Origin of the sequence: Exiguobacterium sp. s21 (assembly GCF_018617975.1) — a bacterium.
Lineage (GTDB): Bacteria > Bacillota > Bacilli > Exiguobacteriales > Exiguobacteriaceae > Exiguobacterium > Exiguobacterium mexicanum_A.
In genome coordinates, this window is record NZ_JACSLF010000002.1 from 228,105 (window position 1) to 401,967 (window position 173,863).

Genomic DNA, 173,863 nt, shown 5'->3' on the forward strand with positions numbered 1-173,863 from the left:
TGTGGGATTTTGCTCGAGGCGATTGTCGGGGTCGATGTGTTCTGGCTGCTGTTCGCCGTCTGTGCCGCCATCTTCCCTGCCAACGCCATTTGGCAGCGGGTTCGCCATGAGGATGTCGTCTATTCGAAGATGTTCGTGCACGGGTGGCGCCTATTGTTTTTGTTGCTCGTCCCGGCCCACTTCGTCTTGTTCACGATCGGCATCGCACGCGAGATGATGTATTAATTGTTTGAAAGGAAGTCGTTATACGTGAGGATAGAGTCGCTAGATGCCATGTACGCCCCGTCGTCTCCGATGATGCAGGTGGAGACAGGCTATTCGAAATGGCTGGACTATAAAGGGATGGACGAACTCGAGGCGAGGGCTGACGAACTGACCGGACGTTCGTTCACGCATTTGCCCGCGCTTGTAACTATATTGCGAGACCAACAAACCGTCCACGGTCCGATGTCTCCCGCGCTCGAATCAAAGCTCGACGCGTTGGCTCGTGGCGAGGCGTTGACGATGGTGACCGGACAGCAAGTCGGGGTATTCGGTGGTCCGTTGTTCGCGGTGTATAAACTGTTGACCGTGATCAAAAAAGCCAAACAGGCAGAAGCGAAACTGAACAAACCGGTCATCCCGATTTTTTGGATGGCGACCGAGGATCACGACTATGCGGAAATCAACCACGTGTTCGTGAGCCAACCGTTGTCGCGTCAATTGCGTAAAGAGGCGCTATCGACGGTCCCGCTCGCCGGCAAGGCATCGATCGGGGAGTTAGAATTCGATCGACTGAAAATTGAGCTCGTGCAAATGCTACAGCGTGTGCTGTTATCAGAGACGGAGACGCCATACACGACGACACTTTATCAAGAGCTCGTCGCCGTGCTCCAAGCGAGCCATTCGTTCGCCGAATTTTTTGGGCGGATGATGCGCCGGTTCGTCGGAGAAGACTTCATCCTGTTCGACCCGCACCAACCGGAAGTCCGGGCGCTCGAACGCGATGCATTCAAGCGGTTGATTCGTGAACACGATCGTTTGAACACGGCGCTACGAGAGGCGTTCGAGGATGGCATGCCACACGTCGACTTGAACCGGGATGCGGCCCATCTGTTCTATCACGACGGCACACGCGAGTTGTTGACGAAACAAGACGGGGTGTTCACGACGAAACGAGGCCATCGATTCACCGAGGCCGAGTTGCTGCAACAAGTCGAGGAGCACCCGGAGCGGTTCTCGAACAACGTCGTGTCACGTCCGCTCATGCAAGACTTCTTGTTCCCGACGCTCGCTTATATCGCCGGCCCGGGGGAAATCGCCTACTGGCTTCAGTTGCGCCCGCTGTTCCATCTCTTTGGTTGGAACATGCCGCTCCTCATCCCACGGCTCGGGGCCGTCCTCGTTTCGACGAACGATGAGAAGAAGCTTGCCCAAGAAGGCGTGACGCTCGTCGATTACTTGACGAACCCGTTGCCGGACCATACGTTCGATGACGAGGCGTTCGACCAGAGTCTTTACGCCTACCGAACGCTCACGGAAGCGCTCGGTCGCGAAGCCGGGAAGCGGGGCCATCGATTTGACGCCAAGGCGCGACACGTACTTGATCGGCTCGCTGACGAAATGCGGGCCGAGGCGAAACGTGACCAATATCGGTTGAACAGTCGGCGGATTCATCTGTCGACAAGGCTCTTACCGATGGATGCGCCGCAAGAACGGATCTGGTCGATGGTACCGCTCTTGAATCGTCATGGCCTCGATGTGTTCAAACGGCTATTTGCCGCCTACGAACAGTCTGAATCGGAGCGATGTCTTGTTAAACTGTAAAATAAATACCAATGTTTTTTGATGGTTCCCTGAGCAATCAGGGAATCTTTTTTGTTTGTTACCTTTTTGTTTCCTCTTTTCGCTAAAAACCTATGCGGCGCTTGACATTTTTATGATAAAGTAAACGTAATAAAATAGTTGAAAAATGTAGGTTGAGAGGGTTTTTGTATGTTTGAGCATGAAACGGTTTTAAAAATGGAGTCCATTGAGGGATTGAATATTAAGCCAGACGGGATTTATGTCGATTGTACGTTAGGAGGAGCCGGTCACAGCGAAGAGATAGTCAAGCGTTTGACGACAGGCCATCTGTACGCCTTTGACCAAGACGACGTCGCGCTCAAGCACGCGAGTGAGCGGTTGGCTCCATATGAGGACCGGGTTACGTTCATTAAAAGCAACTTCGTCCATTTGAAAGATGAACTGCTGGCACGGGGAATCACCCAGGTCGATGGGGTATTGTTTGACCTTGGCGTGTCTTCGCCGCAGCTCGATGAGGCCGAACGTGGCTTTAGCTACAATTACGACGCGCCGTTAGATATGCGCATGGACCGTTCGCGTGAGCTATCGGCTTACCATGTCGTCAACGAATGGCCGTTCGGGGACCTTGCCCGCATCTTCTTTACATACGGGGAAGAGAAATTCTCGAAACAGATCGCCCGCAAGATCGAGCAAGCCCGTTCCGTCAAGCCGATCGAGACGACGTTTGAACTCGTCGAGTTGATTAAAGACGCGATTCCGGCGCCGGCACGACGAAAAGGCGGACACCCTGCGAAACGAACGTTCCAGGCGATCCGCATCGCCGTCAACGATGAATTGAACGTGTTCGACCGCGCCGTCCAAGACGCGATCGATCTACTCGCCATCGGTGGACGGATTTGTGTCATCACGTTCCACTCGTTAGAAGATCGGATTTGTAAGCAAGTCTTCAAAGAGAGAAGCCAGCATCCGCCGTTACCACCAGGATTGCCGGTCATCCCGAAAGAGTTTGAACCCGAGTTGAAGTTGATCACGCGCAAGCCGATCACGGCCGGGGACGTTGAACTTGAAGACAACCGCCGGGCCCGTTCAGCCAAGCTTCGGGTCGCAGAAAAACAAAAATAGACTGTACGTAGGAGGGATACCTGATGCCAGAAGCTGCTCGCAAGGCTTTGCAGCCTCAAGTTTCGCCGAATCGCAATCCGATTCCGCAAGAACGACCAATACCAGCTCCAAAACGACGTACGTTGACTTTGTTCGAATCCATCCTGTACCCGACCATGATCTGTTCAGTTGTCTTGTTCGGTGGCATCACGGTATCGAAACATAACGAAGCGTACAACATCATGCGCGACACGGCTCTGATCACACAAGAGACGAACACGATCGCGAAAGAGAATGAAGAATTGAAGTATGAGATCGCCCAACTAAGCTCACCTGAGAGAATCTATGCGATTGCTGAAAAGCTCGGAATGCAATTCAATGAGAACAACGTCAAGGTGATTGACTGATGAATTCTCTACAACAGAGTAAAAAAAGAGTGGCGTGGGTGGCGATTGTTTGCTTCACACCACTCTTTTTATTTTTTGTCGGTTGGTTCCTTTATTTGTCCGTCTTCCAGACGTACAAAGGGGAAAACATGCTCGCCTTCGCCGAGGAAGAACGCTGGAAAGCGGTCAGTACGTTAAAAGCGGAGCGGGGCGAGATTTTTGATCGGTTTGGACAACCAATCGCCATCAACATCCCGTCGTACCGAGTCGTGGCCGTGTTGAAGCTCGGCGGCGAGCGGGTAGAAAACAAGACGCTCATGCCCGAAGCGTTTCCTGAGGCCGCGAAGCAACTTGCGACCGTGCTTCCGATGACGGAAGGTGACATCTTGAAACGGCTCGAGCAAAACAAAGACCGTGGGCAAATCGAGTTCGGCGTGCCGGGTCGTGATTTAACGGTCGAACAAAAAGAAGAGATTGAAACGTTCAAGATTCCCGGGATCACGTTCGTCGAAGAACCGAAACGCTATTATCCGAACAAAGTGTTCGCATCAAGCGTCGTCGGATACGCCCAAAAGATTGACCAGAATGGGCGGATCGAACTCGTTGGAGAACTCGGGATTGAAAAGTCACTCAATGACGTCTTGAGCGAGTCGTATGGGCTGTATCGGTTCGAGAAAGATTTGGCCGGCCGTCAACTCGTCTCGAGTGACGAGCAATTGAAGGTTGACCCGGAAGATGGGGCGGACGTCCAACTGACGATCGATCACCGCATTCAACAGCTGCTCGATACGAAGATGGAAGAGCTGTATAAAGAGTACAAGCCGAAGAATGCGACGGCGATCATTATGGACCCGAAGACCGGCGAAATCATCGCCTTGTCGGACCGCCCATCATTCGATCCGAACACGCGTGAAATCAGCTCATACAGCAACTTCTCGGTATCGTCCCGCTTCGAACCGGGGTCGACGATGAAGATCTTCACGTTGGCCGCTGCCATCAACGAAGGTGTCTACAACCCGAACGAACTGTACAAGTCGGGTTCATATAAGTATGGCAAGACCGTATTCAATGATTACAACATTACCGGATGGGGTACGATTCCTATGGTAGAAGGCGTCTGGCACTCGTCGAACGTCGCCTTTTCGATATTGGCGAACGAACGGCTCGGACTCAGTCGCTACGAGGATTATTTCAAAGCGTTCAAGTTCGACCAACGCACGGGCGTCGATTTACCGGGCGAGGTCAACAGCCAGTTCGATTTCGAGAGCCCGCTCAACGTCTTGATCACAGCATGGGGTCAATCGACGGCCGTCACGCCAATGCAAATCTTGCAAGCGACGTCGGCCATCGCGACCGATGGGACGATGAAGCAACCTCATGTCATTAAAAAAGTCGTGAACCGTGAGACGGGCGAGACGATTCGGACGACGAATCCGAAAATCGTCGGACAGCCAATTACAGCCGAGGCGGCAAAACAGACGCGGGAAGCACTTGACGGCGTCGTCAATAGTGACGTCGGGACGGGGCAATTGTACGCCCTTGACAACTACCGCGTCATCGGGAAAACCGGGACCGCGCAAATTGCGGAGAACGGGAAGTATTTGAGTGGACAATATATCCATTCGTTCGTCGGCATGGCGCCGGAGGACGATCCAGAACTCGTCATGTATATCGCCGTCGACCGTCCGAACAGCGACTCGTCGACGACGGGACCACGCATCATGGCACCGCTGTTCAAAGACGTGATGGACGTCGCGCTCCGTTACCGGAGTGTCGAGCCAGACAAACAGGCGAAGACGATCGATGCGTCGACGAAGACGACAGAGTCATTCGTCGGGCAAGGCCGTGACGAGGCGGTGAAGGCGGCCAAGGCGGCGGCATTCACACCGGTGTCACTCGGCAGTGGCGAAACGGTCATCGCGCAAAGTCCGGTCGAGGGTCAACCGTACGTCGTCGGCGAGCGTTTGCTGTTGAAGACGGATGAGTCGTTCACGATGCCGGTCTTGAAAGGTTGGTCGCTCCGTGATGTGAAACGGTTGGCGACGCTTTACCAATTGAATTTAGAAATAGACGGTACCGGCTTCGTCACGTCCCAGTCGATTGGGAAAGGCAAGCCCGTCAAGACCGGGGCGACGTTAAAAGTGAAGCTCCAGTCACCGTCGAACTAACGCAAAGGGATGAAGAGGGCCTCGGCTCTCTTTTCCTTTGTCACAGGAGGAAATGGTTATGGAACAGTTGACGATACAAACACTCGCATCTTGGTTCGGCATGAAGACAGATGATACGCGTGAGGTGCGCCACGTCGCAACCGACTCGCGAGACGATAACGCCGACGGCTTGTTCGTCCCAATCATCGGGGCGCGTGTCGATGGACACGATTATATCGAAGCTGCCGTCAAACAAGGTGCGATCGTGACGTTTTGGGAGCAAGACCGGCCGTTGCCGGAAGGGATTGTCGCCATTCCGGTCGCATCGCCGCTTCAGGCGCTTCAAGAGGCGGCGGCCCGCTACTTGGCAGAGATTGATCCAAAAGTCGTCGCCATCACCGGATCGAACGGAAAGACCTCGACGAAAGACATGATCGCCGTCGTGCTCGGCGAGACGTTCAAGACACACAAGACGGCAGGCAATTTCAACTCGGATGTCGGCTTGCCGCTCACCGTGTTACGGATGCCACGCGATACGGAAGTCGCCGTCCTCGAGATGGGGATGAACGGATTCGGTCAAATTGAATTGTTGTCGAAGCTCGCTAAACCGGATATCGCTTTCGTCACGAATATCGGAGAGTCGCACGGAGAACAAGTCGGGGGGCGCGAAGGGATCGCGAAGGCGAAACTCGAGATCAAAGCCGGTCTGAAACCGGATGGCGTCTTGATCGTCGATGCCGACGAGCCGCTCCTCAGTGAAGCTGGCGGGTACCGCGTCGGTTATGAGGCGACGGCTGACGGGAAGCTCGAGGTCGTGGAGGCGACGTTCGATGCTTCGATTTTCCGATACAACAACGAGTTATATGAATTGAAAGTGCTCGGCGCCCATCAAATCCGCAACGCCGCCTATGCGATCGCTTGCGGACTCAAGTTCGGATTGGGACACGATACGATCCAACGCGGACTCGATCGGGTCCAGTTGACATCTATGCGGATGGAGAAGCGGATGTTCGGTGATGCGCACTTGATCAATGATGCCTATAACGCCAGCCCGACTTCGATGATCGCCGCCATCGAGACGATGAAAACACTTGAAGGGTTCACGCGACGTGTCCTCGTCCTCGGTGACATGTATGAACTTGGCGCAGATGAAGTCACGCAACACGAAAGTGTCGGCCGTGTCATCACGGCCCCGGTCACGGATTGCGTGCTCATCGGAGAGAAGGCGAAATGGATTGCGAACGGCATTACCGACCCGCGTGTGAACGTGACAACGGTGCCGAACGTCGAGGAAGCGAAAGTGCTTCTCGGCAGTTATCAACGCCCCCAGACTGTGATATTGTTAAAAGCATCGCGAGGACTGGCGCTTGAGCGCTTAGTTCAATAAAGAGAGTAGTGAGGTACGAACATGCTAATCAGTTTAATCGTCTTAATCAGTTCATTATTGACCGTATTGGTCGTCATGCCGCGGGCCATCCCGGCACTGCGTAACTTAAAGTTTGGCCAAGAAATCCGTGACGAGGGTCCGGGTTGGCATCAAAAGAAATCAGGCACTCCGACGATGGGAGGCATCGTCATCTTGCTTGCCCTCATCATCGGATTCCTCGTCTCGGTCGTCTTCGGAGAAGCCGTCGCCGGATTCGGGACGCTCTTGTTCGTGACACTCGCCTTCGGTGTGATCGGCTTCCTTGACGACTACATCAAAGTCGTCAACAAACGTAACCTCGGTTTGACATCGCTCCAGAAATTGATCGGTCAAATCGTCGTCTCCGTCCTGTTCGTCTGGTTCCTCTCACTCGGTGGGGAGCTCGACACGACGATTCAAATCCCGTTCACCTCGATCGCGTTTGAAACGGGTTGGTTCTATGTGGCCATCGTCATCTTCTGGCTTGTCGGTTTCTCGAACGCGGTCAACTTGACGGACGGTCTCGACGGTCTCGTCTCGTTCTCATCCATCCCGACGTTCGCCTTCTTCGGCATCTATGCCCTCGGGCAAGACGAAGCCGGAATTGCTTGGTTCGCCTTCAGTGCCGTCGGCGCCTTGCTCGGCTTCCTCGTCTTCAATAAATACCCGGCGAAAATCTTTATGGGTGACACGGGGTCGCTCGCCCTCGGTGGTGCGGTCGCGGGTCTCGCCCTTATGCTCAAGCTCGAGTTGTTGCTCGTCTTTGTCGGTATCATCTTTGTCATCGAGACGCTCAGCGTCATTTTACAAGTGCTCTCGTTCAAGACGACGGGCAAACGAATCTTTAAGATGAGCCCGATCCATCACCATTTCGAAATGGTCGGTTGGTCAGAATGGCGCATCGTCTTGACGTTCGGTGGAATTAGTTTGATCACGGCAGTCTTGTCGTTACTACTCATGTAATGGATGGTGGAAGACATGCAACAACAGTGGAACGATAAACGAGTCCTCGTACTCGGCGCGGCACGGAGCGGCATCGCCGCTGCCGCTTACTTAAGAAATGTCGACGCGTACGTGACAATCAATACCGGGAGCGAACCGTCAACGGAAGAACGGATGAAAATCGAAGCGCTCGGCATCAACGGCGTCTTCGGTTCCCATCCGCTCGAATTGCTCGACACGACGGACATGATCGTCAAAAACCCGGGCATCCCGTATCACATCCCGCTCCTTCAAGCAGCGCTTGAACGGAACATCCCGATCTATACAGAAGTGGAGCTCGCCTACTTGGCGACCGATGCCACGTTCGTCGCCATCACTGGTTCGAACGGGAAGACGACGACGACGACGCTCGTCCACGAATTGCTTAAAGGGGGAAGTCGTCCGGTGCATGTGGCAGGGAATATCGGTTTCCCGGCCATCGAAGTGGCATCGAAAGCGAAGCAGGGTGACGTCATCGTCATCGAGCTGTCGAGCTTTCAACTGATGGGCGTCGAACAGTTCCATCCGCAAGCGGCGGCACTGTTGAACTTGTCACCGGCGCATTTGGATTACCACGGCGACTTTGACTCGTATGCCGATGCCAAAGGAAACTTGTTCCGGAACATGACGGCCGCAGACCGTGTCGTCGTCAAAGGCAGCGACACGGAAGTGATGAAACGTGTCCCGTCCGGTCTTCCCGTCTCAACGTTCGGTTACGACAGTGGAGACGCACACGTAGTGGACGGTTGGATCACGCTTCATGGAGAACCGGTCATCCGCGTCGAGGACCTTGCCCTTGGTGGGGCCCATAACGTCGAGAACGTGTTGGCAGCCTTGTTGCTCGTCGAACCGTTCGACATTCCGCGAGCACACATCGAACGCGTCCTTCAGACGTTCGGCGGAGTGGCCCACCGTACAGAGAGCCTCGGGCGAGTGCTCGGCCGCCGGGTGTATAACGACTCGAAAGCGACGAACAACGTGGCCGCCGAAGCCGCATTGAACGGTTTCGAGGCCCCGATTGTCTGGGTGTGCGGAGGACTCGAACGTGGTGCCGACCTCACTTCTCTCGTTCCGGCGCTCGGCCGGGTCAAAGCGATTGTCGCTTATGGTGAGACAGCAGAGCGGTTCAAGTCGTTAGGTGAGGCCGAGCAGATTCCGTCGTTCGCGGTCGCTACGCTCGAGGCGGCGGTCCCGCTCGCGTTCGAACAGTCGGCGACTGATGACGTGATCTTATTATCGCCGGCTTGTGCAAGTTGGGATCAATATAAGACGTTCGAAGAGCGCGGCGAACATTTCGTCCGACTCGTGAATGCATATGAGGAGGCCAATCGATGAAAGTTATGATTTCTGGTGGAGGGACGGGTGGACATATCTACCCGGCACTCGCTCTTCTCGACACACTCAAAGCGAGGCACCCGAACCTCGAGGTGCTTTATATCGGGACTGAGAACGGTCTCGAGGCTGACCTCGTTCCACGGGCGGGCGTCCCGTTCAAATCGATCCGGATTGCCGGACTAAAACGTTCTCTATCGCTAGACAACATCAAGACGGCGTATTGGTTCATTCAATCCGTCCTCACGTTACGTAAAGAGATGAAGACGTTTCGTCCGGATGTCGTCATCGGAACGGGCGGCTTCGTCTCAGGACCGGTCGTCTTTACGGCACAGCAGCTCGGAATTCCGACCATCTTGCATGAACAGAACAGCATCCCGGGCTTGACGAACAAGTTCCTCTCGAAGAAAGCCGACCGCGTCGCCTTGTCGTTCGCCGGTTCTGAGTCGCAGTTCCCCGGAGCCAACGTTCGCGTCATCGGGAACCCGCGTGGGAGCGAAGTGTTGAAGACGACCGTAGATGAGGTGGCCGTCCGTGCCGAGTACGGGATCGATGAGCGGCCGATCGTCTTGATTTACGGCGGCAGCCGCGGGGCAGAAGCAATCAATCGCGCTGTCATCGAAGCTATTCCCGAGCTCGCGGTTGAACCGGTGAACGTGCTCTACGTGACCGGGAACGTGCACTACGACAACGTCGTGGCCACCGCGCCAACAGCTGAAAACGTCCATGTCTTGCCATACGTCTACGATATGCCTGAGCTTCTCGCTTGCGCGAGCCTCGTCGTGTCACGGGCCGGCGCGTCGACGATCTCGGAGTTGACCGCGCTCGGTCTACCGAGCATCTTGATTCCGAGCCCGTATGTGACGGCCGATCATCAGACGAAAAATGCGTCAGCCCTCGTTGAGAGCGGCGCGGCCGAATTGATCAAAGAAGGAGACTTGACGGGCGAGACACTCGTCAAGTCGATCCGTCACGTATTGGCACATCATACTGAGATGGCAGAAGCATCGAAACGGCTAGGATTCCCGCAAGCTGCGGAATCACTCGCCGACCTCGTCGAAGAAGTCCGCGGATAAAGGAGAATAGACATGGAGACACGTCAGAACACCGTTCGTAGTTTAGAAGACCGTATCCCGTATATGAAAGATCAGCGTCGTAAAAAAGCGAACCGACGCTTGTCGACCATTTTGATCTTATTCGCGGTGCTGATCGCACTCGTCGTATATATGCAGACATCGGTCTCTGACGTGAAGGCGGTGAACGTGAACGGTCTGTCCTGGCTGACAGAAGAGTACGTGCTCGCCGGGACGGACATCGATACGTCCACAAAAATCGTTCAAGTGTCACCGAAGGAGATTGAACGAGAACTCCGCGCCGTGCCTGGCGTGAAAGATGTCGACGTCGACCGCTCATGGTATAACATCGTGACAATCGATGTCGAAGAAGAAAAGATGATCGCGTATTCGCGGACGGATCAAGAAGAAGTCGTGGTACTTGCCGATGGCTCGCTTCATCCGACTGGAGGCATCACCGACCCTGAGAAGTTAAAGGACGGTCCACTCTTGCGTGAATTCACGGACAAAGCGGAACTCGAGAAAATCGCGACTGAGCTTGAACAAGTCGATGACGCGATGCGGGCCCGGATGTCGGAAATCGTGTTCTCGAAACAAGACGGGGAATCGACTCGATATGAGATTTATATGAACGACGGCAACACGATTCAAACGCCGACGTTCAAGCTTAGTCAAACCGTGGCCAAATACGGTGAAATCTATGAAAACATTCCAAAAGGACAACGAGGAACTGTCGTCATGGATGGCGGATATTATTTCGTCCCGTATGAAAAACCGAAAGAATAATCTGATATTTTACAGTCCTTAGACACATAAGGGCTGTTTTTTTATCGATTGTAATCGAATTGACACCCCAAAACCGCTTAATTTGTAGGATTCTACCTTTTCTCACTATCTTATTTGTTGTAAACTTAGACGTGAGATATCTTGCCGGACCTAACAATATTTTTGGATATCTGTAACAATGTAACGGAATTCAAGTATAGAAATTAAAGCGCGGAGGTGTTTCCCTTTTGGAAGCGAATGGTTATGTGGCCGCATTGGATATAGGAACGTCAGAAATTAAGCTCGTCGTGGGTGAATTACTCGGGGGAACGCTTAACATTTTGGCGGAGGGGTGTGCCCCGTCTGCAGGAGTAAAACGTGGCGCCGTCGTCGACATCGATAAGACGGTTCAAGCCATCAAACAAGCCGTCGAACATGCCGAAGCGGCACTCGGTGATCAAATTCGGTCGGTATATGTTGCCATCGAAGGGGAACATATCCAAATCGCCCCATGTCACGGAATCGCGTCGGTCAAACGAGAAGACCAAGAAATCACGGATACAGATGTCATCGAAGTCATCAACTCGGCGCAAGTCATGCGCTTGCCGGACGAGATGAGCGTCATCGATGTGATCCCGTCGTCATTCACGGTCGATCAACAGACAGGTGTCGTCGATCCTCGGGGAATGCTCGGCTATCGTTTAGAGATGCACGGGAAGATGGTAACTGGTTCGAAGACGATTTTACATAGCATTCGTCGCTCCATCGAACGAGCGGGTCTGAAACTCGAAGGGTTCGTCCTCGGCAACTTGGCACTCGGTATGAGCGCGGCATCTGTCGACGAAATCGATCTTGGTATCGGATTGATCGATATCGGACATGAAAAGACAACCGTCTCTGTCTTCTATCGGGGCGACCTTGTCTACTCATATATCCTTCCTGTCGGAGGCGATCATATGACACGCGACTTGGTTTACAAGCTCAACTGTAAATACCAGGACGCCAAAGTGGCGAAAGAAGAATACGGACTCGCCCTTGAAGAAATGGCCGACGCATCCGAGGGCTTCTCGTTCACGAACATTAACGGAGAAGTCACGTTCGAACCGCAAGCAGAAATTAGTTATGTTTTAGAGGCAAGAATAGAGGAAATGTTTACACTTGTGTTGAATAGAGTGCAAAAGGTAGGCGTCCCGACGCTCAGTGGAGGATATCTCCTCTGCGGTGGGGCCGCTGCTTTACCTGGCATCCAAGAATTGGCGACTCGTGTTATGGGTCAAACGACGAGACTGTATCAGCCTTCGTCGATTGGCGTCAGACACCCGAAATACGCGACCGCGGTCGGCGTCCTCAAGTACGTGCTTATGAGCGATCATCACGTCTCGAAGTCACGACTTGAAAAGCCGGAAGAGCGCGTGACCGTCACGAAACCGGACGGCACGATGCCAAACGACCACGACCACGACGTGGATTTGGAGCGGGACGATCGCGAAACGAAAAATGGATTTGGCCGCTTAATGGAAAAACTATTTGGCGTGTAAACTTGACGTTGTGTTAACAATTGGAAATTACGTAGGGGGATACCTGAAATGATGTACTTTGATGAGGCGATTGACGCCGTAGCAAAAATTAAAGTAATTGGAGTCGGTGGTGGCGGTTCAAACGCCGTCAACCGTATGATCGAGCACGGAGTGCAAGGTGTCGAGTTCATCGCCGTCAACACAGACGCGCAAGCACTCAACATGTCAAAAGCAGACGTGAAGCTTCAACTTGGCGCGAAATTGACGCGTGGCCTTGGTGCCGGCGCAAATCCTGATATCGGGAAAAAAGCGGCAGAAGAGAGCCGTGAACAGTTGATTGAAGCGCTTGATGGCGCCGACATGGTCTTCGTCACAGCAGGTATGGGCGGAGGAACCGGGACTGGGGCTGCACCTGTCATCGCTGAGATTTCGAAAGAAATCGGAGCGCTCACGGTCGGTGTCGTCACAAAACCGTTCATGTTCGAAGGACGCAAACGGATGCAACACGCCCAACACGGGATTCAAGCGTTCAAAGAAAAAGTGGATACACTCATCGTTATTCCGAACGATAAGTTGCTTGAAATCGTCGAGCGCAATACGCCGATGATCGAAGCGTTCCGTGAAGCGGATAATGTCCTTCGTCAAGGTGTCCAAGGGATCACAGACTTGATCGCCATCCCTGGACTCATCAACCTCGACTTCGCTGACGTGAAGACGATCATGACAGAAAAAGGCTCGGCCCTCATGGGTGTCGGTGTCGCGACAGGCGAGAACCGTGCCGTCGAGGCAGCGAAGAAAGCCATCTCATCTCCACTACTCGAGTCTTCAATCGAAGGCGCGAAAGGTGTCTTGATGAACATCACAGGCGGACTTAGCCTCAGCTTGTTCGAAGTCACGGAAGCTGCTCAAATCGTACAAAGTGCCGCTGATGAAGAAGTGAACTTGATTTTCGGTTCGGTCATCAACGAAAACTTGAACGACGAGATCATCGTAACCGTGATCGCAACTGAATTCGCAGAAGAAGCGCAAGGGACGAACCCGTTCCTCCAGCAACCGAAGAAAAAACCGGAAGCTGAAGTGAACCGTGAGGCTCAACCGAAAACGCAAGAAGCTGCGCCACAAGATGAAGGGAACTTCCATAGACCGGTCTATGGCGGGGACGTCCCAGACGAGACGATCAACATCCCAGCGTTCGTAAGACAACGCCGTAACTAAACAACAGGGGGGTGCCGGTTCTCGGCATCCCTTTTTTCTAAAAAAGGAGAATCATATGCGACTGTTACATACATGGGAAACCGAGACGGATCGCTACCGCGCCTACGTCACGACCCGGACCGATGGGCATAACGAAGGCAACGTCGGACTCCACGTCGGAGATGAGCCGAATCGAGTCGTCGCCAATCGGAAGCAATTTTTCGAAGCGGCCGGTCTCGACCTCGCTGATTCGGTATGGGCTGACCAAGTGCATCAAACAAACGTCGAAGTCGTCGGAGACGCTGACCGAGGCAGAGGGGCGTACCGTTACGATGAGACGATTCCGGCGACGGACGGTCTGGTCACGACGGTTGACTCGTTACCGCTCGCCCTCGTGTTCGCTGATTGTGTCCCGCTGTTCTTTTGCGCCAAAGACCATGGCGTCATCGGTGTCGCACACGCAGGCTGGAAAGGGACAGTCGGTAACATCGTGGCCTCGATGACCGATGCATTTGCAACATTGGGCGTACCGGAACAAGATATTGATATGTTTGTCGGACCAGCCATCACGGCCGACCATTACGAGGTCGACCGCCGTGTCCTTGATGCGGTCGAAGCTGTCTCGCCGGCCGCTTATGAAGCGTCAGTCTCGGACGAACGAGCGGGCCATGCCCATCTATCCCTGCAACGAGTGAACGAGACGCTCGCCACTGAACGAAATATCGAGGTGACCCAATCGAACTTGTCGACCGTAGCCGATCGAAGCTTTTTCTCATATCGGAACGGAGATGCCAAACGTCGATTTGCGGCCGTCCTCGTCAAGGAGAAGAAATCGTGAGTATAGCGAATAATGTGAATCAAGTCAGACAGACGATCGACGCGCATCGGACCGATCAAGCGGTGACGCTCATCGCGGTCACGAAATCGGTCGGTCCCGACGTGGCGAACGCCCTTTATGCGGAAGGCATCCGCGACTTCGGCGAAAATCGTCCCGAAGGATTGCTTGAAAAAGTCGAGCAGTTGCCGCCTGATGCCAAGTTTCATTTCATCGGCAGCCTGCAGACACGTAAAGTGAGACAAATTATCGACCATGTGGCAGCGATCCATTCGCTTGACCGCCTCTCGCTCGCCGAAGAGATCAATAAGCGCGCCCAAGGCGTGATCGATTGTTTCGTGCAAGTGAACATATCGGGCGAAGCATCAAAACATGGTCTCGAAAAAGAGGAAGTCATCCCGTTCATCGAGAACTGTAAACAGTATCCTCACGTGCGGATCATCGGATTGATGACGATGGCACCGTTCACAGAGGACGAGACGGTGATTCGGGAGACGTTCCGAAACTTGAGACAATTGCGCGATGACGTCGCAGGTCTTGCCTATCCACATGCACCGTGTACCGAACTGTCAATGGGGATGTCGAACGACTACACGTTGGCGATCGAAGAAGGTGCATCGTTTGTTCGTATTGGAACCGTACTTGTGCAATAATATATTTTAAGGAGGAATCCGTTATGTCAATCAAAAACAAAATGAAGGACTTCTTTGGACTCGAGGAAGATCCGAACAACCAGTTCGAAGGAGACGAGTATGCTGTCGCCGAAACGAAGACACAACCGATGACGGAGGCAATCGTCAAAACTGAGGACCGTCCGAAAACATCAAACAATATCGTCGCGTTGAACACGAAGAAGAAAGAACGTTCAAAAGTCGTCTTGGCCGAACCGCGTGTATTCGCCGAAGCCCAAGACATCAGCGACCAATTGAAAGAGAACCGGGCCGTCATCGTCAACCTCCAACGGATGTCGAAAGAGCAGTCTCGTCAAGTCGTCAACTTCTTGTCAGGTGTCGTCTATGCGTTAGAAGGGACGATGACGTCGATTGGACATAACACGATTTTATGTACTCCAAACAACATCGAGTTGACGGGATCGATCTCGAATTTGATTTCGGAGGACGAACTCAATAGTAAAGGGTGGTAACTGAATGGAAAATGCTATACCTGCGTTAGGCAACACGATCGTTACATTACTTGGGTATTATAGTTGGGTCTTGATTGCCTATATTTTATTATCGTGGTTCCCAAATGCGCGCGAATCTAAATTTGGTCAAATTTTATCGTATCTATGCGAGCCGTTTTTAAACCCGTTTCGTCGAATCATCCCACCAATTGGCGGGATGCTCGATATCTCCCCAATCGTCGCTTTATTTGTGTTACGGATGGCACAATTTGGAGTGCGAGCGATTTTCGGTATTTAAATGAGCGTCTTCGATCATTATCGTCCGAATGAGCGCCCGTTTGTCGAGCAAGTGCTCGATTGGGTTCAACAAGTCGAGGACAACTATGTGTTTAAAGTGACGGACTTTTTAGATCCACGCGAGCAACAAATCGTCCGGCAACTCGTCGGGAAGCAGCTCGCGATTTATGAGGACGGCGGATTTGAAGGCGCGGAACGGCGTCGACTCATCCTCGCTCCGGACTATTACGAGCTCGACCCGAACGATTTTGATATCGCGATTCGTCAAATCGACTATCCAACCAAATTTGTCGAATTGACGCATCGTCAAGTGACGGGTACGCTCTTGAACGCTGGGTTGAAGCGTCAAAAATTCGGAGATGTCGTCCTCGACGACGGCGTCGCCCAATTCGCGACGACGCGTGAGGCGGTCGGGTTCATCGAGATGAACGTCGACCGGGTCGGCAAGGCCCGGATTCGCATCTCAGAGGTACCGCCCGAGTCCGTGCTCGTCGTGCCCGAAGTCAAATGGAGCGACGAGTTCGGAATCGTCTCATCGCTCCGGTTTGACACGGTCGTCAGCGAAGTGCTCGGATTATCAAGGCAAAAAGCGCAGGCGCTCGTCAAACATGGAGACTGCAAAGTGAATCATAAACCGATTGACGATGCGAGCTTCATCCTTGAACCAGACGATTTGGTCTCGATCCGAGGGTATGGCCGTGTCAAATTGACGGCGATTCTCGGCTCGACGAAACGTGAGAAAATAAAAATCCAGTATGGCATCATACGTTGAACTTAGGAGGAAAGTCGAATGGCGTTGACACCGATTGATATTCATAATAAAGAGTTCTCGACTCGTTTTCGCGGGTACGATATCGATGAGGTCAATGAATTTCTAGATCAAATCATCAAAGAGTTTGAGCTATTGATTCGTGAGAATAGAAGGTACGAAGAACTCGTCAACGATATGCAAGCCCGTATCGACTACTTCTCCTCAATGGAAGACACATTGAACAAATCGATTATCGTCGCCCAAGAGGCAGCTGAAGAAGTGAAGACGAACGCGGCGAAAGAAGCGAGTCTCATTTTGAAGCAGGCCGAACGCGAGGCGCTCGCCCGTGAGGAAGAAGCGTCACGTAAAGAACAGCTCGCTGAGCGCGAAGTCATTCAAATGCTCAAAAAAGTCGAGTTGTACCGGACCCGCTTCCGCGTCCTCGTCGATGCTCAGATGGAGCTCTTGAACAGCACGGAATGGGACACGATTGTCGGGGAGCCGCCGGTCCAGACGGTTCTTGACGATACGACCGAACTTGCGTATAATGACGACGAAGTCATACCAACCAAACATCACGGATAATACACAATACGTCGATTAGGACACGTCGATAAAGTCATACCTACGAAGCGACTTAGGGAAGGTGCAAGCCTAAGAGAAAGACTTTATCGGTATCCCCTATGAGTGTCGGGCTGAAGTTAGTAAGCGCGACCGCCTGACCTCGTTATCGGTTACCAAGAGCGGTCTCGGGGCTTTCCCTGAGATTAGTAGGGTGGTACCGCGAGTCGACCAACTCGTCCCTATTAGGGGCGGGTTTTTTTGTTGTCAAAAAAAGATGCAGGAGGAGTTTCAATGAACTACAAAGATACACTATTGATGCCTGAAACAGAATTCGCGATGCGCGGAAATCTGCCAAAACGCGAGCCAGCCATGCACGAGGCTTGGGAACAGATGGACCTATATAACCGCGTCCAAGAAAAAAATGCCGGAAAGCCACAATACATCCTGCACGACGGACCTCCGTATGCGAACGGCGACATCCATATGGGCCATGCGCTCAACAAAGTATTGAAAGACATCATCGTCCGCTTCAAATCATTGAACGGCTACCAGTCACCGATGATCCCGGGCTGGGACACACACGGTCTCCCAATCGAGAACGCGCTTCAAAAAGCAGGCGTCAATCGTAAAGAGATGACCGTCGCCGAATTCCGCGAGAAGTGTGCGGCGTACGCGATGGAACAAGTGAACTCGCAACGCGAGCAGTTCAAGCGTCTCGGACTGATGGCTGATTTTGACAACCCGTATATCACGCTATTGCCGGAATATGAGGCGGCTCAAATCCGCTTGTTCGGGACGATGGCCGAGAAGGGTTACATCTATAAAGGGAAGAAACCGGTCTACTGGTCACCGTCTTCTGAATCGGCCCTCGCCGAGGCAGAAATCGAATACTATGACAAGAAGTCACCGGCGATCTACGTGGCGTTCCAAGTCGTCGACGGCAAAGACGTCTTAGCGACAACGGACCACTTCGTCATCTGGACGACGACACCATGGACGATCCCGGCCAACCTTGGGATCGCGGTCAGCGACGAGTTGACGTACACGCGCATCGAGCACGACGGCAAAGGATACATCGTTGCCGAAACGCTCGTCGAAGACGTGACGACGGCACTCGGCTGGACGGATTACACAGTGAGCGGTTCTTGGAACGGGCGCGAGTTCGAACACATGACGGCTCAGCACCCGCTTTATGACCGGACATCGCTCGTCATGATCGGCGATCACGTCACGGCTGACGCGACAGGTCTCGTCCATACGGCACCAGGTCACGGGGAAGACGATTACCGTGTCGGACAAGCTTACGGACTCGACGTCCTCTGCCCGGTCGACGACCGTGGTTATATGACAGAGGAGGCGCCAGGTTTCGAAGGTTTGTTCTATGAAGACGCGAACAAACAAATCGGCATGAAGCTTGAAGAGAACGGCTACCTCCTCAACTTGAAATTCATCAAGCACTCGTACCCGCACGACTGGCGTACGAAAAAACCGGTCATCTTCCGCGCCACACCACAATGGTTCGCGTCAATCAAAGATTTCCGTGCCGACATGCTTCGTGAAATCGAAGAAGTGAACTGGGTACCGGAGTGGGGCATGACGCGCCTTTACAACATGGTCCGTGACCGTGGGGACTGGGTCATCAGCCGTCAACGGGCATGGGGCGTCCCGATTCCGATCTTCTACGCCGAGGACGGCACGGAGATCATCACGAACGAGACAATCGACCACATCGCCAACTTGTTCCATGAGCACGGCTCGAACGTCTGGTATGAGCGTGAAGCGAAAGACTTGTTGCCAGAAGGCTTCACACACCCGAACAGCCCGAACGGCGAGTTCCGGAAAGAACTCGACATCATGGACGTCTGGTTTGACTCAGGTTCGTCTCATGCGGGCGTACTCGAACAGCGCGATAACTTGCGCCGTCCGGCCGACTTGTACCTTGAAGGCTCGGACCAATACCGCGGCTGGTTCAACTCGTCACTCTCGACGGCAGTCGCGACCACGGGCAAAGCGCCGTATCGCAACGTGCTCAGCCACGGCTTCGTCCTCGACGGCGACGGCCGTAAGATGTCGAAGTCACTCGGCAACACGATCGCACCGAACGATCTCGTCAAACAATACGGAGCGGAAATCGTCCGTCTTTGGGTATCGTCGGTCGACTATCAGTCGGATGTCCGCGCATCGCACGATAACTTCAAACAAGTGTCGGAAGTCTACCGGAAGATCCGCAACACGTTGCGCTTCTTGCTCGGTAACTTGAACGGGTTCGACCCATCGATGCGTGTCGCCTTCGAAGACATGCCGGAAGCGGACCGCTTCATGGCGACAAAACTCAAGCAACTTCAGACGAAAGTCGTCAAAGCGTACGACACGTTCGATTTCATGGCTGTCTATCACTTGAGCCATAACTTCTGTGTCAACGAGTTGTCGTCGTTCTATCTCGACTTCACGAAAGATATTCTATATATCGAACGTGAAGACGACGCACGTCGTCGTGCCGTTCAAACGGTCATGTATGACACGGTCGTCACGCTCACGAAATTGCTTGCACCAATCCTCCCGCACACAGCGGACGAAGTGTGGCAAGAAGTGCCGGCGAAGACAGCTGATAGCGTCTTCTTGACAGACCTTGAGGCAGTGGCACCTCTCACAGAAGATGAGACGGCATTGCTTGCTAAATGGTCGAAGTTCCTCACGTTCCGTGACGACGTGTTGAAAGCGATCGAGATCGCCCGTGGCGAGAAGTTGATCGGTAAACCGCTCGAAGCAAAACTACAAGTCGCGCCAAAAGGTGAGACGAAACAGTTGCTCGAGACGATCGATAACGTTCGTCAGTTGCTTCAAGTGTCGCAACTCGATTACGTCGAATCGGCCGATGTCGATTATGCGACGGCCGAAATCAGCGTCATGAAGGCTGACGGTGCCGCTTGTGCCCGTTGCTGGACATACTCGACCGAACTCGGTCAAAATGCTGAACATCCAGAGCTTTGCCCGCGTTGTACTGAAGTCATCGCATAAGCCGGACCGGAGTGGCGATCGTCCACTCCGGTTTCTTATGACTTGAAAGGAGAATCTGATGAAACGTTATTACGGATTAGCACTTTTCCTCATCTTGCTCGACCAAGTAACGAAATGGATTGTCGTCCAAACGATGACGATCGGGCAGTCAATCGAGCTCATCCCTGAATTGCTCTACTTGACGTCTTACCGCAATAAAGGCGCGGCCTGGGGCATGCTCGAAGGGCAGATGGTGTTCTTCTTCATCGTCACCGCAATCGTCGTCGTCGGCTTGATTTATTTCTTGCATAAAGAAGTGAACGGATTCGATCTGCTCGGTTATAGCGTCGGGTTATTGCTCGCCGGTGCAATTGGGAACTTCATCGACCGTCTATTCCGTGGTGAAGTCGTCGATTTCGTCGACACGTATCCGTTCGGCTACAACTTCCCAATCTTTAACGTCGCCGATATGGCGCTCACGTTCGGGGTCATCTTCATGATCATCGGCGTCTTGTTCGAAGAAAAATTAAACAAAGAAAGGGGACAATCGTAATGGAAACTTACACATTTGTCGCCGAAGAAAAGGCACGTATCGACAAATGGATGAGCGAACAAAGTGACTGGTCACGTTCGCAAATCCAAGACTGGATCAAGGCGGGGGACCTCCTCGTCAACGGCCAGATCGTCAAGCCGAACTATAAACTGCAAGAAGGCGACGAAATCGTCGTGACGGTCCCGAAGGCCGTCGAACTCGAGGTGTTGCCAGAGAATATCGAGCTCGACGTCGTTTATGAGGACGAGGATGTCATCGTCGTCAACAAGGCACGCGGCATGGTCGTCCATCCGGCGGCTGGTCATACATCAGGCACGCTCGTCAACGCACTCCTCTATCACTGTGACGATTTGTCAGGCATTAACGGTGTCAAACGACCAGGCATCGTCCACCGCATCGATAAAGACACGACCGGTCTCCTCATGGTCGCGAAAAACGATGTGGCCCACGAATCGCTCGCGAGCCAGTTGAAGGATCGTAAAATCAAGCGTGAATATATCGCTCTCGTCCACGGCGAAGTTGCCCATGAGCTCGGGACGATCGAGGCGCCAATCGGGCGTGACACGAACGACCGTCAGCGGATGACAGTGACGGACAAGAACGCGAAAGAAGCGATCACGCACTTCCGTCTGCTCGAGCGGTATAAAGACTTCACACTCGTTGAGTGTAAGCTCGAGACGGGACGGACGCACCAAATCCGTGTTCATATGCGTTATATCGGCCATCCGCTCGCTGGTGACCCGAAATATGGCCCGCGCCGCACGATTCAATTGAACGGACAAGCTCTCCATGCGGCGACGCTCGGTTTCTTCCATCCACGCACGGACGAATGGCTCGAATTCGAGGCGCCGCTCCCGGCCGACTTCGAAGCGGAACTTGCAAAATTGGACAAAATCGAGAAAACGCGTTGACTTTCAACCGATTCCGATTTATAGTCTAGGAAGCATAACACCTTTAAACCCAGTCCAGAGAGGCTGTGAAAGGATTGTGGCTGCGGCCACGACACGTCGATTATTTGAGGCAGAGGTCTGCCCTCATATATGAAGACTTCCTTTTCCAGCCGGATGAGGAAGTCTTCTTTTTGTATAATTTGAGAGAGGGGGGAAACGTTTGAAACGTTCTACCATATTGGATGAAGCGGCCATCCGCCGTGCACTTACCCGAATCGCTCACGAGATCATCGAGCGCAACAAAGGAACGGACAACGTCGTGCTCGTCGGGATTAAAACCCGAGGCGAGACGCTTGCCGACCGACTCGCCCGCCGCATCGAAGAAATAGAAGGCAAACCGATCGCGCTCGGTAACTTAGATATCACGCTGTACCGGGATGACCTGTCTAAGAAGTCACTTGACCCGGAAGTGAAAGCGACTGAACTGCCACACGACATCAACGGCAAGACGGTCGTCTTGATTGACGATGTCCTTTACACGGGCCGGACGGTGCGAGCCGCCATGGACGCACTCGTCGACCACGGTCGTCCGGATTACATCCAGCTCGCTGTCTTGATCGACCGGGGACACCGCGAGCTACCGATTCGCCCAGACTTCGTCGGCAAGAACGTCCCGACCTCGAAGTCAGAACAAGTCGTCGTCCGACTCAGTGAAGTCGACACGACAGACGAAGTGTTTATCAAACAGCAATAATCCAAAACCTTTAAGGTGGTCCAGAGAGGCCAGGAAGGAGAACCACATATGAAACCCATCCTCAACATCCACGAGCGTCCCGCTCACTTACCGCAATGGCTGCTCTTCAGCCTGCAGCACGTCTTCGCCATGTTCGGAGCGACGATTTTAGTCCCGATTTTGACGGGCCTAAACACGTCCGTCGCCCTCGTCGCTTCCGGTGTGGCCACGCTCTCATTCCTAGCGATTACCCGCTTCAAAGTCCCGACCTATCTCGGGTCAAGTTTCGCCTACATCGCCCCAATCATCGCCGTCAGCCAGCAATGGGGTGTCGAAGCCGCCTTGTTCGGTGGCATCATCGCCGGATCGGTTTACGGTGTCGTCTCGCTCATCATCTATAAGACAGGTGTGAACTGGTTGCTGCGCCTCTTGCCGCCAGTCGTCGTCGGTCCGGTCATCATGGTCATCGGCTTATCGCTCGCACCGGTCGCCATCGACATGTCGATGAACAAAGACGGTGCCTACAATGGAACGTTCATCACCGTCGCGCTTCTCACGCTCGGCATCACGATGTTCGCTATGACGACGTTCAAAGGAGTATGGGGCGCCGTACCGATCTTGTTCGGTATCATCGGTGGTTACATCATCGCCGCCCTGTTCGGCATCATCGACTACTCGGCGCTCGGTCAAGCGAGCTTGTTCCAACTGCCTGACTTCACGATGGTGTTCGTCGACTACATGCCGATGTGGCAAGTCGGAGCACTGCTCGCCATCGTCCCGGTCGCGCTCGTCACGATGACGGAACATATTGGCGACCAAATGGTCACGTCAAAAATCATCGGACGCGAAACGATGAAAGATCCAGGTCTCCATCGGACACTCCTCGGCGACGGGGTCGGGAAAGCGGTCGCCTCGGCGCTCGGTGGTCCACCGTGTACGACTTACGGTGAGAACAACGGGGTCATGGCCATCACGAAAGTGTACAGTGTCTACGTCATCGCCGGAGCAGCGCTCATGGCTATCAGCTTTGGTTTCCTTGGTCACGTCGAAGCGTTCATCTCGACGATCCCGAACCCGGTCAAAGGCGGCATCTCGATCCTCTTGTTCGGAGTCATCGCTTCGAACGGTCTGCGGACGATGGTCGAAAGCAACGTCGACCTCGCTGAGAAACGCAATCTCATCATCGCCTCGGTCATCCTCGTCATCGGACTTGGTGGGGCCATGGTCCAACTCGGAAGCTTCCCGGTTCAAGGGATGGCACTCGCCACAGTCGTCGGGATCCTCTTGAACGCCTTCTTGCCGAAAGAAGAAGCGGTCCACGAAGCTGCTGCCGAAACAACTGAAGATACACGACAAGCAAGTAACTTTTAATTCGATCCCGTGAGGTCGGCAAAGTGAAGGCTCGTTTATTTGGGTGTAGTTTACCCAAATGAAGGCGTCCCTTCACGTAGGTGAAGAGACGCCTTTTCTCTTTGCCTTCACACAAAAGGAGGAGACGAACATGAACTTAATCAAACAACAACCGAAGCATTTTGTCAGTCTGGATACGCTCTCGCTCGATGAGATCATGGGATTGATCGAGGAATCGCTACGTTACAAACAAGGGGACATGCCACCCTTGTTCGACGGCAAGACGGTCGCGAACTTGTTCTTTGAAAACTCGACGCGAACGAAAAATTCGTTTCAAATGGCCGAACGGCACTTGAAAGTACAAGAGATTCCGTTCGACGTGGCGACGTCATCGGTGACGAAAGGCGAGACGCTGTACGACACGTGCAAGACGCTCGAGGCAATCGGGGTCGATGCCCTCGTCATCCGCCATCCGGAGTCGGGCTATTACCATGAACTCGTTGAAAAGTTGAACATCCCGGTGTTGAACGGCGGTGACGGGAGCGGGGAGCACCCCTCGCAGTCACTGTTAGACCTCGTCACGATCTTTGAAGAGTTCAAGACGTTCGAAGGGTTGAACATCGCCATCTGCGGCGACCTCGTCCATAGCCGCGTCGCACGTTCGAACGCAAGCGTATTGAAACGCCTGGGGGCGAACGTCGTCGGCTGCAGCCCCGCCTCTTGGTGGGACGAGTCGATGGGGCTCGAGCATCGGGACCTCGACGATGTGTTAGCGGACTGTGACGTCGTCATGCTGCTCCGCGTTCAGCACGAACGCCACATCATGGGCGACATCTTCTCGAAGGAAGATTATCATGCGCGCTACGGGTTGACGCCCGAACGCGTCGACCGAATGAAAGGACGAGCGATCATCATGCATCCGGCACCGGTCAACCGTGACGTCGAGATCGCCGGCAGTTTGATTGAACATCCGAAGTCGAGGATCTTTCCACAGATGACGAACGGCGTTTACGCCCGGATGGCCATTTTAAATCGAGCATTAGGGGGACAATTATGATACTTCAACACGCAACTTGGTATGACGGGAACACGAAACGGACGACGAATCTATTGATCGAGGACGGCGAAATCCGCTCGATCGACTATGACGGCACGACCGAAGGACATGAAGTGATCGATGCGACAGGGAAGCTCCTCATTCCGGGGCTCGTCGATGTCCACGTTCATTTGCGCGAGCCGGGCGGGGAGAAGAAAGAGACGATCAAGACGGGTACTGAGGCGGCTGCGGCCGGCGGGTTCACCACAATCTGCGCCATGCCGAACACACGTCCCGTCCCGGACGACCGGGCGACGATGGACCAGCTCCTGGCTAAAATCGAGCAAGACGCAAGCGTACGCGTCCTTCCATACGCCGCCATCACGAAACGACAGCTCGGCACCGAACAAGTCGACATGGCTTCGCTCGCAGATGCGTTCGCGTTCACCGATGACGGCGTCGGCGTCCAATCGGCGGCGATGATGCGTGAGGCGATGCGGGAAGCGAAACGTCTCGATAAGGCGGTCGTCGCCCACTGCGAGGACAATACGCTCAAGGCCGGTTCGGTCCATGAAGGCCGGTTCAGTGAAGAACACGGCATCCAAGGCATCCCGAGCCTCGCCGAAAGCATCCATATCGCCCGTGACGTCTTGATTGCCGAAGAGACGGGCTGTCACTATCACGTCTGCCACGTCTCGTCACGACAGTCGGTACGTGTCATCCGCGACGCCAAACGAGCCGGCATCCGGGTGACGGCCGAAGTGACACCGCATCACCTCGTCCTCTGTGAAGACGATATCCCGGGCCTCGACCCGAACTTTAAAATGAATCCGCCGCTCCGGAGCCGTGACGACCGTGAGGCGCTCCTTGAAGGCTTATTCGACGGGACGATCGATATGATCGCGACGGACCACGCCCCGCACACAGCCGAAGAAAAAGCAGCCGGCATGGAACGGGCCCCGTTCGGCATCACCGGATTCGAGACAGCGTTCCCGCTCTTGTACACGACGTTCGTCAAGACGGGTCAGATGGAAGAAGCGGCGCTCATCGACTGGATGACGAAACGTCCGAGCGACGTGTTCGGGTTACCGTACGGTGTGATTGAAGTCGGACGGGCGGCAGACTTTGCCCTCATTGATACGGAGACGGAGCAAGTGGTCGATCCGACGACATTCCGCTCGAAAGGAAAAAACACACCGTTCGCGGGGATGAAACTGGTAGGCTGGCCGGTGATGACGATCGCGGCTGGGAAAATCGTATATAAGGGGAGATTCGATGAAACGAACATTATGGCTTGAGGACGGCACTTCATTTGTAGGAACAGCATTTGGCGCAGACGTCGAGACGATCGGAGAAGTCGTCTTTCAGACCGGGATGACCGGGTATCAGGAGATGTTGTCGGACCCATCGTACTGCGACCAGCTCATCGTGCTGACGAACCCGTTGATCGGCAACTACGGCGTCAACCGGGAAGATTTTGAGACGACCGTACCGATGGCGAAAGGACTCATCGTGAAAGAAGTGTGCGATTTGCCTTCGAACTTCCGCTCGACCGCAACGCTCAGTGATACGCTTCTCCGCTTCAATATCCCAGGTCTAGCAGGGGTCGACACGCGGATGTTGACGCGTCATCTCCGCTCACGTGGCGTCATGCGCGGCGTCATGGTCGATGGGGAATCGACGTGGGCATCGGTCCAGGATCGCTTTGACGTCCTTCTTCCGACCGATCAAGTCGAGCGCGTCTCGACAAAGCGGGCGTATGTCAGCACGGGCCGCGGGCCGCGTATCGCCCTCATCGACTTCGGTGCGAAGCTCGGCATCATGCGTGAACTCGTGAAACGCGACTGTGAAGTCGTTGTCTTGCCGCACGACGTGACGGCCGACGAAGTGATGCGCTATGAACCGGATGGCGTCATGCTGTCGAACGGACCGGGGGACCCGAAAGACGTCCCGATGGCGTTGCCGCTCATCGAGCGCCTCATGCCGGTGTTGCCGATTTTCGGAATTTGTCTCGGCCATCAGTTGATCGCACTCGCGAGCGGGGCCAATACGTTCAAACTCCCGTTCGGCCATCGCGGCGCCAACCATCCGGTGCTCGAACTTGAGACCGGCGCGGTGACAATCACATCCCAAAACCACGGCTACGCGGTCGATGAGGCATCACTCGCGACGACCGGACTCATCGTCACGCATCGCGCCGTCAACGATGGCACGGTCGAAGGGGTGAAGCACTTGCATCATCCGACGTTCTCGGTCCAATACCATCCGGAAGCGGCACCGGGTCCATATGACGCCAACGACTTATTTGACCGCTTCATGCAGATCGTCCAAGAAAACAAACAGAAAGTAGGAATGTGACATGCCAAAACGACCAGATATTCAGAAAATCCTTGTAATCGGATCCGGCCCGATCGTCATCGGACAGGCGGCAGAATTTGACTATGCTGGTACCCAGGCGTGTCTTGCCTTGAAAGAAGAAGGATACGAGGTCATCCTCGTCAACTCGAACCCGGCCACGATCATGACCGACCCGACGACGGCGGACCGCGTCTACATCGAACCGCTCGAACCGGAGTTCGTCGAGCGGATCATCCGTCAAGAACGTCCGGACGCGCTCCTCGCCACACTCGGCGGCCAGACCGGCCTCAACTTGGCGATGGAACTCGACCGCCGCGGCGTGCTTGAAGATTGCGGCGTCGAATTGCTCGGGACGAAATTATCGGCCATCGAACAGGCTGAGGACCGGGAACAGTTCCGCGACCTCATGTATAAACTCGGGCACGGGGTCCCGGAAAGCGAGATCGTGCAGTCACTCGAGTCGGCTTGGGGCTTTGCGGAACGGATCGGCTACCCGATCATCATCCGTCCGGCGTACACACTCGGAGGAACCGGTGGCGGGATCGCCCATGACCGGAATGAATTTGAGCAGTTCGTCGAATCGGGACTGAAAGCGAGCCCGGTGACACAAGTGTTGCTCGAAAAATCGATCGCTGGCATGAAAGAAGTCGAGTATGAAGTGATGCGCGATTCGAGCGACCAAGCGATCATCGTCTGTGCGATGGAAAACTTTGATCCGGTCGGGGTCCATACGGGCGACTCGATCGTCTTCGCACCGACACAAACACTGTCTGACCGCGACTATCAGATGCTTCGCAGCGTCTCACTCGACATCATCCGCGCCCTCGGCATCGAAGGCGGATGTAACATCCAATTCGCCCTCGACCCGGACAGCTTCACGTATTACGTCATCGAGGTCAATCCGCGTGTCTCGCGCAGTTCGGCGCTCGCCTCGAAAGCGACGGGGTACCCGATCGCCAAGCTGGCTGCGAAAGTGGCGGTCGGATACAAGTTGTCAGAACTGAAGAACCCGGTGACGGAGACGAGTTACGCCTCGTTCGAACCGGCTCTCGACTATGTCGTCGCTAAAATCCCGCGCTTCGCCTTCGATAAGTTCGAGACGGCTGATCGTCGCCTCGGCACGCAGATGAAAGCGACCGGGGAAGTGATGGCGATCGGCCGTAATTTGGAAGAAGCACTCTTGAAGGCCGTCCGTTCGCTCGAACTCGGGACAGAAGACTTGGCCGTGCCACGCCTCGCGCAACTAAGTACCGCGGAGCTCGATCGCGAACTGACGACACCGACGGATGAGCGGTTGTGGATGCTCTATGAGGCGCTCCGTCGCGGCTACTCGACAGAACAGTTGCATGAGCTGACAAAAATCGATCGTTTCTTCTTATCGAAACTCGCTCGGATTTGGCAACAAGAAGAGACGCTTCAGCATGAGCCGCTTTCAAAAGAACGCCTCATCGAGACGAAACGTCTCGGCTTCAGCGATAAGATGATCGCCCGAATCACGAATGAGACTGTGGAGACGGTGAAATCGCTTCGGAACGACTGGGGCATCCGCCCGGTGTATAAGATGGTCGACACGTGTGCGGCCGAGTTCGCTTCGGAGACACCATACTTTTACGGGACGTACGAAGTCGAGAACGAGGCCGTGAAGACGGACAAACCATCGATTCTCGTCCTCGGTTCGGGACCGATCCGGATCGGGCAAGGTGTCGAGTTCGACTACGCGACCGTCCACTCGATCCAGACGATCCGTGACGCAGGCTACGAAGCGATCATCATCAACAATAACCCGGAGACGGTGTCAACCGACTTCTCGATCTCGGACCGGCTCTACTTCGAACCGCTCACGACCGAAGACGTGCTCGAGGTCATCCGCAACGAACAGCCGCTCGGCGTCATCGTCCAGTTCGGCGGTCAGACGGCAATCAACTTGGCGGCCTCGCTCGAAGCAGAAGGGGTCCAAATTTTAGGGACGTCGCTTGAAGATATCGACCGCGCTGAAGACCGGAAAGCGTTCGAAGCGACGCTCTCGGCCGAACGACTCGCCCAACCGCCGGGCAAGACGGCGGTCACGGTCGAAGAGGCCGTCGCTTGCGCCGATATGCTCGGTTATCCGGTACTCGTCCGCCCGTCATACGTGCTCGGAGGTCGGGCGATGGAGATCGTCTATGAGCGCTCGGAGCTCGAACGGTATATGCGCCACGCCGTCGTCGCCTCGAAAGACCGTCCCGTCCTCATCGACCGCTACTTGACGGGCATCGAGATTGAAGTCGATGCCATCTGTGACGGGACCGACGTCTATATCCCGGGCATCATGGAACATATCGAACGGGCCGGCGTCCACTCGGGTGACTCGATCGCCGTGTATCCGCCGCAACGATTGAGTGAGGCATTGAAAGAAAAAGTCGTCGATTACACGATCAAACTCGCCAAGGCGTTCCGAATCAAAGGGTTGCTCAATATCCAGTTCGTCTACGCGGACGACTTATATGTCATCGAGGTCAACCCGCGGGCGAGCCGGACCGTCCCATTCATCTCGAAAGTGACGGGCCTGCCGATCGCGCGCATCGCCACGCAGACGATTCTCGGGACGAGTCTGAAAGATTTAGGGTTAGGGACCGGCCTGCATCCAGAAGCGGACGCGATTTCGGTCAAAGTGCCAGTGTTCAGTTTCGCGAAATTAAAAGAAGTCGATCCGTCGCTCGGGCCGGAAATGAAATCGACCGGTGAAGTCATGGCGACAGACCGTACGCTCGAAAAAGCACTGTATAAAGGGCTCGTCGCCGCCGGCATGACGATCGCCTTGAAAGGGAATGTCCTATTGACGGTCGCCGACCAAGACAAGGAAGAGGCGCTCGACATCGCCCGCCGTTTCAATCGACTCGGATTCCGCCTGATGGCCACGTCCGGTACGGCGCAGGCGCTCTCAGCAGACGGCCTACCGGTCCATCCGGTCGGGAAGATCAATGAGTCTGGTGAGACGATGCTGAGCGTCATCGAACGAGGAGAAGTCGACATCGTCTTGAACACGACGACGCGTGACGCCCTCGCGACGAAAGACGGGTTCATCATCCGTCGGGCCGCGGCCGAGCAAGGCGTGCTCTGTCTGACGTCGCTCGATACGGTTAAGGCGCTGCTCCAAGTCATCGAGAGCCTGTCGTTCCAAACAACGAGTTTGCCGGCGTTCACGACATTCGGGGTGACCGTATGAGACAACTCGCGACCATTTTATCGAACCGATTGATTGCGACAGCGACGATGGAGATGAAAGTCGAAATCGCACCGCAAGAAGTCGCGCCGGGCACGTTCTTCCACGTGAAGACGTCAGAGCTGTTGCGCCGGCCGCTCTCGGTCGCGAACGTCGAAGGCAACGTCGTCACGTTCCTGTATAAAGTCATCGGTAGCGGGACGGCAGATTTGGCCGCTCGTCGGACGGGAGACGTCTTGGACGTCCTCGGACCGCTCGGCAACGGTTTCCCGCTCGAGCAAACAGGCAAGCGTGTCGTCCTCGTCGGTGGGGGCATCGGGGTGCCACCGCTCTACTACACGCGGCGTCTGCTCGCCGCACGCGGGATTGAGACGGTGGCGATTCTCGGGTTTGATACGAAAACGAGCATTTTTTATGAAGACGCGTTCCGTGAACTGGGGGAGACGATCATCACGACGGTCGACGGAACGTATGGGGAAATGGGATTTGTGACCGGCCCGCTCGCGCGGGTCGAGGCCGATGTGTTGTTCAGCTGTGGACCGGAACCGATGTTGAAGGCAGTCGCCGCATCACATATCGAAGAGCGATATATCTCGATCGAGAATCGGATGGGGTGTGGCATTGGAGCTTGTTTCGCTTGCGTGTGCGAAGCGCCAGGCGGTTACGTCAAAGTGTGCAGTGACGGACCGGTATTTCGTGCGGAAGAGGTGACGCTATGAGATTACACGTCGATTTGCCAGGCTTACAGTTGAAAAATCCGATCATGCCGGCGTCAGGCTGTTTCGGATTCGGTGAAGAGTTCGCCAAACTCTATGACTTATCGATATTAGGCGGTATTATGATTAAGGCGGCGACAGGCGAGTCGCGATTCGGCAACGTCACGCCCCGTGTCGCTGAAACGGCACAAGGAATGCTGAACGCCATCGGCCTTCAAAATCCAGGTGTCGACGCCATCATCGAAGACAAGCTTCCGTTCCTGTCGGGATTTGATACCGAGATCATCGCCAACGTGGCCGGCTCGACGCCAGAAGAGTATATTCACGTCGCCCGCCAGATGAGTGCCGACCCGACCATTAAAGCGCTCGAGCTGAACATTTCATGTCCGAACGTGAAGTGCGGCGGGATGCAGTTCGGGACCGATCCTGAGATGGCGGCCGAATTGACCCGACTTGTCAAAGCGGCGTCAACGAAACCGGTTTACGTCAAACTGTCACCGAACGTCACATCGATCACGGCGATGGCCAAGGCGGTCGAAGCGGCCGGTGCCGACGGGATCACGATGATCAATACGCTCGTCGGGATGCGCATCGACGTCACGACCGGACAACCGATTCTCGCCAATCGAATCGGGGGCTTGTCTGGCCCTGCCGTCAAACCGGTCGCCATTCGGATGGTGTATGAAGTCGCTCAGGCCGTCGATATCCCGATTATCGGGATGGGCGGCGTGCGGACGGTGGACGACGTATTAGAGTTTATCTACGCAGGTGCCTCAGCGGTCGCGGTCGGAACGGCCAATTTTGAGAACCCGTACGTCTGTCAAGAAATCATCGAAGCGTTGCCGGGACGACTTGACGAACTTGGCATCGATCACATTTTAGACATCAGGGGGAAAGCTTATGAACAGACTGTATCTCGCGCTTGATGTCGAGACGGGCGCCGACGCGTTCCGTCTATTGGAACGAATCAATCAGAAACCAGCCGTCAAAGTCGGGATGGAGCTGTTCTATCGGGAAGGGGGGCGTTTTGTCGAGCAACTCGTCGACAATGGATACCCCGTCTTTTTAGACATCAAAATCCACGACATCCCGGAGACGGCACGGCGGACGCTCCGTCAAATCGGCCGCCTCGGCGTCGAGTTGACGAACGTCCATACACTCGGCGGCGAGACGATGATGCGCTACGCCTTAGACGGCTTACGTGATGTGACCGATACGACGAAATTGATTGGGGTCACCCAGTTGACGTCTACCGATGAACGGATGCTTTCTGAAGAATTAAACATCAAAGGCGGTCTGGAGCAGGCCGTCCTTCGCCAGGCAGCCATGGCCGATCGGGCCGGACTCGACGGGGTCGTCGCGTCCGTGCATGAGGCCCATGCGATTCACCAAGCGCTCGGCTCATCGTTTTTGACCGTGACGCCGGGTATCCGGATGAACGAGACAGTAGACGATCAAGTGCGCGTCGCCACACCGAGAGCGGCGCGTGAGGGCGGCGTGTCGGCCATCGTCGTCGGCCGGCCGATCACCCGAGCCGAAGACCCGAACGCCGCATATGAATACTACTTACAGGAATGGAGTCGAACGTATGAGACAAATCGCTGAAGCTTTATTACAGATCGAGGCCGTGACCCTTTCTCCCGAGAACCCGTATACATGGTCGAGCGGGATGAAGAGTCCGATTTATTGTGACAACCGTTTGACGCTCAGCTATCCTGATGTCCGCAATCTCATCATCGATGCGCTCGTCGAAGCGATCCGTCCGCTCAACGCCGATGTCATCGCCGGGACAGCGACAGCGGGAATTCCTCATGCGACGCTTGTCGCCGACCGGCTCGGCTTGCCGCTCGTCTACGTCCGTTCGAGTGCGAAAGGACATGGGAAAGGGAATCAAATCGAAGGTCGGTTCGAGCCTGGCGCTCGTGTCGTCGTGATTGAAGATTTGTTGTCGACCGGTTCATCGAGCATCGAGGCCGCCAAAGCGATCCAGAAAGCCGGCGGGGAAGTGATCAAGATTCAAGCGATCTTTTCCTACAGTCTGAGCCGTCTTCACATCAATCTATTGGACTCCGGCTTCACTGCGCATGCACTGATTACACTGTTGGATGTGCTCGAGGTAGCCGTCAAGAAGCGAATCATCAGTAAAGAAGAGGCTGCTACTTTACGTGACTGGCGAAATGATCCGACAGGTTGGAGCGCTCGTGTCACATCGTAATTTACCTTTCTAAGAATCCACCTCCGGGCGGATTCTTTTTCAATTGGTAACATGGCATACTGAACGTGTTAGAATAGGGAAAGTAGTTAATAAAGGAGATGTGTATGGCGTATTCTAGAATGAAGGGAAAGTCCTTGAAAGCTCGCTTTCAAGCGATCCCGAAACATCGTAAAATCGCGTTCGGACTCGTCTTCACCGTCTTGCCCCTCATTTTTTTCTTGAATTTATTCGTATTCAGCCATGTGTTGGCACTCGGGGACACGTACGAGGACCGATACCAGATGAAGAGGCTTCGGCTCGAGACGGCGCATGGTAACGTCGAATTTGTTCGGAGCACGAATGAGAAGGTTCAGATTGAAGTATTGCAGACGAACTCGAAAGAGCGTCGCATCAAAGTCAAATCGGTCGGCGACACAATCTCGGTCGTCGAGCGGTATGGCCAACTGAGTCAATTCGGCAGTCGGGCGAGCGATGAGCCGTCCCGTTATAAGATTCGCGTCGCCTTGCCGAGCTCGATGACGTCGATTGATGTCGAGGCCGAGCAAGTGACGGGACAAGGATTGATCGCTAAGACGATTGTCTTGGAGGCGAACGCAGTCAATGTAAAGAAACTCGAAAGTGATCGACTTCGTGTCGAGACGCGGAGTGATGCGACATTAGAGACCGTCCGGGTCGTCACGGGAAATATCCGCTCCTATCGGAATGCGACCGTGGGTGACATCGTCGTCAATCAAAGCTTGACGGTTCAGACCGAGGCTGGGACGCTCGCCTACGAGCCGCGCAATGCGACCGGACAAGTGAACGTCACCACGTCCGGCAACGTGACAGCATCCGAGCGGTTCAAGGAAATCGGGGGCGGCGTGTATCATCTGTCGAACTCGAACCGACCGAATATCGAACTCATTTCCGAGACAGGAAAGGTCGAACTTAAATGATCAACAAACGTTACATCCCTAAAGTCGGACTCCGGACATTAAAGACGGGGATTGCCGTCGCCATCACGATCGCCTTGTCGTGGTACGTGTTTGGCATCTATTCAGGCATGGGGGCCATCGCGGCCGTCGTCGCGATGCAACCGACCGTGAAACGGTCATCAAATATCGTCTTCAGTCGAATCTTCGGGACGATTGTCGGGCTCATGTGCGGTCTCTTGATCGTCTACGCGTTCGGAGTCAACCCGATCTCGATCGGGCTCGCCGTCATCGTGGCGCTCACGCTCAACACGACGTTCGATAAGACACACATGTCGACGTACGCGGCGTTCGCAATCGTGCTCATGCTCGAGAACCCGACGACCGACTTCTTCCATTATGCGTGGACCCGTTCGCTTTTGACGGCCGTCGGTGTTTTCGTCTCACTCGGAGTGAACTATGCGTTCCTGCCGCCTCGTTATGAAGATCGGTTGCTCAGTGAGATTCGAAAGACATCGGCCTACATGTTCCACCATTGGCGCGAACTTGTCGGATCCCCATCAGAATTGCTTGAGACGCGGGCCCGCATCCTCGGGCATCAGGAGCTGCACATGATGCTCCAAGAAGACATGAAAGTGACGAACGTGACATTGAAGCATTTGACGATCAAACAGTATCGTCTATTGATTCACCTTGAGGACAAGCTCGTCTTGCTGCTCGAGAGTCTCGCCGAACACCGCGAGGCACTATTATTGATTGGTGAGGAAGAACGCCGGGCGTTCGAATCCGAATTTTTATATCTCCTTGCGCATCATCACGACATCCTCTACACGTGTGACAAGCCGTATTCGCTGTTCACGTTGCCGCATGAGGATCTATCCGTTTCTGAAATCTTACACGGGCATTTGCTCGACTATCATGAACAGCTCGAAGCGTTCAAACATAATCCGAAATGAAGCAAGGCCCCGTTTTAGCGACGGGGCCTTGCTTTATGATTGATTGAGAGCCCGTCCTTTAGGCGCCTTCGCTTTCCACAGGCAATCCCGGAGCCGCATCGCGACTAGCGTCGCTGCTGGGTCTCCGTCGGATTGCTATCCTGTAGGAGTCTCCGGCGCCACGGACAAGCAATCTTTCATCTTTACGTATTAGAGGAAAACCAAAAAGAAGCAGGACCAACCTATGTCCGGGCCGGCACCCGAACTCCTAGGGGAGAGCGATGCAAGGATGACCCCGTAAAGTGCGGTACGCACTGTGGAGGCATCCGCATCGCCCCAGGAACGGAGGGTGCCGGCGAAGGCGATAGTAAGCATCGATTTCTATGCAAGTCACAAACAAGACCACGTCATGTGACGTGGTCTGAACTCATTGCTGGAGTGATTTGACGAGCCGCTCATCCGGCGTGACGTACACCGTCTGCTGATCCGTATAGATGACGAATCCAGGCTTGGCGCCGCTCGGCTTTTTCACATAGCGCGCTTTCGTGTAATCGACCGGCACACCGCTCGAGGCACGGGCCTTCGAGAAGTAGGCGGCGACTGTCGCGGCTTCGAGCAGCGTCGTCTCGTCGGGTTCGCTCGAACGGATAATGACGTGTGAGCCGGGAATATCTTTCACGTGGAGCCAAATCTCGTCGCGACGTGCGAACTTGAACGTCAAATGATCGTTTTGCGTATTGTTCTTCCCGACGAAGAACTCTGTCCCCGTCGACGACGTATACGCTTCGAGCGAAATTTTCTTCGTCTGTTTCTTCTTTTGATTCCGTTGTTTCATATAGCCGCCTTCAGCCAATTCTTCTCGAATCTCGACGATATCGGCAGGTGAGGCGACATCGAGTTGGGCGACGAGCGTCTCTAAATACTGAATCTCGGCGTCGTTCAATTCGATTTGCTTTTGCACTTCGATTTTGGCGACTTTCAACTTGTTGTATTTCTTATAGTAAGCTTGTGCGTTTTCGTTTGGCGTCTTGAGCGGATTGAGCGGGATGTCGATCATACCGCCTTCTTCGTCGTAGTAGTCGACGACGTGAGCGACGGTCATACCTTTCTCGAGTTGGAACAAGTACGTCGTCAACAGTTCACCGTATTTTTGGAGCTCATCGGACCGTTCCGTCGCCTTCAAGTCGTCGAGCAGACGCTTCCGCTTCAAGATGTTCTTCTCGAGCTCGGACTTGAGCAAACGTTCGACATCATGCGCCTGTTGTTTGACGCGGTCCCGGTTCGCTTTTTCATAGAAGAAGCGGTCGAGGACGTCTTTGCTCGTCTCGTAGCGTTCTTCGGCGGCAATCTCTCCTGACGTGAGCACGATCGGACTGAAACGTTCTTTTCCGGAAGCGAGCTGTTGGAAAACGAACGGTCCTTCGAGGTCGGCCATCACACCGATGAACGCCTCTTCGATGCTCGCCCGGTTCGGGAGTTTGGCCCGATGGACGATTTCTTGTGCAATCTGCGGGCTCAGGCCTGCGAAACTGGCGACAAGTTGTTTATCAAGTTTTCCGGCGTTCCAATCGATTCGCTTCAAGCCCGCTTCACGTTCTGTCAACGGGTCGCACTTGTCTTGGGCCGGCGGCAATAAGTAATCGCTGCCCGGCATGATTGTCCGGTACGTGTTCTGTGACGGTGGCAAGTGCTTGATCGCGTCCAAAATTTTGCCGTCCTCGTTCGTTAACACGACGTTCGAGTGCCGTCCCATCAATTCGATATACACTTTCTTGTTCTCTTCGTCGCCGAGCTCGTTTCGTGAACGAATCGACAAGACGATGACACGGTCGCGTCCGATTTGTTCGACCGCCGTGATGAAGCCACCTTCGATATGTTTGCGGAGCATCATGCAAAACATCGGGGGTTCTTGCGGGTTCTTGGTCGGATTATCCGTTAATTGGAGCCGCGCGTACATCGCGTTCGCCGAAACGAGCAATTGGACGCTTTGGCGGTTCGATCGGACTTGAATCATCAAGTCGAGGGAATACGGTTGGTGCACGCGATTGATTCGCCCTCCGACAAGAGCTTGTAATTCTGTTACAACACGATATGTCATTAATCCATCATATGCCACTAGTCTCATCACCTTTGTTCTTTTTCTGTCTCTACGTTATCAGATTCATGGAAAATATGGTACGATGAAGTAGGAAATCCGAACTTCTTCTTGCCGGAACAATTGATTGACTGCTATTATAATTAAATGTGATGTTAGAAGATGGAGGTCTTGCAGTGAATTTTAAAGAACGAGGATTATTAATCGTCTTGTCTGGCCCGAGTGGCGTCGGTAAAGGGACAGTGTGCCGCGTGCTCCGTGAGGAAGAGGACAACAACCTTCAATATTCGGTCTCGGCGACGACCCGGAAACCGCGTGAAGGGGAAGTGGAAGGCGTGCATTACTTCTTTAAGACGAGAGAACAATTTGAAGACATGATCGAGCACGATCAATTGCTCGAACACGCTGAATTTGTCGGCAACTATTATGGGACACCGGTCGAATGGGTTCGTGAGACACTCGAGAGCGGAAGAGACGTCATCCTTGAGATTGAAGTCCAAGGTGCTTTCCAAGTGAAAGAGCGTTTCCCGGAAGCGGTCTTTTTATTCTTGGCTCCGCCAAGCTTGCAAGAATTACGCAACCGCTTAGTCGGTCGAGGTACGGAATCGGAAGATGTGATCAAGCAACGCTTGCTCGTCGCCCGGGAAGAAATTGAATTGATGGATGCATACGATTACGTCGTTACGAATGATGAAGTGGACAAAGCGATTGATCGTATCAAAGCGATCGTGACGGCCGAACATTGTAAACGTGAACGTGTCGCATCTCTCTATAAAAAAGCCATGATGGAGGTCATTTAATGTTATACCCTTCGATTGATGCCTTACAACGTATCATCCCGTCGAAATACACGATCGTGACGGTGGCCGCGAAGCGGGCCCGCCAAATCCAGGACGGAAAAGCACCGAAAGTCGCCGCGCCAAAATCGTATAAGCCGGTCGGTCAAGCGCTAGAAGAATTGTATTCGGGTGACACGACAATCATCACGAACGAAAAAAACAACGGATGAAGTGTGACCCAAGTCGGATACGACTTGGGTCTCATTGTCTATAAGGGGGAGAATTGTGAATGTTGAACGATCGGAATATCTTGCTTTGTGTGAGCGGTGGGATTGCGGCGTATAAGGCGTGCGCGCTCACGTCGAAACTTGTCCAGGCTGGTGCGAACGTTCGGGTGGCAATGACCGCGTCAGCCGAAGAATTTGTCGGGAAAGCGACGTTTCAGGCGCTCAGTCGAAACCCGGTATACACCGACGTGTTCGAGGAACATGACCCGACCAAAATCGCCCACATCGACGTTGTCGATACGAGTGACTTGATCGTCGTCGCACCTGCCACGGCGAACATGATCGCGAAACTCGCGGCCGGTATTGCCGATGACTTCATCACGACCTCAATCTTAGCGGCGAAATGCCCGGTCATCGTCTCACCGGCGATGAACGTCAATATGCTTGAACATCCGGCCACACGTCGCAATATCGAAACGCTCAAAACGTTCGGTTATCAAATCATCGAGCCCGGTGTCGGCAACCTCGCCTGCGGCTGGATTGGGGGGGGACGTCTACCGGAACCGGAAGACCTCGTCCGGATTATCGAGAGCCAGTTCGTCCCGAAACATCTGCTCGGGAAGCAAGTATTGATTACGGCAGGGCCGACGGTCGAACGCATCGACCCGGTCCGTTTCTTATCGAACGACTCATCAGGCAAGATGGGCGTCGCGCTCGCCGAGGCGGCCCGCGATATGGGTGCCTTCGTCACGCTCGTCCATGGTCCGCTGCAAGTACCGATTCCGGACGGTGTGACCGCCATCGCCGTCGAATCCGGGAAAGATATGCTCGAGACGGTGCTCGCACGCTTTGATGACCAAGATCTCGTCATTAAATCGGCAGCCGTCGCCGACTATCGTCCGAAGACGGTCCACACCGAGAAACACAAAAAAGTACACGGGGCGTTGACGATCGAGCTTGAAGAGACGACCGATATCTTGAAGACACTCGGCGAGAAGAAGACGCATCAGCTCCTCGTCGGTTTTGCGGCCGAGACGGAGAACCTCGAGCAACATGCACGCGATAAAATCGCCCGCAAGCGGGTCGACTACCTCGTCGCGAATGATGTGTCGAAGCCAGATATCGGCTTCCGCTCTGACGACAACGAGGTCATGTTGTTTCGCGCGGACGGGGCTCATGTCCGCTTGCCTCGTCAAAGCAAACGCGAGCTCGCCGTCGAGCTGCTCACCCACTTTAAGGAAGATTTACGATGATCGCCCACGTCCACGTCGACGCCCCGGTCATCACGATCGACCGTCCGTTCGATTATGAGGTTCCGTCCCAGTTCGAGACATTGATCGAGCCGGGCATGCGCGTCTCGGTCCCGTTCGGCTCACGACGCCTGCTCGGGATCGTGACTGGTGTCTCGGAAGGGACGCGTGAAGGCTTGAAGCCACTTGAAGCCCTGTTAGATGAAGAATCATCTCTGACGGACGAGTTGCTCGACTTATCCACACACGTGAAAGAGACGACGCTCTGCTTCCGGTCGTCGGCGCTTCTCGCGATGCTACCGGCGGCGCTGAAAGTGAGCTATGACAAAGAAATCAAGGGCGAGACGCTCCCGGACGGCGTCCGGGCCGGTACCCATCTTTCCGAGTACCCGAAAGAGACGCAGTCCATCATCTTGGCGCTCGCCAAAAAAGGGGACATCTTGCTCGCGCCGGTGTTAAAAGAGAAACGGACTGTCAAGACGGACCTCGTCATCGAACTGATTGATGCGACTGTCATCCCGGGCCGTGCGAAGAAACAACAAGAAGCGATTGAGTTGCTAAAGGACGTACCGCGCATGTACTGGTCGTCGTTACGTCAAATCGGGCTATCGCGCGCCCAACTGCAAAAAATGGAATCGCTCGGTGCCGTCAAAGTGACCGAGGTCGAACTGAATCGCGACCCGTATGCCACGATCGAACAGGTCGTTGAGACGGTCCAATTGAACGAGAGTCAAGCGACGGCCGTTCATGCCATCCGTGACGCGGAAGCCGGGGAGACGTTGCTCCTGCATGGGGTCACCGGCAGCGGGAAGACAGAAGTCTATCTCGAAGCGATCGGTCAAGTCGTCGATGAAGGCAAACAGGCGATTTTGCTCGTGCCGGAAATTTCGCTCACGCCGATGATGGTGAAACGGTTCAAGCGCCGTTTCGGCGACCGGGTCGCTGTGCTTCATAGCGCTTTGTCGCAAGGGGAAAAATATGATGAATGGCGGAAGATCAAGCGGCGTAAAGTCGATGTCGTCGTCGGGGCACGCTCGGCCATCTTCGCCCCGCTCGAGAACATCGGCCTGCTCATCTTAGATGAAGAGCATGAGACGACGTACAAGCAAGAAGAGAACCCGCGCTATCATGCGCGTGACGTTGCGATTTGGCGGGCCCGATACCATGGTTGCCCGGTTGTCCTTGGTAGTGCGACCCCGTCACTCGAGTCTTACGCCCGCGCCCAAAAAGGCGTCTATCGCTATCTGCAATTGAGTGAGCGGTACGGGGGCGAGATGCCGCCGGTCCATATTATCGATATGCGACGTGAACTCGCCAAAGGCAACACGACGATGTTCTCAGAAGATTTATTTGTCGCCATCAACGACCGCATCGCCAAAAAAGAACAGTGTGTCATCTTGCTCAACCGTCGTGGCTTCACGACGTTCGTCATGTGCCGCGACTGCGGGGAAGGACTCACTTGTCCGCACTGCGCCGTCAACTTGACGTATCACCAACATGGTGACCGGCTCAAATGCCACTACTGTGGCTATGAGATTGGGATGCCATCAAAATGTCCGACATGTGACAGCAAGAAAATCAAACAGTTCGGCACCGGCACGCAAAAGATCGAGACCGAGCTGTTGAACCGCATCCCCGAGGCGCGGATCATCCGGATGGACCAAGACACGACGTCCCGAAAAGGGTCGCACGAGCAACTGTTGAAACGCTTCGAGGATGGAGAGGCCGACATTTTGCTCGGCACCCAAATGATCGCCAAAGGACTCGACTTCCCGAACGTCACGCTCGTCGGGGTGCTCGCGGCGGATGCGACACTCGGCATGCCCGATTTCCGGGCGACCGAGCGCACGTTCCAGCTCGTCACCCAAGTCGCGGGCCGGGCCGGTCGAGGAAGTCTACCAGGTGAGGCATACGTGCAGACGTACAATCCCGACCATTACGTCATCGAGACGGCGAGCGAGCACGACTATGAATCCTTTTTCGCTCGTGAGATGCAGTTGCGCCAAGTCGGCAACCATCCACCGTATTGGTACGTCACGCTCGTCACGTTCGCGGCCGAAAGTCCGCTCGTCGCCCAAGCCGAGGCCGAGCTGTTCGCCTCTGATTTCGTCGAGGCGCATGTGGCCCAGTCACGGCTGAATGGACCGATGCCGGCACCGTTGTCTAAACTAAAGAACTTGTTCCGCTATCAGTTGTTCATCAAAACGAAACATCCTGAGGCGCTATATCCGGTCCTCGCCGCGTTGCAACAGGCACGCGCGAAGGCGATCAGTAAAAAAGAGTATCAATTGAGTATCGACGTAAACCCATACGTATTCATGTGAGGTGGAACCAGATGTATAAAGTAGTAGAGATTCCAAATGAGATTTTACGGATCACGTGTGATCCGGTGACGAAATTTGATAAAAAGTTGCGTCAGACGGTCGATCGACTGTTCGACACGATGTACGAATATGACGGCGTCGGCGTTGCCGCCCCGCAGGTCAACTTGAATCAACGGCTCGCCGTCGTCCATACGGATGATGAGACGGGACCGCTCGTGTTGATCAATCCAGAGATCATCGAGACGTCGGGAAGCGAGGTCGGCCTTGAAGGGTGCTTGAGCATCCCGGGAGAGTTCGGATTCGTCGAACGGCATGAGACGATCGTCGTCAAGACGCAAGATTTGAAGGGCCGCACCCAACAAGTGAAGGCGAGCGGTTTCTTCGCTCGGGCGATTCAACATGAGATCGATCATCTCGACGGGGTGTTGTTCACGGACAAACTCGCCGTGCCGGAAAAAGGGACGGATCAACGCATCGTCTTCATGGGCACTCCGACGTTTGCCGTATCCGTACTTGAGCGCTTGCTCGAAGAAGGATACAATGTCGTAGGTGTCGTCTCGCAACCGGACAAGCCGGTCGGACGAAAACGCGAACTGAAACCGACGCCGGTGAAAGAGTGTGCCCTGCGCCACAACATCCCGGTGTTACAGCCTGAAAAGGTGCGCACCGATTATGCGGACATCTTGGCACTTGAACCGGATTTGATTGTGACGGCGGCGTACGGTCAAATTGTTCCGACCGAACTGTTAGAAGCGCCGAAACATGGAGCCATCAACGTCCATGCCTCGCTCTTGCCGAAACATCGGGGTGGTGCTCCAATCCATCAAGCCATCCTCGACGGGGACAAAGAGACGGGCGTCACGATCATGTACATGGTCGATAAGCTCGATGCCGGCGATATGATTGCCAACACGGTCGTACCAATCGAAGAATTGGACACGGTCGGTACGTTGTTCGACAAGCTGGCGGTCGCAGGGTCTGACTTGTTAATCAAGACGCTTCCTGCTTTCCTTGCTGGTTGGATTGAAGCCGTGCCGCAGGACGAGCGTGACGTCACGTTCGCACCGAACATCAGCCGGGAGCGGGAACAGATTGACTGGACCCGTTCCGGCACAGACATTTATAACCATATCAGAGGGATGAATCCGTTCCCGACGGCGTATACGACAATTGCGGGTGAACGGGTCAAACTGTTCTTCGGGTCGAAGACGTCAGGGACGGGTGAACCGGGAACGATTGTACGGCTTGAAGAGGATGGGTTTGTCGTCGCGACAGGTGACGCGGTCGCTATTAAAGTGATCGATTTGCAACCATCTGGTAAAAAACGAATGGACGGGGCCACATTTATGCGTGGGGCCGGCCAAAAGTTACAAGTCGGCGATCGACTAGGAGGATAATATGAACGTACGAGTTGCAGCGCTTGATACGCTAATCAAAATCGAACAAGGCGGCGCCTATTCGACGATTGCGGTCAACGACCTATTGAAACAAAAAAAATTAGCGACGAAAGACGTCGGCCTCTACACGGAGCTCGTCTACGGGACGCTCGGTCGGAAACGGACGCTCGATTATATTTTAGAGAAGCGGGTCCAAAACCCGAAAAAATTGGACAAATTTGTCTTGCCGCTCTTGCGGATGAGCGTCTATCAACTGTTTTATCTCGACAAGATCCCGGATCGGGCCGTGTTGCATGAAGCGGTTGAAATCGCGAAAAAACGGGGCCATTCGGGAACCGGCAAGTTCGTCAATGGCGTTTTGCGCAACGTCGTCCGGGATGGGTTTCCGGATTTGAGCACGCTGCCAGACGCTGAACGGATTGCCATCGAACATAGCCATCCTGATTGGCTCGTCGCCGAATGGGTGGAGACGTATGGTGTCGAAGCGACCGAGGCGATGTGCAAATTGAATAACGAACCGGCGCCGGTCACAGTCCGGGTCAACCGCCAACGTGTCACCGTTGACAAGATGATTGAACGGCTCGCTGAAGTCGATGTCGTCGCCACACGGTCGGAACTATCCGCGGACGGGCTCGTCATCGAGTCCGGAAACGTTCACGCGACGGCGTTCATCGACATGGGCTTGTTGTCGATTCAAGATGAGAGCTCGATGATTGTCGCCGATGCGCTTCAAGCCGCGAAGACAGAACGCGTGCTCGATGCTTGTGCCGCCCCGGGCGGGAAAGCGATGCATACGGCCGAACGCATGGACGGCGGAACGCTCGTCGCGCTCGACTTGCATCCGCATAAAGCGAAGTTGATTGAACGACAAGCGAAGCGTCTGCATATCGATGGAGTGACCGCACTTGCCCTCGATGCCCGTCAGGCCGGTGACAAGTTTGAACCGGAGAGCTTCGATCGGATTTTGCTCGATGTCCCATGTTCAGGACTCGGCGTCATCCGCCGCAAGCCCGATATCAAATGGACAAAAGACAAATCTGCTCTCGCCGGACTGCCGAAAGTCCAGCGTGAAATCATCGACGCCGTCTTGCCACTCCTCAAACGAGGTGGTACGCTAGTGTACTCGACATGTACGATCGACCCGTCTGAGAATGAGCAACAGGCCGATTACATTTTGTCGAACGGATTGACGTGGGATGAGACACTCCAGGACCGTCTTCCCCAAGTATTGCGCCCGATGGTGTCATCGGACCGCGCTGAACTCAAATTACTCCCGACGACGTTCGGGACGGACGGTTTCTATATCGCCGCATTCAAGAAAGAGGTATAAATATGAATCCAAAAGCAGTTGAAAAAAATCCATTGGTCGGTGCCAAGCCGTCACTCTATTCCCTCACGTATTCAGAACTCGAACAGTGGCTCATCGAAGCAGGAGAAAAATCGTTCCGCGCGAAACAGTTATATGACTGGATGTACGTCAAGCGTGTGACATCGTTCGACGATATGACGAACGTCTCTAAACCGCTCCGCGAGAAATTAGACGCGGCGTTCCAATTGACGACGTTGAAAGAACTCGTCCGTCAAGAATCACAGGACGGCACGATCAAGTTCTTGTTCGAGCTTCAAGACGGTTATTCGATCGAGACGGTGCTCATGCGTCACGAGTACGGCAACTCGGTCTGTGTCACGACACAAGTCGGCTGCCGGATTGGTTGCACATTCTGTGCCTCGACACTCGGCGGTTTGAAACGTAACTTAGAAGCCGGTGAAATCACGGCGCAAGTCCTCGACGTCCAACGCGCGCTCGACGCGAGCGGAGAGCGAGTCGACTCGATCGTCGTCATGGGTATCGGCGAACCGTTCGATAACTACGACGAATTGATGCGCTTCTTGCGCACGGTCAACCACGATGACGGCTTGAACATCGGTTCACGCCATATTACGGTGTCGACGAGTGGGATTGTACCGAAGATTTACAAGTTCGCCGATGAAGGGATGCGCATCAACTTCGCCATTTCGCTTCACGCGCCGACGACAGAGATTCGGACTCGTCTCATGCCGATCAACCGTGCCTACAACTTGGATAAGTTGATGGAAGCCGTCAACTACTATACAGAGAAGAGTGGTCGCCGCATCACGTTCGAATATGGTTTATTCGGTGGTGTCAACGACACGGAAGAACACGCCCATCAGTTGGCGGACTTGTTGAAAGGCGTCAAATGTCACGTCAACTTGATTCCAGTCAACCACGTGCTCGAGCGCGACTACGTCCGCACACCACGTAAACAAATTTTTGCCTTTGAAAAAGTGCTCAAAGACCGAAAAGTGAACGTGACGATTCGTCGCGAACAAGGTTCGGATATCGATGCGGCTTGTGGGCAGCTTCGAGCGAAGGAGCGCGAACAAGAAACGAGGTAATCAGGAAGATGGAATTAGCATACCGAACCGACCGGGGGCAAGTGAGGGCGCAAAACGAGGATGCCGTCTTGATTTTAGGGGACGAGCACGCCGGGATCGCACTCGTGGCCGACGGTATGGGAGGGCATGAAGCCGGGGAGGTCGCGAGTCAGCTCGTCATCGAGCAGTTTCGTCGTGCCTTCCCGACGCTTCCGGCCTCACCGATGGAGATGGAGAATTGGTTTCGCCACAACGTGGAACTGGCCAATGAGCAAGTGCTCGATTTCTCGAAACAAGCGAACCTGCTCATGATGGGGACGACGATCGCCGGTGTCTGCTGGCACGACGAGACGATCGTCATCGTCCACGTTGGGGATAGTCGTGTGTATGCCTTGCGTGACGATAAACTTCAGCAGTTGACAGAAGACCATTCCTACGTGAACGTGTTGAAGCAGCTCGGGGAGTTGACCGAGGAAGAGATACGCGTCCACCCGAAACGTAATATCATCACCCGTGCGATCGGCTCGAAAGAGCATGTCGAACCTGATCTGCAAGTGTTTGCCGAACCCGAGTTTGACACGATTTTAATCTGTACGGATGGCTTGACGACGCATTTGACCGATGACGAGATCAAGCAAGTCTTGGAACGCCCCGTCTCGGCGGACGTCAAGGCGGATCAATTGATCGATCGAGCCAACCGTTTGGGTGGGAGTGACAACATCACTGTTGCCCTCGTCCAGTTCACAGATAGAAAGAGAGGATGAATCCGATGCGAAGTGGAGAACGAATCAACGATCGTTATCGGATCGAACAGCAAATCGGCAGCGGCGGCATGGCAAATGTCTACCGGGCTCACGATGAGATTTTAAACCGAACCGTCGCCATCAAGGTGTTGCGATCTGAATTCTCGCATAATGAACAATTTATACGCCGGTTTGAACGAGAAGCCCATGCGGCGACGAGTCTGAACCATCCGAATATCGTCGCCATTTACGACGTCGGAGACGAACGCGACATCTATTACATCGTCATGGAACATGTCGACGGGATGACGCTGAAACAATATTTGCAAGAAGAGTACATATCTGTCGACGAGGCGCTTCGCATCATGGGACAGATTTGTGATGCGATCGACCATGCCCATGCGAATCGAATCATTCATCGGGACATCAAACCGCAAAACATGATGATCGATCAGAGCGGCAACGTCAAAGTGACGGACTTTGGGATTGCGGTGGCCATGTCGAACGCGACGCTGACCCATACGATGTCGGTCCTCGGGTCGGTCCACTACTTTTCCCCGGAGCAAGCGCGCGGAAAGTTCGCCGATGAGAAGTCAGATATTTATTCGCTCGGCGCCGTGCTCTATGAACTCGTGACCGGCCGGGTGCCGTTCATCGGCGAGACGCCGGTCGCCGTCGCGCTGCAGCATCTGCAAGACGACCCAATTCGACCGATGGATTTGAACCCGAACATCCCGCAAGCGCTCGAGAACTGTATTATGCAGGCGCTCGCGAAGTCACCGGGCGCACGTCATGCCTCGGTCGCCGCGTTCAAAAAAGATTGCATGACGTCACTTGATTCAGAACGTGCGAATGAACCGAAGCGGTCGAACGCTGAGCAAGATGCGTTTGATCAGACGCTCGTCATGGCGCCAGTCGTACCGGATGAGCCAAACGTCAAAGAGGCGCCCGAGCAACCGGTCGCAGTAAGTGAACCTGTGAAAGACAAACCGAAACGGAAGAAGAAGTGGTGGCTTTGGCTCTTGCTTGCGCTCCTGTTGATTGGTGGCGGGATCGGGGCTTACGTCATTGCTGACGAGATGTCCCGTGCCGTCGTCCCGGACGTCGTCGGCATGACGAGCGACGAGGCGACGACCGAGCTCGAAACGGCCGGTTTTGTCGTCGAGGCAACTGAACGGGCAAGTGACAACATTGCCGCTGGCGACGTCATCTCGCAGACACCGCAAGCCGGACGGAAGCCGAAACGTGGGACGACCGTGACAATCGTCGTCTCGGCCGGAAAAGAGACGGTCGAGATGCCGGATGTTGAAGGACTGTCCCAGTCGTCGGCCGAACGGACGCTCAAAGATCTTGAGTTCACGGATATCGAGATTCAGTCGGAGGCATCCGAGACGGTCGATAGCGGGGATGTCATCTCCCAATCGATCGCCCCAGGCAACGAGGTCGTCCCATCTGAAGAGACGGTGACGCTTGTCGTCTCGACCGGCAGTAATAAAATCGAACTCGCCAACTTGGCGGGCTATACGTTCGAGGAAGCGACGACGTATGCCGAACAGAATAGCTTGAAAATCGTCAAACGTGATGAGTATTCAACGAGTGTTCCTGCAAATCAAATCATCCGCCAACTCCCGACGGCAGGAACGGCAGTCGACCCGGGGACGGAACTGACCGTCATCGTGTCACAAGGGGTCGAACCGACCGACGTCTCAATCGAACGGGAAGTCAACGTCGAAATCGAGCCGCCGCCCGAAGGGGAAGAGGCTGAAGCGCTCGAAGTCGTCATTCGGACGGTCGATGCCCGTGGCGAAGTCGAGGTGTTGCGTGATAAGATAACGGAGACGACGACTTACTCGTATACGCTCGTCATCGCACCGGACGAAGTCGGAACCGCGACGATTGAAGTCGATGGCGAAGTTGTTCGCACGGATACGGTGACTTACGCACAAGCAAAAGAATCACAATGAAGAGGTGGCGTGCGCGTCGCCTCTTTTTCTAAGGAGGTAATGGAATGAAAGGTACGATTATTCGATTACAAGGCGGGTTTTATGACGTCATGACGGAAGAGAAACAAGAGATCCGTTGTCGCGCCCGCGGCAATTTCCGAAACCGGAACATCTCACCTGTCGTCGGCGACGATGTCGACATCCAAGACCAAGGGGATGGTACCGGTTATATATTGGCTGTTGACGAGCGGTCGAACCATCTCGTCCGTCCGCCAATCGCCAATATCGATCAAGCGTTCTTGTTATTCTCGGTAAAAGAGCCGGCGTTCTCGTTCCATCTGCTCGACCGTTTCCTCGTCTTGATTGAATCGAAGCAAGTCCATCCGATTATCGTTTTGACGAAAATGGACTTGTTGACGGAGTCGGAACGGGAGAAGATTCATGAAGCAGCGGCCTTATACCGTTCGATCGGCTATGAGGTCATCGAGACGTCGACCGAGGACGGATCGGGAATCGAACAAATTCGTGGGTCGTTTAAGGAGAAGACGAGCGTATTCGCCGGACAGACCGGGGTCGGCAAGAGCTCGCTCTTGAACGCGGTCGCACCTGAGCTTGAACTTGCGACCGGGAAAATCTCGAAATCACTCGGGCGCGGTAAGCATACGACGCGTCACGTCACGCTGATCACGCTTGCCGACGGGCTCGTGGCCGATACGCCTGGTTTCTCGAGCCTCGAGTTCCCAGAAGAACTCGAAGTCGAAGAGATGCGCTGGTGTTTCCCTGAGTTCGTCGAGCGGCACGATGACTGTAAATTCCGCGGTTGTGCCCATTTGAACGAACCAGGTTGTGCCGTCAAAGCGGCCGTCGAAGCTGGAGAAATCGCTTCCACCCGCTATGAGAATTATGTTACGTTTATGGCAGAGTTAAACGATAGACAACGGAGGTACTGACATGATTAAAATTGCACCATCGATTTTAGCGGCGGACTTCGCCAATTTAGAGGCAGAAGTGAGGGCGGTCCAAGAGGCTGGAGCGGATTACATCCATTTTGACGTCATGGACGGTCAATTCGTCCCGAACATCTCAATCGGCCTACCGGTGTTAGCGAGCTTACGGAAGAAGTCGGACATGGTGTTAGACGTCCATTTGATGATCGACCAGCCCGAACGGTTCGTCGAAGATTTTATCAAGGCCGGGGCAGACATCGTCACCGTCCACGTTGAAGCGACGAATCATTTGCATCGCGTGTTGCAACAAATCAAAGCGGCTGGCGCCAAGTGTGGTGTCGTCTTGAATCCTCATACGCCGCTGTCGTCGATTGAACATGTGCTCGGTGACGTCGACATGGTGCTCCTTATGACGGTGAACCCTGGCTTTGGGGGCCAGGCATTCATCGAATCGGTCGTCCCGAAAATTGCAGCGCTGAGCGAGATGCGCCAAGCGCGTCGTCTCGACTTTGAAATCGAGATCGACGGCGGTGTCAACGCAGAGACGGCGAAATTATGCATCGACGCTGGAGCTGATGTGCTCGTGGCTGGCTCAGCCATCTATAACGAGCCGAGCTATAAAGACGCAATCGATAGCATTCGTCACGCATCTCGTGTATAATCGTCAATAGAACAACAAATATTGTCGCAAGGGGTGTCACATTCTGTGGCTGAGAGGCATTTGCTAACCCTTTGAACCTGTTCCGTTCACACGGACGTAGGGATGTGGCGAAAATGCACGTTGCTACTCGATAGCAGCATGGCGTTTACGTCATGCTGCTTTTTGTCGTTCGCTCATATAATTAGGAGGGAATAAGATGAAACAACGTTTAAAACTACAGGCGCTCATTGAAATCTCATTGTTCGCCGCACTCGGCTTGATCTTTGATTTGCTCATCCCGTTCCGGATGCCGCAGGGTGGATCGATCAGCCTGGCGATGTTGCCAATCTTCGTGATGGCGTACCGCCATGGATTAAAAGGAGGACTGGCGACAGGAGCGCTCGTCGGAACGTTGCAACTGCTGTTCGGGGCTTACATCTTCACGCCGGTCCAGTTCCTGCTCGACTACACATTCGCTTATGGTGTCGTCGGTATGGCCGGACTGTTCGCCGGACAAGTGAAACGAGCCGCCAAGGACGAGGCGAAAAAGACGCTCGTCGTCTACTTGGTGCTCGGGGCGCTCCTCGGTTCTTTGCTTCGCTACGGCGCCCACGTTTTATCAGGGATCGTTTTCTTCGCCGAGTATGCGGAAGGGCCGGTCGTCGCCTATTCGTTTGCTTATAACATGACGTATATGTTGCCGTCCTTCCTCGTGTCGGCCGTCGTCCTCGTTCTCTTGTTCGTCTCGGCACCACGTTTCGCCACGCTCGCGACCCGGGACGTCCGCTAATGCGGGTGCTGATCGTGGCGGCCAGCCCGGAACCAATCTCGGGACTCCCTCGTGACGTCGATTACATCATCGGCGTCGACGGGGGGTACGAGACACTGTTGAACCACGGGCTGAACCCGGATCTCGTCGTCGGCGATTTCGACTCTTTCACGGGCGAAGTGCCGATCGACGCCGTCCGTTACCCATCTGAAAAAGATGTGACCGACCTTGAGATCGCGCTCGAGGCGGCCCGTGGACACGGGGCGACGGAGATGCTCGTGTACGGCGCTCTCGGTGGACGCCTCGACATGACGCTCGGTAATATTGGGCTGCTCGAGGCGTATCCAGAGATGTGTTTGTTCACGGCCGGGCAAACCGTTCGTCTTGTCGGAACCGGGCGTCACGAGCTCCCGCGTCAAGACGATCACTATTTGTCGCTCGTCCCGTGGAAACGGGCGAACGTGTCAATCCGTGGCGTCAAATATCCGCTCGACCACCACGATGTCGTCAGCCATGAGGCGCTCACAATCTCGAACGAGTGGGCCGGCGAATCAGCGGATTTGATTGTGCATGAAGGCACGGTGCTCGTGCTGTATATCAAAAAATGAACACAAAAAAATCCCATCGGCGAATGCCGCTGGGATTTATTTCGTTCGTGTATAAAAATTATACGCGTTCAACGAGACCTGATTTAAGAGCGCGAGCTGAAACCCAAACTCGTTTAGGTTTACCGTCAACGAGAATACGAACTTTTTGTACGTTTACACCCCAAGTGCGTTTTGTCTTGTTGAGTGCGTGCGAACGGTTGTTACCTGATTTAGGTGATTTACCTGTTACGTAGCATTTACGTGCCATGCGTTTCCCCTCCTTTTTTATGTGGGTTCGTCCTAATAGACACTCGTTTATATTAGCACGGGTTTTTTCACGATGCAACTAGAAAATCATAGGATGACAAGAAAAAAACTTGACATTACTGGAAAGGATTTTAATAATGAATGAGGGTTACGGCTACAATTGACCGAGTTTATGGAGCAGGTTCTTTTAATAACTAGGTACTTATTGTAGAATGTAGTGAAGGTATCATTCCGAATGAAGGAGGCTACTCCATATGGCAATTGAAATGAAGACAACATATGGCAATATTGACATCACGAACGACGTGGTCGCAACACTCGCAGGCGGTGCGGCGATGGAATGTTTCGGCGTTGTGGGAATGGCGTCTCAAGCTCAATTGAAAGACGGGATTGCAGAACTATTGAAGCGTGAAAACTACGCCCGAGGCGTGGTCGTACGTCAAGATAGAGAAGACGTACATATCGACATGCACATCATTGTGAGTTACGGGACGAAAGTGTCGGAAGTCGCATATAACGTGCAAAGCCGTGTAAAATACACGCTCGGTGAAACTTTAGGATTAAACGTTTCGTCGGTAAACATATTCGTACAAGGCGTTCGTCTGACGAATGACTGACGAGAACGAAGGAGGATTTGGTGTGGGTTTAAAACGTTTAGATGGATTGGTGTTCGCGAACATGGTCGCGAACGGTGCAGCCAACTTGAGCCAGAATGCGGATTATGTAGATTCGCTTAACGTCTTCCCGGTGCCGGACGGCGACACGGGAACGAACATGAATTTGACGATGACATCGGGTGCGAAGGAAGTGGCCGCACTCAACACGACAAATATCGCTGACGTCTCATCGAAGTTTGCACGTGGTCTCTTGATGGGGGCACGCGGGAACTCCGGTGTTATTTTAAGCCAATTGTTCCGTGGCTTCGGTAAAGCGATCGAAGGAAAGACCGAAGTGTCGACAGTCGATTTCGCTGAGGCATTGAAACGTGGTGTCGACACGGCATACAAGGCGGTTATGAAACCGGTTGAAGGAACGATTTTGACGGTTGCTCGTGAAGCGGCCGACGAAGCGCTCCGTGCTTCAGAGTCGACGAGCGACTTCAACGAGTTCATGGAACGTGTGATCGTGGAAGCGAAAGCTTCACTCGAGCGGACGCCGGACTTATTGCCGGTCTTGAAAGAAGTCGGCGTCGTCGATTCGGGCGGCCAAGGCTTGCTCGTTATTTATGAAGGGTTCCTTGCGAGCCTCGAAGGAAAAGAGCTCGAGAAGCCACATGCACCGGTCATGGATGCGCTCATCGAAGCCGAACATCATGCCCACGCCGCGCAAGGATTCATGTCGACCGAAGACATCGAGTTCGGTTATTGCACGGAAATCATGGTTCGTTTCCAAGATGAGAAGTTGAAGGATGCCCCGTTCAACGAGGACGCGTTCCGCAACGAACTGTCTGAACTCGGGGACTCACTCCTCGTCGTCGCAGATGAAGAGTTGCTTAAAGTTCACGTTCACGTCGAGACGCCAGGCGACGTCATCACGAAAGGACAGCGTTACGGTGAACTCGTCGCTGTCAAAATCGAGAATATGCGTCAACAGCACTCGACCATTCTAGAAGAAGAGCACGGCGCGAACCAACATGGCGTCCAACCGACGGCTCCGAAGACGAAAGCACCGTATGCGATCGTCACGGTCGCCATGGGTGAAGGCGTCAGCGAATTGTTCCGTTCACTCGGGGCGGCCCACGTCATCGAGGGCGGTCAGACGATGAACCCATCGACGGAAGATATCGTCAAGGCGATCGAAGCGGCCAACGCGGACCATGTCTTCATCTTCCCGAACAACTCGAACATCATCATGGCTGCCGAACAAGCGGCCTCGGTCGCACCTTGCGGCGTCTCGGTCATTCCGACGAAGACGGTGCCACAAGGACTTGCGGCAGCGATCGCGTTCAACCCGGAAGCCAATGTGGAGACGAACGAAAGCGTCATGAAGACGGCGGCTAGTACGGTCAAGTCTGGTCAAGTGACGTATGCTGTTCGTGATACGAGCATCGACGGTGTCGAGATTCGTAAAGACGACCACATGGCGATCGCCGAGAAGAAAATCGTCGCCTCATCGGCCTCGAGCCTCGAAGCGGCGAAGAAATTAGTCGACGTCCTCGTCGATGCCGACGACGAGATCATCACGATCTTGACGGGCGAAGGTTCCTCAGCAGAAGACGTGGAGGCACTCTCGGCGTACATCGAGTCGAAGAACGACGAGATCGAAATCGAGGTTCATGACGGGAAACAACCGCTCTACTCCTACATTTTTAGTGTGGAATAAGCTGTAACTCAGCCCTACCTTCTGTATAATGAAGGTAGGGTTTTTTTGAAAGGGGGAAATGCGATGAAATATCGCAGTGTGTTTGATATCATCGGACCGGTCATGGTCGGTCCATCGAGTTCGCATACGGCGGGCGCCGCCCGCATCGGTCTCATGGCGGGAAAACTGTTCGGGCGGACGCCACGGCTCGCGCACATCACGTTTTATGGGTCGTTCGCCGATACGTATCGGGGACACGGGACCGATGTGGCCATCGTCGGTGGCATCATGGGCTTCGATACGTTTGATTTGCGCATCCCGCAAGCGCTCGATCTCGCGAAAGAACGCGGCATCGAGGTCGTCTTTGAGACGAGCGATGCGCTGACGGATCATCCGAACACGGGCCGCGTCCGCCTAGAAGACGAGGACGGCACGTTTGAGATCGTCGGAATTTCAATCGGCGGCGGGACGATCGAGATCACCGAGTTGAACGGATTCCCGCTCAAATTGTCGGGCGGCGGGCCGGCACTCGTCGTCTTGCACCACGATCGCTTCGGGGCAATCGCGGCCGTGACGGGGATTTTGGCCAGACATGAGTTGAACATCGGCCATATGGAAGTGAGCCGTCATGAGAAAGGCAAGCAAGCGCTCATGGCGATCGAGATTGATGATCATTTGTCAAAAGACGTGTTAGCGGAAATCGAGCGGTTACCTCAAATCGAGCGGGTAGCCATCTTTGGGGAATAAGGAGACACCAATATGTTTAAATCAGTAGAAGAATTAGTCAGAACGGCAACGGAACGAGGGATTCCGATCTCAGAAGTGATGATCGAGCAAGAAGTGCACGTCAGACGCTCGACGCGTGAAGACGTCGTCGGCATGATGGAACGCAACCTCGAGGTGATGGAAGAAGCGGTTGCACGGGCACTCGAAGGCGTGACGTCCGTGACGGGGTTGACGGGGAATGACGCCGTGCTCATGACCGACTATATCCGCTCGGGCAAGTCGCTCGCTGGGGATTTGATTTTAGACGCGGTCGCCAAAGCGATCGGGACGAATGAAGTCAACGCGGCGATGGGACGCATCTGTGCGACCCCGACGGCCGGCAGCGCCGGTGTCGTACCGGGTACGTTGTTTGCGGTCAAAGAACGTCTGGAAATGGACCGCGAGGCAATGGTCCGGTACTTGTTCACGTCTGGTGCGTTCGGGTTCGTCGTCGCCAACAACGCCTCGATTTCAGGGGCGGCCGGTGGTTGTCAGGCGGAAGTCGGTTCGGCGACCGGAATGGCCGCGGCGGCCATCGTCGAAGCAGCCGGTGGGACGCCGGAACAATCGGCGACGGCGTTTGCGATCGCCTTGAAAAACATGCTCGGTCTCGTCTGTGACCCGGTGGCGGGTCTCGTCGAAGTGCCGTGTGTCAAACGGAACGCCATGGGTGGAGCGAACGCGATTGTCGCGGCCGATATGGCCCTCGCTGGTATCACGTCTCGCATCCCTTGTGACGAGGTCATCTCGGCGATGCATGAGATCGGCCAGATGATGCCGACCGCTTTGAAAGAGACAGCCCGCGGCGGACTTGCCAATACGCCGACGGCCCGCCGTCTCGAACGAAACATCTTTGGAGAGAAAGAAAATGTCGAGAAGTGAGGCGCTGACGACGCTCAAAGGGGTCGGGCCAGAGATGGCCAAAAAATTAGAGACGATGGGTCTCGAACGAATCGAGGATGTGCTGGAGCACGTCCCGTTTCGTTATGAAAATTATAATAGCGGCACGGTGACGACGGCCATCCACGGCGATCTCGTCAAATGGAGCGGTACCGTCCAAGCGGAACCGCTCGTCCGTTATTACAGTAAAGGCAAGAACCGGCTCCAATTTCGGCTATTGCTCGAGGAACGCTACGTCGTCCACGTGACGATGTTCAACCGGGCGTTCTATAAAGACAAGCTCACGCTCGGCGCCACCGTGACGGTCAAAGGGAAATGGGACATGAACCGGATGACAATCAGCGCGACCGACCTCGAGTTCGGTGAACTGTCGGACGGGCTGCAACCGATTTATTCGCTTCGGGCCGGGTTGACCCAGAAGAACTTCAGCCGGATCGTCAAGCTTGCGTTTGAACAGACGACCTCGTTCGAGGACCGCCTGCCGGAATTGATTCGGCAACGCTATCGTCTCGAGGACCGGGAGGCGATGTTAAAAGGGATGCATTTCCCTGATTCGGTCGAGACGTACAAACAGGCACGCCGCAGTTACGTCTATGAAGAATGTCTGCTCTATCAATTGAAGCTTCAGGCGTTCCGGAAGATGGAACGGTCGGGGAAAGGCCGTGCCCTCACGCTCGATAAGCCTCAATTGAACGAATTCGTCAAACAACTTGCGTTTCCGTTGACCGGGGCGCAGACGCGTGTCATCCGGGAAATCGTCGGGGATTTAGAAGTGCCAGAACGAATGAATCGGTTGCTACAAGGGGATGTCGGGAGCGGAAAGACAGTCGTTGCCGCGATCGCCTTGTATGCGACGGTGAGCGCCGGCTATCAAGGGGCGCTCATGGTCCCGACCGAGATTTTGGCTGAACAGCATCTCGCCTCGCTTCAAGCGCTGTTTGAGCCGTACGGGATTCGAGTCGGTTTATTGACGAGTTCGGTCAAAGGCAAGGCCCGTACTGAGTTGCTTCAGGCCATCAAAGCGGGGGACGTCGATATCATCGTCGGGACGCACGCCTTGATCCAAGGGCCGGTCGAGTTCTCGCGCCTACATTTAGCCATCACCGACGAGCAACACCGGTTCGGAGTCGAACAGCGCAAGATGCTCCGTGACAAGGCGGAGCTCGCCGACGTGCTCTATATGACGGCGACACCGATCCCGCGGACACTTGCCATCAGCGCTTTCGGCGAGATGGACGTGTCGACGATCGATGAGATGCCGGCCGGCCGGAAGCCGATCGAGACGTATTGGGCCAAGACCGATCAAATCGACCGGGTCCACGCGATGGTCGACCGTGAACTGACGCTTGGACGCCAAGCTTACGTGATTGCCCCGCTCATCGAGGAATCGGACACGCTCGAGGTCGAGAGTGCGACTGCGCTCTACGAAGTGTTGCGGGAACGTTTCCCAAACTATGCGGTCGGTCTCATGCATGGAAAACTGTCGAGCACCGAGAAAGATGACGTGATGAAGGCGTTCGCCAGCAATGCCCTCCAAATCCTCGTCTCGACGACGGTTGTCGAGGTCGGCGTGAACGTCCCGAACGCCTCGCTGATCATCATCCATGATGCGGAGCGGTTCGGCTTGGCGCAACTACACCAGTTGCGCGGACGCGTCGGTCGAGGCGCCGACCAATCTTATTGTATATTGGTAGGGGACCCGAAGTCCGATGTCGGCAAACTTCGTTTGAAGACGATGACGGAGACGAACGATGGATTCGTCTTGGCCGAGAAAGACTTGGAATTGCGCGGGGCCGGTGATTTCTTTGGGACGGCCCAAAGCGGTCTTCCGAGCTTCCGCGTCGCCGATCCCGTACTTGATTTAAAAGTGATGGAGGTAGCGATGCAAGACGCGGTTCGTCTGCTCGGCAGCGAGGCGTTTTGGAATGAAGCGACGTATGCGCCGCTCCGTCAATACTTGAAGCGACTCGACTTACTCGTCGGGAGCCGCTTGGAATGAGAAACAACACTTGAAAATACAATCTAAAGAATATATACTGCTATTAGTACCAGGTATTAAGTTCTTTAGCATAGAGTTTAGGAGGGAACTGAATGCGGGTACCTAAGAAAGAGCGGCAACGCTTATTGCAAGAAACGATTGATCGTAACCCGTTCATCAAAGACGAAGAGCTGTCGAAGCAGTTCGCCGTCAGTATTCAAACGATTCGTCTCGATCGGATGGAGTTGAAAATTCCGGAAGTGAGAGAACGGATTAAGCATGTAGCCTCAGAACACCTCGATGAAGTGAAGTCGCTCGCCATGAGCGAGGTCATCGGTGATATGATTGACTTGAAGCTCGATGAATCGGCCATCTCGGTTCTCGACATTGAGAGAGAACACGTCTTTAGCCGCAACGAGATCGCCCGGGGACACGTATTGTTCGCCCAGGCCAACTCGTTAGCGGTGGCGCTCATCAATGATGAATTGGCGTTGACCACTAAAGCGGACATCCGGTTTAGTCGCCAGGTCCATCATGGAGAGCGAGTCGTTGCCAAGGCTCGTGTAATCAAACTACGTCGGGACGGAAGAACGGACGTCACAGTGGATAGTTATGTCGGCGAAGAGTGTGTCTTTAGCGGAGACTTCACGATTTATCGTCGCGGTGAGGAGGAACAGGCATGAAATTAGCAATTGATGCAATGGGCGGGGATCACGCCCCGAAAGCGATCGTGGAAGGCGTCAAGCAGTTTGCCGACGCATTCCCGAACGAATCGATGGAACTGTTTTTAGTCGGAGATGAGGTCAAACTCGCTTCGTACGGGTTGACCGACCCGCGAATCAAAATCGTTCCAGCGAGCGAAGTCATCACCGGGGACGACGAACCGGTCCGAGCCGTCCGTCGCAAAAAGGACAGCTCACTCGTCGTGGCGGCCAAACTCGTCAAAGACGGAGAGGCCGACGCACTCGTCTCGGCTGGGAATACCGGTGCTCTCATGGCGGCGTCACTATTCGTCATCGGACGGATCCCAGGAATCGAGCGCCCCGCGTTGTCACCTACGTTCCCTACATATACGGGTAGCGGTGTCGTCATTTTAGACGTCGGGGCCAACCCGGACGCGAAGGCCGAGCACTTGGTCGACTATGCGATCATGGGCTCGCTCTATGCCGAGCACGTTCGCGGCGTCAAACGTCCGCGGGTCGCGCTACTGAACATCGGGACCGAGGCTGGGAAAGGAAACGCCCTCACGAAAGAGGCGTACCCCCTCCTTGAACAAGCCCCGGTCCACTTTGTCGGCAACGTGGAAGCGCGCGAGGCGATGTCCGGTGATGTCGATGTCATCGTCACGGAAGGGTTCGCCGGAAACATCTTGCTCAAAGGTGTCGAAGGTTCGTCGTCGATGCTCATGAAGATGATGAAAGAGCAGTTCACGAGCGATCTCGTCTCGAAGCTCGCCGCTCTCGTCTTAAAACCGAAGTTGAAGCGATTGAAACAAACATTAGATTATCGGGAACACGGTGGGGCCGGCTTGTTCGGAATCAACGCCCCGGTCATTAAAGCACACGGTTCGAGCGACGCGCTCGCCATCATGAGCGCGCTCAAACAGGCGAAAATCATGGTCGATCACGACGTCGTCGCGAAAATCAAACAAGCAAAAGCCACAAACTAATTCAAAGAAGGTGAGTACATGGGGAAAACAGCATGGGTATTTCCGGGACAAGGGTCACAAGCCGTCGGCATGGGCCAAACGTTCCTCGACAATCCTGAACAACTGCAAGCGATCAACCGTCGCCTCGGATTTGATTTAATCGACGCCATGGCGGCAGGATCAAAAGAAGAGCTTCAACGGACAGAAGTGGCCCAACCGGCCATCGTGGCGCATGCGGCATCACTCGCACAAGCTCACGCCAAAACGGGGGCCACTCCAGACTTGGTGATCGGTCACAGCGTTGGAGAATATGCGGCACTCGTCGTCGCCGGCGTCATCGACTTGGAAGAAGCGAGCGTGCTCGTCCACGAACGCGGCAAGCTCATGTCAGAAGTGAAGGATGGGACGATGGCAGCCGTCATCGGTATGACCGATGTCGACGAAGCGTTCCATGTGACGGAGAAAATCAGTGCTAGCGGGAACCTTGTACAAATCGCCAACTACAACTGTCCGGGTCAGTTCGTCATCTCGGGGCATGTCGATGCGGTCAAACAGGCCGAAACAGACTTGAAAGAAGCGGGTGCGAAACGCGTCTTGCCGCTGAACGTCTCAGGGGCGTTCCACAGCTCCTACATGATGCCGGCCGCGACGCGGTTCAAAGATGTGCTCGCTTCTTCGCCGTTCAAACCGGCGGCGATTGGGATCATTTCCAACGTCGATGCGGATGTCCATACCGACCCGGAAAAATTGAAAGCACTTCTCACTGAGCAATTGTACGCCTCGGTCCGATTCGAAGCGTGTGTTCGCAAAGCGATCGACGCTGGTGTCGACACGTTCATCGAGTTCGGTCCGACGTCACCGCTGTCAGGTCTTATCAAACGGATCGATTCGAAAGTGACGATCAAACAGGCGACGACGCTCGAAGAGGTGGCCGCGTTAGGAGGAGAAGTACGTGCATGACCAAGTAGCAATCGTGACAGGCGCATCTCGAGGAATCGGGGCCGCCATCGCGAAGCGTTTAGGGGAGGACGGCTTTCGGGTCGTCGTGAATTACTCGGGTAGTGTTGAGAAAGCGAACGCTGTCGTCAGCGAAATCGAAGCGAACGGTGGCGAGGCCATCGCCGTCAAAGCCGACGTCTCGAGCAGTGATGATGTGAAAACACTCATCAAGACGGCGGTCGACACGTACGGCCGCATCGATTGTCTCGTCAACAATGCAGGCATCACGCGGGACGGTATGCTTATGCGCATGAAGGAAGCTGACTTTGACGATGTCCTGTCGACAAACTTGAAAGGTGCGTTCTTGACGTCGCAAGCCGCGACGCGGACGCTCTTGAAATCGAAGGCGGGCCGCATCATCAATATCGCTTCGGTCGTCGGGATCACGGGGAATGCCGGTCAGGCGAACTACGCGGCGGCGAAAGCGGGGCTCATCGGGCTGACGAAGTCGGTCGCGCGTGAACTCGCCGGACGTCACGTGACGGTGAACGCCGTCTGTCCTGGTTTCATCCAGACGGACATGACTGACGCGTTGACAGATGCGCAACGCGAGGCGACGCTCGGTCAAATCCCGTTCAATTGCTTCGGTCAGGTCGAAGATGTGGCGAACCTCGTCTCATTCCTCGCCTCTCACCAAGCGGCTTACGTGACGGGTCAGACGATCGCCGTTGACGGCGGCATGACGATGGCTTAAAATCAGAACTTTACCAATCGAAACACATTTTATATACTTTAATTTGGAGGGATTTTATCATGACAACAGAACAAATCTTAGTAGACGTACAAGCAGCAGTGGCAGAGAAACTCGGGAAAGATGTATCTGAGATCACAGCCGACAAATCATTCAAGGATGACCTCGGTGCGGATTCGCTCGAAGTAATGGAAATGGTCATGGACCTTGAAGACAAGTTCGATATCACAATCGAAGACGAAGATGCTGAAAAGCTCGCGACTGTTGGCGACGTCGTCGCTTACATCGAAACTAAATTGTAATCAAGCCTCCCACCGCTCGTCATGAGCGGTGGGCTTGTGCTTATACACGGAGGGAATTATGACAAAGGACAAGCGACGGTTTGACCGTCAAGGGTCGGCGCAACGGCGTCGGCGAAATGAGCTCGAGCGGTCACGGATTCTCGAGCAGTTTAAAGTACTTGAAGAACGGTTGTCGGTTCGATTCACGAACCAAGACCTATTGATGCAAGCGTTCACCCACTCCTCATACGTCAACGAACAACGCGGTCTGAAAAAAGACAATGAGCGCTTAGAGTTTTTAGGCGACGCGGTGCTCGAGTTGACGGTGTCTCGGTTTTTGTATGAGACGTATCCGGAGCGCTCCGAGGGGGAATTAACGAAGTTGCGGGCGGCCATCGTCTGTGAGCCATCACTCGTCAACTTTGCGGAAGCCTATGCTTTCTCTGATTTTATCTTGCTTGGGAAAGGCGAAGAGTTGACCGGCGGACGCAAGCGCCCGGCGCTACTCGCGGATGTGTTCGAGTCATACATCGGCGCGCTCTATCTGGACCAAGGGATTGAACCAGTCGAACAGTTCCTCGCCGAAGCGGTTTTTCCGAAAGTCTTGGCCGGTGTGTTTGAAGAACAGACCGATTATAAGAGTCAGCTCCAAGAAAGCGTCCAGCGAGAAGGTCTCGGGCCTGTCTCGTACACGATTATCGAAGAGCGTGGTCCGGCCCATAGCCGGGAGTTCGTCGCCCATGCCCGTCTGTCAGACGATATCGTCGGCGAAGGCATCGGCCGATCGAAGAAAGAAGCCGAGCAACTCGCGGCGAAAGAAGCGTTGATTGAATTCAACCGGCAGTACGCCGGCCTATAAGAAAAGGAGTGGACCTCAATGGGTCCACTCCTTTTCTGTCATCTCATCACGTCAATTGTCCGAGTTCTTCGACAATCCCATCCACTTCAGAGATCGACAGCGATGAGCGGTTCATCACGTAGTCGTAAATCTCTTTGACGGCCGAGGCGTCGGCACGGTTATATTCTTCCGCTTTGATGGCGCCGCGGTTGATGATGTTCATTTTGTCGAGAATTTCCTCAATCATTTGTTCGTTAGTCATCGGTCGTACCCCTTTCTACAGTTCTTTTTAGAATAGCATGATTCTAGCATTTTGACGAACTGGCAACTGTGGTAAAATAAACAAATGAATGCTTACTGAGGATAGGATGGTCACGATGCACTTAAAACGAATCGAACTCGCTGGCTTTAAATCGTTTGCCAAGCGGATTGAACTGGATTTTCGTCCCGGCGTCACAGCCGTGGTTGGGCCGAACGGGAGCGGGAAATCAAATATATCGGACGCTGTTCGCTGGGTACTCGGTGAGCAGTCGGCCAAATCGCTCCGCGGAGCGAAAATGGAAGACGTCATCTTTGCCGGCAGTGAAGGTGAGAACCATCGCAACGTCGCCGAAGTGACGCTCGTCCTAGACAACACGGACGCCCATTTGCGGTTGCCGTATGAAGAAGTCAGTGTGACGCGCCGTGTCACGCGGAGCGGCGACAGCGACTACTTCATGAACAAGAAGCCGTGCCGGCTTAAAGATGTGATCGACCTGTTCATGGATACGGGCCTATCACGCGATGCGTTCGCCATCATCGGGCAAGGACGGGTCGAGCAAGTCATCTCCGGGAAACCGGAAGATCGTCGGGCTGTCATCGAAGAAGCGGCCGGGGTGTTGAAGTACCGGCAGCGTAAAAAACAAGCCGAACGGAAGCTCCAAGACACCGAGTTGAACTTGTCTCGGGCCGATGACATTTTGTATGAACTCGCCGATCGGGTCGAGCCGCTCCGAGAGCAGGCCGCGCTCGCACGCGAGTATCAAGTCGCCAAAGCGCGCCACGATGAGCTCGAGACGGGTATTCTCGGCGCCGAGATCACAGAACTTGGTACGGGCATCGCTCGTGTGTCTGAGCAACTGCGGACGGCCGAGACGAATCTCGCCGAGCAAGATGACGCGTTGACCGCGATTTCAGAAGAGCGGACGACGCTTGAGGCGACGCTCGCCAAAGATCGAGAAACGCTCGACACGCTCCATCAAGAAGAACGGTCTCAAGCGACCGAGCTGGAACGGTTGACAGGTGAGATCAAGCTCGCGAAAGCCCGTGAAGAGCACGGGGCGGAGACGAAAGAACGCCTCGAGCGCCAACGGGTCGAATTGGCCGAAGAGACCGAACAGTTGACGCAGAAGTTGAACGTGGCAAACGCGGATATGGCGTCAAAAGCTGAGGCGTTACATACCGTGGAAGCGGCACGCGCCGAACTTGACGTGCAATTGACGGCGGCGACGCGTGACTTTAACGCAGAAATCGAACAGCTTCAAGGAGAGGCGTTCGAGTTGGCGACGACACGGGCCACGCTGAGCAACCAACAGAAGCGGGAACGGCGCGATATCGAACAAGCGGAAGAAGCGAAAGCTCGTCTGCTTCGCGAAAACAAGGATCGCCTTGACGTGAGGACCGAACAGACGGCATCACTCGAGGCCGAACAAGCTCGTCTCGCCGAGGCTCGGGACACGTGGGAGACGCTCATGGCGGAAGAAGCTGATTTGACCGAACGGGAAGCGACGCTTCGAGACAAATTGTCGCGGGCCGAGCAGTCGTACCACGACCTTGACCGCCGGCGTCAGAAGACCGAGGACCGGATCGAGTTGCTCGAACGGATGAAACAGTCGTACGAAGGCTATTTCCATGCGGTCAAATTTGTCTTGAAAGAACGGGGACCGGGCGTGCTCGGTGCCGTCGCAGAATTGATTCGCGTTCTCCCGTCGTATGAGGCCGCCATCGAGACGGCGCTCGGTCAGACGCAACAACATATCGTCGTCGAGACGGAAGAAGTCGGACGCCGAGAGATTGAACGATTGCGGAAAGCAAGTGCCGGACGAGCCACGTTCGTACCGATGACGAGCGTGAAGGAACGTTACGTCCCGAGTGAAGTCGCACACCGTCTCGAATCAGTCGACGGATTCGTCGGCATCGCCGCCGACCTCGTCGAGACGGACCCGGCCTACGAGAAGTTGAAACGGTCGCTCCTCGGCGCCGTGATCGTGGCCAATTCCCTCGAGGTGGCCAACCGGATCGCCAAGACGACGGGGTATCGCTATCGCATCGTCACGCTCGGAGGGGATATCGTCAACGTTGGTGGGTCGATGACCGGGGGTAGCCGGAAGCAAGGTGTCGCCTTGTTCACCCAGTCCCGTGAACTCGATGATTTGAAGCAAGGATTGACGCAAGGGTTGGCCATGCTTCACGAGCAACAGTTGCGGGTGTCGACGTACACCGATGAGATGTCCCGATTGCGTGCGTCGCTCCAGACGCTCAGGCTCAAGAAGCGCGAGGCCGAAGAGACGCTCCGTTCGACGGAACAGGCGTTTAGAAACTTGGAACGGGTGTCGCAAGACGCCAAAGCGCAACTCGAACTGTTCGACCATGAGATGGCGCGTTACGCCCAAACGATCACATCCGCCACGAATGAGTTGACAAGGCTCGCCGAAGAACTTGAGGCGACGGATGCATTGCAAGCCTCGATTCGGACCGAACTCGAGGCGCTCCGCGGCGAGCAAGCCAAAGGCGCCGAGACGACGGGCCAACTTCAGGCAGCCATTCGTCAAAATGAACTCGATCGTCAACGCAATATGCTCGACCTCGACCGCGTCCGCGCAGAAGTCGAGCGGCTCGAGGCCGAGGTCGCTAAACAGACGTCCCGTCTCGGTCAGATCGAGCGTGAGCTCGAACATGTGGCAAGCGGCCGGGTCGTCTCGTCTGCCGAGCTCGAGCTCGAGCACGTCGAGGCGGTCAAACAGATGGACGGATTGAAAGAGCGGATGGCGTTGCATACGAAACAGCTTCACGCCGAAGAAGAGTCGTATCGCATCCTCAGACAGCGTGAACAACAGGCGTTGGACGTGCGTCGTCGGGTCGAGGCGGATGTCCGCAAGCTCGAGACCGAGGCGAACGAGCTCGAGTTGAAGCGGAAGTGGAAACTCGACGCACTCGAGGAACGAGGGCTCGTCCTCGATTTGCTTCCGACCCTCACGATTCCGCTCGATGAGGCGAAAGAAGAGTTCAAACTGCTCGTTCGTCAAATCGAAGAAATCGGACCGGTCAACTTGAACGCGATCGAGGAGTTCGACCTCGTCAATGAACGCTTCATGTTCTTGTCCGAGCAACGGGACGACCTCGTCAGCGCCAAAGAGGATTTATACGACATCATCACCGAGATGGACCGTGAAGTGACGCGCTTGTTCAAAGAGACGTACACGCTCGTTCGTGGTCACTTTAAACAGACGTTCAACGAGCTGTTCGGCGGGGGGGAGGCCGATTTGAAACTCGTCGACGAGTCCGACCTGCTCAACACGGGCATCGAGATCGTCGCCAAACCGCCCGGGAAGAAGTTGCAGACGCTCAGTCTGTTATCCGGCGGAGAGCGGGCCTTGACGGCGATCGCGCTTCTGTTCGCCATCCTGAAAACGAGACCCGTCCCGTTCTGTGTGCTCGATGAAGTCGAGGCGGCTCTCGACGAGGCGAACGTCCATCGGTTCGGGGAATATATCCGGACGCTCTCAATCGATACACAATTCGTCATCATCACCCACCGTAAAGGGACGATGGAGGCGGCGGACACGCTCTACGGCGTGACGATGCAACAAAACGGTGTCTCCGAGGTGCTTTCGGTCGAACTATCCGAAGCGAAGCGCGTCGTCGAGACGGAACAAGAGATGGAGGAATTAAGTTGAGTTTTTTTAAGAAGTTAAAAGATAAATTGACGACCTCGACACAAGAGGTGTCGCAAAAGTTTACCGACGGATTGACGAAGACACGAGACGGATTTGCCAGTGCCGTCAACGACCTCGTCTATCGGTTCCGCGAAGTCGATGAGGATTTCTTCGATGAACTCGAGGATTTGCTCATCCAAGCGGATGTCGGCGTGACGACGACGATGGACCTCGTCGAAGATTTGAAAGAAGAAGTGAAACGTCGCAATTTGAAAGACCCGGTCGCTGTCCGTGACGCCCTCGTCGAAGTCGTGGCGAACCGTCTCCAAGAAGACGAGGCGGATCGTGAGTTGAACATGCAGGACGGATTGACGGTCATCTTGTTCGTCGGCGTCAATGGTGTCGGCAAAACGACGACGATCGGCAAACTCGCCCATCAATTGAAGTCGGAAGGGCGTTCGGTCATGCTCGCGGCAGGCGACACGTTCCGGGCCGGTGCCATCGATCAGCTCCAAGTCTGGGGTGAACGGGTCGGAGTCCCGGTCATCCGTCAAGCCGAAGGGTCGGACCCGGCTGCGGTCGTGTTCGACGCTGTGCAGGCAGCGAAATCACGCGGCGTCGACGTCTTGATCTGTGACACGGCCGGTCGTTTGCAAAACAAGGTCAACTTGATGAAAGAGCTCGAGAAAGTGAAGCGCGTCATCGAACGTGAAGTACCGAACGGGCCGCACGAGGTATTGCTCGCGTTAGATGCCACAACGGGACAAAACGCGATGGTTCAAGCGAAAGCGTTCAAAGAAGCGACGAACGTGAGCGGGATCGTCCTCACGAAGCTCGACGGGACGGCTAAAGGAGGGATTGTGCTTGCGATTCGAAACGAGCTCGATATCCCGGTCAAATATGTCGGCCTCGGTGAGAAAGTTGATGATTTACAGGCGTTCGACCCGGAACAGTTCGTGTACGGATTATTCGGGGACATCTTCGAAGAAAAACAACAGACAAACGATGACCTCGCCTAACTTTCACTGTTAAGAAAAAAACTTGACAAGAGGTGGGGACGGCTGTACTATTGGTAGTTGTAAAGGGATTTCACTTAACATGTGGAGGTGGAGGTCATGTCGCTCGAAAAGACGAATCGAATGAACTATCTGTTCGATTTTTATCAAGCGCTTCTCACACCGAAACAGCGCAACTACATGTCTCTTTATTACCTAGATGACTACTCGCTCGGAGAGATTGCGGAAGAGTTTGAAGTCAGCCGTCAAGCGGTCTACGATAACATAAAGCGTACCGAAGCGATGCTTGAGCAGTATGAGGAGAAGTTGGCCTTGTTCGAGAAATTCGAACAGCGGCAACAACTGCTTCAAACGCTCAAACGTCAAGTCGAGCACTCGCTCGATTTGACGGAAACGATTTCGGCGCTTGAGAATTTAGAGTAGGGGGCTGAAGCATGGCATTTGAAGGATTATCCGAACGGTTGCAATCGACACTGGCGAAAATGCGGGGGAAAGGTAAAATTTCCGAAGCAGATGTCAAAGAGATGATGAGAGAAGTTCGTCTCGCTCTCCTTGAAGCCGATGTCAACTTCAAAGTGGTCAAACAGTTCGTCAACGACGTGAAAGAGCGGGCCATCGGCCAAGACGTCATGAAATCGTTGACACCTGGCCAACAAGTTGTCAAAATCGTTCATGAAGAGCTAACGAACTTGATGGGAAGCGACGTCGTCCCAATCACATTTAACCCAAAACCACCGACAGTCGTCATGATGGTCGGGTTACAAGGTGCGGGGAAAACGACGACGACCGGTAAGCTCGCGAATTTGATTCGCAAAAAGCATAACCGGAGTCCACTTCTCGTCGCGGCAGATATTTATCGGCCTGCGGCCATCAAACAGCTCGAGACACTCGGCAAGCAGCTCGATTTACCGGTGTTCTCACTTGGCGACCAAGTGAAGCCGGAAGAAATCGTCACAAAAGCGCTCGAGTACGCCAAAACCAATCATCACGATTTCGTGTTGATCGATACGGCCGGTCGACTTCATATTGACGAGACGCTCATGGGCGAGCTCGAAAACGTGAAGACGATTGCCAAACCAAATGAAATCTTCCTCGTCGTCGATGCGATGACGGGTCAAGATGCGGTCAACGTGGCCGATAGCTTCAATGAGAAACTCGGAATCACCGGCGTCGTGCTCACGAAGCTCGACGGTGACACACGTGGTGGGGCAGCCCTTTCAATCAAGGCAGTCACGGGAGCGCCGATTAAGTTCGTCGGTCTCGGTGAAAAGTTGGATGCCCTCGAACCTTTCCACCCGGAACGCATGGCGTCACGGATTCTTGGAATGGGTGACGTGCTCACGCTCATTGAAAAAGCCGAGTCACAGATGGACCAAGATGCCGCGAAAGAGCTTGAAAGCAAAATTCGCGACGCATCGTTCACGTTCGATGATTTTATCGAGCAATTGGGTCAAGTGAAAAACATGGGCCCGATTGATGAATTGCTCTCGATGTTACCTGGTGCAGGTAAGATGAAAGGGTTGAAGAACGTCCAAATCGACGAGAAGCAACTTGATCATGTCGAGGCGATCATTCGCTCGATGACGAAGCATGAGCGCTCCAATCCTGAAGTGCTCAACGCGAGTCGTCGCAAGCGGATCGCAAAAGGGAGCGGTCGCTCCATCCAGGAAGTGAACCGTCTCATCAAACAGTTCGATGACATGAAGAAGCTCATGAAGCAGATGTCAGGACAAATGAAAGGGAAGAAAAAAGGTCTCGGCCTTCCATTCTTCTAAGAAAACTTTTGTCAGTCGGACAAAAAAGCAGTATACTATTAAAGTTGTCAATTCTTAAACACATGATGGAGGTATATTACCATGGCAGTTAAAATTCGTCTCAAGCGCATGGGCGCAAACAAATCACCTTTCTACCGGATCGTTGTAGCTGATTCACGTTCACCACGTGATGGCCGCTTCATCGAGCAACTCGGTCACTACAACCCGGTTGCAAAACCAGAAGCAGAAGTTCGCATCAACGAAGAACTCGCTCTCAAATGGTTGGCAGACGGCGCGAAGCCATCTGACACAGTACGTAACTTGTTCTCTAAAGCAGGGATCATGGAGAAATTCCACAACGCGAAAAACGCGAAGTAAGGATGTGGCCGACCTTTTATGAGGTCGGCCCATTTTTGTGAGGAGGCATAACAATGGAATGGTTATACGTAGGTAAGATCGCCAACACCCATGGCTTAAAAGGAGAATTGAAGTTGCTCGCCGCGACCGATTTTCCGGCGGAGCGCTTCAAGAAGGGCGAGACGCTCTATTTAGACATCGACGGCAAGAAAGTGCCGTTCGAAGTGACGACGTATCGTCCACACAAGCAGTTCCATCTCGTCACGTTCAAAGGGCTCGAGAACATCAATCTCGTCGAGAAATATAAAGGGATGAAGCTGTATGTCCACGTCGAGCACGTCCACGAGTTGCCGGAACATGAGTTTTATTACCATGAGATTATCGGCTGTGAAGCTGTCGTCGATGGTGAGGTCATCGGAGTCGTCGATGACATCTTCGAGACCGGCGCGAACGACGTCTGGGTCATCAAACGTCCTGGCAAGTCGGATGCGCTCATCCCGTACATCGAATCGGTCGTGAGCGACATCGATGTCGAGGCGAAACGTGTCGTCATCACCCCGATTCCGGGAATGATCGACGATGAAGATTGATGTCTTAACCTTATTCCCTGAGATGTTCGCCCCGCTCGATCATTCGATTGTCGGACGGGCGCGCACGCTCGGTCACGTCGAGATGGCGTTCACGAACTTCCGTGACTTCTCGACGAACAAGCACCACAAAGTCGACGATTATCCGTACGGGGGCGGGGCGGGCATGCTACTCACCCCGCAACCGATTTTTGACGCCTTTGAGGCGATCGCGAAGACGCGACCCCGTGTCATCGTCACGACACCGACCGGACGCCGTTTTGATCAACGAATGGCAGAAGAGTGGGCGTCCGAGGAACACCTTATCTTTTTGTGCGGTCATTATGAAGGGTTCGACCAACGGATCCATGACGAGCTTGCGACGGACGAAGTGTCAATCGGCGATTTCGTCATGACCGGCGGTGAGCTCGCGGCGATGGTCATGATCGATGCCACGGTGCGCCTCATCCCGGAAGTGCTCGGCGATCAGGCGAGCCACGAGGACGACTCGTTTTCGACGGGACTCCTCGAATACCCGCACTATACGCGTCCAGCCGACTTCCGGGGCCTCAAGGTACCGGACGTCCTCTTGTCGGGCAATCATGCCAACATCGAGACGTGGCGTCGTGAACGGTCACTTGAACGCACGTATCGACGGCGGCCGGAACTGCTCGAGCAAATCGACCTGTCGAAGGCGGATAAAAAATTCATTGAATCGTTGCGCGATTGACCAAATTATGCTATGTTTGAGCATGTGGGTTAACCCCCACCGATTACCGATGTTCCGCTGTTGGATGCTTGGGCAGATGAAGATATGAACATTGAAGAAAAAGGAGAACAATTCATGAACACACAAAAACTGTTCCGTGAAATCACAGAAGAACAATTCAAATCGGACGTACCTGCTTTCCGTCCTGGTGACACAGTACGTGTCCACGTTAAAGTCGTAGAGGGAACGCGTGAGCGTATCCAGATCTTCGAAGGCGTTGTCATTAAGCGTAAAGGTGGCGGCATCAGCGAAACATTCACAGTCCGTAAGATTTCTTACGGCGTAGGTGTTGAGCGTGCATTCCCGCTTCACTCACCGCGTGTCGCGCAAATCGAAGTCGTTCGTTACGGTAAAGTCCGTCGTGCGAAACTCTACTACCTCCGCAACCTTCGCGGTAAAGCAGCACGTATTAAAGAAATCCGTCGTTAAGATGGGGATTAAGCTTGTCGCTTGCGACAAGCTTCTTTTTTTCTAGTACAATAAGTTCAAACGGACAGAGGAGTGAGGCAAGTTGAAAGAAGTGTTCAGTTGGCTTAAGGCGATCGTCGTGGCGCTCGTCATCGCGTTCGTGATCCGGACGTTCATCTTTGTACCTGTCATCGTCGAGGGAGAGTCAATGATGCCGACGCTCCAAAATGCCGATCGCATGATCGTTAGCAAAATTTCGAACTACGTCGGTGAGCTCGATCGGGGCGATATTATCGTCTTCCACGCGACGGAATCAAAAGACTATATTAAACGCGTCATCGCCATTCCTGGCGACACGCTCGAATATCGGGACGATACGCTTTACTTGAACGGCGAAGCGGTCGAAGAACCGTATTTAGAGGATTTCCAGGCCCAGATGAACGGCTTTCCTCTTACCGAAAACTTCACGCTCGAACAAGTGACGGGCGAAACGGTCGTCCCGGAAGGTTCGTACTTCGTGATGGGTGACAATCGACAAAACTCGAAAGACAGCCGTGAAATCGGCTTTGTCCCGAAAGAGGACGTCGTCGGCAAAACGAACTTCGTGTTCTGGCCGCTCGGCGATTTCGGGACCGTACAAGAATAAGGTGGTGTTTTTTTGGCAATTCAATGGTTCCCTGGCCACATGGCCAAGGCACGAAGACAAGTAACAGAAAAGTTAAAGCTCATCGATGTCGTCATCGAACTCGTCGATGCACGCGTCCCACAATCGAGCCGTAACCCGATGGTCGATGAGATCACAGAAGGCAAACCGCGTCTCATCGTCTTGAATAAAGCCGATATGGCCGATCCCGTCGTCACCGACGCCTGGCTCCGCGCCTTGAAGCGTGACGACGTCGAGGTCGTCGCCGTCGACGCGAAACATAGCAAAGGCTTAAAGCAGCTCATGTCGGGTGCCGAGAAGCTCATGCAAGAGAAGCATGACCGCATGCGTGAGAAAGGCCGGAATCCCGGTCCGATCCGCGCCCTCATCATCGGCATCCCGAACGTCGGGAAATCGACGCTCATCAACCGCCTCGCTGGACGCAATATCGCTGTCACTGGCGACCGTCCGGGTGTCACGAAGCGTCAGCAATGGATCAAGATGAAAGGCGGCGAGATGGAATTGCTCGATACGCCGGGGATTCTATGGCCGAAGTTCGAGGACCAGATGGTCGGTTATCGCTTGGCGGCGACCGGTGCCATCAAGGACGATATTTTGAACCTTGATGATATCGCGCTCTATGCGGCCCGTGAGCTATCGGCCCGCTATCCGGAACAGGTGAAAGAGCGATTCAAAATCGATCAACTGCCGGAAGACGCCGTCGAACTGCTCGAAGTGATCGGGAAGAAACGTGGACTCGTCAGCGGCGGCTACGTCGATTTCGAGAAGGCGAGCGAATTACTATTGAACGAACTACGTCATGAGAAAATCGGACGGGTCTCTCTTGAGACACCGGCCGACCATGACATGGCGTGAAGTCCTGTGCAAACAGGGCTTTTTTGAATAGGAGGAACAGCATGACGATTCAAGCGATTAAACAACGGCTACAGACGGTCCGATATGAAGAGTGGGAAGCAGTCCGGGCCGAACTGAAGGATGACCCGCGCGCAGGCGTCCAGACGTTGCTCAGGCAGCGTGAGCGCCAGTTCAAGGTCGAACGTGAGCGCCAGGACGATTATGCGGCCCGGAGCGTGTTCGAGGACGAGTTGAAGGCAAAGGGTTATGTCCGCATCGGTGGCGTCGATGAGGTCGGTCGAGGACCGCTCGCCGGTCCGGTCGTCGCCGCGGCCGTCATCTTGCCGGAAGGATTTTATCATCCGGGCTTGAACGACTCGAAACTGATGTCGCCATCAGCACGTGAAGTCGCGTATCGGGCCCTCGTGGACGAGGCCATGGTCGGCGTCGGGATCGTCGACGCCGACGTGATTGACCGCGTCAACATTTACGAGGCGACGAAACTCGCGATGATGGAGGCGGTCCGGCAACTCGGTGAAGTCGATGCGCTCTTGATTGACGCGATGACGCTCGAGCTCGACATCCCGCAACAATCGCTCATCAAAGGCGACGCCCGGAGCGTATCGATCGCGGCGGCGAGCGTCGTCGCCAAAGTCGTCCGTGACAACATGATGGAAGACTACGCCGTCCTCTATCCCGGCTACGGTTTCGAACAGAACGCCGGTTACGGGACGAAAGCGCACTTGGCCGGACTAGCGGAACATGGGATCACGCCAATCCACCGAAAATCGTTCGCGCCGATTAAACATATGTAGGAGGGGTCATCATGCGGATCGATCATCAAGGCGTCATGCCGTTCAAGGTCACGGAACAGAATTCGCGGCAATTGCTCATCGGCAATACGGTCGTCGGTCGGGTGCTCCAGCTGCTGCCGGGAGGCGAGGCGGTCATGCAACTGCCGCAAGGCTTGTTCCGGGTCGGGGTGAACGCTGACGTCAAAGAGAATGTTACGTACAAGATGGTCGTCACCGAGCTCGAACCAAAGCTCGTCTTGAAAGTCGTGCCGCAACAAGCAGAAGCCCTTGCGCAAGCCGCACGGTCCCCGCTCGCCCTTTTAAGTTCGGAACTCGGTCGGCTCGCCCGTCAGCCGCTCGACACGCCTGAATCGCTTCAGGCGCAAGGGCGTCAACTGCTCGAGAGCGGAGCCGGGTCGGATGTGAAGCAACTCATCGGCGAGTTGTTCAAAGCGAAAGGGGACCCGAAGTTCGAGCAGTTCGTCCGGGCTCAGGAGACGTTCAATGCCCTTCAGACGCCGCCATACGTCGCTCAAGCATTTCACATACCGCAATTAGGACCGTTTGAACAAGTCCGATTCCGCCTCGAGGCGCCGAAGGGCGAGATGATTGACGCCGACCACGCACGCATCGTCCTATTTTTGGAGACACCGAAGTTTGGAGAGACGGGTATCGATCTGCTCGTCCAAAAGCGACACATCACGATCAAAGTGTTCAATGAACGGCACGATTTGAGCCCGTTCGTCAACGCTTATGAGCCGTCGCTCAGCAAGGCGCTTGAAGCGAGCGGCTATGAACTGTCACGCTTCTCGTTCGAAGAAAAGCGGGAATCCGTGCCAGACACGTTCGCCCCGCTCGGAAAGGTGGACCAACGCATATGACGGACCGTAAGCAAGCGATCGCCTTGTCCTACGAGCAATCGATGGATTCCCCGCGTGTCGTCGCCAAAGGGGGCGGACTCGTCGCCGAGCGCATGCTCGCGCTCGCGCAGGAGAACGGGGTCCCGATCCATGAGGACCCGGCGCTATTGTCACTATTGTCCGCTTTACAGATTGAGGAGCATATCCCGGACGACCTTTATCAGGTCATCGCCGAGCTTTTCGTGTTTCTTTATCAGATGGAACAAGGAAAAATCGAAGATGTCTAGGGGTAGATGTGAAAAAAAGATGAAAACTTAAAGCAAGAACGATAGACAGCGCTTTCAGTTTTTCGTTACAATAGACGTGCCGATATTAAAGGGGACTAAGGGGGAAACGAAATGAATATCCATGAGTATCAGGCGAAAGAATTGCTTCGTGCGTTCGGAGTGGCCGTACCTACGGGCTATCCGGCGTTTAGTGTTGAAGAAGCAGTTACAGCCGCTGCCAAGCTAGACGGTGAACTAAAAGTTGTCAAAGCCCAGATCCACGCAGGGGGCCGCGGGAAAGCCGGCGGTGTCAAACTTGCGAAGACGGATGAGGAAGTCAAACAGTATGCGTCAGAGATTCTCGGCAAGACGCTCGTCACGCACCAGACTGGACCTGAAGGAAAAGTCGTGCAACGCCTTTACATCGAAGAAGGATCTGCGATTGATCAAGAATTCTACTTAGGACTTGTGCTTGACCGTTCGATCGGCCGAATTGTCATCATGGGTTCATCAGAAGGCGGTATGGACATCGAAGAAGTCGCTGAACATACGCCAGAAAAAATTCATAAAGAAGTCGTCGACCCGGTCGTCGGACTCCGTCCGTTCCAAGCGCGCCGTCTTGCCTTCAAGATGGAAGTGCCGACCAAGCTCGTCAACAAGTTCAGTGACATGGTCATGAAACTGTACAAAGTGTATGTCGAGACGGATTGCACGATCGCAGAGATCAACCCGCTCGTCACGACGAAAGACGGAAACGTCATCGCCCTCGATGCGAAGCTCAACTTCGACAGCAACGCGCTCTATCGTCATACAGACATCGTCGATCTTCGTGACACGACGGAAGAAGACCCGCGTGAAGTCGAGGCGTCAAAACACGACCTCAGCTATATCGCGCTCGATGGAAATATCGGTTGCCTCGTCAACGGAGCCGGTCTCGCTATGGCGACGATGGATATCATCAAGCACTACGGCGCCGAACCCGCTAACTTCCTCGATGTAGGCGGCGGTGCGACGAAAGAAAAAGTAACGGAAGCGTTCAAATTGATTTTGTCAGACGACCAAGTCAAAGGCATTTTCGTCAACATCTTCGGTGGCATCATGAAATGTGACATCATCGCTGAAGGTATCGTCGCGGCGACGAAAGAAATCGGTCTCGATTTACCACTCGTCGTCCGTTTAGAAGGCACGAACGTGGATGCGGGACGACGCATTCTCGATGAATCTGGACTTGCGATCACTTCGGCGAGCTCGATGGCTGACGGTGCAGAAAAAATCGCGGCACTCGTTCGATAAGGGGGAAACGACATGAGTATTTGGGCGAATCAAGATACAAAAGTGATCATTCAAGGGATCACGGGGAAACAAGGTCTGTTCCACGGCGAACAGATGCTGGCTTATAACACAAAATTGGTCGGAGGCGTGACACCTGGAAAAGGTGGCACGACCGTACTTGACGGCGTACCAGTCTTCAACACGGTGTCAGAGGCCGTCGAAGCAACGGGCGCGAACGCATCGATCATCTACGTACCACCGGCCTTCGCAGCCGATTCAATCATGGAAGCGGCCGATAGCGGGATTGAACTGATCATCTGTATCACAGAAGGCATCCCGGTCATCGACATGATTCAAGTGAAACGTTACCTCGAGGACAAACCGGCCCGTCTCATCGGACCGAACTGCCCGGGAATCATTACGCCAGGGGAAGCAAAACTTGGCATCATGCCAGGCTATATCCATACGAAAGGCCACGTCGGGATCGTCTCGCGTTCAGGGACGCTCACGTACGAAGCGGTCCATCAGTTGACGACGGCCGGGATTGGACAATCGACAGCGGTCGGAATCGGTGGAGACCCGGTCAACGGGACGAACTTCATCGATACGCTCCAAGCGTTCAACGAAGATGAGGACACGAAAGCGGTCATCATGATCGGTGAAATCGGTGGAACGGCCGAAGAAGAAGCCGCCGAATGGGTGAAGGCGAACATGACGAAGCCAGTCATCGGCTTCATCGGTGGTCAAACCGCTCCTGAAGGGAAACGGATGGGCCATGCGGGCGCCATCATCTCAGGCGGAAAAGGAACGGCCGCCGAGAAAATCAAGACGTTGAATGCCAACGGAATCGAAGTCGCCGAGACGCCTGCCGTCATCGGAGAGACGCTCATCCGGGTGTTGAAGCAAGAAGGATTGTATGAAGCTTGCGTGACGGGTCAACCGACCACGTAAACCATTCGGAAATGAGGGATGCGCGCCATCCCTCATTTTTTTAGAGGTGATTGTGATGAATCAAACAATCGCTCGATTCGCGGCTGAACGGCTGCCTGTCGAGTTCGTCCATCATTACTTATCGCATCCGGGTTCGAGCACTCGTCCCTTCCATCCGAACGTCTGGAACAAAGCAAAACGGGCGCTTCGTTCAACGGTCACGTACGACCGTTTTTTGACGTGGGAAGACGACGCGTTCCCGCGCGCGTTGCTCGACATTCCGAACCCTCCGTATTGTTTGTTTTACCGAGGCGATTTAGAGGTACTACAACAACAAACGACTGCTTTGGTCGGAAGCCGTGAATTGAATCGCATCAGCCATCGTCTCGTCGAGCATTTCTACCCTTTAATAGAAGAAACTGTCTCGGTATCGGGCGGTGCGCTCGGCATCGATGGTCTCGTCCATGAGTTGGCACTCCAGCATAACCGTCCGACGATTGCTGTCCTCGGAGCGGGCTTTTCACACATGTATCCTCAAGCGCATGCGCCGCTGTTCGAACGAATTTCGAGACACGGGTTACTCCTCACCGAATATCCACCGGAAACACCTGTCAAAAAATTTCAATTTTTAGAACGTAATCGTCTCGTCAGCGGACTCGGCGATCAGCTCGTCGTCATTCAGGCCCGTCAGAAGAGCGGGACGATGAATACGGTCGGACATGCGCTTGAGCAAGGAAAGACGGTGTTTGCGGTACCTGGAAGCCCGCTTGATCCGCTCGCGGCAGGTCCGAATCGATTGATTGAGGACGGGGCGATTCCATTGACGACTTCCGACCAAATTCTAATGCGTTCAAGGATTGGACGTTGACAAACGAGCGACAACATGAATATTATGGTAGGGATTTAAAACGACCTCTAAAAGGGGAGCAGATGTATGGCAAAATATTTGGTGATCGTCGAATCACCGGCGAAAGCAAAGACAATTAAACGTTATTTAGGATCGAATTACACGGTCAAAGCGTCAATGGGTCACGTCATCGATTTACCGAAAAGTCAACTCGGTGTCGACGTGGAACATGACTTTGAACCGAAGTACATTACGATTCGTGGAAAAGGCCCAGTTTTGAAAGAATTGAAGACGGCAGCCAAAAAAGCGACGAAAATCTTTCTCGCGGCTGACCCGGATCGCGAAGGGGAAGCGATCGCCTGGCATCTAGCGCGTGCCCTTGGTGTCGACGAAACGACAGAATGTCGGGTCGTCTTTAACGAGATCACGAAAGATGCGATCAAGGAGTCATTCAAGCACCCACGTAAAATCAATCACGATCTCGTCGACGCCCAACAAGCGCGGCGAATTTTGGATCGTCTCGTCGGATACGGGATGAGCCCATTATTATGGAAGAAAGTCAAAAAAGGCTTATCGGCCGGACGTGTCCAATCAGTGGCCGTCAAAATGATCATCGACCGGGAGCGGGAGATCAACGCCTTCGACCCAGAAGAGTATTGGACGATCAAACTCATGCTCAACCATGAAGGCGAATTGTTCGAGACATCTTTTTATGGGAAAGACGGGAAGAAACTGGAGCTCAAGAGCGAGGCAGACGCCGACGCGGTGCTCAACGCGATCGACGACTCGTTCAAAGTCATCGATGTCACGAAGAAAGAGCGGAAGCGGAACGCCTCGCTCCCGTTTACGACAAGTTCGCTCCAACAGGATGCGGCCCGTAAGCTCAACTTCCGTGCCAAGAAAACGATGATGCTCGCGCAACAGCTTTACGAAGGGATCGACCTCGGTAAGAAAGAAGGTACCGTCGGTTTGATCACGTATATGCGTACCGATTCGACACGGATCTCAGATTTGGCGAAAGAAGAAGCGAAATCGTATATCGAGTCCACGTTCGGTGAAGAGTATGTCGCATTGCAGAAACAAAAAGAGAAGAAGGCGGCAAACGCCCAGGATGCCCACGAAGCGATTCGTCCGACGTCGGCGTTACGTGACCCGGCCTCGGTCAAAGCATACCTGTCACGCGATCAGCTCCGACTGTACAAGTTGATTTGGGAACGTCTCGTGGCGAGCCAAATGGCGCCGGCTATCCTCGACACGGTAAAAATCGACGTCGAATCGAACGGCATGATTTTCCGTGCCAACGGGTCGACCGTCAAATTCCCAGGTTTCATGAAAGTGTATATCGAATCGAAAGATGATGATATCGAAGATACGAATCCAGAAAAAGAAGGGTTGCTCCCACCGCTCGAAGTCGACGACCTCGTCAAGTTCGACACGATCGAGCCGAAACAGCACTTCACCCAACCGCCGCCGCGCTATAGTGAGGCACGGCTCGTCCGGGCGATGGAAGAGCTCGGGATTGGTCGTCCGTCGACATATGCACCGACGCTCGACACGATTCAAAAACGTGGTTACGTCGTCCTCGAAGAGAAGAAGTTCGTCCCGACGGAGCTCGGTGAACTTGTCATCGAGATGATTGACGAGTATTTCAACGATTTCATCACCGTACAGTTCACGGCCGACATGGAGACGCTCCTCGACTCGATCGAGAACGAGGAAGTCCAATGGACCGACGTCGTTGCCCCAATCTATCGCAGTTTCGAGAAACGCTTGAAACGGGCCGAGGCCGAGATCGAGAAGATCGAAGTGAAAGATGAACCGGCTGGCATCGACTGTGAAGTATGCGGTGCGCCGATGGTCATCAAAATGGGCCGCTACGGTAAATTTATGGCGTGCTCGAACTTCCCGAACTGTACGAACACGAAACCGGTACAAGTCGAGATCGGCGTCCCATGTCCGAGCTGCAAAGACGGACAAGTCGTCGAACGACGCAGTAAAAAAGGTCGTCTGTTCTACGGCTGCTCGAACTATCCAGACTGTGAGTTCGTCTCATGGGACAAACCGGTCGCGAAACCGTGTCCGGAATGTGGTAAGATGATGGTCGAGAAAAAAATCAAAGACGGCGTGAAATATCAATGTACGAACTGTACCCATGCCGAGGTACATCAGTTAGAGGAGGATTAACTTTGCAGCAACGTGTAACTGTGATCGGAGCGGGCCTCGCCGGCTCCGAGGCGGCTTGGCAACTCGCGAAGCGCGGGATTCAAGTCGATTTGTATGAAATGAGACCGGTGCGAAAGACGCCGGCACACCATACGGACCAATTCGCGGAATTGGTCTGCTCGAACTCGCTCCGGGCGAACGGGCTCCAAAATGCGGTCGGTGTCTTGAAGGAAGAGATGCGTACGCTCGACTCGCTCATCTTGAAAGCGGCGGATACGGCGAGCGTACCGGCCGGCGGCGCTCTCGCCGTCGACCGTCACGACTTCGCAGGATTCGTGACCGACACGTTGAAAAACCATCCGAACGTGACCGTGCACAACGAAGAGATCACGGCGATTCCGGACGGGATCGTCATCATGGCGACCGGGCCGCTCACATCGCCTGATCTTTCGGCTTCGCTCAAAGCGTTCACTGGTGAAGACTATTTGTACTTCTACGACGCAGCCGCTCCAATCCTGGACGGCGAGACGATCGACCGGGACAAGGTTTACTTGAAGTCACGTTACGATAAGGGCGAAGCGGCCTACCTCAACTGTCCGATGACGGAAGAGGAGTTCGACTTGTTCTATGACGAACTCGTCAAAGCCGAAGTCGTCCCGCTCAAAGAGTTCGAGAAAGAGATTTACTTCGAAGGCTGCATGCCGTTTGAAGTACTCGCCCAACGCGGCAAGAAGACGCTCTTGTTCGGACCGATGAAGCCGGTCGGCCTCGAAGATCCGAAGACGGGCAAACGTCCGCATGCGGTCGTGCAATTGCGGCAAGATAACTCGGCCGGGACGCTCTTCAACTTGGTCGGTTTCCAGACGCACCTGAAGTGGGGCGAACAGAAACGAATCATTCAATTGATTCCAGGTCTTGAGAACGCCGAGATCGTGCGTTACGGTGTCATGCACCGGAACACGTTCATCAACTCACCGAGCCTCTTGAAACCGACGTATCAGGCCCGCACACGCGACACGTTGTTCTTTGCCGGCCAGATGACCGGTGTCGAAGGGTATGTCGAGTCGGCGGCCTCCGGTCTCCTCGCCGGGATCAACGCGGCGAAGCTGATCGCTGGGGAAGAGCTCGTCGTCCTCCCACGTGAGACGATGCTCGGTTCGATGGCGCACTACATCACGACAACGGACGGGAAACACTTCCAACCGATGAACGCGAACTTCGGTCTCGTGCCGTCGCTTGAAGATGCTCCGAAGAAGATGAAGAAACAAGAACGTTACGAGCGTTACGCGAACCGTGCCCTCGAAACGATTCAACAGTATAAAGAGATTTAAGGGAAAGGAGCCATTTTTGGCTCCTTTTTGATGAATCTAAATTTCAATTGTGTAATTTGTACAACACTTTGAAAATTTTCAGATTATTGAAGAGGTATCTATTGTCACCTCTGACTGTGTATGCTATGCTAATTTCGATTTGACGGGAACATGCGTTTTTAAGCTGAAAACGAGGAGGCGAGAGGATGAGATTCGTTGACGATCAACAATCGTTTTTGCGCTATTGCCAAGTCGAACGCCGACTGTCTCCTCATACAAAACGCTCTTACGAGCAGACGCTCGACCAGTACGCCGTTTATTGCCAATCGACACATCAAGATCCTTATGATGTGCAGTCGGCGCGGCGTTATTTATATGCTCTTTATGAGGCAGACGCCGCCACGACGACGGTCGCCCAAAAAGTATCGTGTCTCAAACAATTCGGGAAATTTGTGGCACGTGAAACGGGCGGTGAACCGTTGTTTCATGGTTTGACGTCACCGAAACGGCGAAAGACGCTACCGACGTTCGCCGTGCCGAGCGATGTCGAACAGCTTTTGAAGGCAGCCGAAGGGCAAGACGACCCATTCCTACGGGCACGTGATGTCGCGATCGTCGAGATGTTGTACGGGACAGGCATGCGTGTCGCCGAGTTGTGCGGCATGGACGTGTCGTCTTACGATACGGGCCTCGCGTTCGTCCATGTCGTTGGGAAAGGGAAGAAAGAACGTTACATCCCAATCGGACAGTTCGCCATCACGGCGCTCGACCGTTACTTAGACATGCGGCAAACGTGCGCGACGACTCAGGAAACGGCATTATTTCTCAGTCAAAAAGGGAATCGGGTGACAACGGACCAAATTCGCTACGTTATGAAGCGACTCCGGAAGCTGGGAGGCCTTCACAAGCCGTTGACGCCACACTCACTCCGTCACAGTTTTGCGACGGACCTGCTCGAGCGCGGAGCGGACCTTCGCGCCGTCCAGGAACTGCTCGGACACGAGTCGCTCTCCACGACCGGACGTTATACCCACGTCTCGACCGAGCGTCTGCGAGCGGTCTATCAAGCTACACATCCGAGAAAGTAGGAGGTCATCAGATGTTTCATGCAACCACGATTTTCGCGGTCCACCATAACGGACACGGCGCGATGAGCGGAGACGGACAAGTCACGTTCGGGAACGCCGTCATCATGAAAAACAAGGCCAAAAAAGTACGACGTCTTTATGGCGGCAAAGTCGTCGCCGGATTTGCCGGCAGCGTCGCCGACGCGTTCACCCTTTTCGAAAAGTTTGAATCGAAACTTGAGATGTATAACGGAAACTTGCCGCGTGCGGCCGTCGAGCTGGCCAAGGAGTGGCGTGGGGATAAGATGCTCCGCCAACTTGAGGCGTTGTTGATCGTCATGGACAGCGATCACTTATTGCTCGTGTCTGGGAACGGGGAAGTGATTGAACCGGACGACGGCATCTTGGCCATCGGTTCGGGAGGAAACTACGCCCTCGCCGCCGGACGTGCCCTCGTGCGGCATTCGCCGGAGAAAACAGCAGAAGACATAGCCCGTGCCGCTCTCGAGATTGCCGGGGAGCTGTGCGTCTACACGAACGACCAAGTCATCGTAGAAACGATCGGAGGCGATTCTGAATGAAACGTGAACTGACACCCCGCCAAATCGTAGCGGAGTTAGACCGCTTCGTCATCGGACAGAAAGATGCGAAGCGCGCGGTCGCGATCGCGCTCCGCAATCGCTATCGGCGTCAAAAACTGAGCGCCGACTTGCGCGATGAAGTGACACCGAAGAATATCTTGATGATCGGACCGACCGGTGTCGGGAAAACGGAGATTGCGCGACGGTTGGCCAAACTCGTCGGCGCACCGTTCGTCAAAGTCGAAGCGACGAAGTTCACGGAAGTCGGTTATGTCGGCCGTGACGTCGAGTCGATGGTCCGGGACCTCGTCGAAGATTCGGTCCGTCTCGTGAAGGAAGAGAAGAAAGAGGGCGTGAAAGAACAAGCCGAGGTCGCAGCGATTGAACGCATCCTCGACGCCCTGCAAGGGAAAGCCAAGGTCGAACCGACCGCATCCAATCCGTTTGAGGCGCTGTTCGGGGGTCAAGGTCAAAAGACCGAAGAACCGACGAGCACACAGTCATCCGATCGCGCGCAACTGCGCCGCTTGCTTGAACTCGGTGAGCTCGAAGAACGGTTGATTGAGGTCAATCTCGAAGAAAAACAGACCGTCGACTTGTTCCAAGGACAAGGCATGGAAGGGTTATCGAATCTCCAAGACATGCTCGGTCAAATCGTGCCGAAAAAACGGAAAAAGCGCAAACTGCCAGTCCGTGAAGCACGACCGCTCATCATCGCTGAAGAAGCGGAGAACTTGCTCGACATGAACGAGGTTCATGACGAGGCCGTCCGCCGCAGTGAACAGATGGGGATCATCTTCGTCGATGAGATCGACAAGATTGCGACGAAGTCGCAAGATCACGCCGGTGTCTCGCGGGAAGGGGTCCAACGTGACATTCTCCCAATCGTCGAAGGGTCGACCGTCGTGACGAAGTATGGCCCGGTCAAGACGGACCACGTGCTGTTTATCGCCGCCGGCGCATTCCATATGGCTAAACCGTCCGATTTGATTCCTGAACTTCAAGGTCGGTTCCCGATTCGCGTCGAATTGGGCAGCTTGACCGAAGAAGACTTCGTCAAGATCTTGACCGAGCCGTCCCAGGCACTCATCAAGCAGTACACCGCTCTTCTCGAGTCTGAGGAGATCAGTGTCGAGTTCACGCATTCGGCCATCGAAGAGATTGCTCGTATCGCCACGCACGTCAACCGAGAGACGGACGACATCGGTGCCCGCCGCTTGTACACGATCATGGAGCGCGTGCTCGAGGACTTGTCGTTCGAGGCGGCCGATATGCCACAGACACACGTTCAAATCACACCGGCTTATGTAAAAGAAAAAGTCGGATCGATCGCGGAAGATCGAGACTTGAGCCAATTTATACTATAAGATTCTGTATGCACATACAGGGAGGAAAATAAGAATTATGAACTTACTAGACAAAACACGCCAATTGAACACGATGCTTCAACAAGAGGCAAGCGCGCACGTTGATTTTAAAGAAATGGCGGACAAAATGCGCGAAGTACTCGAAGCGAATACGTTCATCGTGAGCCGTCGCGGCCGCTTGCTCGGTTTTGCGATCAAACAACAGATCGAGAACGAACGGATGAAGGCGTTTTTAGTCGACCGCCAATTCCCGGAGCCTTATGCCTCGAACTTGTTCAACGTGAAGGAGACGACAGAAAACATCGGCATTGACAGTGAATATACAGCCTTCCCGGTCGAGAACCGTGAACTGTTCCTCGACTCGATGACGACGATCGTCCCAATCATCGGAGGCGGCGAACGTCTCGGGACACTCGTACTCGGTCGTCTCAACAATGAGTTCACGGAAGACGACCTCGTCTTGGCAGAATATAGCGCGACGGTCGTCGGAATGGAGATTCTGCGTGAGAAAGCGGCTGAAGCCGAGGCGTCGGCCCGTAAGAAGGCGGTCGTTCAAATGGCAATCAACTCGCTCTCTTATTCAGAGCTCGAAGCGATCGAACATATCTTCGAGGAGCTCGGTGGAAACGAAGGGCTGTTAGTTGCTTCCAAAATTGCCGATAGAGTGGGAATCACACGTTCGGTCATCGTCAATGCGCTCCGCAAATTGGAAAGCGCAGGCGTCATCGAATCACGTTCGCTTGGTATGAAAGGAACGTATATAAAGATACTAAATGACAACTTCTTGTTCGAATTACAAAAGTTGAAATCGAATTGAAATAAAGACAATTCAGTATATGAATTATAGGAAAGTCTATTGAATTAGGACTTTCGACTTATAAAGTCGCTTCCAATACGTCGGGGGCGACTTTTTTTAGTGCAAAAGTAATTATTTTCAGAATTCGTCGTAAATTCGACAAAAACAGAAGATGGAATTTACCTGTTTTAACAAAAATATCTTTTAACACTGTTACAGATTTGTTTCAATGTAATAGTAGATTTTCCAAATGAGGTATATACATGCATTCTTTTGGTGAAAGTGAGTGAAACGCATGAATTGGATCGGCACCGACTATCAATTAATGAAGCAAGCGATCAATCATTCGGTCGTAAATCAGAAGGTCATCAGCCATAACCTGTCAAATATCGATACCCCGAACTTCCGGGCGAAACAAGCCGTGTTCGAACAGACGTTGAACAACGAGATGCGTCTCAAATTAGCGGGTGGGCGTCCGAGCGAACGAGCGGCAACGACAATCACGGACCGGGCCGGAGGAGCGATGCGAAGTGACGGGAACAACGTCGACCTCGACTATGAAATGAGCGAGTTGGCCCGGAACCAACTTCAATACGAAGCGATGATGGAACAATTGAACCGCCGGCTCGGCGGACTCAAGACCGTCATTAGAGGAGGACGTTAACGATGGGGATGTTTGATAGTTTTCATATCTCGGCGACGGCATTGACGTCACAGCGGCTTCGGATGGACACGGTATCCGCAAACATCGCGAACGCCCAGACGACACGAGGCAAACTCGTCGACGGAGAGTGGCAACCGTATACGCGGAAAATGACCGTCTTGCAGGAAGCACCGTTTCGACAACAGTTGTCCGCCGTCAGTGGCGGCGTCGAAGTATCACAAATCGTGGAAGATGAAAGCCCGTATAAGCTCGTCTATGACCCGAGCCATCCAGATTCGGATGACCGCGGCTACGTTCAAATGCCGAACGTCGACTTGTTGAAAGAAATGGTCGATTTGATGGGAGCCACCCGGTCATACGAGGCAAACATTGCTGCAATGAACGCCACGAAAGCGATGCTCGTCAAAGCGATGGAAATCGGTAAAGGATAAGGAGTGACAAACGATGCAAATTAACCCGATACAGTTGATCGGTACACAACCGACCGTCACGCCGACGGTAAAAGAGACACCATCTCAGTTCGGTACGTATTTGAACGAGGCGATGCGCTCGTTGAACGATGTCCAACAAGCGACGAGTTCAGCCCGGGCCGACCTTGCTGTCGGCAAAGCGGATTTACATCAAGTCATGATTCAAAGTGAAGAGTCGTCGATTGCGATGCAACTCGCCATTGAGGTGCGAAACAAAGCGGTCGAGGCCTATCAAGAAATGATGCGAATGCAAGTTTAATGTAGAGGATGACGAGTTGCGATGAATGAAAAGTTAAAAGAACGATTCGGTTCACTGACCGGTTCCCTTCAAACGATGAAGACGAACCGTAAAATCTTTTGGGGCCTCGTCATCGCCGGCGTACTTCTCGTCGCGGTGGTCTTGACCGTCTGGCTGTCGCGCCCGAACATGGCTCCGCTTTATACGAACCTGTCCGCCCAAGAAGCGGGCGAGGTGACGGAGAAGCTGACGGCTGACGGTGTGAAAGCCGAAATTAAAGCGACATCGAACGGCGTGAGTGTATACGTACCGAGCGAACAGGTCGATCAATTGAAAGTCAGCCTCGCGGCAGCGGGCATCCCGAAGTCAGGCGCAATCGACTACAGTTTCTTCAGTGAAAATGCCGGTTTCGGAACGACCGACCGCGAGATGGCCGTCATCGAACGGAGTGCGATGCAGACCGAGCTCGAGCGGTTGATCACACAAATCGAAGGGATCAACCAAGCGAAAGTCATCATCTCGATTCCTGAGAAATCGGTCTTCTTGGCGGAAGACCAGGGCGAGCCGACGGCGTCGATTGTCTTAAATTTAGGAGCAGGTACGAATCTTGAACCGGCGACGGTCAAAGGGCTCTACCATTTGATTAGTAAGAGCGTGCCGAACTTGAAACCAGAAAACATCTCGGTCATGGACCAATATTTTACGTATTACGATTTGGACCAAACGACGACGGCAGGAGGATCATCCACCGATCCGCTCGTCTTGAAGCGTCAAGTTGAGAAAGATGTCCGTCAACAGATTCAACAGATGCTTTCCGTCCTCTTAGGAGAGCGGAGCGTCCTCGTCTCGGTTACGGCCGATATCGACACGACGCAAGCGGCAGAAGAGCAGAACCTCGTGACACCTGTCAATGAGGACAGCATGGAAGGGATCGTCACATCGGCCGAACGAATCGCCGAAGCGTACACCGGCGGTACCGGCGCGGCGACCGCGGCGGGCACGGCCGAGAATGACACGGTCAATTTCCCGGCCGCCACCGGCACCGGGGAAGAAGAGAGCGAAAAGAATCATGAAATCATCAATTATGAAGTCAACCGCATCACGAAACAGATTCAAAACGCACCGTACTCAATCCGTGATCTCGGTGTTCAATTGATCGTCGAACCGCCGAACGGGGCGACGACGATTGACCCACAACTCGAAGGTGACCTCGAGACGATGATGTACTCGATTATCCGGACGTCACTCGCCAAGACCGGCGAGGCACTCACAGAGGCGGAACTTGAACAGAAAGTCGTCGTCGTATCGCGTCCGTTCGCTGAGACGAAAGAAGCGGCTGCGGTCGAACAACCTACCCAGTGGTGGATGTATGCGGCAGCAGCAGGGGCCGTCGTCTTGCTCGCGCTCTTGTTCTTCGCGATGCGTAAACGCAAACGTGAACCGATTGCCGAATCGAACGAATGGGAAGTCCCATATGAAGACGAAGTACCGGACCTTGACCTTGAAGAACGAGGCGAAGGGGCCGTCAAGAAGAAACAGTTGGAGAAATTGGCAGAGAGCAATCCTGAAGAGTTCGCCAAACTTCTCCGTACTTGGATGTCTGAGGAGTGAGTACTGTGAATTACGCAAAACAAGCGAACCGGGAAAAAGCGGCCATGCTCATGATCTCGCTTGGACCTGAGGTGGCTGCGAACGTCTACAAACATCTGTCGGAAGAAGAGATGGAGCAGTTGACGTTACAAATCTCGGCCTTGAAGAAAGTATCGTCCGAACAAAAAGAAGCGATCATGGGCGAGTTCCACGAACTCGCCATGGCACAAAGTTATATCACGCAAGGCGGGATCGGGTTTGCGAAAACGGTGCTCGAGAAAGCGGTCGGAGAAGAGAAAGCGATGGCCCTCATCCATAGGCTCACATCGACGCTCCAAGTTCGACCGTTCGAGTTTGCCCGTAAGGCCGACCCGAAGCAGTTGCTCAACTTTATCCAGAACGAGCATCCGCAGACGATCGCCTTGATCTTGGCGCATCTCGAACCGGTCAAGTCGGGACAAATCCTATCGGAACTCCCGCCTGAAATTCAATCGGAAGTCGCCAAGCGGATCGCGACGATGGATCGACTCAATCCAGACGTCATTCACGAGATTGAACAGATTCTCGAGAAAAACTTGTCCCAGACCGATATGCAAGACTACGCCCAGTCTGGTGGCATCGAAGCGGTCGTCGAAGTGCTCAACGGGGTCGATCGTACGACCGAGCGCACCATCCTCGATGCGCTTGAAATTGAAGACCCGGAACTGGCCGAGGAAATCAAAAAACGGATGTTCGTCTTCGAAGATATCGTCACGCTCGATTCGCGTGCGATTCAACGAATCATCCGCGAAGTGGCAAACGACGACCTATTGCTTGCCCTCAAAGTGTCGTCCGAAGAAGTCAAACAGATCATCTTCAAAAACATGTCACAGCGAATGGTCGAAACGTTCAAAGAAGACATGGAATTCATGGGGCCTGTCCGGTTGCGTGACGTCGAAGAAGCGCAAAGCCGTATCGTCGGCATCATCCGTCGCTTAGAAGACGTCGGAGAGATCGTGATCAGCCGCGGCGGAGGAGATGACATCGTTGTCTAACGTGATTAAACGCTATTACGCGACACCGCTCGAACCGCAACGAATCGACTCGAAACCGTTTCTTGAGCCGGTATCGGTGGAGCATGACGACCAAGAAAATGAGCAGTTGGAACAAAAGCGTGAACAACTCCGTTTAGACGAAGAAGCGCTTCAGAGTCGCCGTGCCTCGATGGAACAGGAACTCGCGGTGCTGAGAGAGGAAGTGTTGACGTCAGCCCGACAAGAAGGGTTTGACGCAGGATTTGACCACGGTAGACGAGAAGGCAAGGCGGAGTACGACGAGTTGATGACGCGGCTGAACACCGTCGCCGTCGAACTTGAACAACTGTTCGATACGAAGTGGCGGGACGCGGAGCGACAACTCGTCGCCCTCGCCCTCGAGGTCAGCGCCCGCGTCACAACAGAGCTTGTCCGGAAAGATGAGGCGCTGTTCGCCGACCGGATTCGAGAACAGTTGCTCCGTCAGCTCGACGCCGAGTCGTTGACGGTGTACGTCCATCCGACCCGTCTCGCTTCGATTCAACGTTTCGATTCGGAGTGGGCGACACCAGACGGTCCGCCTTTGAAATATCGGGCGGATGCCGGTTTAAGCGAGACGAGCGTCCGGATCGAGACACCTCACCACGGTGACGAACTCGATTTGACTTACAGCTTTGAACGCATCCAATCCAAAATCGAGGAGGTTTTGGCAGATGGCGCTTATTGACCACGTCCTTCAGTCAATCACGGCATCCGCCGAGGACGAATACGTCCGGAAAGTCGGCCGGGTCTGTCGAGTCGTTGGACTGATGATTGAATCGACGGGGCCGAGCGCTTTTATCGGAGAGCGCTGTCTGATCGAGCTCCCGTCCGGCCAACATGTCGAGGCGGAAGTCGTGGGATTCAATGAGGCCCGCGTGCTCCTCATGCCTTACGGGGAGACGACCCAGATCGCTCCGGGCTGTATGGTCAAAGGGACGGGTCGGATGCTCCAAGTCCCGGTCGGTGACGAACTGATCGGACAAGTGCTCGATGGTCTCGGCCGTCCCTTGTCCGGTGAAACAGTCACTCCGGGAAAACGCTACGATGTCCTTCGGAAGCCACCGAACCCGCTCGAGCGACCGCGGATTTTAGATGTCTTGTCGACCGGCGTCCGCGTCATCGACGGTCTGTTAACAGTCGGTAAAGGGCAACGGGTCGGGTTGTTCGCGGGTTCAGGAGTCGGGAAGTCGACTCTGCTCGGGATGATCGCCAAACGCTCATCGGCCGACATAAACGTCATCGCTTTAATCGGTGAACGTGGCCGTGAAGTGAAAGAGTTCATCGAGAAAGAGCTCGGACCAGAAGGGATGGCCCGCTCGGTCGTCATCGTGGCGACGAGCGACCAACCGCCTCTCGTCCGATTGAAAGGGGCTTATACGGCGACAGCCATCGCTGAATACTTCCGGGACCAAGGCAAGGAAGTCGTCCTCATGATGGACTCGGTGACCCGCTTTGCCATGGCGCAACGGGAAATCGGTCTTGCGACCGGTGAACCTCCGACGTCAAAAGGGTATACCCCATCCGTGTTCGCGATGTTGCCGCAACTGTTGGAACGAAGCGGTACCGCTGTGACGGGCTCGATCACCGCTTTTTACACCGTCCTTGTCGACGGGGATGATATGAATGAACCAATCGCAGACGCGGTGCGAGGCATACTGGACGGCCACTTCGTCATGGACCGTTCGCTCGCGAACCGTGGCCAGTTCCCGGCAATCCACGTCTTAAAGTCGATTAGCCGTGTCATGAACCAAATTGCGGGGCCGATGCACCGTGAGGCCGCCCAAACGTTCCGCGGCTGGTTGGCGACGTACTTGGACGCCGAGGACTTGATCAATATCGGAGCCTATAAAAAAGGGACGAACCCGGCAATCGATACGGCGATTGAGCAATACCCAGAGTTATTGACTTTTTTAAAGCAATCCATCGAAGAAGAGGCCCCGCTCGAGCAATCGCTCGAACGTTTGGCCAAGATCGTGCGAGGTGAACCATGAACAGACTATTGTTAGAACGCATCATGCCGATCGCGGAACATGAGAAAGAAGAGTCCGCGACGGAGATGAGACAACAGAAAGCACGGTTCGAGACGGAGATGGAGGCGCTCTATCGGCTCGTGTTGACGTACGAGTCGCTTATGAAGAGTCAAGATGAACAGGATGGCGTCATCGACCTGCTCATGTCGCAATATCGTGAGCAGACACGTGAACGGCTGAAACGTCAAATCGAGACGCAACAGCTCGTCGTCCAGCAGGCGCGCAATCGGTACCATCTGTCACAAGAGCGCTTGCTCGGAAAAGTCGTTGAGGAAAAGAAATATGTAACGCTGCATGAAAAAGTCAGTCAACATGAAGTGGCTGCGACGAAGCTCATCGAGCAACATTTCATCGATGAGCTGGCAGTGATTCATCACGGGAAAGGGAAGTAAACCGATGGAAAAAGACAACTCGAAGCGGGGAAGACAGCTACTGGTCGCGCTCGTTCTCGTCCCGGCCATCTTTCTACTCGTTGGAGGGATCGTCGTCATGAACTATGCGATGGACCGTCCGTTGTTATCGGTCCCGTTTCTAGAGATTGGTGCGAAACAAGAGCCGGAAGAAAAAGTGAAGACGGACGTGAACGTGACCGGAATCGACGCGGATACCGCGAATCGTTTGAAAGTGGCGAACGCCGAGATTGAGAAGCTTCGAGCGGACAATGTCGAGTTGACGAACGAAGTGAAGGCGCGCCAAGAGGAAGTATCGAAGTTGATCAAAGAGCGTGACCGGCTCGTCGCGGAATTGGCGACGGCAAGTGCGGCGGAAGAAGAAACCTCGGACGTCTCTCGCGTCTATGAAGAGATGTCCGCGAAACAAGCTGCTGCCATCATGAATGAACTCGAGAGCCCGCAAGTGGCCAACTTATTGAAAGAATTGTCACCGAAGCAACAAGCCGACATTTTAGGACGGATGGATGCCCAACAGGCCGCCGTCGTGACCCAGTTGCTCCAATGACAGGAAAGGAGGACGTGATGATGAATATCGCCTTACTCGCCCAATCGCTACAAGGGACGACCCAAAAAGGCGGGGAAGCGGCTGCGACCCCGACCGGACAGTTTTTGGAATTACTCTCGGCGATGCTCGGGACCTCGACGCCATCTACAGAGGTGGCGGTCGCCACGGAAGACGAGGAATCGCTTCCGCTCGAGAATGTATCGAACCGATTGGAGCAATGGCTCCAACAGCCCGACAGCCTGCAATGGTTGAAATCACTGCCGGCAGATGCTTACCGAAAGTTTATGGATGCTTATATTGGGATTTTAAATCAAGTCGCCCCGGATCAGTCAGCGACAACTCTTGAGACGACATCGGCCGTGACGCCCGCACTCCTCGCTGGACAAATGGCGGCGCCGACAATCTCGTTCACGCTGACGAAAAAGGAAACGGAAGCACTCGTTACACCCGTGCCGACCGACCAAGTGGAGGAGAACGTGCGCATCATCCAACAAGTCGTTGCGCAGTTTAAAGGGACGCTCGGACAGACCCCTAAGTCTATACCCGAACTTACTCAAACCGAAACACAAGTTGCGCAATTGCAACCCTCGGTAAAAGAGACCGAATGGATGCCCAAAGGGATGACCTGGTCGAAACCGCAAATTGATTCGGAAATGGTGATGTATGCCTCGAAAGGTTCACTGCCGGAGAATTTGCAGGCCCGAATCGAAGCCGCTTTGCAACGTGCACCGTTCAAGAGCGGAGCCGACGGATCCAAAGTGTTCACGGTCCGCCTCTATCCTGAACAGTTAGGCGAGCTCGTCGTCAAACTCGAACGTCAAAATGGGGAACTCGTCGTCAAACTGTTTGCGAGCAACCAAGAAGCGAAGCAGTTGCTTCAGTCACAGGTCCAACAGTTGCAACAGACGCTTCAACCGCTGACACAAAACGTCCGTGTCGAGATCAACTTGACCCAACAGGCGCTCGAGACGAAAGGGTCCGGATTCAACGAGTTCGACCAACCGGAACCGGAACAGCAGGAACAACCGAAAGGAGAACCAGAAGATGACGACCATCCAGCCGAAGACGAGTGACTATACGTTACCGGATCAATCGATGCCGAAAGCAACGAACCAATATGATCAAAGCATGTTTTTGAAGCTGTTGCTCGCGCAACTCGCCAACCAAGACCCGATGTCACCGATGGAAGACCGTGAGTTCATCTCCCAGATGGCCCAGTTCTCTTCTCTCGAACAGATGCAGACGATTTCGAAACAACTCGATTCGGCCCTTGTCGATCGGCAAATGGCTTCGATTTCGGAGTTCAGCAATATGATCGGGCAAACGGTCGCTTATACAAACGAAACGGAAACCGAGACGATTAAAGGCTCGGGACGTGTTCTCTCGATTTCGAAGACCGAAGCCGGCTATGTGGCCGACCTTGAAGACGGAACGTCCGTCAACGTGTACAACATCACTTCCATCAAACAAGCATAGGAGGATTCATCATGTTAAGAGCAATGTACTCAGGAATCAGTGGTTTAAAGAACTTCCAATCCAAGCTTGACGTCGTCGGGAACAACATCGCCAACGTCAACACGTTCGGCTATAAAAAAGGTCGGGTCACGTTCAAGGACCTCGTCAGTCAGCAAGTTGGTAGTGCGACCGCGGCGAACGGAGTCAGCGGCGGGGTCAACCCGAAAGAAGTCGGTCTCGGGGGCACGATGGCGACCGTCGACAACGTCTATAACCAAGGAGCCATGCAAAACTCAGGGCGAGCACTTGACGTCGGGATCTCAGGAGAAGGATTCTTCGCCTTGGATGTGAACGGTCAAACGCAATACACACGGGCCGGTAACTTCTATACAGATAACACGGGCGACCTCGTCAATGGAGATGGAGCCTACGTCCTCAGTACGACGGGTGACCGCCTCAACATCCCAGCCGGTGCGAAGTCACTCTCGATTGGTAAAGACGGACAAGTCAGCTACGTGAACAATGCCGGGGAATCGACGGTCGTCGGTCAAATCCAAGTTGTCACGTTCGCCAACAATGCCGGACTCTCGAAAGTCGGAGCAAACAACTTCATTCAATCGCAAAACTCAGGTGAACCGAACATCGGCATCCCTGGACAAGATGGACGTGGAGAACTCGTCTCGGGCGCGCTCGAGATGTCGAACGTCGACTTGTCGGAAGAGTTCACAGAAATGATTGTCGCTCAACGTGGTTTCCAAGCGAACACTCGTATCATCACAACATCGGACGAGATCCTCCAAGAACTCGTCAACTTGAAACGCTGATGATTCGCGTCACGACACTCCGGGGTGAAGAACTCGTATTGAACGCCTTGTTCATCGAGACGGTCAAGGCCGAACCGGATACGATCATTCACTTGTATAACGGAAAAACGTATATCGTCAGCGAGACGAAACAACAAATCATCGACCGGACGACGGCATTTTATGCCTCGATCGGTCTGATTGGAACGACAGGCATACGAGGTGAAGAAGATGAGTGAAGAAAAACAAAAAGGTGGCGCCATGAAGATGGTGCTCATCTTGCTAGTCGTCCTGCTCGTCATGGGCGGGGCCGGATTCATGACTTATAAATATTTGTTCGGAGACAACGTGACGGCGAAAACGAAACCGGTCACCGCCGAAGAGTTGGCCGAACGTAGCTTCACGACAGACGACATGACAACGAACATTCAAGATGAGCGTTTCATCAACGTCCAGTTCACAATCGTGACCGATGCCGCTGAAACGAAAGAAGATCTCGAACTTCGCAAGTTTCAAGTGCATAACGTCATCCTTGGTGATTTGGCCGGCATGACGAAAGCCCAGTTGACGACGAAGGAAGACATGCAGAAATTTGAGCAGTCGCTCCGTAAACAATTAAACGGACTGTTGGAGTCAGGTGAGGTCCAACGAGTCTATATGACGAAGAAAATCATACAGTGAGGTGGCATCATGGGAGAAGTCTTATCTCAACAAGAAATTGATGCCTTGCTATCGGCGTTAAGCAGTGGCGACGTCGAAGCCGACTCCTTTTTAAATCAAGAAGAAGAGCGGAAGGTTCGGCAATATGACTTTAAACGGGCGGTCCGCTTCTCGAAAGACCAAATCCGAAGTCTGACCCGAATCCATGAACATTTCACGCGCATGTTGACGACGTTCTTTTCGGCTCAGCTCCGGACGTACGTGCAGTTCACGGTCAATTCGGTCGAGCAGCTCCCGTACGATGAATTCATTCATTCCATCCCAAGTATGACGATGATCAACTTGATTGAGGCTCCGCCGCTCAACGGCCGCTTCATCATCGAGGTCAACCCGAACATCTCATATGCGATGCTCGACCGTCTGCTTGGTGGTCCAGGAGTCGAAATCGAAAAAGTCGAGAGCTTCACAGAAATCGAGATGCGCATCTTGACCCAGTTATATAAACGAGCGTTTGCCGGATACGGGGAGGCGTGGGAGTCAATTGCCGAGATCAAGTCAGAGATGACCGCGGTCGAGGTCAATCCGCAGTTTCTTCAACTCGTCTCGCCAAACGAGACGGTCGTCCTTATCTCGATCGGTGTCACCATCGGCGAAGTGAGCGGCACGATCAACGTCTGCTTGCCGTTCGTGACGATCGAGCCGGTGTTATCCAAACTGTCGAGCCATTACTGGATGCAGGAGGCCAACCGCCGCAATGCGAGCGGCAACAGCAAGGAACCGCTCAAAGCCCAATTGATGAACTCGACGGTTGAGGTCGTTTCTCTGCTCGGAGAGACGACAATCACGTTCGGTGACTTGTTACATTTAGAGGTCGGGGATTGTTTGACGCTCGACCAATTGGTGAAAGACCCATTATCCATCATGGTAGGGGAAAATAAAGTGTTCAAAGGGCAAGTCGGTGTGAGCGGGAAGCGGATGGCCGTCCAAGTGCTCCACCGGGTGAAGGAGGAAGAGCAATGAGTGAGATGTTGTCACAAGATGAAATAGACGCGTTATTACGAGGGACGAGCGACTCGTCAAAACCAGAGGCGAAGCCCGAAGAGCATCTTGACTCGATGGAGAGCGACGCCTTAGGAGAGATCGGGAATATCTCGTTCGGTAACTCGGCGACGGCACTATCGACGTTACTGCAACAAAAAGTAGAAATCACGACCCCAATCGTCAGTGAAGTCAAAATCGATGCGCTCCGTGAGCGTTATCCAACACCGCACGTGGCGCTTCGCGTCGGTTACACAGAAGGTTTGAAAGGCGAAAACGTCCTCGTGTTGACACGTGAGGATGCGGCCATCATCTCGGATTTGATGCTCTGCGGGAACGGGATCGATGTCGATCCGGAAGGGTTGGACGAAATTCGACTCTCGGCCGTGCAAGAAGCGATGAACCAAATGATGGGGGCAGCGGCGACATCTTTGTCGACGGTGTTCTCAAAAAAAATTGACATTTCACCGCCGCTCGTCGAAGTGTTCGATGCGACGAAGACCCAAACGATCATCGATCGTCTCGAACTTTGGGAGACGATGGTGTTGATCGAGTTCAATTTGAAAGTCGGTACGTTGATCGACTCAAAAATCGTCCAAATCGCACCGATTCAATTCGGGAAACAGCTCGTCAATGAATTGATGACGGCCACATCCCCTCAGCCGGTCGTGCCTGCTGCGGCCGCCCCGAAGCAAGAAGCACCAAAAGCACCGGCCGCACCGGCTCCCCAACAACCTGTACGTCAGGAAGTGAAGTCGGCACCGGAAGTCGCTGTCAGTCAAGCGGAATTCATGCCACTGCATGCGCCTGCGACGAACGATTCGATTCCAGCGAACCTCGGTCTGTTGTATGACGTGCCGCTCAGCGTGACGGTCGAGCTCGGGCGGACGAAACGTTCGGTCCGCGAAGTGCTTGAGTTGTCGCAAGGCTCGATCATCGAACTCGATAAACTTGCCGGTGAGCCGGTCGATATTTATGTGAACCAACAACGGATTGCCCGCGGCGAAGTCGTCGTCATCGAAGAGAACTTCGGGGTACGTGTAACAGAAATTATCCAACCGCACGAGCGGATTGGCATCGTTTAAGGAGGAAGAACAATGAGTGCAAAAATTTTGGTGGTAGATGATGCGGCGTTCATGCGCATGATGATTAAGGATATCTTGACAAAGAATGGATTTGAAGTCGTAGGGGAAGCGGAGAACGGTGTGGATGCGGTCACAAAATATCGTGAACTCATGCCGGACCTCGTCACGCTCGACATCACGATGCCAGAGATGGACGGTTTGGCCGCTTTGAAAGAAATTCGTGGCTTTGATTCAAACGCGAAAGTAATCATGTGTTCTGCGATGGGACAACAAGCGATGGTGATCGACGCAATTCAAGCTGGGGCGAAAGACTTCATCGTCAAGCCGTTCAATGCGGAACGGGTCGTCGAAGCGGTTTCGAAAACGGTCGCACAATGAACAAGTGGTGGTTGATTATCCTTCTCGTGGTCGGGCTAAGCGTCCCGGCCACGGTCGAGGCCGCCACCGTCGATCAACAGTTCGAGCAACAACAGCCAGACGCTGAAGACCAGCCGGTGAAATCGGCCGTCTCATCGGTCGGGACAGCAATCAAGCTCATCTTGAGCATGGTCGTTGTCATCGGCGGTTTTCTCGTCCTCGTGCGTTGGTTGAACGCACGCACGCAAGGCGTCAAAACGGCACAGCATTTGACACATCTCGGCGGGGTACCGCTCGGCAAAGACCGATCGGTACAACTCGTCAAGCTCGGCGAACAAGTTTACGTGCTCGGAGTCGGTGACTCGATTCAACTGCTTGATCGGGTCGATGCCGAAGCGATGGATGAAGCAATCCACGACGCGCCAGCCTTGAACAACTCGAACACATCGGCTTTTCTCGACACGTTTAAACAGCAATTGGCTCAGATTGAAGAAGTGAGGAAGAAACGATGACGACGATTGAACAACTGATCAACCTAGAGACACCAGACAGCACATCAACTTCGATCAAATTGTTAGTCGTGTTGACACTGCTCACGCTCGCGCCATCTTTCTTAATCTTGATGACTTGTTTCACGCGCGTCGTCGTCGTACTTTCCTTTATCCGTCCGGCGCTCGGTACGCAGCAAACACCGCCGAACCAACTGATTATCGGGCTCGCCCTGTTCATCACGTTGTTCGTCATGTCACCGGTGCTATCGGAGTTGAATGACAAGGCACTGTCGCCATACATGGACGACCGAATCAGTCAAGACGAGGCGTTCGAAGAGGCGGGGAATACGATGAAGCGGTTCATGGCCCAATACACGCGCCAAGAAGATTTGCAATTATTCATTAAATATGGGAACTATGAGCAACCTGAGTCGGTCGAAGACGTCCCACTCCTCGCGATGGTCCCGGCCTATGCGATTAGTGAACTGAAAACGGCGTTTCAAATCGGATTCATGATCTTCTTGCCGTTCTTAATTATCGATATGGTTGTGGCGAGTGTCCTCATGTCGATGGGGATGATGATGCTTCCACCGGTCATGATCGCCTTGCCGTTCAAACTGTTATTGTTTGTGTTGGTGGATGGATGGCACTTGATTGTGGAGTCCTTGCTTAGAAGTATGTAGGAGGAACGAATATGACGCAGGAAATGGTCATCTATTTGGCGACGGAGAGTGTGTGGACGTTATTAAAAATCTCGATGCCACTCTTGTTGATTTCACTCGTCGTCGGTCTCGTCATTTCGATTTTACAGGCGACGACACAGATTCAAGAGCAGACGTTATCGTTCGTCCCAAAAATCGTCTCGGTGTTTATCGGGCTCGTTATCTTTGGGCCTTGGATGCTGCAACAGATTGAAGGGTTCACCCGATTGATTTTTGAACTGATGGTCGAGGTCGCCTCGAAATGAACGCGGTCGATTTTATCAGTCTATACGGTTTGACGTTCGCACGTCTGTCCGGTTTCTTCGTGAGCGTCCCGTTGTTTTCATCCCGACAGCTACCTGTCATGCATCGCGTCGCCTTCAGTGCTTTTTTAGCCTACTATGCGATGTTCACGGTGACGGAGCCGCTCGAGCTCGGGCAAGCCTATATCTTGCAAGTGTTATACGAAGTGCTGATCGGCTTGGTGCTCGGCATATTGATCAATATTTTGTTCTTTGCGCCCCAGATTGCGGGAGGGGTCATCGATTTGCAGCTCGGACTCGCGATGGCATCGGCGTATGACCCGATGTTCGGAGGCCAGTCGCCATTGATCGGACGTTTTTATTACATCTTCACATTGTTTATCATGCTGTCGAGCAATTTACATTTACTGCTGATCGATGGCATCTATTATAGCTTTCAAATATATCCACCGGGCCAGCCGATCATCAACTTTAGTGAAGCGTCGCTCATGATGGCAGTGAAGGTCGTCACGATGACGATGATGGTCGCTTTACAGCTCGCCTTTCCGCTCATGGCATCGCTCTTGCTTGTCGACATGGCGCTTGGGTTCTTGGCGAAATCGGCCCCGCAGTTCAATATTTTTGCAATCGGATTCTCATTCAAACTGATTGCAGGTTTCTCGGTCATGGTCGTCATGATGGGGTTGACCTTGAACGGCATCAGCCAGTTCATCCCGATTTTACAAGAAGTGTTGCGTGATTTTATGACATTGCTAGGAGACGCCTCATGAAGCCTCTATATACCTTATCGGTCGATCTTCAATTTTTTGCAGGAGAAAAAACCGAAAAAGCGACCCCGCGTAAGCGGGAGGACTCGCGCAAGAAAGGACAAGTCGCCAAGTCGGCCGATTTGACCGGCGCGTTCGCCTTGTTCGCGATGTTTCTCATGTTATCGTTTTTAGGTCCGTATCTCGGCAAGCAACTGTTCGGGTTGACGAAAGATTTGCTCGGTACGAGTTACTTGTTGTTCGACTTATCGAATGGATTGTCCGGGATGCTTACCGACTTGTTGCTTCGTGTCGGTTTGATTGTGGGACCGTTCTTCGTCGTCGCGGTCGTGTTCGGGATTTTGATCAACTATCTTCAAATCGGGACGTTGTTCTCGGCAGAGGCGATCCAACCGAAACTCGAACGCATCGACCCGATCAAAGGGGTCAAGCGGATTATCAGTATGAAAGCGGTCGTCGAATTTTTAAAGTCCTTATTCAAATTATTGATTATCCTGACGACTGCTGTTGCCGTGCTCTGGCAGAATCAAAAAGAGCTGTCCCGGATGGCTGTCGAACATGTCCGTGAATCGGTCATCGCGCTCGCGAGCATCACGATCGAACTTGGACTATGGGTGAGCGTCGCCTTGCTCGCACTCGCGTTGCTCGACTTTTTCTATCAACGATTCGATTTTGAGAAATCGATTCGCATGTCGAAACAAGATGTGAAGGACGAGTATAAAAACAGTGAAGGTGACCCGCTCATCAAGTCAAAAATCAAACAACAACAACGGGAGATGGCGATGCGCCGCATGATGCAAGAGATTCCGAACGCGGACGTCGTCATCACAAACCCGACCCATTATGCCGTCGTCATTCGCTATGACGACACGAAAGACTTTGCGCCGCTCGTCGTCGCCAAAGGCGTCGACCAAGTCGCCTTCAACATCCGCGACGTGGCCAAAGAACATGACATCCCGATTGTGGAAAATAAACCGTTGGCCCGCGCACTTTACGCCCAAATGGATATCGGGGAAGTCGTTGACGAGTCGTTTTATCAGGCGATCGCTGAAGTGCTCGCGTTCGTCTATCAATTGAAACAACCGTCTTGAGGAGGAGTATGTGTTGGCTGTAAAAGCGAAAGATTTCGCGGTATTGATCGGCGTTCTTATGATCGTCGTCATGCTCGTCATCCCGTTACCGGGGTTCATATTAGATTTTTTAATCATTGTTAATATACTGATCGCCTTGCTGATTTTGCTCGTCGCGATGAACGCCCGCGAAGCGCTCGACTTCTCAGTCTTTCCTTCGCTCTTGTTGATCGTGACGCTGTTCCGGCTCGGATTGAACGTGTCGACGACGCGGTCGATTCTTTCGACCGGGTACGGGGGAGAAGTTATTGCGACGTTCGGGAACTTCGTCGTCGGAGGAAACGTGCTCGTCGGGTTCGTCGTCTTCCTTATCCTCGTCATCATCCAGTTCGTCGTCATCACGAAAGGGGCGGAACGCGTGTCGGAAGTATCGGCTCGCTTCACGCTCGACGCCATGCCTGGTAAACAGATGGCGATTGATGCCGACTTGAACTCAGGATTGATTGACGACAAGGACGCTCAAATCCGTCGAAAAAAAATTCAAAGTGAAGCCGACTTTTACGGATCGATGGACGGGGCCTCGAAGTTCGTCAAAGGGGACGCCATCGCCGGGATTATTATCGTCGTCATCAACTTGATTTTTGGAATCATCATCGGGACCGTCCAAATGGGCCTCCCGGTCGGTGAAGCGTTCCAGACGTTCTCACTCATGACGATCGGGGACGGGCTTGTCGGTCAAATCCCGGCGCTCCTTATCTCGACGGCGACCGGCATCATCGTCACGCGTGCCGTGTCGGATGGGAATTTAGGAGAAGACGTCGTCGACCAGCTCGGTCAAAATCCGACGCTCCTCTATATCGCCGGCTCGATTGTGATCATGCTCGGGTTTATCTCACCGAGTCTGCTCCCGGTGACGGTCATCATCGCCGGTGTCGCTTTCTATGGGGCGTATGCGATGCGCCGCAACATGAAACGAGTCATCGATACACCGCTACCGGAAGAAGAACCAATGGCACCGACGGAGACCGTCGTGTCGCTGCTACAAATCGATGCCATCGAGTTCGAGTTCGGTTACGGACTTATCCCGCTCGCCGATGAGTCGCAGGGCGGCGACCTGCTTGACCGGGTCGTCATGATTCGTCGTCAGCTCGCGCTCGAACTCGGCTTCATCTTGCCGACGGTCCGAATTCGAGATCATTTGCAACTGTCTCCGAACGCGTACCGCATCAAAGTGAAAGGCAACGTCGTCGCTGAAGGGGAGCTGTTGCTCGATCATTACTTGGCGATGAGCCCTGGCATCGAAGACCCGGAAGTATACGGCATCGAAACGACGGAACCGGCGTTCGGCCTCCCGGCTCTCTGGATTGACGAAGAGACGCGGACTCGCGCTGAAATGAGCGGGTACACCGTCGTCGATCCGCCATCGGTCGTCGCGACGCATTTGACGGAGACGCTCAAGAAACATTCGGCAGACCTTCTCGGCCGTGAAGAGACGAAACAACTCGTCGAACACTTGAAAGAGACGCACCCGGTGCTCGTCGAAGACGTGACACCATCCGTCCTATCGATTGGCGACATTCAAAAAGTGCTCCGTCATCTATTGAAAGAACACGTCTCGATTCGCAATTTACCGCTCTTGTTCGAGACGATGGCCGATTATGGAAAAGTGACGAAAGATGCCGATATCCTCGGCGAATATTGCCGCCAAGGCCTGTCCCGTCAATTGACGGACCAAGTCAGCCCGCCGGACGGACCGCTCTACGTCGTCACACTCGGTGGCCAGACCGAACAGCTTATTCAAGACGCCGTTCAAAAAACCGAGTTCGGGAACTATTTGGCGCTCGACCCGGAACAGGCGCGCGAGATTATCGAACGCTCGGGTGAGCAACTGTCGATGTTCGAACGCTACGGGGCTTCGGCCGTCATTTTATGCTCGCCGACGATTCGTTTGTTCGTGAGACAACTGCTCGAACGATATTATCCGGACGTACCGGTTCTCGCCTACAACGAGCTGCTCAGCTCGATTGAAGTGAAAAGTATTGGGGTGATTTAAATGCAAATCAAAAAATATACCGGCAAGACGATGGCGGAAGCGATGGCGAAAGTCAAACAGGAGTTTGGTGACGACGCCGTGATTTTGAACTCCCGTCAAGTGAAGAAAGGCTGGCTCGGCCTGTTCGCATCGCTACACGTCGAGGTCATCGCCGCGCTCGAGAAAGCACCGCTCGCTGTCAAACCGCGTGCCGCGACGAAACCCGTCGCACCATCGAAGCCTGTGAAGGCTACGACGCGTCCACCGCACCAAACGAACGAATCAAGTCAGGCGGCGACCGTGTCGACGTCGAGACGGTTGCCCGCAGCGCTGGCGCATGTCGAATCACTGCTCGCCTCCGAGTCGTTCCGTGGTGAGACGTGGGACGAAGCGATCAACGAGCTGTATTACACGACAAAATCGGTGGAAGTCGTCGAACGCTACGTGCGTGATCAAATCCGGAGTTCCTTCTTGGCTGTCCCCGAACCGAAACGGTATATGATGCTCGTTGGTCCGACCGGGGTTGGCAAGACGACGACGCTCGCCAAACTTGCCGCTCACTACAAACTCGAGCATGGGCTCTCGGTCGGTCTCATCACAACGGACACGTACCGGATCGCGGCAATCGAACAATTGAAAACGTACGCCGAGATTTTAGACATCCCGGTCGAGGTCGCCTACGACTTCAATGACTTCAAACGAGCGAAACAACTGTTCGCACGGAAAGACATCATCTTGATTGATACGGCCGGTCGCAACTTCCGCGACGAGGCGTACGTCGAACAGTTCGAGCGACATCACGATTTCTCGGAAACGAGCTTGTCGCTCGTCCTCAGCTTGACGTCGAAGATGCGGGATATGGACATGATTTATCGCCAATTCGAACCGTTGCCGCTCCAGTCGCTCATCTTCACGAAAGCCGATGAGACGAGTGACATTCACGCGATGTATCGGATGGTCCGCGAGAGCGGACTGCCGGTCGCTTGGCTGACGGACGGACAAGAAGTGCCGGACGACCTTGTCGCCGGAGAGCCGGACCGATTGACGGATCGTTTACTTGAGAAAGAAGGGTGGACCCAATGGACCAAGCAAGACGTCTGAGGGCGAAAACGGAGACCGCACCGACGACAATCGCTTTTGCGAGCGGGAAAGGCGGGGTCGGTAAAACGAACGTCTGCGTCAATACGGCCATCGGTCTCGTCGAGCTCGGGAAACGTGTCTTGATCGTCGACCTCGACATCGGGATGGCGAACGTGCACATTTTATTGAACGCGTCGCGGTCACGAACGATGATGGATTCGGTAAAAGCGCGAATTCCGCTCGCCGCCTCGGTTCAGAAAGACGTGCATGGTGTCGATATATTACATGGGGGAAGTGGGCTCGACGAACTAGTCCAATTCTCACATGCAGATATGCAATTTTTTATGCGTGAACTCGAAGTGCTGACCGAATACGATTATGTGTTATTCGACATGGGGGCCGGGGCGACAGACACGTCGCTCCAGTTCATCGAGGGATGCGATGAGATGTTCCTTATCTTGACGCCTGAACCGACCTCGCTCATGGATGGATATGCCTATACGAAGCTCGTTCATCGTCAAAGTCCGGACTTACCGCTCGGTGTGATCGTCAATCGGGCCCAATCGGGTGAAGAAGCGCTGCAATGTTTTGAACGAATGGAAGTTGCATGTGAGCAGTTTTTAAAGAAATCGATTCGATTCCTCGGGTATTTACCAGATGACGCCACGGTCAGACGAGCGGTCATCGCCCAAGTCCCGTTTTACCATCTGGACCGGAAGAGTGACATCAGTTGGCGGCTTGAACGGATTTTAACGACATTGACCGGGACACCGCCGAAGCCGCGTCATTTTATGGAACGCTTGATGGGGAACTTGAAACGTCAGTGGAACCGAGTCTAACGACAGGGAGGCATTATAGATGGACGTGAACGAATACTTAGGATTGTTTTTAGACGAATCTCAAGAACATATCCAATCGGTTAACACCCAGCTGTTGAAACTAGAACAGACGGGCAGTCAGGAAGCGATTCAAGAGATTTTCCGCTCGGCACACACGCTCAAAGGGATGTCGGCGACGATGGGATACGAGAGTGTCGCCAACTTGACGCATGAGATGGAGAGCGCGCTCGATTTGGTTCGAGCCGGAAAGAAAGAGAGCAACCAGTTGTTGCTCGATACGATGTTCTCGGCCATGGAACAAATCGAAGAGATGATCGCTGATATCGAGACGGGAGGCAGAGGCGCAAACATCGATGTGACGGCGACAGTGTCCGCGTTCCAGTCATTTATCGGTAGCACTCCGAAAGCAGTCGAGGTGGTCGATGAGACGGTCTTCACGGCCGACCTATATACCGATTCGGTCATCACGCAAGCGAAAGAGACCGGCTTCGAAGCGTTCCAACTTCATGTGAAGCTATCGGATGCCGTCGTGTTGAAAGCGGCGCGCGCCTACATGGTGTTCGATCGCCTCCAAGAACTCGGCGAAGTCGTCCGGACGGTTCCTGAGACCGAGGCGATCGAGCAAGAACAGTTCGATCTCTCATTTGACGTCTTGTTCGTGTCTCAGGAGTCAGCGGACGTGATTGAGCATGCCGTGTCCCAAGTGTCGGAAGTCGAGCACGTCCAAGTGACACCTTACACGAGTGCGGCAGCCGGTGCGCCGGAAGTCGCCGTCAGTGCCGAGAGTGTCGCCGTGGCCGAAGTGAAACCGAAAGCGGTGGAGGCGGACGAACCGAAAGAACAGGCCGTCGCACAAGCGAAGACGATTCGTGTCAACTTAGAGCGGATCGATCGTCTGATGAACTTGTTCGAAGAATTCATCATCGATCGCGGTCGTCTTGAGCGGCTCGCCGACGAAGTCGGTCAACCTGAACTGAACGAAACGGTCGAGAAAATCAAACGCGGTACGAACGAACTTCAATCGCTCGTCTTGACCCTCCGCATGATGCCGATCGAGCAAGTGTTCAATCGCTTCCCGCGCATGGTGCGTTCGGTCGCGAAAGATATCCATAAAAAAGTCCAACTTGAGATCACCGGTGCTGAGACCGAGCTCGATCGGACAGTCATCGATGAGATTGGTGACCCGCTCGTCCATTTGATTCGTAACGCCATCGACCACGGCATCGAGTTGCCGGAAGTCCGCCTCGAAGCCGGGAAGCCGGAACAAGGTCGACTCGCGCTTCGCGCTTACCATGGCGGCAACCGTGTCTTCATTGAAATCGAGGATGACGGGGCAGGGATCAATGTCGATAAAGTCCGCTCAAAAGCACTCGAACGAGGCGTCATCACGCCTGAAGAAGCGACGGCGATGACGGACAACGAAGTAGCCATGCTCATCTTCGCACCTGGATTCTCGACGGCAGACGTCGTCACCGATCTTTCAGGTCGCGGCGTCGGACTAGACGTCGTCAAAAACAAGATCGAATCGCTCGGCGGGGTCGTCACGCTCGAGACGGTCGTCGGACAAGGGACGAAATTCCAAGTCAGCTTGCCACTCACGCTCTCGATCATCTCGGCGATGCTCGTACAAGTCGGCGATGAGACGTACGCCGTTCCGCTGTCATCGATTCTCGAGACGACGCTCCTCGACGAGGCCGACATATTGACGGCCCATCGCGAACGCGTCTTCGACTTCAGAGGTCAGCTCGTCCCGCTCGTTTACTTGAAAGAAATGTTCGCGATCGAAACGGAAACGAAGACGCAATTCCCGGTCGTCGTCGTCCGCAAAGGAAACAAGCTCGTCGGTGTGGTCGTCAATGACTTGATTGGCCAACAAGAGATCGTCATGAAGCCGCTCGGAACTTATCTCGAGGGCATCCCGGCCATCTCTGGTGCGACGATACTCGGAGACGGGCGTGTCGCCTTGATTGTCGACAGCAACGATCTGTTCTAAGGAGGAAGAAGGATGGAAGAAAAATGGGTAGTCTTTTCATTGGGATCGAACACATACGGAATCGATGTCCAGTCAGTCCGCTCGATTGAACGGGTACAACCGGTCACACGCGTCCCGAACGCGCCGGCTCACGTCAAAGGTGTCATCAATCTGCGCGGGGTCGTCACACCGGTCATCGACCTTCGGCTCCGTCTCGGTTACGAGGCAGTTGAACCGACCGAAGAAACACGGATTTTGATCGCTTCACTCAATCAAGGCGATGCCGGTTTTATCGTCGACCGGGCCAACGAGGTCGTGGAAAGCGAAGACGTTCGCATCGAGCCGATTCCGGAGTCGAGCCGAGACATGTTGTCGGCTCACTTGACGGCGATCGCCAAGGGCGAGGACAAATTGTTCTCGCTCCTCGATGCCAACGCATTATTCGAGGAACAGCATGCTGAGTGAGTTCGAGCAAGATTTATTGAAAGAACTCGGCAATATCGGTTCTGGTCATGCCGCGACGGCATTGTCGACGCTCTTGGGCAAGCCGGTCACGATCACCGTCTCCTCGGCGGAGATGGAACCGATCACGTATTTGCCGGAACGCGTCGGCGGGCCGGAACGTCACGTGGCGTCCGTCTTGTTGGAGCTCGGCGGTGACATTAGCGGCATGATTCTCATCTTGTTTCCGGTCGATGATGCCGAAACAATGGTCGCTTCCCTCATCGGAAGCACGTTCTCGTTCCAAACGGCGGACGAGCTCGGCCAGTCGGCATGGGAAGAAATCGGAAACATCATGAGCGGGGCTTACGCCCGGGCGCTCGGGGATTGGCTCGATACACCAATCTCCATCCAAGTCCCGGCGACAGCGGTCGACATGGCGGGTTCGATCGTCGAATTCGTCGTCACGTCGGTCCAACCTGAGGAAGATGCGGCACTCTACATCGATACGACGTTCCGCATCGATGAGAAAGTAAGTGCTGGGCATGTGTTGTTCCTACCGACGCATGGCTCGCTCGAACGGATACAACAGCGGTTGATTGGCCATGGCTGAAGTCATCAAAATCGGCATCGCGGAATGGAAGCAGACGACCGCGCCGAACAAATTGCGAACGGCAGGACTCGGTTCGTGCGTCGGCGTCATCTTGTATGACGTCCGGCTCCAAGTCGCGGCAATGGCCCATGTCATGTTGCCGGATTCGGCGATTGCCCGGAAACACCAAACGGTTGAAGTAGGAAAATATGCGGATACGGCCATCGATGCGCTCGTCGCGTCGTTGAAACGGGCCGGAGCGGGTCGGCTGCAAGCGAAGATGGCCGGCGGCGCCCAAATGTTTCAATTCAAGTATGAGAACGAGGCGATGCGGATCGGTGAACGAAACGCCGAAGCCGTGCGCAACGCACTGAAAGCGCACCGTATCCCGCTCATCGCAGAAGACTGTGGCGGGCATAACGGACGGACGATCGAATTTGATGTGGCGACTTGCGTCCTGTCGATTCGAACGGTCAGCGTAGGAACTAAGGAAATCTAGGGGGGATCGACATGACGACTCAGCTTACCGAGTTGTGGGATCGTTGGAACACTGACCGCGATATGGATACAGCGAATGAACTATTGGCGCACTACGAGTTCCTCATCCATTATCACGTGCAACGAATGATCGTGACGCTCCCGAAGAGCGTCGAACGCGACGAATTGAAAAGTTTGGGTTACATGGGATTGTACGATGCCCTCATGAAATATGATCCAGAACACAACAACAAGTTTGACACGTACGCGGCGTTTCGGATACGTGGCGCCATCATCGATGGGCTGCGGAAAATTGATTGGTTACCGCGTTCGGTGCGCGAACGCGTGAAAAAAATTGATCACATCGCCGAACAACTCGAGCAGAAGTTGCACCGGGCCCCGACGAAAGAAGAACTCGCGAGCGCCTGCGAACTACCGGTGTCGGAAATCGAGAAGGCGATGGCGGAAGGGTACTTCGCGAACATGTTGTCGATCGATGAAGCGGTGACGCTTCAAGAAGAAGGCAAGGTCATGTCCGTCACGTATTTCGACCCTGACTCTGAAAAACCGGAGGATACGCTATTGCAGCGCGAGCTGCTCGACGTGCTGACGACCGAAATCGAGCACTTGTCCGAGAAAGAACGTCTCGTCGTCTCGTTGTTCTACTTCGACGAGTTGACGTTGACCGAGATTGGCGAAGTGTTGGAACTGTCGACGTCACGTATCTCCCAAATCCATTCCAAGGCGTTAAAGACGTTAAAGCTTGCACTTGGACGTTCGTATTTAGAAGAAAAGACATCGTGAAGGAGGGATGGAGATGACCATCGTATATATCGCAATCGCCTGTATCGTCGCTTACGGACTGCTGATCTTATTTCGTCAAGTCCAGGCGTTGACCGCTCGCGTCACGCAACTCGAGCACGAGAAACGTGAGACCGAGGCCCTCCTGTTGTCGTTCATGGAATCGATGAACGATGTCGTGAAACAACCAGCGTCCTCAAACGAAGAGGTTGCCGGTGCTCAGTCGACCCATGCGGAGCCAAAACGAGAGACATCGGATGACGATACGCAATCAGCACCGCACGTCGAGGACGTTTTACTGAACCATTCGGTCCGGGAGACGGCCCGACTCCTCGGAAAAGGTGAGGGAGAAGTCGCCTTATATGCCAAACTTCGCAAAAAGTGAGAGTTGCCGGATTGGCGGACATATGCTATAGTATTTTTTGGTGTTAAACACATCACACACGTCTCGGGATGGTATTCCTCGGTGCCGAAAGGTCGGAATACAACGATGAACGAGGCGGAGGACTTTTTTAAACCACAAGGAGGAAATTTATCATGGCAGTAATTTCAATGAAGCAATTGCTCGAAGCTGGTGTACACTTCGGTCACCAGACACGCCGTTGGAACCCAAAAATGGCGAAATACATCTTCACGGAGCGTAACGGCATCTACATCATCGACCTTCAAAAAACGGTCAAAAAAGTAGACGAGGCGTACAACTTCGTTCGTGAACTCGCGGCAGAAGGCGGAAACGTCCTCTTCGTAGGTACGAAAAAACAAGCTCAAGACACGATCAAAGAAGAAGCACTCCGTTCAGGTATGTACTTCATCAATGAGCGTTGGTTGGGTGGAACACTCACAAACTTCTCAACAATCAAAAAACGTATCAACCGTTTGAAGCAGCTTGAGAAAATGGAAGCTGACGGTACGTTCGAAGTACTTCCTAAGAAAGAAGTCATCATCTTGAAAAAAGAAATGACACGTCTTGAGAAGTTCCTCGGCGGAATCAAGGACATGCCAGGTGTTCCTGATGCACTCTTCATCGTTGACCCACGTAAAGAGCGGATCGCGATTGCAGAAGCTCACAAATTGAACATCCCAATCGTTGCGATTGTCGACACAAACTGTGACCCAGACGAAATCGACTACGTCATCCCAGCGAACGACGATGCGATTCGTGCCGTTAAATTGCTCACTTCGAAGATGGCAGATGCAATCATCGAAGCGAAACAAGGCGAAGAAGAAGTAGCTGAAGAAGCGGTAGCTCCAGAAGCTGAAGCGACAGAAGCTGAGTAATCAGTCAGACAACAGGTGATAAAGGGAAAGCCTTTTATCACCTTTTTTTAGGACACGTATATAAAGCCTTAGTGCTTTTTCTTAAAAAATTGTAAGTTTTACAAGGAGGAATTTCCGATGGCAGTTACAGCAGCAATGGTAAAAGAACTTCGTGAAAAAACAGGTGCAGGTATGCTCGATTGCAAAAAAGCACTCACTGAAACAAACGGTGACATGCAAGCAGCAATCGACTTCCTTCGTGAAAAAGGGATCGCGAAAGCAGCAGCTAAAGGCGACCGTATCGCAGCAGAAGGTTTGACGGCAGTAGCGGTTGAAGGCAACAAAGCTACGCTCGTCGAAGTTAACTCAGAAACAGACTTCGTTGCGAAAAACGAGAAGTTCCAAACACTCGTTTCAGACGTAGCAAAAGCTGTTCTTACTTCAGGCGCAACGACAGTTGAAGCGGCACTCGCTTCTGAATTCGTAGCTGGTAAAACGCTTGAAACACACATTCAAGAAGAAGCTTCGACAATCGGAGAGAAAATCTCACTCCGTCGCATCGCTGTCCTTGAAAAAGCGGACGATGCAGTCTTCGGCACGTACCTCCACATGGGCGGCCGCATCGGTTCAGTCGTTGTCCTCGACGGTACAACAGACGAAACAGTTGCAAAAGACGTAGCCATGCACGTAGCAGCAGCACGCCCACTTTACGCGACACGCGACGAAGTATCGGCTGAAGAAGCAGATCGTGAGAAGAAAGTCTTGACTGAGCAAGCCCTCAACGAAGGCAAGCCTGCCAACATCGTCGAGAAGATGATTGCGGGACGTATGAACAAGTACTTCGAGGAAATCTGCCTCGTCGACCAAACATTCGTTAAAGACGCTGACTTCAAAGTTGGGAAATACGTAGAGTCTAAAGGCGGCCGTATCAACTCATTCGTACGTTACGAAGTTGGAGAAGGTATGGAAAAACGCGAAGAAAACTTTGCTGAAGAAGTAATGAACCAACTTAAAAAATAATCTGCATCATTCACATGGTGCTATCAAAATTGGGAACACGTCTGTATAACCTTGAGTTAGTTCGTTAAGGGAGCGTGTTCCCTTTTTTCAAGCAAGAGGAGGCAAAGTATGGAACCGAAATATAAGCGAATTGTGTTAAAATTGAGTGGGGAAGCGCTCGCTGGAGATCAAGGGTACGGGATTGACCCGGCCATCGTCAATTCGATCTCTGGGCAAATTAAAGAATTGGTCGCCTTGGGCGTCGAAGTTGCCGTCGTCGTAGGCGCCGGGAACATCTGGCGCGGCAAGACCGGTAGCGAGCTCGGCATGGACCGAGCGAATGCGGATTACATGGGCATGCTCGCCACGGTATTGAACTCGCTCGCGCTACAAGATAGCCTTGAAACGAACGGTGTCCAAACACGCGTCCAAACCTCAATCGAAATGCGCCAAGTGGCTGAACCGTACATTCGTCGCCGGGCGATGCGTCACCTTGAAAAAGGTCGCGTCGTCATCTTCGCGGCAGGGACGGGGAACCCGTACTTCTCGACAGACACGACAGCGGCACTCCGCGCAGCGGAGATCGAAGCTGACGTCATCTTGATGGGAAAAAACAACGTCGACGGCGTCTATTCGGCCGATCCGAAACTCGTTCCGGATGCAGTCAAATACGACACGCTCACGTACTTGGACGTCTTAAAGGACGGTCTCCAAGTGATGGATTCGACAGCCACGTCACTATGTATGGACAACCATATCCCACTGATTGTATTCTCATTGCTTGAAGAAGGAAACATCAAACGTGTCGTACTCGGGGAACATATCGGGACGGTAGTAGGAGGAATCAATTCATGAGTGTAAATGACGTATTGAAAACTGCTGAAGAGAAAATGGAGAAAGCCGTTTCCGCGCTGAAGCGTGACTTCGGGACACTTCGGACGGGACGCGCGAGCGCGTCGATCTTGGACCCGGTTCAAGTCGATTACTACGGCGTACCGACACCGCTCAATCAAGTCGCGAACATCAATACACCGGAAGCACGCCTTCTCTTGATTCAACCATGGGACAAGTCGATGGTGTCTGACGTTGAAAAAGCGATCCAAAAAGCCGACCTTGGTCTCTCGCCGTCGTCGGACGGGACCGTCATTCGTCTCGCCATCCCAGCTTTGACGGAAGAGCGTCGCAAAGAGCTCGTGAAAGTGACGAAGAAATATGCGGAAGAAGCGAAAGTCGCTGTCCGTAACGTTCGTCGTGACGCCAACGAAAACTTGAAGAAGCTTGAAAAAGATGGGGACTTGACTGAGGACGACCTTCGCGGTTACGCGGATGACGTTCAATCGTTAACGGATTCGTATATCAAAAAGATTGATGAATCTGCAGCGACGAAAGAAAAAGAAATCATGGAAGTGTAATCACGGAAGTGGTATACCAAAAAGCTGTGTGGGGACCCTTTTACTGAGAGGGTCCCTCTTTCATACAATCAGGAGGATAGAGTATGTTTAAATGGGTGAATCCTAAAACGAAGACCGAGGCGGAACTGAGCATCCCCGAACACGTCGCTATTATTATGGACGGCAACGGCCGTTGGGCGAAAAAGCGTGGACTCCCTCGCATCATGGGTCACCGGGAAGGGATGAAATCGGTCCGGGAAGCGGTTCGCACCGCCCAAGAACTCGGGATCCGTTCGTTGACGCTCTATGCGTTCTCGACGGAGAACTGGACGCGTCCGGAAGAAGAAGTCAACTTCTTGATGAAATTGCCGAAACAATTTTTAGAGACGGACTTAAAAGAACTGGACGAACAAAATGTTCGCGTCCTCGTCGCAGGTGATGTGTCAAAATTACCGCGCGGCACGCGGGATGCAGTCGATGAGGCTCGTACGCGCACGGCGACGAACACAGGTCTGGATCTCGTCTTTGCCTTAAACTATGGTGGCCGCGACGAGCTCGTACAAGCGATGCGCCATATCGCCAGCGATGTAGCGGCAGGGAAGATTCAACCGGACGACATCGATGACGCCATGATCGGACAGCGTCTCATGACAAATATGCAAGACGTCGATTTGATTATCCGGACGAGCGGGGAACAGCGTCTCTCGAACTTCTTGCTCTGGCAAGGGGCGTACGCTGAACTCCATTTCACAGACGTGTTATGGCCTGAGTTCAAACGAGACCACTTCGTCGAGGCAATCGAAGCGTATAACGCGCGGACGCGCCGGTTTGGTGGGGTGTGACATGAAGACTCGAATTATTACCGGTCTTTGGGCCGGTGCCATTTTTGTCAGCTTGATCGCCCTCGGGGGCAGTCCGTTCGTCATCTTGATGGGTGTGCTCGCCTTGATTGGACTGAGCGAGTTCACGATGATGCGCAATCACAAGTTGACGGCGTTTCCGTTCCTTGTGACGTCGCTCCTTGTAGCCTTCCCGTTCGTATTGATGTTGCTCGAGCGACAGCTTGTCATGGGCGAGATGCCGATGTCGACGAATCAATGGATGGTGCTCGGTTTAATGCTCCTCCTGTTTTGGACGGTCGTCACAAAAAACCGTTTCACGTATGAAGACGCGAGTTTTTATTTTGTATCTGCTGTCTATCTCGTCATCGGTTTCTCTAGTTTTGCGCTCGTCCGTCTTTCGGAGGATGGGCTCGTCAAAGTACTTCTCGTCCTGTTCATGATTTGGGCGACCGACTCGGGTGCTTACTTCACGGGCAAAGCAATCGGTAAGACAAAACTGTGGCCCTCAATCAGTCCGAACAAGACGATTGAAGGGGCGGTCGGTGGGATCATCTCGTCTATCGTCGTCGGTCTCGTCTACGTCCTCGTCGAACCGGTGTTGCCGATTCTCGAAGTAGTGGTGCTCGCGGTCGTCGTATCCGTCGTCGGGCAACTCGGGGACTTGGTGCAGTCGGCGTATAAACGTCAATTCAACGTAAAAGATTCGGGTCATCTGTTACCGGGACACGGTGGCATTTTGGACCGCTTTGATAGTATGATCGCGGTATTCACCGTCATCTGGGTATTTAATTTGTTATAAAGGAGTGTCAAGATGAAGCGAATCAGCTTAATCGGGGCGACTGGTTCGATTGGCGTACAGACATGTGACGTCATCGAACAGCACCCCGACTTGTTTGAACTTGAGGCCTATGCCTTCGGAACGAATGTAGATGTAGCCGAGGAATGGATCAACCGCTTGCGGCCGAAATACGTGTCCGCCAAAGACATCGAAGTGCTCGAACGACTCAAACCACGACTTACATACGAACCACTCTTTTTTATCGGACTTGAAGGGTTGATCGAATGTGCGACCGCAGAGCGGGCTGACATCGTCGTCACAGCCGTCGTCGGGGCTGTCGGTCTTGAGCCGACGCTCGCTGCCATCGAGGCAGGTAAAGACATCGCTTTGGCGAACAAGGAGACGCTCGTCACGGCGGGCCATCTCGTCACGGCAGCCGTCAAGAAGCATGGGGTCAGCCTGCTTCCAGTCGATAGTGAACATTCGGCCATCTATCAATGTTTGAACGGTGAACGCCGAGAGGACGTCTCGAAAATCATCTTAACGGCATCAGGCGGGAGTTTCCGTGACAAGTCGCGGGATGAATTAGACGGCGTGACCGTCGCAGAGGCGCTCGCACATCCAAACTGGTCGATGGGGGCGAAAATCACGATCGATTCGGCGACGATGTTCAATAAAGGACTCGAAGTCATCGAAGCGCACTGGTTGTTCGATATCGATTATAATGATATTGAAGTGGTGCTTCATCGTGAGTCCATCATCCACTCGATGGTCGAATTCAAAGACGCCGCCGTCATGGCGCAGCTTGGAAATCCGGATATGCGGGGACCGATCCTCTATGCGCTCTCAGGTCCGAAACGTCTTGAAATCGAGGGGAACAAGCGGTTAAACTTGAGAGAAATCGGAACGCTTCACTTCGCAGAAGCCGACTTGACGCGTTATCCGGCTTTACGCCTCGCGTATGAGGCCGGACGCGCCGGTGGTTCGATGCCGACGGTGCTTAATGCGGCCAACGAGGCGGCTGTCGAGCTGTTCTTGAACGGGGAGATCGCTTTCCTCGATATTGAACGGATCGTTGAACAAGCGATGGAGACACATACGGTAATTGCAGAACCGACGCTCGAACAGATCCTTCAAGTCGACCGAGCGGTTCGAGAACAAATTCAGCAAGGAAAGTGAAGGTGGGGAATAGACAATGACGACTTTTATCGCCATCGTTTTGATGTTTGGGGTACTCATATCGGTTCATGAATGGGGACACCTCGTCATGGCGAAACGGGCAGGGATTCTCTGTCATGAATTTGCAATCGGGTTTGGACCGAAAATCCTCTCGTTCAGAAAGAATGAGACGCTGTATACGATTCGCTTATTGCCAATCGGTGGGTATGTCAAAATGGCAGGAGAAGATTTTGAGCCGATCGAAGTGAAAGCCGGTCAACACGTCGGGTTACGCCTGACGAACGCCGGCACGGTCGATCGTGTCTACTTCCAGCCGGACCAGGCAAAAGACGTGCACGTCGTCGGGACGGTCGACAAGTTCGATTCGATTCGCGAATTGAAGATCCAGTTACTCGTCGATGATGAGGTCCGTGTCTATTCACTTGAACGGGACACGCTTCTCGTCGACCAAGGCATGGAAATTCAAATTGCCCCATACGACCGCACGTTCGGAGCTCAATCGGTATGGAAACGTGTGCTCGCGATTGCAGCCGGCCCAGCGATGAACTTCGTCCTTGCCTTCATCTTGCTTGTCATCGTCGGTCTCGTCCAAGGGACGCCAACGGACGATGGACGAATCGGTACGGTGCAGCCAGATTCGGCTGCAGATCAAGCAGGTCTTATGGCGGGAGATGAAATTGTCTCCATCGAAGGCGAGACGATTGATGACTGGCTCGACCTTCGGACTGTGCTTGCCGACCGGGCTGACACGCCAACGGAAGTGACGTATATTCGGGATGATGCAGAACAAACGGTGACGCTCACGCCGCAAGCGGTCGAACAAAACGGCGAGACGGTCGGGATATTGGGCGTGACGAACGCGCTCGAGCGTTCACCGACGAAAGCCTTCACGACTGGGGCTGAGACGACGTGGACGATGTCGACGCTCATCTTTTCCGCGGTCGGTGATTTGGTTACCGGTCAAGTCGGCGTCGACCAATTGGCCGGACCGGTCGGGATTGTCCGCATGACCGATGAAGTGGCGGCGAGCGGGCTCATCATGCTCCTCAACTGGACGGCACTTTTATCAGTCAACTTGGCCATCTTTAACTTGTTGCCGCTCCCGGCACTCGATGGAGGACGACTCATCTTCCTCTTGTTCGAGGCGGTGCGCGGACGGCCGATCGATCCGAAAAAGGAAGGATTCGTCCACTTTATCGGGTTCGCTTTGCTCATGCTCCTCATGTTGATCGTCACGTGGAATGATATTCAATCATTCTTTAAATAATAAAAGTAAGATCTAATCGGGTTATAGAAGGGAAACATTGATACCTATGAAACAATCGAGACTGTTCATGCCTACGCTTCGAGAAGTGCCGGCCGACGCAGAAGCCGTCAGCCATCAACTCCTCGTCCGCGGAGGCTTCATGCGCCAAAACGCCGCTGGAATTTATTCGTATCTTCCACTCGGCCACCGCGTGTTACAAAAGATTCAAACGATCATCCGCGAAGAGATGAACCGGGCCGGTGCCCAAGAATTGCTCATGCCAGCGATTCAACCGGCGGAACTGTGGGAAGAGACGGGTCGCTGGGGTATTTATGGTCCTGAACTTATGCGATTGACCGATCGTCACGATCGTCGCTTCGCCCTCGGTGCGACGCACGAGGAACTCATCACGTCGATCGTGCGCGATGAACTCAACTCCTACAAAAAGTTACCGGTCAACTTGTATCAGATTCAAACGAAATATCGCGACGAGCGTCGTCCACGTTTCGGACTGCTCCGGGGTCGTGAGTTCTTGATGAAAGATTCGTATTCGTTCCACGCCACACAAGATGACTTGGACGACGAATACAAGAACATGTATAACGCCTATTCCAACATCTTTGACCGCATCGGTTTAAAATATCGCCCGGTCGTAGCTGACTCGGGTGCCATCGGCGGGAAAGACACGCACGAATTCCAAGCGCTTGCCGATATCGGGGAAGACACGATTGTCTATACGGACACGTCGAACTACGCCGCCAATATCGAGATGGCAGAAACGCTCGACCGCTATGACATGCAAGCGGCCGAAGTGCTTGCCCTCGACAAGGTCGACACGAAAGACAATAAGACGATTGAAGATGTGGCGCGCTTCTTGAACGTCGACACGAAGACGACGATCAAGACGGTCCTCTTCAACGTCGATGGCGAGACGGTCATGGTCATCGTTCGAGGTGATCACGAGGCGAACGACGTCAAAGTGAAGAACGCCCTCGGCGGACTCGACATCCAAATGGAAGAAGAAGCGACGATCATCGACTTGTTCGGCTGTGAGCCGGGCACGCTCGGACCGATTCATGCACCGGTCAAAGTCGTGGCCGATTACGCCGTCAAATATTTGGTCGACGCGGTATGTGGCGCCAACGAGGCGAACACCCATTATACGCACGTCAACGCCGAACGCGACTTGTCGCATTTGACGTATCATGACCTCCGTTTCGTCGTCGAAGGCGACATGGCACCTGACGAGTCGGGTCCGGTCCGCTTCGCTCGCGGGATTGAAGTCGGACAAGTGTTCAAGCTCGGCACGCGCTATTCAGAAGCGATGGGCGCGACGTTCTTGAACGAAGAAGGTCGGGCCGAACCGCTCATTATGGGTTGCTACGGCATCGGCGTCTCACGCACATTGTCGGCCGTCATCGAGCAACATCATGACGATCGCGGTATCGTTTGGCCGAAGAGCGTCGCTCCGTTCGATGTGCACTTGATTGCCATCAACACGAAAGACGAAGCGCAAGTCGAACTCGCGAACCGTTTATACGATGAGCTGTCATCGACGTACGATGTGTTGTATGATGACCGTAAAGAACGGGCTGGCGTCAAATTCGCCGATGCTGATTTGATCGGTCTTCCGATTCGTATCAACGTCGGGAAAAAAGCGAGCGAAGGTATCGTCGAAGTGAAAGTACGTGCCACTGGCGAAGTCCTTGAGACGACGGTAGATGAGTTGCCACGTGTGATCACGGCGCAACTGAACGAGGCAAAATGATCGATGAAGGTGACGGTTTCTTGCCGTCACCTTCATTTTTCGACATCGAATGATAAAAGGGGGGACTTCTTACCCGTGGAAGCTAATCAAAAAATGCAATTGCTCTTGACCGATCTCGGCATCACAACCGAGACGGAACAATTCGACGATGCGGAATTGACGCGACTTGTCGTCAACAAGCAGCGCCGGACGTGGACGTTTTATTTCCAGTTGCAGCGCGTGTTACCGTACGAGGTGTATCAACTGTTCATGAGCCGAATCGAGAGCCGGTACGCGACGTTCGCTGACGAGGTGTACGCGCGTTTCACGACGACCTCAGGCGGTGCCGAACAGGATTATATCGACTATTGGCCGCGTATCGTCAGTGAACTCAGCCAAGTGTCGGGTGCGATGCGCAGTTATTTCGCATCGGTCTCACCACGCTTTGAGCAGAACAAATTGCTCATCCCGGTGCGCTCGGCCCCTGAGGCGAACTATGTCGATAAAGAGTTATGCCAAGAAGTCCAAGCGCTCTATAGCGCCTATGGCTTTATGAAGAAACCTTGCCAAGCGCTGTTCTCGGAGAATGAAGAAGCAAACCAAGCGCTCCGTGAACAAGTCGTGCAAGAAGATTTGGAACAAGCGAAGCTCGCGCTCGCAGCGCAATTCGCGAAGGCGACCGAGACGAACGACGAACCGGTCACCGAGGTACGGATGGGCGCCTTGATCAAAGACGAGATCGTCCCGATCAAGACGATCATCGAAGAAGAACGACGCGTCGCCATCCGTGGCCTCGTCTTCTCGGCCGAACGGAAAGAACTGAAGAGCGGGAAGAAACTGTTCACGTTCAAGATGACGGACTATACCGATTCACTCATCGTCAAAGTGTTCGCACGCGATGACGATGATGACCGGATGCTCAGCGCCGTCAAAAAAGGCATGTGGATCCAAGCGGCTGGCCGGGTCGAGGATGACAGCTTCATGCGCGAACTGTGCATGATGGCATCGCAACTGCAAGAAGTGAAAGTCGAACCGGCCCGTGACGAGTGGGCCGGTGAGAAACGCGTCGAATTACACGCGCATACGCAAATGAGCCAGATGGACGCGGTCACGAACGTATCGGCGCTCGTCGCCCGGGCGGCCAAATGGGGCCATCGCGCCATCGCCATCACCGATCACGCCGGCGTCCAGTCGTTCCCGGAAGCCTATTACGCCGGGAAAAAGAATGACATCAAAGTGCTGTTCGGGGTCGAGGCGAACGTCGTCAATGACGGCGTGCCGGTCGCGTATCACCCGACCGATGTCCCGCTCGATGATGCGACATATGTCGTCTTCGACGTCGAGACGACCGGACTTTCGGCCGTCTACAACAAAATCATCGAACTCGCCGGGGTCAAAATCAAAGACGGTGAAATCATCGACCGGTTCGAGGCGTTCGCCGATCCGAAACATCCGCTCTCGGCTACGACGATCGAGCTGACGGGCATCACGGACGACATGGTCCATGGCCAGCCCGATCCCGAAGTCATCGCCAAACAGTTCGTCGATTGGTGCGGGGACGGCATCCTCGTCGCCCATAACGCATCGTTCGATATGGGCTTCTTAGAAGCGACGCTTCGGAGCGGGGGGCACGAGCCGGATGACTATCCCGTCATCGACACGCTCGAACTCGCCCGGACGATTTTACCGACGCTCAAAAACCACCGCCTCAACACGCTCGCGAAGCGATTCGATATCGAGTTGACCCAGCATCACCGGGCCATCTATGATGCGGAGGCGACGGCGTACTTGCTCATGAAACTGCTCGAACTCGCCAAACAGATGTTTGAGATGCAGACGCATCGCTCACTGAACGCGAAAGTCGGAAGCGACGTCTCGAAAATCCGTCCGTTCCATGCGACGATTTATGCGAAAACGAAAAAACCGGGACTTCGTCACTTATACGAACTAATCTCGTTGTCCCACATCGATTACTTGTTCCGGATGGCACGCATGCCGCGCTCGGAAATCGTGAAGCGTCGTGAAGGACTCCTCATCGGTTCTGCGTGTGACAACGGTGAAATTTTTGACGCCGCCCTGAACAAGTCAGACGAAGAGCTTGAGAAGATGATGGCGTTCTACGACTTCATCGAGATTCATCCCCCGGCGCTCTATATGCATTTGATCGATAAAGAGATCGTCGCCAACGAGCTCGAGTTACGGGAAATCATCAAGCGGATCATTCGCGTCGCCGGACAGGCCGGCCTGCCGGTATGTGCGACCGGAAACGTTCATTACCTTGACCGGACAGACCGCTCGTACCGAGAGATCTTGATTCGGACGCAAGGTGGTGCCAACTTCATCAACACGCGGAAAGAACTCCCGCACGCCCATTTCCGGACGACGAAAGAGATGATGGAAGAGTTCAAGTTCCTCGGGGACGAACTCGCCCGCGAAATCGTCATCACGAACCCGAATGCGATCGCCGATCAAATCGAGTCGATTCAAATCATTCCGGACGATTTGTACACGCCGAAGATTGAAGGCGCAGACGATGAGGTCCGGAACATGAGTTACGACATGGCCCGTTCGATTTACGGAGAACAACTGCCGGAAATCGTCGAGGCCCGGCTCGAGAAAGAGCTGAAATCGATTATCGGACACGGCTTTGCGGTCATCTATTTGATTTCGCATAAGCTCGTCAAGAAATCGCTCGACGACGGCTATCTCGTCGGTTCACGTGGTTCGGTCGGCTCGAGTTTCGTTGCGACGATGACCGAAATCACCGAGGTCAACCCGTTGCCGCCGCATTACGTCTGTCCGAAGTGTCAACATTCCCACTTCTTCGACGACGGATCGGTCGGGTCCGGGTATGACCTTCCCGACAAGCAATGTCCGGAGTGTGGGACTTGGTATACGAAGGACGGGCACGATATCCCGTTCGAGACGTTCCTTGGTTTCAAAGGGGACAAAGTACCGGATATCGACTTGAACTTCTCGGGTGAATATCAACCACACGCCCACGCCTACACGAAAGTGTTGTTCGGTGAAGAGTATGTGTATCGTGCCGGTACAATCGGGACGATTGCCGATAAGACGGCGTATGGATATGTGAAAGGTTATGCGACCGAGAACGATAAGATTTATCGGAACGCCGAAGTCGATCGGCTCGTCTCGGGCGTCACCGGCGTCAAACGGACGTCGGGACAACACCCGGGGGGGATCATCGTCGTCCCGGATTATATGGACATCGCCGAAATTTCGCCGATCCAATATCCGGCCGATGATAAGTCATCCGAGTGGAAAACGACCCACTTTGACTTCCACTCGATTCATGACAACTTGCTCAAACTCGATATTCTCGGTCACGATGACCCGACCGCGATCCGCATGCTGCAAGATTTATCGGGCATTGATCCGAAGACGATTCCGACAGACGATCCGACGGTCATGAAAATCTTTTCATCGCCGGAAGTACTCGGTGTCACGCCGGAGCAAATCGAATCGAAGACGGGTACGCTAGGGATTCCAGAGTTCGGGACGAAGTTCGTCCGGCAGATGCTCGAAGAGACGAAACCGTCGACGTTCTCCGAACTCGTTCAAATTTCGGGACTGTCTCACGGGACAGATGTCTGGATTGGGAACGCCAACGAGCTCATCTATAATGGGACGTGCGAACTGAAAGACGTCATCGGGTGTCGTGATGACATCATGGTCTACTTGATTTATGCGGGCCTCGAACCGTCATTCGCCTTCAAAATCATGGAGTCGGTACGGAAAGGGAAAGGCTTGTCGGAAGACATGGAGACGGAGATGCGGGCCAACGATGTCCCGGAATGGTACATCTCGTCTTGTAAGAAGATCAAGTATATGTTCCCGAAAGCGCACGCCACGGCGTACGTGCTCATGGCCGTCCGGATCGCCTACTTCAAAGTGCATCATCCGATTCTGTATTACGCGACGTACTTCACGGTCCGGGCCGGCGACTTCGATTTGTCGGCCATGATCAAAGGGTCACAGGCCGTGCGTAAAGCGATGTCGGATATCCGTGAAAAAGGATTTGAAGCCACGGCGAAAGACAAAGGGCTTCACACCGTGCTCGAGCTCGCACTCGAGATGTTAGAGCGCGGCATGAAGTTCCAGAACATCGATTTGTACCGTTCGAGCGCGACCGAGTTCTTGATTGAAGGGAACACGCTCATCCCGCCGTTCAATGCCGTCGATGGTCTCGGTACGAACGCGGCGAAAGCGATTGTCGAGGCGCGCGCCGAAGGACAGTTTTTATCGAAAGAAGACTTGCGCAAACGGGCCAAGTTGTCGAAGACGATTGTCGAGACGCTCGATACGATGAAATGTCTCGAAGGCCTCCCGGATGAGAACCAACTCTCGTTCTTTGATTTTGGGGTGTAAGTTGCGAAAAACCGGGAAAATATGATATATTGGTATCGAACAATGTTGGATACTACGACGGAAAGGAGTAGGGAACCCTACTCCTTTCTTGTATGTAAAAGCCAGAAGGAGGGATGAGAGTGTCCAAAATAACAGAAGTCGTCGAAGCGATCGCGTTGCCGATCGTGGAGCGTGAGAACATGGAATTGGTCGATGTCGAATTCGTGAAAGAAGGGCCAGATTGGTTCTTGCGCGTCTATATCGACAAGCCGGGGGGCGTCGATTTAGATGATTGCGTCAACATCAACGAACAACTCTCGGAAAAACTAAACGATAGCGATCCGATCGAACAAGCCTATTATCTTGACGTCTCGAGTCCCGGTGCCGAGCGACCACTGAAAAAGCCGACCGACTTTGAACGTGCGATTGGGAAGAACGTCTATATCAAGACGTTTGCCCCGATTGAAGGTGCCAAAGAGTTCGAAGGCATTTTGACGGAATATGACGGCGAGACCGCCGTCGTCGAGACGCGCATCAAGACAAGAAAAAAAGCGATATCGCTACCGGTAGACAAAATTGCACAAGCCCGCCTAGCGGTCACGTTTAGTTAAGGAGAGGTAAAGATGGGGCCACAATTACTCACAACAATCGAACAGATTGCTAACGAAAAAGGAATCGAGAAAGAGATTATCATCGATGCGCTCGAGCAGGCGCTAATTTCGGCATATCGTCGAAACGTCGCCAACCCGAATGAAAACGTAAAAGTTGAATTCGACCAAGTGACTGGTGATATTCGTGTCTTCGCACTTCTCGAAGTCGTTGAACGTCTCTCGCATCCCGAGCAACAATTATCGCTCGAAGAAGCGCATGAGATTGACCCGAACTACGAGTTAGGGGACTTTCATAAAGAAGAAGTCACACCGAGCGACTTCGGTCGCGTCGCGGCGATGACAGCCAAACAAGTCGTCACGCAAAAGATGCGGGAAGCCGAGCGCGAGCGCATTTATAACCACTTCGTCGATAAAGAAGACGAGATCATGACGGGGATTGTGGAACGGTTCGACCCACGCAACTTGTATATCGGTCTTGAAAACAATATCGAAGCGGTGCTCACACCGAACGAACAGATGCCGAATGAATCGTACCAGATTCATGACCGTATCAAAGTGTACGTGACGAAAGTCGATTCGACGACGAAAGGTTCTGGCGCAGCCATTCAAGTCTCGCGGACGCATCCAGGTCTGTTGCGTCGTTTGTTCGAGCTCGAAGTGCCAGAAATCGCGAGCGGTACGGTCGACGTCATGTCGGTCTCACGTGAAGCGGGTGATCGTTCGAAGATTGCCGTCCATTCAGACATCGTCGATCCAGTCGGCGCTTGTGTCGGTCCGAAAGGGCAACGTGTCCAAACGATCGTCGATGAGCTCAACGGTGAGAAAATCGATATCGTTCGTTGGTCGAACGATCCGAAAGAGTTCGTGAAAAACGCACTCAGCCCGGCTCAAGTCGTTGACGTGTACGTCAATGAACCGAATAAGTCGACGACGGTCGTCGTGCCAGACTATCAATTGTCACTCGCCATCGGGAAGCGTGGTCAAAACGCCCGTCTTGCCGCTAAATTGACGGGATGGAAAATTGATATCAAGAGCGAGACCGATGCAGAAGGCATGGACTTGTATGATACGTACGCCGAAAAAGTTGAACCGGAGCCAGAAATTGTTCACAATGAAATGGAACAGACTGACTCGGTTGACGTCGCCCTCGAGCCGACAACGGTGAAAGAAGAGGAATGACCATGAAGCAAAAGAAACTTCCTTTGCGCAAATGTGTGGTCACGCAAGAAATGTTACCGAAACAAGCGTTGATTCGTGTCGTTCGGACGCCGGAAGGTGACGTCGTCATCGATACGTCTGGTAAATTGAACGGACGTGGAGCGTATTTGTCGAAAGATGCGGATGTGATTCGTTTAGCAGAGAAAAAACGGACACTCGATCATCATTTAAAAGTCAAGACGAGTGACGCGCTTTATGAGCAGCTGCTTCAAGCTGTCACAGGAGCGGAATCATGAGTCAGTGGGAATCATTGTTAGGCCTTGCCGCACGTGCGAGGAAAGTAACGATGGGAGAAGAGTTTGTGTTGAAGGATGTGCGAGCTGGCCGAGCCAAGCTTGTCATCCTTGCCGGAGACGCTGGAGCGTCTACGAGAAAACGGGTTACCGACAAGTGTACATCGTATGGTGTTCCATTGATTGAAGTGAGCGACCGATATACGATCGGAGCTGCTTTAGGTAAAGACATGCGAGTCGTCGTGTCTGTGACAGAATCCGGATTTGCGAACAAGCTTAAGCAACTTCTCTCTTAACTATTAACGGAGGTGGATGCTTTGGGAAAACGCGTCTATGAATTTGCAAAAGAACAGAATGTAACAAGTAAACAAGTCATTACTCAGCTCGAGAAAATGAACAAGCCAGTGAAAAACCACATGGCTGTCTTAGATGAGGAGTCGGTCAAGCAACTCGACCGTGTCTTCAATCCTGAGAAATACCGTTCGGCTGACAAGCAAGAAAAGCCAGCTGCAACGAAACCAGCTGAAACGAAGTCTGCCGAGTCAAAACCGGCTGACGCGAAGCCTGCTGCCAAGCAAGAAGCACCGAAAGCACGCCCACAAGCGTCTGGCGGTCAAAGCAACCAAGCGGGCAACCGTGGTGGCAACCGTTTCGGCAACAACCGCAACGACAACCGCAATAAGAAGCGCGGTGGTAAATTCAAAGGCAAACCTGCGAAAGCAGCCGTGCCATTGGAAGCGGATCCGAATTCGAAAACGAGTCAACGTAAAGCAGCTCGTTTAGCGCAAGAGTCTGAAATGGGCAACGTCATCAAGTACGATGATGTCCTCAGCGTATCGGACCTCGCTGCGAAGATGGATAAAAAGCCAAACGAGATCATCATGAAGTTGATGGGTCTTGGTGTCATGGCGACGATCAACCAAACGCTTGATGACGAGACGATTGAGTTGCTTGCAACTGAATTCGGTTATGAAGTGGAGAAAGAAGTACTCATCGATGAGACGGACTTTGAAGAAGTGGAAATCGACTTCTCTGAGTACGAGCTTGTTGAGCGTCCTGCTGTCGTCACAATCATGGGTCACGTTGACCATGGTAAGACAACACTTCTTGACTCGATCCGCAACACGAAAGTCGTTGCTGGTGAAGCCGGCGGAATCACGCAGCACATCGGTGCTTATCAAGTTGAAGTCAACGATAAAAAGATCACGTTCCTCGACACACCAGGTCACGCCGCCTTTACGACGATGCGTGCCCGTGGAGCTGAAGTGACAGATATCGCGATTATCGTTGTCGCAGCGGATGACGGCGTGATGCCACAGACAGAAGAAGCCATCTCACATGCGAAAGCGGCAAACGTGCCGATCATTGTCGCCGTGAACAAAATGGATAAAGAAGGCGCAAACCCTGACCGCGTCAAACAAGAATTGACAGAGTTCGGTCTCGTACCGGAAGAGTGGGGCGGTGAAACGATTTTCGTACCGATCTCAGCTTTGAAAGACGAGGGGATCGATGAGTTGCTCGAGATGATCTTACTCGTATCAGAAGTCGAAGAGTACAAGTCGACGCCTGAAATGCCAGCTCGCGGTTCGGTCATCGAAGCGAAGCTCGATAAAGGCCGCGGTCCTGTCGCCACGCTTCTCGTTCAACATGGGACACTCCGGATCGGTGACTCGATCGTCGTCGGCAGCACGTTCGGACGCGTCCGGGCCATGGTCAACGATATCGGTCGTCGTGTGAAAGAAGTCGGTCCATCGACGCCAATCGAGATCACAGGATTGAACGATGTCCCACAAGCCGGGGATCAGTTCATCGTATTCGAAGATGAGAAAAAAGCACGTGCAATCGGAGAAAAACGTTACCAACGTTACCTCGAATCACAGCGTCGCGAATCGGCTAAAGTTAGTCTTGATGACTTGTTCAGCCGCATTCAAGAAGGCGAAGTCAAAGATTTGAACGTCATCATCAAAGCAGACGTTCAAGGTTCGGCTGAAGCACTCGCTGGTTCACTCCGCAAAATCGACGTCGCAGGCGTTAAAATCAACATCGTCCACCAAGGTGTCGGTGCAATCACAGAAGGTGACGTCATTCTCGCTTCGGCGGCAAATGCGATCATCATCGGATTCAACGTTCGCCCAGATGGTAACGCCCGGTCGATGGCCGAGCAAGAGCATGTTGAAATGCGTCTGCACCGCATCATCTATAACGCGATCGATGAAATCGAGAGCGCGATGAAAGGGATGCTCGACCCTGAGTTCGTTGAAGAAATCACAGGACAAGTTGAAGTCCGTGACGTCTTTAAAGTCTCGAAAGTCGGTACGATTGCCGGCTGTTACGTCACAGAAGGTAAAATCTCACGCGACGCCGGCGTCCGCATCATCCGTAACGGGATTGTTGTGTACGAAGGAAAACTCGATACGCTCCGCCGCTTCAAAGACGACGTCAAAGAAGTCGCGACAGGTTACGAGTGTGGGATTAAAGTAGAGAAGTTCGACGACATCAAAGTGGAGGACGTTATTGAAGCGTTCATCATGAAAGAAGTCGAACGTAAATAAAGCGAGGAGGGAACACGTATGAACATTCGTGCCCAACGCGTCGCAGAGCAGATGCGTAAAGAGATTACAGATATCTTGCTCCGTGAAGTCAACGACCCACGTACGAAGAACGCTACAATTACAAGCGTCGATGTGACGGGAGATTTGCAGCAAGCGACAGCCTACTACACGGTGCTCGGAGACGACGCCGAAGTGAAGGCTGAGACGCAAGCTGGTCTCGATAAGGCGAGCGCATTTATTCGCCGCGAGATCGGGAGCCGCATTCGTCTTCGGAAAACGCCAGAATTGTCGTTCGAATACGATTCATCGGTCGCATATGGTAGCCATATCGATTCATTGATTCGTGACTTAAATCGGAACGACCAATAAATTGAAGGGGGGACTCGCGTCTCCCCTTTTTTGATGGGAGGAATCCAGATGGGACCAACAGGTGTATTGATTTTAGATAAAGACAGCGGCATGACGAGCCACGACTGCGTGTTCAAGCTCCGTAAATTGTTCCAAACGAAGAAAGTCGGTCATACCGGCACGCTCGACCCCGAAGTGACCGGTGTCCTGCCGATCTGTCTCGGCCGGGCGACAAAGCTGTCACGTTTTCTGACCGATGAAGGCAAACGGTACGCCGCCGAGATTACAATCGGGACGGCGACGATGACCGAGGATGCCTATGGCGAGGTCGTCGAGACGCGCGAAGTCGGTCCGGAGGCGTTCACTGCTGCAGACATCGATCGCGTCCTCGAGACGTTGATAGGAAAGATTGAGCAAATCCCACCGTACTTCTCTGCCGTCAAAGTGAACGGCAAGAAATTGTACGAATACGCCCGAAAAGGTCAGACGGTGGAACGACCGCGCCGTATCGTCGAGATTCATCGCCTCGTCCGGACGAATGACCCGGTCATCGAAGACGGGGTCTGCCGTTTCCGTGTCGACGTCGAGTGTGGCAAAGGCACATTCATTCGGACGCTCGCCGTCCAAATCGGGGAGCGTCTCGGCTATCCGGCTCATATGAGCGACCTGCGGCGGACGAGGTCTGGTTCGTTCGAGGAGACGGCCGCTGTCACGTTGCAACAACTCGCCGACTTCGAGACAGTCGAGGAACGCATGAACCACCTCATCCCGCTCGAAGAGGTCATCAAACGTTGGCCTGCCATGACGATTCCGGCCAATCGGGAGCGGTATATTCGAAACGGGGGGCGTTTGAACGACGTCTCGCTCGAATTTGAACTGTTTACTGTCTATAATGAAGAAGGAATTCCACTTGCCCTCTATCGACGGCTTGACGGAACAACAGACGCAAATGTCGAGGTCATGTTGACCATCGACTAAAGGGGAGATTGAAGTATGGAAACGATCCATCTGACGTATCCTGAGACACCAGACCTGGTCCCTTCGGTCATGGTGCTCGGATTTTTCGACGGCGTCCACACCGGACATCAGGCCGTGATTCGGCATGCACAGGCGCAAGCGAAACAGCTCGATGTACCCGTGACCGTGATCACGTTCGACCCGCACCCGAAACAAGTGCTCTCAAACAAACCGGATGCGGTCCGTTATATCACACCGCTCCAGCGGAAATTGAACCGAATTGCCGGACTCGGTGTCGAACGGTGTATCGTCATCACGTTCACGAAAGAGTTGGCGAGCCTGTCACCGCAACAATTCGTGGATGACTATTTGATCGGTGCCGGTGCGGTCCACGTGACGGCAGGATTCGACTACTCGTATGGTAAATTCGGTGAGGGGACGATGGAGACGCTGCCGTATCATGCGCGTGGTCGCTTCACGACCTCGGTCGTCGCCGAGCAGACGAGCGGCGGCGAAAAAGTGTCGTCGACACGGATTCGTCAATTGCTCGGTGCCGGAGACGTCGATGTGGCGAGCGAATTGCTCGGTACGCCGTACGTCATCTGCGGGGAAGTCATCCACGGCGACGCCCGGGGCCGGACGATCGGCTACCCGACGGCGAACGTCGTCATGGACGCCTCGTACGTCATGCCGCGTCTCGGTGTCTACGCGACGCGTGTACGGCTTCAGGACGGCCGGACGTTCGACGCGATGACGAACGTCGGGCGGCGGCCGACGTTTTATGCGACCGGTGACGTCTCGATCGAGAGCCACTTGTTCGATTTCTCAGAGGATCTATACGGGCAACTGATCGAGATCGAATGGATGCATTACTTGCGTGACGAGCGGGCGTTCGACGGGCTCGACGCACTCATCGCTCAACTCAAGCAAGATGAGACAGCCGCCCGGGCAATCCTGTCTTGACTTTGAATGGGTGGTACGGTATCCTAATTTGGTACGCAAAGTACACCGCTTCGCTTGGCTGGACGATTCACCAACGACGGCTCGGCAACGCGGCAATTTTCTATTAAATGGAGGTGGAGAGGCAATGGCACTCTCAAAAGAACGTAAAAACGAAATCATCGCGGAATACGCGACAAAACAAGGTGACACTGGTTCACCGGAAGTTCAAGTTGCAGTATTGACTGAACAAATCAACACTTTGAACGATCATCTTCGTACACACAAGAAAGACCACCACTCACGTCGCGGTCTTTTGAAAATGGTTGGACGTCGCCGCAACTTGCTTACGTACCTTCGTAACAAGGACGTTACACGTTACCGTGAATTGATTCAACGCCTTGGTCTCCGTCGTTAATCCGAACGGACCATGTGACGGACTGGGACACTTGTTCCTAGTCCGTTTCTTCTTTTTTGGGAGGAAAATCATTAGACATTCATATGAATGAGTTACATAATAAACTAGATAAGGTTTGAGAGGAGAATGTTCATGTTAGGTACGAAACAAGTCTTTTCTACTGAATGGGGCGGTCGTCCGCTATCTGTAGAAGTCGGGCAACTTGCGAAACAAGCAAACGGCTCGGCACTCGTCCGTTATGGGGACACGGTCGTGCTCGCCACGGTCACAGCATCGAAAGCGCCGAAGGATTTAGATTTCTTCCCGCTCACGGTCAACTATGAAGAAAAATTATACTCGGTCGGTAAAATCCCAGGAGGTTTCCTCCGTCGGGAAGGACGTCCTGGAGAGAACGCGATTTTGACATCACGTCTCATCGACCGTCCGATCCGTCCGCTTTTCCCTGACGGATTCCGTCACGATATTCAAGTCATGATCTACGTCATGTCGAACGATCCAGACTGCTCGGCTGAAATGGCCGGTATGCTTGGAACGTCGATCGCACTCTCGATTTCGGACATCCCGTTCGACGGGCCGATCGCCGGAGCGACAGTCGGACGTGTCAACGGTGAGTTCGTCGTCAACCCGACGACAGCTCAACTCGAACAGACGGACCTTGAGCTCCAAGTCGCCGGAACAGCAACTGCGATCAACATGGTTGAAGCAGGCGCGAACGAAGTACCGGAAGACGTCATGCTCGAGTCAATCTTGTTCGGTCACGAAGAGATCAAGAAATTGGTCGCGTTCCAAACAGAGATCGTCGAAGCTGTCGGGAAACCGAAGTTCGAATATACGGTATCGAAGTTTGACGACGCTTTGTCGGCTGAGCTCGAAGCAGCACGTCCAGAAATCAACGCCGCGGTTCAAGTCGAAGAGAAGCATGCACGTGACGCAGCAATCAACGAAGTGATTGCCAAATACGTAGCTGCATACGAAGAATCACTCGCTGACGAACCGGCCAAGTTGAAAGAAGTATCTGGCATCTTGAACAAGTTCGTCAAAGACGAAGTCCGCCGTTTGATCACGGTCGACAAAGTTCGTCCGGACGGTCGTCGCCCGGAAGTCATCCGCCCGCTCGCATCAGAAACGGGCTTGTTGCCACGCGCCCACGGCGTTGGGTTGTTCACACGTGGACAAACACAAGTCATGTCGGTCGCGACACTCGGCGTCATCGGAGATGCTCAAATCATCGACGGCATCGGGTTAGAAGAGAACAAGCGCTTCATGCACCACTATAACTTCCCGCCGTTCTCGGTCGGAGAAGCTCGTCCGGTGCGTGCGCCAGGTCGTCGTGAAATCGGTCACGGTGCCCTAGGAGAACGTGCACTTCTTCCAATCATCCCGAAAGAAGCCGACTTCCCGTACACGATTCGTCTCGTCTCGGAAGTACTCGAGTCGAACGGTTCGAGTTCACAGGCCTCAATCTGTGGTTCGACACTCGCCCTCATGGACGCAGGTGTGCCGATCAAGGCACCAGTTGCCGGGATCGCAATGGGTCTCATCATGGAAGGCGAACACTATACGGTCCTCACTGACATCCAAGGTCTCGAAGATCATCTCGGAGACATGGACTTCAAAGTAGCAGGAACGAAAGACGGGATCACGGCGCTCCAAATGGACATCAAAATTGCCGGGATCACGCGTGAGATCTTGGAAGAGGCACTCGAACAAGCACGTTCAGGCCGTCTCCATATCTTGAACCATATGCTTGAGACGCTCGACGCACCGCGTCCGCAGTTGTCGAAGTATGCACCGAAAATCGTGACGATGACGATCAATCCGGACAAGATCCGCGACGTGATCGGACCGGGCGGGAAGATGATTAACAGCATCATCGACCAAACGGGTGTCAAAATCGATATCGAGCAAGACGGTACAGTCTTCATCGCGTCGACCGATCAAGAAGGCATCGACATGGCGATGGCGCTCATCGGCGACATCGTCCGCGAAGTCGTCGTCGGCGAAGAGTTCGATGCGACGGTTCGTCGTATTGAGAAATTCGGCGCTTTCGTTGAGTTGTTCAAAGGCAAGGACGCGCTCGTCCACGTCTCTGAGTTCAGTCTTGATCGCGTCGCGAACGTCGAAGACGTCGTTAAACTCGGTGATACAATTAAAGTCCGCGTAACGGAAATCGATGACAAAGGCCGAGTCAATGCCTCGCACAAAGTGCTCATCCTTGAAGGATTGTCACCGGAAGAACGCGAAGCATATGAAGCGAAACGTAAAGCGCAGCGCGAGAGCCGTCCACCACGTGACAGCCGTCCGCCGCGTCGTGACGGAGACCGTCGTCCGCCACGCCCGACAAACTAATCATGATGGCCATCGTCTGGTGCGATGGCCTTTTTCATAGGAGTGATAACATGGAATGGATCACATTAGACAACGGCGTCCGCATCGTGATTGAACCGATGGCGGATGTCCGCAGCACGTCGACCGGTGTCTTTATCAAAGCCGGCACTCGGACCGAAGATATGACCGAGATCGGCATCAGCCACTTGATTGAACATATGCTATTCAAAGGAACAAAGACGAGAACGGCAAAAGAGATCGCGTCGTTCTTTGATGAACTTGGCGGAAGCGTGAACGCGTTCACGTCAAAAGATCATACGTGCTATTACGTGAAGACGCTTGACGAGCACGCGGTCATCGCCTTCGACGCGCTCGCCGACATGCTATTCGATTCGTTGTTTGATGAGACGGAGCTCGAGAAAGAAAAGCGGGTCGTCTTAGAAGAGATTAAAATGTATGAGGACACCCCGGAAGATCTCGTCCACGAGCTGCTCGCGAAAGCCGTCTATAAGGACGACATCCTCTCCGAACCGATTCTCGGGACGGAAGCGAGCGTCCTCGGACTATCTCGGGAGCAGTTGCTCCGCTACGTCGCTTCGACGTATACAGGCAACCGTGTCGTCGTCTCAATCGCCGGCCACGTGCCGCAAGAGTTGGTCGAGGCGGTCACGAGAAGGTTTGCCGACCTTCCATCAGGGGAATCACCGAAAGAATCGACGACGCCGATCTTGTATAGCGACGTGGTGAAGAAACAGAAAGAGACGGAGCAAGCGCACCTGTGCTGGAACTTCGAGGCGATTGCCGCCAAAGACGATCGATTGCCGCATTTAGCCTTGTTGAACAATGCGATCGGGGCGACGATGTCGTCACGGCTGTTCCAGTCGATTCGAGAAGAGCAAGGCCTCGCCTACTCGATCTACTCGTACTATACGACGTTCGACGACCACGGGACGTTCACCATTTATATCGGAACGTCACTAGAAACGCTCGCGCAAGTCGAGACGATCATGACGCGTGAGCTCGAAACGTTAAAAGCGGATGGGCTGTCCGATGAGGAAGTCGAGAAAGGGAAACGACAACTGAAAGGGTCGCTCGTCCTTGGGAACGAGAGCACGAGCGCACGGATGAACCGCAACGGGCGCAACCTCGTCCTGCTCGATGAAGTCGAGGATTTGAACGAAGTGCTCGACAAAGTTGATCGCATTGAAACGCGTGACGTCAACACCCTCATCAATGAGGTGCTCGGCCACGCCCCTGCCAAATCATATGTCCTTCCGTCCGAAGACTGACTTGAAACCGAATTGTAAGTTCTCTACACTGATTAAGAGGTATTCTTTACTTTGGACAGGAACAGGTGAAAGAAGGGAAAGACTTGAACTTAACGGATTTAGCTAACCACATACAATTGATTAATCAACCAAACCTACAAGGCATCACGGTGACCCATGTGACGACCGACTCGCGTGAAGTCGTCCCAGGGACGCTGTTCGTCGCCATTAAAGGCTATACGGTCGACGGTCACGACTACGCTGATTTAGCAGTCACTAAAGGCGCAGTCGCCGTCGTCAGTGAACGGCCACTCTCTTTGAGTGTGCCGAACTTGATCGTGCGTGACAGCACGCGTACGGTCGGTCTATTGGCGTCCGCGTTCTATCAATATCCGTCTGAGCAGATGCGTCTGTTCGGGATCACGGGAACGAACGGCAAGACGACGACGACGACCATTTTACGTGATGTTCTCACCGAGCTCGGACATAGCACCGGCTTGATCGGCACGGTCGAGGTACGCATTAACGATACGGTCGTCCCGAGCAAAAACACGACACCGCAAAGCTCTGAGCTGCAACAGTTGCTCGCCCGGATGCACGAAGAAGGCGTCACCGATGTGATGATGGAAGTGTCATCGCACGGACTCGAACTCGGTCGTGTCATCGGTACGGACTTCGATATCGTCGGCTTCACGAACTTGACGCATGACCATCTCGATTTCCATGGTACGTTCGAAAACTATGCGCGGGCGAAAGGCTTATTGTTCGCTCAACTCGGACAGATGGCGTCGCGTCACAAAGTTGCCGTGTTGAACGCGGATGATTCGTACAGCAAGCTGTACGAGACGATGACGGGCGCCCGAGTGATCACGTATGCAATCGACGAGATGGCCGATGTGACGGCATCAGATATCGTTCAGACGCTGTCAGAGACGAGTTTTAGCCTCAACTACCAAGGGGAGAGTCATCCGTTGACCGTTCAATTCATCGGCCGGTTCAACGTGTACAACATCTTGCTCGCGACCGGGTGTTTGATCGCTGCCGGCTATCGTTTGCCCGAGATCGTTCAGGCACTCGAGTCGATTCATCCTGCCAAAGGGCGGATGCAACGTCTCGACGTACCAGGGTATAACGTCTATGCGGACTATGCGCATACACCGGACGGCATCGAGCAATGCTTGAAATCACTCGTCGGTGTCCCGAAAGAGAAGATTGTGTTCTTGATCGGTACAGGCGGGAACCGTGACGTTACGAAGCGGCCGACGATGGGAGAGATGGCCTCGAAATATGCGGGGACGGTCGTCATCACGACGGATGACCCGCGTTTTGAAGCGTACGACTCGATCACGAGCGGAATCGCCGCCGGGATGACCCACGACAATTTCGTCGAGATTGGGGACCGGGAAGAGGCTGTCCGTTATGCGGCCCGGTTGGCCGAACCAGACAATATCGTCGTCTTGGCCGGAAAAGGGCATGAGAAATATCAAATCATCGGTAATGAGAAAATTCCGCTAGATGAAGAAGCAATCGTCCGAGCGACAATTTTGAAGACGGAGGAAATATGATTTATGGCAGTACAACCGATCACCTTGACAGAGGAAGAGCATGACGATTTCGTCAAAACACACGACCGTGGGGACTTGCTTCAGCTTTCGAGTTGGGCCGACGTCAAACGACAAAACGGCTGGTTCGCCGAGCGGGTCGCCGTCGCGAACGATGGGGTGACGAGCGGGGTGGCGTTACTCTTATTCAAACGTGTACCGAAGCTCCCGTTCACACTCTGCTATGCGCCACGCGGCTTCGTCGTCGACTATGACGATGTGGCTTCTTTACGGGCATTGACCGAGGAGGCGAAGCGGGTCGCCAAGGCGAACAAAGCGATCGTCGTGAAAATCGATCCGAATATCGATCGAGATGAAGTGCCAGGTCTATTGACCGAGATGGCGAGTCTCGGCTTCGCCCATAAAGGATACGGCGGTGGGTTTGATTACGCCCAACCGCGGTTCACGATGGAGACGGATTTACGCCCGAGCGAGAAAGACATCTTCGGCAAATTCCATCATAAATTCCGCTATAACGTTCGTTTGGCCGAACGGAAAGGGATCGTCTGCACGGAAGTCGGGCGCGACGGGCTTAAGACGTTCGCCGACTTGATGAAAGTGACGGGCGAGCGTGACGGTTTTGCCATTCGTGGACTTGACTATTTCGAGAACCTATACGATTGTCTGCAACCTGATGACGCCCGTTTGTTCTTGACGAAACTCGAGCCGAAACTCGCACTCGACCAACAGATGGCCACACTCGAAAAAGCGGAGCGTGACCTTGGGAAAATCGAACGGTCACTCGAGACGGAAACGGTCGAGAAGAAACGGACGAGCTTGTTGAACCGTCAAAAGCAGACACGTGAGCAAATCGAGAAGATTCAAGCCGCGTTACCTGAACTGACGGAGTTACACGAGAAATACCCGAACGGTCTCGTCTTGTCGGGCGGTCTGTTGACGCTGGCCGGACGACGCTCGTATTATCTGTACGGGGCATCCTCGAACGAGTTTCGTGAGTTCATGCCGAACCACCTCATGCAATGGACGATGATGCAAGCAGCCAAGGCGAGCGGGGCCGAACGCTACGATTTCGGTGGCGTATCGGGTAGCACGGAGCCTGATGACGAGTATGCAGGGCTTTATGCGTTCAAGTCGGGCTGGGGAAGCGATTTGATCGAGAAAGTCGGCGAGTTCGACCTCGTCTTGAATCGTCCGCTCTATTTCGCCCTCGAGACGGGATTACCGCTCGTCAAAGGACTCCGTAAACGGTTGCGCCGATGAAATGGACCGGCGTTTTGACGTTCGCGATGACGGCGTTTTTAGTCGGAATCTTTTTAGCGTACACGTTGTCACGTCCGGGCCCGATGCCATGGGTCGATGAACCCACATTTGAAACGGGAATGTGTGAACGCAACCCGGGCTCGGAAGATGTCGTCGTCGAGCGAAGTGAAAAGGCGTTCGCGAAGCTTCATCCGCACGTCCGCGAGCGGAGCGAGTCGTTCGTGCGCCTGGCCTACTCTTGCCTCGGCCTCGAGGTCCGTCTGACGTCGGGGTATCGGTCGGCCGATGAGCAGAACGCGCTCTATGCCCAAGGGCGCTCGAAACCGGGACAAGTCGTGACGAACGCCAAGGCGGGACAAAGTTACCATAACTATGGGCTCGCCGTCGATTTCGTCATCATCCACAATAACCGTGCCGATTACAATCTCGAGTCGGACCACAACCGATCGGACGAACCCGATTGGCAAGAGTTAGGAGAACTCGGCAAAGCACTCGGCTTCGAATGGGGCGGGGATTGGAGAAGTTTTCCGGATTACCCGCATTTACAAATGGACTTCGGCTTGTCGATTCGCCAACTCGCTTCCGGGAAACGTCCGGACGACAAAGCGACGATGCCACTCGCCGATGTGATGAAACCTCTCGTCAATTGAACGGAAATGTTGGCATATCAGCAGTTTTCCGATACAATATTCAGTAGCGATAAGTGGACGAAACAGAATATGCAACATCTAGGAGGTTTTTGTTAGTGTCAAAGAAGAAGACAGAGAACGTTAGCGTCTTTGCTCTTGGAGGCGTAGGCGAAATCGGGAAGAACATGTACGTCGTGGAACTAGACGACGACATCTTCGTCATCGATGCCGGCCTTATGTTTCCAGGCGATGAGATGCTCGGGATTGATATTGTCATCCCAGACATTACGTATTTAAAAGAAAATAAAGATCGGGTACGCGCGATTTTCATCACCCATGGTCACGAAGACCATATCGGTGGGCTCAGCTATGTACTCCGTGATTTGAAGCACGTTCCCGTGTATGGGACGAAATTGACGCTCGGTTTAATCGAGCTCAAATTGAAAGAGGCGGGCTTGTTAAAAGAAGTCGACCTCCGATTGATTGACGCCAAAACGAAATTGACTATCGCTGATCATTTCATCACTTTCTTCCGCGTCAACCACTCAATCCCGGACTGTGTCGGTGTCTGCATTCAAACGTCACAAGGCGCCATCGTACACACGGGCGACTTTAAGTTTGATTACACGCCAGTCGATGGGAAACAGTCGGACTTTAACAAGTTGGCAGCCATCGGCCAACGCGGCGTCCTCTGCTTATTGTCAGATTCGACGAATGCGGAACGCCCTGGCCAAACTGGTTCGGAGTCGCTCGTCGGCGCCGAGTTGAACGATGTCATCTATCAAGCTGAGGGCCGCGTCATCGTCGCCTCTTTCGCTTCGAACGTGCACCGTCTTCAACAAGTGTTCGCGGCAGCCGAGGCGAACGACCGCAAAGTCGCCGTCGTCGGTCGCAGCATGGTCAATATCGTCGAAGTGGCGCAGAAGCTCAACTACCTTCGCTTCAAGCCGAAGACGCTCGTCGAGCTGTCGCAAGTGAATCGCTTGCCTGACAACAAAGTCGTCATCTTGACGACCGGTTCGCAAGGCGAGCCGATGGCGGCCTTGACGCGCATGGCGCGCAACGCCCATAAGCAAGTGAACATCCGCTTGAACGACACGGTCGTCATCGCGGCGACACCGATTCCTGGCAACGAGAAGTCCGTCTCGAAGACGATCGACCTTTTGTTCCGCTCAGGAGCGAACGTCATCTATAACCAACGGAAAGTACACGTCTCGGGACACGGTTCGGCCGAAGAGCTCAAGCTCATGCTGAACCTCGTCAAACCGAAGTACTTCCTTCCGATTCACGGAGAATACCGGATGCAGATGGCCCACTCGAAACTCGCCGAGCAAGTCGGTGTGAAATCGAACAACATCTTCATCGTCGAAAAAGGGGATGTGGTCGAGTTCACGGGACGTAAAGCTCGGATGAGCCGGAAAGTACCGGCCGGCAACGTCTTGATCGATGGGATTGGCGTTGGGGACGTCGGGAACATCGTCCTCCGTGACCGTCGTCTCTTGTCACAAGACGGTGTCGTCCTCTGTGTCGTCACGTTGAACCGGAAACAGAAGAAATTGATTTCAGGACCTGAACTCATCTCGCGCGGATTCGTCTATATGCGTGAATCCGAAGAGATGATCTCAGAAGCGAACCGCATCGTCACGAAACAGATCGAGAAGAGTCTCCAGGCTGGAAGTGATTGGACCGAGTTGAAATCAAATATCCGCGAGCGGCTCAGCGTCTACTTGTTCGAACAGACGAAACGTCGTCCGATGATCTTGCCGATCATCATGGAGATTTAAGGAATTGAGATTGAGGCAAAAGTCATCAGACTTTTGCCTCGTTTTTTTAGGAGGAATCTAAGGTGGCACAAAAATCGAGAAAAACTCCGGCGAAGCGGAAGCGACCGACGACAAGGCGTGCGAAAAAACAGCCAATCCCACTACGTACATATGGCTGGGTCATGTTCGTCATGTCGATCACGGCGTTCATCTTCTCCTTGTTCGACTTCGGTTGGGTCGGGAATCAGACGTCACTCCTCGCGACGACGTTATTCGGAGGCTGGGGGGCACTCACGTATTTGGCAATCGCATTCACGTTGCTCGTCTTTTTAAACGAATTTCGTCCGATGCAACGGACGGGCATCCTGTTCCTGTTCGTCTCGTTTCTCATGTTCGGAGATTTGGTATGGGGAGCGGAACGAGGGACGATTAACGGGGCGCTGTATCAGCTCAACCAATACTTGCTCTCCGACTTTGGGATCATCTTTTTAGGCGTGCTATGCATGATCATCGGGATCTCGCTCTTATCGCCAACGATTTGGCGGACGATCGGGTCGCGCCTGCTCGAAACCGGTACGGCCATCAAACAAGAGTGGCACGACCGGGAGCGGGTCAAACCGGCTCCGGTGTCCAATCGGAAGAAGGCGGTTTCGGCACCGGCAAAAGTTGAATCGAAGCCGGTCGAAGCCGAGCCTGAAGCAGACGCGGTGACGATGCATGACATCCCGATTGTCGGGTTCAGCGAGAAAGTCGTCGCCGAGAAACGTCCGAAAACGGAAGAAGTGGCCTCGACGGAGGAAGTGACGGAGCTACCGACCGAGGACATGATGATGACGGCGTCACAAGACGTGTCGGACACGTATGAATTGCCGACGTTCACCATCCTCAGCGAACCGGTCGTGACCGACCTGTCCGGCGAGAACGCCCGTCTGAAAGCAAATGCGACAAAACTCGTCCAAACGCTCAAATCGTTCGGCGTCGGTGTGAAGGTGTTAAAGATTCATCTTGGTCCGACCGTGACGAAATATGAACTGCAACCGGATATCGGGGTCAAAGTGAGCCGCATCACGTCGCTCAGCGATGACCTTGCCCTTGCGCTTGCCGCCAAAGATATCCGGATCGAGGCACCGATCCCAGGAAAGGCCGCCATCGGGATTGAAGTGCCGAACCAGGAAGTGGCCCCGGTCTGTCTCCGTGAAGTGCTCGAGGCCGATCCGGTCAAGCGGGAGCAGTCGCCGCTCCTCGTCGCCCTTGGGCGCAGCATCAGTGGCGAGACGGTGACGATCGCCTTGAACAAGATGCCGCATTTGCTCGTCGCCGGGTCGACCGGTTCCGGGAAATCGGTCTGTATCAACGGCATGATCGTGTCGCTCTTGATGCGGACTCGTCCTGATGAAGTCCGGCTCATGATGATCGATCCGAAAATGGTCGAGTTGAACGTCTATAACGGCGTCCCGCACTTGCTGACGCCGGTCGTGACGGATCCGAAGAAAGCCGCCCAAGCACTCAAACAAGTTGTCGCCGAGATGGAACGACGCTATGAGTTGTTCAGCCGTTATGGTGTGCGGAACATCGAAGGGTATAACGAACTCGTCGATAAATCGGACGATGAAGACGCCAAACGTCTGCCGTTCATCGTCGTCATCGTCGATGAGCTCGCCGATTTGATGATGGTCGCCTCGAACGACGTCGAGGACGCGATCATGCGTCTTGCCCAGATGGCACGGGCGGCCGGCATCCACATGGTGCTCGCCACCCAGCGTCCGTCTGTCGACGTCATTACCGGCGTCATCAAAGCGAACATCCCGTCCCGCATCGCGTTCGCCGTCTCGTCGCAGACGGATTCACGGACGATCCTTGACGGGGGAGGTGCTGAGAAGTTGCTCGGCCGGGGTGACATGCTCATGCTCGCCAACGGGATGAACAAACCGATCCGTGTGCAAGGTGCGTTCGTGTCCGACCAAGAAGTCGAAACGGTCGTCAATCATGTCATCGCCCAGCAACGGGCCCAATACGTCGAGGCGATGATGCCGAAAGAAGAAGAGGTCACGACCATTGATTCGGACGATTCATTGTTCGAAGAAGTCGTTCAATTCATCTTGACGCAAGAGACGGCGTCCACTTCGATGATTCAACGAAGATTCCGCATCGGTTATAACCGGGCAGCCCGCTTGATCGATTCACTCGAACAAGCCGGATATGTCGGGCCGTCAGAAGGCTCGAAGCCGCGGAAAGTGCTCATTAACCAAACCGAGGGTTAAAAAATAAAACGAACGACTAGGTATAACAAATCCTAATCGTTCGTTTTTTATCTAATCTCAGATAATCCGGTTCAAACGTGACGATCGGGGTCGACGTCATGTTGGGACGAACTAATATAGCACATCTGACCTATTTGATTCATTAGGACATACTACTAAAAATGTTGAACCGCTTTCATTTTTTAATACCGTTTTCATTTTACGTTTTCTTTTCAAAGCCTGCCAGAACAGGTAATATAGACTATGAAGTGTACATAATCCCTTCACTTTAAAATATTTCCCTGATTCCGAACAAAAAGTATTGCGTTCTATTTCTCGAATCCCTATACTTAATATTGGCAAGGACATTCATACGTCAGATGTCTGAGCACTGGTAAGAAATAGGTAAAGGTGGTGAGGCCCATGTCGATCAAGCTCGATCATCGCTTGCTCTATCTTCGCGTGATTGAGAAAATCAAGCAAGATATCGACGATGGTGTCTATCGTGAAGGAGAGAAACTTCCTTCAGAATTCGAGTTATCGAAGCAACTAGGAGTCAGTCGAGCGACACTCCGGGAAGCACTTCGTATTCTCGAAGACGAGAAATTTGTCGTGCGGAAACATGGCGTCGGGACATTCATCAGTTCAAAACCCCCGTTTACTTCAGGGATCGAAGAGCTGTTCAGCGTCACGGACATGATCATGCGCGCCAAAATGACACCAGGAACGAAAGTGTTGGTGGCCGAAAAGGTTCTAGCGACCGAGAGAGAAGCCGAGCGTTTAAAAATCGAACCGAACTCACCGATTTATCGGATCGTCCGGATTCGATATGCGGATGAGACACCAGTCGTCTACTGTGTCGATAAAATCCCAGCCCATCTCGTCTCGAATCCGAAGGCGTTGACGGAAGGAAAGTCATTGTTTGATGCGCTCGAAAAAGAGGTAGGACGTCGGGTCGCATATGCGATCACGCACATCGAACCGAGTGTGAACGCTGAAATTTCGACGCAACTTCAAACGGACCAACCGTTACTGGCATTGAAACAATTGCATTACGATGAGAGCGACTTACCGCTGCTCGATTCGGCGAACTTTTTCCGAGCGGACCGCTTCGACTTCCACGTCGTTCGCAAACGCGTCTAAGCACGTTCGTTTTATCCGGAAACGGTTATTTTTGGGAAACAGCGTGAAAGCGCTTTCTTATACCGGTGTAAAGACTACTGATGACATGACAACCTTAATTGTTATAATCCGAAAGGGGAAACACGACGATGAACAAGAAAAAAACGATTCTCTCAGCTTTAGCAGCAGGTCTCACACTCTCAACAGTACTCGCAGCATGTGGCGGGGATGACAATGAAGGTGCTTCAAACAACGAAGGCGGCGGCGAAGGTAGCGACTTCAAAGTAGCGATGGTAACCGATACTGGCGGTGTCGATGATAAATCGTTCAACCAATCAGCTTGGGAAGGTCTTACGAAGTTCGGGAAAGACAACAGCTTGACTGAAAACGAAGGCTTCAAATATCTTCAATCATCGAAACAAGCGGACTACCAGCCGAACTTGCAGCAATTGGCACGCGATAACTTCGACTTGATTTACGGAATCGGCTTCTTGATGGGCGAAGATATCCAAAAAGTTGCTGAACAGTTCCCAGACAACAACTTCGCGCTCGTCGATATGGTCGTTGATGCACCGAACGTCGCATCAATCACGTTCAAAGAGCAAGAAGGTTCGTTCCTCGTCGGTGTTGTCGCTGGTCTTACTACGAAAACTGACAAAGTTGGATTCGTCGGCGGCGTTGAGTCTGACTTGATCAAGAAGTTCGAGAACGGTTATAAAGCTGGCGTCATGGCCGTTAACCCGGATGCGACAATCGACGTGAAGTACGCTGAAGACTTCAACTCAGCTGAAAAAGGTACAGCAATCGCTTCAGGTATGTACGGAGCAGGTTCTGATATCGTGTACCACGCAGCAGGCGGTACTGGGGTTGGCGTATTCACAGAAGCGAAAAACCGTAAGAAGAACGGCGAAGATGTATGGGTCATCGGTGTTGACCGTGACCAATACGAAGAAGGTCTTCCAGAAAACGTAACGCTTACTTCAATGGTCAAACGTGTTGACACGGCTACTTACGAAGTATCGAAACTTGCGATGGAAGATAAGTTCCCAGCAGGCGAAATCGTTGAGTTCTCGTTGAAAGATGATGGCGTAGGGATTGCTGAGACTTCGGATAAGAACGTTTCAGCTGACGTCCTCGCAAAAGTTGAAGAGTACCGCACACAGTTGATCGACGGAGACATCACGGCTCCAGCGACTGACGCTGAGTTCGAAGAGTTCATGAAAACAGTAAAATAATTCATTGAGTTAGGGGGGACCCATGCGGTCTCCCTTTACTTAAAGTTAGGGGTGGACTTTCTTGGAATATGTAATTGAAATGCTCAATATTCGCAAAGAGTTCGGAACGTTCGTTGCCAACGACAATATCACCCTCCAATTGCGCAAAGGAGAGATTCATGCGTTGCTCGGCGAGAACGGGGCCGGAAAATCGACGCTCATGAACGTCCTGTTCGGTCTTTATCAGCCGGAAGGCGGGGAGATCCGCGTGCGCGGGGAGAAAGTGAACATTGAGAATCCGAACATCGCCAACGACCTTGGAATCGGTATGGTACACCAACACTTCATGCTCGTTGAGAAGTTCACGGTGACCGAGAACATCATCCTCGGCTCAGAGCCGAAGAGTGGACTGACGGTCGACCGGGCGACGGCGCGTAAAAAAGTCATGGACATCTCGGAACAGTATGGTCTTCGGATCGATCCGGATGCGAAAATCGAGGATATCTCGGTCGGGATGCAACAACGGGTCGAAATTTTGAAGACGCTCTATCGCGGGGCCGAAATCTTGATTTTCGATGAGCCAACCGCTGTACTGACGCCGCAAGAGATTCAAGAACTCATTCAAATCATGAAGCGTCTGATTGAAGAAGGTAAATCGATCGTCTTGATCACGCATAAGCTGAAAGAGATCATGCAAGTCGCCGATCGCTGTACGGTCATCCGTCGTGGACGTTATATCGGTACGATTGATATCGATGAGACGGTCAACGAAGATCGTTTGGCAGAAATGATGGTCGGGCGTGAAGTTAACTTTGATGCGGAATATTCCAAGGCAGATCCACAGCAAGTCGTCCTCGACGTCCAAAAACTTGTCGTCAAAGACAGTCGCGGGCTCAAAGCCGTCGACGGCTTGGATTTACAGATTCGTTCAGGGGAAATCCTCGGGATTGCCGGGATTGACGGGAACGGACAGACCGAATTGATTGAAGCCATCTCGGGCTTGAAGAAACCCGAGTCTGGAAAAGTGATGTTGAACGGGAAAGACGTGACCGGGTTCACGCCGCGCAAAGTGACGGAGTCTGGTGTTGGCCACATCCCGCAAGACCGGCATAAACATGGCCTCGTCCTCGATTATACGATTCGCGACAACATGGTGCTCCAAACGTATTATAAAGAGCCGTTCTCGAAGCGCGGTTTGATGAACTATAAAGCCGTGGCTGAGAAAGCGAAAGCGTTGATTGAGAAGTTTGACGTCCGAACTCCATCGGTCGATGTACCTGCCCGTGCCTTGTCGGGTGGTAACCAACAGAAAGCCATCATCGCCCGTGAAGTCGACCGGTCACCTGACTTGTTGATCGCGGCGCAACCGACGCGAGGTCTTGACGTCGGGGCAATCGAATTCATTCATGAACAGCTCATCAAAGAGCGTGAAAAAGGACGCGCCGTCCTGTTGATCTCGTTCGAGCTCGAAGAGATTTTACACGTCGCGGACCGAATCGCCGTCTTGTATGAAGGGAAGATTGTCGGAATCCGTGATCCGAAAGAGACGACGGAGCAAGAACTCGGCTTCTTGATGGCCGGCGGTAAGAGAGGAGAAGAAACAGTATGAATAAACTAGGATTTAATCGACTGCTCATCCCACTCTTGTCGATCTTGATGGGACTTCTCGTCGGGGCGATCGTCATGCTCATCGGTGGCTATGACCCGATTCGAGGGTTCTCGTCACTGTTTGAAGGCATGGTCGGCAGCCCGTACGCAATCGGTGAGACGCTTCGCGCCGCGGCACCGCTCATCTTCTCAGGTTTGGCCGTCGCGTTCGCGTTCCGTACCGGCCTCTTCAACATCGGGGTCGAAGGCCAAGTGTTGATTGGCTGGGTGGCAGCGGTGTATGTCGGGATCAACTTTGACTTGCCGATGTTCATCCACTTGCCGCTCGCGCTTCTCGCGGCCATGTTCGCAGCAGCGCTCTGGGCGTTCGTGCCTGGTTTCTTGAAAGCCAAGTTCCACGTCCACGAAGTTATCACATCGATCATGATGAACTATATCGCGCTCTACACGACGAATGCGATTTTGCGCAGTGTCATCGGGGTAACGAACGAACGCACCGAATCCATTAAAGATTCGGCGTCGCTCGCGTCACCGATGCTTCAAGAATTGACGACGTTCTCGCGCTTGCATTGGGGTGTCCTCATCGCCGTGCTCGCAGCGATCGTCTATTACTACATCTTGCAACGGACGACGCTCGGCTATGAGCTTCGGGCCGTCGGTTTTAACAAACACGCATCACAATACGCAGGGATGAGCGTCAACCGGAACATCATTCTCTCATTCGTCATCTCGGGTATGTTCGCAGGACTCGCAGGGGCGATGGAAGGTCTCGGTACGTTCAACGGCATGACGCTCAGCGCCTCGTTCACCGGAGTCGGTTTTGACGGGATCGCCGTCGCGCTCCTCGGTGCGAACACGGCCGTCGGTGTCGTCTTGGCAGCTATCTTGTTCGCTGGACTCAATATCGGCGGACTCGCGATGCAGCTCGGTGCGAACATCCCATCTGAGCTCGTCAAAGTCATCATCGCCGCGATTGTCATCTTCGTGGCTTCAGGTTACGCCTTTAACTACGTGATTGACAAATTCAAAGGAAATCGTAAGAAAGGAGTGGAGAAAAAATGAGCTTCTTAGAAGTCCTCTACATCGTCGTGCCGGTTGCCTTAGCCTATGCGACTCCACTCATCATCGCGGCGCTCGGCGGCATCTTCAGTGAACGTTCGGGTGTCGTCAACATCGCCTTAGAAGGCATCATGGTCATCGGTGCTGCGACAGGAATTATCACGACGCTCACGTTGACAGATATGGGGCTGGGCGGTCTCAGTCCATGGATCTCACTTTTGGTCGCTATGGTCGTCGGTGCGCTCTTCTCGCTCTTCTTGGCGGTGCCGGCCATCCTTTGGCGGGCTGACCAGACGGTACTCGGGGTCGCGATCAACATGCTCGCGATCGGACTCGCCATCTTCGTCGTCCGTGTGCTTTACAACAAAGGGCAGACCGACTTCATCGAGTTTCGGATTGCCAAAGAGAACGTTCCGATTCTATCGGATATCCCGGTGCTTCGCATGTTCTTCATCAACGTGCAGTACACGTCGTTCATCGCGATCATTCTCGCGTTCGTCGTCTGGTTCGTCATCTTCAAGACACCGTTCGGTCTTCGTCTCCGTTCGGTCGGGGAACACCCGATGGCGGCTGACACGATGGGGATCAACGTCACGAAAATGCGCTTCATGGGCGTCATGCTCTCAGGAGCGTTCGGCGGACTCGCTGGTGCAGTATACGCTGTCACCGTCACGACAAACTTCAGCGGGACGACGATCGTCGGTCAAGGTTTCTTGGCCATCGCCGCCATGATTTTCGGGAAGTGGAATCCGCTCGGCGCGCTCGGTGCCGGTCTGTTCTTCGGATTCGCCCAAGCGTTGTCGATCATCGGTAGCAACTTGCCGGTCATCAGCAATGTGCCGCAAGTGTTGCTCTTGATTGCGCCGTATGCGCTCACGATCCTTGCCCTCGCAGGTGTCGTCGGACGTGCGGATGCACCGAAATCGGTCGGTATCCCATATATTAAAGGGAAACGCTAATCATCAAAAGGACAAATGTCCATTTCATCCAGGTTGTTTGACGCTTAAGTCAAACAACCTTTTTTGTTATACTGGTGTAGAGGTGAGATAATTGAAAAAATGGTGGCAACTGCTGATCGCCGTCGTGCTGAGCGTTTCGCTCGCGGGCTGCTCCGTCGATGACTGGTTCGCCGAACAAATCGACCCGCCAGAATCGCTCGTCGAACTCGAGTCCGATTTTCCGTCGGCGTCGGTCGCCCAACAAGTCGCACGGCCGCTCGGTAAGACCGAGACGGTCACGCTCGACCGCGTCATCGATGGAGATACGCTCAAAGTCGAGTTTGAGAACGGGGCGACCGAATCGATTCGTCTCTTGCTCGTTGATACGCCAGAGACGAGCCATCCGACGCTGCCGGTCCAACCGTTCGGAGAGGATGCGAAATCATTCGTCGAGCGTTGGCTGCCAGAAGGAGATACGATCACGCTCGAATATGACGTCGGGCGCTACGATCGTTATCAACGGACACTCGCCTACGTCTGGTATGACGAAGTGATGTTGAACGAGGAATTGTTGCGCCGCGGGTTGGCGCGTGTCGCCTATGTATACGCGCCGAACACGCAACACGTCGATGCGTTTCGGGAGGTCGAGCAGGCCGCGCGTCAGGAATTGCTCGGGATTTGGAGTCTTGAGGACTACGTGACCGGCAACGGCTTCGACCATGAGGCGACCGAGCCGGCCCAGCCGAAACGAGACACGGATGGATGTGACATTAAAGGGAATATCAATCGGGACGGGGAGAAGATTTATCACGTTCCGGGCGGGGCGAGCTATGAGCGAACGATCCCAGAAGAGATGTTCTGTACAGAGGAAGAGGCGCGTGAAGCGGGTTTCCGGAAAGCGACGCGATAAAAAAGACATGTGCGCCCTTCAGGCACACATGTCTCTCTTATTCGTACTTGAGTGCGTCGCCGTCGAACGATTCGTCCGCGACTTTAATTGAGTCGGTCGGGCATCCTTCGAACGCGTCCATCAAGTCCTCATACAATTCGTCCGGGACTTCGATCGTGCCCGTGTTGTCGTCCATCAAGTTGAACGCGAGGCCTTCGTCGTCATAGTCGAAGATGTCTGGGGCGGCTGCTCCGCAGGCCCCACATGCGATACATGTATCTTTATCAACAATCGTAAATTTTGCCATTTGTAACCCTCCATACGTTTCGTCTCTCTGCATAGAAATGATTTTCTACTGACTATGAGTAATTGTAGTCTACATACCCAAATATTTCAATGAGGAAACGAATAACGTTTTGGAAGCATAATTTTGACCGAGGAGGTGGAACGATGGTTCATTTAGCGGACGGGGTGTTGTTGCTTTCGATTGAGCGCTTGAAAGGGGAGCGCAGCGAGCGCAGTTTGTTTCATGTGTTGAACGGCAAACGTTCGGCGACGACACTGCAAGATGCCTTTTTTTATGACTTGGAACCAATTTTCGGATTGTTCCCCTATACGAAGTACGACTATGAGAAACTGCTCGCCTCGTTCGAGAAGCGAGGCTGGCTCAACCGTTCGAGCTTCACGTTGACCGAGGCCGGCAAGATGCTCGCTTCGCCGGAGGCGGTCAGTGAGCTGTTCGACCGTCTCGGCGGTGAGTATCGGGACTATACGACGATGACGTGGAAGCGGCTCAGTTTGTTCGTCCAGACGTTCATGTCGCTCGAGCATGAGCGGACGTTCTATCCGGTGCAGGCCGATCGGTTGGCCGAACGCTGGGTCAAACAGATCGTCAGGACCGAGCGGGAGTGGCAACCGCTGATCCACAGCTTTCATCAGGAGCTTGAAACGGCGCTTGAAGAAGTGGGGGACCCGTACGCGACCGCCGTCGTCTATCGGTTCACCGGTGCGTTCGAGACAGGATACACGTATGAACAAATCGCCTCGCTTCTCGATGTCGATGCGCGCACGGCGCGGCTCTATTTTTTGGCCGGGTGGAATGCGCTCCTGTGGAAATTGCCAAGGGATGCCAAGTTGCTTGGCTTCGCGCACGGCTTGTCGAGTGAGCGGATGACGTTGTCGGCGCGCGAGTCGTATGAGCAGTTTTCGGCTGGTCGAACGTTCCAACAAGTCCAGTCCCAGCGACGGTTGCGCACGAGTACGATTGAAGACCACGTCGTCGAGATGGCGATGTATTTAGATGAGTTCCCGCTCGACCAATTTGTTCCGTTTGAGCAAATCAAGCAAGTCGAGCAGTTGCGTGACGAGTCGAGCTGGGCGCTCAAGCCGATTTTTGAACAAATCGACGGGATCAGTTACTATCAAATCCGATTGGTGTTCGCGAGATTGAAACGAGGTGAGACATTTGTTTGAGAAGACGTTGAAGCGGGTGTTCGGCTACGACAGCTTCCGTCCCGGGCAACGGGATGTGATCGAAGCGGTCGCCGACGGCCAGGACGTGTTGGCCATCATGCCGACCGGAGCGGGCAAGTCGTTGACGTTCCAACTCCCGTCTTATCTTAAAAATGACGGGCTGACCATCATCGTGTCACCGCTCTTGTCGCTAATCGAAGATCAGATGCTTCACATCCGTGAACGGGGCGAGCGGGGAGTGGCGCGATTGACATCGATGGAGACGCTCGAGGAGAAACAAGACATCTTGAATCATTTGAAGCGTTATCGCTTCTTATACTTATCGCCCGAACAACTCGCCGTGCCGCACGTGACGCGGGCGCTCGCTCGGACGCGGATTCAAATGCTCGTCGTCGACGAGGCCCACTGTATTTCGCAGTGGGGCCATGAGTTCCGACCTGAGTATGCCCGTCTAGGCGAGTTGCGTAAACAACTCGGTAGCCCGCAGTGCATGGCCGTCACCGCGACGGCCCCGGAGACGGTGAAACGGGATATCATCGAGAAGTTGGCGTTGTTCTCGCCGGCGCAGTTCGTCCATTCGGCAAACCGGCCTGAGATTCGACTCATCGTCGAACGTCTCGAGTCCGAGGACAAGATGCGGCGGTTGAGCGAGCTCGTCCATGACGTCCCGAAACCGGCCGTCATCTATACGGCGACACGGCGTGAAGCCGAAGCACTCGCGCTTCATCTTGACGACGCCTTGTTTTATCACGGTGGCATGTCGACTGAGGACCGCCGGCTCGTGCAATCGCAATTTTTGCGAGATGAAGTCGCGATCATGGTATGTACAAGTGCGTTCGGGATGGGTGTGAATAAAGACAACGTCCGTTCGGTCATCCATTATCAAATCCCGGCCACGCTCGAGGCGTACATGCAAGAGATCGGTCGTGCCGGGCGAGACGGTGAACCCGCATTTGCCGTCTTGCTCTATGCCGAAGGCGACGAACGCATCCAACAGTTTTTGATCGACCAACAATATCCGAAAGACAAAGACATCCGTCTCGCGTATTTGGAACGCGACAACGGCACGAGTCTGGCCCAACTGCCGCGTCTTTTGCGGTTGAACGAGGAAGACCCGGTCTGGGGATTGTTGAACCAGATGCTCGCCGAGCGGACGCTTGCCGAGGCGATCGATTGGGTAAAAGATAGAAAGCGGGCCCGCTATCGTCAACTCGGACAGATGATGGACTACGCCCTCATCAAGACGTGCCGGCGCGATTACTTGTTGAACTATTTCTCGGAACAACCGGTCAAACAAGCCGATTGTTGCGACGTGTGTGGGGAGATCGTATTCCCGCCGTCGGTTCAAATTGTGTCTAAAAATGTGACAGATTGGAAACATCGTTTATCTCGTATCTTCTCCTTTGATTGATATCATAGTAAAATGATAAAAAAGGTAAAGGAGGGCACACGTTGCGACATCGGAACCAAGCGGACTCACTTCGTGAACAAGTGGTGGACACGTTGCCGTCTCGCGCTGAACGACAAGAGCATGAGCGGAAAGAAAAATTGAACGACAATTGGCTGAAACGGCCGCTCGCCATGATGCTGACATTGACGATGTTTGCCATTATTCTCGTATTTTTATATATAGGTCGTCATACAATAGTTTTCTGACAATACGACGGGGACGTCGTATTTTTTTATGATCAATCTCTGTTTTGTCGAACCAATCGCACAATCTCACCAATTTCTCACAGGAATTGCACAATAAAACAGGTAAAGCGCTTCAGATGGGTCTATACTAAATAAGAAGAACTTGTAGGAAAGGAGGGGCTGCTGTGCCGAATTACTCCATTAAGACGGTCGCGTCGCTCACCGGGGTCAACCCGACGACGATTCGAGCGTGGGAACGCCGTTATCAATTCATCGTGCCGAGCCGGACCGAATCCGGCCACCGATTGTACTCCGACCAAGACGTCGAAAAGATTAAATGGGTCGTTGAAAAACAACGGGAAGGCTTGACCGTTTCCCAAGCGATTCAACAACTTTATGAAGCCCCGAAGCCGAAGCCTGCCCGCCTCTATGACGAGGAGCTCATGGACGGGTTGCTCGAGGCGTTACTTTCATTTGACGAACGCAAGGCGCACGATTTGATCAATCGTGCCTTTAATACGTTCAGTTTTGAGAAGGTCACGAAAGATATCATTGGTCCGTTGTTGATGGAGATCGGGACGCGTTGGGAGAATGGGGATATCACGATCGCGCATGAGCATTTTGCGACCGCTTTTTTGCGGGCCCGATTGTCGACCCTCTCGCTGCAGATGCCGATGAACCCATTTTTACCGCGGATCATTTGTGTGTGTGCCCCGGGCGAGATGCACGAGATCGGTCTGTTGTTCGTGACGCTTTACTTGCGTCAATATGGATACGACGTGATTTTCCTTGGTGCGGGCTTCCCGAAAGAGGATTTAAGTGAGGCGTTGCACGATATCCACGCCAAGTGCTTGATCTTCTCCTGCACGTTGACGGAACATCTCGAGGACCTGAAAGAGGCGATGCGATTTATCCAAGCGGATCATCCCGATCTCGTCATCGGGGCCGGCGGATATGCCGTCAGCCTTCACGCGTCCGAGTTTGAGTCGGCTTTCCTTGGAGATACGCCCGAGGCATGGACCGAGTGGTTGTCAACTATTTGACAGGTTGCACAAACGAGAGTAGCTTATAAAGTAGGATTGATTAATCTTTGGAGGTTTTCGTTTGAGATTTGAAAAGCAAACTAAAGAACATTTAAGGGTATATTTGACGGCGAGTGACCTTTCGATTCGAGGGATTGCCATCGATACGATCGTTGGCGAGAGTGGTCAAGACTTGTGGCGGGAATTGCTCGAGACGGCGGAAGCGGAATTCGGTTTCATGCCCCAAGGCACCGTCGACTTGAACGTGACAATGTTTCCCCGTGATGGGCTCGTCATCGACGTCCAAAAAGTCGAGGCAGCCGTCCCGGATGCGGATCAAGAACAAGTCGAGATCCGTTTGACAATCGATGTGATTCATCATCTGATTTATCAGTTTGATGATATCGAGGACGTCATCAACGCCTCGGTCCGTCTGTTCCCGCACATGCAGGATACAGAACAGGGCGGGGCGCTCTACCATTATGACGGACACTATTATTTACACTTCGTCGAAGTGCTCAAACCGGACGTCGAAGAGCGGTTGGCCGCCATCTTGTCGGAATACGGCCGCACGACGACCGTCAGCCCTTACGTCATGATGGAGTATGGCAAGACGATTCAAACTGAACAAGCCGTGAAACAGCTGTACGATACGTTCGCGTAAGTATGGCTTTTTTACTGTTCTGTTTCTATTGTTTTCGGCCGACACATGGTATGATAAAACTTGAATTTTTGAGAAGTTAGCCGAAGGAGAGATTTGATGAAAGTCGCGGTATTATATGGTGGTGTATCAGGTGAGCGGGAAGTGTCGCTCACGAGTGGTAAAGGAATGATTGAAGCGCTCGAAGCACGGGGTCACGACGTCGTGGCGATTGATTTTCACCCGGACCGGGCCAATGAGCTGTTGACGCTTCAAGCCGACGTCGTCGTCAGCGCCCTGCATGGCAAATACGGCGAAGATGGCCGTGTTCAGTCGCTCTTAGAGATGGCCGGATTGCCGTACACGGGGTCGGGCGTTTTGGCATCAGCGCTCGCGATGGACAAAGCCCGTGCGAAAATTATTTTCGCCGCTGCCGGCATTCGCATCGCCCGTGACGTCCTCATCGAGTCGGGCGACGACATCGACGCAAAAATCGTCGAGTGGGGCAGTGAGTTTCCATGTGTCGTCAAGCCGGCCCAAGAAGGGTCATCGAACGGATTGACGATCGCGATGGACGAAGCGATGCTCCGTGAAGGGATTGATAAAGCGTTCGCGTGCGATACGGCTGTCTTGGTCGAGCAATATATTAAAGGCCGTGAGTTGACGGTACCCGTCCTTGGGAATCACGGGGCTGAGGCCGCACTCCCGGTCATCGAGATCATCCCGAAAAATGAATTTTATGACTATGAGTCGAAGTATTCAGAAGGTGGATCGATTCACGTTTGTCCGGCCGAGTTGCCGGACGCGTTGACCGAAGAAGTTCAAACGGCTGCCATCAAAGCGCACCGTGCCCTCGGTTGCAGCGGTTATTCTCGTTCGGACTTCCTCGTCTCTGAAGATGGGCTCGCTTATATTTTAGAGACGAACACGCTTCCGGGTATGACACCGCTCAGCTTGTTCCCGGACAGCGCCCGTGCCGTCGGGATCTCGTACGGTGAGCTGTTAGAGCGATTCATCGAACTGGCACTAGAAAAGTAAGAAGGGAATTCCCCCTTCTTTTTTCATTTTAGAAAACGCTTTCATTATTTTTGTAAAAGCCTTTCAAATTGGGCGCGTATCAGCTATACTTTTAAACGAATACGAGGTTGATTCTTGGGGGAGAATTGACAATTTAGGGGAGGAAACCTTCATGATTACGGATCAAGAAAAAGGTCATCAAAAACGAAAAAACATCCTTGAATCGACACAAGAAGTGATACACGAGGCGCTTGATAAGCTCGGGTATCCAGAAGAGATGTATGAGCTCTTGAAAGAGCCACTTCGGATGTTGACCGTCCGCATCCCGGTACGTATGGATGACGGATCGACAAAGATTTTCACAGGATACCGGGCGCAACATAATGACGCGGTCGGACCGACGAAAGGTGGGATTCGCTTCCACCCGAGCGTGACGGAGGTCGAAGTGAAGGCGTTGTCGGTCTGGATGAGCTTGAAGGCCGGAATTGTCGACCTTCCATACGGTGGCGGTAAAGGCGGGATCGTCTGTGATCCGCGTGAGATGAGTTTCCGTGAAATCGAACGATTGAGCCGGGGTTATGTCCGAGCCATCAGTCAAATCGTCGGACCGACGAAAGATATCCCAGCGCCGGACGTGTTCACGAACTCACAAATCATGGCGTGGATGATGGATGAGTATAGCCGCATCGATGAATTCAATTCGCCGGGCTTCATCACTGGTAAACCGCTCGTGCTCGGTGGCTCGCATGGACGTGAGACGGCGACGGCAAAAGGTGTCGCCATCATGATCCGGGAAGCAGCGCTGCGCCGTGGGATCGAATTGAAAGGGGCGCGTGTCGTCGTCCAAGGGTTCGGGAATGCTGGTAGCTTCTTGTCGAAGTTCATGCATGACGCCGGGGCGAAAGTGATCGCCGTCAGCGATGCATATGGTGCGATCCACGATGAGAACGGGCTCGATATCCCGTATCTTCTCGATCGTCGAGATTCGTTCGGGACGATCTCGACGCTCTTCAAGAACACGATCTCGAACAAAGAAATGTTAGAACTCGACTGCGACATCTTGGTCCCGGCCGCGATCGAGAACCAAATCACCGAAGACAACGCCGACAACATCAAGGCGTCCATCGTCGTCGAGGCCGCCAACGGACCGACGACGAACGAAGCGACCCGCATCTTGACAGAACGCGGCATCCTGCTTGTCCCGGATGTGCTCGCTTCGAGCGGTGGGGTAACGGTCTCGTATTTCGAATGGGTTCAAAACAACCAAGGATACTATTGGACGGAAGAGGAAGTGGAAGAGAAGCTTGAGAAAGTGCTCGTCCAGTCGTTCAATACGGTGTATAACACGTCATCGGCCCGTAAAGTCGACATGCGTCTCGCCGCCTATATGGTCGGTGTACGCAAGATGGCGGAAGCATCGCGCTTCCGCGGTTGGGTATAATTAGACAGCGAAAAGAGGGAGAACCTGGCTTCAGGTTCTCCCTCTTTCGTCGATTACGTGGTCACACCGTTGCGCTCCCGAAGCGTCTCGGCGATTGCTTGGCCATGGAATCGGCCGTTCTCGATAAAGATTTTATTGGCATCATTTCCGGCGGCGACGACACCGGCGATGAACAAGCCGTCGACGTTCGTCTCGAACGTCGTCTCGTCAAACGAGGGCACACCGGTCTCCTCATCGACTTGGACCCCGGCATCGGCGAATAGCCCATGGTCGGGCAGGTAGCCCGTCATGGCGAGGACGTGGTCGGTCTCGAGCCGATGTTCTTTACCGTGCTGACGATAGACGACGTGATGCGGTTCGATTCGAACGATCTCCGCTTCGAGCTCGAGTCGCACCTTGTCATGACGGACGAGCGAGTCAAAAGTCGGCAGGACCCACGGTTTGACGGACGGACTGTAACCGTCTCCACGGTAGAGTACCGTGACGTGGGCGCCGGCCTTCTCGAGCTCGATGGCCGCGTCGACCGCGGAGTTCTTACCGCCGATGACCGTCACGCGTTGTCGGTAAAACGGATGCGCTTCTTTGAAATAATGCGTGACGTGCGGCAACTCTTCACCTGGGACGTCCAACGTACGAGGACGGCCATAATACCCGGTGGCCAAGATGACATAATCGGCCTGACGCTCTTTGACGCCGTCACGGTCATGGCGTGACCGAACGATGAACCCGTCCTCGGAACGCGTAACCGTTTCGACCGTCTCGAACGGTTGGACGTTGAGACCGGTCCGGCTGACGACTTCCCGATAGTAGACGAGCGCGTCTTGACGACGCGGTTTCAAATCTTTACAGATAAACGGGATATCCCCGATTTCGAGCAAGCTGGCAGAAGAGAAAAACGTTTGATGGGTCGGATACCGATAGATGGCATCGACGATATTGCCGCGCTCGATGACCGTGCACGAGATGCCGATCCGTTCTAATTCGATCGCAGCCGACAGCCCACATGGTCCGGCGCCGACGACGATAGCATGTTTATTCAATGAAATCACCTCATCCCTCATTGTATGGAAGGACGAAACGGTTGGCAAGCCGCCAACTCACTGTTGGAAGCTGAAGCTATGTTCCATGACCGCTTGGGACGAACCCGCCTCGAGCTCGACGAGGAGGCGAAGTCTCGCTTTTTGTGAGTTCAGACCGTTCGAGAAGATGATGCCCATCTCTTTCAGTTGCTGGCCGCCGCCGACGTAGCCGTACACGTCTTGCACGATTCCGTTGAAACAACGGCTGACGATGACGACCGGCATGCGTTCGACGAGCATCTCGAGCGCGGGGACGATTGACGGTGGGACATTCCCTTGCCCGAGTACTTCAAGGACGAGCCCGTCATAGCCGAGCGCGAGCACCGCCTCGAGCAGGTCCGGCTCCATCCCGGCGACGACTTTCAGCACCGCGACCCGTTTCGTAATCGATGGAATCATTTTCGGTTGTTTTGTCGTCGGCTGACTGTAAATGAGGACGTGATCTTTCGTCACCATACCGACGTTGCCGAAGTGGACCGATTTGAACGTGTCGACCGAGGACGTGTGCGTCTTCGTGACGTTGAACGCGGAGTGGATTTCACCGTTGAAGACGACGAGCACGCCTTTGCCGCGTGCCACATCACTTTGGGCGACCCGAAGCGCCGTGATGAGATTGAATTCGCCGTCCGAGCCGACCTCGTTTGACGAGCGCATCGCCCCCGTCAAGACGATCGGGACCGGCGCGCCGAGCGTGATTTGTAAGAAGTAGGCCGTCTCTTCGAGTGTGTCGGTCCCGTGAGTGATGACGACCCCATCGTATGTGTCTTGTGTCAGTTGTTGATTGATGAACTGGGCGAGCTCGAGCATTTTCTCGGGCGTCATGTGCGGCGACGGGATGTTCGAGAAATGTTTCGTTGTGATATTCGCGATGTCCGTCGCTTTCGGTAACGTCGCGTCGATCGGATTGACTTCGCTCGGCATGACATGTCCCGACCCCGATTGAGACATGGCGATTGTGCCGCCGGTGTGGATCAGTAATAAATGGTTCATAAACAGACCTCCAACTTTTTTGTTCGTTTCTTCCAATTTCTAGGTGCGACCTACTTTTTCTTTCATCTATTTCAGTGTATGCTTAACGTGAGAAAGGAGAGATGCATCATGATTGCAATCGCCTTGTCTGCGGTTGCGCCAGGGTTCGCCCTTCTTTCCTACTTCTATCTCCGGCATGAATTGGAAGCGGAACCGCTCGGCTATGTGATCCGTTCGTTCGTCGCCGGGGCCATTCTCGTCTTTCCGATCATGTTCGTGCAGTATGCGTTCGTGGAAGAAGGGGTGCTCGTGGGCCCGTTTTGGAAGGCGTTCGTGGCCACCGCGCTATTAGAAGAGTTTTTTAAGTGGTTCATGATTTATTATACAATATACATACATAAAGTCTTTGATGATTACTACGACGGGATTCTCTATGCGGTCGCCTGTTCACTCGGCTTTGCCACGTTAGAGAATTTTCTATATTTATGGGTGTACGACTCGATTGAAATCGCCATTTGGCGTGCTGTGTTGCCGGTGAGTGGGCATGCGCTCTTCGCTGTCGTGATGGGGTTTTGCCTCGGCCGGGCCAAACATTCCGCCCATGAGCGCTTCTGGCTGTTCACAGCCGTCATGGCGGCGACATTGTTGCATGGCATGTTCGACTATATCTTGCTCGTCGAACCGATGAACAAAGTGCCGGCTGTCGTCTACATCGTCGTTCTTTGGATGGTCGCGCTTTTGCTCGTGCGGACCGCCAATCGCTCCAACCATCGCCAGTACAAATAGAACAAAAGGGGAATCGTTTCATGTTAAAAGTAGGACAAGAGTTACGGGTAGAAGTCGAAGGGAGAAAAGAAGGAAAGACAAAAATCGCGGCTATCAACGACCAAGTCGTCTGGATTGAGTCCCCGAGTGAGACGGATACCTTAAAGACGTTTTTCTTGCACGAGGACGAATCGATGCGTGTCTATTTCTTCGTAGGAGAAGAGCAGCTCTATGCGTTTGATACGGTCGTGACGAGACGGGTGAGCGATGCGCAACTGACGCTTCGCTACGCCTTCGCGTTGCCGGATGAAAAGAAAATCAAGCGTGTGCAGCGCCGTGAATATTTACGTGTCCCTGAAATGATCAATGTGACCGTATCCGCCGAGGACGGCCAGGCGTTCCCATCGTTTGAGACGACGTCGCTCGACGTGTCGGCCGGCGGTATGCGCATCATCTCCAATCGAGCCCCGGTCGCGGTCGACGAGTCGATGATCGTCACGTTCCATATTAATGATGACCGGGGCGTGCTGCAGACGTTCCGCGTCAAGAGCCGCCTCGTCCGCATCCATGAACAGACGGCCAAACAAGAGTTGTCGCTTTGCTTTGAAGAGTTATCACACCGGGACCAGGAGACGATTTTACGTTATTGCTTCCGAGCCCAGCTCGAAGCGAGAAAACGGACCGGCTCCGTATTTTCTTCACGATAAAAAACTGGTATGATGTTCTCGGAACAAATGACCGAGAGGAGGCGGGTATCGGGATGAGCCGATACCCAATTTTTATGAATAAACCATTACAAATCGCATTAGATGGACCGGCTGGGGCCGGCAAGAGCACGATCGCGAAAACGCTCGCTAAAAAACTAGGATACGTCTATATCGATACGGGTGCGATTTATCGCGCCGTCACGTATCGCGCGCTTCAAGACGGCGTCGGTCTCGAAGACGGTCCGATGCTCGCTGAGATGATCGATAAGATGGATTTACGTCTCGTCCCGTCCGAGAACGGTCAACGCGTGTTCGATGGCACGGAAGAAGTGACCGATGTCATCCGGACGAGCGAAGTGACGAACAACGTCAGCTTCGTCGCGCGCCAGCCGGAAGTACGGGCTGCCCTTATGGATTTACAGCGTGACCTCGCGAGTAAAGGCGGAATCGTCATGGACGGCCGTGATATCGGCACGCACGTCTTACCAGGCGCCGACTTGAAAGTGTTCATGACGGCGACGGTCGAAGAACGGGCCCGCCGTCGCCACGAAGAGAACGTGGCGAAAGGGTTGCCGAGCGACCTCGGACAGTTACAGCTTGAGATTGCCCTCCGCGACAAGCGCGACTCGGAACGAGAGGTCGCTCCGCTTCGCCAAGCGGACGACGCGCACTACCTCGACACGACCGAGCTGTCGATCGACGGGGTCGTCGAGGCGATCGAGCAATTGATGAAGCAGGTGATTGAACGATGAGACCACTCAACAATGGACCGTTTGGCATGTATCGTTTCGCCGTGGGCGTCGTCAATATCATTCGCCGGTTGAGTTTCCGCGTCGAATATATCGGACGGGAAAACGTCCCGCTCGACGGGTCGATGATCGTCTGTTCAAACCATCAATCGAACTGGGACCCGGTACTTCTCGCCGGGGCGATGCCGAAACAACGCCAGCTCCGCTTCTTTGCGAAAAAAGAGTTGTTTGAAGTCCCGGTATTGAAACATATCTTGAACCGCGCTGGTCAAATCCCTGTGTCACGCGGAGAAGGCGACCGCCAGGCACTCCGTGTCGTCTTGCAAAAGTTGAAGGAAGACGAGGTCATCTCGATCTTTCCGGAAGGGACACGCTCGAAAGACGGGACGCTCGGCAAAGCCCAGGCCGGAGTCGGGTTCTTTGCGCTCCGCTCGGACGCCTCGGTGCTTCCGGTAGCCATCATCGGTACATATAAGTTCCGTTCGAAGCTTAAAGTCGTGATCGGCAAGCCAGTCGACTTGAGCGGGCTAAAAGCGGAGAAGGCGAGTGCTCAAACCGCGGCCGATTTGATTATGGCGACGATCGGTGATTTGTACATGCAGCATTCACGGAACGTTCGTTAATTTCAGGTTTAATCTCGCGCCAGGAAAGGAACTAACCTGATAACACCTTGACAAATCTTTCGAATTATAAGAAGTTTATACTAGGTGTAAGCGCCTTAGGGCGTTCCTTTTTGTACTCATCGTGAGGGGGTAGTGTTGGAATGGTCGAAGAAATGAAAGATATGCCTGATTTTGAGATTAATCGAGGTCAAATTGTGACCGGTACTGTCGTCAAAATCGAGGACAAACAAGCATTGATCGATATCGGTTATAAGACCGAGGCAATTTTACCAATCAGCGAAGTATCAAGCATGCATTTAGACGATTTAAACGAATCACTCCATGTTAACGACGAAATCCGTGTCAAAGTGAAAAAGGTCACGGACGAAGATGTGGTCGTTTCGAAGAAAGACGTGGATGCTGAGGCAGCTTGGGATCAAATCGTCGAGAAATTCGAATCTGGCGAAGTGTTCGAGGTCATGGTAAAAGACAAGGTCAAAGGTGGTCTTGTCGTTGACATCGGTATCCGTGGATTTATCCCGGCTTCGCTCGTAGAAAACCACTTTGTCGAAGACTTCTCATCCTACTTGAATAAACCGATTACGGTTAAAGTCGTCGAGATTGACCGCGAGAAAAATCGCGTCATCTTGTCGCATAAAGCGGTTGCTGAAGCTGAAATGAGCGCGAAGAAAGCGGAGACGCTCGAATCGCTCGAGGTCGGTCAAATCATCGAAGGGACGGTTCAACGTCTCACTGATTTCGGTGCATTCGTCGATATCGGCGGCGTCGACGGACTCGTCCACATTTCGGAAATGGCCCATAGCCGGGTAGAGAAACCGAGCGATGTTGTGACTGAAGGAGACAAAGTCAAAGTGAAAGTGCTTGGACTTGACCTCGACAACGAGAAAGTGAAGTTGTCGATCAAAGAGACGCAACCTGGACCGTGGGAATCGGTGGAAGGTAAAATTCAACCGGGCGACGTGATCGACGGGAAAGTCAAACGTCTCGTGACGTTCGGTGCTTTCGTCGAGGTCGCGCCGCAAGTCGAAGGTTTGCTGCACATCTCGCAGATTGCGAACCGACACATCGCGACGCCGTCTGAAGTGTTGTCAGAAGGCCAAGACGTGAAAGTGAAAGTGCTCGATGTCCATCTTGATGAGAAGAAAATCTCACTCTCGATGCGTGCGCTCGAGTCGAGTGATTCGACGCGTGAAGACGCGGACCAATCGCTGCTTGACGAGTATAGTGACCAAGGAGGGTTCTCTGTCTCTGAATTGACAGGAGAAGAGACCTCGGACGATTCTAAATAAGACGGTCGTTCAAGCGGGAGCCAGACTCCCGCTTCTTTTTGTATGGTCACGGAAATAGCGCTGTGATATGATAGTACAGTTGCAATTAGAAACGATCAGTTATTGAATGAAAGTTAGAGAGGTGTTTATATGGGAATTCCAGCAGTGGCCATCGTAGGCCGCCCGAATATTGGGAAATCCACGATTTTTAACCGGATTATCGGAGATCGCGTGTCGATCGTCGATGATAAACCGGGGGTAACACGCGACCGCATTTATGGGACGGGTGAGTGGTTGAACCGTAAGTTTCATTTAATCGATACAGGCGGAATCGAGGTCGGTGATGAGCCGCTTCTCGTTCAAATGCGCCACCAGGCCGAGCTTGCGATCGATGAGGCGGACGTCATCATTTTCATGGTGAACGGACGCGAAGGCATTACAGCGGCAGACGAAGAAGTGGCGAACTTGTTGTTCCGTTCGAACAAACCGATCGTCCTCGCCGTCAACAAAGTCGATAACTTCGAGATGCGCGAACTCATGTATGAGTTCTATTCGCTCGGATTCGGCGACCCGTTCCCGATTTCGGGGACACACGGACTCGGGCTTGGAGACTTGCTCGACAAAGTTCTCGATTTGGCGCCAGATAAAGATGACTATGAATACAATGAAGAAGTCATCCAGTTCTCGCTCATCGGACGTCCGAACGTTGGGAAATCGAGCTTGACGAATGCGATTCTCGGTGAAGAACGCGTCATCGTCTCGGATATCGCGGGGACGACTCGTGATGCGATCGATACACCGTTCACACGGGATGGGCAAGAGTACGTCATCATCGATACGGCCGGTATGCGGAAACGCGGAAAAGTGTATGAATCAACCGAGCGTTATAGCGTCATGCGTGCCCAAAAGGCAATCGAACGTTCGAACGTAGTCCTCGTCGTCATCGACGGCGAAGAAGGCATCATCGAACAAGACAAACGCGTCGCCGGCCTCGCCCACGAAGCGGGGAAAGCCATCGTGCTCGTCGTCAACAAGTGGGATGCCGTCGACAAAGACGATAAGACGATGAAGAAGATGGAAGAGAAGATTCGTAAAGAGTTCTTGTTCCTCGACTACGCGCCGATCGTATTCTTGTCGGCTCTCACGTCGAAACGTCTTCAGACGTTGCTTCCGGTCATCAAGGAAGTGGCCGAGTCGCACCGTCGTCGGATCTCGACGAGCGTGTTGAACGACGTCATCGTCGACGCGGTCGCGATGAACCCGACACCGACGGACAAAGGACAGCGACTCAAGATCAACTACGCGACGCAAGTGGCCATCGAGCCGCCGACGTTCGTGTTGTTCGTCAACGACCCAGAGTTGCTTCACTTCTCGTACAAACGTTATCTAGACAACCAGATTCGCCGCGCATTTGACTTCACTGGTACACCGATTCATATCGTGGCGCGTCAGAAAAACTAGTAATGGGGGTGCCTTCTATGGCAAAAGTTGCTGTCATCGGCGCAGGGAGCTGGGGAACGGCGTTATCACTCGTCCTCACTGACAACGGACACGACGTCCTGCTTTATGGACGTGAAGAAGAGCATGTGCATGAAATCAATACCGACCACACGAATTCGACGTATTTGAAAGATGCGCCGTTACCGACCTCGATTCGAGCGACGGCGGACTTGGCAGAAGCGGTCGCCGGCCGCTCCATCGTGTTCCTCGTCGTCCCGAGCTCGGCGATTCGTCCGGTGTCTCGTGAGTTGAACGCGCTCCTTACGGAACCGGCGGTCATCGTGCATGCCGCCAAAGGAATCGAACCGAAGACGCATAAGCGTCTGTCGGAGATTATCGCCGAAGAAATCGACCCGTCGAAACGTCGGGCCATCGGTGTCTTGACGGGACCGACGCATGCCGAGGAAGTGGCCGTCCGTAAATTGACGACCATCACGATCGCCTGCGAGGATTTGGACGTGGCCGATGAGATTCAAGAGTTGCTCACGAACGATCAGTTCCGGGTGTATTTGAACTCGGACGTCACCGGAGCGGAGTATGGCGGTGCCCTTAAAAACATCATCGCGCTCGCTGCGGGGATGACGGACGGCCTCGGTTACGGCGATAATGCCAAAGCGGCGCTCATGACGCGCGGGATCGTCGAGATCGCGCGACTCGGGGTCAAACTCGGTGCCAACCCGGCCTCGTTCTCGGGATTGACCGGGATTGGGGATTTAATCGTCACGGCCACGTCCCAGCATAGCCGTAACTGGCGTGCCGGGAACGCGATCGGCCGTGGTGAAAAACTCGAGGACGTGCTCGGTCATATGGGAATGGTCGTCGAAGGTGTTCGTGCCTGTGAGGCGGCGCATACGCTCGCTCGGGAAGCCGGTGTCGAGATGCCGATCACGGAAGCCCTTTACAACGTATTGTTCGAAGGCAAGAGCCCGCATGATGAAGTACAAAAGTTAATGAGACGCCCGCAAAAGCATGAGATGGAAGAAGTATTCCATTTCGAAGGCGGCGAAGAGCAAAGGGACTGACGTTTTCGTTCAGTTCCTTTGTTTTTTTTGCTACACTTATGTACGGAGAAAGAATTAAAGAGAAAGTCGAGGGGATAGACGTGACACCGTCACTCATCAAGATGTGGATTTCATTTGCGGGGATTGGAGCGTTTGCCATCGCCGCGCTCATGGTGGCAATCAGCCATACGAAGCTATCGGGATGGTTCGCGGCGCTCGTCCGCGTCATCGCATTCGTCATATTTTTATTTGGAACGATCATCATGATTTATGTGGTCGCTTCAGGACCGACAGGAGGATAACACGTGAAACGGATTTTGTTGGTCGCTAGTCTTTTGGCGGCGACCGTGCTCAGTGGATGTATGTTCCCGGACTCGAACCGGGTCGATAACGTGCCGTATGAAGATCAATTGAAATCGGTCCAGACGGCCGTTGATTCGTTCAAAGAGACGACCGGTGTCTTGCCAATCAAAACGAAACCGGCTGAAACGCCTCTCATGGAGCGTTACCCGATCGAATTCGCCCGTCTCGTGCCTGGTTATTTGGCCGATCCGCCGGCGAACAGTTTCGAAGGGGGCGGCTTGTTCTTATACGTCCTTGTCGACGCCGAGACCGAGCCTACCGTCAAGCTCATTGATTTGCGCGTGACCGAACGGTTGCAAACGTTACAGACGAACATTAACGCCTTTCGGGCCAAAGAAGGGAAATTTCCGTTTGACGGGTCGGTCGGCAAGAATCAATTCACGATCGATTACGATCTCATCTTCGTCTCAGAAGAACCGACGGTCCCGAGTCCATACACCGATACCGAGTTGCCGATCTATGTCGACGGGACCGGGCAATTATTTGTCGATTACCGGACCGACCTCGAAGCCGCCCTTGAGAACACGGATGTAGAGCCGAAAGTCGGGGAAGACATTCGGTATTTGCTCTATAATGACTCCCCGTTCGCCCCTGCTTATTCGCAAGGGTACACGATTAATGAACAAGGTGAGGTTGAGTTTTTAAACAACTGATCGTCGGAACGGGTCGAATATGGGCTTTTCACTTAAAAAATGTTGTCATATCAACGTTTGTACGATATGATTAATCCCGTAAACTCCCTGTGAGAGGAGGTGAATCGTGATGAACAAAACTGAATTGATCCAAGCAGTTGCGGAGAAAGCCAACGTTTCGAAAAAAGAAGCTACACAAGTTGTAGAAGCTACATTCGAATCTATCACTGAAGCACTCCAAAACGGTGATAAAATTCAATTGATCGGTTTTGGTACTTTTGAAGTTCGTGAACGTGCTGCCCGTAAAGGCCGTAACCCACGTACGAAAGAAGATATCGAAATCCCGGCGAGCAAAGTTCCTGCCTTCAAAGCAGGTAAAGCGCTCAAAGATGCGGTCAAATAATGTGCAATACATAAGTCGCCGAAAGGCGGCTTTTTTTGTGGTGGAAAGCGAGTTCACATGGCGTGAATGTGACAAAAATGTGCTATACTATGTCAGAATGACAACGAAGAGGACGAGGGGGGATAGCATGGAACAGATGACATACGAAACCGTTGTCACCGACCTTGCTCGTCAAATCGAAGAACGCATGACCCATCCGTATTTGACGAGACACGAGATTGTACCCGCAGTCGACATGCCTTTACTTCGTTGGATGGTCGAGATGATTGAAATCGAATCGAATCAACAACGTCAGCTCGTGCTTGCGACGTATTTTGCGCACCAAGCGCTCGAACTGCACGATCAAGTAAAGGATAGTCCGAACGGATCGCTCGAGCGGCAATTGAAAGTGCTCGCCGGCGATTATGCCTCGGCTCAATTTTATAAAATTCTGGCCCTGTTTCCTGCCGATTATAGCAATCGCTTCGGCCGGACGGTCCAGCTCGTCAATGGGGCGAAATGTACACTTGCGTTAGACGCAGACGTACCTGTCACGACGTGGATGGAAGCGAACTTCGGATTGATCAAAACGTTTTCTGAAGTGATCGGTCAGGCTTACTTGACCGCATACGGAAAAACGATCATCGAACGAAAGGCGGCGGAACTGCGCCAAGAACAACGAGAACAGCTATCGACGCTCCTGGCGCACGCTGTCGCTTAGAACGGAAAGGATGTTACGTATTGCAACCGAAAGAAAAAGAGCAAAAAGTATATGACGTGTTTCAATCAATCTCACCGAGCTACGATACGATGAACTCGATCATCAGCTTCCGTTTGCATAAATGGTGGCGCAAAGCGACAATGCGTCGCATGCAAGTGTTCCCAGGGGCTAAATGTCTCGACGTCTGTTGCGGGACGGCTGATTGGACGATTCAACTCGCCGAGGCGGCCGGGAATACCGGTGTCGTCAAAGGTCTCGATTTCTCCGAGAACATGCTCGCGGTCGGACAAGAGAAAGTGGAAGAATATCCGACAATCGAACTCATCCATGGTAACGCGATGGCATTGCCGTTCGGCGATCACTCGTTCGACTATGTGACGATCGGTTTTGGTCTTCGCAACGTTCCGGACTATATGACGGTGCTCCGTGAGATGCACCGGGTGTTGAAGCCGGGTGGGACGGTCGTCTGTCTCGAGACGAGCCAACCGACGGCACCGCTCTTCAGCGAGCTATATCGATTTTACTTTGGGTCGGTCATGCCGCTGTTCGGTAAAGTGTTTGCCGGCTCGTATGATCAATATAAGTGGCTCCAAGAATCGACCGATCAATTCCCGGACCGGTTGACACTAAAACGGATGTTTGAGACGGCAGGATTCGAACAAGTCGAAGTGAAGGCGTTCTCCGGCGGTGCGTGTGCCATGCACTTAGGAAAGAAGTGGTGACCGATGTCTTTGAAGCGACTTTATCGCCACATGAACCGAGAGATTGAACAGATTGACCGGTTCTTGTCGACGCGAGTCCAAACCGATCATCCGGTCATCGAAGCGGCTTCGAAACAACTGTTAGACGCGGGCGGGAAGCGGATTCGGCCGGCGTTCGTCCTGCTTAGCGCCGGATTCGGACAGACGAAAGACATCCGATTGACGAAAGTGGCGGCGAGTCTAGAATTGATTCATATGGCCTCGCTCGTTCATGACGACGTCATCGATGACGCCACATTGCGCCGCGGCAAACCGACCGTCATGGAGCGTTACGATGAACGGGTCGCGATGTACACCGGTAATACGTTGTTCGGTGAAGCGATTCGGCTCGTCTCTGAGATCGATTCTCCAGACGTGATGCAAATCATGGCTGATACGATGGAACTGATCTGTGTCGGGGAGATCAATCAAATCCAAGATCAATATGACTGGGCCCAGTCTCCGAAACGATATCTCGACCGCATCGCCCGCAAGACGGCGCTGTTGATCGAGACGAGTTGTGCGGCTGGTGCCGTCGTCTCGGGAGCCTCTCCTGACGTTGTCAAACAGCTGCGGTTGTTCGGCTATGATATCGGGATGGCGTTTCAAATGACGGACGACTTGCTCGACTTCACTGCAAAAAGTTTCCAACTCGGAAAACCGGTCGGTGAAGATTTGAAACACGGCCATAAAACGCTACCGCTCTTCTATTCAGCGGAAAATCCGGAATTTTTCGATCGGTTGCAACAAGTCAGTCATTCGTCTGATTATGCTTTGACGCACACGCTCGTTCGTGAAGTGCAACGCAACGGGACGCTCGAGCGGAGCCAACGGACGATCGACCGTTATGTGAGCCGGGCGATCCGACGTCTTGACGGGTTACCGGACGTGGTCGACAAACGCTCCCTCATCGAGATTGCCGAGTACATCGGGAAACGAAAATGGTAATCGGCACCTTGTAAACCCTTTCAATAATGGTGATGACCGTGTAAACTAATAACGTACATGGTACACAGATCGATTTAGGGGGATTAGGGGAATGGAAAAAACATTTTTAATGGTGAAACCGGATGGCGTGAAACGTGGATTGATTGGGGAAATCATCTCGCGCTTCGAACAAAAAGGCTATACGTTGAATCGTCTTGAATTGTTGACACCATCAGTGGAAGTTGCACAATCGCATTATGCGGAACATAAGGAAAAGCCGTTCTTTGGAGAGCTAGTCGACTTTTTAACGTCTGGTCCTGTTGTGGCGATGGAATGGGAAGGCGAGAATATCGTCGCCGTCTCTCGGTTGATGATCGGGAAGACGAACCCGCTTGACGCACAACCTGGAACGATTCGTGGCGACTTGGCCTCGACGATGTCACAAAACGTCATCCATGGTTCAGATAGCGTGGAGAGCGCAGAGCGTGAATTGTCACTCTGGTTCGCCACTGAAGCATCACACGTTTGATGACGATAAAAGGGACGGGGGCCTCCTGTCCCTTTTTATATTGGGATTGAAGCGCTCTCACTCGTTTTGGCACGACATGATCTAGGAGAAGAGAAAGAATTGAGGTTGGAACTGGTGATAAATGATTATGCCATCTTCGTTAAAAAGTTTTATTTGAAGTCAGGGATCGACTTGAATTTATATAAAGAGGCTCAGATGAAGCGGCGGATGATCGCGCTTCGTGAGAAGAAAGGGTATGCCACGTTCATCGAGTATTTCAAAGCGATGGAAGCGGATCGAGGATTGTACGATGAATTTTTAGACCGCATGACGATCAACGTGAGTGAATTTTACCGGAACCCGGTCCGTTGGCAGCAACTAGAGACGGACATTTTGCCGGAACTCATCCGTAAGAGCCAGGGCAAGTTGCGCGTCTGGAGCGCGGCGTGCTCGACGGGTGAAGAACCGTATTCGTTGGCGATGCTGTTATCGAAACATTTGTCACCCGCCCAGTTCACGATCACGGCGACGGACCTAGATGACGTGGTGATCGAAAAAGCGAAACAAGGCAAGTATCATGAGCGGGCGCTCGTCGACTTGCCATCAGAGTTTCGGCAGCGTTACTTCACCCGCCGTGGAGATGACTATTACATCACAGAAGACATCAAAAAATTAGTGACGTTCAAAAAACATAACTTGTTGGCCGACGTGTACGAGCGGAATTTTGATTTGATCGTCTGTCGCAACGTCTTGATTTATTTCACCGAGGAAGCGAAAGAGAAAGTTTATACATCGTTCCACCGATCGCTCCGACCAGGCGGTGTCCTCTTCGTCGGAGGGACCGAGCAGATCTTTCAACCGAAGCGATACGGCTACAAGATGAAGCAGAGCTTCTTCTACGAAAAATTTGAAGAATGAGGTGGCAGCTATGCGTTATTTGACGGCAGGAGAATCGCACGGGCCTGGACTTTCAATCATCATCGAGGGTGTGCCGGCCGGGCTTGAGGTCGATGTGCAAGCCATCAATGCGGAACTCGCGAAACGGCAGTCCGGCTACGGCCGCGGCCGCCGCATGCAAATTGAATCAGACCGAATCGAGGTGAGGGCCGGTATTCGTCACGGGGTGACGACAGGGGCCCCTATTTCGTTCTGGATCGAGAACAAGGACCATACTCATTGGCGGAACGTCATGCAGGCCGAACCGATCGATGCGGACGTGGAAATCAAACGCCGCGTCGTCCGCCCGCGACCAGGACATGCGGACCTCGTCGGCGGCTTGAAATACGACCATCGTGACCTGCGAGACGTCCTCGAACGCTCGAGCGCACGTGAGACGGCCGCCCGGGTCGCCGTCGGCGCCCTGAGCAAACAACTGCTCGCTGCTGTCGGGATGTCGCTCGTCAGCTATGTCAAAGTGATTGGCGGGGTCGAGGCCGATGCCTCATACGAGTCGCTCGACACATTGCGCGCCACGATCGAGGCGTCACCGGTCCGGACGATGGATGAGGCGGCAGGTCAGGCGATGATGAATCGAATCGACGAGGCGAAAGCTGCCGGTGACTCGCTCGGCGGTGTCGTCTGTACGGAAGTGCATGGCGTCATCCCAGGGCTCGGGTCGTATGTCCAATACGACCGAAAACTCGACGCGGCCATCGCCCGAGCCGTCATGAGCGTCAACGCGATTAAAGGGGTCGCGTTTGGGGATGGGTTCGAGATGGCGTATCGACCAGGCTCTGAAGTCATGGACCCGATCGCCTATGGCCCGGACGGTTATACGCGGCTGAGCAACCATCTCGGTGGTTTCGAAGGCGGGATGACGACGGGCATGCCGATCGTCTGTACGGCTGTGATGAAGCCAATCCCGACGCTATATAAACCGCTCCAATCCGTCGATATCGACACGAAAGAACCGTTTCTCGCGCAAATCGAACGGAGTGACGCCTGCGCCGTCCCAGCCGCCTCGCTCGTCGTGGAGGCCGTCGTCGCGTTTGAGCTCGCCCGCGAGTTATGCGAGACGTTCGGACATGACACGGTCAACCGGATCCAGTCACGTGTCGCCGCATACCGAGAGGAGATTCGGACGTGGTGACGCTCCATGTGAACGCCTCGACCCCGTACGACGTCACAATTGAACGAGGGGACGCCTGGCTCGACCGCGTCCCTTACTTCTCGTGCTCCACCGTCTGGGTGGTCACAGATGAGACAGTCGACCGGTTGCACGGAAGTGCGTTCCGGGACCGGCTCGCGCATAAACATCGGAACGTCGTCTGGTCGGTCGTCCGCCCGGGTGACGGCTCGAAGTCGCTCGACACGATCGAACGGCTCGTCACGGACGGATTGACGGGCGGTTGTGACCGGGATACGCTCGTCGTGGCATTCGGAGGTGGCATGGTCGGGGATTTAGCCGGCTTTTTAGCGAGCGTCTATATGCGCGGTGTGCGTTACATACAAGTGCCGACGACGATTCTCGCGCATGACTCGGCCGTCGGCGGGAAAGTGGCGGTGAACCATCCGTTCGCGAAAAATGCGATCGGTGCCTTCTATCAACCGGCGGGCGTCCACTATAACGTGGACCGTCTCGAGACGTTGTCCGTTCGGGACGTCTTGAGCGGGCTCGGTGAATTGATTAAGCACGCCTATCTGTCACGTTACGTCCTCGGTCACTCGTTCGAGGCCGAGTTGTTCACGGCTTTGGCACAAGGACCGCTCGATTGGGAAACATGGCTCGCACGAGGGATCGAAGTGAAGCGATTAGTCGTCGAGGCCGATGAACGCGAACAAGGCGTGAGGGCGTGGCTGAATTTCGGTCATACGTTCGGCCATGCGTTGGAGTCGGCTGAGGCATACCGGTTGTCGCACGGGGAAGCGATTCTCTACGGGATGGTGTACGCCTTCCTCGTCTCCGGCGACGAGGAACGGGCCGAAACCCTCGCTTCATTCATGAGGCGGGAAGGCATTACAACGGTCAACTGGCAATCGTTTGACACGTATCTCGCAGGCATGGGACACGATAAAAAGAATCGGGACGGGCAGATCCGCTTCGTCCTGCTCGGCGCTGAGGTGACCGTTGCGAGCGTCACGGCCGAGCGACTCGCTGGAGCGTTCCATCAAATGAAAGGGTGGTTTTGACATGGGATTGAATGGATTCATACGGGTACCGAGTGACAAGTCGATCACGCATCGCGCTCTCTTGTTCGGGGCCGTGGCGACCGGGGAGACGACGATTTATGATCCACTCCTTGGCGAGGATTGCCGGTCGACGCTCGAGGCGATCCGGCGATTAGGAGCGGACGTCATCGAAGAGCCGGACCGTCTCCTCATCACGGGGGCGAAGACGCTCACATCGGCCGAACTCGATTGCGGGAACTCGGGCACGACGATGCGTCTTTTGACAGGGCTTCTCGCCGGTTACGATGGGGAGTTCACGCTTACCGGAGACGCCTCGCTCTCAAAACGTCCGATGCGTCGGGTGACGGACCCGCTCCGACAAATGGGCGCGGACCTCGACGGGGAGTTCGCCCCGATCCGAATTCACGGCCGGACGCTGGCGGGCATCGATTACACGTTGCCTGTCGCGAGCGCGCAAGTGAAGTCAGCGGTCCTGCTTGCGGGACTTCGTGCGACCGGACCGACAATCGTGCGCGAGCCCGTCTTATCGCGGGACCATACGGAACGCATGCTGCCTTTGTTCAGTGGGCAATTGGACATCACGGCAGAGGACGGTGTCCGAACGATCCGGTTAGCTCCATCCGTGCTCAAGGGGGCCACGGTGGCCGTTCCGGCCGATCCATCTTCGGCTGCCTTTTGGTGGGCCGGGGCGGCGCTCGTCCCGGGCAGTCGCGTCACGACGACCGACGTCTGTTTGAACGAGACACGAATCGGATTTTTACGTACGCTCGAACGGATGGGTGTGAAGACAGAAGTGACGAACGTTCGTTTGCTCGGGGAAGAGTCAGTCGGCGACGTGACAGTGTCGACGAGTACACTTCACGGCATCCGCTTGGACGGGGATGCCATCCCGCACCAAATTGATGAATTGCCGTTGTTTGCTCTCGTCGCGTCGCAAGCGACGAGTCCGTCATCGGTCCGGGACGCGGGCGAACTCCGAGTGAAAGAGACGGACCGGATTCAGACGGTCGTGCACGAACTCTCGGCACTCGGGGTCGATGTGCGCGAAACCGAGGACGGATTTGACGTCTATCCGAGCCGGTTGCACGGGGGTCATGTCTCCTCGCACGGGGATCATCGCTTGGCGATGATGCTCCAAATCGCAGACTTATTGACGACGGACCGTGTGACGATTGAACACGTCGAGGCAGCTGATGTAAGTTACCCACGATTCCGTGACGATTTACAACGCCTCGGCCGTGAGATAGAATAACGTCAATACGAGTAGCCGGTAGGAGGAATTATAAACATGTTAGACGAAATAGAATTGAATCATATTATTGAGATGCTCGAGAAAGGTGAGACCGAGCATGCCCTCATGCATCTCGAGTCGCTCGAGAAGGAAGGGTCGGACGAAGACCGCCTGGCCATCGCTGACATCTACCTCGAACTCGGGCTCGCCGATCGGGCCGTGAACGTACTCGCGGCACTCTACGTCGACTACGCGGGCAATCCGCACGTCGCCTTGTCACTCGCCGAGGCCTACTTGGACAGCGACCGGGAAGAAGAGGCGATTGCCGTCCTCGAAAAGATTGATACGACAGACAAGGAAGCGCATATGCGCAGCCTCGTCTTGCTCGCTGATCTCTATCAATCTCAAGGGTTGGATGAGGTCGCGGTGAAGAAATTGATGGAGGCGCTTGAGGCGAATCCAGACGAACCGCTCCTCATCTATGGCCTAGCCGAGTTGTATGCGTCGATCGGTTCATTCGAACAGGCGGTCCCGCTCTATGCCCGTCTGCCGCACTTGCGCTTGCCGGAAGAACTCGACTATCAGGCGGACTACGCCGAGGCACTGACGATGATCGGCTCGTTCGAAGAGGCGCTCAATGAGTATGAGAAAGCAAACGACCGCAACTTGAATACCGTGTTCGGTCACGCGATGACCGCCCATCGCATCGGTCGCGATGAAATCGCCGTGAAGCAGTTCGAGTCACTCCGGGCGATGGACCCGGACTTCACGTCGCTCTACTTGCCTTATACGGAAGCGCTCGACGCGCTCGGCCGCTTCGAAGAGGCATTGGATGTGATCGATCAGGGAATCGACCGTGACGACTACAACGACGAGTTGCGGACGGTGAAGGCGAAGCTGTTCTTGAAGCAAGGGCGGACGGACGAGGCGGTCACGGAACTCCGGGAAGCGCTCGCGCTGAACCCGGAATCGCTCCAGGCGACCGAGCTCCTCTTATCAGTCTTATTCGAATCGGGTGACATGGAGGCCGTCCTCGAGACGATCGACACGCTCGAAGAGCATTCGACGTCCCCGCTCATGACCTGGTACAAAGCGAAGGCGGCCTATGAACTCGAGGACTACGATCAAGCCGTCACGTTATACGGGTCGATCGAGCAAGTTTATAAAGAGGACGTGTCATTTGCCATCGAATGGGCTACACTATTGATAGAAGAAGGACAGCGTGCCGAAGCGCAACGAGTGCTCGAGCAAACGCTTGCGCTCACCGTCGATGTCGACGACCGCCAAGTTCTCGAGGAGCGGCTCGAACGGTTGACGGACCACGATTAATCGATACAAAGGAGATGGGGTCATATGGTCGAGCGGAAAAAGATGTTCTTAAAGCGATTCCTCGCTCATCATACGCTTCGCAAACGAGAAGCCAAGTGGATTATCGACTACTGGCTCAGACATCCAGAAAAACTCGGGAACGTTCATTTCGTCACGAACGCCTCGGTCTCACCGCGTAGCCTGATCATGACGGCGTACGGTTTTGACGGCGAACCGTTCCGTTACCGCCGGGGTGACCTCATCACGGTCAATCCCGAGAAGGCGTATCACGACATCCGGCTCCATGACGGCGCCATCTACGTGGAGCTCAACTTCCAAGGGATGATGATCGACGAAATGTGGATCGACATCGTTGAATTGAACCCGTTCGAACCCGTGGCCGAACTTAAGGATGAAGTGACGACGTCCGCGCAAACGGTCATTCGGGCCTCGGTCGCCCAGTTCGAGGAAGAACGTCTGCTCGTCGAAATCGACAAGGCGCTCGACCGGCGTGACGAGAAATTGTTCCGCAATTTGACGAGTCAGCTGCATCAAGTGCGAGCCTCAAAATTATTTTAATAAAAACAAGCGCTTCCGTTATAAACTGTACCCTGAGTAGTAGACACTAAAAAAAAGTCTACTGCTCAGGGTTTTTGTGTACACTGGACTAAATCATATTGGGAGTGAAT

General features: G+C 53.7%; 175 protein-coding genes, 1 pseudogene and 1 riboswitch (1 of these 177 running past the window's edge). Of the genes and pseudogenes, 170 read left to right on the top strand and 6 right to left on the bottom strand.

Going from position 1 to position 173,863, the window contains the following annotated elements:
- The 33 genes from KNP06_RS03675 to KNP06_RS03835 form a co-directional block, all read left to right on the top strand.
- On the top strand, window positions 1-225 hold the 3' portion of the coding sequence (locus KNP06_RS03675) for a DUF3397 domain-containing protein (RefSeq protein ID WP_214710559.1). 135 nt of this gene lie to the left of the window's left edge; only the last 225 of its 360 coding nucleotides appear in the window; its start codon lies beyond the left edge, outside the window; its stop codon occupies window positions 223-225.
- 24 nt (window positions 226-249) lie between these two features.
- A complete protein-coding gene (gene bshC / locus KNP06_RS03680; protein WP_232939291.1) occupies window positions 250-1,806 on the top strand; it encodes a bacillithiol biosynthesis cysteine-adding enzyme BshC in 1,557 nt (518 codons plus the stop codon).
- A 168-nt stretch (window positions 1,807-1,974) separates the two neighbouring features.
- Window positions 1,975-2,907, top strand: coding sequence for a 16S rRNA (cytosine(1402)-N(4))-methyltransferase RsmH (rsmH, locus tag KNP06_RS03685; RefSeq protein WP_214710560.1), 933 nt, complete (start codon window positions 1,975-1,977; stop codon window positions 2,905-2,907).
- Window positions 2,908-2,930: 23 nt separating this feature from the next.
- A complete protein-coding gene (gene ftsL / locus KNP06_RS03690; RefSeq protein ID WP_251126243.1) occupies window positions 2,931-3,293 on the top strand; it encodes a cell division protein FtsL in 363 nt (120 codons plus the stop codon).
- Window positions 3,294-3,331: 38 nt separating this feature from the next.
- Window positions 3,332-5,440, top strand: a complete 2,109-nt coding sequence (locus tag KNP06_RS03695) for a penicillin-binding transpeptidase domain-containing protein (RefSeq protein WP_240731241.1) — start codon at window positions 3,332-3,334, stop codon at window positions 5,438-5,440.
- A gap of 58 nt (window positions 5,441-5,498) precedes the next feature.
- Window positions 5,499-6,806: a UDP-N-acetylmuramoyl-tripeptide--D-alanyl-D-alanine ligase gene (locus KNP06_RS03700; RefSeq protein WP_251129597.1), complete on the top strand. Its 1,308-nt coding sequence runs from the start codon at window positions 5,499-5,501 to the stop codon at window positions 6,804-6,806.
- Between the two features lie 21 nt (window positions 6,807-6,827).
- The gene (mraY, locus tag KNP06_RS03705; RefSeq protein ID WP_214710561.1) at window positions 6,828-7,787 is read left to right on the top strand and encodes a phospho-N-acetylmuramoyl-pentapeptide-transferase; all 960 of its coding nucleotides are present in this window, start codon (window positions 6,828-6,830) and stop codon (window positions 7,785-7,787) included.
- 15 nt (window positions 7,788-7,802) lie between these two features.
- On the top strand, window positions 7,803-9,140 hold the full coding sequence (gene murD / locus KNP06_RS03710; protein ID WP_251129598.1) for a UDP-N-acetylmuramoyl-L-alanine--D-glutamate ligase: 1,338 nt from the start codon (window positions 7,803-7,805) through the stop codon (window positions 9,138-9,140).
- Window positions 9,137-10,213, top strand: a complete 1,077-nt coding sequence (gene murG / locus KNP06_RS03715) for an undecaprenyldiphospho-muramoylpentapeptide beta-N-acetylglucosaminyltransferase (protein ID WP_214710563.1) — start codon at window positions 9,137-9,139, stop codon at window positions 10,211-10,213. Before murD ends, murG begins: the two co-directional genes overlap by 4 nt.
- Window positions 10,214-10,225: 12 nt before the next feature.
- Window positions 10,226-10,996: a cell division protein FtsQ/DivIB gene (locus KNP06_RS03720; protein WP_214710564.1), complete on the top strand. Its 771-nt coding sequence runs from the start codon at window positions 10,226-10,228 to the stop codon at window positions 10,994-10,996.
- 227 nt (window positions 10,997-11,223) lie between these two features.
- Window positions 11,224-12,513, top strand: coding sequence for a cell division protein FtsA (ftsA, locus tag KNP06_RS03725; protein ID WP_214787923.1), 1,290 nt, complete (start codon window positions 11,224-11,226; stop codon window positions 12,511-12,513).
- Window positions 12,514-12,561: 48 nt separating this feature from the next.
- Complete coding sequence (ftsZ, locus tag KNP06_RS03730; protein WP_034777081.1) at window positions 12,562-13,707, top strand: cell division protein FtsZ; 1,146 nt, start codon at window positions 12,562-12,564, stop codon at window positions 13,705-13,707.
- A 55-nt stretch (window positions 13,708-13,762) separates the two neighbouring features.
- Window positions 13,763-14,524 carry a peptidoglycan editing factor PgeF gene (pgeF, locus tag KNP06_RS03735; RefSeq protein WP_214710566.1) on the top strand — a complete coding sequence of 254 codons (762 nt, stop codon included), beginning with the start codon at window positions 13,763-13,765 and terminating at the stop codon, window positions 14,522-14,524.
- Window positions 14,521-15,174 (top strand): YggS family pyridoxal phosphate-dependent enzyme, encoded by a 654-nt coding sequence (locus KNP06_RS03740; RefSeq protein WP_034777085.1) that lies wholly within the window; start codon window positions 14,521-14,523, stop codon window positions 15,172-15,174. The genes pgeF and KNP06_RS03740 overlap by 4 nt, the downstream gene beginning before the upstream one ends.
- 23 nt (window positions 15,175-15,197) lie before the next feature.
- On the top strand, window positions 15,198-15,665 hold the full coding sequence (locus tag KNP06_RS03745; RefSeq protein ID WP_029595732.1) for a cell division protein SepF: 468 nt from the start codon (window positions 15,198-15,200) through the stop codon (window positions 15,663-15,665).
- A gap of 4 nt (window positions 15,666-15,669) precedes the next feature.
- Complete coding sequence (locus KNP06_RS03750; protein ID WP_021067051.1) at window positions 15,670-15,942, top strand: YggT family protein; 273 nt, start codon at window positions 15,670-15,672, stop codon at window positions 15,940-15,942.
- A complete protein-coding gene (locus tag KNP06_RS03755; RefSeq protein ID WP_034777088.1) occupies window positions 15,943-16,713 on the top strand; it encodes a YlmH family RNA-binding protein in 771 nt (256 codons plus the stop codon). It abuts the gene before it with no gap.
- Window positions 16,714-16,731: 18 nt separating this feature from the next.
- Window positions 16,732-17,277, top strand: coding sequence for a DivIVA domain-containing protein (locus KNP06_RS03760; RefSeq protein WP_021067053.1), 546 nt, complete (start codon window positions 16,732-16,734; stop codon window positions 17,275-17,277).
- 270 nt (window positions 17,278-17,547) lie between these two features.
- Window positions 17,548-20,274, top strand: a complete 2,727-nt coding sequence (gene ileS / locus KNP06_RS03765) for an isoleucine--tRNA ligase (RefSeq protein ID WP_034777090.1) — start codon at window positions 17,548-17,550, stop codon at window positions 20,272-20,274.
- 58 nt (window positions 20,275-20,332) lie between these two features.
- Window positions 20,333-20,806 (top strand): signal peptidase II, encoded by a 474-nt coding sequence (gene lspA, locus KNP06_RS03770; RefSeq protein ID WP_214710567.1) that lies wholly within the window; start codon window positions 20,333-20,335, stop codon window positions 20,804-20,806.
- Window positions 20,806-21,717, top strand: coding sequence for an RluA family pseudouridine synthase (locus tag KNP06_RS03775; RefSeq protein ID WP_214710568.1), 912 nt, complete (start codon window positions 20,806-20,808; stop codon window positions 21,715-21,717). Before lspA ends, KNP06_RS03775 begins: the two co-directional genes overlap by 1 nt.
- 199 nt (window positions 21,718-21,916) lie before the next feature.
- A complete protein-coding gene (gene pyrR, locus KNP06_RS03780; protein ID WP_034777096.1) occupies window positions 21,917-22,450 on the top strand; it encodes a bifunctional pyr operon transcriptional regulator/uracil phosphoribosyltransferase PyrR in 534 nt (177 codons plus the stop codon).
- Window positions 22,451-22,498: 48 nt separating this feature from the next.
- A complete protein-coding gene (locus KNP06_RS03785; protein WP_214710569.1) occupies window positions 22,499-23,800 on the top strand; it encodes a solute carrier family 23 protein in 1,302 nt (433 codons plus the stop codon).
- 130 nt (window positions 23,801-23,930) lie between these two features.
- The gene (locus KNP06_RS03790; RefSeq protein ID WP_214710570.1) at window positions 23,931-24,836 is read left to right on the top strand and encodes an aspartate carbamoyltransferase catalytic subunit; all 906 of its coding nucleotides are present in this window, start codon (window positions 23,931-23,933) and stop codon (window positions 24,834-24,836) included.
- Window positions 24,833-26,113, top strand: coding sequence for a dihydroorotase (locus tag KNP06_RS03795; RefSeq protein WP_034777102.1), 1,281 nt, complete (start codon window positions 24,833-24,835; stop codon window positions 26,111-26,113). Before KNP06_RS03790 ends, KNP06_RS03795 begins: the two co-directional genes overlap by 4 nt.
- A complete protein-coding gene (locus KNP06_RS03800) occupies window positions 26,091-27,173 on the top strand; it encodes a carbamoyl phosphate synthase small subunit (protein ID WP_214710571.1) in 1,083 nt (360 codons plus the stop codon). The genes KNP06_RS03795 and KNP06_RS03800 overlap by 23 nt, the downstream gene beginning before the upstream one ends.
- A gap of 1 nt (window position 27,174) precedes the next feature.
- Window positions 27,175-30,378: a carbamoyl-phosphate synthase large subunit gene (gene carB / locus KNP06_RS03805; protein ID WP_214710572.1), complete on the top strand. Its 3,204-nt coding sequence runs from the start codon at window positions 27,175-27,177 to the stop codon at window positions 30,376-30,378.
- Window positions 30,375-31,094 carry a dihydroorotate dehydrogenase electron transfer subunit gene (locus KNP06_RS03810; protein WP_034777108.1) on the top strand — a complete coding sequence of 240 codons (720 nt, stop codon included), beginning with the start codon at window positions 30,375-30,377 and terminating at the stop codon, window positions 31,092-31,094. The genes carB and KNP06_RS03810 overlap by 4 nt, the downstream gene beginning before the upstream one ends.
- A complete protein-coding gene (locus tag KNP06_RS03815) occupies window positions 31,091-32,017 on the top strand; it encodes a dihydroorotate dehydrogenase (protein ID WP_214710573.1) in 927 nt (308 codons plus the stop codon). The genes KNP06_RS03810 and KNP06_RS03815 overlap by 4 nt, the downstream gene beginning before the upstream one ends.
- Window positions 31,992-32,696, top strand: coding sequence for an orotidine-5'-phosphate decarboxylase (pyrF, locus tag KNP06_RS03820; protein ID WP_214710574.1), 705 nt, complete (start codon window positions 31,992-31,994; stop codon window positions 32,694-32,696). The genes KNP06_RS03815 and pyrF overlap by 26 nt, the downstream gene beginning before the upstream one ends.
- Window positions 32,680-33,306: an orotate phosphoribosyltransferase gene (gene pyrE / locus KNP06_RS03825; RefSeq protein ID WP_214710575.1), complete on the top strand. Its 627-nt coding sequence runs from the start codon at window positions 32,680-32,682 to the stop codon at window positions 33,304-33,306. Before pyrF ends, pyrE begins: the two co-directional genes overlap by 17 nt.
- Window positions 33,307-33,440: 134 nt before the next feature.
- On the top strand, window positions 33,441-34,241 hold the full coding sequence (locus KNP06_RS03830) for a hypothetical protein (RefSeq protein WP_251126246.1): 801 nt from the start codon (window positions 33,441-33,443) through the stop codon (window positions 34,239-34,241).
- On the top strand, window positions 34,238-35,173 hold the full coding sequence (locus tag KNP06_RS03835; RefSeq protein ID WP_214710577.1) for an FUSC family protein: 936 nt from the start codon (window positions 34,238-34,240) through the stop codon (window positions 35,171-35,173). The genes KNP06_RS03830 and KNP06_RS03835 overlap by 4 nt, the downstream gene beginning before the upstream one ends.
- Before the next feature lie 406 nt (window positions 35,174-35,579).
- Here the strand turns inward: KNP06_RS03835 and KNP06_RS03840 are convergent, their stop codons facing one another.
- Window positions 35,580-37,268 (bottom strand): Rqc2 family fibronectin-binding protein, encoded by a 1,689-nt coding sequence (locus KNP06_RS03840; RefSeq protein ID WP_214710578.1) that lies wholly within the window; start codon window positions 37,266-37,268, stop codon window positions 35,580-35,582.
- Window positions 37,269-37,399: 131 nt separating this feature from the next.
- Here KNP06_RS03840 and gmk point away from each other — a divergent pair, with 131 nt between their 5' ends.
- The 14 genes and pseudogenes from gmk to KNP06_RS03905 all read left to right on the top strand — a co-directional run bounded on the left by gmk (window position 37,400) and on the right by KNP06_RS03905 (window position 51,271).
- Window positions 37,400-38,047 (top strand): guanylate kinase, encoded by a 648-nt coding sequence (gene gmk, locus KNP06_RS03845; protein WP_052090097.1) that lies wholly within the window; start codon window positions 37,400-37,402, stop codon window positions 38,045-38,047.
- A complete protein-coding gene (gene rpoZ, locus KNP06_RS03850) occupies window positions 38,047-38,256 on the top strand; it encodes a DNA-directed RNA polymerase subunit omega (protein WP_214710579.1) in 210 nt (69 codons plus the stop codon). Before gmk ends, rpoZ begins: the two co-directional genes overlap by 1 nt.
- 59 nt (window positions 38,257-38,315) lie before the next feature.
- Window positions 38,316-39,506 (top strand): bifunctional phosphopantothenoylcysteine decarboxylase/phosphopantothenate--cysteine ligase CoaBC, encoded by a 1,191-nt coding sequence (gene coaBC, locus KNP06_RS03855; RefSeq protein WP_214710580.1) that lies wholly within the window; start codon window positions 38,316-38,318, stop codon window positions 39,504-39,506.
- The gene (gene priA, locus KNP06_RS03860) at window positions 39,503-41,827 is read left to right on the top strand and encodes a primosomal protein N' (RefSeq protein ID WP_214787927.1); all 2,325 of its coding nucleotides are present in this window, start codon (window positions 39,503-39,505) and stop codon (window positions 41,825-41,827) included. The genes coaBC and priA overlap by 4 nt, the downstream gene beginning before the upstream one ends.
- 11 nt (window positions 41,828-41,838) lie before the next feature.
- Window positions 41,839-42,270 (top strand): annotated as a pseudogene (def, locus tag KNP06_RS15460) (peptide deformylase); the annotation flags it as partial.
- A 39-nt stretch (window positions 42,271-42,309) separates the two neighbouring features.
- Window positions 42,310-43,224, top strand: a complete 915-nt coding sequence (fmt, locus tag KNP06_RS03865) for a methionyl-tRNA formyltransferase (RefSeq protein WP_308162237.1) — start codon at window positions 42,310-42,312, stop codon at window positions 43,222-43,224.
- Between the two features lies 1 nt (window position 43,225).
- Window positions 43,226-44,554, top strand: coding sequence for a 16S rRNA (cytosine(967)-C(5))-methyltransferase RsmB (gene rsmB / locus KNP06_RS03870; protein ID WP_214710583.1), 1,329 nt, complete (start codon window positions 43,226-43,228; stop codon window positions 44,552-44,554).
- Between the two features lie 2 nt (window positions 44,555-44,556).
- Window positions 44,557-45,642: a dual-specificity RNA methyltransferase RlmN gene (rlmN, locus tag KNP06_RS03875; protein ID WP_034777130.1), complete on the top strand. Its 1,086-nt coding sequence runs from the start codon at window positions 44,557-44,559 to the stop codon at window positions 45,640-45,642.
- 8 nt (window positions 45,643-45,650) lie between these two features.
- Entirely contained in the window at window positions 45,651-46,385 is a 735-nt protein-coding gene (locus KNP06_RS03880; protein ID WP_138859631.1) for a Stp1/IreP family PP2C-type Ser/Thr phosphatase, read from the top strand.
- Window positions 46,386-46,390: 5 nt separating this feature from the next.
- On the top strand, window positions 46,391-48,328 hold the full coding sequence (pknB, locus tag KNP06_RS03885; protein ID WP_214710584.1) for a Stk1 family PASTA domain-containing Ser/Thr kinase: 1,938 nt from the start codon (window positions 46,391-46,393) through the stop codon (window positions 48,326-48,328).
- 44 nt (window positions 48,329-48,372) lie between these two features.
- Window positions 48,373-49,257 (top strand): ribosome small subunit-dependent GTPase A, encoded by an 885-nt coding sequence (rsgA, locus tag KNP06_RS03890; protein ID WP_214710585.1) that lies wholly within the window; start codon window positions 48,373-48,375, stop codon window positions 49,255-49,257.
- Window position 49,258: 1 nt separating this feature from the next.
- Window positions 49,259-49,915, top strand: a complete 657-nt coding sequence (rpe, locus tag KNP06_RS03895) for a ribulose-phosphate 3-epimerase (RefSeq protein WP_214710586.1) — start codon at window positions 49,259-49,261, stop codon at window positions 49,913-49,915.
- A gap of 19 nt (window positions 49,916-49,934) precedes the next feature.
- Window positions 49,935-50,035: riboswitch (TPP riboswitch) on the top strand.
- A gap of 76 nt (window positions 50,036-50,111) precedes the next feature.
- The gene (thiT, locus tag KNP06_RS03900) at window positions 50,112-50,684 is read left to right on the top strand and encodes an energy-coupled thiamine transporter ThiT (protein ID WP_021067081.1); all 573 of its coding nucleotides are present in this window, start codon (window positions 50,112-50,114) and stop codon (window positions 50,682-50,684) included.
- The gene (locus KNP06_RS03905; protein WP_214710587.1) at window positions 50,684-51,271 is read left to right on the top strand and encodes a thiamine diphosphokinase; all 588 of its coding nucleotides are present in this window, start codon (window positions 50,684-50,686) and stop codon (window positions 51,269-51,271) included. Before thiT ends, KNP06_RS03905 begins: the two co-directional genes overlap by 1 nt.
- Window positions 51,272-51,329: 58 nt before the next feature.
- On the opposite strand, the gene rpmB is transcribed toward KNP06_RS03905, so the two are convergent.
- Entirely contained in the window at window positions 51,330-51,518 is a 189-nt protein-coding gene (gene rpmB, locus KNP06_RS03910; protein ID WP_015881349.1) for a 50S ribosomal protein L28, read from the bottom strand.
- Window positions 51,519-51,771: 253 nt separating this feature from the next.
- Between rpmB and KNP06_RS03915 the strand changes: the two genes are divergently transcribed.
- The 11 genes from KNP06_RS03915 to rnc all read left to right on the top strand — a co-directional run bounded on the left by KNP06_RS03915 (window position 51,772) and on the right by rnc (window position 61,939).
- Complete coding sequence (locus KNP06_RS03915; protein ID WP_214710588.1) at window positions 51,772-52,134, top strand: Asp23/Gls24 family envelope stress response protein; 363 nt, start codon at window positions 51,772-51,774, stop codon at window positions 52,132-52,134.
- Window positions 52,135-52,156: 22 nt separating this feature from the next.
- Window positions 52,157-53,839, top strand: coding sequence for a DAK2 domain-containing protein (locus KNP06_RS03920; protein ID WP_214710589.1), 1,683 nt, complete (start codon window positions 52,157-52,159; stop codon window positions 53,837-53,839).
- Window positions 53,840-53,902: 63 nt separating this feature from the next.
- Window positions 53,903-54,565, top strand: a complete 663-nt coding sequence (gene sdaAB, locus KNP06_RS03925) for an L-serine ammonia-lyase, iron-sulfur-dependent subunit beta (protein ID WP_214710590.1) — start codon at window positions 53,903-53,905, stop codon at window positions 54,563-54,565.
- Between the two features lie 12 nt (window positions 54,566-54,577).
- Complete coding sequence (sdaAA, locus tag KNP06_RS03930) at window positions 54,578-55,465, top strand: L-serine ammonia-lyase, iron-sulfur-dependent, subunit alpha (RefSeq protein ID WP_034777145.1); 888 nt, start codon at window positions 54,578-54,580, stop codon at window positions 55,463-55,465.
- Entirely contained in the window at window positions 55,452-57,482 is a 2,031-nt protein-coding gene (gene recG / locus KNP06_RS03935) for an ATP-dependent DNA helicase RecG (RefSeq protein ID WP_138859622.1), read from the top strand. The genes sdaAA and recG overlap by 14 nt, the downstream gene beginning before the upstream one ends.
- 92 nt (window positions 57,483-57,574) lie before the next feature.
- A complete protein-coding gene (gene fapR / locus KNP06_RS03940) occupies window positions 57,575-58,144 on the top strand; it encodes a transcription factor FapR (RefSeq protein WP_214710591.1) in 570 nt (189 codons plus the stop codon).
- Window positions 58,141-59,130, top strand: a complete 990-nt coding sequence (gene plsX, locus KNP06_RS03945) for a phosphate acyltransferase PlsX (RefSeq protein WP_034777147.1) — start codon at window positions 58,141-58,143, stop codon at window positions 59,128-59,130. Before fapR ends, plsX begins: the two co-directional genes overlap by 4 nt.
- An 18-nt stretch (window positions 59,131-59,148) precedes the next feature.
- On the top strand, window positions 59,149-60,069 hold the full coding sequence (gene fabD / locus KNP06_RS03950; RefSeq protein ID WP_214710592.1) for an ACP S-malonyltransferase: 921 nt from the start codon (window positions 59,149-59,151) through the stop codon (window positions 60,067-60,069).
- On the top strand, window positions 60,062-60,802 hold the full coding sequence (gene fabG, locus KNP06_RS03955) for a 3-oxoacyl-[acyl-carrier-protein] reductase (RefSeq protein ID WP_214710593.1): 741 nt from the start codon (window positions 60,062-60,064) through the stop codon (window positions 60,800-60,802). The genes fabD and fabG overlap by 8 nt, the downstream gene beginning before the upstream one ends.
- Window positions 60,803-60,861: 59 nt before the next feature.
- Complete coding sequence (acpP, locus tag KNP06_RS03960) at window positions 60,862-61,101, top strand: acyl carrier protein (protein ID WP_021067091.1); 240 nt, start codon at window positions 60,862-60,864, stop codon at window positions 61,099-61,101.
- Between the two features lie 58 nt (window positions 61,102-61,159).
- Window positions 61,160-61,939, top strand: a complete 780-nt coding sequence (gene rnc / locus KNP06_RS03965; protein ID WP_138859619.1) for a ribonuclease III — start codon at window positions 61,160-61,162, stop codon at window positions 61,937-61,939.
- Window positions 61,940-61,985: 46 nt separating this feature from the next.
- Here rnc and KNP06_RS03970 read toward each other — a convergent pair whose 3' ends face one another.
- Complete coding sequence (locus tag KNP06_RS03970; protein WP_021067093.1) at window positions 61,986-62,180, bottom strand: DUF1128 family protein; 195 nt, start codon at window positions 62,178-62,180, stop codon at window positions 61,986-61,988.
- A gap of 115 nt (window positions 62,181-62,295) precedes the next feature.
- On the opposite strand from KNP06_RS03970, the gene smc reads away from it, so the two are divergent.
- The 85 genes from smc to KNP06_RS04395 all read left to right on the top strand — a co-directional run bounded on the left by smc (window position 62,296) and on the right by KNP06_RS04395 (window position 147,365).
- Window positions 62,296-65,853 carry a chromosome segregation protein SMC gene (gene smc / locus KNP06_RS03975; protein WP_214787930.1) on the top strand — a complete coding sequence of 1,186 codons (3,558 nt, stop codon included), beginning with the start codon at window positions 62,296-62,298 and terminating at the stop codon, window positions 65,851-65,853.
- Window positions 65,850-66,851 (top strand): signal recognition particle-docking protein FtsY, encoded by a 1,002-nt coding sequence (ftsY, locus tag KNP06_RS03980; RefSeq protein ID WP_034777152.1) that lies wholly within the window; start codon window positions 65,850-65,852, stop codon window positions 66,849-66,851. Before smc ends, ftsY begins: the two co-directional genes overlap by 4 nt.
- 96 nt (window positions 66,852-66,947) lie before the next feature.
- The gene (locus KNP06_RS03985; protein ID WP_214710595.1) at window positions 66,948-67,271 is read left to right on the top strand and encodes a putative DNA-binding protein; all 324 of its coding nucleotides are present in this window, start codon (window positions 66,948-66,950) and stop codon (window positions 67,269-67,271) included.
- A gap of 11 nt (window positions 67,272-67,282) precedes the next feature.
- Window positions 67,283-68,623, top strand: a complete 1,341-nt coding sequence (gene ffh / locus KNP06_RS03990; RefSeq protein WP_034777156.1) for a signal recognition particle protein — start codon at window positions 67,283-67,285, stop codon at window positions 68,621-68,623.
- An 81-nt stretch (window positions 68,624-68,704) separates the two neighbouring features.
- Entirely contained in the window at window positions 68,705-68,980 is a 276-nt protein-coding gene (gene rpsP, locus KNP06_RS03995) for a 30S ribosomal protein S16 (RefSeq protein WP_021067098.1), read from the top strand.
- A gap of 53 nt (window positions 68,981-69,033) precedes the next feature.
- Window positions 69,034-69,549, top strand: a complete 516-nt coding sequence (gene rimM, locus KNP06_RS04000; RefSeq protein WP_034777158.1) for a ribosome maturation factor RimM — start codon at window positions 69,034-69,036, stop codon at window positions 69,547-69,549.
- On the top strand, window positions 69,539-70,255 hold the full coding sequence (trmD, locus tag KNP06_RS04005) for a tRNA (guanosine(37)-N1)-methyltransferase TrmD (protein ID WP_214710596.1): 717 nt from the start codon (window positions 69,539-69,541) through the stop codon (window positions 70,253-70,255). The genes rimM and trmD overlap by 11 nt, the downstream gene beginning before the upstream one ends.
- Window positions 70,256-70,369: 114 nt before the next feature.
- Complete coding sequence (rplS, locus tag KNP06_RS04010) at window positions 70,370-70,723, top strand: 50S ribosomal protein L19 (RefSeq protein ID WP_015881369.1); 354 nt, start codon at window positions 70,370-70,372, stop codon at window positions 70,721-70,723.
- A gap of 82 nt (window positions 70,724-70,805) precedes the next feature.
- Window positions 70,806-71,348: a signal peptidase I gene (lepB, locus tag KNP06_RS04015; protein WP_034777162.1), complete on the top strand. Its 543-nt coding sequence runs from the start codon at window positions 70,806-70,808 to the stop codon at window positions 71,346-71,348.
- Between the two features lie 12 nt (window positions 71,349-71,360).
- Window positions 71,361-72,221 carry a ribosome biogenesis GTPase YlqF gene (gene ylqF, locus KNP06_RS04020; protein ID WP_214710597.1) on the top strand — a complete coding sequence of 287 codons (861 nt, stop codon included), beginning with the start codon at window positions 71,361-71,363 and terminating at the stop codon, window positions 72,219-72,221.
- 41 nt (window positions 72,222-72,262) lie between these two features.
- A complete protein-coding gene (locus tag KNP06_RS04025; protein WP_214710598.1) occupies window positions 72,263-73,015 on the top strand; it encodes a ribonuclease HII in 753 nt (250 codons plus the stop codon).
- 11 nt (window positions 73,016-73,026) lie between these two features.
- Window positions 73,027-73,875 (top strand): hypothetical protein, encoded by an 849-nt coding sequence (locus KNP06_RS04030; protein ID WP_214710599.1) that lies wholly within the window; start codon window positions 73,027-73,029, stop codon window positions 73,873-73,875.
- Window positions 73,872-74,141 carry an EscU/YscU/HrcU family type III secretion system export apparatus switch protein gene (locus tag KNP06_RS04035; protein WP_034777170.1) on the top strand — a complete coding sequence of 90 codons (270 nt, stop codon included), beginning with the start codon at window positions 73,872-73,874 and terminating at the stop codon, window positions 74,139-74,141. The genes KNP06_RS04030 and KNP06_RS04035 overlap by 4 nt, the downstream gene beginning before the upstream one ends.
- Window positions 74,142-74,252: 111 nt before the next feature.
- A complete protein-coding gene (gene sucC / locus KNP06_RS04040; protein WP_034777171.1) occupies window positions 74,253-75,413 on the top strand; it encodes an ADP-forming succinate--CoA ligase subunit beta in 1,161 nt (386 codons plus the stop codon).
- 12 nt (window positions 75,414-75,425) lie between these two features.
- Window positions 75,426-76,343, top strand: a complete 918-nt coding sequence (gene sucD / locus KNP06_RS04045; protein ID WP_034777173.1) for a succinate--CoA ligase subunit alpha — start codon at window positions 75,426-75,428, stop codon at window positions 76,341-76,343.
- Window positions 76,344-76,398: 55 nt separating this feature from the next.
- Window positions 76,399-77,190, top strand: coding sequence for a DNA-processing protein DprA (gene dprA / locus KNP06_RS04050; protein WP_214707451.1), 792 nt, complete (start codon window positions 76,399-76,401; stop codon window positions 77,188-77,190).
- A gap of 66 nt (window positions 77,191-77,256) precedes the next feature.
- Entirely contained in the window at window positions 77,257-79,353 is a 2,097-nt protein-coding gene (gene topA, locus KNP06_RS04055) for a type I DNA topoisomerase (protein WP_034777177.1), read from the top strand.
- The gene (gene trmFO / locus KNP06_RS04060; protein WP_052090098.1) at window positions 79,305-80,663 is read left to right on the top strand and encodes an FADH(2)-oxidizing methylenetetrahydrofolate--tRNA-(uracil(54)-C(5))-methyltransferase TrmFO; all 1,359 of its coding nucleotides are present in this window, start codon (window positions 79,305-79,307) and stop codon (window positions 80,661-80,663) included. Before topA ends, trmFO begins: the two co-directional genes overlap by 49 nt.
- A 185-nt stretch (window positions 80,664-80,848) precedes the next feature.
- A complete protein-coding gene (locus KNP06_RS04065) occupies window positions 80,849-81,730 on the top strand; it encodes a tyrosine-type recombinase/integrase (protein WP_214710600.1) in 882 nt (293 codons plus the stop codon).
- 11 nt (window positions 81,731-81,741) lie between these two features.
- Window positions 81,742-82,290, top strand: a complete 549-nt coding sequence (hslV, locus tag KNP06_RS04070; protein ID WP_034777181.1) for an ATP-dependent protease subunit HslV — start codon at window positions 81,742-81,744, stop codon at window positions 82,288-82,290.
- Window positions 82,287-83,657 (top strand): ATP-dependent protease ATPase subunit HslU, encoded by a 1,371-nt coding sequence (hslU, locus tag KNP06_RS04075; RefSeq protein ID WP_034777183.1) that lies wholly within the window; start codon window positions 82,287-82,289, stop codon window positions 83,655-83,657. Before hslV ends, hslU begins: the two co-directional genes overlap by 4 nt.
- Before the next feature lie 37 nt (window positions 83,658-83,694).
- Window positions 83,695-84,474 carry a GTP-sensing pleiotropic transcriptional regulator CodY gene (codY, locus tag KNP06_RS04080; protein WP_016508279.1) on the top strand — a complete coding sequence of 260 codons (780 nt, stop codon included), beginning with the start codon at window positions 83,695-83,697 and terminating at the stop codon, window positions 84,472-84,474.
- A gap of 274 nt (window positions 84,475-84,748) precedes the next feature.
- Window positions 84,749-85,117 carry a flagellar basal body rod protein FlgB gene (flgB, locus tag KNP06_RS04085; protein ID WP_034777185.1) on the top strand — a complete coding sequence of 123 codons (369 nt, stop codon included), beginning with the start codon at window positions 84,749-84,751 and terminating at the stop codon, window positions 85,115-85,117.
- A 2-nt stretch (window positions 85,118-85,119) separates the two neighbouring features.
- Window positions 85,120-85,548, top strand: a complete 429-nt coding sequence (flgC, locus tag KNP06_RS04090; RefSeq protein WP_034777187.1) for a flagellar basal body rod protein FlgC — start codon at window positions 85,120-85,122, stop codon at window positions 85,546-85,548.
- A 13-nt stretch (window positions 85,549-85,561) separates the two neighbouring features.
- Window positions 85,562-85,846, top strand: a complete 285-nt coding sequence (fliE, locus tag KNP06_RS04095; protein WP_034777189.1) for a flagellar hook-basal body complex protein FliE — start codon at window positions 85,562-85,564, stop codon at window positions 85,844-85,846.
- 21 nt (window positions 85,847-85,867) lie between these two features.
- Window positions 85,868-87,436, top strand: a complete 1,569-nt coding sequence (gene fliF / locus KNP06_RS04100; protein ID WP_214710601.1) for a flagellar basal-body MS-ring/collar protein FliF — start codon at window positions 85,868-85,870, stop codon at window positions 87,434-87,436.
- A gap of 5 nt (window positions 87,437-87,441) precedes the next feature.
- The gene (gene fliG / locus KNP06_RS04105) at window positions 87,442-88,449 is read left to right on the top strand and encodes a flagellar motor switch protein FliG (RefSeq protein WP_034777193.1); all 1,008 of its coding nucleotides are present in this window, start codon (window positions 87,442-87,444) and stop codon (window positions 88,447-88,449) included.
- A complete protein-coding gene (locus KNP06_RS04110; protein WP_214710602.1) occupies window positions 88,433-89,155 on the top strand; it encodes a FliH/SctL family protein in 723 nt (240 codons plus the stop codon). The genes fliG and KNP06_RS04110 overlap by 17 nt, the downstream gene beginning before the upstream one ends.
- A complete protein-coding gene (gene fliI / locus KNP06_RS04115) occupies window positions 89,142-90,461 on the top strand; it encodes a flagellar protein export ATPase FliI (RefSeq protein WP_214710603.1) in 1,320 nt (439 codons plus the stop codon). The genes KNP06_RS04110 and fliI overlap by 14 nt, the downstream gene beginning before the upstream one ends.
- Window positions 90,458-90,892, top strand: coding sequence for a flagellar FliJ family protein (locus KNP06_RS04120; RefSeq protein ID WP_034777199.1), 435 nt, complete (start codon window positions 90,458-90,460; stop codon window positions 90,890-90,892). The genes fliI and KNP06_RS04120 overlap by 4 nt, the downstream gene beginning before the upstream one ends.
- Before the next feature lie 4 nt (window positions 90,893-90,896).
- Complete coding sequence (locus KNP06_RS04125; protein ID WP_138859603.1) at window positions 90,897-91,457, top strand: MotE family protein; 561 nt, start codon at window positions 90,897-90,899, stop codon at window positions 91,455-91,457.
- 20 nt (window positions 91,458-91,477) lie between these two features.
- The gene (locus tag KNP06_RS04130) at window positions 91,478-92,530 is read left to right on the top strand and encodes a flagellar hook-length control protein FliK (protein ID WP_251129601.1); all 1,053 of its coding nucleotides are present in this window, start codon (window positions 91,478-91,480) and stop codon (window positions 92,528-92,530) included.
- Window positions 92,502-92,933, top strand: a complete 432-nt coding sequence (locus KNP06_RS04135; RefSeq protein WP_138859601.1) for a flagellar hook capping FlgD N-terminal domain-containing protein — start codon at window positions 92,502-92,504, stop codon at window positions 92,931-92,933. Before KNP06_RS04130 ends, KNP06_RS04135 begins: the two co-directional genes overlap by 29 nt.
- Window positions 92,934-92,944: 11 nt before the next feature.
- Complete coding sequence (flgG, locus tag KNP06_RS04140; protein WP_138859600.1) at window positions 92,945-93,736, top strand: flagellar basal body rod protein FlgG; 792 nt, start codon at window positions 92,945-92,947, stop codon at window positions 93,734-93,736.
- Window positions 93,736-93,954, top strand: a complete 219-nt coding sequence (locus KNP06_RS04145) for a flagellar FlbD family protein (protein ID WP_034777209.1) — start codon at window positions 93,736-93,738, stop codon at window positions 93,952-93,954. Before flgG ends, KNP06_RS04145 begins: the two co-directional genes overlap by 1 nt.
- Window positions 93,947-94,396 (top strand): flagellar basal body-associated FliL family protein, encoded by a 450-nt coding sequence (locus KNP06_RS04150; RefSeq protein WP_034777211.1) that lies wholly within the window; start codon window positions 93,947-93,949, stop codon window positions 94,394-94,396. The genes KNP06_RS04145 and KNP06_RS04150 overlap by 8 nt, the downstream gene beginning before the upstream one ends.
- Window positions 94,397-94,405: 9 nt before the next feature.
- Window positions 94,406-95,395: a flagellar motor switch protein FliM gene (fliM, locus tag KNP06_RS04155; protein WP_034777213.1), complete on the top strand. Its 990-nt coding sequence runs from the start codon at window positions 94,406-94,408 to the stop codon at window positions 95,393-95,395.
- Window positions 95,392-96,498, top strand: coding sequence for a flagellar motor switch phosphatase FliY (fliY, locus tag KNP06_RS04160; RefSeq protein ID WP_214787933.1), 1,107 nt, complete (start codon window positions 95,392-95,394; stop codon window positions 96,496-96,498). The genes fliM and fliY overlap by 4 nt, the downstream gene beginning before the upstream one ends.
- Before the next feature lie 12 nt (window positions 96,499-96,510).
- Window positions 96,511-96,876: a response regulator gene (locus KNP06_RS04165; protein WP_214710606.1), complete on the top strand. Its 366-nt coding sequence runs from the start codon at window positions 96,511-96,513 to the stop codon at window positions 96,874-96,876.
- The gene (locus KNP06_RS04170; RefSeq protein ID WP_214707459.1) at window positions 96,873-97,367 is read left to right on the top strand and encodes a flagellar biosynthetic protein FliO; all 495 of its coding nucleotides are present in this window, start codon (window positions 96,873-96,875) and stop codon (window positions 97,365-97,367) included. The genes KNP06_RS04165 and KNP06_RS04170 overlap by 4 nt, the downstream gene beginning before the upstream one ends.
- A complete protein-coding gene (gene fliP / locus KNP06_RS04175) occupies window positions 97,364-98,029 on the top strand; it encodes a flagellar type III secretion system pore protein FliP (RefSeq protein WP_034777218.1) in 666 nt (221 codons plus the stop codon). The genes KNP06_RS04170 and fliP overlap by 4 nt, the downstream gene beginning before the upstream one ends.
- Window positions 98,030-98,040: 11 nt before the next feature.
- A complete protein-coding gene (fliQ, locus tag KNP06_RS04180) occupies window positions 98,041-98,313 on the top strand; it encodes a flagellar biosynthesis protein FliQ (RefSeq protein WP_034777219.1) in 273 nt (90 codons plus the stop codon).
- Window positions 98,310-99,080 carry a flagellar biosynthetic protein FliR gene (fliR, locus tag KNP06_RS04185; protein ID WP_034777220.1) on the top strand — a complete coding sequence of 257 codons (771 nt, stop codon included), beginning with the start codon at window positions 98,310-98,312 and terminating at the stop codon, window positions 99,078-99,080. The genes fliQ and fliR overlap by 4 nt, the downstream gene beginning before the upstream one ends.
- Window positions 99,077-100,168, top strand: a complete 1,092-nt coding sequence (gene flhB / locus KNP06_RS04190) for a flagellar biosynthesis protein FlhB (protein ID WP_034777221.1) — start codon at window positions 99,077-99,079, stop codon at window positions 100,166-100,168. The genes fliR and flhB overlap by 4 nt, the downstream gene beginning before the upstream one ends.
- A 58-nt stretch (window positions 100,169-100,226) precedes the next feature.
- The gene (gene flhA / locus KNP06_RS04195; RefSeq protein WP_251126271.1) at window positions 100,227-102,200 is read left to right on the top strand and encodes a flagellar biosynthesis protein FlhA; all 1,974 of its coding nucleotides are present in this window, start codon (window positions 100,227-100,229) and stop codon (window positions 102,198-102,200) included.
- Window positions 102,201-103,280, top strand: coding sequence for a flagellar biosynthesis protein FlhF (locus tag KNP06_RS04200; protein ID WP_214710607.1), 1,080 nt, complete (start codon window positions 102,201-102,203; stop codon window positions 103,278-103,280).
- Complete coding sequence (locus KNP06_RS04205) at window positions 103,259-104,098, top strand: MinD/ParA family protein (protein WP_034777227.1); 840 nt, start codon at window positions 103,259-103,261, stop codon at window positions 104,096-104,098. The genes KNP06_RS04200 and KNP06_RS04205 overlap by 22 nt, the downstream gene beginning before the upstream one ends.
- 19 nt (window positions 104,099-104,117) lie before the next feature.
- Window positions 104,118-106,091 (top strand): chemotaxis protein CheA, encoded by a 1,974-nt coding sequence (locus KNP06_RS04210; RefSeq protein WP_214710608.1) that lies wholly within the window; start codon window positions 104,118-104,120, stop codon window positions 106,089-106,091.
- Window positions 106,092-106,103: 12 nt separating this feature from the next.
- A complete protein-coding gene (locus KNP06_RS04215) occupies window positions 106,104-106,535 on the top strand; it encodes a chemotaxis protein CheW (protein ID WP_214710609.1) in 432 nt (143 codons plus the stop codon).
- Window positions 106,525-107,124: a chemotaxis protein CheC gene (locus tag KNP06_RS04220; RefSeq protein ID WP_138859595.1), complete on the top strand. Its 600-nt coding sequence runs from the start codon at window positions 106,525-106,527 to the stop codon at window positions 107,122-107,124. The genes KNP06_RS04215 and KNP06_RS04220 overlap by 11 nt, the downstream gene beginning before the upstream one ends.
- Window positions 107,117-107,602: a chemotaxis protein CheD gene (locus tag KNP06_RS04225; RefSeq protein WP_138859594.1), complete on the top strand. Its 486-nt coding sequence runs from the start codon at window positions 107,117-107,119 to the stop codon at window positions 107,600-107,602. Before KNP06_RS04220 ends, KNP06_RS04225 begins: the two co-directional genes overlap by 8 nt.
- A gap of 11 nt (window positions 107,603-107,613) precedes the next feature.
- Entirely contained in the window at window positions 107,614-108,384 is a 771-nt protein-coding gene (locus KNP06_RS04230; protein WP_034777239.1) for a FliA/WhiG family RNA polymerase sigma factor, read from the top strand.
- Between the two features lie 13 nt (window positions 108,385-108,397).
- Window positions 108,398-108,766: a hypothetical protein gene (locus tag KNP06_RS04235; protein WP_214710610.1), complete on the top strand. Its 369-nt coding sequence runs from the start codon at window positions 108,398-108,400 to the stop codon at window positions 108,764-108,766.
- A 152-nt stretch (window positions 108,767-108,918) separates the two neighbouring features.
- On the top strand, window positions 108,919-109,659 hold the full coding sequence (gene rpsB / locus KNP06_RS04240; protein WP_021067146.1) for a 30S ribosomal protein S2: 741 nt from the start codon (window positions 108,919-108,921) through the stop codon (window positions 109,657-109,659).
- A gap of 117 nt (window positions 109,660-109,776) precedes the next feature.
- Window positions 109,777-110,658, top strand: coding sequence for a translation elongation factor Ts (tsf, locus tag KNP06_RS04245; RefSeq protein WP_138859592.1), 882 nt, complete (start codon window positions 109,777-109,779; stop codon window positions 110,656-110,658).
- A gap of 108 nt (window positions 110,659-110,766) precedes the next feature.
- Window positions 110,767-111,492: a UMP kinase gene (pyrH, locus tag KNP06_RS04250; protein WP_138859591.1), complete on the top strand. Its 726-nt coding sequence runs from the start codon at window positions 110,767-110,769 to the stop codon at window positions 111,490-111,492.
- Entirely contained in the window at window positions 111,489-112,049 is a 561-nt protein-coding gene (gene frr / locus KNP06_RS04255) for a ribosome recycling factor (RefSeq protein WP_034777248.1), read from the top strand. The genes pyrH and frr overlap by 4 nt, the downstream gene beginning before the upstream one ends.
- Before the next feature lie 83 nt (window positions 112,050-112,132).
- Window positions 112,133-112,870: an undecaprenyl pyrophosphate synthase gene (locus KNP06_RS04260; protein WP_034777251.1), complete on the top strand. Its 738-nt coding sequence runs from the start codon at window positions 112,133-112,135 to the stop codon at window positions 112,868-112,870.
- 1 nt (window position 112,871) lies between these two features.
- Entirely contained in the window at window positions 112,872-113,669 is a 798-nt protein-coding gene (locus KNP06_RS04265) for a phosphatidate cytidylyltransferase (RefSeq protein WP_138859590.1), read from the top strand.
- A gap of 12 nt (window positions 113,670-113,681) precedes the next feature.
- Window positions 113,682-114,827 carry a 1-deoxy-D-xylulose-5-phosphate reductoisomerase gene (gene dxr, locus KNP06_RS04270; RefSeq protein WP_214710611.1) on the top strand — a complete coding sequence of 382 codons (1,146 nt, stop codon included), beginning with the start codon at window positions 113,682-113,684 and terminating at the stop codon, window positions 114,825-114,827.
- Between the two features lie 16 nt (window positions 114,828-114,843).
- Window positions 114,844-116,094: an RIP metalloprotease RseP gene (gene rseP / locus KNP06_RS04275; RefSeq protein WP_138859588.1), complete on the top strand. Its 1,251-nt coding sequence runs from the start codon at window positions 114,844-114,846 to the stop codon at window positions 116,092-116,094.
- A gap of 46 nt (window positions 116,095-116,140) precedes the next feature.
- Window positions 116,141-117,841 carry a proline--tRNA ligase gene (locus tag KNP06_RS04280; RefSeq protein ID WP_214710612.1) on the top strand — a complete coding sequence of 567 codons (1,701 nt, stop codon included), beginning with the start codon at window positions 116,141-116,143 and terminating at the stop codon, window positions 117,839-117,841.
- Window positions 117,842-117,916: 75 nt separating this feature from the next.
- Complete coding sequence (locus tag KNP06_RS04285) at window positions 117,917-122,209, top strand: PolC-type DNA polymerase III (protein ID WP_214707473.1); 4,293 nt, start codon at window positions 117,917-117,919, stop codon at window positions 122,207-122,209.
- A gap of 119 nt (window positions 122,210-122,328) precedes the next feature.
- Window positions 122,329-122,799: a ribosome maturation factor RimP gene (gene rimP, locus KNP06_RS04290; protein WP_034777274.1), complete on the top strand. Its 471-nt coding sequence runs from the start codon at window positions 122,329-122,331 to the stop codon at window positions 122,797-122,799.
- A 12-nt stretch (window positions 122,800-122,811) separates the two neighbouring features.
- Window positions 122,812-123,978 (top strand): transcription termination factor NusA, encoded by a 1,167-nt coding sequence (gene nusA / locus KNP06_RS04295; RefSeq protein ID WP_034777276.1) that lies wholly within the window; start codon window positions 122,812-122,814, stop codon window positions 123,976-123,978.
- Window positions 123,975-124,253 carry an RNase P modulator RnpM gene (gene rnpM, locus KNP06_RS04300; protein ID WP_165569410.1) on the top strand — a complete coding sequence of 93 codons (279 nt, stop codon included), beginning with the start codon at window positions 123,975-123,977 and terminating at the stop codon, window positions 124,251-124,253. Before nusA ends, rnpM begins: the two co-directional genes overlap by 4 nt.
- The gene (locus tag KNP06_RS04305; RefSeq protein ID WP_021067159.1) at window positions 124,250-124,546 is read left to right on the top strand and encodes a YlxQ family RNA-binding protein; all 297 of its coding nucleotides are present in this window, start codon (window positions 124,250-124,252) and stop codon (window positions 124,544-124,546) included. Before rnpM ends, KNP06_RS04305 begins: the two co-directional genes overlap by 4 nt.
- A gap of 21 nt (window positions 124,547-124,567) precedes the next feature.
- A complete protein-coding gene (gene infB, locus KNP06_RS04310; protein WP_214710613.1) occupies window positions 124,568-126,802 on the top strand; it encodes a translation initiation factor IF-2 in 2,235 nt (744 codons plus the stop codon).
- A gap of 18 nt (window positions 126,803-126,820) precedes the next feature.
- Entirely contained in the window at window positions 126,821-127,171 is a 351-nt protein-coding gene (gene rbfA / locus KNP06_RS04315; RefSeq protein ID WP_034777282.1) for a 30S ribosome-binding factor RbfA, read from the top strand.
- Between the two features lie 48 nt (window positions 127,172-127,219).
- Complete coding sequence (gene truB / locus KNP06_RS04320; protein ID WP_214710614.1) at window positions 127,220-128,128, top strand: tRNA pseudouridine(55) synthase TruB; 909 nt, start codon at window positions 127,220-127,222, stop codon at window positions 128,126-128,128.
- A 15-nt stretch (window positions 128,129-128,143) separates the two neighbouring features.
- Window positions 128,144-129,070, top strand: a complete 927-nt coding sequence (locus KNP06_RS04325; RefSeq protein ID WP_034777286.1) for a bifunctional riboflavin kinase/FAD synthetase — start codon at window positions 128,144-128,146, stop codon at window positions 129,068-129,070.
- Between the two features lie 124 nt (window positions 129,071-129,194).
- A complete protein-coding gene (gene rpsO / locus KNP06_RS04330) occupies window positions 129,195-129,464 on the top strand; it encodes a 30S ribosomal protein S15 (protein WP_015881433.1) in 270 nt (89 codons plus the stop codon).
- A 132-nt stretch (window positions 129,465-129,596) separates the two neighbouring features.
- A complete protein-coding gene (pnp, locus tag KNP06_RS04335; RefSeq protein ID WP_138859580.1) occupies window positions 129,597-131,813 on the top strand; it encodes a polyribonucleotide nucleotidyltransferase in 2,217 nt (738 codons plus the stop codon).
- A gap of 50 nt (window positions 131,814-131,863) precedes the next feature.
- Window positions 131,864-133,081, top strand: a complete 1,218-nt coding sequence (locus tag KNP06_RS04340) for a M16 family metallopeptidase (protein WP_214787937.1) — start codon at window positions 131,864-131,866, stop codon at window positions 133,079-133,081.
- 83 nt (window positions 133,082-133,164) lie between these two features.
- A complete protein-coding gene (locus KNP06_RS04345; RefSeq protein WP_034779828.1) occupies window positions 133,165-134,625 on the top strand; it encodes a UDP-N-acetylmuramoyl-L-alanyl-D-glutamate--2,6-diaminopimelate ligase in 1,461 nt (486 codons plus the stop codon).
- A 3-nt stretch (window positions 134,626-134,628) separates the two neighbouring features.
- Window positions 134,629-135,882 (top strand): lipid II:glycine glycyltransferase FemX, encoded by a 1,254-nt coding sequence (locus KNP06_RS04350; protein ID WP_214710616.1) that lies wholly within the window; start codon window positions 134,629-134,631, stop codon window positions 135,880-135,882.
- On the top strand, window positions 135,879-136,532 hold the full coding sequence (locus tag KNP06_RS04355) for a M15 family metallopeptidase (protein ID WP_138859577.1): 654 nt from the start codon (window positions 135,879-135,881) through the stop codon (window positions 136,530-136,532). Before KNP06_RS04350 ends, KNP06_RS04355 begins: the two co-directional genes overlap by 4 nt.
- A gap of 95 nt (window positions 136,533-136,627) precedes the next feature.
- Complete coding sequence (locus KNP06_RS04360; RefSeq protein WP_034777292.1) at window positions 136,628-138,295, top strand: ribonuclease J; 1,668 nt, start codon at window positions 136,628-136,630, stop codon at window positions 138,293-138,295.
- 62 nt (window positions 138,296-138,357) lie between these two features.
- Window positions 138,358-140,535: a DNA translocase FtsK gene (locus tag KNP06_RS04365; RefSeq protein ID WP_214787940.1), complete on the top strand. Its 2,178-nt coding sequence runs from the start codon at window positions 138,358-138,360 to the stop codon at window positions 140,533-140,535.
- 402 nt (window positions 140,536-140,937) lie between these two features.
- On the top strand, window positions 140,938-141,657 hold the full coding sequence (locus KNP06_RS04370) for a GntR family transcriptional regulator (protein WP_034777294.1): 720 nt from the start codon (window positions 140,938-140,940) through the stop codon (window positions 141,655-141,657).
- A 128-nt stretch (window positions 141,658-141,785) separates the two neighbouring features.
- On the top strand, window positions 141,786-142,871 hold the full coding sequence (locus tag KNP06_RS04375; RefSeq protein WP_214787943.1) for a BMP family lipoprotein: 1,086 nt from the start codon (window positions 141,786-141,788) through the stop codon (window positions 142,869-142,871).
- A gap of 61 nt (window positions 142,872-142,932) precedes the next feature.
- A complete protein-coding gene (locus tag KNP06_RS04380; RefSeq protein ID WP_034777297.1) occupies window positions 142,933-144,459 on the top strand; it encodes an ABC transporter ATP-binding protein in 1,527 nt (508 codons plus the stop codon).
- Window positions 144,456-145,520, top strand: a complete 1,065-nt coding sequence (locus KNP06_RS04385; RefSeq protein WP_034777298.1) for an ABC transporter permease — start codon at window positions 144,456-144,458, stop codon at window positions 145,518-145,520. The genes KNP06_RS04380 and KNP06_RS04385 overlap by 4 nt, the downstream gene beginning before the upstream one ends.
- A complete protein-coding gene (locus KNP06_RS04390) occupies window positions 145,517-146,476 on the top strand; it encodes an ABC transporter permease (protein WP_034777299.1) in 960 nt (319 codons plus the stop codon). Before KNP06_RS04385 ends, KNP06_RS04390 begins: the two co-directional genes overlap by 4 nt.
- A 91-nt stretch (window positions 146,477-146,567) precedes the next feature.
- On the top strand, window positions 146,568-147,365 hold the full coding sequence (locus KNP06_RS04395; RefSeq protein WP_214787946.1) for a thermonuclease family protein: 798 nt from the start codon (window positions 146,568-146,570) through the stop codon (window positions 147,363-147,365).
- Window positions 147,366-147,402: 37 nt separating this feature from the next.
- Here KNP06_RS04395 and KNP06_RS04400 read toward each other — a convergent pair whose 3' ends face one another.
- Window positions 147,403-147,651: a ferredoxin gene (locus KNP06_RS04400; protein ID WP_021067177.1), complete on the bottom strand. Its 249-nt coding sequence runs from the start codon at window positions 147,649-147,651 to the stop codon at window positions 147,403-147,405.
- 143 nt (window positions 147,652-147,794) lie between these two features.
- Here KNP06_RS04400 and KNP06_RS04405 point away from each other — a divergent pair, with 143 nt between their 5' ends.
- The 7 genes from KNP06_RS04405 (at window position 147,795) to KNP06_RS04435 (ending at window position 154,572) form a co-directional block, all read left to right on the top strand.
- The gene (locus KNP06_RS04405) at window positions 147,795-148,817 is read left to right on the top strand and encodes a YpbB family protein (RefSeq protein WP_232939409.1); all 1,023 of its coding nucleotides are present in this window, start codon (window positions 147,795-147,797) and stop codon (window positions 148,815-148,817) included.
- Window positions 148,801-150,228 carry a RecQ family ATP-dependent DNA helicase gene (locus KNP06_RS04410; RefSeq protein WP_084592791.1) on the top strand — a complete coding sequence of 476 codons (1,428 nt, stop codon included), beginning with the start codon at window positions 148,801-148,803 and terminating at the stop codon, window positions 150,226-150,228. The genes KNP06_RS04405 and KNP06_RS04410 overlap by 17 nt, the downstream gene beginning before the upstream one ends.
- 41 nt (window positions 150,229-150,269) lie before the next feature.
- On the top strand, window positions 150,270-150,473 hold the full coding sequence (locus KNP06_RS04415) for a hypothetical protein (protein WP_214787976.1): 204 nt from the start codon (window positions 150,270-150,272) through the stop codon (window positions 150,471-150,473).
- Between the two features lie 164 nt (window positions 150,474-150,637).
- Window positions 150,638-151,495: a MerR family transcriptional regulator gene (locus KNP06_RS15465; RefSeq protein WP_214787949.1), complete on the top strand. Its 858-nt coding sequence runs from the start codon at window positions 150,638-150,640 to the stop codon at window positions 151,493-151,495.
- Between the two features lie 61 nt (window positions 151,496-151,556).
- Window positions 151,557-152,138, top strand: coding sequence for an adaptor protein MecA (locus tag KNP06_RS04425; RefSeq protein WP_034777305.1), 582 nt, complete (start codon window positions 151,557-151,559; stop codon window positions 152,136-152,138).
- Between the two features lie 96 nt (window positions 152,139-152,234).
- Window positions 152,235-153,152, top strand: a complete 918-nt coding sequence (locus KNP06_RS04430) for a D-alanine--D-alanine ligase (RefSeq protein ID WP_034777306.1) — start codon at window positions 152,235-152,237, stop codon at window positions 153,150-153,152.
- 151 nt (window positions 153,153-153,303) lie between these two features.
- Window positions 153,304-154,572 (top strand): Glu/Leu/Phe/Val family dehydrogenase, encoded by a 1,269-nt coding sequence (locus KNP06_RS04435; RefSeq protein ID WP_214787952.1) that lies wholly within the window; start codon window positions 153,304-153,306, stop codon window positions 154,570-154,572.
- 53 nt (window positions 154,573-154,625) lie between these two features.
- Here the strand turns inward: KNP06_RS04435 and KNP06_RS04440 are convergent, their stop codons facing one another.
- The gene (locus tag KNP06_RS04440) at window positions 154,626-155,633 is read right to left on the bottom strand and encodes a YpdA family putative bacillithiol disulfide reductase (RefSeq protein WP_214787973.1); all 1,008 of its coding nucleotides are present in this window, start codon (window positions 155,631-155,633) and stop codon (window positions 154,626-154,628) included.
- A gap of 36 nt (window positions 155,634-155,669) precedes the next feature.
- On the bottom strand, window positions 155,670-156,641 hold the full coding sequence (locus KNP06_RS04445) for an asparaginase (protein WP_034777308.1): 972 nt from the start codon (window positions 156,639-156,641) through the stop codon (window positions 155,670-155,672).
- A gap of 108 nt (window positions 156,642-156,749) precedes the next feature.
- Between KNP06_RS04445 and prsW the strand changes: the two genes are divergently transcribed.
- The 20 genes from prsW (at window position 156,750) to KNP06_RS04545 (ending at window position 173,753) form a co-directional block, all read left to right on the top strand.
- On the top strand, window positions 156,750-157,406 hold the full coding sequence (prsW, locus tag KNP06_RS04450; RefSeq protein WP_034777310.1) for a glutamic-type intramembrane protease PrsW: 657 nt from the start codon (window positions 156,750-156,752) through the stop codon (window positions 157,404-157,406).
- Between the two features lie 20 nt (window positions 157,407-157,426).
- Window positions 157,427-158,092 carry a flagellar brake protein gene (locus KNP06_RS04455; RefSeq protein WP_214707498.1) on the top strand — a complete coding sequence of 222 codons (666 nt, stop codon included), beginning with the start codon at window positions 157,427-157,429 and terminating at the stop codon, window positions 158,090-158,092.
- Window positions 158,093-158,166: 74 nt separating this feature from the next.
- Entirely contained in the window at window positions 158,167-158,844 is a 678-nt protein-coding gene (gene cmk / locus KNP06_RS04460; protein ID WP_034777312.1) for a (d)CMP kinase, read from the top strand.
- Window positions 158,841-159,464: a lysophospholipid acyltransferase family protein gene (locus tag KNP06_RS04465; protein WP_214787955.1), complete on the top strand. Its 624-nt coding sequence runs from the start codon at window positions 158,841-158,843 to the stop codon at window positions 159,462-159,464. The genes cmk and KNP06_RS04465 overlap by 4 nt, the downstream gene beginning before the upstream one ends.
- 140 nt (window positions 159,465-159,604) lie before the next feature.
- A complete protein-coding gene (gene rpsA / locus KNP06_RS04470) occupies window positions 159,605-160,753 on the top strand; it encodes a 30S ribosomal protein S1 (RefSeq protein ID WP_214787958.1) in 1,149 nt (382 codons plus the stop codon).
- A 129-nt stretch (window positions 160,754-160,882) separates the two neighbouring features.
- Window positions 160,883-162,193 carry a ribosome biogenesis GTPase Der gene (gene der / locus KNP06_RS04475; RefSeq protein ID WP_034777316.1) on the top strand — a complete coding sequence of 437 codons (1,311 nt, stop codon included), beginning with the start codon at window positions 160,883-160,885 and terminating at the stop codon, window positions 162,191-162,193.
- 17 nt (window positions 162,194-162,210) lie between these two features.
- Window positions 162,211-163,254 carry an NAD(P)H-dependent glycerol-3-phosphate dehydrogenase gene (locus KNP06_RS04480; protein WP_214787961.1) on the top strand — a complete coding sequence of 348 codons (1,044 nt, stop codon included), beginning with the start codon at window positions 162,211-162,213 and terminating at the stop codon, window positions 163,252-163,254.
- A gap of 80 nt (window positions 163,255-163,334) precedes the next feature.
- On the top strand, window positions 163,335-163,535 hold the full coding sequence (locus tag KNP06_RS04485; RefSeq protein WP_034777319.1) for a DUF2768 family protein: 201 nt from the start codon (window positions 163,335-163,337) through the stop codon (window positions 163,533-163,535).
- A gap of 3 nt (window positions 163,536-163,538) precedes the next feature.
- Window positions 163,539-164,249, top strand: coding sequence for a hypothetical protein (locus tag KNP06_RS04490; protein WP_214752753.1), 711 nt, complete (start codon window positions 163,539-163,541; stop codon window positions 164,247-164,249).
- Between the two features lie 109 nt (window positions 164,250-164,358).
- Window positions 164,359-164,631: an HU family DNA-binding protein gene (locus tag KNP06_RS04495; RefSeq protein WP_021067196.1), complete on the top strand. Its 273-nt coding sequence runs from the start codon at window positions 164,359-164,361 to the stop codon at window positions 164,629-164,631.
- A gap of 127 nt (window positions 164,632-164,758) precedes the next feature.
- Window positions 164,759-165,331 carry a heptaprenyl diphosphate synthase component 1 gene (locus KNP06_RS04500; RefSeq protein ID WP_034777321.1) on the top strand — a complete coding sequence of 191 codons (573 nt, stop codon included), beginning with the start codon at window positions 164,759-164,761 and terminating at the stop codon, window positions 165,329-165,331.
- Between the two features lie 20 nt (window positions 165,332-165,351).
- Entirely contained in the window at window positions 165,352-166,053 is a 702-nt protein-coding gene (locus KNP06_RS04505) for a demethylmenaquinone methyltransferase (RefSeq protein ID WP_034777322.1), read from the top strand.
- A gap of 3 nt (window positions 166,054-166,056) precedes the next feature.
- Entirely contained in the window at window positions 166,057-167,019 is a 963-nt protein-coding gene (locus KNP06_RS04510; protein WP_214710624.1) for a polyprenyl synthetase family protein, read from the top strand.
- Window positions 167,020-167,110: 91 nt separating this feature from the next.
- Entirely contained in the window at window positions 167,111-167,527 is a 417-nt protein-coding gene (gene ndk / locus KNP06_RS04515; RefSeq protein ID WP_034777324.1) for a nucleoside-diphosphate kinase, read from the top strand.
- 117 nt (window positions 167,528-167,644) lie between these two features.
- Window positions 167,645-168,424, top strand: coding sequence for a CheR family methyltransferase (locus KNP06_RS04520; RefSeq protein ID WP_214707540.1), 780 nt, complete (start codon window positions 167,645-167,647; stop codon window positions 168,422-168,424).
- Between the two features lie 10 nt (window positions 168,425-168,434).
- Window positions 168,435-169,595 (top strand): chorismate synthase, encoded by a 1,161-nt coding sequence (gene aroC / locus KNP06_RS04525; protein ID WP_214787964.1) that lies wholly within the window; start codon window positions 168,435-168,437, stop codon window positions 169,593-169,595.
- The gene (locus KNP06_RS04530) at window positions 169,589-170,635 is read left to right on the top strand and encodes a 3-dehydroquinate synthase (protein WP_214787966.1); all 1,047 of its coding nucleotides are present in this window, start codon (window positions 169,589-169,591) and stop codon (window positions 170,633-170,635) included. Before aroC ends, KNP06_RS04530 begins: the two co-directional genes overlap by 7 nt.
- Before the next feature lies 1 nt (window position 170,636).
- Complete coding sequence (gene aroA / locus KNP06_RS04535) at window positions 170,637-171,887, top strand: 3-phosphoshikimate 1-carboxyvinyltransferase (protein WP_214787968.1); 1,251 nt, start codon at window positions 170,637-170,639, stop codon at window positions 171,885-171,887.
- 36 nt (window positions 171,888-171,923) lie between these two features.
- Complete coding sequence (locus KNP06_RS04540; protein ID WP_214752763.1) at window positions 171,924-173,195, top strand: tetratricopeptide repeat protein; 1,272 nt, start codon at window positions 171,924-171,926, stop codon at window positions 173,193-173,195.
- Between the two features lie 24 nt (window positions 173,196-173,219).
- Window positions 173,220-173,753 (top strand): ReoY family proteolytic degradation factor, encoded by a 534-nt coding sequence (locus KNP06_RS04545; RefSeq protein ID WP_034777333.1) that lies wholly within the window; start codon window positions 173,220-173,222, stop codon window positions 173,751-173,753.
- The last annotated feature ends 110 nt before the right edge of the window (window positions 173,754-173,863 follow it).

Excerpts from the sequence above, each read along its gene's own strand:
- rsmH (WP_214710560.1), top strand. The coding sequence starts at position 1,975 with ATGTTTGAGCATGAAACGGTTTTAAAAATGGAGTCCATTGAGGGATTG.
- ftsL (WP_251126243.1), top strand. The coding sequence starts at position 2,931 with ATGCCAGAAGCTGCTCGCAAGGCTTTGCAGCCTCAAGTTTCGCCGAAT.
- KNP06_RS03700 (WP_251129597.1), top strand. The coding sequence starts at position 5,499 with ATGGAACAGTTGACGATACAAACACTCGCATCTTGGTTCGGCATGAAG.
- mraY (WP_214710561.1), top strand. The coding sequence starts at position 6,828 with ATGCTAATCAGTTTAATCGTCTTAATCAGTTCATTATTGACCGTATTG.
- murD (WP_251129598.1), top strand. The coding sequence starts at position 7,803 with ATGCAACAACAGTGGAACGATAAACGAGTCCTCGTACTCGGCGCGGCA.
- murG (WP_214710563.1), top strand. The coding sequence starts at position 9,137 with ATGAAAGTTATGATTTCTGGTGGAGGGACGGGTGGACATATCTACCCG.
- KNP06_RS03720 (WP_214710564.1), top strand. The coding sequence starts at position 10,226 with ATGGAGACACGTCAGAACACCGTTCGTAGTTTAGAAGACCGTATCCCG.
- ftsZ (WP_034777081.1), top strand. The coding sequence starts at position 12,562 with ATGATGTACTTTGATGAGGCGATTGACGCCGTAGCAAAAATTAAAGTA.
- pgeF (WP_214710566.1), top strand. The coding sequence starts at position 13,763 with ATGCGACTGTTACATACATGGGAAACCGAGACGGATCGCTACCGCGCC.
- KNP06_RS03745 (WP_029595732.1), top strand. The coding sequence starts at position 15,198 with ATGTCAATCAAAAACAAAATGAAGGACTTCTTTGGACTCGAGGAAGAT.
- KNP06_RS03750 (WP_021067051.1), top strand. The coding sequence starts at position 15,670 with ATGGAAAATGCTATACCTGCGTTAGGCAACACGATCGTTACATTACTT.
- KNP06_RS03755 (WP_034777088.1), top strand. The coding sequence starts at position 15,943 with ATGAGCGTCTTCGATCATTATCGTCCGAATGAGCGCCCGTTTGTCGAG.
- KNP06_RS03760 (WP_021067053.1), top strand. The coding sequence starts at position 16,732 with ATGGCGTTGACACCGATTGATATTCATAATAAAGAGTTCTCGACTCGT.
- ileS (WP_034777090.1), top strand. The coding sequence starts at position 17,548 with ATGAACTACAAAGATACACTATTGATGCCTGAAACAGAATTCGCGATG.
- lspA (WP_214710567.1), top strand. The coding sequence starts at position 20,333 with ATGAAACGTTATTACGGATTAGCACTTTTCCTCATCTTGCTCGACCAA.
- KNP06_RS03775 (WP_214710568.1), top strand. The coding sequence starts at position 20,806 with ATGGAAACTTACACATTTGTCGCCGAAGAAAAGGCACGTATCGACAAA.
- KNP06_RS03785 (WP_214710569.1), top strand. The coding sequence starts at position 22,499 with ATGAAACCCATCCTCAACATCCACGAGCGTCCCGCTCACTTACCGCAA.
- KNP06_RS03790 (WP_214710570.1), top strand. The coding sequence starts at position 23,931 with ATGAACTTAATCAAACAACAACCGAAGCATTTTGTCAGTCTGGATACG.
- KNP06_RS03795 (WP_034777102.1), top strand. The coding sequence starts at position 24,833 with ATGATACTTCAACACGCAACTTGGTATGACGGGAACACGAAACGGACG.
- KNP06_RS03800 (WP_214710571.1), top strand. The coding sequence starts at position 26,091 with ATGAAACGAACATTATGGCTTGAGGACGGCACTTCATTTGTAGGAACA.
- carB (WP_214710572.1), top strand. The coding sequence starts at position 27,175 with ATGCCAAAACGACCAGATATTCAGAAAATCCTTGTAATCGGATCCGGC.
- KNP06_RS03810 (WP_034777108.1), top strand. The coding sequence starts at position 30,375 with ATGAGACAACTCGCGACCATTTTATCGAACCGATTGATTGCGACAGCG.
- KNP06_RS03815 (WP_214710573.1), top strand. The coding sequence starts at position 31,091 with ATGAGATTACACGTCGATTTGCCAGGCTTACAGTTGAAAAATCCGATC.
- pyrF (WP_214710574.1), top strand. The coding sequence starts at position 31,992 with ATGAACAGACTGTATCTCGCGCTTGATGTCGAGACGGGCGCCGACGCG.
- pyrE (WP_214710575.1), top strand. The coding sequence starts at position 32,680 with ATGAGACAAATCGCTGAAGCTTTATTACAGATCGAGGCCGTGACCCTT.
- KNP06_RS03835 (WP_214710577.1), top strand. The coding sequence starts at position 34,238 with ATGATCAACAAACGTTACATCCCTAAAGTCGGACTCCGGACATTAAAG.
- gmk (WP_052090097.1), top strand. The coding sequence starts at position 37,400 with ATGTTAGAAGATGGAGGTCTTGCAGTGAATTTTAAAGAACGAGGATTA.
- rpoZ (WP_214710579.1), top strand. The coding sequence starts at position 38,047 with ATGTTATACCCTTCGATTGATGCCTTACAACGTATCATCCCGTCGAAA.
- coaBC (WP_214710580.1), top strand. The coding sequence starts at position 38,316 with ATGTTGAACGATCGGAATATCTTGCTTTGTGTGAGCGGTGGGATTGCG.
- priA (WP_214787927.1), top strand. The coding sequence starts at position 39,503 with ATGATCGCCCACGTCCACGTCGACGCCCCGGTCATCACGATCGACCGT.
- fmt (WP_308162237.1), top strand. The coding sequence starts at position 42,310 with ATGGGCACTCCGACGTTTGCCGTATCCGTACTTGAGCGCTTGCTCGAA.
- rsmB (WP_214710583.1), top strand. The coding sequence starts at position 43,226 with ATGAACGTACGAGTTGCAGCGCTTGATACGCTAATCAAAATCGAACAA.
- rlmN (WP_034777130.1), top strand. The coding sequence starts at position 44,557 with ATGAATCCAAAAGCAGTTGAAAAAAATCCATTGGTCGGTGCCAAGCCG.
- KNP06_RS03880 (WP_138859631.1), top strand. The coding sequence starts at position 45,651 with ATGGAATTAGCATACCGAACCGACCGGGGGCAAGTGAGGGCGCAAAAC.
- pknB (WP_214710584.1), top strand. The coding sequence starts at position 46,391 with ATGCGAAGTGGAGAACGAATCAACGATCGTTATCGGATCGAACAGCAA.
- rsgA (WP_214710585.1), top strand. The coding sequence starts at position 48,373 with ATGAAAGGTACGATTATTCGATTACAAGGCGGGTTTTATGACGTCATG.
- rpe (WP_214710586.1), top strand. The coding sequence starts at position 49,259 with ATGATTAAAATTGCACCATCGATTTTAGCGGCGGACTTCGCCAATTTA.
- thiT (WP_021067081.1), top strand. The coding sequence starts at position 50,112 with ATGAAACAACGTTTAAAACTACAGGCGCTCATTGAAATCTCATTGTTC.
- KNP06_RS03905 (WP_214710587.1), top strand. The coding sequence starts at position 50,684 with ATGCGGGTGCTGATCGTGGCGGCCAGCCCGGAACCAATCTCGGGACTC.
- rpmB (WP_015881349.1), bottom strand. The coding sequence starts at position 51,518 with ATGGCACGTAAATGCTACGTAACAGGTAAATCACCTAAATCAGGTAAC.
- KNP06_RS03915 (WP_214710588.1), top strand. The coding sequence starts at position 51,772 with ATGGCAATTGAAATGAAGACAACATATGGCAATATTGACATCACGAAC.
- sdaAB (WP_214710590.1), top strand. The coding sequence starts at position 53,903 with ATGAAATATCGCAGTGTGTTTGATATCATCGGACCGGTCATGGTCGGT.
- sdaAA (WP_034777145.1), top strand. The coding sequence starts at position 54,578 with ATGTTTAAATCAGTAGAAGAATTAGTCAGAACGGCAACGGAACGAGGG.
- recG (WP_138859622.1), top strand. The coding sequence starts at position 55,452 with ATGTCGAGAAGTGAGGCGCTGACGACGCTCAAAGGGGTCGGGCCAGAG.
- fapR (WP_214710591.1), top strand. The coding sequence starts at position 57,575 with ATGCGGGTACCTAAGAAAGAGCGGCAACGCTTATTGCAAGAAACGATT.
- plsX (WP_034777147.1), top strand. The coding sequence starts at position 58,141 with ATGAAATTAGCAATTGATGCAATGGGCGGGGATCACGCCCCGAAAGCG.
- fabD (WP_214710592.1), top strand. The coding sequence starts at position 59,149 with ATGGGGAAAACAGCATGGGTATTTCCGGGACAAGGGTCACAAGCCGTC.
- acpP (WP_021067091.1), top strand. The coding sequence starts at position 60,862 with ATGACAACAGAACAAATCTTAGTAGACGTACAAGCAGCAGTGGCAGAG.
- rnc (WP_138859619.1), top strand. The coding sequence starts at position 61,160 with ATGACAAAGGACAAGCGACGGTTTGACCGTCAAGGGTCGGCGCAACGG.
- KNP06_RS03970 (WP_021067093.1), bottom strand. The coding sequence starts at position 62,180 with ATGACTAACGAACAAATGATTGAGGAAATTCTCGACAAAATGAACATC.
- smc (WP_214787930.1), top strand. The coding sequence starts at position 62,296 with ATGCACTTAAAACGAATCGAACTCGCTGGCTTTAAATCGTTTGCCAAG.
- KNP06_RS03985 (WP_214710595.1), top strand. The coding sequence starts at position 66,948 with ATGTCGCTCGAAAAGACGAATCGAATGAACTATCTGTTCGATTTTTAT.
- ffh (WP_034777156.1), top strand. The coding sequence starts at position 67,283 with ATGGCATTTGAAGGATTATCCGAACGGTTGCAATCGACACTGGCGAAA.
- rpsP (WP_021067098.1), top strand. The coding sequence starts at position 68,705 with ATGGCAGTTAAAATTCGTCTCAAGCGCATGGGCGCAAACAAATCACCT.
- rimM (WP_034777158.1), top strand. The coding sequence starts at position 69,034 with ATGGAATGGTTATACGTAGGTAAGATCGCCAACACCCATGGCTTAAAA.
- trmD (WP_214710596.1), top strand. The coding sequence starts at position 69,539 with ATGAAGATTGATGTCTTAACCTTATTCCCTGAGATGTTCGCCCCGCTC.
- rplS (WP_015881369.1), top strand. The coding sequence starts at position 70,370 with ATGAACACACAAAAACTGTTCCGTGAAATCACAGAAGAACAATTCAAA.
- KNP06_RS04025 (WP_214710598.1), top strand. The coding sequence starts at position 72,263 with ATGACGATTCAAGCGATTAAACAACGGCTACAGACGGTCCGATATGAA.
- KNP06_RS04030 (WP_214710599.1), top strand. The coding sequence starts at position 73,027 with ATGCGGATCGATCATCAAGGCGTCATGCCGTTCAAGGTCACGGAACAG.
- KNP06_RS04035 (WP_034777170.1), top strand. The coding sequence starts at position 73,872 with ATGACGGACCGTAAGCAAGCGATCGCCTTGTCCTACGAGCAATCGATG.
- sucC (WP_034777171.1), top strand. The coding sequence starts at position 74,253 with ATGAATATCCATGAGTATCAGGCGAAAGAATTGCTTCGTGCGTTCGGA.
- sucD (WP_034777173.1), top strand. The coding sequence starts at position 75,426 with ATGAGTATTTGGGCGAATCAAGATACAAAAGTGATCATTCAAGGGATC.
- dprA (WP_214707451.1), top strand. The coding sequence starts at position 76,399 with ATGAATCAAACAATCGCTCGATTCGCGGCTGAACGGCTGCCTGTCGAG.
- topA (WP_034777177.1), top strand. The coding sequence starts at position 77,257 with ATGGCAAAATATTTGGTGATCGTCGAATCACCGGCGAAAGCAAAGACA.
- trmFO (WP_052090098.1), top strand. The coding sequence starts at position 79,305 with ATGTACGAACTGTACCCATGCCGAGGTACATCAGTTAGAGGAGGATTA.
- KNP06_RS04065 (WP_214710600.1), top strand. The coding sequence starts at position 80,849 with ATGAGATTCGTTGACGATCAACAATCGTTTTTGCGCTATTGCCAAGTC.
- hslV (WP_034777181.1), top strand. The coding sequence starts at position 81,742 with ATGTTTCATGCAACCACGATTTTCGCGGTCCACCATAACGGACACGGC.
- hslU (WP_034777183.1), top strand. The coding sequence starts at position 82,287 with ATGAAACGTGAACTGACACCCCGCCAAATCGTAGCGGAGTTAGACCGC.
- codY (WP_016508279.1), top strand. The coding sequence starts at position 83,695 with ATGAACTTACTAGACAAAACACGCCAATTGAACACGATGCTTCAACAA.
- flgB (WP_034777185.1), top strand. The coding sequence starts at position 84,749 with ATGAATTGGATCGGCACCGACTATCAATTAATGAAGCAAGCGATCAAT.
- flgC (WP_034777187.1), top strand. The coding sequence starts at position 85,120 with ATGGGGATGTTTGATAGTTTTCATATCTCGGCGACGGCATTGACGTCA.
- fliE (WP_034777189.1), top strand. The coding sequence starts at position 85,562 with ATGCAAATTAACCCGATACAGTTGATCGGTACACAACCGACCGTCACG.
- fliF (WP_214710601.1), top strand. The coding sequence starts at position 85,868 with ATGAATGAAAAGTTAAAAGAACGATTCGGTTCACTGACCGGTTCCCTT.
- KNP06_RS04110 (WP_214710602.1), top strand. The coding sequence starts at position 88,433 with ATGACATCGTTGTCTAACGTGATTAAACGCTATTACGCGACACCGCTC.
- fliI (WP_214710603.1), top strand. The coding sequence starts at position 89,142 with ATGGCGCTTATTGACCACGTCCTTCAGTCAATCACGGCATCCGCCGAG.
- KNP06_RS04120 (WP_034777199.1), top strand. The coding sequence starts at position 90,458 with ATGAACAGACTATTGTTAGAACGCATCATGCCGATCGCGGAACATGAG.
- KNP06_RS04125 (WP_138859603.1), top strand. The coding sequence starts at position 90,897 with ATGGAAAAAGACAACTCGAAGCGGGGAAGACAGCTACTGGTCGCGCTC.
- KNP06_RS04130 (WP_251129601.1), top strand. The coding sequence starts at position 91,478 with ATGAATATCGCCTTACTCGCCCAATCGCTACAAGGGACGACCCAAAAA.
- KNP06_RS04135 (WP_138859601.1), top strand. The coding sequence starts at position 92,502 with ATGACGACCATCCAGCCGAAGACGAGTGACTATACGTTACCGGATCAA.
- flgG (WP_138859600.1), top strand. The coding sequence starts at position 92,945 with ATGTTAAGAGCAATGTACTCAGGAATCAGTGGTTTAAAGAACTTCCAA.
- KNP06_RS04145 (WP_034777209.1), top strand. The coding sequence starts at position 93,736 with ATGATTCGCGTCACGACACTCCGGGGTGAAGAACTCGTATTGAACGCC.
- KNP06_RS04150 (WP_034777211.1), top strand. The coding sequence starts at position 93,947 with ATGAGTGAAGAAAAACAAAAAGGTGGCGCCATGAAGATGGTGCTCATC.
- fliM (WP_034777213.1), top strand. The coding sequence starts at position 94,406 with ATGGGAGAAGTCTTATCTCAACAAGAAATTGATGCCTTGCTATCGGCG.
- fliY (WP_214787933.1), top strand. The coding sequence starts at position 95,392 with ATGAGTGAGATGTTGTCACAAGATGAAATAGACGCGTTATTACGAGGG.
- KNP06_RS04165 (WP_214710606.1), top strand. The coding sequence starts at position 96,511 with ATGAGTGCAAAAATTTTGGTGGTAGATGATGCGGCGTTCATGCGCATG.
- KNP06_RS04170 (WP_214707459.1), top strand. The coding sequence starts at position 96,873 with ATGAACAAGTGGTGGTTGATTATCCTTCTCGTGGTCGGGCTAAGCGTC.
- fliP (WP_034777218.1), top strand. The coding sequence starts at position 97,364 with ATGACGACGATTGAACAACTGATCAACCTAGAGACACCAGACAGCACA.
- fliQ (WP_034777219.1), top strand. The coding sequence starts at position 98,041 with ATGACGCAGGAAATGGTCATCTATTTGGCGACGGAGAGTGTGTGGACG.
- fliR (WP_034777220.1), top strand. The coding sequence starts at position 98,310 with ATGAACGCGGTCGATTTTATCAGTCTATACGGTTTGACGTTCGCACGT.
- flhB (WP_034777221.1), top strand. The coding sequence starts at position 99,077 with ATGAAGCCTCTATATACCTTATCGGTCGATCTTCAATTTTTTGCAGGA.
- flhA (WP_251126271.1), top strand. The coding sequence starts at position 100,227 with ATGATCGTCGTCATGCTCGTCATCCCGTTACCGGGGTTCATATTAGAT.
- KNP06_RS04200 (WP_214710607.1), top strand. The coding sequence starts at position 102,201 with ATGCAAATCAAAAAATATACCGGCAAGACGATGGCGGAAGCGATGGCG.
- KNP06_RS04205 (WP_034777227.1), top strand. The coding sequence starts at position 103,259 with ATGGACCAAGCAAGACGTCTGAGGGCGAAAACGGAGACCGCACCGACG.
- KNP06_RS04210 (WP_214710608.1), top strand. The coding sequence starts at position 104,118 with ATGGACGTGAACGAATACTTAGGATTGTTTTTAGACGAATCTCAAGAA.
- KNP06_RS04215 (WP_214710609.1), top strand. The coding sequence starts at position 106,104 with ATGGAAGAAAAATGGGTAGTCTTTTCATTGGGATCGAACACATACGGA.
- KNP06_RS04220 (WP_138859595.1), top strand. The coding sequence starts at position 106,525 with ATGCTGAGTGAGTTCGAGCAAGATTTATTGAAAGAACTCGGCAATATC.
- KNP06_RS04225 (WP_138859594.1), top strand. The coding sequence starts at position 107,117 with ATGGCTGAAGTCATCAAAATCGGCATCGCGGAATGGAAGCAGACGACC.
- KNP06_RS04230 (WP_034777239.1), top strand. The coding sequence starts at position 107,614 with ATGACGACTCAGCTTACCGAGTTGTGGGATCGTTGGAACACTGACCGC.
- KNP06_RS04235 (WP_214710610.1), top strand. The coding sequence starts at position 108,398 with ATGACCATCGTATATATCGCAATCGCCTGTATCGTCGCTTACGGACTG.
- rpsB (WP_021067146.1), top strand. The coding sequence starts at position 108,919 with ATGGCAGTAATTTCAATGAAGCAATTGCTCGAAGCTGGTGTACACTTC.
- tsf (WP_138859592.1), top strand. The coding sequence starts at position 109,777 with ATGGCAGTTACAGCAGCAATGGTAAAAGAACTTCGTGAAAAAACAGGT.
- pyrH (WP_138859591.1), top strand. The coding sequence starts at position 110,767 with ATGGAACCGAAATATAAGCGAATTGTGTTAAAATTGAGTGGGGAAGCG.
- frr (WP_034777248.1), top strand. The coding sequence starts at position 111,489 with ATGAGTGTAAATGACGTATTGAAAACTGCTGAAGAGAAAATGGAGAAA.
- KNP06_RS04260 (WP_034777251.1), top strand. The coding sequence starts at position 112,133 with ATGTTTAAATGGGTGAATCCTAAAACGAAGACCGAGGCGGAACTGAGC.
- KNP06_RS04265 (WP_138859590.1), top strand. The coding sequence starts at position 112,872 with ATGAAGACTCGAATTATTACCGGTCTTTGGGCCGGTGCCATTTTTGTC.
- dxr (WP_214710611.1), top strand. The coding sequence starts at position 113,682 with ATGAAGCGAATCAGCTTAATCGGGGCGACTGGTTCGATTGGCGTACAG.
- rseP (WP_138859588.1), top strand. The coding sequence starts at position 114,844 with ATGACGACTTTTATCGCCATCGTTTTGATGTTTGGGGTACTCATATCG.
- KNP06_RS04280 (WP_214710612.1), top strand. The coding sequence starts at position 116,141 with ATGAAACAATCGAGACTGTTCATGCCTACGCTTCGAGAAGTGCCGGCC.
- nusA (WP_034777276.1), top strand. The coding sequence starts at position 122,812 with ATGGGGCCACAATTACTCACAACAATCGAACAGATTGCTAACGAAAAA.
- rnpM (WP_165569410.1), top strand. The coding sequence starts at position 123,975 with ATGACCATGAAGCAAAAGAAACTTCCTTTGCGCAAATGTGTGGTCACG.
- KNP06_RS04305 (WP_021067159.1), top strand. The coding sequence starts at position 124,250 with ATGAGTCAGTGGGAATCATTGTTAGGCCTTGCCGCACGTGCGAGGAAA.
- rbfA (WP_034777282.1), top strand. The coding sequence starts at position 126,821 with ATGAACATTCGTGCCCAACGCGTCGCAGAGCAGATGCGTAAAGAGATT.
- truB (WP_214710614.1), top strand. The coding sequence starts at position 127,220 with ATGGGACCAACAGGTGTATTGATTTTAGATAAAGACAGCGGCATGACG.
- KNP06_RS04325 (WP_034777286.1), top strand. The coding sequence starts at position 128,144 with ATGGAAACGATCCATCTGACGTATCCTGAGACACCAGACCTGGTCCCT.
- rpsO (WP_015881433.1), top strand. The coding sequence starts at position 129,195 with ATGGCACTCTCAAAAGAACGTAAAAACGAAATCATCGCGGAATACGCG.
- pnp (WP_138859580.1), top strand. The coding sequence starts at position 129,597 with ATGTTAGGTACGAAACAAGTCTTTTCTACTGAATGGGGCGGTCGTCCG.
- KNP06_RS04340 (WP_214787937.1), top strand. The coding sequence starts at position 131,864 with ATGGAATGGATCACATTAGACAACGGCGTCCGCATCGTGATTGAACCG.
- KNP06_RS04350 (WP_214710616.1), top strand. The coding sequence starts at position 134,629 with ATGGCAGTACAACCGATCACCTTGACAGAGGAAGAGCATGACGATTTC.
- KNP06_RS04355 (WP_138859577.1), top strand. The coding sequence starts at position 135,879 with ATGAAATGGACCGGCGTTTTGACGTTCGCGATGACGGCGTTTTTAGTC.
- KNP06_RS04370 (WP_034777294.1), top strand. The coding sequence starts at position 140,938 with ATGTCGATCAAGCTCGATCATCGCTTGCTCTATCTTCGCGTGATTGAG.
- KNP06_RS04375 (WP_214787943.1), top strand. The coding sequence starts at position 141,786 with ATGAACAAGAAAAAAACGATTCTCTCAGCTTTAGCAGCAGGTCTCACA.
- KNP06_RS04385 (WP_034777298.1), top strand. The coding sequence starts at position 144,456 with ATGAATAAACTAGGATTTAATCGACTGCTCATCCCACTCTTGTCGATC.
- KNP06_RS04390 (WP_034777299.1), top strand. The coding sequence starts at position 145,517 with ATGAGCTTCTTAGAAGTCCTCTACATCGTCGTGCCGGTTGCCTTAGCC.
- KNP06_RS04400 (WP_021067177.1), bottom strand. The coding sequence starts at position 147,651 with ATGGCAAAATTTACGATTGTTGATAAAGATACATGTATCGCATGTGGG.
- KNP06_RS04405 (WP_232939409.1), top strand. The coding sequence starts at position 147,795 with ATGGTTCATTTAGCGGACGGGGTGTTGTTGCTTTCGATTGAGCGCTTG.
- KNP06_RS04430 (WP_034777306.1), top strand. The coding sequence starts at position 152,235 with ATGAAAGTCGCGGTATTATATGGTGGTGTATCAGGTGAGCGGGAAGTG.
- KNP06_RS04435 (WP_214787952.1), top strand. The coding sequence starts at position 153,304 with ATGATTACGGATCAAGAAAAAGGTCATCAAAAACGAAAAAACATCCTT.
- KNP06_RS04440 (WP_214787973.1), bottom strand. The coding sequence starts at position 155,633 with ATGAGGGATGAGGTGATTTCATTGAATAAACATGCTATCGTCGTCGGC.
- KNP06_RS04445 (WP_034777308.1), bottom strand. The coding sequence starts at position 156,641 with ATGAACCATTTATTACTGATCCACACCGGCGGCACAATCGCCATGTCT.
- prsW (WP_034777310.1), top strand. The coding sequence starts at position 156,750 with ATGATTGCAATCGCCTTGTCTGCGGTTGCGCCAGGGTTCGCCCTTCTT.
- KNP06_RS04455 (WP_214707498.1), top strand. The coding sequence starts at position 157,427 with ATGTTAAAAGTAGGACAAGAGTTACGGGTAGAAGTCGAAGGGAGAAAA.
- cmk (WP_034777312.1), top strand. The coding sequence starts at position 158,167 with ATGAATAAACCATTACAAATCGCATTAGATGGACCGGCTGGGGCCGGC.
- KNP06_RS04465 (WP_214787955.1), top strand. The coding sequence starts at position 158,841 with ATGAGACCACTCAACAATGGACCGTTTGGCATGTATCGTTTCGCCGTG.
- rpsA (WP_214787958.1), top strand. The coding sequence starts at position 159,605 with ATGGTCGAAGAAATGAAAGATATGCCTGATTTTGAGATTAATCGAGGT.
- der (WP_034777316.1), top strand. The coding sequence starts at position 160,883 with ATGGGAATTCCAGCAGTGGCCATCGTAGGCCGCCCGAATATTGGGAAA.
- KNP06_RS04480 (WP_214787961.1), top strand. The coding sequence starts at position 162,211 with ATGGCAAAAGTTGCTGTCATCGGCGCAGGGAGCTGGGGAACGGCGTTA.
- KNP06_RS04495 (WP_021067196.1), top strand. The coding sequence starts at position 164,359 with ATGAACAAAACTGAATTGATCCAAGCAGTTGCGGAGAAAGCCAACGTT.
- KNP06_RS04500 (WP_034777321.1), top strand. The coding sequence starts at position 164,759 with ATGGAACAGATGACATACGAAACCGTTGTCACCGACCTTGCTCGTCAA.
- KNP06_RS04510 (WP_214710624.1), top strand. The coding sequence starts at position 166,057 with ATGTCTTTGAAGCGACTTTATCGCCACATGAACCGAGAGATTGAACAG.
- ndk (WP_034777324.1), top strand. The coding sequence starts at position 167,111 with ATGGAAAAAACATTTTTAATGGTGAAACCGGATGGCGTGAAACGTGGA.
- aroC (WP_214787964.1), top strand. The coding sequence starts at position 168,435 with ATGCGTTATTTGACGGCAGGAGAATCGCACGGGCCTGGACTTTCAATC.
- aroA (WP_214787968.1), top strand. The coding sequence starts at position 170,637 with ATGGGATTGAATGGATTCATACGGGTACCGAGTGACAAGTCGATCACG.
- KNP06_RS04540 (WP_214752763.1), top strand. The coding sequence starts at position 171,924 with ATGTTAGACGAAATAGAATTGAATCATATTATTGAGATGCTCGAGAAA.
- KNP06_RS04545 (WP_034777333.1), top strand. The coding sequence starts at position 173,220 with ATGGTCGAGCGGAAAAAGATGTTCTTAAAGCGATTCCTCGCTCATCAT.